212 protein-coding genes and 7 tRNA genes (2 of these 219 only partly in view) are annotated in these 230,686 nt (G+C 54.8%); 81 read left to right on the forward strand and 138 right to left on the reverse strand.

The window, feature by feature from the left end; translation table 11 throughout:
- Positions 1–375, forward strand: the 3' portion of a protein-coding gene (gene pta, locus EoCCA6_RS04845) for a phosphate acetyltransferase (protein WP_152081714.1). 1,767 nt of this gene lie to the left of the window's left edge; the window shows 375 of its 2,142 coding nt (coding positions 1,768–2,142); its start codon lies beyond the left edge, outside the window; its stop codon occupies positions 373–375.
- A gap of 108 nt (positions 376–483) precedes the next feature.
- On the opposite strand, the gene EoCCA6_RS04850 is transcribed toward pta, so the two are convergent.
- From EoCCA6_RS04850 to EoCCA6_RS04870, 5 genes are all read right to left on the reverse strand, one after another.
- A complete protein-coding gene (locus EoCCA6_RS04850; RefSeq protein WP_152081715.1) occupies positions 484–1,437 on the reverse strand; it encodes a transketolase family protein in 954 nt (317 codons plus the stop codon).
- Positions 1,430–2,260, reverse strand: coding sequence for a transketolase (locus EoCCA6_RS04855; RefSeq protein ID WP_152081716.1), 831 nt, complete (start codon positions 2,258–2,260; stop codon positions 1,430–1,432). The genes EoCCA6_RS04850 and EoCCA6_RS04855 overlap by 8 nt, the downstream gene beginning before the upstream one ends.
- Positions 2,257–3,648, reverse strand: a complete 1,392-nt coding sequence (locus EoCCA6_RS04860) for a PTS ascorbate transporter subunit IIC (RefSeq protein WP_152081717.1) — start codon at positions 3,646–3,648, stop codon at positions 2,257–2,259. Before EoCCA6_RS04860 ends, EoCCA6_RS04855 begins: the two co-directional genes overlap by 4 nt.
- Before the next feature lie 21 nt (positions 3,649–3,669).
- Complete coding sequence (locus tag EoCCA6_RS04865) at positions 3,670–3,942, reverse strand: PTS sugar transporter subunit IIB (RefSeq protein ID WP_121425262.1); 273 nt, start codon at positions 3,940–3,942, stop codon at positions 3,670–3,672.
- A gap of 79 nt (positions 3,943–4,021) precedes the next feature.
- Positions 4,022–4,465, reverse strand: a complete 444-nt coding sequence (locus EoCCA6_RS04870) for a PTS sugar transporter subunit IIA (RefSeq protein ID WP_152081718.1) — start codon at positions 4,463–4,465, stop codon at positions 4,022–4,024.
- 238 nt (positions 4,466–4,703) lie between these two features.
- Between EoCCA6_RS04870 and EoCCA6_RS04875 the strand changes: the two genes are divergently transcribed.
- Entirely contained in the window at positions 4,704–5,723 is a 1,020-nt protein-coding gene (locus EoCCA6_RS04875; RefSeq protein WP_152081719.1) for a LacI family DNA-binding transcriptional regulator, read from the forward strand.
- A 3-nt stretch (positions 5,724–5,726) separates the two neighbouring features.
- On the opposite strand, the gene yfcD is transcribed toward EoCCA6_RS04875, so the two are convergent.
- Genes yfcD through yfcF form a run of 3 tightly spaced genes read right to left on the reverse strand, consistent with a single transcriptional unit; the run spans position 5,727 to position 7,601 of the window.
- A complete protein-coding gene (gene yfcD, locus EoCCA6_RS04880) occupies positions 5,727–6,293 on the reverse strand; it encodes an NUDIX hydrolase YfcD (RefSeq protein WP_152081720.1) in 567 nt (188 codons plus the stop codon).
- 55 nt (positions 6,294–6,348) lie between these two features.
- On the reverse strand, positions 6,349–6,900 hold the full coding sequence (gene yfcE, locus EoCCA6_RS04885) for a phosphodiesterase (RefSeq protein ID WP_152081721.1): 552 nt from the start codon (positions 6,898–6,900) through the stop codon (positions 6,349–6,351).
- A gap of 56 nt (positions 6,901–6,956) precedes the next feature.
- On the reverse strand, positions 6,957–7,601 hold the full coding sequence (gene yfcF, locus EoCCA6_RS04890; protein WP_152081722.1) for a glutathione transferase: 645 nt from the start codon (positions 7,599–7,601) through the stop codon (positions 6,957–6,959).
- 140 nt (positions 7,602–7,741) lie between these two features.
- On the opposite strand from yfcF, the gene yfcG reads away from it, so the two are divergent.
- From yfcG to EoCCA6_RS04910, 4 genes are all read left to right on the forward strand, one after another.
- Positions 7,742–8,371, forward strand: a complete 630-nt coding sequence (gene yfcG, locus EoCCA6_RS04895; RefSeq protein WP_152081723.1) for a GSH-dependent disulfide bond oxidoreductase — start codon at positions 7,742–7,744, stop codon at positions 8,369–8,371.
- 75 nt (positions 8,372–8,446) lie between these two features.
- Entirely contained in the window at positions 8,447–8,815 is a 369-nt protein-coding gene (folX, locus tag EoCCA6_RS04900; protein WP_152081724.1) for a dihydroneopterin triphosphate 2'-epimerase, read from the forward strand.
- Positions 8,816–8,828: 13 nt separating this feature from the next.
- A complete protein-coding gene (locus EoCCA6_RS04905) occupies positions 8,829–9,722 on the forward strand; it encodes a TIGR01777 family oxidoreductase (RefSeq protein WP_152081725.1) in 894 nt (297 codons plus the stop codon).
- A 44-nt stretch (positions 9,723–9,766) separates the two neighbouring features.
- Complete coding sequence (locus tag EoCCA6_RS04910; protein WP_152084399.1) at positions 9,767–10,276, forward strand: GNAT family N-acetyltransferase; 510 nt, start codon at positions 9,767–9,769, stop codon at positions 10,274–10,276.
- A 98-nt stretch (positions 10,277–10,374) separates the two neighbouring features.
- Here the strand turns inward: EoCCA6_RS04910 and hisP are convergent, their stop codons facing one another.
- The 15 genes from hisP to pdxB form a co-directional block, all read right to left on the reverse strand.
- The gene (gene hisP, locus EoCCA6_RS04915; protein ID WP_152081726.1) at positions 10,375–11,148 is read right to left on the reverse strand and encodes a histidine ABC transporter ATP-binding protein HisP; all 774 of its coding nucleotides are present in this window, start codon (positions 11,146–11,148) and stop codon (positions 10,375–10,377) included.
- Between the two features lie 8 nt (positions 11,149–11,156).
- Positions 11,157–11,870 carry an ABC transporter permease gene (locus EoCCA6_RS04920; protein WP_152081727.1) on the reverse strand — a complete coding sequence of 238 codons (714 nt, stop codon included), beginning with the start codon at positions 11,868–11,870 and terminating at the stop codon, positions 11,157–11,159.
- On the reverse strand, positions 11,867–12,553 hold the full coding sequence (locus EoCCA6_RS04925; protein ID WP_152081728.1) for a histidine ABC transporter permease HisQ: 687 nt from the start codon (positions 12,551–12,553) through the stop codon (positions 11,867–11,869). The genes EoCCA6_RS04920 and EoCCA6_RS04925 overlap by 4 nt, the downstream gene beginning before the upstream one ends.
- A gap of 88 nt (positions 12,554–12,641) precedes the next feature.
- Complete coding sequence (gene hisJ, locus EoCCA6_RS04930) at positions 12,642–13,424, reverse strand: histidine ABC transporter substrate-binding protein HisJ (protein ID WP_152081729.1); 783 nt, start codon at positions 13,422–13,424, stop codon at positions 12,642–12,644.
- A gap of 226 nt (positions 13,425–13,650) precedes the next feature.
- Positions 13,651–14,433 (reverse strand): lysine/arginine/ornithine ABC transporter substrate-binding protein ArgT, encoded by a 783-nt coding sequence (gene argT, locus EoCCA6_RS04935; RefSeq protein ID WP_152081730.1) that lies wholly within the window; start codon positions 14,431–14,433, stop codon positions 13,651–13,653.
- Positions 14,434–14,723: 290 nt separating this feature from the next.
- A complete protein-coding gene (locus EoCCA6_RS04940; protein WP_152081731.1) occupies positions 14,724–15,293 on the reverse strand; it encodes a UbiX family flavin prenyltransferase in 570 nt (189 codons plus the stop codon).
- Positions 15,294–15,381: 88 nt separating this feature from the next.
- Positions 15,382–16,899, reverse strand: a complete 1,518-nt coding sequence (gene purF, locus EoCCA6_RS04945) for an amidophosphoribosyltransferase (RefSeq protein WP_152081732.1) — start codon at positions 16,897–16,899, stop codon at positions 15,382–15,384.
- A 33-nt stretch (positions 16,900–16,932) separates the two neighbouring features.
- Positions 16,933–17,421, reverse strand: coding sequence for a colicin V production protein (gene cvpA, locus EoCCA6_RS04950; protein ID WP_000262116.1), 489 nt, complete (start codon positions 17,419–17,421; stop codon positions 16,933–16,935).
- A 254-nt stretch (positions 17,422–17,675) separates the two neighbouring features.
- Positions 17,676–18,362 (reverse strand): cell division protein DedD, encoded by a 687-nt coding sequence (gene dedD, locus EoCCA6_RS04955; protein ID WP_152081733.1) that lies wholly within the window; start codon positions 18,360–18,362, stop codon positions 17,676–17,678.
- A complete protein-coding gene (gene folC, locus EoCCA6_RS04960; protein WP_152081734.1) occupies positions 18,352–19,620 on the reverse strand; it encodes a bifunctional tetrahydrofolate synthase/dihydrofolate synthase in 1,269 nt (422 codons plus the stop codon). Before folC ends, dedD begins: the two co-directional genes overlap by 11 nt.
- Positions 19,621–19,690: 70 nt before the next feature.
- Positions 19,691–20,596, reverse strand: coding sequence for an acetyl-CoA carboxylase, carboxyltransferase subunit beta (gene accD / locus EoCCA6_RS04965; protein ID WP_152081735.1), 906 nt, complete (start codon positions 20,594–20,596; stop codon positions 19,691–19,693).
- 154 nt (positions 20,597–20,750) lie between these two features.
- Entirely contained in the window at positions 20,751–21,410 is a 660-nt protein-coding gene (locus EoCCA6_RS04970; RefSeq protein WP_008502599.1) for a DedA family protein, read from the reverse strand.
- A gap of 28 nt (positions 21,411–21,438) precedes the next feature.
- The gene (truA, locus tag EoCCA6_RS04975; protein ID WP_152081736.1) at positions 21,439–22,251 is read right to left on the reverse strand and encodes a tRNA pseudouridine(38-40) synthase TruA; all 813 of its coding nucleotides are present in this window, start codon (positions 22,249–22,251) and stop codon (positions 21,439–21,441) included.
- Positions 22,251–23,264 (reverse strand): aspartate-semialdehyde dehydrogenase, encoded by a 1,014-nt coding sequence (locus tag EoCCA6_RS04980; RefSeq protein ID WP_152081737.1) that lies wholly within the window; start codon positions 23,262–23,264, stop codon positions 22,251–22,253. Before EoCCA6_RS04980 ends, truA begins: the two co-directional genes overlap by 1 nt.
- Positions 23,265–23,331: 67 nt before the next feature.
- Positions 23,332–24,468 carry a 4-phosphoerythronate dehydrogenase PdxB gene (gene pdxB / locus EoCCA6_RS04985; protein WP_152081738.1) on the reverse strand — a complete coding sequence of 379 codons (1,137 nt, stop codon included), beginning with the start codon at positions 24,466–24,468 and terminating at the stop codon, positions 23,332–23,334.
- 113 nt (positions 24,469–24,581) lie between these two features.
- Here pdxB and flk point away from each other — a divergent pair, with 113 nt between their 5' ends.
- A complete protein-coding gene (gene flk, locus EoCCA6_RS04990) occupies positions 24,582–25,586 on the forward strand; it encodes a flagella biosynthesis regulator Flk (protein WP_152081739.1) in 1,005 nt (334 codons plus the stop codon).
- A gap of 84 nt (positions 25,587–25,670) precedes the next feature.
- Here flk and EoCCA6_RS05000 read toward each other — a convergent pair whose 3' ends face one another.
- Positions 25,671–26,849 carry an MFS transporter gene (locus tag EoCCA6_RS05000; RefSeq protein WP_152081740.1) on the reverse strand — a complete coding sequence of 393 codons (1,179 nt, stop codon included), beginning with the start codon at positions 26,847–26,849 and terminating at the stop codon, positions 25,671–25,673.
- Positions 26,850–27,054: 205 nt separating this feature from the next.
- Positions 27,055–28,272, reverse strand: coding sequence for a beta-ketoacyl-ACP synthase I (gene fabB, locus EoCCA6_RS05005; protein ID WP_152081741.1), 1,218 nt, complete (start codon positions 28,270–28,272; stop codon positions 27,055–27,057).
- 158 nt (positions 28,273–28,430) lie between these two features.
- Here fabB and mnmC point away from each other — a divergent pair, with 158 nt between their 5' ends.
- Positions 28,431–30,428, forward strand: coding sequence for a bifunctional tRNA (5-methylaminomethyl-2-thiouridine)(34)-methyltransferase MnmC2/FAD-dependent 5-carboxymethylaminomethyl-2-thiouridine(34) oxidoreductase MnmC1 (mnmC, locus tag EoCCA6_RS05010; protein WP_152081742.1), 1,998 nt, complete (start codon positions 28,431–28,433; stop codon positions 30,426–30,428).
- A 97-nt stretch (positions 30,429–30,525) separates the two neighbouring features.
- Here the strand turns inward: mnmC and EoCCA6_RS05015 are convergent, their stop codons facing one another.
- The 6 genes from EoCCA6_RS05015 to prmB are packed head-to-tail and all read right to left on the reverse strand — an operon-like array spanning position 30,526 to position 35,074.
- A complete protein-coding gene (locus EoCCA6_RS05015; protein WP_152081743.1) occupies positions 30,526–30,801 on the reverse strand; it encodes a YfcL family protein in 276 nt (91 codons plus the stop codon).
- 13 nt (positions 30,802–30,814) lie between these two features.
- On the reverse strand, positions 30,815–31,360 hold the full coding sequence (locus EoCCA6_RS05020) for an elongation factor P hydroxylase (protein ID WP_152081744.1): 546 nt from the start codon (positions 31,358–31,360) through the stop codon (positions 30,815–30,817).
- On the reverse strand, positions 31,360–32,169 hold the full coding sequence (locus EoCCA6_RS05025; RefSeq protein WP_152081745.1) for a sulfite exporter TauE/SafE family protein: 810 nt from the start codon (positions 32,167–32,169) through the stop codon (positions 31,360–31,362). The genes EoCCA6_RS05020 and EoCCA6_RS05025 overlap by 1 nt, the downstream gene beginning before the upstream one ends.
- Positions 32,169–32,993, reverse strand: a complete 825-nt coding sequence (gene mepA, locus EoCCA6_RS05030) for a penicillin-insensitive murein endopeptidase (RefSeq protein WP_152081746.1) — start codon at positions 32,991–32,993, stop codon at positions 32,169–32,171. The genes EoCCA6_RS05025 and mepA overlap by 1 nt, the downstream gene beginning before the upstream one ends.
- Before the next feature lie 2 nt (positions 32,994–32,995).
- Positions 32,996–34,081 carry a chorismate synthase gene (aroC, locus tag EoCCA6_RS05035; RefSeq protein WP_152081747.1) on the reverse strand — a complete coding sequence of 362 codons (1,086 nt, stop codon included), beginning with the start codon at positions 34,079–34,081 and terminating at the stop codon, positions 32,996–32,998.
- Between the two features lie 60 nt (positions 34,082–34,141).
- Positions 34,142–35,074 carry a 50S ribosomal protein L3 N(5)-glutamine methyltransferase gene (prmB, locus tag EoCCA6_RS05040; protein WP_023312578.1) on the reverse strand — a complete coding sequence of 311 codons (933 nt, stop codon included), beginning with the start codon at positions 35,072–35,074 and terminating at the stop codon, positions 34,142–34,144.
- A gap of 145 nt (positions 35,075–35,219) precedes the next feature.
- Between prmB and smrB the strand changes: the two genes are divergently transcribed.
- Complete coding sequence (smrB, locus tag EoCCA6_RS05045) at positions 35,220–35,771, forward strand: endonuclease SmrB (RefSeq protein ID WP_152081748.1); 552 nt, start codon at positions 35,220–35,222, stop codon at positions 35,769–35,771.
- 49 nt (positions 35,772–35,820) lie between these two features.
- Here smrB and sixA read toward each other — a convergent pair whose 3' ends face one another.
- The 4 genes from sixA to EoCCA6_RS05065 all read right to left on the reverse strand — a co-directional run bounded on the left by sixA (position 35,821) and on the right by EoCCA6_RS05065 (position 40,503).
- Complete coding sequence (gene sixA, locus EoCCA6_RS05050) at positions 35,821–36,306, reverse strand: phosphohistidine phosphatase SixA (protein WP_152081749.1); 486 nt, start codon at positions 36,304–36,306, stop codon at positions 35,821–35,823.
- A 209-nt stretch (positions 36,307–36,515) separates the two neighbouring features.
- Positions 36,516–38,663, reverse strand: coding sequence for a fatty acid oxidation complex subunit alpha FadJ (fadJ, locus tag EoCCA6_RS05055; protein WP_152081750.1), 2,148 nt, complete (start codon positions 38,661–38,663; stop codon positions 36,516–36,518).
- Positions 38,663–39,973, reverse strand: a complete 1,311-nt coding sequence (gene fadI / locus EoCCA6_RS05060; protein ID WP_152081751.1) for an acetyl-CoA C-acyltransferase FadI — start codon at positions 39,971–39,973, stop codon at positions 38,663–38,665. The genes fadJ and fadI overlap by 1 nt, the downstream gene beginning before the upstream one ends.
- Positions 39,974–40,218: 245 nt before the next feature.
- The gene (locus EoCCA6_RS05065; RefSeq protein ID WP_152081752.1) at positions 40,219–40,503 is read right to left on the reverse strand and encodes a YfcZ/YiiS family protein; all 285 of its coding nucleotides are present in this window, start codon (positions 40,501–40,503) and stop codon (positions 40,219–40,221) included.
- A gap of 372 nt (positions 40,504–40,875) precedes the next feature.
- On the opposite strand from EoCCA6_RS05065, the gene fadL reads away from it, so the two are divergent.
- Positions 40,876–42,159, forward strand: a complete 1,284-nt coding sequence (gene fadL / locus EoCCA6_RS05070) for a long-chain fatty acid transporter FadL (RefSeq protein ID WP_152081753.1) — start codon at positions 40,876–40,878, stop codon at positions 42,157–42,159.
- A 44-nt stretch (positions 42,160–42,203) separates the two neighbouring features.
- On the opposite strand, the gene mlaA is transcribed toward fadL, so the two are convergent.
- Positions 42,204–42,956 carry a phospholipid-binding lipoprotein MlaA gene (gene mlaA, locus EoCCA6_RS05075; protein WP_152081754.1) on the reverse strand — a complete coding sequence of 251 codons (753 nt, stop codon included), beginning with the start codon at positions 42,954–42,956 and terminating at the stop codon, positions 42,204–42,206.
- 314 nt (positions 42,957–43,270) lie between these two features.
- Here mlaA and EoCCA6_RS05080 point away from each other — a divergent pair, with 314 nt between their 5' ends.
- From EoCCA6_RS05080 to ypdK, 4 genes are all read left to right on the forward strand, one after another.
- Entirely contained in the window at positions 43,271–44,200 is a 930-nt protein-coding gene (locus EoCCA6_RS05080; RefSeq protein WP_152081755.1) for a formate/nitrite transporter family protein, read from the forward strand.
- A gap of 75 nt (positions 44,201–44,275) precedes the next feature.
- A tRNA-Arg gene (locus tag EoCCA6_RS05085) sits at positions 44,276–44,350 on the forward strand.
- A gap of 226 nt (positions 44,351–44,576) precedes the next feature.
- Entirely contained in the window at positions 44,577–45,533 is a 957-nt protein-coding gene (gene lpxP, locus EoCCA6_RS05090; protein WP_152081756.1) for a kdo(2)-lipid IV(A) palmitoleoyltransferase, read from the forward strand.
- A 357-nt stretch (positions 45,534–45,890) separates the two neighbouring features.
- Positions 45,891–45,962 carry a membrane protein YpdK gene (gene ypdK / locus EoCCA6_RS05095; RefSeq protein ID WP_099458937.1) on the forward strand — a complete coding sequence of 24 codons (72 nt, stop codon included), beginning with the start codon at positions 45,891–45,893 and terminating at the stop codon, positions 45,960–45,962.
- Between the two features lie 60 nt (positions 45,963–46,022).
- Here the strand turns inward: ypdK and alaC are convergent, their stop codons facing one another.
- The gene (gene alaC / locus EoCCA6_RS05100; RefSeq protein WP_152081757.1) at positions 46,023–47,261 is read right to left on the reverse strand and encodes an alanine transaminase; all 1,239 of its coding nucleotides are present in this window, start codon (positions 47,259–47,261) and stop codon (positions 46,023–46,025) included.
- Between the two features lie 386 nt (positions 47,262–47,647).
- On the opposite strand from alaC, the gene EoCCA6_RS05105 reads away from it, so the two are divergent.
- Complete coding sequence (locus EoCCA6_RS05105; RefSeq protein WP_152081758.1) at positions 47,648–49,345, forward strand: sensor histidine kinase; 1,698 nt, start codon at positions 47,648–47,650, stop codon at positions 49,343–49,345.
- Positions 49,346–49,358: 13 nt separating this feature from the next.
- A complete protein-coding gene (locus tag EoCCA6_RS05110) occupies positions 49,359–50,090 on the forward strand; it encodes a LytR/AlgR family response regulator transcription factor (RefSeq protein ID WP_152081759.1) in 732 nt (243 codons plus the stop codon).
- Between the two features lie 33 nt (positions 50,091–50,123).
- On the opposite strand, the gene glk is transcribed toward EoCCA6_RS05110, so the two are convergent.
- Positions 50,124–51,089, reverse strand: coding sequence for a glucokinase (gene glk / locus EoCCA6_RS05115; RefSeq protein ID WP_152081760.1), 966 nt, complete (start codon positions 51,087–51,089; stop codon positions 50,124–50,126).
- A gap of 205 nt (positions 51,090–51,294) precedes the next feature.
- On the opposite strand from glk, the gene EoCCA6_RS05120 reads away from it, so the two are divergent.
- Positions 51,295–52,530: an ion channel protein gene (locus EoCCA6_RS05120; RefSeq protein WP_152081761.1), complete on the forward strand. Its 1,236-nt coding sequence runs from the start codon at positions 51,295–51,297 to the stop codon at positions 52,528–52,530.
- Here the strand turns inward: EoCCA6_RS05120 and ipdC are convergent, their stop codons facing one another.
- Positions 52,531–54,189: an indolepyruvate decarboxylase gene (gene ipdC / locus EoCCA6_RS05125; protein ID WP_152081762.1), complete on the reverse strand. Its 1,659-nt coding sequence runs from the start codon at positions 54,187–54,189 to the stop codon at positions 52,531–52,533.
- Between the two features lie 184 nt (positions 54,190–54,373).
- Here ipdC and mgrA point away from each other — a divergent pair, with 184 nt between their 5' ends.
- Both mgrA and ypeC read left to right on the forward strand, forming a co-directional pair.
- Positions 54,374–55,372, forward strand: coding sequence for an L-glyceraldehyde 3-phosphate reductase (gene mgrA / locus EoCCA6_RS05130; protein WP_152081763.1), 999 nt, complete (start codon positions 54,374–54,376; stop codon positions 55,370–55,372).
- A 126-nt stretch (positions 55,373–55,498) separates the two neighbouring features.
- Positions 55,499–55,834, forward strand: coding sequence for a DUF2502 domain-containing protein YpeC (ypeC, locus tag EoCCA6_RS05135; protein ID WP_152081764.1), 336 nt, complete (start codon positions 55,499–55,501; stop codon positions 55,832–55,834).
- 34 nt (positions 55,835–55,868) lie between these two features.
- On the opposite strand, the gene EoCCA6_RS05140 is transcribed toward ypeC, so the two are convergent.
- Positions 55,869–57,107, reverse strand: coding sequence for an Nramp family divalent metal transporter (locus tag EoCCA6_RS05140; protein ID WP_152081765.1), 1,239 nt, complete (start codon positions 57,105–57,107; stop codon positions 55,869–55,871).
- Positions 57,108–57,457: 350 nt separating this feature from the next.
- Here EoCCA6_RS05140 and nupC point away from each other — a divergent pair, with 350 nt between their 5' ends.
- A complete protein-coding gene (gene nupC, locus EoCCA6_RS05145; RefSeq protein ID WP_152081766.1) occupies positions 57,458–58,645 on the forward strand; it encodes a nucleoside permease NupC in 1,188 nt (395 codons plus the stop codon).
- A gap of 46 nt (positions 58,646–58,691) precedes the next feature.
- Here the strand turns inward: nupC and EoCCA6_RS05150 are convergent, their stop codons facing one another.
- The 3 genes from EoCCA6_RS05150 to EoCCA6_RS05160 all read right to left on the reverse strand — a co-directional run bounded on the left by EoCCA6_RS05150 (position 58,692) and on the right by EoCCA6_RS05160 (position 61,286).
- Entirely contained in the window at positions 58,692–60,881 is a 2,190-nt protein-coding gene (locus EoCCA6_RS05150; RefSeq protein WP_152084400.1) for a sensor domain-containing phosphodiesterase, read from the reverse strand.
- A 212-nt stretch (positions 60,882–61,093) separates the two neighbouring features.
- Positions 61,094–61,169: transfer RNA gene (locus EoCCA6_RS05155), tRNA-Ala, on the reverse strand.
- Positions 61,170–61,210: 41 nt separating this feature from the next.
- Positions 61,211–61,286, reverse strand: a tRNA-Ala gene (locus tag EoCCA6_RS05160).
- A 217-nt stretch (positions 61,287–61,503) separates the two neighbouring features.
- Here EoCCA6_RS05160 and EoCCA6_RS05165 point away from each other — a divergent pair.
- Both EoCCA6_RS05165 and EoCCA6_RS05170 read left to right on the forward strand, forming a co-directional pair.
- Positions 61,504–61,866, forward strand: a complete 363-nt coding sequence (locus EoCCA6_RS05165) for a YfeC-like transcriptional regulator (RefSeq protein ID WP_152081767.1) — start codon at positions 61,504–61,506, stop codon at positions 61,864–61,866.
- Position 61,867: 1 nt separating this feature from the next.
- The gene (locus EoCCA6_RS05170) at positions 61,868–62,254 is read left to right on the forward strand and encodes a YfeC-like transcriptional regulator (RefSeq protein ID WP_152081768.1); all 387 of its coding nucleotides are present in this window, start codon (positions 61,868–61,870) and stop codon (positions 62,252–62,254) included.
- Positions 62,255–62,306: 52 nt separating this feature from the next.
- Here EoCCA6_RS05170 and gltX read toward each other — a convergent pair whose 3' ends face one another.
- Entirely contained in the window at positions 62,307–63,722 is a 1,416-nt protein-coding gene (gene gltX, locus EoCCA6_RS05175) for a glutamate--tRNA ligase (protein WP_152081769.1), read from the reverse strand.
- A gap of 258 nt (positions 63,723–63,980) precedes the next feature.
- On the opposite strand from gltX, the gene EoCCA6_RS05180 reads away from it, so the two are divergent.
- The 5 genes from EoCCA6_RS05180 (at position 63,981) to EoCCA6_RS05200 (ending at position 64,837) form a co-directional block, all read left to right on the forward strand.
- Positions 63,981–64,056, forward strand: a tRNA-Val gene (locus tag EoCCA6_RS05180).
- Positions 64,057–64,098: 42 nt separating this feature from the next.
- A tRNA-Val gene (locus EoCCA6_RS05185) sits at positions 64,099–64,174 on the forward strand.
- Between the two features lie 29 nt (positions 64,175–64,203).
- Positions 64,204–64,279 (forward strand) — tRNA-Val (locus tag EoCCA6_RS05190).
- 4 nt (positions 64,280–64,283) lie between these two features.
- Positions 64,284–64,359 (forward strand) — tRNA-Lys (locus EoCCA6_RS05195).
- Between the two features lie 136 nt (positions 64,360–64,495).
- Positions 64,496–64,837 (forward strand): FlxA-like family protein, encoded by a 342-nt coding sequence (locus tag EoCCA6_RS05200; RefSeq protein ID WP_152081770.1) that lies wholly within the window; start codon positions 64,496–64,498, stop codon positions 64,835–64,837.
- Here the strand turns inward: EoCCA6_RS05200 and EoCCA6_RS05205 are convergent.
- On the reverse strand, positions 64,828–65,769 hold the full coding sequence (locus tag EoCCA6_RS05205; RefSeq protein ID WP_152081771.1) for a LysR family transcriptional regulator: 942 nt from the start codon (positions 65,767–65,769) through the stop codon (positions 64,828–64,830). The two genes, EoCCA6_RS05200 and EoCCA6_RS05205, sit on opposite strands and share 10 nt — an antisense overlap.
- Before the next feature lie 89 nt (positions 65,770–65,858).
- On the opposite strand from EoCCA6_RS05205, the gene EoCCA6_RS05210 reads away from it, so the two are divergent.
- Positions 65,859–66,854, forward strand: a complete 996-nt coding sequence (locus tag EoCCA6_RS05210) for a bile acid:sodium symporter family protein (protein WP_152081772.1) — start codon at positions 65,859–65,861, stop codon at positions 66,852–66,854.
- Here EoCCA6_RS05210 and EoCCA6_RS05215 read toward each other — a convergent pair.
- The 3 genes from EoCCA6_RS05215 to zipA form a co-directional block, all read right to left on the reverse strand.
- Positions 66,851–67,066 carry a DUF3820 family protein gene (locus EoCCA6_RS05215; RefSeq protein WP_152081773.1) on the reverse strand — a complete coding sequence of 72 codons (216 nt, stop codon included), beginning with the start codon at positions 67,064–67,066 and terminating at the stop codon, positions 66,851–66,853. The two genes, EoCCA6_RS05210 and EoCCA6_RS05215, sit on opposite strands and share 4 nt — an antisense overlap.
- A 1-nt stretch (position 67,067) precedes the next feature.
- The gene (ligA, locus tag EoCCA6_RS05220; protein ID WP_152081774.1) at positions 67,068–69,083 is read right to left on the reverse strand and encodes an NAD-dependent DNA ligase LigA; all 2,016 of its coding nucleotides are present in this window, start codon (positions 69,081–69,083) and stop codon (positions 67,068–67,070) included.
- A 68-nt stretch (positions 69,084–69,151) separates the two neighbouring features.
- Positions 69,152–70,150 carry a cell division protein ZipA gene (gene zipA, locus EoCCA6_RS05225; protein ID WP_152081775.1) on the reverse strand — a complete coding sequence of 333 codons (999 nt, stop codon included), beginning with the start codon at positions 70,148–70,150 and terminating at the stop codon, positions 69,152–69,154.
- A gap of 230 nt (positions 70,151–70,380) precedes the next feature.
- Between zipA and cysZ the strand changes: the two genes are divergently transcribed.
- From cysZ to crr, 5 genes are all read left to right on the forward strand, one after another.
- Positions 70,381–71,142, forward strand: coding sequence for a sulfate transporter CysZ (cysZ, locus tag EoCCA6_RS05230; RefSeq protein ID WP_152081776.1), 762 nt, complete (start codon positions 70,381–70,383; stop codon positions 71,140–71,142).
- Between the two features lie 163 nt (positions 71,143–71,305).
- The gene (cysK, locus tag EoCCA6_RS05235; RefSeq protein WP_152081777.1) at positions 71,306–72,277 is read left to right on the forward strand and encodes a cysteine synthase A; all 972 of its coding nucleotides are present in this window, start codon (positions 71,306–71,308) and stop codon (positions 72,275–72,277) included.
- 317 nt (positions 72,278–72,594) lie between these two features.
- The gene (gene ptsH, locus EoCCA6_RS05245) at positions 72,595–72,852 is read left to right on the forward strand and encodes a phosphocarrier protein Hpr (RefSeq protein WP_000487600.1); all 258 of its coding nucleotides are present in this window, start codon (positions 72,595–72,597) and stop codon (positions 72,850–72,852) included.
- A 44-nt stretch (positions 72,853–72,896) separates the two neighbouring features.
- Complete coding sequence (ptsI, locus tag EoCCA6_RS05250) at positions 72,897–74,624, forward strand: phosphoenolpyruvate-protein phosphotransferase PtsI (protein ID WP_152081778.1); 1,728 nt, start codon at positions 72,897–72,899, stop codon at positions 74,622–74,624.
- 40 nt (positions 74,625–74,664) lie between these two features.
- The gene (crr, locus tag EoCCA6_RS05255) at positions 74,665–75,174 is read left to right on the forward strand and encodes a PTS glucose transporter subunit IIA (RefSeq protein ID WP_003861316.1); all 510 of its coding nucleotides are present in this window, start codon (positions 74,665–74,667) and stop codon (positions 75,172–75,174) included.
- Positions 75,175–75,217: 43 nt separating this feature from the next.
- Here crr and pdxK read toward each other — a convergent pair whose 3' ends face one another.
- The 10 genes from pdxK to EoCCA6_RS05305 all read right to left on the reverse strand — a co-directional run bounded on the left by pdxK (position 75,218) and on the right by EoCCA6_RS05305 (position 83,558).
- Positions 75,218–76,054, reverse strand: a complete 837-nt coding sequence (gene pdxK, locus EoCCA6_RS05260; RefSeq protein WP_152081779.1) for a pyridoxine/pyridoxal/pyridoxamine kinase — start codon at positions 76,052–76,054, stop codon at positions 75,218–75,220.
- A gap of 5 nt (positions 76,055–76,059) precedes the next feature.
- Positions 76,060–76,971, reverse strand: a complete 912-nt coding sequence (gene cysM / locus EoCCA6_RS05265; RefSeq protein ID WP_152081780.1) for a cysteine synthase CysM — start codon at positions 76,969–76,971, stop codon at positions 76,060–76,062.
- 113 nt (positions 76,972–77,084) lie between these two features.
- The gene (gene cysA / locus EoCCA6_RS05270; RefSeq protein ID WP_152081781.1) at positions 77,085–78,179 is read right to left on the reverse strand and encodes a sulfate/thiosulfate ABC transporter ATP-binding protein CysA; all 1,095 of its coding nucleotides are present in this window, start codon (positions 78,177–78,179) and stop codon (positions 77,085–77,087) included.
- Positions 78,169–79,044 carry a sulfate/thiosulfate ABC transporter permease CysW gene (gene cysW / locus EoCCA6_RS05275; RefSeq protein WP_152081782.1) on the reverse strand — a complete coding sequence of 292 codons (876 nt, stop codon included), beginning with the start codon at positions 79,042–79,044 and terminating at the stop codon, positions 78,169–78,171. Before cysW ends, cysA begins: the two co-directional genes overlap by 11 nt.
- Positions 79,044–79,877 carry a sulfate/thiosulfate ABC transporter permease CysT gene (cysT, locus tag EoCCA6_RS05280; RefSeq protein ID WP_152081783.1) on the reverse strand — a complete coding sequence of 278 codons (834 nt, stop codon included), beginning with the start codon at positions 79,875–79,877 and terminating at the stop codon, positions 79,044–79,046. Before cysT ends, cysW begins: the two co-directional genes overlap by 1 nt.
- Complete coding sequence (locus EoCCA6_RS05285; RefSeq protein WP_152081784.1) at positions 79,877–80,890, reverse strand: sulfate ABC transporter substrate-binding protein; 1,014 nt, start codon at positions 80,888–80,890, stop codon at positions 79,877–79,879. Before EoCCA6_RS05285 ends, cysT begins: the two co-directional genes overlap by 1 nt.
- A gap of 175 nt (positions 80,891–81,065) precedes the next feature.
- Positions 81,066–81,965, reverse strand: a complete 900-nt coding sequence (locus EoCCA6_RS05290) for a Dyp-type peroxidase (protein WP_152081785.1) — start codon at positions 81,963–81,965, stop codon at positions 81,066–81,068.
- A 92-nt stretch (positions 81,966–82,057) separates the two neighbouring features.
- Positions 82,058–82,633 carry an RpoE-regulated lipoprotein gene (locus EoCCA6_RS05295; RefSeq protein ID WP_152081786.1) on the reverse strand — a complete coding sequence of 192 codons (576 nt, stop codon included), beginning with the start codon at positions 82,631–82,633 and terminating at the stop codon, positions 82,058–82,060.
- 63 nt (positions 82,634–82,696) lie between these two features.
- A complete protein-coding gene (locus EoCCA6_RS05300) occupies positions 82,697–83,146 on the reverse strand; it encodes a DUF2919 domain-containing protein (RefSeq protein ID WP_152081787.1) in 450 nt (149 codons plus the stop codon).
- On the reverse strand, positions 83,133–83,558 hold the full coding sequence (locus tag EoCCA6_RS05305) for a GNAT family acetyltransferase (protein ID WP_152081788.1): 426 nt from the start codon (positions 83,556–83,558) through the stop codon (positions 83,133–83,135). Before EoCCA6_RS05305 ends, EoCCA6_RS05300 begins: the two co-directional genes overlap by 14 nt.
- Positions 83,559–83,769: 211 nt before the next feature.
- On the opposite strand from EoCCA6_RS05305, the gene amiA reads away from it, so the two are divergent.
- Entirely contained in the window at positions 83,770–84,645 is an 876-nt protein-coding gene (amiA, locus tag EoCCA6_RS05315; RefSeq protein ID WP_152081789.1) for an N-acetylmuramoyl-L-alanine amidase AmiA, read from the forward strand.
- Positions 84,645–85,544, forward strand: coding sequence for an oxygen-dependent coproporphyrinogen oxidase (gene hemF, locus EoCCA6_RS05320; protein WP_152081790.1), 900 nt, complete (start codon positions 84,645–84,647; stop codon positions 85,542–85,544). The genes amiA and hemF overlap by 1 nt, the downstream gene beginning before the upstream one ends.
- 78 nt (positions 85,545–85,622) lie before the next feature.
- Here hemF and maeB read toward each other — a convergent pair whose 3' ends face one another.
- Positions 85,623–87,902 carry an NADP-dependent oxaloacetate-decarboxylating malate dehydrogenase gene (gene maeB, locus EoCCA6_RS05325; protein WP_152081791.1) on the reverse strand — a complete coding sequence of 760 codons (2,280 nt, stop codon included), beginning with the start codon at positions 87,900–87,902 and terminating at the stop codon, positions 85,623–85,625.
- A 291-nt stretch (positions 87,903–88,193) separates the two neighbouring features.
- Here maeB and tal point away from each other — a divergent pair, with 291 nt between their 5' ends.
- Together tal and tkt are read left to right on the forward strand one after the other, a co-directional pair.
- Entirely contained in the window at positions 88,194–89,144 is a 951-nt protein-coding gene (gene tal / locus EoCCA6_RS05330; RefSeq protein WP_152081792.1) for a transaldolase, read from the forward strand.
- 19 nt (positions 89,145–89,163) lie between these two features.
- Positions 89,164–91,152, forward strand: coding sequence for a transketolase (gene tkt, locus EoCCA6_RS05335; RefSeq protein ID WP_152081793.1), 1,989 nt, complete (start codon positions 89,164–89,166; stop codon positions 91,150–91,152).
- A gap of 91 nt (positions 91,153–91,243) precedes the next feature.
- Here tkt and EoCCA6_RS05340 read toward each other — a convergent pair whose 3' ends face one another.
- Positions 91,244–91,576 carry a tRNA-binding protein gene (locus EoCCA6_RS05340; protein WP_152081794.1) on the reverse strand — a complete coding sequence of 111 codons (333 nt, stop codon included), beginning with the start codon at positions 91,574–91,576 and terminating at the stop codon, positions 91,244–91,246.
- A 139-nt stretch (positions 91,577–91,715) separates the two neighbouring features.
- Here EoCCA6_RS05340 and ebgR point away from each other — a divergent pair, with 139 nt between their 5' ends.
- The 6 genes from ebgR (at position 91,716) to ygjK (ending at position 101,336) form a co-directional block, all read left to right on the forward strand.
- Complete coding sequence (gene ebgR / locus EoCCA6_RS05345) at positions 91,716–92,699, forward strand: transcriptional regulator EbgR (RefSeq protein ID WP_152081795.1); 984 nt, start codon at positions 91,716–91,718, stop codon at positions 92,697–92,699.
- A gap of 145 nt (positions 92,700–92,844) precedes the next feature.
- On the forward strand, positions 92,845–95,928 hold the full coding sequence (ebgA, locus tag EoCCA6_RS05350) for a beta-galactosidase subunit alpha (RefSeq protein ID WP_152081796.1): 3,084 nt from the start codon (positions 92,845–92,847) through the stop codon (positions 95,926–95,928).
- The gene (locus EoCCA6_RS05355) at positions 95,925–96,374 is read left to right on the forward strand and encodes a beta-galactosidase subunit beta (RefSeq protein WP_152081797.1); all 450 of its coding nucleotides are present in this window, start codon (positions 95,925–95,927) and stop codon (positions 96,372–96,374) included. The genes ebgA and EoCCA6_RS05355 overlap by 4 nt, the downstream gene beginning before the upstream one ends.
- A 56-nt stretch (positions 96,375–96,430) precedes the next feature.
- Positions 96,431–97,867, forward strand: coding sequence for an amino acid permease (locus tag EoCCA6_RS05360; RefSeq protein WP_152081798.1), 1,437 nt, complete (start codon positions 96,431–96,433; stop codon positions 97,865–97,867).
- 38 nt (positions 97,868–97,905) lie between these two features.
- Positions 97,906–98,964, forward strand: coding sequence for a protein YgjJ (gene ygjJ, locus EoCCA6_RS05365; RefSeq protein ID WP_152081799.1), 1,059 nt, complete (start codon positions 97,906–97,908; stop codon positions 98,962–98,964).
- A gap of 14 nt (positions 98,965–98,978) precedes the next feature.
- Positions 98,979–101,336, forward strand: a complete 2,358-nt coding sequence (ygjK, locus tag EoCCA6_RS05370) for an alpha-glucosidase (protein WP_152081800.1) — start codon at positions 98,979–98,981, stop codon at positions 101,334–101,336.
- On the opposite strand, the gene EoCCA6_RS05375 is transcribed toward ygjK, so the two are convergent.
- The 3 genes from EoCCA6_RS05375 to aegA all read right to left on the reverse strand — a co-directional run bounded on the left by EoCCA6_RS05375 (position 101,326) and on the right by aegA (position 105,090).
- Positions 101,326–102,369: a DUF1176 domain-containing protein gene (locus tag EoCCA6_RS05375; RefSeq protein ID WP_152081801.1), complete on the reverse strand. Its 1,044-nt coding sequence runs from the start codon at positions 102,367–102,369 to the stop codon at positions 101,326–101,328. The two genes, ygjK and EoCCA6_RS05375, sit on opposite strands and share 11 nt — an antisense overlap.
- 77 nt (positions 102,370–102,446) lie before the next feature.
- Positions 102,447–103,046 (reverse strand): GDP-mannose pyrophosphatase NudK, encoded by a 600-nt coding sequence (gene nudK / locus EoCCA6_RS05380; protein WP_152081802.1) that lies wholly within the window; start codon positions 103,044–103,046, stop codon positions 102,447–102,449.
- Between the two features lie 67 nt (positions 103,047–103,113).
- The gene (gene aegA, locus EoCCA6_RS05385) at positions 103,114–105,090 is read right to left on the reverse strand and encodes a formate-dependent uric acid utilization protein AegA (protein ID WP_152081803.1); all 1,977 of its coding nucleotides are present in this window, start codon (positions 105,088–105,090) and stop codon (positions 103,114–103,116) included.
- A 152-nt stretch (positions 105,091–105,242) separates the two neighbouring features.
- On the opposite strand from aegA, the gene narQ reads away from it, so the two are divergent.
- Positions 105,243–106,937 carry a nitrate/nitrite two-component system sensor histidine kinase NarQ gene (gene narQ / locus EoCCA6_RS05395; protein WP_152084402.1) on the forward strand — a complete coding sequence of 565 codons (1,695 nt, stop codon included), beginning with the start codon at positions 105,243–105,245 and terminating at the stop codon, positions 106,935–106,937.
- Between the two features lie 142 nt (positions 106,938–107,079).
- On the forward strand, positions 107,080–110,193 hold the full coding sequence (gene acrD, locus EoCCA6_RS05400) for a multidrug efflux RND transporter permease AcrD (RefSeq protein ID WP_152081804.1): 3,114 nt from the start codon (positions 107,080–107,082) through the stop codon (positions 110,191–110,193).
- A 108-nt stretch (positions 110,194–110,301) separates the two neighbouring features.
- Here acrD and ypfM read toward each other — a convergent pair whose 3' ends face one another.
- Complete coding sequence (gene ypfM / locus EoCCA6_RS05405) at positions 110,302–110,361, reverse strand: protein YpfM (RefSeq protein WP_015572204.1); 60 nt, start codon at positions 110,359–110,361, stop codon at positions 110,302–110,304.
- A 387-nt stretch (positions 110,362–110,748) separates the two neighbouring features.
- Here ypfM and EoCCA6_RS05410 point away from each other — a divergent pair, with 387 nt between their 5' ends.
- Genes EoCCA6_RS05410 through EoCCA6_RS05420 form a run of 3 tightly spaced genes read left to right on the forward strand, consistent with a single transcriptional unit; the run spans position 110,749 to position 112,460 of the window.
- On the forward strand, positions 110,749–111,099 hold the full coding sequence (locus EoCCA6_RS05410) for an ArsC family reductase (RefSeq protein ID WP_152081805.1): 351 nt from the start codon (positions 110,749–110,751) through the stop codon (positions 111,097–111,099).
- Positions 111,100–111,109: 10 nt separating this feature from the next.
- Complete coding sequence (gene dapE / locus EoCCA6_RS05415) at positions 111,110–112,237, forward strand: succinyl-diaminopimelate desuccinylase (protein ID WP_152081806.1); 1,128 nt, start codon at positions 111,110–111,112, stop codon at positions 112,235–112,237.
- A 25-nt stretch (positions 112,238–112,262) separates the two neighbouring features.
- Positions 112,263–112,460, forward strand: a complete 198-nt coding sequence (locus tag EoCCA6_RS05420; protein ID WP_152081807.1) for a YpfN family protein — start codon at positions 112,263–112,265, stop codon at positions 112,458–112,460.
- Positions 112,461–112,498: 38 nt separating this feature from the next.
- Here EoCCA6_RS05420 and ypfH read toward each other — a convergent pair whose 3' ends face one another.
- From ypfH to dapA, 6 genes are all read right to left on the reverse strand, one after another.
- Positions 112,499–113,194, reverse strand: a complete 696-nt coding sequence (gene ypfH / locus EoCCA6_RS05425) for an esterase (protein ID WP_152081808.1) — start codon at positions 113,192–113,194, stop codon at positions 112,499–112,501.
- Between the two features lie 72 nt (positions 113,195–113,266).
- Positions 113,267–115,213 (reverse strand): tRNA(Met) cytidine acetyltransferase TmcA, encoded by a 1,947-nt coding sequence (locus EoCCA6_RS05430; protein WP_152084403.1) that lies wholly within the window; start codon positions 115,211–115,213, stop codon positions 113,267–113,269.
- Positions 115,213–116,082 (reverse strand): KPN_02809 family neutral zinc metallopeptidase, encoded by an 870-nt coding sequence (gene ypfJ, locus EoCCA6_RS05435; protein ID WP_152081809.1) that lies wholly within the window; start codon positions 116,080–116,082, stop codon positions 115,213–115,215. Before ypfJ ends, EoCCA6_RS05430 begins: the two co-directional genes overlap by 1 nt.
- Positions 116,083–116,200: 118 nt before the next feature.
- Positions 116,201–116,914: a phosphoribosylaminoimidazolesuccinocarboxamide synthase gene (purC, locus tag EoCCA6_RS05440; protein WP_023332985.1), complete on the reverse strand. Its 714-nt coding sequence runs from the start codon at positions 116,912–116,914 to the stop codon at positions 116,201–116,203.
- Positions 116,915–117,023: 109 nt separating this feature from the next.
- A complete protein-coding gene (gene bamC, locus EoCCA6_RS05445; protein WP_152081810.1) occupies positions 117,024–118,058 on the reverse strand; it encodes an outer membrane protein assembly factor BamC in 1,035 nt (344 codons plus the stop codon).
- Between the two features lie 16 nt (positions 118,059–118,074).
- Entirely contained in the window at positions 118,075–118,953 is an 879-nt protein-coding gene (dapA, locus tag EoCCA6_RS05450; RefSeq protein WP_152081811.1) for a 4-hydroxy-tetrahydrodipicolinate synthase, read from the reverse strand.
- Between the two features lie 145 nt (positions 118,954–119,098).
- Here dapA and EoCCA6_RS05455 point away from each other — a divergent pair, with 145 nt between their 5' ends.
- Entirely contained in the window at positions 119,099–119,668 is a 570-nt protein-coding gene (locus EoCCA6_RS05455) for a glycine cleavage system transcriptional repressor (RefSeq protein WP_152081812.1), read from the forward strand.
- Positions 119,668–120,138 (forward strand): thioredoxin-dependent thiol peroxidase, encoded by a 471-nt coding sequence (gene bcp, locus EoCCA6_RS05460; RefSeq protein ID WP_022648972.1) that lies wholly within the window; start codon positions 119,668–119,670, stop codon positions 120,136–120,138. Before EoCCA6_RS05455 ends, bcp begins: the two co-directional genes overlap by 1 nt.
- Before the next feature lie 139 nt (positions 120,139–120,277).
- Here bcp and EoCCA6_RS05465 read toward each other — a convergent pair whose 3' ends face one another.
- Positions 120,278–121,342, reverse strand: coding sequence for an AI-2E family transporter (locus EoCCA6_RS05465; protein WP_152081813.1), 1,065 nt, complete (start codon positions 121,340–121,342; stop codon positions 120,278–120,280).
- Positions 121,343–121,562: 220 nt separating this feature from the next.
- Between EoCCA6_RS05465 and bepA the strand changes: the two genes are divergently transcribed.
- Together bepA and arsC are read left to right on the forward strand one after the other, a co-directional pair.
- Positions 121,563–123,026, forward strand: coding sequence for a beta-barrel assembly-enhancing protease (bepA, locus tag EoCCA6_RS05470; protein ID WP_152081814.1), 1,464 nt, complete (start codon positions 121,563–121,565; stop codon positions 123,024–123,026).
- A 13-nt stretch (positions 123,027–123,039) separates the two neighbouring features.
- Positions 123,040–123,396, forward strand: a complete 357-nt coding sequence (gene arsC, locus EoCCA6_RS05475; RefSeq protein WP_152081815.1) for an arsenate reductase (glutaredoxin) — start codon at positions 123,040–123,042, stop codon at positions 123,394–123,396.
- Here the strand turns inward: arsC and EoCCA6_RS05480 are convergent.
- Positions 123,393–124,217, reverse strand: coding sequence for an XRE family transcriptional regulator (locus tag EoCCA6_RS05480; protein WP_152081816.1), 825 nt, complete (start codon positions 124,215–124,217; stop codon positions 123,393–123,395). The genes arsC and EoCCA6_RS05480 overlap by 4 nt on opposite strands.
- 145 nt (positions 124,218–124,362) lie before the next feature.
- On the opposite strand from EoCCA6_RS05480, the gene celB reads away from it, so the two are divergent.
- The 3 genes from celB to EoCCA6_RS05495 are packed head-to-tail and all read left to right on the forward strand — an operon-like array spanning position 124,363 to position 128,063.
- A complete protein-coding gene (celB, locus tag EoCCA6_RS05485; RefSeq protein WP_152081817.1) occupies positions 124,363–125,682 on the forward strand; it encodes a PTS cellobiose transporter subunit IIC in 1,320 nt (439 codons plus the stop codon).
- Between the two features lie 3 nt (positions 125,683–125,685).
- Entirely contained in the window at positions 125,686–126,642 is a 957-nt protein-coding gene (locus tag EoCCA6_RS05490; protein ID WP_152081818.1) for a glycosylasparaginase, read from the forward strand.
- Entirely contained in the window at positions 126,642–128,063 is a 1,422-nt protein-coding gene (locus tag EoCCA6_RS05495) for a leucyl aminopeptidase family protein (RefSeq protein ID WP_152084404.1), read from the forward strand. The genes EoCCA6_RS05490 and EoCCA6_RS05495 overlap by 1 nt, the downstream gene beginning before the upstream one ends.
- Before the next feature lie 86 nt (positions 128,064–128,149).
- On the opposite strand, the gene EoCCA6_RS05500 is transcribed toward EoCCA6_RS05495, so the two are convergent.
- The 4 genes from EoCCA6_RS05500 to EoCCA6_RS05515 all read right to left on the reverse strand — a co-directional run bounded on the left by EoCCA6_RS05500 (position 128,150) and on the right by EoCCA6_RS05515 (position 132,593).
- On the reverse strand, positions 128,150–128,851 hold the full coding sequence (locus EoCCA6_RS05500; RefSeq protein WP_211482948.1) for a DnaA inactivator Hda: 702 nt from the start codon (positions 128,849–128,851) through the stop codon (positions 128,150–128,152).
- Between the two features lie 94 nt (positions 128,852–128,945).
- Positions 128,946–130,235: a uracil permease gene (gene uraA / locus EoCCA6_RS05505; protein ID WP_152081819.1), complete on the reverse strand. Its 1,290-nt coding sequence runs from the start codon at positions 130,233–130,235 to the stop codon at positions 128,946–128,948.
- 83 nt (positions 130,236–130,318) lie between these two features.
- The gene (upp, locus tag EoCCA6_RS05510) at positions 130,319–130,945 is read right to left on the reverse strand and encodes a uracil phosphoribosyltransferase (RefSeq protein WP_003860560.1); all 627 of its coding nucleotides are present in this window, start codon (positions 130,943–130,945) and stop codon (positions 130,319–130,321) included.
- 217 nt (positions 130,946–131,162) lie between these two features.
- Positions 131,163–132,593 (reverse strand): 6-phospho-beta-glucosidase, encoded by a 1,431-nt coding sequence (locus tag EoCCA6_RS05515; protein ID WP_152081820.1) that lies wholly within the window; start codon positions 132,591–132,593, stop codon positions 131,163–131,165.
- Positions 132,594–132,859: 266 nt separating this feature from the next.
- Between EoCCA6_RS05515 and purM the strand changes: the two genes are divergently transcribed.
- From purM to ppx, 4 genes are all read left to right on the forward strand, one after another.
- Positions 132,860–133,897: a phosphoribosylformylglycinamidine cyclo-ligase gene (gene purM, locus EoCCA6_RS05520; RefSeq protein WP_152081821.1), complete on the forward strand. Its 1,038-nt coding sequence runs from the start codon at positions 132,860–132,862 to the stop codon at positions 133,895–133,897.
- Positions 133,894–134,535 (forward strand): phosphoribosylglycinamide formyltransferase, encoded by a 642-nt coding sequence (gene purN / locus EoCCA6_RS05525; RefSeq protein ID WP_152081822.1) that lies wholly within the window; start codon positions 133,894–133,896, stop codon positions 134,533–134,535. The genes purM and purN overlap by 4 nt, the downstream gene beginning before the upstream one ends.
- A gap of 227 nt (positions 134,536–134,762) precedes the next feature.
- The gene (ppk1, locus tag EoCCA6_RS05530) at positions 134,763–136,823 is read left to right on the forward strand and encodes a polyphosphate kinase 1 (RefSeq protein WP_152081823.1); all 2,061 of its coding nucleotides are present in this window, start codon (positions 134,763–134,765) and stop codon (positions 136,821–136,823) included.
- A gap of 3 nt (positions 136,824–136,826) precedes the next feature.
- Entirely contained in the window at positions 136,827–138,368 is a 1,542-nt protein-coding gene (ppx, locus tag EoCCA6_RS05535; RefSeq protein ID WP_152081824.1) for an exopolyphosphatase, read from the forward strand.
- 4 nt (positions 138,369–138,372) lie between these two features.
- Here the strand turns inward: ppx and EoCCA6_RS05540 are convergent, their stop codons facing one another.
- Complete coding sequence (locus tag EoCCA6_RS05540) at positions 138,373–140,613, reverse strand: sensor domain-containing phosphodiesterase (RefSeq protein ID WP_152081825.1); 2,241 nt, start codon at positions 140,611–140,613, stop codon at positions 138,373–138,375.
- Between the two features lie 370 nt (positions 140,614–140,983).
- On the opposite strand from EoCCA6_RS05540, the gene EoCCA6_RS21635 reads away from it, so the two are divergent.
- A complete protein-coding gene (locus EoCCA6_RS21635; protein WP_152081826.1) occupies positions 140,984–141,154 on the forward strand; it encodes a YfgG family protein in 171 nt (56 codons plus the stop codon).
- Positions 141,155–141,244: 90 nt separating this feature from the next.
- Here EoCCA6_RS21635 and guaA read toward each other — a convergent pair whose 3' ends face one another.
- Positions 141,245–142,822, reverse strand: coding sequence for a glutamine-hydrolyzing GMP synthase (guaA, locus tag EoCCA6_RS05550; protein WP_152081827.1), 1,578 nt, complete (start codon positions 142,820–142,822; stop codon positions 141,245–141,247).
- Positions 142,823–142,890: 68 nt separating this feature from the next.
- On the reverse strand, positions 142,891–144,357 hold the full coding sequence (guaB, locus tag EoCCA6_RS05555; protein WP_152081828.1) for an IMP dehydrogenase: 1,467 nt from the start codon (positions 144,355–144,357) through the stop codon (positions 142,891–142,893).
- A gap of 159 nt (positions 144,358–144,516) precedes the next feature.
- Between guaB and xseA the strand changes: the two genes are divergently transcribed.
- The 3 genes from xseA (at position 144,517) to EoCCA6_RS05570 (ending at position 147,332) form a co-directional block, all read left to right on the forward strand.
- Complete coding sequence (xseA, locus tag EoCCA6_RS05560; protein WP_152081829.1) at positions 144,517–145,890, forward strand: exodeoxyribonuclease VII large subunit; 1,374 nt, start codon at positions 144,517–144,519, stop codon at positions 145,888–145,890.
- 71 nt (positions 145,891–145,961) lie between these two features.
- On the forward strand, positions 145,962–146,981 hold the full coding sequence (locus EoCCA6_RS05565) for a M4 family metallopeptidase (protein ID WP_152081830.1): 1,020 nt from the start codon (positions 145,962–145,964) through the stop codon (positions 146,979–146,981).
- Positions 146,982–147,332, forward strand: a complete 351-nt coding sequence (locus tag EoCCA6_RS05570) for a protealysin inhibitor emfourin (protein WP_152081831.1) — start codon at positions 146,982–146,984, stop codon at positions 147,330–147,332.
- Here EoCCA6_RS05570 and EoCCA6_RS05575 read toward each other — a convergent pair.
- The 20 genes from EoCCA6_RS05575 to EoCCA6_RS05670 all read right to left on the reverse strand — a co-directional run bounded on the left by EoCCA6_RS05575 (position 147,329) and on the right by EoCCA6_RS05670 (position 173,083).
- On the reverse strand, positions 147,329–147,550 hold the full coding sequence (locus EoCCA6_RS05575; RefSeq protein WP_152081832.1) for a zinc ribbon domain-containing protein: 222 nt from the start codon (positions 147,548–147,550) through the stop codon (positions 147,329–147,331). The genes EoCCA6_RS05570 and EoCCA6_RS05575 overlap by 4 nt on opposite strands.
- 52 nt (positions 147,551–147,602) lie before the next feature.
- Positions 147,603–148,637, reverse strand: a complete 1,035-nt coding sequence (locus EoCCA6_RS05580; RefSeq protein WP_152081833.1) for a Gfo/Idh/MocA family oxidoreductase — start codon at positions 148,635–148,637, stop codon at positions 147,603–147,605.
- Positions 148,638–148,698: 61 nt separating this feature from the next.
- On the reverse strand, positions 148,699–150,240 hold the full coding sequence (locus tag EoCCA6_RS05585; protein ID WP_152081834.1) for a peptide MFS transporter: 1,542 nt from the start codon (positions 150,238–150,240) through the stop codon (positions 148,699–148,701).
- A gap of 286 nt (positions 150,241–150,526) precedes the next feature.
- Entirely contained in the window at positions 150,527–150,799 is a 273-nt protein-coding gene (locus EoCCA6_RS05590; RefSeq protein ID WP_152081835.1) for a hypothetical protein, read from the reverse strand.
- Between the two features lie 135 nt (positions 150,800–150,934).
- Positions 150,935–151,330: a tlde1 domain-containing protein gene (locus EoCCA6_RS05595; RefSeq protein ID WP_167515530.1), complete on the reverse strand. Its 396-nt coding sequence runs from the start codon at positions 151,328–151,330 to the stop codon at positions 150,935–150,937.
- Positions 151,330–151,821 (reverse strand): Hcp family type VI secretion system effector, encoded by a 492-nt coding sequence (locus EoCCA6_RS05600; RefSeq protein ID WP_152081837.1) that lies wholly within the window; start codon positions 151,819–151,821, stop codon positions 151,330–151,332. The genes EoCCA6_RS05595 and EoCCA6_RS05600 overlap by 1 nt, the downstream gene beginning before the upstream one ends.
- Positions 151,822–151,972: 151 nt before the next feature.
- Positions 151,973–153,442 (reverse strand): ribosome biogenesis GTPase Der, encoded by a 1,470-nt coding sequence (gene der, locus EoCCA6_RS05605; RefSeq protein ID WP_152081838.1) that lies wholly within the window; start codon positions 153,440–153,442, stop codon positions 151,973–151,975.
- Positions 153,443–153,554: 112 nt separating this feature from the next.
- Complete coding sequence (gene bamB, locus EoCCA6_RS05610) at positions 153,555–154,733, reverse strand: outer membrane protein assembly factor BamB (RefSeq protein WP_152081839.1); 1,179 nt, start codon at positions 154,731–154,733, stop codon at positions 153,555–153,557.
- 10 nt (positions 154,734–154,743) lie between these two features.
- A complete protein-coding gene (locus EoCCA6_RS05615) occupies positions 154,744–155,364 on the reverse strand; it encodes a YfgM family protein (RefSeq protein ID WP_152081840.1) in 621 nt (206 codons plus the stop codon).
- Positions 155,365–155,377: 13 nt separating this feature from the next.
- Positions 155,378–156,652 (reverse strand): histidine--tRNA ligase, encoded by a 1,275-nt coding sequence (gene hisS, locus EoCCA6_RS05620; protein ID WP_152081841.1) that lies wholly within the window; start codon positions 156,650–156,652, stop codon positions 155,378–155,380.
- An 81-nt stretch (positions 156,653–156,733) separates the two neighbouring features.
- The gene (gene ispG / locus EoCCA6_RS05625; RefSeq protein ID WP_152081842.1) at positions 156,734–157,852 is read right to left on the reverse strand and encodes a flavodoxin-dependent (E)-4-hydroxy-3-methylbut-2-enyl-diphosphate synthase; all 1,119 of its coding nucleotides are present in this window, start codon (positions 157,850–157,852) and stop codon (positions 156,734–156,736) included.
- 26 nt (positions 157,853–157,878) lie between these two features.
- Positions 157,879–158,877, reverse strand: a complete 999-nt coding sequence (rodZ, locus tag EoCCA6_RS05630) for a cytoskeleton protein RodZ (RefSeq protein WP_152081843.1) — start codon at positions 158,875–158,877, stop codon at positions 157,879–157,881.
- 293 nt (positions 158,878–159,170) lie between these two features.
- The gene (gene rlmN, locus EoCCA6_RS05635) at positions 159,171–160,337 is read right to left on the reverse strand and encodes a dual-specificity RNA methyltransferase RlmN (RefSeq protein ID WP_152081844.1); all 1,167 of its coding nucleotides are present in this window, start codon (positions 160,335–160,337) and stop codon (positions 159,171–159,173) included.
- A gap of 147 nt (positions 160,338–160,484) precedes the next feature.
- A complete protein-coding gene (ndk, locus tag EoCCA6_RS05640; protein ID WP_152081845.1) occupies positions 160,485–160,916 on the reverse strand; it encodes a nucleoside-diphosphate kinase in 432 nt (143 codons plus the stop codon).
- 122 nt (positions 160,917–161,038) lie between these two features.
- Positions 161,039–161,914: a 4Fe-4S binding protein gene (locus EoCCA6_RS05645; RefSeq protein WP_152081846.1), complete on the reverse strand. Its 876-nt coding sequence runs from the start codon at positions 161,912–161,914 to the stop codon at positions 161,039–161,041.
- On the reverse strand, positions 161,914–162,717 hold the full coding sequence (locus EoCCA6_RS05650) for a dimethyl sulfoxide reductase anchor subunit family protein (protein WP_152081847.1): 804 nt from the start codon (positions 162,715–162,717) through the stop codon (positions 161,914–161,916). Before EoCCA6_RS05650 ends, EoCCA6_RS05645 begins: the two co-directional genes overlap by 1 nt.
- Positions 162,710–163,339, reverse strand: a complete 630-nt coding sequence (locus EoCCA6_RS05655; RefSeq protein WP_152081848.1) for a DMSO/selenate family reductase complex B subunit — start codon at positions 163,337–163,339, stop codon at positions 162,710–162,712. The genes EoCCA6_RS05650 and EoCCA6_RS05655 overlap by 8 nt, the downstream gene beginning before the upstream one ends.
- On the reverse strand, positions 163,336–165,714 hold the full coding sequence (locus tag EoCCA6_RS05660; protein ID WP_308436678.1) for a DMSO/selenate family reductase complex A subunit: 2,379 nt from the start codon (positions 165,712–165,714) through the stop codon (positions 163,336–163,338). Before EoCCA6_RS05660 ends, EoCCA6_RS05655 begins: the two co-directional genes overlap by 4 nt.
- Positions 165,715–165,801: 87 nt before the next feature.
- Positions 165,802–168,129 carry a peptidoglycan glycosyltransferase PbpC gene (gene pbpC, locus EoCCA6_RS05665; RefSeq protein WP_152081850.1) on the reverse strand — a complete coding sequence of 776 codons (2,328 nt, stop codon included), beginning with the start codon at positions 168,127–168,129 and terminating at the stop codon, positions 165,802–165,804.
- 1 nt (position 168,130) lies between these two features.
- Complete coding sequence (locus EoCCA6_RS05670) at positions 168,131–173,083, reverse strand: alpha-2-macroglobulin family protein (RefSeq protein ID WP_152081851.1); 4,953 nt, start codon at positions 173,081–173,083, stop codon at positions 168,131–168,133.
- Between the two features lie 286 nt (positions 173,084–173,369).
- Between EoCCA6_RS05670 and EoCCA6_RS05675 the strand changes: the two genes are divergently transcribed.
- The 4 genes from EoCCA6_RS05675 to EoCCA6_RS05690 all read left to right on the forward strand — a co-directional run bounded on the left by EoCCA6_RS05675 (position 173,370) and on the right by EoCCA6_RS05690 (position 177,999).
- Positions 173,370–174,914 (forward strand): PTS transporter subunit EIIC, encoded by a 1,545-nt coding sequence (locus tag EoCCA6_RS05675; RefSeq protein WP_152081852.1) that lies wholly within the window; start codon positions 173,370–173,372, stop codon positions 174,912–174,914.
- 12 nt (positions 174,915–174,926) lie between these two features.
- On the forward strand, positions 174,927–176,294 hold the full coding sequence (locus EoCCA6_RS05680) for a 6-phospho-alpha-glucosidase (RefSeq protein ID WP_152081853.1): 1,368 nt from the start codon (positions 174,927–174,929) through the stop codon (positions 176,292–176,294).
- An 89-nt stretch (positions 176,295–176,383) separates the two neighbouring features.
- A complete protein-coding gene (gene sseA / locus EoCCA6_RS05685; protein WP_152081854.1) occupies positions 176,384–177,229 on the forward strand; it encodes a 3-mercaptopyruvate sulfurtransferase in 846 nt (281 codons plus the stop codon).
- The gene (locus tag EoCCA6_RS05690) at positions 177,229–177,999 is read left to right on the forward strand and encodes a MurR/RpiR family transcriptional regulator (RefSeq protein ID WP_152081855.1); all 771 of its coding nucleotides are present in this window, start codon (positions 177,229–177,231) and stop codon (positions 177,997–177,999) included. The genes sseA and EoCCA6_RS05690 overlap by 1 nt, the downstream gene beginning before the upstream one ends.
- Positions 178,000–178,015: 16 nt before the next feature.
- Here EoCCA6_RS05690 and sseB read toward each other — a convergent pair whose 3' ends face one another.
- The 11 genes from sseB to trmJ all read right to left on the reverse strand — a co-directional run bounded on the left by sseB (position 178,016) and on the right by trmJ (position 186,795).
- A complete protein-coding gene (gene sseB, locus EoCCA6_RS05695; RefSeq protein ID WP_152081856.1) occupies positions 178,016–178,792 on the reverse strand; it encodes an enhanced serine sensitivity protein SseB in 777 nt (258 codons plus the stop codon).
- A gap of 110 nt (positions 178,793–178,902) precedes the next feature.
- On the reverse strand, positions 178,903–180,189 hold the full coding sequence (gene pepB, locus EoCCA6_RS05700; RefSeq protein ID WP_152081857.1) for an aminopeptidase PepB: 1,287 nt from the start codon (positions 180,187–180,189) through the stop codon (positions 178,903–178,905).
- Positions 180,190–180,242: 53 nt separating this feature from the next.
- Positions 180,243–180,443, reverse strand: a complete 201-nt coding sequence (gene iscX / locus EoCCA6_RS05705; protein WP_152081858.1) for a Fe-S cluster assembly protein IscX — start codon at positions 180,441–180,443, stop codon at positions 180,243–180,245.
- A 1-nt stretch (position 180,444) separates the two neighbouring features.
- Positions 180,445–180,780 (reverse strand): ISC system 2Fe-2S type ferredoxin, encoded by a 336-nt coding sequence (fdx, locus tag EoCCA6_RS05710; protein WP_014071345.1) that lies wholly within the window; start codon positions 180,778–180,780, stop codon positions 180,445–180,447.
- Between the two features lies 1 nt (position 180,781).
- Positions 180,782–182,632 (reverse strand): Fe-S protein assembly chaperone HscA, encoded by a 1,851-nt coding sequence (hscA, locus tag EoCCA6_RS05715; protein WP_152081859.1) that lies wholly within the window; start codon positions 182,630–182,632, stop codon positions 180,782–180,784.
- A gap of 14 nt (positions 182,633–182,646) precedes the next feature.
- Positions 182,647–183,162 carry a co-chaperone HscB gene (gene hscB / locus EoCCA6_RS05720; RefSeq protein WP_152081860.1) on the reverse strand — a complete coding sequence of 172 codons (516 nt, stop codon included), beginning with the start codon at positions 183,160–183,162 and terminating at the stop codon, positions 182,647–182,649.
- A gap of 76 nt (positions 183,163–183,238) precedes the next feature.
- Positions 183,239–183,562 carry an iron-sulfur cluster assembly protein IscA gene (gene iscA / locus EoCCA6_RS05725; RefSeq protein WP_003860659.1) on the reverse strand — a complete coding sequence of 108 codons (324 nt, stop codon included), beginning with the start codon at positions 183,560–183,562 and terminating at the stop codon, positions 183,239–183,241.
- A gap of 13 nt (positions 183,563–183,575) precedes the next feature.
- On the reverse strand, positions 183,576–183,962 hold the full coding sequence (gene iscU / locus EoCCA6_RS05730) for a Fe-S cluster assembly scaffold IscU (protein WP_003860661.1): 387 nt from the start codon (positions 183,960–183,962) through the stop codon (positions 183,576–183,578).
- Between the two features lie 24 nt (positions 183,963–183,986).
- Positions 183,987–185,201, reverse strand: a complete 1,215-nt coding sequence (gene iscS / locus EoCCA6_RS05735; protein ID WP_003860663.1) for a cysteine desulfurase — start codon at positions 185,199–185,201, stop codon at positions 183,987–183,989.
- Positions 185,202–185,320: 119 nt separating this feature from the next.
- Complete coding sequence (iscR, locus tag EoCCA6_RS05740; protein ID WP_152081861.1) at positions 185,321–185,812, reverse strand: Fe-S cluster assembly transcriptional regulator IscR; 492 nt, start codon at positions 185,810–185,812, stop codon at positions 185,321–185,323.
- A gap of 257 nt (positions 185,813–186,069) precedes the next feature.
- On the reverse strand, positions 186,070–186,795 hold the full coding sequence (gene trmJ / locus EoCCA6_RS05745; RefSeq protein ID WP_152081862.1) for a tRNA (cytosine(32)/uridine(32)-2'-O)-methyltransferase TrmJ: 726 nt from the start codon (positions 186,793–186,795) through the stop codon (positions 186,070–186,072).
- Positions 186,796–186,927: 132 nt separating this feature from the next.
- On the opposite strand from trmJ, the gene suhB reads away from it, so the two are divergent.
- Positions 186,928–187,731 (forward strand): inositol-1-monophosphatase, encoded by an 804-nt coding sequence (suhB, locus tag EoCCA6_RS05750; protein WP_028014077.1) that lies wholly within the window; start codon positions 186,928–186,930, stop codon positions 187,729–187,731.
- A 61-nt stretch (positions 187,732–187,792) separates the two neighbouring features.
- On the opposite strand, the gene EoCCA6_RS05755 is transcribed toward suhB, so the two are convergent.
- Positions 187,793–188,773, reverse strand: a complete 981-nt coding sequence (locus EoCCA6_RS05755; RefSeq protein ID WP_152081863.1) for a nickel/cobalt transporter — start codon at positions 188,771–188,773, stop codon at positions 187,793–187,795.
- Positions 188,764–189,402 (reverse strand): DUF1007 family protein, encoded by a 639-nt coding sequence (locus EoCCA6_RS05760; RefSeq protein ID WP_152081864.1) that lies wholly within the window; start codon positions 189,400–189,402, stop codon positions 188,764–188,766. Before EoCCA6_RS05760 ends, EoCCA6_RS05755 begins: the two co-directional genes overlap by 10 nt.
- Positions 189,403–189,527: 125 nt before the next feature.
- On the opposite strand from EoCCA6_RS05760, the gene csiE reads away from it, so the two are divergent.
- The gene (gene csiE / locus EoCCA6_RS05765; RefSeq protein ID WP_152081865.1) at positions 189,528–190,805 is read left to right on the forward strand and encodes a stationary phase inducible protein CsiE; all 1,278 of its coding nucleotides are present in this window, start codon (positions 189,528–189,530) and stop codon (positions 190,803–190,805) included.
- On the opposite strand, the gene EoCCA6_RS05770 is transcribed toward csiE, so the two are convergent.
- The gene (locus EoCCA6_RS05770) at positions 190,806–191,945 is read right to left on the reverse strand and encodes a 3-phenylpropionate MFS transporter (RefSeq protein WP_152081866.1); all 1,140 of its coding nucleotides are present in this window, start codon (positions 191,943–191,945) and stop codon (positions 190,806–190,808) included.
- A gap of 172 nt (positions 191,946–192,117) precedes the next feature.
- Here EoCCA6_RS05770 and EoCCA6_RS05775 point away from each other — a divergent pair, with 172 nt between their 5' ends.
- A complete protein-coding gene (locus tag EoCCA6_RS05775; protein WP_152081867.1) occupies positions 192,118–192,540 on the forward strand; it encodes a DoxX family protein in 423 nt (140 codons plus the stop codon).
- A 53-nt stretch (positions 192,541–192,593) separates the two neighbouring features.
- Here the strand turns inward: EoCCA6_RS05775 and glyA are convergent, their stop codons facing one another.
- A complete protein-coding gene (gene glyA, locus EoCCA6_RS05780) occupies positions 192,594–193,847 on the reverse strand; it encodes a serine hydroxymethyltransferase (RefSeq protein WP_152081868.1) in 1,254 nt (417 codons plus the stop codon).
- Between the two features lie 304 nt (positions 193,848–194,151).
- Here glyA and hmpA point away from each other — a divergent pair, with 304 nt between their 5' ends.
- Complete coding sequence (gene hmpA, locus EoCCA6_RS05785) at positions 194,152–195,342, forward strand: NO-inducible flavohemoprotein (protein WP_152081869.1); 1,191 nt, start codon at positions 194,152–194,154, stop codon at positions 195,340–195,342.
- Between the two features lie 80 nt (positions 195,343–195,422).
- Here the strand turns inward: hmpA and glnB are convergent, their stop codons facing one another.
- The 5 genes from glnB to purL all read right to left on the reverse strand — a co-directional run bounded on the left by glnB (position 195,423) and on the right by purL (position 203,766).
- Positions 195,423–195,761, reverse strand: a complete 339-nt coding sequence (gene glnB, locus EoCCA6_RS05790; protein ID WP_003860685.1) for a nitrogen regulatory protein P-II — start codon at positions 195,759–195,761, stop codon at positions 195,423–195,425.
- 65 nt (positions 195,762–195,826) lie between these two features.
- On the reverse strand, positions 195,827–197,164 hold the full coding sequence (gene glrR / locus EoCCA6_RS05795; RefSeq protein WP_152081870.1) for a two-component system response regulator GlrR: 1,338 nt from the start codon (positions 197,162–197,164) through the stop codon (positions 195,827–195,829).
- Complete coding sequence (gene qseG / locus EoCCA6_RS05800) at positions 197,161–197,913, reverse strand: two-component system QseEF-associated lipoprotein QseG (protein WP_152081871.1); 753 nt, start codon at positions 197,911–197,913, stop codon at positions 197,161–197,163. The genes glrR and qseG overlap by 4 nt, the downstream gene beginning before the upstream one ends.
- Positions 197,910–199,343, reverse strand: a complete 1,434-nt coding sequence (qseE, locus tag EoCCA6_RS05805; protein ID WP_167515558.1) for a two component system sensor histidine kinase QseE/GlrK — start codon at positions 199,341–199,343, stop codon at positions 197,910–197,912. Before qseE ends, qseG begins: the two co-directional genes overlap by 4 nt.
- 535 nt (positions 199,344–199,878) lie before the next feature.
- Positions 199,879–203,766 carry a phosphoribosylformylglycinamidine synthase gene (purL, locus tag EoCCA6_RS05810; protein WP_152081873.1) on the reverse strand — a complete coding sequence of 1,296 codons (3,888 nt, stop codon included), beginning with the start codon at positions 203,764–203,766 and terminating at the stop codon, positions 199,879–199,881.
- 267 nt (positions 203,767–204,033) lie between these two features.
- Here purL and mltF point away from each other — a divergent pair, with 267 nt between their 5' ends.
- On the forward strand, positions 204,034–205,584 hold the full coding sequence (gene mltF / locus EoCCA6_RS05820) for a membrane-bound lytic murein transglycosylase MltF (protein WP_152081875.1): 1,551 nt from the start codon (positions 204,034–204,036) through the stop codon (positions 205,582–205,584).
- Here the strand turns inward: mltF and tadA are convergent.
- From tadA to murQ, 4 genes are read right to left on the reverse strand one after another with little or no spacing between them, the layout of a single operon-like run.
- Complete coding sequence (gene tadA, locus EoCCA6_RS05825; RefSeq protein WP_215723672.1) at positions 205,472–205,978, reverse strand: tRNA adenosine(34) deaminase TadA; 507 nt, start codon at positions 205,976–205,978, stop codon at positions 205,472–205,474. The two genes, mltF and tadA, sit on opposite strands and share 113 nt — an antisense overlap.
- Before the next feature lie 57 nt (positions 205,979–206,035).
- Complete coding sequence (gene yfhb, locus EoCCA6_RS05830) at positions 206,036–206,671, reverse strand: phosphatidylglycerophosphatase C (protein WP_152081877.1); 636 nt, start codon at positions 206,669–206,671, stop codon at positions 206,036–206,038.
- Positions 206,672–206,674: 3 nt separating this feature from the next.
- On the reverse strand, positions 206,675–208,036 hold the full coding sequence (locus EoCCA6_RS05835; RefSeq protein ID WP_152081878.1) for a PTS transporter subunit EIIC: 1,362 nt from the start codon (positions 208,034–208,036) through the stop codon (positions 206,675–206,677).
- Between the two features lie 11 nt (positions 208,037–208,047).
- Entirely contained in the window at positions 208,048–208,941 is an 894-nt protein-coding gene (gene murQ, locus EoCCA6_RS05840) for an N-acetylmuramic acid 6-phosphate etherase (protein WP_152081879.1), read from the reverse strand.
- A 118-nt stretch (positions 208,942–209,059) separates the two neighbouring features.
- Between murQ and EoCCA6_RS05845 the strand changes: the two genes are divergently transcribed.
- Together EoCCA6_RS05845 and EoCCA6_RS05850 are read left to right on the forward strand one after the other, a co-directional pair.
- Positions 209,060–209,908, forward strand: a complete 849-nt coding sequence (locus EoCCA6_RS05845) for a MurR/RpiR family transcriptional regulator (protein WP_152081880.1) — start codon at positions 209,060–209,062, stop codon at positions 209,906–209,908.
- A 56-nt stretch (positions 209,909–209,964) separates the two neighbouring features.
- On the forward strand, positions 209,965–210,225 hold the full coding sequence (locus tag EoCCA6_RS05850; RefSeq protein ID WP_008502177.1) for a YfhL family 4Fe-4S dicluster ferredoxin: 261 nt from the start codon (positions 209,965–209,967) through the stop codon (positions 210,223–210,225).
- Here the strand turns inward: EoCCA6_RS05850 and acpS are convergent.
- The 12 genes from acpS to rseD all read right to left on the reverse strand — a co-directional run bounded on the left by acpS (position 210,222) and on the right by rseD (position 219,629).
- Positions 210,222–210,602, reverse strand: a complete 381-nt coding sequence (gene acpS, locus EoCCA6_RS05855; RefSeq protein ID WP_152081881.1) for a holo-ACP synthase — start codon at positions 210,600–210,602, stop codon at positions 210,222–210,224. The two genes, EoCCA6_RS05850 and acpS, sit on opposite strands and share 4 nt — an antisense overlap.
- A complete protein-coding gene (gene pdxJ, locus EoCCA6_RS05860) occupies positions 210,602–211,333 on the reverse strand; it encodes a pyridoxine 5'-phosphate synthase (RefSeq protein WP_152081882.1) in 732 nt (243 codons plus the stop codon). Before pdxJ ends, acpS begins: the two co-directional genes overlap by 1 nt.
- 32 nt (positions 211,334–211,365) lie before the next feature.
- Complete coding sequence (recO, locus tag EoCCA6_RS05865) at positions 211,366–212,073, reverse strand: DNA repair protein RecO (protein WP_152081883.1); 708 nt, start codon at positions 212,071–212,073, stop codon at positions 211,366–211,368.
- A gap of 11 nt (positions 212,074–212,084) precedes the next feature.
- Positions 212,085–212,990, reverse strand: a complete 906-nt coding sequence (era, locus tag EoCCA6_RS05870) for a GTPase Era (protein WP_152081884.1) — start codon at positions 212,988–212,990, stop codon at positions 212,085–212,087.
- The gene (gene rnc, locus EoCCA6_RS05875) at positions 212,987–213,667 is read right to left on the reverse strand and encodes a ribonuclease III (RefSeq protein WP_010434072.1); all 681 of its coding nucleotides are present in this window, start codon (positions 213,665–213,667) and stop codon (positions 212,987–212,989) included. Before rnc ends, era begins: the two co-directional genes overlap by 4 nt.
- 222 nt (positions 213,668–213,889) lie before the next feature.
- Positions 213,890–214,864: a signal peptidase I gene (gene lepB / locus EoCCA6_RS05880; RefSeq protein WP_152081885.1), complete on the reverse strand. Its 975-nt coding sequence runs from the start codon at positions 214,862–214,864 to the stop codon at positions 213,890–213,892.
- Between the two features lie 16 nt (positions 214,865–214,880).
- Positions 214,881–216,680, reverse strand: coding sequence for a translation elongation factor 4 (gene lepA / locus EoCCA6_RS05885; protein ID WP_152081886.1), 1,800 nt, complete (start codon positions 216,678–216,680; stop codon positions 214,881–214,883).
- Positions 216,681–216,865: 185 nt separating this feature from the next.
- Complete coding sequence (gene rseC, locus EoCCA6_RS05890) at positions 216,866–217,342, reverse strand: SoxR-reducing system protein RseC (protein ID WP_152081887.1); 477 nt, start codon at positions 217,340–217,342, stop codon at positions 216,866–216,868.
- On the reverse strand, positions 217,339–218,292 hold the full coding sequence (rseB, locus tag EoCCA6_RS05895) for a sigma-E factor regulatory protein RseB (protein WP_152081888.1): 954 nt from the start codon (positions 218,290–218,292) through the stop codon (positions 217,339–217,341). Before rseB ends, rseC begins: the two co-directional genes overlap by 4 nt.
- Positions 218,292–218,942 (reverse strand): anti-sigma-E factor RseA, encoded by a 651-nt coding sequence (gene rseA / locus EoCCA6_RS05900; RefSeq protein ID WP_152081889.1) that lies wholly within the window; start codon positions 218,940–218,942, stop codon positions 218,292–218,294. The genes rseB and rseA overlap by 1 nt, the downstream gene beginning before the upstream one ends.
- A gap of 31 nt (positions 218,943–218,973) precedes the next feature.
- Entirely contained in the window at positions 218,974–219,549 is a 576-nt protein-coding gene (gene rpoE, locus EoCCA6_RS05905; RefSeq protein WP_006176728.1) for an RNA polymerase sigma factor RpoE, read from the reverse strand.
- Positions 219,546–219,629 carry a rpoE leader peptide RseD gene (gene rseD, locus EoCCA6_RS21640; RefSeq protein WP_232623276.1) on the reverse strand — a complete coding sequence of 28 codons (84 nt, stop codon included), beginning with the start codon at positions 219,627–219,629 and terminating at the stop codon, positions 219,546–219,548. Before rseD ends, rpoE begins: the two co-directional genes overlap by 4 nt.
- Before the next feature lie 345 nt (positions 219,630–219,974).
- On the opposite strand from rseD, the gene nadB reads away from it, so the two are divergent.
- Entirely contained in the window at positions 219,975–221,594 is a 1,620-nt protein-coding gene (gene nadB / locus EoCCA6_RS05915) for an L-aspartate oxidase (protein ID WP_152081890.1), read from the forward strand.
- Here the strand turns inward: nadB and trmN are convergent.
- Entirely contained in the window at positions 221,579–222,316 is a 738-nt protein-coding gene (gene trmN, locus EoCCA6_RS05920) for a tRNA(1)(Val) (adenine(37)-N(6))-methyltransferase TrmN (RefSeq protein WP_152081891.1), read from the reverse strand. The two genes, nadB and trmN, sit on opposite strands and share 16 nt — an antisense overlap.
- Before the next feature lie 132 nt (positions 222,317–222,448).
- On the opposite strand from trmN, the gene srmB reads away from it, so the two are divergent.
- On the forward strand, positions 222,449–223,777 hold the full coding sequence (gene srmB, locus EoCCA6_RS05925; protein ID WP_152081892.1) for an ATP-dependent RNA helicase SrmB: 1,329 nt from the start codon (positions 222,449–222,451) through the stop codon (positions 223,775–223,777).
- A 54-nt stretch (positions 223,778–223,831) separates the two neighbouring features.
- On the opposite strand, the gene grcA is transcribed toward srmB, so the two are convergent.
- Positions 223,832–224,215 (reverse strand): autonomous glycyl radical cofactor GrcA, encoded by a 384-nt coding sequence (gene grcA / locus EoCCA6_RS05930; RefSeq protein ID WP_008502190.1) that lies wholly within the window; start codon positions 224,213–224,215, stop codon positions 223,832–223,834.
- A 313-nt stretch (positions 224,216–224,528) separates the two neighbouring features.
- Here grcA and ung point away from each other — a divergent pair, with 313 nt between their 5' ends.
- Entirely contained in the window at positions 224,529–225,218 is a 690-nt protein-coding gene (gene ung / locus EoCCA6_RS05935; RefSeq protein WP_152081893.1) for a uracil-DNA glycosylase, read from the forward strand.
- Positions 225,219–225,260: 42 nt separating this feature from the next.
- Here ung and EoCCA6_RS05940 read toward each other — a convergent pair whose 3' ends face one another.
- Positions 225,261–226,343 (reverse strand): tRNA/rRNA methyltransferase, encoded by a 1,083-nt coding sequence (locus EoCCA6_RS05940; RefSeq protein WP_152081894.1) that lies wholly within the window; start codon positions 226,341–226,343, stop codon positions 225,261–225,263.
- 204 nt (positions 226,344–226,547) lie between these two features.
- Here EoCCA6_RS05940 and trxC point away from each other — a divergent pair, with 204 nt between their 5' ends.
- The 4 genes from trxC to pssA form a co-directional block, all read left to right on the forward strand.
- On the forward strand, positions 226,548–226,967 hold the full coding sequence (gene trxC, locus EoCCA6_RS05945) for a thioredoxin TrxC (RefSeq protein ID WP_152081895.1): 420 nt from the start codon (positions 226,548–226,550) through the stop codon (positions 226,965–226,967).
- Between the two features lie 69 nt (positions 226,968–227,036).
- A complete protein-coding gene (gene tapT / locus EoCCA6_RS05950) occupies positions 227,037–227,735 on the forward strand; it encodes a tRNA-uridine aminocarboxypropyltransferase (RefSeq protein ID WP_152081896.1) in 699 nt (232 codons plus the stop codon).
- A 35-nt stretch (positions 227,736–227,770) separates the two neighbouring features.
- Complete coding sequence (locus tag EoCCA6_RS05955) at positions 227,771–230,434, forward strand: bifunctional acetate--CoA ligase family protein/GNAT family N-acetyltransferase (RefSeq protein ID WP_152081897.1); 2,664 nt, start codon at positions 227,771–227,773, stop codon at positions 230,432–230,434.
- Positions 230,435–230,544: 110 nt separating this feature from the next.
- Positions 230,545–230,686 carry the 5' portion of a CDP-diacylglycerol--serine O-phosphatidyltransferase gene (gene pssA, locus EoCCA6_RS05960; RefSeq protein ID WP_152084405.1) on the forward strand. The gene runs 1,214 nt beyond the window's last position, so 142 of the gene's 1,356 nt are visible here — the first part of the coding sequence; its start codon is at positions 230,545–230,547; its stop codon lies off the right edge, out of view.

Raw genomic sequence — 230,686 nt, forward strand, 5'->3', positions numbered from 1 at the left:
TACTCCACAGGCACTTCTGGTGCAGGTAGCGATGTAGAGAAAGTGCGTGAAGCAACCCGCATCGCCCAGGAAAAACGTCCTGACCTGATGATCGACGGCCCGCTGCAGTACGACGCCGCCGTTATGGCTGACGTTGCGAAATCCAAAGCGCCGAACTCGCCGGTTGCAGGTCGCGCTACCGTGTTCATCTTCCCGGATCTGAACACCGGTAACACCACCTACAAAGCGGTACAGCGTTCTGCAGACCTGATCTCCATCGGGCCTATGCTGCAAGGGATGCGCAAACCTGTGAACGACCTGTCCCGTGGCGCGCTGGTAGACGATATCGTCTACACCATCGCACTGACGGCGATCCAGTCTTCACAGCAGCAGTAATTGTAAGGTCTTGCCGGATGGCGCTTCGCTTATCCGGCCTACAGGCCCGGTAAGCGTCAGCGCCACCGGGCAACAAAAAGGCGACCACTTAACGGTCGCCTTTTTTATTTACAGCAGCTCCCGCGCCGCCGACACAATGTCATGTGCCGTCAGGCCATACTCCTTCTGCAGGAAGTCCTGCGTACCCACCTGGCCGTAACGTTCTTTCACGCCAACCCGACGCATCGGCACCGGACAGGTTTCCACCAGCACTTCCGCCACCGCTGACCCCAGGCCGTTGTGGATACTGTGGTTTTCACAGGTCACGATGCGCCCGGTTTTCTCGGCGTAGTTTTTCACCAGCATCCGGTCGATCGGCTTCAGGGTGAACATGTCAATCACCGCCGCGCTTACCCCTTCCTGCTCCAGTTGACGCGCCGCTTCGAGTGCTTCCGCCACCATAATGCCGTTGGCAATCAGGGTAATATCACTCCCTTCGCGCAGCACGTTACCTTTACCGATGGTAAACGTGGAGCCCGGCGCATAAATGCTCGGTGCCTGCTTACGGATGGTACGCACCCAGTAGAAACCTTCAAGATCGATAAGCTGGCGCAGCACATCTTCAAACATCACCGCGTCGGTCACCTCCAGCACCACCGAATGCGCCAGACCGCGCACAATGCCCATATCCTCAAACGACATATGCGTGCCGCCGTTGTGACAGGCCGTAACGCCCGCATCCGAGGCAATCACCTTTACATTGTTGCGCTGGTAGTCCAGGGACATAAACAACTGGTCGAAACAGCGGCGGCTGGCAAAAGCGGTAAAGGTATGGACGAACGGTTTGCGCCCGGTGAGCGACAATCCCGCCGCCGTGCCAATCACGTTCGCCTCCATAATGCCGCAGTTGATGACGTGCTGCGGATAATCACGCGCCACGCCGTCCATCGCCATTGAGCTCATCAGATCCGCTTCGAGAGCAATAATCTCGCTACCGGCCTCGATCTGCTTTGCCACGAAACCCGCGTAGACTTTGCGCATCTCAACGGTATCTTTTTGTCCTGCAGGTGCAACCTTAATCATGTGTAGCCTCCAGTTGGCGAATCGTCTCGTTGAGTGCCGCTTTGCTCTCCTCTGTCAAACGCAGGTGGTGTGAATTACTGAGTTGCTCCAGATACGGCACACCCTGGCCTTTAATGCTGTCGAGGATCACCACCCGCGGACGGGCATCTGCCGCAGGCACCGGCGACGTCACCTCCAGCAGCGCCGGGATGTCGTCCCCCTTCACCGTCACCACGTCAAAACCAAAGGCGCGGAATTTTCCTTCCAGGTCGAACGCGCAGATGATCTCGTCCAGTTCACCGTCGAGCTGCTGTTTGTTCCAGTCGACGAGCACCGTCAGGTTGTTCAGACGATGGTGAGCAATAAACTGGAACGCTTCCCAGCACTGGCCTTCGTTCAGTTCGCCGTCACCCACGATGCAAAACACCCGGTTTGGTCTTCCTGCCAGCTTGTGCGACAGCGCCATGCCGCTCGCAATGGAGATCCCTTGTCCCAGCGAGCCGGTGGTGGCATCCACGCCGCGCGTTTTCAGGCGGTCAGGATGGCTTGGCAGACGCGTGCCGTTCTGGTTGAGGGTGCTCAACTCTTCCGTCGGGAAGTAACCTTTAATCGCCAGCGTGCTGTAAAGCGCCGGGCCTGCATGTCCTTTCGACAGCACAAAGTAATCACGCTCTGGCCAGTCCGGATCAGCCGGGTCGATTTTCATTACTGCGCCGTACAGTACCGCCAGCGTTTCGACGACTGACATACTGCCGCCATAGTGGCCAAAGCCCAGTTGCGTCAGTGATTTCAGCGTCTCGAGGCGGATCTGGCGCGCCAGTTCGGTTATCTCATTCTCATTCATGATTTGGCTCCGGTGTTTTCCTGCGCGCTACCGCCCGCAGATTTGTTTTTAGCGAACACGTTGTACGCCACCAGCAGCGCGAACAACGCAACAACAAGGCCGGTAATGGCAAGCGGTGACAGGAAGCGCGCCAGGTTGCCCAGCACAATCCCGACCGCGCCGAAGTCGGCGTCCGAGAAGGTGGTGTTAGCAAATCCAATTGCGCCAAGCACAGGCAACAGCAGAACGGGCAGGAAGGTGATCAACAGGCCGTTGGCAAACGCGCCGATCATCGCCCCGCGACGGCCGCCGGTGGCGTTACCGAACACCCCCGCCGTCGCACCGGTAAAGAAGTGCGGTACGACGCCTGGCAGGATCAGCACCCAACTGAACTGACCGCAGATGAACAGCCCGACCAGCCCGCCGAGGAAGCTGAACAGAAAACCAATCAGCACCGCGTTTGGCGCATACGGGTAAACCACCGGGCAGTCCAGCGCAGGGCGCGCGTTTGGCACCAGTTTTTCCGAGAAGCCGGTAAAGGCCGGGACGATTTCTGCCAGAATCAGGCGCACGCCCTGCAGGATGATGAACACGCCCGCCGCGAAGGTGATCGCCATGATAATGGCGTACACCAGGTAGTTTTGGCCGCCGCTGAAGGTCGCTTCGACATATTCACGCCCCGCACTCACCGCCATGATCAGGTAGATAATCATCATGGTCAGGGAGATGGAGATAGAGCTGTCGCGCAGGAAGCTCAGGTTCTTCGGCAGGTTCATCTCTTCGGTTGAGCGTGAACCTTTGCCGCACTTGCTGCCGATCCAGCCAGACAGCACGTAGCCCAGCGTCCCGAAGTGGCCAAAAGCGATATCGTCGTTACCGGTAATGCGCTTCATATAACGCTGCGCAATCGCCGGGAAGAAGGCCATTACCAGACCGAGGATCAGTGAGCCGGTAAAGACCAGCCCCACGCCCTCAAAGCCCGCCACCGTCAGGATCACGCCAATCATGCACGCCATATAGAAGGTGTGATGCCCGGTCAGGAAGATGTATTTCAGGCGGGTAAAGCGGGCGACGATAATATTCGCCACCATACCGAAGGCCATAATCAACGCAGTCGAGGCACCGTATTTTTCCAGCGCAATCGAAACAATTGCTTCATTGTTTGGAATAATGCCCTGGATATTAAAGGCGTGTTCGAACATACCGCCTAACGGATTTAATGACCCCACCAGCACGGTGGCACCACCGCCAAGCACAATAAAACCGAGGATGGTTTTAATGGTGCCTTTCACCACGTCAGAAAATGCTTTTTTCTGTGCAACCAGGCCAATTAAGGCAATTAAACCCACCAGTACCGAAGGGACTTTTAAAATATCAACAACGAAATTCAGCGTTTCAAGGATAAACATATCCACCTCGCCTAATCAGGGTTAAAGTCTTTCGAACCAGGCGCGCAGTTGCGCTTCGAGTTCGTTGATGTCGATGATGTTGTTGATCACCACCAGCTGGCTTTCCGGCACGCTGGCGCTGGCCGCAATGTCTTTTGCCATCACGAACAGATCGGCCGCACCAGGCGTGGCAGACGAGAGATCGGAGTGTTCTACCTCGGCTTCAATCTCCAGTTTTTTAAGCACCTTTTTAATATTCATTTCGACCATAAAACTACTGCCAAGGCCAGAACCGCAAATAGCCATGATTTTCATTGTTATCCCCTTTTATGAGTAGAGTACGTCCCATCACGCCTGCGCGTAATGTTGTGGTTAATCGGATTAAATAATTAAATCAGAAGCGGTCGATAATTGTTTTTATCTCCTCCAGCGTGTTCGCCTGACGTAATTCGGCCATATCATCGTCGCTGGAAAATAACTCAGCGAGCGCGGAGATCATTTCGATATGGCTATGTTTATCCGGTGCTGCCAGCATCACAATGACATCGACGGGATCGAATTCTCCGGCATCAAAAGAGACGCCCTGTTTCAGTTTTAATAATGACAGCCCGAGTCCTTTTGCCCCCTCTTCCGGCCGCGCATGCGGCATCGCCAGCCCTGGTGCCAGCACGTAATACGGCCCTAAGGTGCGGTGCTGTTCGATGATAGCCGTAACGTATTCCGGCGAAATCACCTGCAGATCCAGCAACGGTTTTGCACACAGTTCCAGCGCCTGGGGCCAACTCTCTACGCTATCCTGCAGGGTGATGGTTGTATCATATATCCACTTTTTGAGCATTTTACACTCCCGGCATAACGCAAAAGATGAGCAAACTTTATTCAACGCATCAATGATTGACTGCGATCAGGATCACAAAGATAGCGCTACCAACTTCTAACATTCAGAAGTGTGATAGCGCTATCAAATTAGTATCGTGGTGCGAAATCACAGCAAAAAAAGGGATTTAAGGCGTATACTGCCAATCACGTGAAGCGAAGGATGATAATAAGAACGCGTCTGGTCAGCAGGAAGGTGTATGTCTCTAACCCGAAAACGGCGCAGTACCGGCAAAGTGACACTCGCCGATGTCGCACAGCTCGCCGGTGTGGGCACGATGACCGTGTCCCGAGCACTCCGCACGCCGGAGCAAGTTTCCGATAAACTGCGTGAAAAAATTGAAGCCGCTGTGCAGGAGCTGGGGTACATGCCCAACCTCGCTGCCAGCGCACTGGCATCGGCCTCTTCATGGACGATTGCTATGGTTGTACCCAATCTTTCCGAAGCCGGTTGCTCGGAAATGTTCGCGGGGTTACAGCAGATACTGCAGCCTGCCGGATACCAGATTATGCTGGCAGAATCCCAGCATCGTCTTGAACAAGAAGAGAAATTGCTGGAAACCCTGCTGGCGTCGAATATCGCCGCAGCGATTTTGCTCAGCGTTGAGCATACTGACACGGTGCGCCACTGGCTGAAAAATGCCTCCATCCCGGTGATGGAGATGGGAGCCATGCGCGCCGATCCGATTGATATGAATATCGGGATTGATAACGTCGCGGCCATGTATGAACTGACGGAGATGGTGATCCAGCGCGGTTACCAGAATATCGGCCTGCTGTGCGCCAACCAGGAGCAGTGGATTTTCCAGCAACATTTGCAGGGCTGGTACAAAGCCATGCTCCGCCACCATATGTCGCCAAACAGAGTGATAAACGCCGCCATGCCGCCGAACTTTTCTACCGGCGCGGCGCAGTTGCCGGAATTTCTGCTGGCGTGGCCGGAGCTGGATGCGCTGGTGTGCGTCTCGGACGAACTGGCCTGTGGCGCGTTGTATGAGTGCCAGCGTCGGCGCATTAAAGTGCCGGACGATCTTGCGGTGGTTGGGTTTGGCAACAGCGATGTCAGCCGCGTCTGCCAGCCGCCGCTGACGACGATGGCGGTGCCGCACCGTAAGATTGGGATTGAAGCAGGAAAAGCGTTACTGGAACGCCTCAATGACGGAGACTGGCGCGATCATAAACCTATCGCGTCCAGCCTGTGCTTACGGGAGAGTTGTTGAGGCTTATTCAGCCTCTTCTTCTTTTTCCGGTTTATTTTCCGGCTTAGCGGATTCATTTTTGGCGTTGCGGGTCATCCACAGCGCCAGCGCTTTCAGCGAGTCCGGTGTGAACTCGTCGCAACGCGCGGTAATCTCTTCCGGCGTCATCCAGCTCACTTCACTCACTTCCTCTTCCTGCAGGGCGAAAGGCCCGTGGGAAACGCAGCTGAACAGTCCGCCCCAGACGCGGCAGTGCTCATCTTCGAAATAGAACTGACCGTGCTCGGCAAACGGGACTCCGGCAATGCCTAACTCTTCTTCCGCTTCACGACGCGCGGAATCCAGCAGCACTTCATCCGCCTGAACAACGCCACCTGCAGTGGCATCCAGCATACCGGGGAGAAAATCTTTGGTGTCCGTGCGGCGCTGGACCAGAATTTTGCCCATGCCATCATGCACAACGATGTACGTTGCACGGTGACGCAGACGCTCCGCACGCATTTGTTCGCGGCTGGCCTGCGCGATCACTTCATTCTCTTCGCTGACAATGTCAACCCACTCTGTACTTGCCAAATGACTCTGCTCCACCATCGGGAAACCTTCTCGTCTAAGCGCTCTTTCGGCGCGTTTGCAGTTGAGGTGTAACTTACGGATTAATCACTACCTGCGCAATAACTTGCTGATCATTAAGTGCGATAACGCTTAAGGTATTCTCATCAAGCATACCGTAGCTTGCCGGATATCCGCCTTTCGGGATACTGACCGAGCCGGGATTATAGTGATAAATCTCGCCGCGTTTTTCTGCCACCGGAATATGAGTATGACCGTAAACCAGGACATCGCCAGCAGCCAGCGCTGGAAGGTTATCCGGGCTAAAAAGATGACCATGAGTTAAAAACAGACGGCATTTTTCCAGCAATACCTGTTGCCAGGGGGCGGTTATCGGGAAATGGAGCAGCATCTGGTCCACCTCGCTGTCGCAGTTGCCGCGAACGGCGATAATGCGTGAGGCAGACTGATTGAGTTTTTCCGCCACCTGCGCGGGCGCGTAGCCTTCCGGCAAGGCATTTCGTGGGCCATGATTTAACACATCCCCCAGTATCACCAGCCACTGCGCCCCGCTTTGAGCAAAAAGAGAAAGAACACGCTCGGTAGCGGGCAGCGATCCATGGATATCCGACGCAAACATCAGTTTCATCAGTCACTCCTCGGGAAAACAGACTGCCCTTATCATACCTGAAGCGTCCGCGCTTATCAGCCCGCGCGCTTAGCTGAGAGTGCCACATAACGCTGCACCGACGCGCGTTGCCACTGGAAGGTGGCATAATCCACCAGCAACGGCGGTACGGCATCGCCATTAAGGATAAGGCGGTTTAGCATCAATGCCAGATCGGCGTCAGCAATACACCACTCGCCAAACAGGTTCGGGTTCCCGTGTGCCAGCAATGCTGAAGCAGTTTCAATCAGCTTCTGAGCACTCGCCAGACCCTCTTCACTCAGGGCTGGTTTTTTGATCCCTGCAAAAACGACATCGGTAGAGCGTTCAACGCGAATCGGCACCAGATCGCTGCGCAGCCATGCCTGGATCTGACGCGCGCGCGCACGTTTTTGCAGATCGTGAGGGTAGATGCGTTCCCACTCTGGCGGGGCAAAGCGATCTTCAAGATACTCATCGATCGCCGAGGATTCGCTCAGCTCAAAACCGTCAATTTCCAGCACCGGCACGCGTCGGGTCAGGGCATAGCCCTGCCATTGGGGTTTCAAATGTTCGCCGTTGTCCAGGTCAACGGTTTTCAGGGCAAATGAAAGCCCTTTTTCGGCCAGCGCCACATAAGCGCTCATAACATAGGGTGAAAAGAAGTTCGCATCGGACCATAACGTGATAGCTGGCTGGCTCATAACATCCTCTTCGGCTGATCGGTTTTCACTCAACATATAATCTCTTTGCCTCGCTGTCACTTGATGAAAACTCACGATTTACAACAAGCACCTATACTGATTTTTCATGGCATCACTATTTGCACTGACAGGAGTTGCGAATGATAGACCTCTATTATGCCCCTACCCCTAACGGCCATAAGATCACTCTCTTTCTGGAAGAGGCTGAACTGGAGTACCGGATTATTCGCGTGGATATCAGTAAAGGCGATCAGTTCAGACCTGTTTTTCTGGCCATTTCGCCTAACAATAAAATTCCGGCCATTATCGATAATCTCCCCGCTGATGGCGGCAGACCGCTCAGCCTGTTTGAATCCGGTGAGATTTTGCTCTACCTGGCAGAGAAAACCGGCAAATTGTTAAGTGGAGAACTGCGGGAGCGCCACCACACGCTGCAATGGTTATTCTGGCAGTCGAGTGGTCTCGGTCCTATGCTGGGGCAAAATCACCATTTCACCGGCTATGCGCCTCAGCCGATCCCTTACGCTATCGAACGTTTTCAGGTGGAGACGCAGCGGCTTTACGGCGTGCTGAACCGGCGTCTGGAGAAGTCTCCGTGGCTCGGAGGAGAACATTACAGCATTGCCGATATTGCCTGCTGGCCCTGGGTGAATACCCACGAACGTCACCGTATCGATTTAGCCGCTTACCCGGCGGTAAACAACTGGTTTGAGCGTATTCGCACCCGTCCGGCTACCGAACGCGCCATGCAAAAAATCCAGGAGATTTAAGCCTGCGTCCGGTTGGGCGCACGTGATGCTCTCATGTATTATGAGGAGGAAATACTGACACGGAGAAGACCTGCAATGTCGCAGCATGACGCTATTATTCGTATAAAAAACTTACGCTTACGCACGTTCATTGGTATCAAAGACGAAGAGATCGCCAACCGTCAGGATATCGTTATTAATGTGGTGATCCACTACCCGGCAGACAAGGCGCGCGCCAGTGAGGATATCAATGACGCGCTGAACTATCGCACCATTACCAAAAGCATCATCCAGTACGTTGAGAACAACCGTTTCTCTTTACTGGAAAAATTAACTCAGGATGTGCTCGATATCGCACGCGAACATCACTGGGTCACATATGCTGAAGTAGAGATCGATAAACTTCACGCCCTGCGTTACGCCGACTCCGTCTCCATGACGTTAAGCTGGCAGCGCCAGGCGTAAACCTGGAGGTTGTATGAAGATTCTGCTGACCGGCGGTACGGGCCTGATCGGACGCCATCTCATTCCTCGCCTGCAAGAACTCCATCACGATATCACCGTGGTCACGCGCAGCCCGGAGAAAGCCCGACAGGTGCTGGGAACCGGCGTTGATATCTGGAAAGGGCTGGCGGAACGGCAGAATCTGGACGGCTTCGACGCCGTTATCAACCTTGCAGGCGAACCGATCGCCGATAAGCGCTGGACCGAAGAGCAAAAGCAGCGTTTGTGCAGCAGCCGGTGGAACATCACCGAGAAGCTGGTTGAGCTTATCCGCAACAGCCAGACGCCGCCGTCGGTGCTGATTTCAGGCTCGGCTGCGGGCTATTACGGCGATCTCGGCGAAGTGGTGGTAACGGAAGAAGAGCCACCGCACAACGAATTTACCCATAAACTCTGCGCCCAGTGGGAGCGCATCGCCTGTGCCGCGCAGAGCGACAACACCCGCGTCTGCCTGCTGCGAACCGGCGTCGTGCTCGCGCCGAAAGGCGGTATTCTGGCGAAAATGCTTCCTCCCTTTAAGCTCGGTCTCGGTGGCCCAATCGGCAATGGTCGTCAGTATCTGGCCTGGATTCATATCGACGATATGGTGAACGGTATTATCTGGCTGCTGGATAACGATCTTCGCGGGCCGTTTAATATGGTCTCCCCTTACCCGGTGCGTAATGAGCAGTTCGCCCATGCGCTGGGGCATGCCCTGCATCGCCCGGCGGTGCTGCGTGTGCCGGCCACCGCAATTCGGCTGTTAATGGGGGAATCGTCGGTGCTGGTGCTGGGTGGCCAGCGCGCGCTACCGAAAAGATTAGAAGCATCCGGGTTTGCGTTCCGCTGGTATGACTTAGAAGAGGCGCTGGGGGATGTGGTGCGGTGAATATGTTACAGTCATACGCCATGTCCCGATGAAATGGCGTAATGATGGCAACAATCACCACTCCCCGGCTTCACCTTACTCCATTTGAACCCTCTGACTGGGCGTTTTTCCGCTCGCTGCGCGAAAACCGCGACATCATGCGCTATATGGCCGCGATTGCTCCCGAAAAAGAGACCCGACGCGTGTTTGCCGCACGACTAATGGCGGAGCATATCTTCGTGATCCGCTTTCGGGATGACGATACGCCGCTCGGCGATATCGGCCTGCAAATCAGCCAGGAGAATCGTGAAGAGGCGGATATCGGCTACACGGTTGTGCCCGCGGCGCAGGGGAAAGGTATTGCCAGCGAGGCGCTGCGTGCGGTGTGCGATTACGCGTTTAATCAGACGGGCGTGAAGGCGATTAACGCCTATGTGCTGGCGGATAACGGCGGGTCAGTGCGGGTGCTGGAGAAAGCGGGATTTGTGCGCACGCAGGTGCTGGAAAAGGCGTATGAAATTGACAGCGTGCGCTATGACGACTGGGTGTATCGGCTGGAGTGCGGTGCGGCCTGAATGCCGGGCGGCACTGCGTTTGCCCGGCCTACGGTTTTGCAGGCCCGGTAAGCGAAGCGCCACCGGGCGATTGGGCTGCACTGCGACCTGATGCCCTCTTACTTCAACGAGCCTTTCAGGAACTGCTGCAAACGTGGGCTTTGCGGGTTTGCCAGCACCTCGTCCGGATGCCCCTGCTCTTCGATTATTCCCTGATGCAGGAAGATAACGTGGTTCGAAACGTTGCGAGCAAAGCCCATCTCGTGCGTCACCACCACCATCGTTTTGCCCTCTTCGGCCAGCTTCTGCATGATGCGCAGCACTTCGCCGACGAGTTCTGGATCGAGCGCGGAGGTCGGTTCATCGAACAGCAGCACCTCCGGTTCCATCGCCAGCGCGCGGGCGATGGAGACACGCTGCTGCTGACCACCGGAGAGATGCACCGGATATTTAATCTGCTGGCGCTCATCAATACCCACTTTCGCCAGGTATTTCACCGCACGCTCGCGGGCTTCCTGCTTGCTTAAGCCCAGCACCTGAATCGGCGCTTCCATCACATTCTCCAGCACCGTCATGTGGCTCCAGAGGTTGAAGTGCTGGAACACCATCGTCAGGCGCGTGCGCAGCAGGCGGAGTTGATTCTTATCTGCCACCTTCAACTGGCCGTCTTTGTCACGCACCAGATTGATATTCTGCCCGCTCACCACAATCGAGCCTTCACTCGGTTTTTCGAGGAAGTTAATGCAGCGCAGGAAGGTACTTTTACCGGAGCCGGATGAGCCGATAATACTGATCACATCGCCCGCATTAGCCTGCAGCGACACCCCTTTCAGCACTTCATGTTCGCCGTAGCGTTTGTGCAAATCAATTACGTTTAATTTGTTCTCAGCCATCATCAGTCTCAGTGCGTCGAAGGTTTTATATGCTGCAACCAGCGTTTTTCAGCCTTACGGAACAGGCTAATCAGAACATAAGAGATAATCAAATAGAGCACTGCCGCAATGCCAAAGGCGGTAAACGGCTGGTAGGTCGCGGAGTTAATATCGCGGGCGATCTTCAGCAGGTCCGGCACCGTCGCGGTAAACGCCAGCGCGGTGGAGTGCAACATTAAAATCACTTCGTTGCTGTAGGCAGGCAGCGCGATACGCAGCGCCGACGGCAGGATGATGCAGCGATAGAGCTTCATGGACGAGAAGCCATACGCACGCGCCGCTTCGATTTCACCGTAAGGTACGGAGCGAATCGCCCCGGCAAAAATTTCAGTGGTGTAGGCGCAGGTGTTGAGCGTCAACGCCAGCACCGTACAGTTGAGGCCGCTGCGGAAGAAGGCGTTCAGCATCTCGGTGCCTTTCACAATCTCCAGCGTATACATCCCTGAATAGAACACCAGCAGTTGCACGTACAGCGGCGTCCCGCGAAATACATAGGTAAACAGCCAGATCGGGAACTGGATAAATTTATTGTTCGACACGCGGCCGATGGCGAGAAACACCGCCAGAATGCCGCCCATCACCACAGACGAAATCAACAGCCAGAGCGTAATCGCCACGCCGGTAAAGCGGTAGCCATCTGTCCACAGCAGCGATTTCCAGTATTCCTGAATAATCTCAATCACAGGTCAGCCCTCTTCACACCCACGGAGTAGCGACGTTCGAGCAGAAGCAGCACACCATTGGAGACGGTCGTAAAGACCAGATAAATCACGCCACACACCACCGCAAAGTAGAACGGCTCCCACGTACTTTTACCCGCCAGCTGAGTCGCTTTCACCACATCTTCCAGGCCGAGCAGCGAGACCAGCGCCGTGGCTTTGAGGATAACCTGCCAGTTGTTGCCGATGCCCGGCAGCGCGTAGCGCATCATGGCCGGGAACATGATCCGGCGAAAGGTCTGGGAAGAGGTAAACCCGAAGGCGGTCGCCGCTTCAATGTGCCCCTTCGGCACCGCCATATACGCGCCGCGGAAGGTTTCAGTGAAGTATGCGCCGTAGATAAAACCGAGGGTGATAATACCGGCCACCATCGGATCGATATCGATTTGCCCCATACCGATGGCATCCGTCACGCTATTTAGCGCAATCTGCAGACCGTAGAAAATCAGCAGCATCAGCACCAGGTCAGGAACACCGCGAATCAGCGTGGTATAGCCTTCAAAAATGAGCGCCAGCGGTTTATTGGCCGACAGCTTCGCCCCCGCGCCCGCCAGGCCTATCAGCACCGCCAGTACCACGGAGCTAATAGCCAGCTCAAGGGTGACAAGCGCGCCTTGAAAAATAACGCCAGAAAATCCGTACAACATACCGCGTGCCCTGTCGTGTCGTGAGTGGTAGAACCGTGTCTTTTCCCCTCCCGCTGCGGGAGGGGCCGCACGTTATCTGACGGGGCAATTAGCCACCGTAAACATTAAAATCGAAGTATTTTTTCGCCAGCTTGTCGTAGGTGCCGTCTGCGCGCATTTCAGCAAACGCTTTATTCAGCGCCTCGCGCAGTTCGTTGTCTTCTTTACGCAGCCCCATACCGGTGCCGACGCCAAAGAGTTTCTCGTCCTTAATGGACGGACCGCCGAACTTGTAATCTTTACCCACTGGCTGCTTCAGGAAGCCTTCGCTTGCCGCGACTTCATCCTGGAATGCGGCATCAATACGGCCTGCCGTCAGGTCAGCGTAGATGTTTTCCTGGCCCTGATAGGAGACAATTTCAATCCCCTTCGGTGCCCAGTGCTCGTTACCGTAGGTTTCCTGCGTGGTGCCCTGCAACACGCCCACGCGTTTGCCTTTCAGAGATTCAATCGTTGGCTGAATGTCAGAGGAGTTTGCCACCACCAGGCGAGAATCCGCTGCGTAGAGTTTGTCGGTGAAGGCAATCTCCTGCTGACGTTTTTCGGTGATGGAAAGAGAGGACATAATCACGTCGATTTTTTTCGCTTTCAGCGACGGGATCAGCGCATCCAGCGGGTTCTCAACGTAGGTACATTGTACTTTAATACGTTTGCATAGCTCGTTGGCCAGATCGATGTCAAAACCCACCAGCTCCCCCTTCGCATTCTTCGATTCGAACGGGGCATAGGTTGGGTCAGTACCAATACGGATTTTCTGCGGAATCGCTGCGAATGCCGCGGTGGCGCTGGAAAAGGCCAGAACCAGAGAAAGTGACAACACCAGTTTTTTCATATCTATCCTCAACAGACTGTCTTCATACGGGATTTTTACGACGACGGGGTGTGGTTAATGTGCCATTAATCCCCTCTGCCAGGCAAAGATTAATGCCTTCCAGACGGTATTTTTTGCATTATTAGTGCTTAACTATGCACACAGCGATCCAATACAGTGCACAAACTGCACCATATTGGATCATTCACACCTGCAATGCACCAGAATGAAGCATTGCCGTCAGGCATTAATCACCGTAGACGTTGAAGTCAAAATATTTCTTCGCCAGTTTGTCGTAGGTGCCGTCTTTACGCAGCTCAGCAAAGGCTTTGTCGAAGGCAGCTTTCAGCTCGGTGTCGTCTTTACGCAGGCCAATGCCGGTGCCGTCGCCAAAGTATTTTTTATCTTTCACGGACGGGCCAGCAAAGGCGAAGTCTTTACCCGCAGGCTGTTTCAGGAAGCCTTCGCTCGCGGCGACTTCATCCTGGAATGCTGCATCCAGGCGTCCTGCTGCAAGGTCGGAGTAAATCAGATCCTGGTTCTGATAGGCCACCACATCAACGCCCTTCTCACGCCAGTTAGCATTGGCGTAGCCCTCCTGGGTAGAACCCTGAAGTACGCCCACATGCTTGCCTTTCAGCGAGTCGATGGTCGGCTGGATCGGGGAGCCTTTGGCGGCAATCAGACGTGAATCCGCAGCGTAAAGTTTGTCAGAGAAGGCAATCTCCTGCTGACGTTTTTCAGTGATGGAGAGAGAGGAGATAATGGCATCAATTTTCTTGGCTTTCAGCGACGGGATTAACGCATCGAAGTCGCTACCCACCCATGTGCATTTCACCGCAATGCGTTTGCACATTTCATTTCCCAGATCGATATCAAACCCAACAAAATCGCCTTTCGCATCCTTGGAAGAGAATGGCGCGTAGGTTGCGTCTGTACCGATACGTACAGTCTGTGGAAGCGCTGCGTAGCTACCTGCTGCTGCACTTAATCCCACGAGCAAAGACAGAGCCAGAACCGTCTTCTTCATACATTTACCCTCAAGTACCGTGATTTTATTATGGTTTGTGTTGTGTGTTGTGTTGCAGGCTTCTCTTGCAGGTCTTATGCCACATTGCCGTCTGGTCAAAATTTCGACGTTAAATATGTTAATAAAACGTTGCGATATTGCCTTAATGGTGAAAGATAGCAGGTCTGCCGAACGAACCGGAGAGAGAAAAAGGGAAAAAACGAATTAAATGTCGAGGATATGATCGCGGTTGCAGTTTTGCCCTGAAACAGGGCAACATCTCTTTTCATGCACACCGGTAGTGCACAGAATTACGCCCCCTGCCAGCGTGTGAAGAGATCTTCAGGCAGGTCAATATCAAACTGATCAAGAACACGATTGACCGTTTGATTAATCACATCATCCAGCGTTTTCGGACAGTGATAGAACGCCGGCACCGGCGGCATGATCACCGCGCCCAGCTCGGCGGCCTGGGTCATTAAACGCAGATGCCCCAGGTGCAGCGGCGTTTCGCGCACGCACAGTACCAGCGGGCGACGCTCTTTCAGCACAACATCCGCCGCGCGCGTCACCAGGGTGTCGGTATAGCTGTTCACAATGCCGGAGAGCGTTTTGATCGAACAAGGCAGAATCACCATGCCCGCCGTTTTGAACGAGCCGGAGGAGATGCTGGCGGCGATATCACGCGCATCGTGAACGACATCCGCCAGCGCCTGAACATCACGCAGAGAGAAATCGGTTTCGAGGGAAAGGGTCTGACGCGCCGCCTGGCTCATCACCAGATGGGTTTCTACGTTTACTACGTCGCGCAGCACCTGCAGCAAACGGACGCCGTAAATGGCACCGCTGGCACCGCTGATCCCTACAATGAGTCGTTTCATGATTTTCGCCCTTACTGATTCAGGGCAGACTGTGCAGGATTTTGCGGGGAGTTGCAAGTGAGGGCATATACCCTCACTTGCAGAGGCATCAACCTTCGTTGTGCATCTCTAAACTTTCAAGATCGTTTTGCAGTTGAACGGCTTTCGCGTCGTCGTTACGCAGCGAGTCAAGGTAGTCGAGATACTGCTGGTCGACGTCTTTGGTCACGTAGATGCCATTAAACACGGAGCATTCGAACTGCTGAATATCCGGATTCTCGGCACGTACCGCGTCGATCAGATCGTTCAGATCCTGGAAAATCAGGCCGTCGGCCCCGATGATCTGGCGAATTTCGTCCACTTCACGACCATGAGCAATCAGTTCGTTGGCGGTCGGCATATCAATGCCGTACACATTCGGGAAACGAATTTCCGGTGCGGCAGAGGCCAGGTACACTTTCTTCGCACCGGCTTCACGCGCCATCTCGATAATTTGCTCAGAGGTGGTGCCACGCACAATAGAGTCATCCACCAGCAGGACATTCTTGTCGCGGAATTCCGCACGGTTGGCGTTCAGCTTGCGACGCACTGACTTACGGCGAAGCTGCTGTCCAGGCATGATAAAGGTGCGCCCAACGTAGCGGTTTTTCACAAAGCCCTGACGGTACGGTTTGTCCAGAATGCGGGCGATTTCCAGCGCGATATCACAGGAGGTTTCCGGGATCGGGATAACGACGTCGATGTCAAGATCGTCCCATTCGCGGGCAATCTTCTCACCCAGTTTGGTCCCCATGTTCACGCGCGCGCTGTAGACGGAAATCTTATCAATGAACGAATCCGGACGGGCGAAGTATACGTACTCAAACAGGCACGGGTTGCTGACCGGGTTGTCGGCACACTGACGGGTAAACAGCTGGCCCTTCTCGGTGATGTAGACCGCTTCGCCCGGCGCAACGTCACGCAGGAACTCAAAGCCCAGGGTATCCAGCGCCACGCTTTCGGAAGCCACCATATACTCGGTGCGGCCATCGCCAAGATCGCGCTTGCCGAGCACCAGTGGACGAATGCCGTTTGGATCGCGGAAGGCCACCATGCCGTGGCCAATAATCATCGCCACGCAGGCATAAGCCCCACGGATCAGGCGATTGGTTGCAGCAACGGCGGCAAAGATGTTGTCGGCTTCCAGCGGATAATGACGGAAGTTATCCAGCTCACTGGCAAAGATATTGAGCAGGATTTCAGAATCAGAAGTGGTGTTAATGTGGCGACGTTTCTCTTCGAACAGCTTTTTACGCAGCTCATGCGCGTTGGTCAGGTTGCCGTTGTGGGCAAGCGTGATGCCATACGGGGAGTTAACGTAGAAAGGCTGAGCCTCAGAGGCGCTGGAACTGCCAGCAGTAGGATAACGAACGTGACCGATCCCCATATTACCTTGCAGACGCTGCATATGGCGGGCTTCAAACACATCGTTTACCAGGCCGTTCGCCTTACGTAAACGGAAGCAGTTGTTTGCATCAATGGTGATGATACCCGCAGCATCCTGCCCACGGTGCTGAAGCACCGTTAACGCGTCATAAATCGACTGGTTTACCGGCATGAAACCGGCGATACCGACAATACCGCACATTCGTCTTTTCCTCGTTAAGCCACATCTCAGGGTTTATGCCCTGGGCAAGAAACTTGACGAGCTTTGCAGATAGTCAAAGAACCATCTGATGATGAAGCTGAACTCTGGAATGAGCTGCGATTTCTGCCAGTCTTCACTTTTAGAGAACCCGGTGAAGGTATCCAGGAAGAACAGGATCGCGGCCACTATCAGCACGCCTCGCAACGCCCCGAAACAGATGCCAAGCACCCTGTCCGTGCCTGACAGACCGGTTTTCTCGACCAGCTGGCCTATCACGTAATTGACGATAGCGCCGACAATCAGCGTCGCGATAAACAGCACCGCGATGGCGATTCCGTTTCGGACCAGTTCATCTTCAAAGCCCGTGAACCAGACAGACAGGTAAGTGTAGTAATGACTGGCAACAAAGAAAGCACAACCCCAAGTCACCAGCGATAACGCTTCACGAACAAAGCCACGGATCAGGCTAACCAGACAGGAAAAACCAATCACCGCAATGATGGCGTAATCAATCCAGACCATATGTGTCCCACGATTTAACGCCCTGTCATCCAGTTCGGGGCGAATTCTAACAGAAAAAGAAAACGTTTGCGTAGGGTTTTCCTTCCCGCGCGTAAATAAAAAAGGCGCTGAAAAAATGTTCAACGCCCCCTCACCCTAACCCTCTCCCCAAAGGGGAGAGGGGACTGTACGATGCAGTCTGATACAAACAAGCTCGATGCGATTTTCACCCTCTCCCCGTTGGGGAGAGGCCGGGGTGAGGGGGTAGATCTTAATCAGTTCGCGCTGTAATTCATCACCACGCCGCTCAGCCCGGAGATTTGCTTCAGTTCGCCAAGCGATCCTTTCAGCTTATCTTTTGAGGCCTCCGGCCCGACAAGAATACGGGTAATTTTACCCTGTACTGGCGTGGAAGGTGAAGTGTAAACACGATATCCCGCACTGCGCAGTTTACCCACGACCTCATTAACTTTATCGGCATTTTTTAGTGCGCCGAGCTGCACAACGTAGGCTTTTCCGGTGGGTGCCGCGTCTTGTTTCGCCGGTGGTGGCGTTTCTGACGCAGCCGCCAGCTGCTCTGCCGCTTTATCCCGTTGCGGTTTTGGCTGCAGCTTTTCAACCGGCTTTGGTTTCTCGACAGGTTTAGGCTGCTCTACCGGAACCGGATCAATCTCAATATTGTTATTCGCCGCCAGACGCGACGGATCAAGAGACGGCGCTGCCGCATCGCCTGCCCGGACTTCTTCCGCTGCACCTTCTGGCGGCTGAGCAGGAAGTGCCTGCGTCGCTGCGGGCAGCATATCGGGCTCGTCACGATCGCCCGGTTTTGGCACCAGCGGAATGGCTGCAAACTCATCCTGGTAATGCTTTTTCTGCCCGTCGAGCAGTCCGGGGAGAATAATCACCCCGAGCGCGACCAGCACAATCGTTCCTGTTAAACGGTTCTGAAACTTACTCGCCACCGGTTCTCCCCGCGTCCATCACTTCCATGACATGTGCCACCGTGTGGAATGAGCCACACACCAGCACGGTATCTTCTGGTTTAGCATCCGCCATCGCGGCATGCCAGGCCTGCGCCACGCTATTGTAGATTGCACCTTTGCCGAGATGTTCCATCAATTGTTCAGCCGTGGCACCACGCGGCCCCTCCAGAGGAGCACAATACCAGCTATCGACCACACTCTCCATGCAGGCCAGCGTGCCGCCGATATCTTTATCATGAAGCATACCGATAACTGCCAGCACGCGCCCGGTTTTTGGTAACGATTTGAGACGTCCTGCGAGATACGCCGCCGCATGCGGGTTATGTGCCACGTCCAGAATCAGACGCGGAGACTCACTGACAATCTGGAAACGCCCCGGCAGGAGAGCATTCTGGATGCCCTCGCGGATCGCCTGTTCGCTCACCGTAAGGTTGCTGGCACGCAGCGCTGCCAGCGCGGTGGCGGCGTTAGGCTGCGGCACCTGCGGCAATGGCAGGTTGTCCAGCGTGCCCTGCGCATCGCTAAAGCGCCAGCCATCAGTTGTTACGTCATACTGCCAGTCCACACCGCGACGCAGCAAACGTGCGCCCTTCTCGTTTGCAACGTCTGCAATGGTGTGCGGCATATCCGGTTCGCCCACAACGGCAGGTTTACCTGTGCGGAAAATACCGGCTTTCTCACGGCCAATGCTTTCACGATCCGGCCCCAGCCAGTCGGTATGATCCAGCGCGATGCTGGTGACCACCGCCACGTCCGCATCCACCATATTGGTGGCATCCAGACGCCCGCCTAAGCCAACTTCCAGAATGACTACGTCCAGTTGCGCCTGTTTGAACAGCCAGAGCGCCGACAAAGTGCCGTATTCAAAATAGGTTAAGGAGATCTCACCGCGCGCCGCTTCAATTTCCGCGAACGACGCAGTATGTGCCGATTCCGGCAGTTCGGTATTTTGCACCCGCACGCGCTCGGTATAACGCACCAGATGCGGAGAGCTGTAAACGCCAACCTTATAACCGGCTGCCATCAAAACCGATTCCAGTGTGCGGCAGGTGGTGCCTTTGCCGTTAGTTCCGGCAACGGTAAACACGAAAGGCGCGGGTTTCAGCACATCAAGACGCGCGGCGACCTGGCTTACGCGCTCAAGCCCCATATCGATGGTTTTACTGTGCAGGTTTTCCAGATAAGAAAGCCACGCAGCGAGGGGCGACGTGGCTTGGGGAATGCTTTTATTTTCCATAATGCCCGGTTGTCATTAACGGTTTAGAAAGCAAAAGGGCAGCGCCAACCGGCCCTGCCCTTTTCAGTTATCAGGCCTCGGGTTCCTGATCCGGTACGACCACGCCTTCGCGCGGCTCATCCGGGTTTGGCGATGGCAGATTCATCAGCTTCGCCAGGATGCTTGCCAGTTTCAGGCGCATTTCCGGGCGGCGGACGATCATGTCGATAGCGCCTTTCTCGATGAGGAACTCACTGCGCTGGAAGCCCGGCGGCAGTTTTTCACGAACCGTCTGTTCGATAACGCGAGGACCGGCAAAGCCGATCAGTGCTTTAGGCTCAGCGATGTTGAGATCGCCCAGCATCGCGAAACTTGCAGAGACGCCCCCCATGGTTGGGTCGGTCAGCACGGAGATATACGGCAGACCACGCTCCTGCATTTTCGCCAGCGCTGCAGAGGTTTTCGCCATCTGCATCAGGGACATCAGCGCTTCCTGCATACGCGCGCCACCGGAGGCGGAGAAGCAGATCAGCGGGCAGTTATCTTCCAGCGCCTGCTCTACGGCACGCACGAAACGCGCACCGACCACAGAGCCCATTGAGCCGCCCATAAAGGAGAACTCAAACGCTGCGGCAACAACCGGCATCTCATGCAGGGTGCCTTTCATGACGATCAGCGCGTCTTTCTCGCCAGTCTCTTTTTGTGCAGAGGCCAGACGGTCTTTGTATTTTTTGGAATCGCGGAATTTGAGCACGTCTTTTGGCTCAAGTTCGCTACCCAGCTCTACCAGAGAGCCTTCGTCCAGCAGGCTATGCAGGCGGTTACGCGCCGACATACGCATGTGGTGGTCGCACTTCGGACACACCTCAAGATTGCGTTCCAGCTCCGCGCGATACAGAACCTGGCCGCAGCTATCACACTTCGTCCACACCCCTTCAGGAATGCTCGCTTTGCGAGTCGGGGTAATGTTGCTTTTAATTCGTTCAATCCAGCTCATTGATAACCTTTCTGCCTGAACCTGGTCGTATGCCAGTTTTGCTGTAAGAGGCGAATAATGCCATTTTTGCCTCCAACAGACCATGAATGTTGCACATTAAAACATAACAGCCCGAAACTTTGGATAAAAAAGTGGTCGAACCGCCAGTGCGCATTTACTTCGCTTGTTTTGCCGCCGCACGTTTATGACGAATAATTTCAATGACGCCCGGCAGAACGGAAAGCACAATAATCGCTACAATCAGTAACTTAAGGTTTTCCTGAACCACAGGCAGATCGCCAAACAGGTAGCCCGCATAGGTAAACAGCAGCACCCACAGCAGTGCCCCGACGACGTTGTACATCGCAAAATGACGATAGGACATATGCCCCATGCCCGCCACAAACGGTGCAAATGTACGCACAATAGGCACAAAACGGGCAAGGATAATGGTTTTCCCGCCATGACGTTCATAGAACGCATGAGTCTTGTCTAAATAGCTGCGGCGGAAAATTTTCGAGTCCGGGTTGCTGAATAACCGCTCGCCGAACACCCGCCCGATGGTGTAATTGACCGCATCACCGACAATCGCGGCGATGACCATCAGCACCACCATCAGATGCACATTCAGGTCATTGGTTGGCAATGCAGACAGCGCACCGGCCACAAACAGCAGCGAATCGCCCGGCAGGAACGGGGTAACAACCAGACCGGTTTCACAAAACAGAATGAGGAACAGAATGGCATATACCCAGACGCCATACTGCGCGACCAGCTCTGCCAGATGAACATCAATATGCAGGATGAAATCAATCAGAAAACGTATTACGTCCATATTGTCTAAGCCTTAATTGCACCTTTGTTTAGTCCGCTAAAAACAGCGGGCCCATTGGCGGTTTTGGCAGGTCAAACCGGTCCGGATAATCTACCGATACCAGATACAGCCCTTCCGCTTTCGCCGTGGCTGCCGCAAGCGTTCTGTCCTTCGCTGCCAGCAGTTCTGCAATCCAGCTCTCCGGCTGGTGTCCGGCACCTACTTCCATCAGGCTGCCAACAATATTCCGCACCATATGATGTACAAAGGCATTGGCTTTGATATCCACCACCACATACGCGCCAAAACGACTGACGTTTATGTGCATGACGTTACGCCACGGCGTGCGGGACTGACACTGCACCGCACGGAACGACGTAAAATCATTTTCTCCAGTCAAACACTGCGCCGCTCGCTGCATACGTTCTGCATCAAGCGGTTCATAAAAATGCGTCACGCCCTGGCTTAACACCGCCGGACGCAAACGCTGATTGTAGATAACATAGCGGTAACGGCGCGCGGTCGCGCTGAAACGGGCGTGAAAATCATCCGGCACAGCTTTCACCCAACGCACCGCGATGTCACCAGGCAAATTCGCATTTACGCCGAGCGTCCAGGCAGCATCCTTTCGCACGGCGGTAGTTTCAAAGTGAACCACCTGCCCCGTGCCGTGAACGCCGGCGTCGGTGCGGCCCGCGCAGAAGACGTTAATCGGCTCATTCGCCACCTGAGAGAGCGCTTTCTCCAGCTTTTCCTGGACGCTGCGCACCTCATTCTGACGCTGCCAGCCATAATATTTACTGCCATCGTACTCAATGCCGAGGGCAATTTTATGGACCGGCTTTTGTTCTACTTCCGACATCAGTACAGGTACTCCTGCACCAGTTTCTCGGCAATTTTGACTGCCATCAGCGCGCCGCCGAAGCGAACGTTATCGGCAACCGACCAGAACTGAACCTGCTCCGGCATACCGTAATCGTTACGCACGCAGCCAACCGAGAGATGCGCGCTGCCGGTGGCATCGCCCACCTGCGTCGGGAATTCGCTCTCTTCAGAGAGCACAATATCTTCGCCACGGCCAAACGCATCGCGCGCTTCTTCTGCCGCCAGCGGACGCAAGGCTTCAAAGTTCACCATCTGTGCGTGACCGTAAAACACCGGCGACTGCACGCAACTGGCGGAGATCATCAGGCCGTCATCCTGCAGAATTTTACGCGCTTCATCGACGATGCGGCGCTCTTCACGCACCGATCCTTCACGATCCGGCAGCAATGGCAACATATTGAACGCAAGCTGGCGGCCAAAGAAATCGTCTTCGTCAATCGGGACGCCGTTCAGCAGTTTCGCACTCTGCCCTGCCAGCGCGTCGACCGCTTTTTTGCCACTGGCAGAGGCAGACAGCAGGCTGGTCACGGTAATGCGCGACAGGCCACCGTCGTCGATCAACGGTTTCAGCGCGGTAAGCAACTGGCTGGTCAGGCTGTTCGGCACCGCGATGATGTTACGATTACGATAGTCAGCCAGCACAAACGGGTTCACGTCCGGCACCACCAGCGGGACATCCGGCTCCATTGAGAACAGGCCGCTCAGATCAATCACCAGACTGCCCGCGTTGGTGGCCTCTTCAATGTAAGAGGCGGTAGCTTCAGCGCCCGCTGCGAAAAATGCCAGCTGCGCCTGGGTCCAGTCGAATTCGGCCGCATCCTGAACCATGACGGATTTACCGCCAAAACGCAGATGCTCGCCCGCGCTGTCGGTACGCGCCAGTGCGTAAATCTCACCCACCGGGAACTGACGCTCAGCAAGGGTTTCGAGCAGGGCTTCACCCACGGCACCCGTGGCACCTAAAATGGCAATGTTCCAGCCTTCAGACATGGTGGTTTACTCCAGAAATAAAAAAGCGTCCCTGTCGGTATAGCCAACAGGGAGCATTAAGAAGATATTAACGTGCCGGATGGTGAACGGCGTTAAAACCCAGTTTATGCAGCAGCGCCGCCGCCGTTGCGTCGTCGCACATCACATACAGGGAAGACCACTCGCGGCGCTCAACGTAGTTCTTGCGCAGCTTATCAAACTCACCCGGAATAGCCGCTGATTTACGCAGCAGCGCGTCATCGCGGCGCACATCATACACCAAATGTACCAGCCTTTTCAGCGTTGCCTGATCCAGCGGACCATGCAGGGTAATGCGCCCGAACTCAGGAGCAGGGAGTAAGGTATCCAGCGCCACCTGCTGCGGATGGCCGATAAAGGCGCTGTAGGCCTCAAAGACCTGCGTCGTACCGCGCGCTTTACCTTCAAGCGTGTAACCAGCGATATGCGCGGTGGCGACGTCCACTTTCTCAAGCAGAGAGACGTTGAGATCCGGCTCCGGCTCCCAGACATCCAGCACCACGCTTACATCCTGCCCCTCTTCCAGACATTTCAGCAGCGCAGCGTTATCCACCACCGGGCCGCGGCAGGCATTTATCAGAATAGTGCCAGCCTTCAGACGACGGATTAGGGCTTCATCGGCCAGGTGCAGCGACTTATACGGCCCCTCTTTAAACAGCGGCGTGTGGAAGGTGAGCACATCGCACTGTGCAACCAGCTCATCCAGCGTGCGGAAATCCCCTTCATCACCGTTATCTTTACGCGGCGGATCGCACAGCAGAGTGCGAATGCCCAGAGCTTCGAGACGTTTTTGCAGGCGTCCGCCTACGTTGCCCACACCAACTATGCCCACCGTGCGGTCTTGCAGCGCAAAGCCGTCACGCTCGGCCAGCATCAGTAACGAGGAGAAAACATATTCCACCACGGCAATGGCATTACAGCCTGGCGCAGCAGAGAAGCCAATCCCCGCCTGTTTAAGCCATTTGTCATCCACATGATCGGTCCCGGCCGTTGCAGTCCCGACAAACTTAATCGCTTTGCCAGCGAGCAACGCCTCATTTACTTTGGTCACCGAACGCACCATCAGCGCGTCGGCATCATCCAGTTCGTTGACCGGAATTGGGCGACCAGGGACAGCCTTAACATCGCCCAGGCGGCTGAATAGCTCGCGGGCGTAAGGCATATTTTCATCAACGAGGATTTTCACGTCTGAGTACCTGTTTGAGAGGAAGAAAACCTGCCAAGTGTGCCATAATCTCGCCGCCAGGCATATACGTATGCCGGGTTAACGCTGAGTTTTGACTTTAAGGATTTTTGACGATGCAGCCTATTTCAGGTACGCCGCCACGCCCTCCGGGTGAAGGCCCTGTCACGCCAAACGTTGCAGGTGAACAACCGCTATCCACGCAACAGCGCACCGTGCTGGAGCGACTGATCACGCGCCTGATTGCGCTGACCTCTCAGCAAAATGCCGAGGTATGGTCGGGCGTAAAGCATGATTTGGGCGTCAGAAACGATGCGCCTTTGCAGTCGCGCCACTTCCCCGCCGCTGAACAAAACCTGAATCAACGTATTAACGCTGCACAACAAAACCACACCACCCGCCAGATAGTCTCGCAGCTGACTGAGCTGTTAGGTCAGGGGAACAACCGTCAGGCGGTGAGTGATTTTATTCGTCAACAGTTTGGTCATACCGCGCTGAGCCAGCTTACGGCGGATCAGCTGAAAACCGTGCTGACGCTGCTGCAAAGCAATCAACTCTCTATTCCTCAACCGCAACAGCGCCCGGCGACCGAGCGGCCGCTGCTGCCAGCGGAGCACAACACGCTCAATCAGATGGTGACCAGACTGGCCGCCGCTACCGGCGAGTCAACAAAACTGATCTGGCAATCGATGCTGGAATTGTCTGGCGTAAAAAGCGGAGAGTTGATTCCGGCGAAACAGTTCACCCATCTGGTGACCTGGCTGCAGGCACGTCAGACGCTCAGCACCCAGACCTCCCCCACGCTACATACGGTGCAGGCGGCGCTTAAACAGCCACTCGAACGGCACGAATTTGAGGCAATTCGGGACTATGCCCAGCAAACGTGGCAGGCCACACCGCAGACGGTGCTGACTACCGCGCAGGTGCAGGATTTGCTGAATCAGATCTTTATTCGCCGTAGCGAACGGGAAGGCGGAGTGCCGGACGTGCGCAACATTCAGCCCATTTACAGCCCGCTGTTTGCGCCAGTGGTGGAAACGTTCAGAACGCTGTCTGCCCGTCCAGGGTTGATGTTTATTGCGCTGATGATTGCGCTGGCGATTTTCTGGCTGGTTACTTAAAACAGCCGGGTGACGGCTACGCCTTACCCGGCCTACGCTTCGCGCGTTTGTAGGCCTGGTAAGCGAAGCGCCACCAGGCAAAAACTACGACCTGCGAAACGCCACCAGCGTCACCACGATCCCCACCACCGCAGAAACCGCACCGGCCAGGAAGACAGACGGGTAGCCAAACGACGTGGCCAGCAGCCCTGCCAGCGGCCCGGTCACGCCGTATGAGATATCCTGAAACGCCGCATAACCGCCGAGCGCCGTGCCGCGGACCTGCGGTGCGACGCGTTTGACCACCTCAACGCCGAGCGCCGGGAAGATCAGCGAGCAACCGCAGCCGGTCAGTGCGGCCCCCAACAGCGCAACAGGTGCCACCGGAGCATGCCAGAGCAGCAGCAGACCCACCGTCTCAATCATCAGGGATACGACAGCAACCTTCACGCCGCCAAAGCGATCCGGCATCCAGCCAAACAGCACGCGCATCATGACGAACGCGCCGCCAAATGCGGTGAGCGTAAAGCCCGCCATCGCCCAGCCGCGGCTCATAAAGTACAGCGAAACGAAGGTGCCAATCACCGCAAAACCCACACCCTGCAGCGCCAGCCCAAGACCCGGCTGCCAGATTTGGCCGACCACGCTCCAGAGCGAAGGACGTTCGCCTTTATGGGCCGGCACTTTGCGTACCGAGCCGTTGAACGCCCACGCCAGGAGCGGCAGCACCATTGTGGTTCCGGCCAGTGCGGCAAACCCAAACTGACTGTGGATGAGCAACCCAAGCGGCGCGCCTGCTGCCAGTGCGCCATAGATGGCCATGCCGTTCCAGGACATCACTTTGCCCGAACGCGCAGGGCCTACCAGCCCCATTCCCCAGGTCAGAGTGCCAGTCAGCAACTGGCTCTCACCAAAGCCGAGGATTAAGCGCCCCACAACCAGCAGTGCAAATTTGTACATCGGCTCCACCGGCAGCAACGCGGCTAACAGCCACGCCCCGCCTGCCAGCCCGCAGGCGAACATGCCCTGCAGCGCCGAGCGTTTTGCCCCGTGCTGATCGGCCAGGCGTCCGGCATAACCGCGGGTTAACACCGTGGCTAAAAACTGAATACCAACGGCGATGCCAACCATGGTGTTGCCATAGCCCAGCTCCTGGTGAACGAACAACGGGATCACCGGCAAAGGCAGGCCAACGGTCATATAGGTCAGGAATACCGCAAACGCGATACGAAACAGCGAGACGTTCGCTGAAGAGGTTGTTTCTGTTTGAATTACTGCAGTCATGCTTTACTCCGAAATGAAGAGTAAGGCGGGGAAAAGCCACGCCCCCTCTACCTGACTATCAGGATTAAGGTGCGTTGGATGACGTTAAACGCTTACGCATTATCGTGAGGATAATGTTGAGGTGTGAAGTTTGCCTGTGAGATCAGCTGGTTGTCAATGCATAAAAAAAGGAGCCATCAGGCTCCTTTCTCACAAAGCGTGAAACTTACGCTTTCAGCTTACGCATCACCAGCGTGGCGTTAGTTCCGCCGAAACCGAAGCTGTTGGACATGACGGTAGTCAGCGTCGCATCAGTTGGTTTAGTGACGATGTTCAGGCCAGCCGCCTGCTCGTCCATCTCTTCGATGTTGATGCTTGGCGCGATAAAGCCATTTTCCAGCATCAGCAGAGAGTAAATCGCTTCCTGCACGCCAGCCGCCCCCAGAGAGTGGCCGGTCATGGCTTTGGTTGCAGAGATAGCCGGGCTGTTGTCGCCGAACACTTCGCGGATCGCGCCCAGCTCTTTTACGTCGCCTACCGGAGTAGAAGTACCGTGAGAGTTCAGGTAGTCGATTGGCGTATCAACACCGTGCATCGCCATCTTCATGCAACGCACTGCGCCTTCACCGGATGGTGCAACCATATCAGCGCCATCGGACGTTGCGCCGTAGCCCACGATCTCAGCGTAGATGTGTGCACCGCGTGCCAGCGCGTGTTCCAGCTCTTCAACCACAACCATACCGCCGCCGCCAGCGATAATGAAACCGTCACGGTGTGCATCATAGGTACGGGATGCTTTTTCCGGCGTTTCGTTGTATTTGGTGGACAGTGCGCCCATCGCATCGAACTCACAGGCCATTTCCCAGCCCAGCTCTTCGCCGCCGCCAGCAAACACGATGTCCTGTTTACCCAGCTGGATCTGCTCGACCGCGTTACCGATACAGTGAGCAGACGTTGCACACGCAGAGCTGATGGAGTAGTTAACGCCGTGGATTTTGAACGGCGTGGCGAGGCAGGCAGAAACCGCTGAACCCATCGCTTTGGTCACAACGTATGGACCCACCGCTTTCAGGCCGCGCGGGCTACGCATCGCGTCCGCACCGAATACCTGCGCTTTAGACGAACCGCCGGAACCGGCAATCAGACCCACGCGTGGGTTGTTCTGATAAACGTCTTCGCTCAGGCCAGCATCTTTGATCGCTTCCTGCATGGAAAGATAGGCGTAGATAGAGGCATCGTTCATGAAACGAACCACTTTACGGTCAATCAAACCGGTGGTGTCCAGTTTGACGTTACCCCATACGTGGCTACGCATTCCCGAATCTTTAAACTCTTCAGAGAAAGTGATCCCGGAGCGTCCTTCACGCAGAGATGCCAGGACTTCCTGCTGGTTATTACCGATGCTGGAAACAATGCCCAGGCCAGTAATCACTGCACGTTTCATTCAATACCTCTGTAAGTCGCACTATAATAAGTTTCGAGTCGCACAATAGCGTACACTTGTACGCCGAACAAGTCCGATCAGCCATTTTCTGTGGAAATTTGCACCCTCAGGCTCACATCGTTAAGATCGTGCCACTGCCTGTCAGACGAGTAACTTACGTGAAACAAAACGCTATACAACCCGCCAACCTCGAATTCAACGCTGAGGGTACACCTGTTTCCCGAGATTTTGATGACGTCTACTTTTCTAATGATAACGGACTGGAAGAAACCCGTTATGTTTTCCTTGAAGGAAACCGTCTCAGCGTCCGTTTTCCGACCCATCCACGCAGTCTTTTTGTCGTGGCGGAAAGCGGTTTCGGAACCGGGCTGAATTTTCTGACCCTCTGGCAGGCGTTTGATCGGTTTCGCTCCGCCCATCCTGAGGCTACGCTACAAAGATTACATTTCATCAGTTTCGAAAAATTTCCGCTCACCGCACACGATCTGCGGCTTGCTCATCAGCACTGGCCGGAACTTGCACCGTGGGCGGAACAACTCCAGGCGCAGTGGCCTCCGGCCATTGGCGGCTGCCATCGCCTGCTGCTGGACGGCGGGCGCGTCACCCTCGATTTATGGCTGGGGGACATCAACGATCTGACCGATAAACTCGACGACTCAATGAATCAGAAAGTGGACGCGTGGTTCCTGGACGGTTTTGCACCTGCGAAAAACCCGGACATGTGGAGTCAGCATCTGTTTACTGCGATGGCGCGTCTGGCGCGTCCTGGCGCAACACTTGCGACGTTTACCTCGGCAGGCTTTGTCCGCCGCGGGTTGCAGGAGGCCGGTTTTACCCTGCAAAAGACCAAAGGCTTTGGCCGCAAGCGCGAGATGCTGGTCGGAAGAATGGATCAGACGCTGGCGCTCCCCGCTCAGGCTCCCTGGTTTGCACGCAGCGCCAGCACATCACGTGGGGTGGCGATAATCGGCGGAGGGATCGCCAGCGCCCTGCTTTCGCTTGCGCTGTTGCAGCGTGGCTGGCAGGTTACGCTCTACTGCGCCGACGCCGCTCCTGCGAATGGCGCGTCGGGAAATCGCCAGGGGGCACTCTATCCCCTGCTGAGCGCTCACGATCCTGCACTGTTCCAGTTCTTCCCGGCGGCGTTTACTTTCGCCCGTCGTCTGTATGACATGCTGCCAGTGACCTTCGACCATGACTGGTGCGGCGTGACGCAACTCGGCTGGGACGAGAAAAGCCAGCAGAAAATCGCGCAAATGCTGTCCCTGGGTCTGCCGCAAGCGATCGCCCGCGCGGTGAATGCGCAGCAGGTCGCTGAAACCACTGGCGTCGATACCGGCTGCGGCGGTATTCAGTACCCGCTCGGTGGCTGGCTGTCCCCGGCCAAACTGACGGCTGCGGCGATAGCCCTGGCACAATCACGTGGGCTGACGGTGCACTACGCGCACAAAGTTGAATCGCTTAGCCGGACAGAAGGCTGGAATCTGCGTTTTGCTGATGGCAAAGAAGCGCAGCATCCCTGCGTGGTGCTGGCGAACGGGCACAATATCAGCCAGTTTACCCAGACAGACAATCTGCCACTTTATCCGGTTGGTGGACAGGTGAGCCATATTCCGTCAGCGCCGACGCTGGAGAAACTTCGCCAGGTGCTGTGTTATGACGGCTATCTGACGCCACAAAACCCGTCTGACGGTCATCACTGCATAGGTGCCAGTTACCATCGCGGTAAAACGGACACGCATTACAGCGAAGCGGATCAGCAGCAAAACCGTCAACGCTTGCTTGACTGTTTCCCGCAGGCTGTTTGGGCGAAAGAGGTTGATATCAGCGCAGGTGAAGCGCGCTGTGGCGTGCGCTGTGCCACCCGCGATCATCTGCCGATGGCAGGAAATGTGCCGGACTACGAGGCAACGCTTGAGGCCTATCAGGCCCTTGCAGAAAACCGGGATACGGCAGTGAGCGCACCGGTCTATCCGGAACTGTTTATGCTGGGTGGATTAGGGTCACGAGGGTTGTGCTCAGCGCCGTTGCTGGCTGAAGTGTTGGCCGCGCAAATGAGCGGCGAGCCGATCCCGCTGGACAGGGTTACGCTTGCGGGACTGAATCCGAATCGCTTGTGGGTGCGGAAGCTGCTGAAGGGGAAAATGGTTAAGTAAAGTGCGGCCTGGTGCCCTCACCCTAACCCTCTCCCACAGGGAGAGGGGATATTCGTAGGCCCGGTAAGCGCAGCGCCACCGGGCGAAAAACGATGGCTCAGCGTTTAGCCTGCTGGAACAAATTGTCCCACATGCCCAGCACCAGTGACTGGTCGCGTGGAGAAAGTTCACCGGCCTGGATAGCTTTCTCCAGGCTACGGGTGACTTCTTCGTGCACCGCTTCGGCAGAGTGATCGTCCCCTGCTTCCAGCTCGGCGATTGCCAGCGTCAGGTGACCACGCAGATAACCGCTGGCGAACAGCTCATCATCACTGGCGTGTTCCACCATGTCATCAATTAACGCCAGAATGCGTGATTCAAATTCTGCGATCATCTTCTTTCCTCTGTTAAAGATCTTCCGGCCACGGGAAGCATTCCGCCGTAATTTCCGGCGTGTGGTAATAATCCTGTAATGCCTTGATAAAGCGCGCCGGACGTTCCGGGATGCCCTTTTCAAGGTACTCCATCACCTGCGCATGAACGCGGCGCTGGAAAACAATACGGTCTGGCTCGAAGTCACCTTCGAGGTTGTCACAGCTGACGTTGAACGGATAACCTGCCGCCACACAGAACAGCCAGTCGAACGCCTGGGGTTTCACTTCAACATCTTCAAACTGCCCTTGCGTTGCGGCGTCACGCCCGTCCGGGCAATACCAGTAACCGAAGTCCACCAGCTCGCGACGCGCTTTCCCCGCAATACACCAGTGCGAAATCTCATGTAAGCCACTGGCATAGAAGCCGTGTGCGAACACGATGCGATGGTAGGGAACCTCATCATCTGCAGGAAGATAGATCGGTTCGTCGTCGCCTTTAATCAGACGGGTATTAAAATCGTCGGCAAAGCAGCCGTTAAAAATCTCAATTAACTGTTCGTAGTTATGCGTACTGTTCATTAGTTCATCCCCAACCAGTGGAGGATCTCCTGTCCGTGGCTGTCATAGAGCAGTTTGGCACTCATCACCGCCGAGACCACAACGATCATCGGGCGAATGAGCTTTTGCCCCTTACTTAATACCAGACGCGAGCCCGCGCGCGCGCCCAAAAACTGTCCTGCCATCATCACAAACCCGGTTGCCCAGATGACTTTGCCGCCAATGATAAACAGTAGCAGGCCGCCAACGTTGGAGGTGGCGTTAAGCACTTTGGCATGGGCGGTGGATTTGGCGAGGTTAAAACCAGCAAGCGTCACAAACGCCAGCGCGTAGAACGAACCAGCACCTGGACCAAAGAAGCCATCGTAAAAGCCGACACAGCCACCAGCGATCAGCGCAAACGGCAGACCGTGCAGACGACGCTGCCTGTCTTCTTCACCGAGCCGCGGCATCAGCAAAAAGTAGAGGCCAATACAGATAACCAGCACCGGCAAAATCTGGCGCAAAATGTCAGACTGCACGTGCTGAACCAGCAGCGCGCCTGAGGTCGAGCCGATAAAGGTCATCAGGATATTGAGTTTCTGATCGGCGAGGCTCACCACTTTGCGACGAATAAAATAGAGTGACGCAGAGAGTGAGCCACCGCAAGCCTGCAACTTGTTGGTGGCAAGCGCCTGAGCGGGACTCATGCCCGCCGCCAGCAGTGCCGGAACGGTCAGTAAACCGCCGCCGCCCGCCAGCGCATCGATAAACCCGGCTAACATCGCAACAAAAAAGAGCACCGCCAACAGCAGCGGTGACACCATAAACAGATCGACGAAATTATCCATTAAAGTACATGCTCATCCAGTAGCGCCTGGCAGGAAGGCGGCAACGGCGGCGGTGTCTTCTTCTCAGGCTTAGAGGTTCCAGGTTTGGCGGGTTCAAACCAGCTTTGCAGCTCATAACCACAGCCATCGCCTGGCGGTGGAAGTGGCTGATCTTCACATTCAAGGCTGTTCGCCGGGCAGCGCAGACGGACATGCATATGCGCACGATGCTGGAACCACGGACGCACTTTGCGCAGCCAGTCGCGATCGGTTCCGGCATCCAGACAGAGCTGCTGCTTAATCGCCGGGTTAACAAAAATTCGCGTAACGTCGTTATCTTTCGCCGCCAGCTTGATCATGCTGGACACATCCTGTGACCAGAGCGATGGCACCACGCGTTTACCGTCGCGCGAAACCAGATCCAGCGCCTGCGGTTTCAACAGCTGTGCAGAACTCCAGCGCGCTTTCGGCAACTGCAGGAAGATATCTACGTCCAGTCCGGTCTGGTGGCTGGCGTGCCCGCCGTTAAAACGCCCTCCGGCAGGCATGCCCATATCGCCAATCAGCATCGTGCCCAGCCCCAGGTTATGTACCTGGTTGCCCAGACGCTGGATAAACAGCACCAGGTCCGGGTGGCCGAAATAACGGCGCTGGTCGGTTCGCATCACCTGATAAGTGTCAGACTGCAAAGGAAGTTCCTGTGCGCCGACAATACAGCCGTTGGAAAAAGCGCCTATAGACTGCGCGCTTCCCGCCACCGGGTGGGTGATTTTTTGCCAGGGGGTGGCGGCCAGACTGGCTCCACTGGCAAGCAGTGCCAGCAGAGCGATTACGGTTTTTTTCATGTTTACCAGCGTGGAATGGTGGTCGTCACATCCGCATTCTGCGCGCGCTGGCGCAGGAAGTGATCCATCAGCACGATCGCCAGCATCGCTTCTGCGATCGGCACCGCACGGATACCCACGCAAGGATCGTGACGCCCTTTAGTGATCATCTCAACTTCTTCGCCAGAGCGGTTAATGGTATGACCCGGTACGGTTATACTGGAGGTCGGCTTCAGCGCAATGTTGGCAATAATCTGCTGTCCGCTGCTGATACCACCCAAAATGCCGCCCGCATGGTTGCTCTGGAAACCGTCTTTCGTGATTTCGTCACGGTTCTGGCTGCCGCGAAGCTGAACCACGTCAAAACCGTCGCCAATTTCCACGCCCTTCACCGCGTTAATGCTCATCAGCGCGTGGGCGATGTCAGCGTCGAGGCGGTCAAATACCGGCTCACCCCAGCCTGGCGGTACGCCGTCAGCCACCACGGTGACTTTGGCTCCGATGGAGTCGCCCTCTTTTTTCAGGCCGCGCATCAGTTCGTCCAGCGCATCCAGCTTGTCTGCATCAGCGCAGAAGAACGGATTTTGTTCAACCAGGTCCCAGTCTTTGATCGCCAGCGGAATGTCGCCCATCTGGGTCAGACAGCCGCGGATCACGATGCCAAATTTCTGCTGCAGGTATTTCTTGGCAATCGCCCCTGCCGCCACGCGCATCGCGGTTTCACGCGCGGATGAACGTCCGCCGCCACGATAGTCGCGGAAGCCGTATTTTTGCTCGTAGGTATAGTCGGCATGGCCCGGACGGAATACGTCTTTAATGGCACCGTAATCCTGGGAACGCTGATCGGTGTTTTCAATCAGCAGACCAATGCTGGTGCCGGTGGTGCGGCCTTCGAAAACGCCGGAAAGGATCTTAACCTGGTCCGGCTCGCGACGCTGCGTGGTGTAGCGAGAGGTGCCCGGACGACGACGGTCGAGGTCGTGCTGTAAATCTGCTTCGGTCAGTTCGATGCCAGGCGGTACGCCATCAACGATACAACCCAGTGCCAGCCCGTGCGACTCACCAAAGGTGGTCACGCGGAATACTTGTCCAATACTGTTTCCTGCCATCACGGCTCCGATGTCGTTATTTGTGTTTGAGCGTTGTGAAACGGGCCGAAGCCCGCTGGATTAATCTTTATAGATACTGAAGTGTTCGCGCGCGTCGAGAAGCTGCGCTTTAGTCAGCATAAAGACGCCGTCACCGCCGTTATCGAACTCAAGCCAGGTGAACGGCACATCCGGGTACTGCTCTATCAGATGTACCATGCTGTTACCCACTTCACAAATCAGAACGCCGTCATCGGTCAGATAATCCGGCGCGCAGGCCAGAATACGGCGCGTCAGTTTCAGGCCGTCAGACCCTGACGCCAGCCCCAGCTCCGGCTCGTGGCGATATTCGTTTGGCAGATCGGACATGTCTTCCGCATCGACGTAAGGCGGATTAGTCACAATCAGATCGTATTGCAGGGTTGGCAAGTCACGGAACAGGTCAGAACGGATTGGCGTGACGTGGTGGATCAGCCCGTGCTCTTCGATGTTGTGCTCGGTCACGGCCAGCGCATCGGTAGAGATATCCACCGCGTCCACCTCCGCTTCCGGGAAGGCGTAAGCGCAGGCAATTGCGATACAGCCGCTGCCGGTACACATATCGAGAATGTGCTGCGGCTGATGGTTAATCAGGCCTTCAAAGTGGTTGTTAATCAGCTCGCCAATCGGGGAGCGCGGCACCAGCACGCGTTCATCGACGTAGAACTCGTGGCCGCAGAACCAGGCTTTGTTGGTCAGATAGGCAACCGGAATGCGTTCGTTCACGCGGCGGATCACGCGCTCAACAATGCGGTGTTTTTCGCTGGAGGTCAGGCGCGCGGTGCGCATGTCTTCCGGGATATCCAGCGGCAGATAGAGAGACGGCAGCACCAGCTGGACCGCCTCATCCCACGGGTTATCAGTACCGTGCCCGTACCAGATATTCGCGGCGCTGAAGCGGCTTACCGACCAGCGCAACATGTCCTGTATGGTATGCAGCTCGTTTACTGCTTCATCGACAAAAATTTTATCCACTCTTTCCTCCAGGGCATGCTCGCATAATTTTCGGCGGCTAGTTTGCCATGAAGACGGGGATAAATCAGCAATGACGCGTACCGCTTGAGGTTAAAAAATGCGTTTAGTCAGGTACACTGAGGGAAATAAGAGATGAGACGGACTAATGAAAAAGAAAACCACGCTTAATGAGGAGGATCAGGCGCTCTTCCGACAGCTCATGACCGGGACGCGTCAAATCAAACAGGACACCATTGTCCACCGCCCGCTGCGCAAAAAAATCACCGAAGTACCGGTCAAACGTCTGCTTCAGGAGCAGGCGGATAACAGCCACTATTTTTCAGACGAATTTCAGCCGCTGCTTAATACACAGGGGGCCGTGAAGTACGTACGGGAAGACGTCAGCCATTTCGAACTGAAAAAGTTACGCCGTGGCGATTATTCGCCAGAGCTGTTTCTCGACCTGCATGGCTTAACGCAGATGCAGGCGAAACAGGAGCTGGGCGCGTTGATTGCCGCCTGTCGCCGCGAACATGTGTTTTGCGCCTGCGTGATGCATGGCCACGGTAAACATATTCTTAAGCAACAGACGCCGCTGTGGCTGGCTCAGCATCCACACGTGATGGCTTTTCATCAGGCACCGAAAGAGTACGGCGGAGATGCCGCATTGCTGGTGTTGATTGAAGTTGAGGAGTGGCAGCCGCCTGAGTTGCTCTGACAGAACAGCGGGAGGCAAATCGCTGCATCCCGCTGGATCACACGTCACGTCAGATCGCTTTTGCCATCTTCAGGTTGCATGGGCTCATTTGCCAGTTGAAGACCCCTTTGCCGGTTTCGTCGAGGGTGACGTTGGCAATGGCGGACGTGGTGAACATCGGTGGCGTTTCGCCAGGGCACAGTTCAGACACCAGGTAGCCAACCAGTGGCAGGTGAGAGATAACCAGCACGGAAGCGACACCTTCGTTGCACAGCGCCTGGAGATAGGCACTCACAAGACCGACATCACCACACGGTGTGAGTTCAGGGAGTACATCTGCGTTGTCTGGCAGGTTCATACACTCCCCGACCACATCCAGCGTCTGTTCTGCACGCAGGAACGGACTCACCAGAACGCGTTCAATGTCCACTTTTTGACCTTTAAGCCAGGTAGCCATCTGACGGGATTCGTCGCAGCCACAGACTGTCAAAGGACGTACTGAGTCACTGGCGGCATCGAGTGCCGCGTCGCCGTGACGCATGATAAAAACTTGCATATTGCACCGCTTTTGTTAACCAGAATCACCGGCGTTGACGACCTGCGTTTACCGCTGCGAGGTAGAAAACCCGATGGCCGGGCATTGTGCCTGATCCATTCGGTGAATGAAACGCTGTTTTTTACCTCAATGGCGTAAGTATAGTCAATCTCTGTTTACAAATTCGCCAGAACAGGTTCATTCACCTCAGAATTTACCCTTCTTTGACCTCAGCTTACGAGGACAGTTTCCCTTGCAGGCCAAAATGTCTGGCCCCGTTCCGCCATCTGCAATAATTCATCACACGGTGTAAACCGTGGACCGTACTGCGTGGCAAGACGTTGCAGGATCGCAACCACTTCACCCGCCCCGAGGGAATCCATGTAACGGAACGGGCCGCCAAGAAACGGCGGGAAACCAATACCAAACACAGCGCCGATGTCGCCATCGCGCGCGCTTTTGACAACCTGCTCACCAAAGCAGCGAGCCGCCTCGTTAAGCATCATCATGACACAGCGCTCAGCACACTGAACCGCCGACAGTTTTCCCTGACCAGTGGCCGAAATAAGCCCATAAACCGAAGGGTCGACCTGTTTCTTGCTTTTACGCCCTTTTGCAGCGTAAAGATAGAAACCGCGTTCATTTTTTCTGCCTTTGCGATCGTCCTTCAAAATTGCGGAAACAATGTTTGCAGGCGGGCTAAAACGATCGCCGTAAGCGGCTTCCAGCACAGGTATAATTTTAGTGCCGGTGTCTATTCCTACCTCATCCAAAAGTTGGATTGGGCCAACAGGGAAACCAAACTTTACCAGCGCCTCATCGACGTGTTCGATCTTCTCCCCTTCCGTCAACAGCCGCATCGCCTCGTTGATATACGGTGCCAGAATCCGGTTGACGTAAAAGCCCGCTTTGTCCGCTACCACGACTGGCGTTTTGCCCTGCTTTTTCGCGAGCTTTACCACGGTGGCAACGGTTCGCGGGCTGGTCGTGGCGTGCGGTATCACTTCCACCAGCGGCATCTTTTCGACCGGGCTAAAGAAGTGCAGGCCAATCACCTGCTCCGGTCGTGCGGCTTTCGCCGCGATGTCGCCAATCGGTAATGAAGACGTATTTGAGGCAAAAATAGTGTGCGGCGCACAGTGCTGTTCAACGTCCGCCACCATCTGCTGCTTGAGCGCCAGATCTTCAAATACCGCTTCGATAACCAGATCGCGATGTGCAAAACCACTGTAATCCGTGGTGCCGGTAATCATCGCCAGGGTCTTATCTCGTTCGCTTGCCTTGATATGGCGGCGCTTGACCTTTTGATCAAGGTTTTGCCAGCTGTACTGCAGCGCATGGTTGATCCCTTTTGGGCTAATGTCTTTGATTCGCACGGGCAACTTGCCTTTGCTGGCGGTTACAAATGCGATCCCGCCGCCCATCAAGCCCCCACCCAGCACCCCAACGGCATGCAGCGGCGCAGGTTCAGCTTCGCTTCCCGGATCTTTTTTCACCTCAGTGCTGGCAAAGAAAATGCTGCGCAGCGCCTGAGACTGCGGGGTCATCGCCAGTTCGCCAAAGGCTTTTGCTTCTGCGGCATAACCGCTGCTGCTGCCCTGAGATAACCCGGTTTCGATAACCTCAAGAATTCGCTTTGCCGCCGGATAGTTGCCTTTGGTTTTTTGTTCGGTTTTTTGGCCGACCATCCGGAACAGCAGGGCTCGCCCCAGTGGCCCGGCCAGAATGCGCTCGCGCACCGGCAAAGGACGTTTGGCCTGACGGCCTTTCAGCGCCAGCTCAACGGCGGCCTCCAGCAAAATCGAATGCGGAACCACCTCGTCTACCAGCCCTGCTTTCAGAGCCTGACGAGGGCGAAGTTGTTTACCGGTTAAGATCATCTCCAGCGCCGTGCTGACGCCCACCAGACGCGGCAGCCGCTGCGTTCCGCCAGAGCCTGGCAACAGCCCTAACTGCACTTCCGGCAAGCCCAGCACGGTTTTGGCATCGTCAGTACAAATGCGGCTATGGCAGGCCAGCGCAAGCTCCAGCCCCCCGCCCAGACACGCGCCGTGGATTGCCGCGATAACCGGAATCGACAGCGCATGGATCTCCGCCATCACCTGCTGCCCCTGACGCGCCAGATCTTCGGCTTCCTGCGCGCTTTGCGCACGGGCGATCATGTTAATGTCCGCCCCGGCAATAAAGTTATCCGGCTTGGCTGAGATAAAGACCAGACCCCGAATCGCTTTGTTCTCGCGGATCTGCTTTAACATCCCGCGCACCTGAACGCCAAATTCGGCCTTCAGGGTATTCATCTTTTCATCCGGCACATCAATAGTGATAACGGCAACGTTATCGAGGCGAACCGTCAAATTAAACGCAGATGGCATATCCATTATTCAGCCTCCAGAACCATAGCCGCGCCCAGACCGCCCGCCGCACAGGCGGTGACGAGACCAAATCCGCCGCCACGGCGACGTAACTCGTGTAATGTTTGCGTGATCATACGCGCGCCTGTTGCTGCAAACGGGTGACCGTAGGCGATCGAGCCGCCCAGCACGTTAAACTTGCTCTCGTCCACCTCTCCGGTGGCGTGAGCGCGGCCAAGAACATCGCGCGCAAAACGTTCGCTTGCCAGCAATTGCAGGTTAGCCAGCGTCTGCGCGGCAAAGGCTTCGTGCATGTCAATCAGGGTTATATCAGAAAGGGTCAGCCCCGCGCGCTCCAGCGCCAGCGGCGTTGACCAGGCAGGCCCCAACAGCATATCCTGCCAGACGTCAATCGCCGTAAAGGCGTAGCTGCGCAGATAGCCCAGCGGTTTGATGCCCAGCTCTTTCGCGCGGGACTCTGTCATCAGGATCACAGCGGCAGCCCCGTCCGTCAGTGGCGTACTGTTGGCCGCCGTGACGGTGCCGTGCTTGCGGTCAAACGCCGGACGCAGTTTTGCGTAATCTGCCAGCGTCGAGGTGCCGCGGATATTGTTATCCTCCGCGAGCGGTTCGCGATAAGGCGGAATGTAGGCGGTCATCACCTCATCGGCCAGTTTGCCTTCCGACCAGGCTTTTGCGGCGAACTGATGCGAGCGATGCGCCAGCGCATCCTGCTGCTCACGTGTGATGCCATAGGTTTTCGCCATCTGCTCAGCGGTGTCACCCATACGCAGGCCGGTGGAATATTCAGCCACCGCAGGGGGAACAGGCATGAGATCGCGCAAGCGTAAACGAGAGAAGAGTTTGAGTTTCTGTCCGGTCGTGCGGGCTTTGTTGGCGTCCACCAGGATGCGCGCCAGCTTTTTACTGACGCCTATAGGCAACACTGAGGAGGAGTCCGCCCCGCCGGCGATCCCGGCGCGGATCGTGCCTGCCATCAGACTTTCCGCTACGTTCGCCACCGCCTGGAAGCTGGTCGCACAGGCGCGGCTGACGCTGTAGGCATCGGTGTGGACATTCATTCCCGTGCCGAGGACAATTTCACGCGCGATATTTGGCGCTTCCGGCATTTGAACCACCTGGCCAAAGACCAGTTGCTCAATGACCTCTGGTGGTATTTCGCTGCGAGCCAGCATCTCCCCCACCACCATTTTCCCCAGATCGATAGCCGGGACGCCGTGAAAGGCGGTCGCCTGGCGTGCAAACGGCGTGCGCAGGCCGCTAACAATGGCAATGCGGTCACCTTGTCGGGTGATAAGCGGTAATGCCTGACTCATAACACTCCCCTGTAAAATTTTTTCACACATATAAAGTGGTCTGACCTGATAACAGTCTTAACCATTTTTTTACATTGAGCCAATCGGGGAAACGAAAAAGTGCGAGCTAAGACACAGAGAAGAAAAAGAAAATGCCCCTGCATGGCAGAGGCATTTGTGCGGTTTGTTGCCGGGTGGAGGCGTTGCCTTACCCGGCCTACACGATCGTAGGCCCGTGCAAGCGAAGCGCCGCCGGGCAAAAAGGATTAACGCAGGCCTAACTGGAAAATCAGCGTTTCGGCTTCACAGGCGAATACAAAGTCGATATACAGCTTCACACCGCCTTCCACTTCGGTGAAGGTGGACTTGATTTCACACGGATCGGATTCAACGTCGCGCGCACGTTTGCTCAGCGCGGCCAGGGTTTCTTCCGCTTCAGCGCGGTCAGTGAACACACGACTGTAAGAGGCGGTGCAATCGGTGTTGTCCATAATGGTGCCAACATCCATACAGCAGCAAACCGGGGTTTCATCAGCACTGCATTTACTCATAGCTCAATTTCCTCTGTATTCGCGCGTGGCGCGAGATAAACACGATGCTGATATTTTACGCCCCGACGCTGGCTCCCTCCAGCCGTTAATGAGGCAAAATCGGATAAGTGACCAATATCACACTAAAAAATGATCTAAAACAAAATTCACCTTTTTGGGTGAGCAGTGATGGTCACAATTTTGCCAACCAGATCTCGTTTCAAGAAACATCTCTGAAAATATTAATAAACAAACTTGCAACATTCTAGCTGGTCAGACCTATACTCACGCCACTGGTCTGATTTGTATGTAATACCACAGACCCTACACTTCGCGCTCCTGTTACGGTATGTAACAATTATTGAATAAAAATAACTCAATGAGGTTATGGTCATGAGCCAGAAAACCCTGTTCAAAAAGACTGCGTTAGCAGTTGCAGTGGCAATCGTCTCAACGTCCGCCTGGTCAGCGGGCTTCCAGTTAAACGAATTTTCTTCCTCTGGCCTTGGCCGTGCGTATTCCGGGGAAGGTGCAATTGCTGATGATGCAGGTAACGCGAGTCGTAACCCTGCACTGATCATGATGTTTGATCGCCCGACTTTCTCCGCCGGTGCTGTTTATATCGATCCAGATGTCAACATTTCGGGTAAGTCGCCATTCACTGGCGCAAGCCTGAAAGCGGATAATATTGCGCCAACCGCGTGGGTTCCTAACCTGCACTTCGTCGCCCCTATCAATGAGCAATTTGGTTGGGGTGCCTCCGTAACCTCTAACTATGGCCTGGCTACGGAGTTCAACAGTAACTATCCGGCGGGTGAATACGGCGGTAAAACCGATCTTACGACGCTGAACCTTAACCTGAGCGGTGCGTATCGTCTTAACGATAACTGGAGCTTTGGTCTGGGCTTTGATGCCGTCTACGCTGATGCAAAAATCGAGCGTTATTCCGGTGAACAAACAGCTGCACTGCCGAAAAACAGCAGTAAAATCGCCAGCCTCAAAGGCGATGAATGGGGTTACGGCTGGAACGCAGGTATTCTCTATGAGCTGGACAAAAATAACCGCTGGGGTCTGACCTATCGCTCAGAAGTCAAAATTGATTTCGATGGCGATTACAAAAGCGGCATCCTGAGCCCGGTAAACGGCATGGTTCCAGGCGCAGGCACGACAATCCCATGGGGGACGTCCGGCCAAACCGTACCAGGTTCACTGTCACTGCATCTGCCAGAAATGTGGGAAGTCTCCGGTTACAACCGCGTCGCGCCACAGTGGGCCATTCACTATAGCCTGGCATACACCAGTTGGAGCCAGTTCCAGGAGCTGAAAGCAACTGGCAACAACGGCCAGACGCTGTTCTATAAGGACGAAAGTTTCCACGACGCCTACCGTATTGCGCTGGGTACAACCTACTATATGGATGATAACTGGACGTTCCGTACCGGTATCGCATTTGATGACAGCCCGGTTCCGGCTGACAAGCGTTCCATCTCCATTCCGGATCAGGACCGCTTCTGGTTGAGTGCTGGTGCAACCTACGCTTTCAACGAGAATGCATCAATCGATGCGGGCGTCTCTTATATGCACGGTCAGAAAGTGACGTTCCAGGAAGGCCCTTACGAGTTTACCTCTGAAGGTAAAGCCTGGCTGTTCGGTACGAACTTCAACTACGCGTTCTAATCACGCGGGCATTAAAAAAGGTGAGCATCGCTCACCTTTTTTGTTTATTCCGAATCGATATCTTTTAATTCGTTTTCGATTGCCTTCGCGTTCGGATTGTCTTCCGGCTTCAGCTTGCCGCCATTGGCAATAAAGTCATGGTTCTGGAAGTAGGCTTCACGCACCATGATATACGGGTCAGAAGACTGACGCAGCAGGCCGTCGGAGTCGAGCAACTGTGCTCGGGTCTCGATACCCTCCACCGTCCATTTCCCAATCGACAGCGGCCAGGTCAGCCACGACAGCACCGGATAAAGTGTATCCACCATATCCCCCCCGTCATCACGCACGGTGAAGCTACCGTAGAATGGCAGGTGTACATAAGGGCCATACCCCACGCCATAGTGCCCTAACGTGCTGCCGAAACGGTGCGGCTGTTCACGCTGAAGTTTCGGGTTCGCCATACCGGCGACGTCAATAAAGCCGCCCATCCCCAGCAGTGAGTTCAGGAAGAAGCGGGTGAAATGCACCATGCCCTGATACGGATCGCCCTGCAGGAAAAAGTTCACCATCACCGCAGGCTCTTCCAGGTTACTGGTGAAATTGCTCAGCCCGTTGCGCGCAGGTTGGGGAACGTAATCGCGCCAGGCAACTGCCACCGGACGAACCACGTAAGGGTCCAGCACGTTATAGTTGAAGCTATACATTGAACGGTTAAATCCTTCGAGAGGATCGGAGCGTCCCGTTTGCTCTCCAGAGCTGGCGCAGCCCACAAGCATCGTTGCGCCCAGCGCAAGCGCCGACAGCCGAAGTTTCATAAATATCTCCCTGTTCAGTATGGCTATCGTTGATTGCCATCCGTAACGGAGCGCCTGACGCTCCGTCTCAAAACGTGCAAGTGATTGTAACAGCACGTTTCACGATGTCTATGAGTACAGTTACAGACGGAAAACACCGTCACGCTGATCTCAGCATAGCCTGACTTTAAGAATTCGTTTCGCTGGCAATTTTATAATGGCTTTGAAGGAGATGTATCACCTTTGTTGCCATTCACGCCAATTTAAGAGCATCCCCACGGGGATTCCATCAAAAGCCGCTACGCTTAATAGAAAGATTTTCTGCCGGAGTGGTTATGAAAGACGTTAACGAAGAAAAAATTGGCGAGAGGAATGAGGAACATGAAATTGAGAGTGAGGAAAAGGATCGCGGCGAGAAGATAGAAATAGATGAGGACCGCCTCCCTTCGCGTGCCATGGCCATTCATGAGCACATTCGTCAGGATGGTGAAAAAGAGATGGAGCGTGATGCGATGGCGCTGTTGTGGTCCGCTATTGCAGCCGGCCTGTCGATGGGCGCTTCCCTGCTGGCAAAAGGGATATTTCACGTTCAGCTTGAGGGCGTACCGGGGGGATTTTTACTGGAGAACCTTGGCTACACCTTCGGCTTTATCATCGTCATTATGGCCCGCCAGCAACTGTTCACAGAAAACACCGTGACGGCCGTTCTGCCCGTCATGCAAAACCCTACCCTCGGAAACTTCGGTTTACTGATGCGTCTGTGGAGCGTCGTGCTGTTGGGGAATCTCATCGGTACGGGGGTCGCGGCATGGGCTTTTGAATATATGCCGATTTTTGATGAACCCACACGGGATGCATTTGTGAAAATCGGTATGGACGTGATGAAAAATACGCCTCTCGAAATGTTCTCAAATGCCATTATCTCCGGCTGGATCATTGCCACCATGGTGTGGATGTTCCCCTCCGCAGGCAGCGCAAAGATAGTGGTGATCATTTTGATGACGTGGCTAATTGCGCTGGCCGACACGACACACATCGTGGTCGGTACGGTTGAAATACTGTATCTGGTCTTTAACGGCACACTGCACTGGAGCGATTTTTTCTGGCCTTTCGCCCTTCCTACCCTCGCAGGGAATATTTGCGGCGGAACCTTTATCTTCGCTCTTCTGAGCCATGCACAGATCCGCAACGATATGTCTAACAAGCGTAAGGCCGAGCTTAAAGCACAGGAAAGTGATGATAAAGCTGCAAAAAAATCGGCCTGAATGGTGACTCTTTGAGCAGTCAGGCGGCGATACGCTTAACGCAAAGTGTAAATAACGCTATACTCTTGCCGCCTCGTCCCCTTAGTTAAATGGATATAACGAGCCCCTCCTAAGGGCTAGTTGCAGGTTCGATTCCTGCAGGGGACACCAGCACTCCTTGAATTTCTTTTCTGAAGCTCATCTTTTACCCTATAAATCAATCACCTCCGTACCTGCCGCTTTTTTAGTCAAAAACGATCGATAGCACATAATCAGTAACGGTGCTACATTATGCCGCCCACCCAACGTCAGCAATGGCCAGGTAACGCCGTAAAGATCGGTAAAGCCTGCAACCATGACCTTGTCCTACGGTCTAATTGGCACGTGGTATCGCAATATGCGTTACTTTCACCGGCTTTACATAGGTTTCACTATTTTGTCTCAATCCAATTTCGAACGCGCATTTTTGCATCCGCGTTACTGGTTTACATGGTTTGGTCTTGGCGTGCTTTGGCTGCTGGTTCAACTACCCTACCCTGTGCTTCGTGTGCTGGGTTCAAAACTTGGTAGCGCATCGCGTCACTTCCTTAAACGTCGTGAATCTATAGCCCGTAAAAATCTTGAGCTTTGCTTTCCGCAATACAATGCGGAACAGCGTGAGAAGCTGATTTCAGAAAACTTTAAATCTATCGGTATGGCACTGCTGGAAACAGGCATGGCGTGGTTCTGGCCAGATGAGCGTGTCCGTAAATGGTTTGACGTTGAAGGTCTGGATAACCTGAGACGTGCCCAGATGCAAAATCGTGGCGTTATGGTTGTCGGAGTTCACTTTATGTCACTGGAACTGGGTGGCCGCGTGATGGGCCTTTGCCAGCCGATGATGGCAACCTATCGTCCGCACAACAGTCCGCTGATGGAGTGGGTACAAACGCGCGGTCGTATGCGCTCCAATAAGGCGATGATCAGCCGTAATAACCTGCGCGGCATGGTGGGTGCCCTGAAGAAAGGCGAAGCCGTCTGGTTTGCGCCGGATCAGGATTACGGGCGCAAAGGCAGCAGTTTTGCCCCCTTCTTTGCGGTACAGAATGTCGCCACAACCAACGGCACGTTTGTGATTTCACGCCTGTCTGGCGCAACGATGCTGACTGTCACTATGGTGAGAAAAGCGGATAAATCCGGTTACCGCCTGCACATTTCACCTGAGATGGCGAACTACCCGGAAAACGAATGCGAAGCCGCCGCCTTCATTAACAAAGTGATCGAAACAGAAATTATGCGTGCACCTGAACAGTATCTGTGGATGCACCGCCGCTTTAAAACTCGCCCGATTGGCGAATCCTCGCTCTATATCTAAGCCTTTCCGAAGGTTAGTTTCGCTAAGAAACTAACCTTTTCAATCACCTGTCATTACGTCGGGTTACTGTTTCCCTCCCCTTCGCTCAAAGCAAATTTATTACGTCCTGAAATCAAACTGTCGCCGTTCCACGACACTCGTAAGTCTCGGAAATTATTTAAAAAATCACCTCTTGTCACCCTTCTTTTTTAAGCGTACATTAGCGCCGTCTGGCAACAGGAAAGCACAGAATTCTGAGCTGGAGTCGGTGACGTAACGGGACAATTCCTATTTCCCGCTTAACGCGATTTCAACTCTCTATACTCAGGTGGACTCTGTTTTTTTATGCGTACCACAAGATACGCGGAGCGATGAAACGTGAAATATTTCTTTATGGGCATTTCGGTGATTGTTTTAGTCTGGGCCGGAACCTTTGCCCTGATGATCTAGCAAAGATATGCAGTAAAAAAAACAGGCGCTATTCGCGCCTGTTTTTTTATGATCTTTACGTCACGGTTGTTCGGCAGTGGATTTCGCCGCTGACGACGATAGCAGCCCGTCAGCGCGGAACATGCTTTTGATTCCCCTTACCGCCTGGCGGATGCGGTCGCTGTTTTCAATCAGCGCAAAGCGCACATGGGTATCACCGTAATCACCAAAGCCAATGCCCGGAGAGACGCACACTTTCGCGTCCTGCAGCAGTTTTTTGGCAAACTCCAGTGAGCCCATTGCCGCGTAAGGTTCAGGGATCTTCGCCCAGACGTACATGGATGCTTTTGGCATTTCCACCATCCAGCCCGCTTCATGCAACCCTTTTACCAGAACATCGCGACGGCGTTTATACTGTGCGGCAATATCCTTCACACACTGCTGGTCACCTTCCAGGGCGGCAATTGCAGCCACCTGCAGCGGTGTGAATGTGCCGTAGTCGTGATAGCTCTTAATACGCGCCAGCGCATTCACCAGCGTTTTGTTACCGACCATAAAACCAATACGCCAGCCTGCCATGTTGTAGCTTTTCGAGAGCGTAAAGAACTCTACCGCCACATCGCGCGCGCCCGGAACCTGCATGATGGAGGGCGCTTCCCAGCCGTCATAAACAATATCGGCGTAGGCGAGATCGTGAACTACCAGCACGTCGTAACGTTTTGCCAGCGCAACCACTTTCTCAAAGAAATCGAGTTCCACACACTGGGCCGTCGGGTTTGACGGGAAGCCGAGGATCATCATCTTCGGTTTCGGGTAGCTTTCACGAATTGCGCGTTCCAGTTCGTTAAAGAAATCAACGCCTTCCACCAGCGGCACAGAACGAACCTGCGCACCGGCAATCACCGCACCGTAAATATGGATCGGGTAGCTTGGATTTGGCACCAGCACGGTATCGCCATGATCCAGCGTAGCCAGCATCAGGTGGGCCAGGCCCTCTTTCGAACCGATGGTAACAATCGCTTCGCTTTCGGGATCGATATCCACCTGATAACGCTCCTGATACCAGCGAGAGATCGCACGACGTAAACGAGGAATGCCGCGAGAGGTTGAGTAGCCATGCGTATCGGGACGCTGGGCAACCGTACACAATTTCTCGACGATATGCGGTGGTGTAGGGCCGTCAGGGTTACCCATGCTGAAGTCGATAATGTCTTCGCCGCGCCGACGCGCAGCCATTTTCAGTTCAGCAGTGATATTGAAAACATAAGGGGGGAGACGATCGATACGCGTAAAACGGCGTTCAGGACTGAATTCAGCCATAGATTCCTCAGATTCACGTTAGCGCCCGGACCGTCCGAGCGACGCTGCCACCAATGTGGCGTGTTTAGAAAATAACCTGAAAAAAAAGGTGCTGTCGAGAGGGAAACCAAAAAAAAGATTTCACCCTAAAACGGGAAATGTGCTGCGGTTAAAAGCGGAACCTTTACGCTGAAAGGCATTAAAAAACACCTGTTATTTAACATTATGATATCATTACAGTTACTTGCATTCCGCTGGTTGAGCGAAACTGCCCCTCTTTCAGTAAAAAAGCCAACCATCCCCTTTGAAAGGCAGGGTTTTTCCTCATTTGATAATCCAGACAGATAGCTGGTCTTCCGGCGTCAGGTTTTTTATCATGGTTTTTTCCCGCTTTCCCAGGTTCTGTTGTGCACGAAATATTCGATATGCTGCTGGCGGTGTTCGACCGCGCGGCGTTAATGCTGATCTGCTTGTTCTTCCTCATTCGCATTCGCCTGTTCCGCGAGCTTCTTCATAAGTCTGCACACTCGCCAAAAGAGCTGCTGGCCGTGACAGCCATCTTTTCGATGTTTGCACTGTTCAGCACCTGGTCCGGCGTACCGGTAGAAGGCTCGCTGGTTAACGTGCGCATTATCGCTGTGATGTCCGGCGGGATATTATTCGGCCCGTGGGTCGGTGTTATCACCGGGCTGATTGCGGGCACGCACCGCTATCTGATTGATATTGGCGGCGTAACGGCCATCCCGTGCTTTATCACCAGTATTATCGCCGGGGTCCTTTCCGGCTGGATTAACCGCAAGATCCCGAAGAAGCAGCACTGGCGCGCAGGGATCATTGCGGGCATGGTGTGCGAAACCCTGACCATGATCCTGGTGGTGCTCTGGGCACCGTCCACGGCGCTGGGCCTGGATATCGTCTCCAAAATCGGTATCCCGATGATCCTCGGTAGCGTCTGTATCGGTTTTATCGTACTGCTGGTACAAAGCGTTGAAGGGGAAAAAGAGGCCAGCGCCGCGCGTCAGGCCAAGCTGGCACTCGATATTGCCAACAAAACGCTGCCGCTGTTCCGCCATGTAAACGCAGAATCTTTGCGCCAGGTCTGCGATATTATCCGCCGCGATATTCATGCCGACGCAGTCGCCATTACCAATATCGACCACGTGCTGGCCTACGTTGGCGTGGGTGAGCATAACTATCGCGATAACGATGACACCGTCAGCCCGACCACACGACAGGCGATCAACTACGGTAAAATCATCATTAAAAACAATGATGAAGCCTACAGAACGCCTGAAATCCACTCCATGCTGGTGATCCCGCTGTGGGAGAAAGGCGTAGTGACCGGTACGCTGAAGATTTACTACTGCCACGCGCACCAGATCACGTCGTCACTTCAGGAAATGGCCATTGGGCTGTCGCAGATTATCTCTACTCAGCTGGAAGTTTCCCGCGCGGAGCAACTGCGGGAGATGGCAAATAAGGCAGAGCTACGTGCGCTGCAAAGTAAAATTAATCCCCATTTCCTGTTTAACGCGCTGAATGCCATTTCATCGTCGATTCGCCTGAATCCAGACACCGCTCGCCAGCTGATTTTTAATCTGTCGCGCTATCTGCGCTACAACATTGAGCTGAAAGACGACGAGCAGATCGATATTAAAAAAGAGCTTTATCAGATTAAAGATTACATCGCGATTGAGCAGGCGCGCTTTGGCGACAAACTCACGGTCATTTACGATATTGACGAAGAGGTCAACTGCGTGATCCCGAGCCTGCTTATTCAGCCGCTGGTCGAAAACGCGATTGTTCACGGCATTCAGCCGTGTAAAGGCAAAGGCGTGGTCACCATCAGCGTGACCGAAAGCGGGAACCGCGTGCGCATTGCGGTGCGCGATACAGGCCATGGCATTGACCCGAAAGTCATTGAACGCGTTGAATCAAACGAAATGCCGGGCAATAAGATTGGGCTGCTGAATGTGCACCACCGGGTAAAACTGCTCTATGGCGACGGGCTGCATATTCACCGCCTTGAGCCGGGAACCGAAATTGCGTTTTATGTTCCGAATGAACGAACCTCTGTTCATGCCCCCCTGTCTTTATTGCCGTAGGCCGGAGTAAAAGATGAAAGTCATCATTGTAGAAGATGAAATTCTGGCTCAACAGGAGCTGAGCTGGCTTATTAAAACGCATAGCCAGATGGAGATTGTAGGCACCTTTGACGACGGTCTGGACGTACTGAAATTTCTGCAGCATAACCGGGTCGACGCTATTTTTCTGGATATCAATATCCCTTCACTGGACGGCGTGCTGCTGGCACAAAATATCAACCAGTTTGCCCATAAACCGTTTATTGTGTTCGTCACGGCCTGGAAAGAGCACGCCGTGGAAGCGTTCGAGCTGGAAGCGTTTGACTATATTCTGAAACCTTACCAGGAGTCGCGAATTGTCAGCATGTTGCAAAAGCTGGAGGCAGCCTGGCAGCACCAGGCAACCCCGGTGAACACGAGCCCGGCAGTACGTGAAAACGACACCATTAATCTGGTCAAAGATGAGCGGATTATCGTGACGCCCATCGACGATATCTACTATGCCGAAGCGCACGAAAAAATGACGTTTGTCTATACACGTCGTGAATCTTATGTGATGGCGATGAACATTACTGAGTTTTGCAGCAAACTACCGGCCGCACACTTCTTCCGCTGTCACCGCTCATTTTGCGTGAATTTGAATAAGATCCGCGAGATCGAACCCTGGTTTAACAATACCTATATTTTGCGTCTGAAGGATCTCGATTTTCAGGTGCCGGTCAGCCGCAGCAAAGTGAAAGAGTTTCGCCAGTTGATGCACCTGTGAGGCCCCCTCTCCCGCAGGAGAGGGGGGTGAATATCAAAGGATCTGACCCAGCATCTGGCGAAGATGTGCGCCGGAACCCAGCAGGCCTGGATTATCATGAACAATCAGGTAAACCGGGATGTCCTGTACGTAACTTCTGAAACGTCCTTTATCTTCGAACCCGCCGCGGAAACCAGACGCTTTAAAGAAGTCGAGGAAGCGCGGCACAATGCCCCCCGCGATATAGACGCCACCGAAGGTGCTGAGATTCAGCGCCAGGTTGCCGCCGAAACGTCCCATGATCACGCAGAACAGAGACAGCGCGCGACGGCAGTCGATGCAGCTATCGGCCAGCGCGCGTTCGGTAACGTCCTTCGGCTGCAGGTTTTCCGGCAGTCGGCCGTCAGATTTCACAATCGCGCGGTACAGGTTCACCAGCCCCGGACCGGAAAGTACACGCTCGGCAGACACGTGGCCAATCTCAGCACGTAACTCTTCGAGGATGATGCCTTCTTCTTCACTGTTCGGCGCAAAATCCACGTGGCCACCCTCGCCCGGCAGGCTCACCCAGCGCTTATCGACATGAACCAGATGCGATACGCCCAGCCCCGTCCCAGCACCGTACACAGCAATCGGTTTGCCTTCAACCGGCGCTGTACCGCCAAACTGGATCAGGTGCTCAGGCTTGAGCATCGGGATCGCCATGGAAACCGCAGTGAAGTCATTAATGATCTCAAGATGCGCAAAACCGAGATTCTTCTGCATCTCTGCAATGGAAAATGCCCAGGTGTGGTTGGTCATCGCCACCCAGTCGCCGGTAATCGGGCAGGCAATCGCGATACAGCCGTCTTCGACACTGACCTTATGCTCTTCCAGATAGACACGAACAACAGCTTCCAGGCTTGGGTAATCCAGCCCTGAATAGGTTTTCGCCTGAGAAATTTCACCGGTATTTACATCGCATAATGCAAGACGCGCGTTGGTGCCGCCCACATCACCTACCAAAGCATACTTTGTCATTCTTCTACTGCTCCGCTAAAGTCAGAATAAATCTTTGGGACACTGTAAATTCAAGGCGTGATAACAACAACGACCGGAAGGTGAATGCCCCAGGATTATCGATCTTCGTCACAGAATAACTTTACCGTTTCAGCACCTTTTGCACTATTGCCATAAAGCTGATTGTGCAAAGTAACGTCAGACCGTTTTGTACAAGGAAATCATCATGCTCCACCCGCGAGCCAGAACCATGCTGTTGCTGGCAATTCCGGCGTTAATAATTGGCATTGCCTCAAGCCTGGTGCTTATCGTCGTGATGAAAGTCGCGTCGGTGCTGCAGACAATGCTATGGGCTGCACTTCCGGCACAACTCGGCGTCAGTGTCGATTCTCCCGCATGGATCATTTTGATGCTGACGTTGACCGGCGTTGTCGTAGGCCTGGTGATTCGCTTTAGCCCAGGCCATGCGGGTCCCGATCCCGCGCGGGAACCGTTGATTGGCGCACCCGTTAATCCCTCAGCTCTGCCGGGGCTACTTATCGCGTTGATTGTGGGTCTGGCGGGAGGCGTCAGCCTGGGGCCGGAGCATCCGATTATGGCGGTAAATATTGCTCTCGCGGTGTTTCTCGGCTCGCGTATTTTCCCTCGCGTCGGCGCGCTGGACTGGACGATTCTGGCGTCAGCGGGGACCATCGGGGCGCTGTTTGGCACACCCGTTGCTGCCGCTCTAATCTTTTCCCAGACGCTCAGCAGTGATAACGACGTGCCACTCTGGGACAAGCTCTTTGCGCCACTGATGGCCGCCGCCGCAGGCTCACTCACCACCAGCCTGTTTTTCCATCCCCATTTTTCACTCTCCCTTCCCCACTACGGCCAAATGCAGATAGCCGATATTTTCAGTGGCGCGATTGTGGTCGCCATCGCCATCGCGCTGGGGATGGTCGCGGTATGGTGTCTCCCTCGCCTGCATCGTCTGATGCATAAAATGAAACACCCGGTGCTGATTCTGGGGGTCGGGGGGTTTATCCTGGGTATTTTAGGGGCGATCGGCGGAACGGTAACGCTGTTTAAAGGCCTTGACGAGATGCAACAGCTGGCGTTCAGCCAGGTCTTTAGCGTCTCCGATTATCTGCTGTTTGCGCTGGTAAAACTTGCAGCTTTAGTAGTCGCTGCGGCGTGTGGCTTCCGTGGAGGTCGCATCTTCCCGGCGGTGTTTGTCGGCGTCGCGTTGGGGCTGATGCTGCATGAGCATGTTGATGCTGTACCCGCAGCCATAACCGTCTCCTGCTCGATTCTGGGGCTGGTACTGGTGGTAACGCGTGATGCCTGGCTGAGCCTGTTTATGGCGGCGGTGGTGGTCCCTGATACCACGCTGTTGCCGCTGCTGTGCATCGTGATGTTGCCCGCCTGGCTTCTGCTGGCGGGCAAACCGATGTTGATGGCATGGCGAAATGATAAATAATCAGGCGTTATTACGCGCCTCCAGCGCTTTGGTAATCGCCCCCAGAAGCGGCGGAATATCGGCTTTCGGCAGCATCACCTCAATGAGCGAAAGCCGCTCGTGGTGCGCCACTTTTTCCAGCACCTCCGCCAGTTGTTCTGTTTCACTGACTCGCCAGCATTCGGCCTGAGGCTCCAGGCTGAGTGCCTGCGGGATGCGGGTCCAGTTCCAGAGTGCGATATCGTTATAGCGCTGTTCCGGTCCGTGGATCGCCCTTTCGACCGTATACCCTTCATTATTGAGCACCAGAATGACAGGATGCTGTTTATCGCGCAGCATGGAGCCCATTTCCTGAATGGTGAGCTGTGCTGCACCGTCCCCCGTGAGCACAATAACGCGCCGGTTCGGGCAGGCTGTTTGCGCGCCAAAGGCCGCCGCCAGCGTGTAACCAATTGAACCCCAGAGCGGCTGGACGATAAAATTCACCTCCGCAGGTAAACGAAGATCGATTGCGCCAAAAGCGGAGGTGCCTTGATCGGCGAGGATAATATCACCGGGCCGGATAAAGGTTTGCAGCGTGCTCCAGAAGCTCTCCTGTGTGAGCGAGCCTTCCTGAGAAGGAAAAGCAAAACCACGGTGCGCAGAGGGAGCAGGAATATTGTGCACATGCTGTTTGCACAGTTCTGCCAGCGTCTCAATCGCCTGAAGCATAGGAATACCCGTAAACCAGATATCGCCCACGCGTGCAGCATAGGGCTGTACTTCAATCGTCTGGGCTGGTGTGAGCTGGTGGGTAAACCCGGCGGTCAGGGTATCGGTAAATCGCGTTCCGATACATAACACCGTATCCGCGCCTTCGATTGCCTCTTTTGCCGACGCAACGCTCGCGGAACCGCTGTACGTGCCGTAAAAACCATCCTGCCGTTCGTCAAAAATTCCTTTGCCCATTAGCATGGTGGCGTGCGCCATTGGCACCTCTTTTACCCACTTCTGAAGGGCCTGTTTCAGGCCATGGCGAAGCACCAGAAAATCCGCTAATAACGCTGTGCGTTTACTGGTAGCCAGCCGGGCCTGGGCGGCGTCGCGAAATGCCTTCAGACAGGCATCGTCGGCGTGGGCAGGCTTATAAGTGAGAGCGCTTACAGGCGGTGTGGCGGCTTTTTTTGCCACATCAGCAGGCAACATCAGATACCCTGGACGGCGTTCCCGCAGCATAGTGGTCAGTACACGGTCGATTTCGTAGCAGGCGTTTTGCTCAGTCAGCACCGCCTGAGCGACGGTGATGGGTTCACTCATATGGTAAAAATGGCGGAACTCACCGTCACCTAATGTGTGGTGTAACAGCTCCCCGCGTTGTTGTGACGCCATACCTGGCGCACCCACAATGTGCAGCACCGGCACATACTCCGCGAAACTGCCCGCCACACCGTTCATGGCACTTAACTCCCCGACGCCGAATGTCGTCAGCAGTGCGGCAAAGCCTTTACATCGGGCGTATCCATCAGCAGCGTAAGCGGCGTTCAGCTCGTTTGCACAGCCCACCCAGCAGATATCCGGGCTGTCGATCACATGGTCGAGAAACTGCAGGTTATAGTCGCCCGGCACGCCAAACAGATGGTCGGCACCACAATCTGTAAGTCGGTCCAGCAGGTAATCAGCGACGCAGTACGGGGTTCGCATAACAGGTGTCCTTCTGACGTTGACCTCAGTTTGAGTATTAAAGAAGCGTGATGGCTGTCCAGAATTGGCAGTAAGAAGGGTCTGGAAAGAATGCTTTACAAAAAAGGCTGCACTATTCTTCTTTCTCGCGGGTTAGTGTAAACGTATACACCGAATTTTCTTTCCAGCGCCAGAGGTCTTAAGAATGGGTTATCAGCCTGACAAAAATCGTTATCAGACAATGCAATACCGCCGTTGCGGACAAAGCGGGCTGAAGCTGCCCGCCATTTCTCTTGGGCTGTGGCATAATTTTGGCGACGCCACGCTTATCGAAAACAGCCGTCAACTTTTACAGCGCGCCTTCGACCTGGGGATTACCCATTTTGACCTTGCCAATAACTACGGCCCGCCTCCTGGTTCAGCCGAACGTAATTTCGGACGCATTCTGCAGGAGGATTTTCTGCCGTGGCGTGATGAACTGATCATCTCCACCAAAGCGGGCTACACCATGTGGGACGGGCCTTACGGTGACTGGGGCTCGCGTAAATACCTGATCTCAAGCCTGGACCAGAGCCTGAAGCGCATGGGGCTGGAGTATGTCGACATCTTCTATCATCACCGCCCTGACCCGGAAACACCGCTACAGGAGACGATGAAAGCGCTTGACCATCTGGTGCGCCAGGGTAAAGCACTGTATGTCGGCTTATCCAACTACCCGGCGGAACGGGCGCGTCAGGCCATTGAGATTCTGGACGATCTCGGCACACCATGCCTTATCCATCAGCCAAAATACTCAATGTTTGAACGCGCACCCGAAGAGGGATTGCTGGCGGTACTGCAGGATAAAGGCGTAGGATGCATTCCATTTTCCCCGCTGGCGGGCGGACAACTCACCAACCGCTATCTGAACGGCATTCCGGCGGATTCGCGCGCAGCCAGCGGCAGTAAGTTCCTGAATCCTGATCAGATCACCGAAGAGAAGCTGGAAAAAGTGCGTAATCTGAACGCGCTGGCAGAAAGCCGCGGGCAGAAGCTGTCGCAAATGGCACTGGCCTGGATTTTACGCCACGACGCCGTGACGTCCGTGCTGATTGGTGCGAGCAAGACCGCGCAAATAGATGATGCCGTCGGGATGCTGGAGAATCGTCATTTTACTGCAGATGAACTGACGGCTATCGACGCGATCCTCAATAGCGCAAAATAAAAGCATTTTTAGCAAATCGTGCTCTCATTCGTGAATTCGGAGTTGAAGCGATGATACGGGGCTTTACCACCCCGTAATATTGCGTTAACAGGCCGCACAACGGCCCCGATCGTGAAGGAGAAAAGTATGTTCAGGTCACTGATTCTTGCAGCGGTTTTGCTGGCCTCGGCCCCGCTGGTCGCCAGTGCTGGCGAAATCACCCTGTTGCCATCGATAAAATTACAAATTGGCGATCGCGACAATTATGGTAACTACTGGGACGGCGGTGGCTGGCGCGACCGTGATTACTGGCACCGTCATTATGAATGGCGTAAAAACCGCTGGTGGAAACACGATAATGGTTATCACCGTGGCTGGGATAATCGTAAAGCCTACGAACGCGGTTATCGTGAAGGATGGAGCGATCGTGACGACCGTCGCGGCGGTTGGGGACGCGGTCATGGCCGCGGGCATCACCACTAACACCAGAAAGGAGCCTTTCGGCTCCTTTTTCTTTTTAGAGTCCTGACACTGTACCAATCAACAACCACAGATTCAGCGCCACCACTACCACCACAATAGCCCACCCGGCTCTTTTCACCAGCGTCGAGTTAACCAGGTCGCCCATCAGGGCTTTGTTGCTGGTAAATATCAGCAGCGGCACCAGCGCAAGTGCGATACCAAAGCTCAGCAATACCTGGCTCATCACCAGAATTCGGGTCGGGTCCAGCCCCATCAGGATCACGATAAATGACGGCAGCATAGTCACTGACCGGCGAACCCACAGCGGAATGTGGAAACGCACGAATCCCTGCATCACCACCTGCCCTGCCAGTGTCCCCACAACGGTGGAAGAGAGACCCGCAGCGACCAGGCTCAAGCCGAAAATCGTCGCGGCAGCATGGCTCAGTAGCGGTTCCAGCGTCAAATACGCCTGATCCAGATCGGCAACTCCCGTATGGCCATTAAAGTGGAACGCGGCAGCAGCCGTCGCCATCATCGCCAGGTTAACAAAACCGGCAATGGTCATGGCAATAGCCACATCCCATTTAGTCGCTGAATACCGCTCCTTACGCGTTCCGCCGTGCAGGTGCTGTGTTAAGGAAGAGTGCAAATAGATAACATGCGGCATAATCGTCGCACCCAGCACACCCGCCGCCAGGAATACCGCTTCAGAATTCGGCAAACTCGGGATCACCATTCCCTTACTGAGCTGCACCAGATTCGGCTGCGAGAAAATCAGTTCAACAATATAGGCTGCCGCCACAAACAGCAGCAGACCACCGATCACTTTTTCCAGCGGTTTTTGTCCATGACGCTGAAGCATCAGAATAAGGAAGGTGGCGATGCCGGTCAGGACAGCACCCTGTAATAACGACACGCCCAGAATCAATTTGAAGCCGATAGCTGCCCCGATAAATTCAGCGAGGTCGGTTGCCATAGCGATGATTTCCGCCTGAACCCAGTAAAGCCAGACGGCCGGACGGGGATAATGGTCGCGGATTTGCTCTGCCAGATTTTTGCCCGTGGCAATCCCCAGCTTGGCTGAAAGCATCTGAATCAGCATCGCCATCAGGTTAGCCCAGACGACTACCCACAGGAGTGTATACCCGAAGCTGGCCCCGGCCTGAATATTGGTCGCAAAATTCCCTGGATCGATATAGCCAATAGCAGCAATGAACGCCGGTCCCATTAATGCGAACCGCAACTTGCGCGCTGCCCTGCCACTGCTACCCTCTACGCGACTGTTTGTCATTTCTGCCTCTGGAAATATAGCCTTTGCTATGTTTAATGCTATCAAAATGAGAATGATTATCAAGATCATTTGTAAAGGTTGTAATGATTTCTCAGATAGCTTTTAACGATAGAAAGGCGGGTTCGCTTGAGCGGTCTCACAGAATATGAAAACGCGCAGTCATTTGTGAAGCGTAGCACACAAACTTAACTTTTCACTCATTTACCTAACATAACAAAAATGTATTGTTGATCACTATTTTTGAGACTCGTCACAGGATGTAACTATTGTGTGGCCTTGATCTCGTTTTCTTTGCGCTCGTTACATAGAATGTGCACGGAAATTAAACCTGCCTCAAATTTGGAGCAAATATGGACCGCGTCCTTCATTTTGTCCTGGCACTTGTTGTCGTTACTGCGCTTGCGTTACTGGTCAGCCATGACCGTAAAAAAATCCGCATTCGCTATGTTGTTCAGCTTCTTGTTATTGAAGTTTTACTCGCGTGGTTCTTCCTGAACTCCAACGTGGGGCTCGGCTTCGTAAAAGGCTTCTCCGAAATGTTCGAAAAACTGCTCGGATTCGCCAACGAAGGGACTAACTTCGTCTTTGGCAGTATGAACGATCAAGGTCTGGCATTCTTCTTCCTGAAAGTGCTGTGCCCAATCGTGTTCATCTCTGCGCTGATCGGTATTCTGCAGCACATCCGTGTTCTGCCTGTCATTATTCGCGCTATCGGTACTGTGCTGTCAAAAGTGAACGGCATGGGTAAGCTGGAATCGTTCAACGCCGTCAGCTCCCTGATCCTGGGCCAGTCTGAGAACTTTATCGCCTATAAAGACATTCTCGGTAAAATGTCCCGCAACCGCATGTACACCATGGCGGCCACTGCAATGTCTACCGTGTCCATGTCTATCGTGGGCGCATACATGACCATGCTGGAGCCAAAATACGTTGTTGCAGCGCTGGTTCTGAACATGTTCAGCACCTTTATCGTGCTGTCGCTGATCAACCCGTACCGCGTTGATGCCAGTGAAGAGAACATCCAGATGTCAAACCTGCATGAAGGTCAGAGCTTCTTCGAAATGCTGGGTGAATACATTCTGGCAGGCTTCAAAGTAGCGATTATCGTTGCGGCGATGCTGATCGGCTTTATCGCGCTGATTGCTGCCCTGAACGCCCTGTTCGCGGCAGTTCTGGGTATCTCCTTCCAGGGCATCCTGGGTTACATCTTCTACCCGATTGCCTGGGTAATGGGTGTTCCGGCAAGCGAAGCGCTGCAGGTGGGCAGTATTATGGCAACCAAACTGGTTTCTAACGAATTCGTGGCCATGATGGATCTGCAGAAAATTGCCAGCACGCTCTCTCCACGTGCGGAAGGCATCCTCTCTGTGTTCCTGGTTTCCTTCGCAAACTTCTCTTCCATCGGTATTATCGCCGGTGCGATTAAAGGTCTGAACGAAGAGCAGGGTAACGTGGTCTCACGCTTCGGCCTGAAACTGGTATACGGTTCTACGCTGGTGAGCATTCTGTCTGCTTCTATCGCGGCACTGGTACTGTAATTCAGACTGCTAAACGAAAACCGGGAGCCGTTCGCTCCCGGTTTTTTTATGCCTGCAGGACGCTGAGCGGCATGGGTTTACCTATCAGATACCCTTGCAGATAATCCACTCCGAACCGGAGCAGCATCTCGCGTTGCTCGGGCGTTTCCACAAATTCAGCCACCACGCAAAGTGATTTGGTTTTTGCCAGATTGCAAATAGACTGCACAATCATCGCATCCATGTTGTCTGTGCAGATGTCCTTCACGAAGCAGCCATCGATCTTGATGATATCAGCCTGCAGACGCTTGAGGCGCTCGTAGTTGGCGTATCCTGTGCCAAAATCATCAATCGCGATACGGAAACCGTAATCCCGCAGCTGCTGGATATTTTTAATGCTCGGCCCCGAATTTGAAAAAGCCTGTTCTTCGGTAACCTCAATGACCACGGCCTGTGGTGGTACGCCATAGCGTTCAAACAGCGCGATAATTTCAGCGGCAATCTCTTTTTGCATCAGCGTCAGCGGCATCAGATTGACGGAAAAACGGGTTCCGGGATGCGTTGACGGATTATCACGCAGCCACGTCAGTAAGCTCTGTACCACGCTGATATCGAAACGATGGCTCAGGTTAAACTGTGCAATTAACGGGATAAACCGATCGGGAGTGATGATCTCGCCATCACTTTCAAGGCGCGAAAGAATTTCGTAGTACCCTTCCCCGTCCGCGTTCTGGATCGGCTGGGCATAAAGATGGATGCCGTCAGCATCAAGAGCGCGTTTGATACGCCCCAGCATCAGTACCCTGTCCGTCGTTTGCCCGGAAACATCCTCAAGACTGTTGGTCAATGCCAGGACATTGTGCGCCGCGCATGACTGCTCGGACAACCAGCTCAGTTGTCCCAGGGTATGGTGCAAGTTGTCACCATTCTCGACTTCCCCCCAGGAGGCACCAAACTCAATATCCAGCCCGGTGTTATTCCAGAAAATCTTACGGCTGTTCAACTGATCGACAATATATTGCAGGCGCTCTGCGGTTCCTGGACCTAACAGTACCAGCACCAGTTCACTGCCGGGCAACTGGAAAAGTTTTTCATCCTGCTGGAGTAATGGCTGCAGAGATGCAGTAATCATCCGTTTGCAATGTACCCGCATGAGAATACCGTAATGGCGGCTTAAAAATTCCAGATTGTCCATCCGCAGGCAGCATACTTTTGCGTCAGGGTGGATTTTCAGGAAAACCTCCAGCGCGCGAATGTTGGGTAACCCTGTCAGCGGATCGGTGAGCGCCCTCTCCTGCCAGCCCTGCTTCATCCACTCACTTCGCTGGTAGATCCTTGACATATAAAGCAGGCAGATAGCAAAAGAGATCAGCACCGACAAAATAAAGGAAAGCGAGTACCCTGACTCCACCCCATTGAGGAAGTTATAGTTATAGGTTAACAGCAGAAGCGCAGATGCAGCCCACAGCAGCGAGATAAGTGCATAACTCAGACGGCTGATACCCAGCGTAAAAAGAATGAAAATCACTGGCATTAAATAGCCAGCAATAAGAGTTGATTGCATCGGAATGCAAAGAATTACAACAATAAACATCAGAAGCATCAGCCAACCTAATATAAACAAAGGTTTTTTATTAAGGACAATTGGCTTCACGCTTCGCCGCCAGAATGTTCTGGCATAACCTGGATTTGTTACCATTCTTAATGGATAATAGAACATCATCGTAAATATCAACGCTGCGCAAATCAGGCTTTGAATATCAACGATGTTATAAATTGCCGTACCTTCCCCAAAGAAAGTCGAAATCGTCACCGGGAAATCAAATAAGTAACCCGCCAGATACATCGATAATTTAATGCCTGACGGCACCATAAACCCAAGCCAGAAAATACGAAGCCCGATGTGCTTATTGGGCACACTATGACGCCAGCGCTTGCCCAGCGTCAGACGGAGCATGCCGCAGGCCGCGAATACCGGAAAGGTCTGGCAAAACAGCAAAACGAGATGTTGTAGCGGTGCTAAATTAAGATTGTAAATATTAGTGACAGTAAAACTTAACAAAATGGGAATAATAGCACGGTAACCAAACAATAAAATAACAGCCAACATGACACTTAACGGTAACCACGCTAAATAGACATCATGCCCGTTAACAATTGCATGCGGAGAAATATAACGAGAAAAAGGAACCGCAAAGAGGCATAACGCCAGTGCAATCATAAATATCTTTACATTATTGTCAGTTTTTCTTTTCATCAAGTTAAAGGATCTATTCTACCATTAGTCTCATTGACCGGACGGATAATAGGTTTATTAATTGAGCGAATCAAGTTTCAGTCTACAAATAGACCGTTTTGTTGATTTGGGTTGAGGTGAGGTATAGAAAACACAGCCCTGATAACCCAAAAGCCAGGAAGCTGTTACAAAGGCATAAAAAAACCCCCGTCTTTCGACGGGGGTTCAAATTTTGGTGGAGCTAAGCGGGATCGAACCGCTGACCTCTTGCATGCCATGCAAGCGCTCTCCCAGCTGAGCTATAGCCCCACATGTTACTTTACCGACCAAACGCTGTTGGGTTCAGAGTTTGGTGGAGCTAAGCGGGATCGAACCGCTGACCTCCTGCATGCCATGCAGGCGCTCTCCCAGCTGAGCTATAGCCCCGTCGTAAAGCTGTCATGTTGACGGGCGGCATAATATGAATTCCGCTGCTGAGTGTCAACGGCAAAATAAGCCCCGGACTTTCAATCGCTGAAAAATCATGCAAATGAATCACTTTGCGAGCCTGCTCGCAGTCAGGAGTTAAGCCTGTCACGTTTTCGTGTAAAACGGTGCTATAAAATGAACCACTAATTAACCCCACGAATATTCAGGAAATTGCATGATCAAGGAACGAATGACGCCAGAAGAGTTAGCCCTGCTCACTGGCTATAGCCGCCAGACCATCAATAAATGGGTACGCAAAGAGGGTTGGATTACATCGCCAAAACCAGGAGTTCAGGGAGGCAAGGCGCGTCTGGTGCATGTGAATGAAAAAGTTCGGGAGTTTATTCGCAGTGCACGCAGGGCATCAGAAACACCTGATATGCCCGATAACGCCTACCATGATGGCTCGCTACATACCTTACTTCTGACACTGGCAAATGAAATGACGCCGGATGAGCAAAAGCAGATGACCTCTCTGTTACTGCGCGAAGGGATTACCGGATTGTTGCAACGTTTAGGGATTCGCGACCAAAACTGACATGAAAAGATTACGCAGTAAAATGACCACGGAAGAGCTGGCTGATAGTCTGGGTGTCGCCAGGCAAACCGTAAACCGCTGGATACGCCAGAAAGGATGGAAAACAGAGGGCATTAACGGTGTGAAAGGCGGACGCGCCCGGCTGATTCATATTGATGCGCGAGTCAAAGAGCACATTATGAATCTTCCTGCCATTCGTAACCGTCAGGCAATTTACCAGTTGGCTGAATCCCCTTCCCTCTATGGAGAACCGGCATCGTCGAACCTGCTCCCGCAAATCATCGACTCGCTGGAGAATATGACCCCACTCGAACAGGAGCGCCTTCACGTATTGCTGAAGCGGGAAGGTGTACAAGGCTTTCTTGTGCGTCTCGGGATTGCGGAATAACACACATAAAAAACGGCAGGTCACCCTGCCGTTATTCTTATCTGGCGTTTAATTACTGCTGGCTTTCACGATCGGCAATAAAGCCCAGCGCCTTATTGATACGCGCCACGCTGCGTGATTTACCGATGGCATGTACGGTAACATCCAGCGCCGGGGATTGACCCGCGCCCGTCACCGCAACGCGCAATGGCATACCCACTTTGCCCATCCCGACTTCCAGCTCATCCGCCGTCGCCTGGATCGCATGATGCACATTCTCAGCGGTCCATTCCGTAATGGCAGCCAGCTTATCACGGACCACTTCCAGCGGCTGACGCGCAACCGGACGCAGGTGTTTTTTCGCCGCGTCAGCATCGAATTCGTCAAACTCTTCATAGAAGTAGCGGCAGCTTTCGGCGATTTCTTTCAGCGTCTTGCAACGCTCGCCGAGCAGTTTCACCAGCTCCGCCAGCTCAGGGCCGGTACGGGTATCAATATTTGCCTGCTCAATGTGCCACTGCAGATACGTCGCCACATATTCCGGCGGCATGGTATTGATGTAGTGGTGGTTCAGCCACAGCAGCTTATCGGTGTTGAACGCGCTGGCAGATTTGCTCACGGAGTTCAGAGAGAACAGATTGATCATCTCTTCGCGGCTGAAGATCTCCTGGTCACCGTGGGCCCAGCCCAGACGCACCAGGTAGTTCAGCAGTGCTTCCGGCAGATAGCCATCATCACGGTATTGCATCACGCTCACTGCGCCATGACGCTTGGACAGTTTTTTACCGTCATCACCGTTGATCATGGAAACGTGCGCGTACACAGGCACTGGCGCATTTAAGGCTTTCAGAATGTTGATCTGGCGCGGAGTGTTGTTGATATGGTCTTCACCACGAATAACGTGGGTAATTTCCATATCCCAGTCGTCAACCACAACGCAGAAGTTATAGGTTGGAGAACCGTCGGTACGGCGGATGATCAGGTCGTCCAGCTCCTGATTGCTGAATTCGATCGGGCCACGGATCTGGTCATCAAAGATCACAGAACCTTCCTGCGGGTTGGCAAAACGCACCACGCAAGGCTCATCAGCTGCGTGCTCGCTATGATCGTGGCGGCAGCGGCCGTCGTAGCGAGGTTTTTCGCCTTTTGCCATCTGCTCTTCACGCAGAGCATCCAGACGCTCTTTGGAGCAATAGCATTTATAGGCAGAGCCTGCCACCAGCATCTCGTCAATCACGGCGTTATAACGGTCAAAACGTTTGGTCTGGAAGTACGGACCTTCGTCCCACTCCAGATTCAGCCAGTTCATACCATCCATAATGGCTTCGATTGCTTCCGGCGTAGAGCGCTCAAGATCGGTGTCTTCAATACGCAGCACGAACTCACCTTTGTTGTGGCGTGCAAAAAGCCAGGAATAGAGAGCAGTACGTGCACCACCGACGTGCAAATAGCCAGTCGGGCTCGGCGCGAAGCGAGTTTTGATTTTCATGAAATGGCCTTACGTTATAAAGATGCCGGCAATCGGCAAATCCTGGGGAAAAAACAATGGGCAATATTCTATCACTGTGAGGCGAATCCTCAATGTTGTTCCCTGTATCTGGCTTGAGTTTACTATTTTTGTTTAGAAATCATGCGTCACAGCCTGTTTCACGATCGTTTTGTTTAATTTTACGACGAACGAATAAAAACTTTAGAAAATGCGTTGACTCATTTTCAACTCTCCCTATAATGCGACTCCACACAGCGGGGGTGATTAGCTCAGTTGGTAGAGCATCTCCTTTACACGGAGGGGGTCGGCGGTTCGAGCCCGTCATCACCCACCATCTACTTTAAGTAGGCTCGCAGTGTAGATAAGTATTGAGATTGGGCGATTAGCTCAGTTGGTAGAGCATCTCCTTTACACGGAGGGGGTCGGCGGTTCGAGCCCGTCATCGCCCACCATTCTCACCTTATCGCAGCAGTTCCGAAATGGGCGATTAGCTCAGTTGGTAGAGCATCTCCTTTACACGGAGGGGGTCGGCGGTTCGAGCCCGTCATCGCCCACCATTTCGGGTCGTTAGCTCAGTTGGTAGAGCAGTTGACTTTTAATCAATTGGTCGCAGGTTCGAATCCTGCACGACCCACCAATGTAAAAAAGCGCCCTAAAGGCGCTTTTTTGCTATCTGCAGTTCCCATACTCTCCCGCGACGCTTTCTGCATACAACACTCAAGCTATTCCGTTCCGAGCCGATACCTCTGTTTTATGGCGAAAAGGATCTCAATATGATAACCCTCAAGGCAGTATCGCTGTCAGCGATGGAAATCGGCAGTGTGGATAACAGTTCTGGCGGCAACGATATTGCCTCCCAGATTAACCGACTGACCAAACAGATTACGAAAGTCACCCAGCAGCTCAAAGAAGTGGCAATGGGTGATGCCACGGCAGAAGAGAAGCAAAAGCAGCAGGAGTTACTCGAATCCCAGCTGGCCATGCTGCAGGCACAGCTGGCGCAATTGCAGCGCCAGCAGGCAGAAGAGGCAGCGCCAAAGCAGACCACCACTCAGTCCGCTGCGGAAGGCGTTAACAAACCGTCCGCTGACCATCAGATTGATATTTATATTTGATCGCTCCCACTGCTAAACAGCGGATCGCGTGTGCGGGCTTCCATTAGCCGCTGAGCCTGCATACGCACCACGTCCCAGCACGCATTCGCCGCCCCCGAAAGCGAGCGATTTTTACGCCGTACCAGCATCAGCTGACGCTCGATGCAGGGTACAAATCGCTTCACCGTTAAACGGCTTCCCTGTGGCAGAGGTAACGCCAGCGCCGGAAGCACGCTGATCCCAATCCCCGCTTCGACCATAGGAAACAGCGTCGCCGGATGCCCAATCTCCTGCACGATAGTTGCCTGAACGCCTTGCGCAACCAGGGCAGCATCGATCAGCGGGCGGCTCCCCGACGCGTAATCCTGTAATACCAGGTTCGCCCCCTGGAGTAACTGCCAGTTCACCTCCGGCAACATGGCCAGAGGATCGTCATCGCGACACAACAGCAGAAACGGTTCTGAAAGAACAATTTCGCACGCAAGATCGCTCACCGGGCCAGGATCGATAACAATACCGAAATCCACATCACCCTGACGAATGCTCTCCAGCACCCACTGCTGCGGTCTGTCGTGCAGGACAAAATCAATATCAGGATAGAGGTGGTTACTCTCGGCAATACACTGGGGAATAAGATGCGCAGATATCGTCTGGCTCGCCGCCACCCTTACGGTGCCGGAAAGCTGTTGCCCGAGCCGCCCCACATCCCTGAGCGTGCTGTTGAGTTCATCCAGCAGCCTCTCCAGGCGCGTCGCCAGTTGCTGCCCCGCTTCGGTAAGCACCACTTCACGCGTGGTTCTGTCGAGCAGTTTCACACCGGTCTGGCTTTCAAGCTCTTTGACACTGTGACTGACAGCAGACTGGCTAAGCCCAATCATCTCCCCCGCCCGGCTAAAGCTGCGGGCCTGGGCGACGGTAACAAACACGCGAAGCTGACGTAGAGAATAATTCATCTGTTTAATTCATGAATGGATGCAATAAATCGATTTTATTTCTCAAACGGAAGAAAGCACAATAGCGGCATCTGTTTTCAGGAGTGATTATGAAACTTTTTCGTATCCTTGATCCGTTTACGCTTACCCTGATTGTCACCGTTTTGCTGGCCTCCTTTTTCCCTGCGCGAGGCGGTTTCGTTCCGTTCTTTGAAGGGCTGACCACGGCAGCAATCGCGTTGCTGTTCTTTATGCACGGTGCCAAACTTTCCCGTGAAGCCATCATTGCAGGCGGTAGCCACTGGCGACTGCATCTGTGGGTAATGTGCAGTACCTTTATTCTCTTCCCGATCCTCGGCGTTTTGTTCGCCTGGTGGGCACCCGTGAATGTTGATCCGGCGCTCTATACTGGCTTTCTGTATCTTTGCATTCTGCCTGCGACCGTTCAGTCCGCCATTGCGTTCACTTCGCTGGCGGGCGGGAATGTCGCGGCCGCCGTCTGTTCGGCGTCGGCGTCCAGCCTGCTAGGTATTTTTGTCTCACCGCTTCTGGTGGGGCTGCTGATGAATATGCACGGCGCGGAAGGTAATCTGGAGCAGGTGGGTAAAATCTGTCTGCAACTGCTATTGCCATTTGTGCTCGGGCATCTTTCTCGCCCGTGGACCGGTGCGTTTGTGGCGAAGCATAAAAAATGGATCTCAAAAACCGACCAGACGTCGATTCTGCTCGTTGTTTACTCAGCCTTCAGCGAAGCGGTAGTGAACGGCATCTGGCATAAAGTCGGCGTGGGATCGCTGCTGTTTATCGTCGTGGTCAGTATCGTTTTGCTGGCTATCGTGATTGCGGTGAATGTTTTTGTGGCCCGCAAGTGCGGCTTCAACAAAGCGGACGAAATCACCATTGTCTTCTGTGGCTCGAAAAAGAGCCTTGCGAACGGTATCCCGATGGCCAACATTCTGTTCCCGACCTCAGTGATAGGGATGATGGTGCTGCCGCTGATGATTTTCCATCAGATCCAGCTTATGGTCTGTGCGGTACTGGCGCGTCGGTACAAACGCCAGACCGAAAAGCTGGCGCAGGAAGAGACCCGCGCCGCGAAGGCTTAAGGACGTTTCAGGGGCTGAACCAGCTGGGTCAGCCCTTCTGTTTTAACCAGTAACGTAATTGCCATTAGCTCGCCCAGCCGCCCGGCGGGAAACTCATCCTTACGGGCAAACCACAGCAGATACTCTTCCGGCAAATCGATCAGCCTGCGGCCTTTATATTTACCGAACGGCATCTCCGTATTGGCGATCTCAATAAGCTGCTCTTTCTCCACGTCACTCTCCCAGCAGGCGCATCATCTCTGCTTCGTCGATAACCTCAATGCCCAGTTCCTGCGCTTTGGCCAGCTTCGAACCGGCGGCTTCCCCGGCGATCACCAGGTCGGTTTTCTTCGACACGCTGCCCGCCACTTTTGCCCCCAGCGCCACCAGACGCGCTTTGGCATCATCACGTGAAAGCTGGCTCAGGCTACCGGTCAGGACCACCGTTTTACCCGCAAACGGGCTGTCTATCTCTTCCGCATTCACCACCACTGGCGCAGGCCATGTAATGCCTTCTTTCAGTAACTGGCCGATCACCTCGCGGTTACTCTCTTCAGCGAAGAAATTATAGACGTGCGTCGCAACCACAATACCGACATCCGGCACTTTTTGCAGCTCGTCGATGCTCGCTTTTTCCAGCGCCTCCAGCGTGCCAAAGTACGCCGCGAGGCCCGCTGCCGTCGCTTCACCCACTTCACGAATACCCAGCGCATAGAGGAAGCGGGCAAAGGTGGTCTCTTTCGCGGCTTCCAGCGCGTTAACGACATTCTGCGCTGACTTCGGCCCCATGCGGTCAAGCCCGGTGAGTTTTCCTGCGGTCAGCCTGAAGAGATCCGCAGGCGTATGGACATACTCTTTCTCAACCAGCTGATCGATAATCTTATCGCCCATGCCGTCGACATCCATCGCGCGACGGGATACGAAATGCTTAAGCGACTCTTTACGCTGCGCGCCGCAAATTAACCCGCCCGTACAGCGCGTTACCGCTTCACCTTCGACACGTTCAACGTCCGAGCCGCAAACCGGGCAGTGGGACGGGAATTCAATGGCACGCGTATCGTCAGGACGTTCTGACTCAACGACGTTAACCACCTGCGGGATAACATCACCCGCGCGACGAATCACCACTTTGTCGCCAATACGCAGACCCAGACGCGCAATTTCATCGGCATTGTGCAGCGTGGCGTTGCTCACCAGCACGCCAGCAACCTGAACCGGCTCCAGTCGCGCCACTGGCGTAATCGCCCCTGTACGCCCCACCTGGAATTCCACGTCGCGGACAAAGGTCATCTGCTCCTGCGCCGGGAATTTAAAGGCCACCGCCCAGCGCGGTGCGCGAGCCACAAAGCCCAACTGCTCCTGAAGTTCAAGTGAGTTAACCTTGATCACCACGCCATCAATATCAAAACCAAGCGTTGGACGGTCCTCTTCAACCTTGTGGTAGAACGCCAGCACCGCTTCCGGAGAATCGCATAGCTGTACGCGATTACTCACCGGCAGGCCCCACGCCTTAAATTGCAGCAAACGCCCGAGGTGGGTATCCGGCAGTTCACCGCCTTCCAGAATCCCCACGCCATAGCAGAAGAACGTAAGCGGTCGCTTCGCGGTTATGCGCGGGTCCAGCTGGCGCAACGAGCCTGCCGCCGCGTTACGTGGGTTAGCAAATACTTTTCCGCCAGTACGACGCGCTTCTTCGTTAATCTTTTCGAAGCCCGCCTGCGGCAGGAACACTTCACCGCGCACTTCCAGACGTGCCGGGATGTTATCGCCACGCAACCTCAGCGGGATAGCGCGAATAGTACGCACGTTGGTGGTGATGTCCTCACCCGTGGTGCCGTCACCACGGGTAGCGGCGCGCACCATCACGCCATTTTCATAGAGGATACTGACCGCCAGGCCGTCCAGCTTCAGCTCACAGCACCAGGTCAGGGAGTCACTGCTTTTCAGCCGGTCCTGCACGCGCTTGTTAAACGCCAGGAAACTTTCTTCATCAAAAACGTTATCCAGCGACAGCATCGGCACTTCATGCCGCACCTGGCTGAACGCCCCCAGCGGCTCTGCGCCCACACGCTGAGTCGGGGAATCAGGCGTGATTAATTCAGGGTGCTGCGCCTCAAGTTCGCGCAGTTCACGCATCAGGCGGTCATACTCCGCATCCGGAATTTCCGGCGCGTCCATAACGTGGTAGAGGTATTCATGATGGCGAAGCGTGGTTCGCAGTTCAGTGAGTTGTTGTTCGATTGAGTCCATATCGCACCATCAAGAGAAAAAACCCCCGACATGCGGGGGTTGAGGAGGAGTTGAAGTAAACGCGACGATTATGCGTTGGCTTCCTTAACTTCGCGGATGCGGTCCTGATACTCGCGCAGTTTTTGCGGCGTCATCATACGACGCTGATCGTCGAGCACCACACCACCCACTTCGTCGGCAATGTGCTGAGCGGACTGCAGCATCAGCTTGAAGTTTTGCAGTTCGTCACCGTAAGACGGCACCTGCATAAAGATTGTCACACCCGGCGTCACGAAATCACCACTCATATCCGGATCAAAGGTGCCAGGGTTGACCATATTCGCCAGGCTGAACAGCGCCGGGCCGCTACCGTCAGGGCTCAGGTGGCGATGGAAAATATTCATATCGCCAAACTTGAAGCCTGCCTGTTGAATGCTGTTAAGCAGGACGTCACCGTTCAGATGGCTGCCATGATGTGCGGCCACGTTCATGATGATCACCGCTTCTTTACGCTGCGGTTTTTCAACAACGGGTTCAGGCTCGGCAACAGGTTCAGGCTCAACGAGCGGTGCCGGATCTGGCTGTGGCGCAGGCTGTTGCACCGGCGGCTGAGGCTGGTGCACAGGCTGCTGGACCGGCTGCGGCTGGACTGGCTGCTGGACCGGCTGCGGCTGGACTGGCTGCTGTTGAGCCGGTTGCGGTGCAGCAGGCTGCTGAGAAACAGGCTGTTGCGGCGGCTGACGCACCGGCTCTTCCACAGGCGGCTGCGCGGGCTGGCGCGGCTGTGCAGAAGCATACGGCGGTTGATACTGGTGCTGCGGAGCGCGGGGGGCGTCATGCTCCCCATGAGCTGCGCCGGGCGCAGTATTGACCCGATGAACACGAACTTCACCCACGCCGTCGTCGTCGCTACCTATGATGTCGTCTTCACCGTCATCGTCGTCACGACTGGACTTCATGCGCTTCAGTGGGCGATCGCGAAACATAGAAGAGCGCTCTTTACGGCTGGTCCAGAAACCATGTACCAGTAAAGCGATTATGGCGATCGCGCCAACAATGATTAATATCAGACGCAAATCCTGCATCATTATATTCTCTGTTGTTCTAACACCTTGCCACCACGGCAAACATTTACTCACTAAGAGTATTTGCCGTTTACGTCAAGTGCAAGTGTGTGCAGAGCATTCACAGCATAAAGATGCGCTAAAACGTGCTTTTTGCTGTTTTTTCGAACATTTCCGAACTGGTCATTGGTCCGTAACTGGATAATATAGGCGGGCAATTCCACTGGTTGTGTAAAAAGGAGTACAGCCTGGTTATGGTTTCAACATCTTCTCCCACCCCGCGCAGCGGCGTCTGGTATTTTTCTCAGGGCTGGAAACTGGTCTCCCTGCCGGGTATTCGCCGCTTCGTTATTCTGCCACTGCTTATTAACATTCTTTTGATGGGCGGCGCGTTCTGGTGGTTGTTCACAAAGCTGGAAAGCTGGGTTCCCGCCATTATGAGCCATGTGCCTGACTGGCTGCAGTGGCTGAGCTACGTGCTGTGGCCGATTGTGGTCATTTCCGTGCTGCTGGTATTCGGCTATTTCTTTTCGACCATTGCCAACTGGATAGCCGCGCCGTTTAACGGTCTGCTGGCAGAACAATTAGAAGCGCGTCTTACCGGTGCCACACCGCCGGATACGGGCGTACTGGGCGTCATGAAAGATATCCCGCGCATCATGAAACGCGAGTGGCAGAAATTTGCCTGGTATCTGCCGCGCGCGATTGTGCTGCTTATCCTCTATTTTGTGCCCGGCATCGGCCAGACGGTCGCTCCGGTACTGTGGTTCCTGTTCAGTGCCTGGATGCTGGCGATCCAGTATTGCGACTATCCGTTTGATAACCACAAAGTGCCGTTTAAAGCGATGCGCACGGCCCTGCGCACGCAGAAAGTCGCCAATATGCAGTTCGGCGCGCTGACGAGCCTGTTCACGATGATCCCGTTCCTTAATCTGTTCATCATGCCGGTCGCCGTCTGCGGCGCGACGGCGATGTGGGTGGATTGTTATCGTGCTAAACATGCGTTGTGGAAATAATGCAAAAATGTGTAAAACAGGGGTGGCTTATGCCGCCCCTTATTCCATACTGATCCCCATTATTTCCTTGCAGTATATAGATATGCGAATTCCTTACTTCCCCATACTTATTCAACAGGTATGCTGGGACGGTATCCCAATTTCATACAGTTAAGGACAGGCCATGAGTAAGATTTATGAAGACAACTCGCTGACTATCGGTCATACGCCCCTGGTTCGACTGAACCGTATCGGTAATGGACGCATCCTGGCGAAGGTCGAATCACGTAACCCGAGCTTCAGCGTAAAATGCCGTATCGGTGCAAACATGATTTGGGATGCGGAAAAACGTGGCGTACTGAAGCCAGGCGTTGAGCTGGTGGAGCCAACCAGTGGTAACACCGGTATCGCATTGGCCTATGTTGCTGCGGCGCGTGGCTACAAGCTGACGCTGACCATGCCTGAAACCATGAGCATTGAACGCCGCAAGCTGCTGAAAGCGCTGGGCGCAAACCTGGTTCTGACCGAAGGCGCGAAAGGCATGAAAGGTGCCATTCAGAAAGCCGAAGAGATCGTTGCCAGCGATCCGGAGAAATATCTGCTGCTGCAGCAGTTCAGCAACCCGGCAAACCCGGAAATTCACGAAAAAACCACTGGCCCGGAAATCTGGGAAGATACTGATGGCCAGGTTGACGTGTTTATCTCCGGCGTGGGTACCGGCGGTACGCTGACAGGTGTGTCTCGCTATATAAAAGGCACAAAAGGTAAAAAAGACCTGATCACCGTTGCCGTGGAACCCACCGACTCTCCGGTTATCGCTCAGGCGCTGGCGGGTGAAGAACTCAAACCAGGCCCGCACAAAATTCAGGGTATTGGCGCGGGCTTCATTCCGGGTAACCTGGATCTGAAGCTGATTGATAAAGTGGTGGCTATCACCAATGAAGAAGCCATCTCTACCGCGCGTCGCCTGATGGACGAAGAAGGCATTCTGGCTGGTATCTCTTCCGGTGCTGCCGTTGCGGCTGCGCTCAAACTTCAGGAAGATGAAGCCTTTACCAATAAGAATATTGTGGTTATCCTTCCTTCCTCGGGTGAGCGATACTTAAGCACAGCACTGTTTGCCGATCTCTTCACAGAGAAAGAACTGCAACAGTAATGCCAGCATGTTAAAAACGCGTAAAAAAGCACCTTTTTGGGTGCTTTTTTGTGGCCTGCTTCAAAGTTTTGCCCCTCCTGGCATTGATTCACCCCGTTGGGTCTGGTATTTAAACCAGCAATTATTTTGATGCGCGAAATTAATCAGTGAACGAAATAGCCTTGCTGAATCGATTTTATGATTTGGTTCAAGTCTTGCTTTCACTGCATAATGTTTAATGACGATTGAAACGTCAGCGCTAACAATACAGGCTAAAGTTAAGTCGCCAGGCTAGACTTTAGTTCCACAACACTAAACCTATAAGTTGGGGAAATACAATGTTCCAGCAAGAAGTTACCATTACCGCTCCGAACGGTCTGCACACCCGCCCTGCTGCTCAGTTTGTTAAAGAAGCGAAAGGCTTCACTTCTGAAATCACTGTGACTTCCAACGGCAAAAGCGCTAGCGCGAAAAGCCTGTTTAAACTGCAGACTCTGGGCCTGACCCAGGGTACCGTCGTCACCATCTCTGCGGAAGGTGAAGACGAGCAGAAAGCAGTTGAGCATCTGGTTAAGCTGATGGCTGAACTCGAGTAAGTTTCCGGGTTCTTTTCAATATCAGTCACAAGTAAGGTAGGGTTATGATTTCAGGCATTTTAGCATCTCCGGGTATCGCTTTCGGCAAAGCATTGCTGCTGAAAGAAGACGAAATCGTCATTGACCGGAAAAAAATTTCTGCCGACAAGGTTGATCAGGAAGTTGAACGTTTTCTGAGCGGTCGTGCCAAGGCATCTGCGCAACTGGAAGCGATCAAAACTAAAGCTGGCGAAACTTTCGGTGAAGAAAAAGAAGCCATCTTCGAAGGGCATATCATGCTGCTCGAAGATGAGGAGCTGGAGCAGGAAATCATAGCCCTGATTAAAGATAAAGGCATGACGGCCGATGCGGCTGCGCATGAAGTTATCGAAGGTCAGGCAACTGCCCTGGAAGAACTGGATGATGAATACCTGAAAGAGCGTGCGGCTGACGTGCGTGACATCGGTAAGCGCCTGCTGCGCAACATCCTGGGTCTGGCCATTATCGATCTGAGCGCGATTCAGGACGAAGTTATCCTGGTTGCCGCTGACCTGACCCCGTCTGAAACCGCACAGCTGAACCTGAAAAAGGTCCTCGGTTTTATCACCGACGCGGGCGGCCGTACCTCCCACACCTCAATCATGGCGCGTTCTCTGGAACTGCCTGCGATCGTGGGCACCGGCAGCGTCACCTCTCAGGTGAAAAACGGCGACTATCTGATTCTGGATGCCGTAAACAACCAGGTTTACGTCAACCCAACTAACGAAGAGATCGAGCAACTGCGCGCCGTTCAGGAGCAGGTTGCGACCGAGAAAGCGGAACTCGCTAAACTGAAAGACCTGCCAGCCATTACGCTGGACGGCCATCAGGTTGAAGTGTGCGCGAACATCGGTACTGTACGTGACGTTGATGGCGCTGAGCGCAACGGTGCGGAAGGTGTTGGTCTGTATCGTACTGAATTCCTGTTCATGGACCGCGACGCGCTGCCAACTGAAGAAGAACAGTTCGCTGCATACAAAGCTGTCGCTGAGGCCTGTGGCTCTCAGGCAGTTATCGTCCGTACCATGGACATCGGTGGCGACAAAGAGCTGCCGTACATGAACTTCCCGAAAGAAGAAAACCCGTTCCTGGGCTGGCGTGCAGTGCGTATCGCCATGGATCGCAAAGAGATCCTGCGTGACCAGGTTCGCGCCATCCTGCGTGCCTCCGCTTTCGGTAAGCTGCGCATCATGTTCCCGATGATCATCTCTGTTGAAGAAGTGCGTGCACTGAAAAAAGAGATCGAAATCTACAAACAGGAACTGCGTGACGAAGGTAAAGCGTTTGACGAGTCAATCGAGATCGGCGTGATGGTGGAAACACCTGCGGCCGCGACCATTGCGCGTCATTTAGCCAAAGAAGTTGATTTCTTTAGTATTGGCACCAATGATTTAACGCAGTACACCCTGGCAGTTGACCGTGGTAATGATATGATCTCCCATCTCTACCAGCCAATGTCACCGTCCGTACTGAACTTGATCAAGCAAGTTATTGATGCTTCTCATGCAGAAGGTAAATGGACTGGCATGTGTGGTGAGCTTGCAGGCGACGAACGTGCTACACTTCTGTTGCTGGGTATGGGTCTGGACGAATTCTCTATGAGCGCCATTTCCATCCCGCGCATTAAGAAGATTATCCGTAACACGAACTTCGAAGATGCGAAGGTGTTAGCAGAGCAGGCTCTTGCTCAACCGACAACGGACGAGTTAATGACGCTGGTTAACAAGTTCATTGAAGAAAAAACAATCTGCTAATCCACGAGATGCGGCCCAATTTACTGCTTAGGAGAAGATCATGGGTTTGTTCGATAAACTGAAATCTCTGGTTTCTGATGATAAGAAAGACTCCGGAACTATTGAGATTGTTGCTCCGCTCTCCGGCGAGATCGTCAACATCGAAGACGTGCCGGATGTAGTGTTTGCTGAGAAAATCGTTGGTGATGGCATTGCTATCAAACCAACTGGCAACAAAATGGTTGCTCCAGTTGACGGCACCATCGGTAAAATTTTTGAAACCAACCATGCGTTCTCTATCGAATCCGATAGCGGTATCGAGCTGTTCGTTCACTTCGGTATCGACACCGTTGAACTGAAAGGTGAAGGCTTCAAACGTATCGCAGAAGAAGGCCAGCGTGTTAAAGTTGGCGACCCGGTGATTGAATTTGATCTGCCACTGCTGGAAGAAAAAGCGAAGTCTACCCTGACTCCGGTTGTTATCTCCAACATGGATGAAATCAAAGAACTGATCAAACTGTCTGGCAGCGTCACCGTGGGTGAAACCCCGGTTATCCGCATTAAGAAGTAATTCTTGCCGCACAGAGAAATGGCACCTTCGGGTGCCATTTTGTTTATGCGGGGAGGATAAGCTCGTCATAACCTTTCGACTGCGTATACAGCATCACGTCAGTCACCCGATCGCCCGCCATGCGAATGGCATCGGCAACGGTTTTGCCTTCAACAATTCCGCTGACCAGCTCCGAACAGAACAGATCGCCCGTTCCTTTCAGATCCGTCTCCACACGCGGATGAGCACTGACGGTCACGCCTTCTCGGGTAACCAGTACCACGTGAATATTTTCCGGATTGTCAGCCACCGGCGCACTGGTGATCGCCACCCATTTCAGCGTGTCAGACAACAGCGCCTGCGCGGCGGCAATGGCGCTTTCCGGTGTACGGCACGACCTGCCGCTTAACACTTCCAGCTCAAATACGTTTGGCGTAATGCCCTGGGCCAGCGGCAGCAGATGCTGACGATAGGCTTCCGGGATCTCCGGTTTTACGTACATCCCACTGTCGATATCGCCGATAACCGGATCGACCAGAACCAGCAGATCGGGATGCTGCACTTTGATGGCCTTAAGCCACTGGGCCAGCAGCGCGATCTGGCTGGCGCTGCCCATATAGCCAGTGGTTACCGCCTTTAACTCACGCAGGATCTCACGCTCTTCCAGTGCTTTCAGATAGCCGCTAAACCACTCATCGGGGATCACGCCACCGTAGAACGTATCGTAATGCGGCGTGTTGCTGAACAGCACCGTCGGCACAGCCGTAACGTTAAGCTGGTGCGTTCTGATATTGGGCACCGCGATGCTATTCCCCACGCTGCCATACACCACCTGAGACTGCACGGCGACAATATCGGTTTGCCGCGCCCGTGTTTTATCCCGGAATAAAATCATCTCCATGACGCTTAAATCCCCGCCCCCTGCGAATAACTCTCTTCACCAAAGACACCGGTAGACAGGTAACGATCGCCGCGATCGCAGATAATCGCTACCACCACTGCGCCAGGGTTTGCCTTCGCCACCCGAATCGCGCCTGCTACTGCGCCCCCCGAACTGACTCCGCAGAAGATACCTTCACGCACGGCCAGCTCACGCATGGTATTCTCCGCCTCGCGCTGGTGAAGATCCAGCACCTGATCCACAAGCTGCGCATTAAAGATGCCAGGCATATATTCCGCAGGCCAGCGGCGGATTCCGGGAATACTGCTCCCCTCTTCCGGCTGCAGGCCAACGATGGTGACCGCTTTTTCCTGCTCGCGCAGAAACCGCGACACGCCGGTAATGGTGCCCGTCGTCCCCATGCTGGAAACGAAATGCGTAATGCGTCCGTCGGTCTGCTGCCAGATTTCCGGGCCGGTGGTGGTGTAGTGCGCGTAAGGGTTATCCGGGTTGTTGAACTGATCGAGCAGCTTGCCTTCGCCGCGCTCGGCCATCGCGAATGCTAAGTCGCGCGCCCCTTCCATCCCCTGCTCTTTAGTCACAAGAATCAGCTCGGCTCCGTAGGCGCGCATGGCGGCGCGGCGCTCCTGGCTCATGTTGTCTGGCATCAGCAGCTTCATACGGTAGCCTTTCAGCGCCGCAATCATTGCCAGCGCGATACCGGTGTTGCCACTGGTGGCCTCAATCAACACGTCGCCGGGCTTAATCTCACCGCGTTTTTCCGCCTGGACAATCATCGACAGCGCCGCTCTGTCCTTTACCGATCCCGCAGGGTTATTGCCTTCAAGTTTGACCCAGATTTCGCTGCCGTTGGCACACCCCATGCGCTGAAGTTTGACCAGAGGAGTATTGCCGATGGTGTGTTCTAATGTATTCATGATCGCTGTCCAATAAAAAGCCCGGTGGCGCTGCGCTTACCGGGCCTACGGACGTCATCTTGTAGGCCGGGTAAGCGCAGCGCCACCCGGCAAAACTACGTAATCCTAACCTATCAGGCTGTCTCCGCCAGAGCAATATCCTCACGCGCCTCAATACGATCGTTGCCGTGATAAATACGGGCATGTTGCAGGCCGACAAAAAGGCGCTCTCCCCGGTACGGCGGCTCGTCGTCGCGCATGACCACGGTCAGCGGCTCGGTGTACCAGCCCAGCGGCTGTACCACCAGTTGGGTGTAGTGTCCTTTCGGGCTGGCTTCCAGCACCTGCACCGGCAGCGGTGAATCCAGGCTGGTGCGACGGCTGACGTCCACTTCCCACGGACGCAGGAACAGGTCGACCGGCCCCTGGTGCGCGGAGGTATAGCCCAGCGGCCAGCGGTGCGCGCCCACGTGGAACTGTCCGCCGCGAATGGTGCCCTGCAGTCGGTTCACTTCACCCATAAATTCGAGCACGAAGCGGGTCGCCGGTTCACGCCAGAGCTGTTCTGGCTCATCCACCTGCTCAATATTCCCCTGGCTCATCACCACCACGCGATCGGCGACTTCCATCGCCTCTTCCTGATCGTGGGTCACGAAGACGCTGGTAAACTTCAGCTCCTCGTGGAGCTGACGCAGCCAGCGACGCAGCTCTTTACGCACCTGCGCATCCAGCGCGCCAAAAGGTTCGTCCAGCAGCAGAATTTGCGGTTCAACGGCTAACGCACGCGCCAGCGCCACACGCTGCTTCTGCCCGCCGGAAAGCTGCGCCGGAAAACGGTCTGCCAGATGTGCAAGCTGCACCATCTCCAGCAGTTTGGTTACTTTGGCTTTGATAGTTGCCGCATTGGGGCGTTCGCGACGCGGCAGTACGGTCAAACCAAACGCGATGTTATCGAACACGGTCATGTGGCGGAACAGCGCGTAATGCTGAAACACAAAGCCCACCTTACGATCGCGGGCATGCAGACGGCTCACGTCAGTGCCGTGAAAGCGGATGTGTCCGCTGGTCTGGTGCTCAAGCCCGGCGATAATACGCAGCAGCGTGGTTTTACCGGAGCCAGACGGCCCCAGCAACGCCACCATTTGTCCGGAAGGGATATCCAGCGAGATATCATTCAGCACCTGGGTGCGACCAAAAGATTTCTTAATATTGGCAATCTCAATGCTCATGATTTCCCTCCTGGTGCTGACGTTTTTCCTGATTCTCTAAACGCCACTGCACCACACTCTTCAAAAACAGGGTCAAAATCGCCATCAGCGTCAGCAACGCTGCGGCGGTAAAGGAACCGACGGTGTTGTAGTCCTGTTCCAGTAATTCAATCTGTAACGGCAGCGACAGGGTTTCGCCACGAATCGAGCCGGAGACCACCGACACCGCACCAAATTCGCCAATCGCACGGGCATTGGTCAGCACCACGCCATACAGCAGCGCCCAGCGAATATTCGGCAGCGTGACGCGGCGGAACATCTGCCAGCCAGATGCGCCCAGCAGCACCGCCGCCTCATCTTCATGGCTGCCCTGGCTTAACATCACCGGCACCAGCTCGCGCACCACAAACGGACAGGTGACAAAAATCGTGACCAGCACCATACCCGGCCAGGCGAACATGATCTGCAGGTCATGCTCATCCAGCCAGCCACCGAGCGGGCCGTTGGAGCCGTAAAACAGCAGGTAAACCAGGCCGGCCACCACCGGTGACACGGCAAACGGAATATCCAGCAATGTCAGTAATAGCTGGCGGCCAGGAAAGTTAAAGCGCGTTACCAGCCAGGCCAGCAGCGTACCAAACACCAGGTTAACCGGGACGGTGATCAGCGCAATCAGTACAGTCAGCCAGATGGCGTGCAGCATGTCCGGGTTCGTCAGGTTCTCCAGCGCGGGCATCAGCCCTTTGCTGAACGCCTGAACAAAGATGTACACCATTGGCACAACGAGAATAAACGCTGAAACCAGCACGCCCGTACCAATCAGAAACCATTTGCCCCAGTTAATACGGGGCGCGTCATAGCGCTTCAATTGAGTAACTTCCGCCATCAGTGACCTACCACACGCCGACCAAAGCGACTTTGCAGGGTGTTAATCGAAAACAGCAGCAGCAACGATGCGGCGAGGATCACCGAGGCAATCGCACTCGCTGCCGGATAATCAAACTCCTGCAAACGGACAAAAATCATCAGCGAGGTCACTTCGGTTTTCCACGCGATGTTCCCGGCAATGAAGATCACCGCACCGAACTCCCCGAGGCTGCGGGTAAACGACAGCGCAACGCCCGCTAACAGCGCCGGAGACAGTTCAGGCAACACCACTTTGCGGAAGCTCTGCCAGCGTGTGGCCCCCAGCGTTTCCGCCGCTTCTTCATATTCCGGGCCTAACTCTTCCAGCACCGGCTGTACGGTACGTACCACAAACGGAATACTGGTAAACGCCATCGCCACCGCGATGCCGAGCCAGGTATAGGTCACTTTGATATCAAACTTCGCCAGCCACTCACCGTAAAAACCGTTTACGGAGAAGAGCGAGGCCAGCGTCAAACCGGCCACCGCCGTTGGCAGTGCAAACGGCAGATCCATTAACGCATCGAGTAGCGTGCGTCCAGGGAAGCGATAGCGGGTTAAGATCCACGCCATCAGCAGGCCAAATACACCGTTGAAAATCGACGCGACAAATGCCGATAGCAGCGTGACTTTATAAGCCGCCACCACCTGCGGGTTAGTGACGACGTCCCAGTATTGCGACCAGCTCATCTCAGAGAGCTGCATCACCAGCGCGCTGAGCGGTAACAACAAAATCAGACAGACGAACAGCAGGCTGGTCCCAAGACTTAAGGTAAATCCCGGCAGCACACGTCTGGAAGACACTGCAAACATTACTTACGCCCCGCCGCCAGCAATTTGTCCAGCTCACCGCCGCTGGTAAAGTGCGTTTTCATCACCTCAGGCCAGGAGCCAAAATGATCTTCCACGCGGAACAGCGCGGTTTGCGGGAACTTGTCTTTCAGTTTGCTCATCACGTCCGGGTTATTCACGCGATAATAGTAATCGGTGATAATCGTCTGCGCCTGCGGGCTGTACAGATAGTTGAGGTAGGCTTTCGCCGCCTTCTCTGTACCGTTGGCCTTGACGTTTTTATCCACCCAGGCAACCGGGAACTCCGCCAGAATATTGGTTTTCGGGATAACGACCTCAAAGCCCTGTGCTTCGTACTGCTTGCGGATGTTATTCACTTCCGATTCAAAGCTGATCAGCACGTCGCCCAGCCCACGTTCGGCGAAGGTCGTCGTTGCTCCACGGCCGCCGGTATCAAACACTTCGACGTTTTTCAGGAACTGGGTCATGAACTGCTCGGTTTTCGCTCTGTCGTTACCGTCAGCCTTGTCTGCCGCGCCCCACGCCGCCAGATAGGTATAGCGGGCGTTACCGGAGGTTTTCGGGTTCGGGAAAATCAGCTTTACGTCAGAGCGCACGAGGTCGCTCCAGTCGTGGATATTTTTCGGGTTGCCCTTACGCACCAGGAATCCCATGGTGGAGTAAAACGGCGAGCTGTTGTTCGGCAGACGGCTCTGCCAGTCAGCAGGAATGAGCTTGCCTTTGTCGTGCAGGATCTGCACGTCCGTCACCTGGTTGTAGGTCACGACGTCCGCTTTTAGCCCCTGCAGGATCGCCAGCGCCTGCTTGGACGAGCCGGCGTGAGACTGCTTGATGGTCAGCTTATCGCCATTGTTTTCTTTCGCCCACTGCTGTTCAAATGGCGGGTTCAGGGCGGCAAACAGCTCGCGGGAGACATCATAGGAACTGTTCAACAGCTCAGTTGCCTGCGCTTGTGCCACCAGCAGCAAACCCGCCAGCGCCAGCGATCCTTTTTTCAGTACAGTAACGGCCATTGCGCACCTATATTTGTGATGACTATCTTATAGTCATAATATTTATAACGAGTGCGAAAGGAGTAACGGTTTTATATACCGTTTGGTGATTTACAAGCAGAAAAGGGAATAAGGGGTGCGGGGAAAATTGCCGGGTGGCGCTAACGCTTACCCGGCCTACGTATGGAGAGCGGTTTTACAGCGCCAGCAGGCGCTCCACGGACGGGGCGAAGTAGTAGCCGCCGGTCACCGGTTTGGTGAAGCGCAGCATGGCGTCGCGCTTGCCGTCGGTATCGCCGAACATGCTCAGCAGCTGTTGTTCGATGTTATACAGACGCGCGCAGTAGGCGCAGAAATAAAGACCGTGCGTGCCGCTTGCCGTGCCGTATGGCAGGCTCTGGCGAACAATCTTCAGCCCTTTGCCCTCTTCTTTCAGATCAACGCGGGTCAGGTGAGACGTCACCGGGCGGTCGTCGCCGTCGATCTCTTCGTTAGCCTCTTTGGTGCGGCCAATCATCATCTCCTGGTCGTGCACGCTCATGCGGTTAAGCTGCTTGAGGTTGTGTTCCCAGCGCTGCACAAACACGTAGCTGCCGCCCGCATCGACGCCATCTTTGATGACCGCCACATCACGGCGCGTCTCTTCACCCGCCGGGTTTTCGGTCCCGTCGACAAAGCCGCTCAAATCGCGTTCTTCCACCCAGCGGAAGCCGTGAACTTCTTCCTGCACGTCGATGCAGTCACCGAACGCTTCCACCGCCGCCTGCGCAACGGAAAAATTCACGTCGTGACGCAGAGAGAGAATGTGGATCAGCACGTCGTACTGGGTGGCCGGGGCCAGCCCTTTGCCGTAAGGGATAAAGTCTTTTAACTCTTCTGCCCCTTCGCCGCCGCTCAGCTGACGCCAGACGTTATTACCAAAGGCGACAACCGCGCCCAGGTGAGCGTCAGGGAATTTGGCCTGGAAGGTCGCCAGCTTATCAACGAAAATTTTACTGGCCGCACGCAGGGCATCGACATCCCCTTTAAGATTGGCTTCAATCCAAATCGCCGCGCGGCAATGTTCTGGCAAAATGCCACTCTGAACCTGAGACATCGCTCCTCCTGAAAAAAAGATGCCACGACAGCGTGGCATTGATGGCGGCTATTATACCCGGATTTCAGCGAGGCGGTTTGTTCAGGCGCAAATTACTGCTTCCAGATAATTTTGCTCACTGTCCAGTTTTTCAGGGTGTCGTCAGACGGCATTAACCCTTCAGGGCCGCTCCAGGTGCCGGTAAAGAGGTAGCTGATATGCTGGCTGCCTTCCGCCTTACACTCCACCGCCACGCTGTCGTCAGACGGGGCGCTGGTGCAATTGCCGAAAGCCTGTTTGTAGAGGTCGCTAAACGGCGTGCCTACTTTCACACCGCTCGCCGTCGGAATATCTTCATCCATCACCGCAATACGGTTTACCGTGCCTTTATCGCCGTTGATCACCAGTGCCAGTTTGTCGCCCTTGAGTGCTTCAAAATAGCGGACGATATTACCGTTTTCGGTTTTCATGCCGCTACGCAGACGGTAGTCGCTGCTCAGGGCATTCTGAATGGCGTCCTGATCCAGCGCGGTTGACGCGGTAATTTTTCCTACGCCCTGCTCGGTCACTTCGGTGGAAGAACCAAACCAGTTCCACGGATACGCGGCAGACCAGTTAATGGAGGAGAGCGTCGAGCAGCCGGTTAACGCCAGCGGGAGAGCGCATAAAAGTAAACGCAGCGATTTCATTGAAACGTCCTTTCTTATTAAATCAACGCTTGTTGGAGTGCGGCATCGGCAAAAAGTGCCGCGTTAATCCAGCTCATGCGAAAAACAGGCGCGAAGGCGCGGGTTAGTGAGCAGCCACAACAGCGCCACAATGTCTGCCACCACCAGCGCAATCCCAATGCCCGACAGCGGTTCACCGTACAGCCAGAGGACAGGTTGCCAGCACAACAGTGCAATCTGTGCGAGGATCAGCAGCCAGCGAAGCGCGCCCCAAAAACGTGGGATGAGATGGCGTCGCCCACTGCATAAGAACGCCAGCACCGCCGGCACCCCCGGCAGCAATCCCAGCCAGAACGCATCGTGATCGGGATAAAAGAGATTCAGTAGCGTATCACCCTGCCCGCGCGACGCACCGGCCATCACGAACAGTACCCAGGTTCTCGCCTGCAACAGCAACACGCACCAGAACAAAAAAGGCAGACGCAAACGGCCATGACCATCATAGTCACCGGGATGAAACTCAGTACTCTTCATCTTCGATCAGACGCTTACCTAAACTCAGCACGTCAGAATGCTCATAGCCCAGGCGCTCATACATGCCCAGCACCACGTCGTTATCTTCCCGCACCATGATCTGAATTTTCGGGCAGCCGCGGGCAATCAGTTTCTTTTCCAGACGGTTAAGCAACGCATTGGCGATGCCGCGTGCCCGATATTCAGGATGCACGCCCAGATAATAGGCCGAGCCGCGATGGCCGTCGTAACCGCCCATCACCGTCCCCACGACCTCACCGTTGACTTCCGCAACCAAAAACAGACTGACGTCGTGATTCACCTTCCGTTCGATGTCCATTTCCGGATCGTTCCACGGACGCAGCAGATCGCAGCGCTCCCAAAGGGTGATCACCTCTTCGAAATCTTCCTGGCGAAAAACGCGTATCTCCATGGTATTACCGCCTTTTCGGGTTTAAAAACAGTGATTATGGCCTTAACGCCGGGTTAAGCCAATAACCGGGGAAAATCTCGCCAAAATTTGGCATAATGTCACTTTGTCACGTATTGAAATGAAAAGTAAAACAATTCTCAATAAGGACTGTCGTAACGGGAAACACGATACGATATAACACCAGGACCCCAATTTTTACAATTCAGGCCGCATGAGCACATTCAAACCATTAAAAGCACTCACATCGCGTCGTCAGGTTCTCAAAGCGGGGCTGGCGGCCTTAACGTTAACGGGCATCGCAAAACAGGCGCAGGCAAAAGAAGAAAGCGCCTTAAAAACCAGTAACGGCCACAGCAAACCGAAAGCGAAGAAGGCAGGCGCAAAACGTCTGGTCATGCTCGATCCCGGTCACGGCGGCATCGACACCGGTGCCATTGGCAGAAACGGTTCGAAAGAAAAACACGTCGTGCTGGCGATTGCAAAAAATGTGCGCGCGATTTTACGCAGCAACGGTATTGACGCCCGTCTGACACGCTCTGGCGATACCTTCATTCCGCTGTACGACCGCGTGGAGATCGCTCACCAGCACGGCGCGGATCTGTTTATGTCGATCCACGCGGACGGCTTCACAAACCCTTCGGCAGCGGGCGCGTCGGTATTTGCGCTCTCCAACCGGGGGGCCAGTAGCGCCATGGCTAAATACCTCTCCGACCGCGAAAACCGCGCGGATGAAGTGGCCGGGAAGAAAGCTACCGATAAAGACCACCTGCTGCAGCAGGTACTGTTTGACCTCGTTCAGACGGACACCATTAAAAACAGCCTGACGCTCGGCTCGCATATTTTGAAACGAATCAAGCCCGTGCACCGGCTGCACAGTAAAAGCACCGAGCAGGCCGCATTTGTGGTATTGAAGTCACCGTCGATCCCGTCGGTGCTGGTTGAAACCTCCTTTATTACCAATCCGGAAGAGGAGCGACTGCTTGGCACCACCGCGTTCAGGCAGAAAATCGCCAATGCTATTGCCTCCGGGATCATTAGTTATTTCAACTGGTTCGATAACCAAAAAGCGCACTCCAGGAAACGTTGATGAAACCCAATGCTCAACTGGTCAAAACGTTCCTGCTGCAGCTGCAGGATGAGATTTGCCAGACGCTGGCCGCGGCTGACGGCGGTGAATTCCAGGAAGATAACTGGCAGCGTGACGCCGGTGGCGGCGGACGCAGTCGCGTGCTGCGTAACGGCGGCATCTTTGAACAGGCCGGAGTCAATTTCTCCCACGTTCACGGGGATGCCATGCCCGCTTCTGCGACGGCGCATCGCCCTGAACTGGCGGGCCGCAGCTTCGAGGCGATGGGCGTGTCGCTGGTGGTGCATCCGCATAACCCGTTTGTACCGACCAGCCACGCTAACGTGCGCTTCTTCATTGCGGAAAAGCCTGGAGCCGATCCAGTGTGGTGGTTTGGCGGTGGCTTCGACTTAACCCCCTTCTACGGCTTTGAAGAGGATGCCGTGCACTGGCACACCACCGCGCGGGATCTTTGCCTGCCGTTCGGCGAAGACGTCTACCCGAAATACAAAAAGTGGTGCGACGACTATTTTTATATCAAGCATCGCGACGAGCAGCGTGGCATTGGCGGGCTGTTCTTTGACGACCTGAACACGCCGGATTTTGATACCGCGTTCAGCTTTATGCGTGCCGTGGGCGAAGGTTATACCGATGCCTATCTGCCGATTGTCGAGCGCCGTAAAAACACCGACTACGGCGTGCGCGAGCGAGAGTTCCAGCTCTACCGCCGCGGGCGCTACGTGGAGTTTAATCTGGTGTGGGATCGCGGGACGCTGTTCGGCCTGCAGACCGGCGGGCGAACGGAGTCGATTTTAATGTCTATGCCGCCACTGGTGCGCTGGGAGTACAGCTTTGAACCTAAAGAAGGCAGCCCGGAGGCTGCCTTGCGTGAGTTTATTCAGGTTCGGGACTGGGTTTAATGCCGGGCGGCACTGCGCTTGCCCGGCCTACCTAATCCGTAGGTCGGGTAAGCGAATGCGCCACCCGACACAAAGCGCTTACAGAGGCTGCGTCTGCGCCTCAACCACCGCCAGCGCCACCATGTTCACGATACGACGCACGGAGGCAATCGGCGTTAACACATGCACCGGTTTCGCCACCCCCATCAGCACCGGCCCCACGGTCACCCCTTCAGAGCTGGAGACGCGCAGCAGGTTGTAGCTGATACGCGCCGCTTCCACGTTCGGCATAATCAGCACGTTCGCCGAGCCTCTCAGCGGGCTGTCCGGCATACGCTCGTTACGGATGCTCTCCACCAGCGCCGCATCGCCGTGCATCTCGCCGTCAATCATCAGCTCCGGCGCACGCTCGCGCACCAGCTCCAGCGTCTGGCGCATTTTGCAGGCCGCCGAAGATTTAGAGGAACCGAAGTTAGAGTGCGACAGCAGTGCCACTTTCGGCTCGATACCGAAGCGACGCACGGTTTCCGCCGCCATCACGGTGATCTCCGCCAGCTCTTTCGGGGTCGGATCGTCGTTTACGTAGGTGTCCGCAATAAAGGTGTTGCCGCTTGGCAGCAGCAGCGCGTTCATCGCCCCGGCGGTATGCACGCCTTCGCGATAGCCGAAGATCTCCTGCACCACGCTGAAATGCTCATGATAATCACCGATAGTGCCGCAGATCAGCGCATCCGCTTCACCGCGATGGACCATGATCGCACCGATCACCGTGGTGTTGCTGATCACCGCGCGCTGCGCCTGCTCCTGAGTGATCCCGCGACGTTTCATGATCGCGTAATATTCATTCCAGTACTCTTTAAAACGCGGATCGGATTCGTTATTGACGATCTCAAAATCCACGCCCGGTGTGATCTGCAGCCCCAGCTTCTGGATACGCATCTCAATCACGCTCGGACGACCAATCAGGATCGGCTTCGCCAGCCCTAAGGTGATCAGCTCCTGCGTCGCATGCAGCACGCGCGCCTCTTCCCCTTCCGCCAGCACCACGCGTTTCGCGTCGGCGCGCGCCTGAGAGAAGATAGGCTTCATAAACAGGTTAGTTTTGTAGACAAACTCGGTGAGCTTATCGACGTAAGCGTCGAAGTCCTGAATAGGACGCGTCGCCACGCCGGAGTCCATCGCCGCTTTGGCCACCGCCGGTGCGATCTTCACAATCAGACGCGGGTCGAACGGTTTTGGAATGATGTAGTCCGGGCCAAAGCTCAGATCCTGATCGCCGTAGGCTGAGGCGACCACTTCGCTCTGCTCGGCGTGGGCCAGTTCCGCGATGGCGTGAACGGCGGCGAGCTTCATTTCTTCGTTGATCGCCGTTGCGCCCACGTCCAGCGCCCCACGGAAGATGAATGGGAAGCAAAGCACGTTGTTGACCTGGTTCGGGTAGTCCGAACGGCCAGTACAGATAATGGCATCTTCACGCACCGCTTTCGCCAGCGGCGGCAGAATTTCCGGTTCCGGGTTCGCCAGCGCCAGAATCATTGGCGCACGCGCCATCTTCTGCACCATCTCCTGGGTCAGCACTTTCGGGCCTGAACAGCCGAGGAAGATATCCGCACCGTCGATCACATCCTCAAGCGTGCGTTTACCGTCGTCGTCTACCGCATACGCCGCTTTGGTTTCCGCCATGTTTGGCTCGCGGCCTTTGTAGATAACGCCTTTGGAATCGCAGACCACAATGTTGTGTTTCTGCATACCAAGCGCCACCAGCAGATTCATACAGGCGATGGCCGCCGCACCCGCACCGGAAACCACCATACGCACGTCCGAGAGGTTTTTCTCCACCACGCGCAGGCCATTCAGAATGGCGGCGGTGCTGATAATGGCCGTACCGTGCTGGTCGTCATGGAACACGGGAATATTCATGCGCTCGCGCAGTTTTTGCTCAATGTAAAAACATTCCGGCGCTTTGATGTCTTCCAGATTGATACCGCCGAAGGTTGGCTCCAGCGCCGCCACCACGTTGATAAACTTATCAGGATCAAGCTCATCCACTTCGATATCAAACACGTCGATACCGGCAAATTTCTTAAACAGGACCCCCTTCCCTTCCATCACCGGTTTACCGGCCAGCGCGCCGATGTTACCTAAACCCAGTACCGCCGTACCGTTAGAGATCACCGCCACCAGGTTGCCGCGTGCGGTGTATTTATAGGCTGCCAGCGGATCTTTTTCGATTTCAAGACACGGGGCGGCAACGCCCGGCGAGTAAGCCAGCGCCAGATCGCGCTGCGTCGCCAGTGGCTTCGTTGGGGAGACCTGGATTTTGCCCGGAACAGGAAATTCATGAAAATCGAGGGCACTTTGTTTTAACTGATCATCCATCTTGTTATTCCTTTCACGTATCGGTCAAAAAGGGTGATGTTTACGATCCTGATGCACACCCTGGAGTGCCGCATAGTATCGCCGCTGGCAGCCTCTTAAACTTTGAAGGCTGCCAAACTCTCACCATTGCAGAGCAAAAATTGTTATCAATTTATAGCAGTCATGTTACCCGTCTCAGAACGCAATGCCTCCCCCGTCTGCTATGCTTTTTTGTTAAGTCCATCATGATTTTCGCAGAAGTGTGAACTAACGCACTCATCTAACTCTTTTATTTCCAAGGAGTAATTATTTATGAACCAGCTAGACGGCATCAAACAATTCACCACCGTGGTCGCCGACAGCGGCGATATTGAGTCGATTCGGCACTATCAGCCGGAAGATGCGACCACGAACCCTTCACTGCTGCTCAAAGCGGCGGGGCTTGATCATTTTAGTCATCTGATTGACGACGCGATTGCATACGGTAAACAGCGCGGGAAAACGCAGGAGCAACAGGTTGCCGAGGCCAGCGACAAACTGGCGGTGAACTTCGGTGCGGAAATTCTGAAAAGCATACCGGGTCGAGTCTCGACGGAAGTCGACGCCCGCCTCTCTTTCGATCGGGAAAAAAGCATTAACAAAGCCCGCCGTCTGGTCGAACTGTATGAGGAGCAGGGAATCGACAAATCCCGTATTTTGATCAAACTCGCCTCAACATGGGAAGGCATTCGTGCAGCGGAAATTCTTGAAAAAGAGGGCATCCACTGCAACCTGACGCTGCTGTTCTCTTTTGCACAGGCACGCGCCTGCGCCGAAGCGGGGGTATTCCTCGTGTCGCCGTTTGTCGGGCGCATCTACGACTGGTATCAGGCAAAACAGCCGATGGACCCGTATGTGGTTGAGGAAGATCCCGGTGTGAAATCGGTTCGTAATATCTATGACTATTACAAACAGCACCGTTACGAAACCATCGTAATGGGGGCCAGCTTCCGCCGCACCGAGCAGATCCTCGCGCTGGCAGGCTGCGACCGTCTGACCATCTCCCCTAACCTGCTAAAAGAGTTGCAGGAGAAAGAAGCAACGGTGATCCGCAAACTGGTGCCCACCTCCACCGTATTGCCAAAACCCAAAGCCATGACGGAAGCGGAGTTCCGTTGGGAGCACAATCAGGACGCAATGGCCGTCGATAAGCTGGCGGAAGGCATCCGCCTGTTCGCCGTCGATCAGCGCAAACTTGAAGACCTTCTTGCCGCCAAACTTTAACCTTGCCATGGAGTGAACTATGTCCCGTAAAGAGCTTGCCAATGCCATTCGCGCCCTCAGCATGGATGCTGTGCAGAAAGCCAATTCCGGCCACCCTGGTGCACCGATGGGGATGGCGGATATTGCCGAAGTGTTGTGGAATGACTTCCTGAAACACAACCCGACCGATCCCACCTGGTACGACCGTGACCGGTTTATTCTCTCCAACGGCCATGCCTCGATGCTGCTCTACAGCCTGCTGCATCTGTCCGGCTACGATCTCCCGCTTGAGGAGATCAAAAACTTCCGCCAGTTACACTCTAAAACGCCAGGCCACCCGGAGATTGGCTATACGCCGGGCGTTGAAACCACGACCGGCCCACTCGGTCAGGGTTTAGCGAACGCCGTTGGCCTGGCGATTGCCGAACGCACGCTGGCGGCGCAGTTTAATCAGCCAGATCATGAGATTGTCGATCACTACACGTATGTGTTTATGGGCGACGGCTGTCTGATGGAGGGGATCTCTCATGAGGTCTGCTCGCTGGCGGGCACGCTGGGGCTCGGCAAACTGATTGGGTTCTACGATCACAACGGTATCTCTATCGACGGGGAAACCGAAGGCTGGTTTACCGACGACACGGCAAAACGCTTTGAGGCGTACCACTGGCACGTGGTACACGAAATTGACGGGCACGACCCGGAAGCGGTGAAAAAAGCGATTCAGGAAGCGCAAAGCGTGAAGGATAAACCGTCGCTGATTATCTGCCGCACCACCATCGGTTTCGGTTCACCCAACAAAGCAGGTAAAGAAGAGGCGCACGGCGCGGCGCTGGGCGAAGAGGAAGTGGCGCTGACCCGGCAAAAACTGGGCTGGAAATACCCGGCGTTTGAGATCCCGAAAGAGATCTACAAAGCCTGGGATGCCCGTGAAGCAGGCGAAAAGGCGCAGCAGGCGTGGAACGAGAAGTTCGCCGCCTACAAAAAAGCGCACCCGGAGCTGGCTGCGGAGTTTTCCCGCCGCATGAGCGGTGGCCTGCCGGAAGACTGGGACGATAAAACCCAGGCGTTGATTGAAAATCTGCAATCCAACCCGGCGAAAATCGCCACCCGTAAGGCGTCGCAAAATACCCTGAACGCGATCGGCCCTATCCTGCCTGAACTGCTGGGCGGCTCGGCGGACCTGGCTCCGAGTAATCTCACCATCTGGTCTGGCTCGAAATCGCTGAAAGAGGATATCGGCGGGAACTACATCCACTATGGCGTGCGAGAGTTCGGGATGACCGCGATTGCCAACGGTATCGCCCACCACGGCGGCTTCGTGCCGTACACCGCCACCTTCCTGATGTTTGTTGAATATGCCCGAAACGCGGCGCGCATGGCGGCACTGATGAAAGCGCGCCAGATTATGGTTTACACCCATGACTCCATCGGGCTGGGCGAAGATGGGCCAACGCACCAGGCGGTTGAACAGCTGGCGAGCCTGCGTTTAACGCCGAACTTCAGCACCTGGCGTCCGTGCGATCAGGTCGAGGCGGCCGTGGGCTGGAAGCTCGCCGTAGAGCGTCATAACGGGCCGACGGCGCTGATCCTGTCGCGCCAGAACCTGGCGCAGATTGAGCGTACCCCGGAACAGGTGAAAAACATCGCCCGCGGCGGATACATTCTGAAAGACAGCGGCGGCAAGCCGGACGTGATCCTGATTGCCACCGGTTCAGAGGTGGAAATCACGGTGAAAGCCGCAGAGAAACTGACCGCCGAAGGGCATGCCGTGCGCGTGGTTTCGCTACCTTCCACCGACATTTTCGATGCACAGGATGAGGCCTACCGCGAATCGGTCCTGCCGTCCAACGTCGCGGCTCGTGTGGCGGTGGAAGCGGGTATTGCCGACTACTGGTACAAATATGTCGGGCTGAAAGGGGCGATTGTCGGGATGCATGGTTACGGCGAATCGGCTCCGGCCGACAAGCTGTTCCCGTACTTCGGCTTTACCGTTGAGAACGTGGTAGAGAAGGCGTTGAGCGTGATTTAACGCGGTCTGTGTGCCCGGTGGCGCTCCGCTTACCGGGCCTACGGATCAATGTGTTGTAGGCCGGGTAAGGCGAAGCCGCCACCCGGCTTTTTCAAACCACTCTTACCCCTGCCGCCATCGTCCGCTCTGGCGTTAACAACACGCTTTCGCTGGCATCGTCAGTTTCCGCACAAAGCAGCATACATTCAGATGTTTCGCCGCGCATTTTGACCTTCGCCAGATTACACAGCACCACCACCGTCTTCCCCAGTAACGCCTCCTCCTGGTAATAGGGAACCAGGCTGGTCACGGTTTGCAGCGTTCTGCCCCCCACCTCTATCTGTACGATATAGAGCTTATCAGCGTTGGCGTGGCGTTTGACATCCACAATCTTTCCCACGCGGATCTCCAGCTTTGCAAAGTCTTCGTAAGCTACCGTTTCCATAACGCCTCCTTAGTAAAATTTTACTAAATAATAGCATGACATTTGCCCACAACAACAGGCTGTATATTTACTAAAAACAGATGCATGTCCGAACACATCCTTTACAATGGGCTATCACGTGGGGGGAATAAGGGTAAACATGGCAACGCTCAAAGACATCGCGACAGAGGCAGGCGTCTCGCTGGCGACGGTATCACGGGTTTTAAACGACGACCCGACACTGAATGTGAAGGAAGAGACAAAGCACCGCATCCTTGAGATTGCCGAGAAGCTGGAATACAAAAGCACCACTTCCCGCAAAATGCACGCTGCCGCAGTGGGACAGCAACATATTCTGGCACTCTACAGCTACCAGCAAGAGCTGGAGATTAACGATCCCTACTATCTTGCCATCCGCCACGGTATCGAAACACAGTGCGAGAAGCTCGGCACTGAACTTACCAACTGCTACGCCAATGCCACGCTCCCGGAAATGAAAAAACTCACCGGCGTGCTGATTGTCGGTAAACCCTCTTCTGCGGTACGACACGCCGCGATGGCATTGACCGATAACGTCTGCTTTATTGATTTTCATGAACCGGGCAGCGAGTTCGATTCTGTCGATATCGACCTCTCGCACATCAGCAAACAGATCGTGGATTTCTTTATTGCACAAGATGTTAAGCGCATTGGCTTTATTGGCGGTGAAGATGAACCGGGCAAAGCCGACATCCGCGAAGCCGCCTTTGTGGAATACGGGCGTCTGAAAGGCGTAGTGTCGGAAGACGATATCTGGCGTGGCGGGTTTTCCAGCTCCTCAGGTTACGAGCTGGCAAAAAAAATGCTGGCTCAGGAAAGCTGGCCATCCGCGCTGTTTGTGGCGTCCGACTCCATCGCCATCGGCGTTTTACGCGCCATCCACGAGAAGGGGCTGGCGATCCCGAACGATATCTCGTTGATAAGCGTGAATGATATCCCGACGGCCCGTTTCACCTTCCCTCCACTCTCCACCGTTCGTATCCACTCCGAAATGATGGGCAGCCAGGGGGTAAACCTGCTGCTGGAAAAATCCCGTGATGGCCGTGCTCTGCCGCTGCAGGTCTTTGTTCCGAGTGTACTGAAACTGCGTGGAACAACGCGCTAACCTCCCTTTTCAAACACACTGCCGGGCATGCCCGGCTTTTTTTATTTCGTGATCGAGTTAAAGCAGATCAGTTTTACTGATTTTATTTAGTAAAATTTTTACTAAAATCCCCAGCAATGATGTTTTACCCCTACAGGGAGATCACATGAATCGCTGGGAAAATATTCAACTGACGCATGAGAACCGGCTTCCGCCGCGTGCGTACTTCTTTTCTTATGATGATGTCGCACAGGCTCGCACCTTTGCCCGCGAAGCCAGCAGCCACTTTTTATCCTTAAGCGGCCAGTGGAAATTCCGCTTTTTCACTCACCCGCTGCTTGTACCCGACCATTTTACGTCGCAGTACATGGCCAACTGGGGCGATATTACCGTACCCGCCATGTGGCAGATGGAAGGCCACGGTCATCTGCAGTATACCGATGAAGGTTTCCCTTTCCCGGTGGATGTGCCGTGGGTGCCCGCAGATAACCCGACCGGGGCGTATCAACGCTATTTCACCCTCTCCGGGAGCTGGCAAGACAAACAAACCCTCATCAAGTTTGACGGCGTCGAAACCTACTTCGAGGTCTATGTGAATGGTCGTTATATCGGCTTCAGCAAGGGCAGCCGCCTGACGGCAGAGTTTGATATCAGCAATGCGGTTCACGACGGGCAAAATCTGCTCTGCGTGCGAGTGATGCAGTGGGCAGATTCCACCTACATTGAAGATCAGGACATGTGGTGGACAGCGGGCATTTTCCGTGACGTCTATCTGGTAGGGAAAAACCCCGCCCATGTGCGCGATTTTACCGTTAAAACCACATTTAAAGAGGATTACCGGGACGCCACACTCTTCTGCCAGCTTGAGCTGGAAAATCTGTCGACGCAGCCTGCAAAGGTATCGCTGGAGTACGCACTCTATGACGGCGCGTTCATGCTGCATCAGGGAAAAACTGACAGTCTGGTACTTAACCGCAGCGGCGAAACCGGCTTTAGCATTGAGGTCAGCCAGCCGCAGCAGTGGTCTTCGGAATCGCCGTATCTCTATCACCTGGTGATGACGTTAAAAAACGAGCAAGGGGAGATATTGGAAGTGATCCCGCAGCGCGTCGGCTTTCGGGATATCCGGGTGCGTGAGGGGCTTTTTTACGTTAATAACCATTACCTGAAGCTGCACGGCGTAAACCGGCACGACAACGATCATCTGAAAGGGCGTGCCGTGGGGATGGATCGCGTTGAGCGAGACCTGATCCTGATGAAGCAGCACAACATCAACTCGGTACGCACTGCACACTACCCTAACGATCCGCGCTTTTATGAACTGTGCGATATCTACGGCCTGTTCGTAATGGCAGAAACGGATGTGGAATCTCACGGCTTCGCCAACGTCGGCGACCTGAGCCGCATCACGGATGACCCGACATGGGAGCATGTCTACGTTGAGCGCATCGAACGCCACATTCACGCGCAGAAAAACCATCCGTCAATCATCATCTGGTCGCTTGGAAATGAATCCGGCTACGGCTGCAATATCCGGGCAATGGCCCGCGCAGCAAAAGCGCTGGACGACACGCGTCTGCTGCATTACGAAGAAGATCGCGACGCTGAGGTGGTGGATATAATCTCCACCATGTACACCCGCGTGCCGCTGATGAACCTGTTTGGTGAGTACCCGCACGCAAAACCGCGCATTATCTGCGAATACGCCCACGCAATGGGCAACGGCCCCGGCGGTTTGACCGAGTACCAGAACGTCTTTGATCGTCACGACTGCATTCAGGGTCACTATGTCTGGGAGTGGTGCGATCACGGTATTCAGACCATCGATCCCAGCGGCAAGACCTATTACGCCTATGGTGGAGACTTTGGCGATTACCCCAATAACTATAATTTCTGTCTCGACGGGCTGATCTACTCCGATCAAACCCCTGGACCGGGGTTGCGTGAGTACAAACAGGTGATTGCTCCGGTCAAACTGACGTGGCAGGACGGCGAGCTACAGGTAGCAAACAGACTGTGGTTCACCAGCCTGGATGACTACACCCTGTATGTGGAAGTACGTGCCGAGGGCGAAACGCTGCACAGCCAGCCGCTGACTCTCACCGGTCTGGCACCCTATAGCACACGCACTGTCGCGCTGAGCCTGCCAGCGCTGGACGAGCGGGAAGCATTCCTGACCGTTCGCATCTGCAGAAATAGCCGCACCCTTTACAGCGAGGCCGGGCATGAGATCGCGGTTTATCAGTTCCCGTTAAAGGCACGTACCGCCCGCGTCACGCCATACTGCAATGCGAACGCCACGCCGCTAAGCCTGGATGACGACCGTCTTAGCTGCACTCTCTCCGGCCATAACTTCCGCGTCCGTTTCTCAAAAGTAACGGGGAAACTCTGCTCCTGGCAGGTTAACGGCGAGGAGAAGATCACCCGCGAACCGAAGATTAACTTCTTCAAGCCGATGATTGATAACCATAAACAGGAGTACGAAGGACTGTGGCACCCCTATCATCTGCAGATCATGCAGGAACATCTGCGCGGTTTCGAGGTTGAGCAGTGTGATGATGCGATCGTTATCACTACCCGCACGCTGATTGCTCCACCGGTATTTGATTTTGGTATGCGCTGTACCTACCGCTGGCGCGTTGCCGCCGACGGGCAAATTAACGTTGAGCTGAACGGTGAACGCTACGGCGACTATCCACATATCATTCCATGCATCGGCTTTACGCTCGGCATCAACGGTCAATTCGACCAGGTGAGCTACTACGGGCGCGGGCCGGGCGAAAACTACCCGGACAGCCAGCAGGCCAGTACCATCGATCTGTGGCATACCACGGTGGACGAGATGTTTGAAAATTATCCGTTTCCACAAAACAACGGCAACCGGCAGCAGGTACGCTGGGCCTCGCTCGCGAACCGTCACGGCAGCGGCGTGCTGGTAGTGCCTGAACAGCCCATCCATTTTAGCGCCTGGCCTTACACCGCAGAGAACATCCACGCTGCGCAGCACTGCAACGAACTGCATCGCTGCGAAGACATCACCCTCAACCTTGACCATCAGGTACTGGGCTTAGGCTCCAACTCCTGGGGAAGCGAAGTGCTGGACACGTGGCGCGTCTGGTTCAGGCCGTTCCGCTACGGCGTCACCCTGCTTGCGCTGGAAGGCGGGCAGACCGTCTCTCAGGTGCTGGCACACCATCAGTTCGGCACCGGTTTCTTCTCTCCGAATTCGCACAGCGAGGCAGACAAATGATCGTTCTCGACAGCCTGGAACAGTTTCAGCAGCTTTACCGCACGGGCCGGAAATGGCAGCGCTGCGTGGAAGCCATTCACAACATCGACAACATCCAGCCCGGCGTTGCTCACTCCATTGGCGATTCGCTGGTCTACCGTGTGTCCTGCGATACCAGCACCGACGCGCTGTTCGTCGGCCATCGCCGCTATTTTGAGGTGCATTACTACCTGCAGGGCGTGCAAAAAATTGAATATGCCGCAAAAGACGCCCTTCAGCAGGTGGAGTGCTATCGCGATGAAACCGACCGTGAATACCTGAAAGGTGTAGGCCATACCGGGCAGGTGCGTGAGGGGCAAATCGTCATTTGTGAGATTCACGAAGCATACCGCTTCATCAGCGATGCGCCGGTGAAGAAAGTCGTCCTCAATGTGACCATCGAAGACGGTTATTTCCATAACAAATAAAAAACCAGGCGGTGCCAGTGAAGCACCGCTATCCTCCTCGTACCCGGAGAAACGTTATGTCTGAAACCATCAAGCGTAATACCATCGGCAAATTCGGCCTGCTGTCGCTGACATTTGCCGCCGTATTTAGTTTTAACAACGTGATCAATAACAATATCGAACTGGGTCTCGCTTCCGCCCCCATGTTCTTTTTAGCGACCCTGTTTTATTTCATACCGTTCTGCTTAATTATCGCTGAATTTGTTTCCCTGAATAAAAATTCCGAAGCGGGCGTTTACGCCTGGGTGAAAAGTTCACTGGGCGGACGCTGGGCATTTATTACTGCCTATACCTACTGGTTTGTGAATCTGTTCTTTTTCACCTCTTTATTGCCACGCGTCATCGCTTATGCGTCATATGCATTTTTAGGTTATGAGTACATTCTCACACCGTTTGCCACCACGGTGCTGAGTATGGTGCTGTTCGCCTTCTCGACCTGGGTTTCCACCAACGGGGCGAAAATGCTGGGGCCGATCACCTCCGTAACCTCCACGCTGATGTTGCTATTAACGCTCTCTTATATTCTGCTGGCAGGTGTGGCTCTGATGGGTGGCGTTCAACCAGCAGATCCTATTACCGTTGACGCGATGATCCCGAACTTCAACTGGGCCTTCCTCGGCATTACCACCTGGATCTTTATGGCCGCAGGCGGGGCAGAGTCCGTCGCGGTATATGTCAACGACGTCAAGGGTGGCTCGAAATCCTTCGTTAAGGTCATCATTCTGGCGGGGATTTTTATTGGCGTGCTGTACTCCATCTCCTCAGTGCTGATTAACGTCTTTATCAGCAGCAAGGAGCTGAAATTCACCGGCGGCTCGGTGCAGGTATTCCACGGTCTGGCGGTCTGGTTTGGCCTGCCGGAAGTGCTGATGAACCGCTTTGTCGGGCTGGTCTCGTTTACCGCCATGTTCGGCTCCCTGTTGATGTGGACGGCAACGCCGGTCAAAATTTTCTTCTCTGAAATTCCAGCCGGTATTTTTGGTCCGAAAACGGTGGCCCTGAATGAAAACGGTGTACCTGCACGTGCAGCGTGGTTCCAGTTTCTGATTGTGATTCCGTTAATGGTTATCCCGACCATGGGTTCCAACACCGCTCAGGAGCTGATGAACACCGTGATTAATATGACCGCTGCGGCCTCTATGCTGCCGCCGCTGTTTATTATGCTGGCGTACCTGAATCTGCGTCGTAAGCTCGACCATCTGCCGCGCGATTTTAAAATGGGCTCCCGCACCACGGGTATTGTGGTGGTGTCGATGCTAATTGTTATTTTCGCCATCGGTTTTGTCGCCTCAACCTTCCCTACCGGTGCCAATATTCTGACGATTATTTTCTATAACGTCGGTGGCATTGTTTTATTCCTCGGATTTGCCTGGTGGAAATACAGTAAATACGTAAAGGGATTATCAAAAGAACAACAACAAATTGAAGCATCACCTGCCTCGAATATGCACTAACACAAAGGGCATGGATTTCCTCTCACTGGGATGAGTGTATGAAAATGAAAGCAAAAACGTTTGGGGCACTCGCTGCCCTCTCTTTCTGCTGCCCCGCATTTGCCGCAGAAGAAGCCCGGCCAGCCGAACACGACGATACGAAAACGCCACAATTAACCTCCCCGTCATTCCGTTTTTATGGCGAGATGGGTGTCGGCGGATATATGGATCTGGAAGGCCAGGATAAGCATAAATACAGCGACGGCACCTATATCGAGGGCGGTCTGGAGATGAAACAGGGTAACTGGTTCGGCCTGATTTACGGCGAAGGCTGGACCGTTCAGGCTGATCGCCAGGGCAATGCCTGGGTTCCGGACCACAGTTGGGGCGGTTTCGAAGGCGGCATCAACCGTTTTTACGGCGGCTACAAAACCGATAACAGCACCGAAATCATGCTCAGCCTGCGCCAGGACTCCTCACTGGATGACCTGCAATGGTGGGGCGATTTCACGCCAGACCTGGGGTATGTGATCCCCAATACCCGCGACATTATGTACGCGCTCAAGGTGCAGAATCTCTCCGGCAACCTGCGCTATAGCGTTACCGCTACGCCTGCGGGCCACCATAACGAGAGCAAAGCCTGGCTGCACTTTGGCAAATACGATCGCTATGACGATAAATACACCTATCCGGCGATGGCGAACGGGTATATCCAGTATGACATCGCCAAAGATGTCACCTGGATGAACGGTCTGGAGTTGACCGATGGCACTGGTCAACTCTTCTTAACCGGCGTGTTGTCGCCTAACCTGGCGGCGCGCGCCTGGCATCATACCGGGCGTGCCAGCGGACAGGCTGTGTCCGGCACCGAAACCGGTTATATGGTCAGCGCCATGGTCGAAGCCCTCAAAGGTGTCTATCTCTCCACCGCATACAGTTACGCCAGACATCGCCCGGACAATGCCGCCGACGAAACCACCTCATTTATGCAGTTTGGTATCTGGTATGAGTACGGCGGCGGACGCTTTGCCACAGCTGCCGATAGCCGCTTCTACATGAAAAATGCCTCTGGCGACCCGAGCGACCAGGTCTTCCTGATGCAATATTTCTACTGGTAAAAAGGATCTACACCATGAAATTCATCTCCCGCCTTACGCCGCTGGCCTGTGCGCTTACGCTCAGTTTTTCGGCCCACGCCGCGACGGCAAATGATTTCAAAAACGTCATTAACCGTACCGGTGCGCCGGAGTATATGCACGATTTCGACTATGACGACCACCAGCGCTTTAATCCCTTTTTTGATCGGGGTGCCTGGCATGGTCATCTCCTGCCGGACGGGCCGCAAACCCAGGGCGGATTTCCGGGCGTAGCGCTGCTTACGGAAGAGTACATCAACTTTATGGCGACGAATTTTGACCGCCTGACCGTGTACCAGAACGGGAAAAAAGTGGATTTCACGCTTGAGGCCTACAGCCTCCCCGGCGCGCTGGTACAGAAGCTCAGCGCCAGCGATGTGCAGATTGAGATGACGCTGCGCTTTGCCTCTTCACGAACCTCACTGCTGGAAACCCGAATCACCAGCAAGACGCCGCTCGACCTGGTGTGGGATGGAGAACTACTGGAAAAACTGGAGGCCAAAGAGGGCAAACCACTGTCGGATAAGACCATCGATGGTGCATATCCGGATTACCAGCGCAAAATAATCCCGGCTCGTGATGGCCTGAAAGTGACGTTTGGCAGGGTCCGCTCAACCTGGGATCTGCTGACCTCCGGCAGCTCCGAATATCAGGTTCATAAATCGATACCAGCAAACACCACGGTCGACGGGCACCGTTTTACCAGCCGGGCACACATTTCAGGCAGCGCGACCTTCTATACCACCTATTCCCATCTGCTGAATGCCGATGAAGTGGCGCGCGAGCAGCCGCAAATCCGCGATATTCTGGCGCGCCCGGCCTCTTATATGACCGCGTCGCGGGAGCGATGGGAAGGCTATCTGCATAAAGGTTTGACCAACCCTAATGCCACACCGGAGCAGACCCGCGTGGCAGTGAAAGCCATAGAGACGCTCAACGGCAACTGGCGCTCGCCAGGCGGTGCGGTACGCTATAACACGGTGACACCATCGGTTACCGGGCGCTGGTTCTCCGGCAACCAGACCTGGCCGTGGGATACCTGGAAACAGGCATTTGCCATGTCGCATTTCAACCCGGAAATTGCCAAAGAGAACATCCGCGCGGTCTTCTCCTGGCAAATCAAACCTGACGATCCGGTTCGCCCGCAGGATGCCGGTTTTGTCCCCGATCTCATCGCCTGGAACCTCAGCCCGGAACGTGGCGGTGATGGCGGAAACTGGAATGAGCGCAATACTAAACCGAGTCTGGCAGCCTGGTCCGTCATGGAGGTTTATCACGTCACCCAGGACAAAGCCTGGCTCGCGGAAATGTATCCAAAGCTCGTCGCTTATCATGACTGGTGGCTACGCAACCGCGACCATAACGGCAACGGCGTGCCTGAATATGGTGCCACGCGGGACAAAGCGCATAATACGGCCAATGGCGAGATGCTGTTCACGGTCAAAAAAGGTGATAAAGAAGAGACGCTGTCCGGGCTAACCCATTACGCCAGCATAATCGACAAGGGGCATTACGACAGTCTTGAAATTCCGGCGCAGGTCGCCGCATCGTGGGAGTCTGGCCGGGATGATGCCGCTGTTTTCGGTTTCATCGACAAGGCGCAGCTGGATAAATACGTCAAAAATGGCGGTAAGCGCAGCGACTGGACGGTGAAGTTTGCGGAAAATCGCAATAAAGCGGGAAATCTTCTGGGCTACTCGCTACTGCAGGAATCTGTCGACCAGGCGAGCTATATGTACAGCGATAACCACTATCTGGCGCAAATGGCGACCCTGTTAGGCAAAGCGCAGGAAGCCAGCCATTATCGCCAGCTGGCAGATAAACTTGCACGCTATATCAACACCTGCATGTTCGATGCGAAAAGCGGTTTCTACTATGACATCCGCATCGAGGATACACCGCTGGCGAACGGCTGTGCGGGTAAACCGATCGTCGAGCGTGGTAAAGGGCCGGAAGGCTGGTCACCGCTGTTCAACGGCGCGGCGACGCAGAAACAGGCAGATGCGGTGGTGAAGGTCATGCTGGACCCGAAAACGTTCAACACATACGTGCCACTCGGCACAGCGGCGCTGACGAACCCGGCGTTTGGCCCGGATATCTACTGGCGCGGGCGCGTCTGGGTGGATCAGTTCTGGTTTGGATTAAAAGGAATGGAACGCTACGGCTACCGCGAGCAGGCGCAAAACCTGGCGCAAACCTTCTTTAAGCATGCGAAAGGATTAACGTCCGACGGTCCGATCCAGGAAAATTACAACCCGCTGACCGGCGCACAGCAAGGCGCACCGAATTTCTCCTGGAGCGCGGCGCATTTATACATGTTGTATAACGACTTTTTCCGCAAGTCTAACGGGTGATCCACAGCGTGGGCCAGGCGTCTGGCCCATTCCAGTTATCGCAGCTTGGTTCTTCGGCATACCGCACCAGACGAAAGCGCTGGCCGTCAAAACGCCAGCGCGTCTGTATCCCGCAATCCGCAATACCGCGTCCTAACGAAAGCGTGGTCAGTTCACGCGTTTTTTCGTCAAAACTGGCGTTCATCAGCTCCATTTCACTGCTTTCGCTTGACGGCGTAAACGGCAGACGCAGCCTGACGCTGCGGGCCGCAAACGGTTTTTTACGCGACACCAGCCACGCCAGGTCAACGGTGTTATAGGCCCCGGCTTCACAGCTGATGATCAGCAGCGCTTTGTCGTCGGTCAATGCGGTCACGCGCACTTCGCGACGGTTCGGGTCGAGCGAGCACTGGCTGTTATTCATCCGCCAGGTCCCGTAATCCAGCAGATCGTTCAGCTCTTCGTGGGTGAGCGGCGTAGGTGTCGGGTTCACTACCGCCACCTTTTTTAAGGCCGGTGCGGGGGGGACGCTCAGCGGCGGTTCGTCACCTTTCTTAATCCAGGCCGTTTCACTCCCGACGCGTTTCTGCTGAGCGTCGATAAATAACAACGCCGCTTTCAGACCGTCCAGAGAGGCAACCTGTTTGCCGCCGCGCAGGGTCAGTGCCTGCCCCTCCTGAATGTGTTTCAAAAAGGTGGTGATGGTCGTTGCGTCGTCTGTCTTCAGATGCCAGGGAGTGAGTTGCCAGTGCTGTGCGTTCAGTGTTAACGGCGTATCATCCAGCAAAAGCCGGGGAGCAATGTCAGGCTCTTTGACCGGCGGCGGGGAGAGCCCGCCCAGGTCGATACGCAACGTTGCATCCGTTTTCGCTCCGGCGCTGCGGCTGAGCGTCATGACCAGGCCGTGATGTTCACCGGTATTACGCGCAATGCAAAAATTCTGGTTGTTGCAGGTCACCTGCCAGTCTGAAAAAGACTGTTGAGCGGGCGCAGCCCACGCCAACGACGCAGGCAGCACGCAAGACAGGAAGAGAATAAAAACGCAGTGGCGCATGGATGGCACAATCCCGGAAATGAAAACGCAAAACTGGGCCGTATCTTCGTGTTACATCCGGGCTTGCTCAATCGGATTTATCGGATAGATTTATCCGAAACGGAACTCATCAGACCGGTTGTTTGTAAATATTGCAGCAATATCACCGTCTTACCGTCCCTGATCTCACCACTTTTCACCATGGCTAATGCCTCAGCGAAAGGAATTTCCAGCACCTCGATATCTTCGTCTTCTACGCCGCCTCCCCGGTGAGTCCGCTGCGCATCGTTGTATTCCGCGATGAAGAAATGGATGATCTCCGTTACGCCGCCTGGCGACATGAATAACTCAAAGACTTTTGTCACCTCCCCCACTTCAAAGCCTGTCTCTTCCACGGCCTCTTTACGGATGCAGACTTCAGGTTCATCGTCGTCGAGCAGGCCAGCGCAGGTTTCAATCAGCCGTCCGTCAGGATTGCCATTCACCCATGTCGCCACCCGAAACTGACGAATCAACACCACGCTTTGCTTTTCACGGTTATACAGCAGAATGGTTGCCCCGTTGCCACGGTCATAGACCTCGCGTTTATGGCGGATCACTTCACCGTTATTACGCGTTAAATCATAGGTGATGTTACGCAGGACAAAATAGTTTTCAGAAAGGATGATGTCTTTGATGACGTCTATTTTCAGGGACATACGGGCTCCACGGCAGAATGAGTCTTTTAATACTACGCCGTGAAACCCGCTTTGTCGCCCGATGGCGTTAGTGCATTTTTGGTGGTTCTATTCCCAGCCAGTCCATGATCCCCTGCGCGGCATGACGCCCTTCGGCCATCGCCGTCACCACCAGATCCGCGCCGCGAACTGCATCTCCCCCGGCGAAAATTTGCGGGTTTGAGGTCTGGTAACGGTAGCGGCTCTCCACGGAGGCAACGATTCGTCCCCAGTCATCCGTTTCGACGCCCTGTGCCTCCAGCCACGGCATCGCATGCGGGTTGAAACCAAACGCCATGATCACCGCATCCGCAGGCATAACAAATTCGCTGCCCGCCACCGGAACAGGCCGACGACGCCCCTGCGCATCCGGTTCACCCAGTTCAGTACGCAGCATCCGAATGCCGTTAACCTGCCCCCCTGGGCCGCGCGTCAGTTCAACGGGCTGGACGTTAAATTCAAACGTCGCGCCCTCTTCTTTGGCATTCTTGACCTCTTTTTTCGAGCCAGGCATGTTGGCTTCGTCCCGCCGATAGGCACAGGTCACTTTCGCGGCACCGTGTCGCAGTGCAGTCCGCACGCAGTCCATCGCCGTATCGCCGCCGCCAAGCACCACGACATTTAAGCCCTGGGTGTCAATAAACGGCTCGGTGACCGTCGGCTCAAGCCCCATGATATGGCGCGTGTTTGCCACGAGGAAGGGCAACGCGTCATACACGCCTGGCGCGTCCTCATGCGGAATTCCCGCTTTCATGGAGCGATAGGTTCCAACGCCGATAAACAGCGCATCGTAGTCACTTTGCAGTTGCGCCATAGAGATATCTTTACCCACTTCGCAGTTCAGCTCGAACGTGATCCCCATCGCGGTAAATATCGCTCTGCGGCGCGCCAGCAGCGATTTATCCAGCTTGAAAGCCGGAATACCAAACGTCAGCAAACCGCCAATTTCCGGATGGCGATCGTACACTGTCACACTCACGCCGCTGCGCACCAGCACATCGGCGCACGCCAGCCCGGCCGGACCCGCCCCGATAATAGCAACACGTTTATTCACCGGTGAAACGTCGCGCATGTCCGGCGTCCAGCCCATTGCCAGCGCCTGGTCAGAGATATAGCGCTCAATATTGCCAATAGTCACCGACCCCGATTCATCACGTACTGTGCAGGCTCCTTCACATAATCGATCCTGCGGGCAGACGCGGCCGGTGATTTCAGGTAAACAGTTGGTCTGATGCGAAAGCGCAACTGCGCCTGCGATATCCCCCGCCTTAACACGTTCAATCCATTGCGGAATGTGGTTATGTAGCGGACAGTGCCACTCACAGATACTGTGCTCACCGCATTTGAGGCAGCGTGACGCTTCGCGGTGAGCCTGCTCCGCCCGAAACGGCAGATAAATTTCGTTGAAATGGACAACGCGTTCTTCGGGAGTGAGTTTATCCGGCTCGCCACGCTTCGGTGTATTGTGCAGTTGCTGCAATTTGGTTTGCGGTTGTTCACATTGCACCGCTTCACCGTGCCAGGGCTGCGCCTCAAGCCGGGCGGTACGCTGTCGGCGCGCTTTCGCCAGGTTATCCAGCACCGCGGGAGTGGCAAGCCTGAGCACATCGGCCGGGCAGTTTTCGACACAGGCCGGGCCTTGCGACCGTGTCAGACAGAGATCGCACTTGTGCGCCGTGGCCTTCACGCTGTCGTTTTCCTGCGGTGTGACGATAATGTCCAAAGTGCCAAACGGGCAGGCCACCATGCAGGCTTTGCAACCAATGCATTTTTGTTGATTCACCTGTACGCTGTCGCTGTGCTTGCTGATGGCCCCGTTCGGACAGCTTTGCGCGCAGGGGGCATTTTCGCAGTGATGGCAGGTGACGGGGCTACTTTTTGCGCCCGATTTAAGGACCGTAATGCGGGGATGGAAATGGTGCTCGCTCAGAACATGCTGTTCATCGTTGTGCGCCATCACGCAGGCGACTTCGCAGGCACGACATCCGATACATTGCTGGCTGTTGGCCATAATAAAACGATTCATAACGACACCTGTTTTTGGTTCAATAACCTTATTCTTTATATGAATATTGTATTTACTCATCGTAGCGTTATCAGGCAATGTTCAAATGCCCAGGAAACCAAACTATTTCCAGTGAACCTGTGGCAGATCAATTTTATTCAGGAAGCCGTTTTGTGACCGTTAAACGTTCTGTTTCCGGAAGCCTGGCTCGGGCTTTCTTTTCGATTATTGTGTTGTCCGTCCTGACCAGCGCCATCGCACTGCTGACGCTCGCCAGCAGCCAGCGTGACGCCGAGGCGATCAATATTGCCGGTTCGCTGCGCATGCAGAGCTACCGCCTGGGCTACGAAATGCAGCGTGTCAGCCCTTCACTTGCGGAGCACCGTGAGAGCTGGCAGCAGACGCTGAGCGCACCGGCGCTGCAGAAATTAGACCGCTGGTATGTGCCTGAAGATGTCAAACAACGCTACCAACAGCTTCATCTTGCCTGGCAGGAGATGGATAAGCGCATCGCCAGCGGCGACACGGCGTGGTATCAGACCCACATTGAGGATTTTGTTGGCCGCATTGATGCCTTTGTGCTGGCGCTCCAGCACTACACCGAACATAAAATTCAGCTGGTTATCCTGATGTCGCTGGCGGGCGGGCTGAGCATTCTGCTGCTGACTGTATTTACGCTGCGACAGACCCGCCGCCAGGTGGTTTTGCCGCTGAACAATCTGGTGGCGGCCAGCGAACGTATTGAACGGAGACAATTTGACACGCCTGCGCCTGACACTGCCCTGCCGAATGAGCTGGGCCAGCTTTCCCGTGCGTTCAACCATATGTCAGCCGAGCTGCGGACGCTGTATCTCTCACTTGAGCAGTCCGTTGCGGAAAAAACACACCATTTAAATGAAGCGCATCAGCAGCTTGAGATGCTGTTCAAATGTTCGCAGGCGCTCAATACCGGCCAGATCGACAGCCACTGTTTCAGGCATATTTTGCAGATTGTGCATGAATACACGCAGATGAATTACCTCGAACTTCGCACCAGCGACGACTGGCGGCTGTGTGAGGGGACGGAGACAAACGACAGTCAGATGCAAAGTCTGCCGGTGCTGATGCAGGATACCCTTTATGGCGAGCTGCGCTGGCAGAGCGAGAAGCATGCCGTATCGCTGCCGCTTATGGAAAGCGTGGCGACAATGCTGGGGCGCGGGCTCTATTTCAACCAGGCGCAGAAACACTATCAGCAGTTACTGCTGATGGAAGAACGCGCGACCATTGCCCGCGAGTTACATGACTCACTGGCGCAGGTCCTCTCCTATTTGCGCATCCAGCTTGCGCTGCTCAAACGTGCCGTGCCGGAAGAGGATCTCCCGGCACAAACCATCATCGCGGACTTCTCCCGTGAGCTAAACAACGCCTGGCGGCAGCTGCGCGAACTGCTTACCACCTTCCGCCTGACGCTCAATCATGCCAACCTTCCTGCCGCACTGCAGGAGTCCCTCGACGGGCTGCAAAGCCAGACGCAGGCGAAACTGGTCCTTGACTGCCGTCTCTCCTCGCTGGCGCTGGATGCGCAAAAGCAGGTGCATTTGTTACAGATCGTGCGTGAAGCGGTGTTGAATGCCATTAAACATGCTCAGGCAAGCGAAATTATTGTCAGCTGTATCACGTCAGCCGATGGCACGCACACCGTCACCATTCGCGACAACGGCATTGGTATTGGCGAAGCCAGCGAGCCGCCAGGACACTACGGGCTGAACATTATGCGCGAACGCGCGGGACGGCTCGGCGGGACGTTGCACTTTTCCCCGCCGCCAAATGGCGGGACGCAGGTCAGCGTGACGTTCCGTACACCAGCAGCTCTGGCGGGTAAATAACGGTAAAGGGGCAAACGCTGAAAAAAGCGCATGATAATTTACATTATCTCCTTTATTTCTCCACGTTTGACCTTCGACTTACCGCTACAGTGATGCGGACAATAGACAATAACGACGTGCAGCAAAACGAGGTCACCTTTTCATGGCGAATTTTTTCATCGATCGCCCCATTTTTGCCTGGGTACTTGCCATCCTGTTGTGTCTGACAGGTGTCCTGGCCATTACTTCACTTCCTGTTGAGCAATACCCCGATCTGGCACCGCCCAACGTGCGTGTTACGGCTAACTACCCTGGCGCTTCGGCACAAACGCTGGAAAATACCGTCACGCAGGTCATCGAGCAGAACATGACGGGCCTCGATAACCTGATGTATATGTCCTCACAGAGTAGCGCGACCGGCCAGGCGACGGTCACCCTGAGTTTTACGGCAGGTACGGACCCGGATGAAGCAGTACAGCAGGTACAAAACCAGCTGCAGTCAGCCCTGCGTAAGCTGCCTCAGGCTGTGCAAAACCAGGGCGTCACCGTGCGTAAAACCGGTGATACCAATATTTTAACCATTGCGTTTGTCTCCACCGATGGCTCGATGGATAAACAGGATATTGCCGACTACGTGGCGAGTAATATCCAGGACCCGCTCAGCCGTATTAACGGCGTGGGGGATATCGATGCCTATGGCTCACAATATTCCATGCGCATCTGGCTGAACCCTGACAAGCTCAACAGCGTGCAGATGACGGCGAAAGATGTTACCGATGCCATCGAATCGCAGAACGCCCAGATTGCCGTGGGTCAGCTGGGCGGTACGCCATCCGTGGATAACCAGGCGCTGAACGCCACCATTAATTCGCAGTCACTGCTCCAGACGCCTGAACAGTTCCGCAATATTACCCTGCGGGTCAATCAGGACGGTTCTGAAGTACGCCTGGGCGATGTCGCCACCGTGGAGATGGGAGCGGAAAAATATGACTACCTGAGCCGCTTTAACGGTAATCAGGCATCCGGTTTAGGGGTCAAACTGGCCTCCGGTGCGAATGAAATGGCAACGGCAGAGCTGGTCATCGATCGTCTTGATGAGCTATCGCACTTTTTCCCGCACGGGCTGGAATATAAAGTCGCCTACGAGACCACCTCCTTCGTCAAAGCCTCTATTGAAGATGTGGTGAAAACCCTGCTCGAAGCCATCGCGCTGGTGTTCCTGGTGATGTACCTGTTCCTGCAAAACTTCCGCGCCACGCTTATTCCAACGATTGCGGTGCCAGTGGTGCTGCTCGGCACCTTCGCGGTGCTTTACGCTTTTGGTTACAGTATCAATACCTTAACCATGTTTGCGATGGTGCTGGCGATCGGCCTGCTGGTGGATGATGCCATCGTGGTGGTGGAAAACGTTGAGCGCATCATGAGCGAGGAAGGCCTTTCACCGCGTGAAGCTACGCGGAAATCGATGGGGCAAATTCAGGGCGCGCTGGTCGGTATCGCGATGGTGCTCTCAGCGGTGTTTATCCCGATGGCCTTCTTTGGCGGGACGACCGGCGCGATCTACCGCCAGTTCTCTATCACTATCGTCTCCGCGATGGTGCTCTCGGTGCTGGTGGCGATGATCCTCACCCCTGCCCTCTGCGCCACGCTGCTCAAACCGTTGCATAAAGGTGAGCATCACGGTCAGAAAGGCTTTTTCGGCTGGTTTAACCGCATGTTTAACCGTAATGCGGCGCGCTATGAAGCGGGCGTGGGCAGGATATTGCACCGCAGCGTGCGCTGGATGGTGGTCTACGTCCTGCTGCTCGGCGGCATGGTGTTCCTGTTCCTGCGCCTGCCGACCTCCTTCCTGCCGCTGGAAGACCGCGGCATGTTTATCACCTCCGTTCAGTTGCCGAGCGGCTCCACGCAGCAGCAAACGCTGAAGGTGGTGCAAAAGGTTGAGAACTACTTCCAGACTAAAGAGAAAGATAACGTTGTGTCCGTCTTTTCCACCGTCGGCTCTGGCCCTGGCGGTAACGGGCAGAACGTGGCACGTATGTTTGTGCGTCTGAAAGACTGGGATCAACGCGACAGCGATACAGGCTCCTCGTTTGCTATTATCGAACGGGCGACCAAAGCCTTCAGCCACATCAAAGAGGCGCGCGTTTTCGCCAGCAGCCCTCCCGCTATCAGCGGTCTTGGCAGTTCGGCAGGGTTTGATATGGAACTGCAGGATCACGCGGGTGCCGGGCATGACGCGTTAATGGCTGCGCGTGACAAACTGCTCGATCTGGCGGGTAAAGATCCGCAGCTGACCCGCGTTCGTCATAACGGTCTGGACGACAGCCCGCAGCTGCAGGTGGATATCGATCAGCGTAAAGCGCAGGCGCTTGGCGTATCGATAGACGACATTAACGACACGCTGCAAACGGCGTGGGGCTCCAGCTATGTGAACGACTTTATGGATCGCGGCCGCGTGAAAAAAGTCTACGTTCAGTCTGCCGCGAAATACCGCATGCTGCCGGACGACATTAACCGCTGGTATGTACGTAACAATACAGGCGGCATGGTGCCGTTCTCCGCCTTTGCCACCTCGCGCTGGGAAACGGGCTCACCGCGCCTGGAACGCTACAACGGCTACTCCGCGCTGGAGATCGTGGGTGAAGCCGCGCCGGGCGTCAGTACCGGTACGGCGATGGATATCATGGAACAACTGGTGCAGCAGTTGCCAACCGGGTTTGGCCTGGAGTGGACGGCCATGTCCTACCAGGAACGTCTCTCCGGTGCGCAAGCCCCTGCGCTCTATGCGCTTTCGCTGCTGGTGGTGTTCCTTTGCCTGGCAGCACTGTATGAAAGCTGGTCGGTGCCGTTCTCGGTCATGCTGGTAGTACCGCTCGGGGTCATTGGTGCGCTGCTGGCGACCTGGATGCGCGGTCTGGAGAACGATGTTTACTTCCAGGTGGGTCTACTCACCGTCATCGGTTTGTCGGCGAAAAACGCCATTCTGATTGTTGAATTTGCCAATGAGATGAACGCCAAAGGCCATGACCTGATGGCCGCGACGCTGCACGCCTGTCGCCAGCGCTTACGTCCGATCCTGATGACCTCTCTGGCGTTTGTCTTTGGTGTATTACCGATGGCAACCAGTTCTGGCGCAGGCTCCAGCAGCCAGCATGCGGTTGGTACGGGCGTTATGGGTGGCATGATTTCAGCAACGATTCTGGCGATCTATTTCGTTCCGTTATTCTTCGTGCTGGTGCGCCGCCGTTTCCCGCTTAAAGAGCGGCCTGAATAGTGTGGTGAAATAAAAAAGGCGGCTCTCAGGGCCGCCTTTTTATTGTGTGATGAGTTCACACTATGGTTATTTTACTTATTTAAGTGCTCTTGCAATTCTTACTGAATGTCATTTACGAAGCATGCCTTCGATAAAATCTTTCCAGTTCCCCAGTTCGCGTTCAATCATAACAACCTCTCTTATTATTATGCATATTCTACGGAAACGTATCATCATTGTGAAGACTATTTAGCCAATTACTGTGATTACACCCCGCATCTGAAAAGGATTTGAGACAACTATGAGCGCAGCCTCTTAAATTTTATGTGACGGACAGCAATATTTTGAAATAACCATACAGGCAGGTGACTTTAATTTTACCTGCTGACTTTATTAGAAATTTAATCTTTGTGGACAACTATGCTTAAATGATGAAAAAATATTCAGCTTACAGTTGTGCGTTCAATTAAGGAGAATTGTAAGTCCAGTGATATCATTCCTGTGTTATATTTCGCTTAAGGATATATCTTCGAAATAATTGAACATTCACCCGTCAAAAGAACAAAAGGATTCACCATGGTAGTGATGTACGGTATTAAAAATTGCGACACCATCAAAAAAGCGCGCCGCTGGCTGGAAGCCAACGATGTGGCATACCGCTTTCACGATTACCGTGTCGATGGTCTTGATGCGGCATTTTTGCATACGGCGATCAAGGAGCTGGGCTGGGAAGCCTTGCTGAATACCCGCGGCACCACCTGGCGAAAACTGGATGAGTCGCTGCGCGCGACGATCAACGATGCCGATAGTGCGGCAAAACTGATGCTTGAAATGCCAGCAATTATCAAACGCCCATTGCTCTGCAAGCCAGGGCAGCCTATGCTGCTGGGTTTTAGTGAAACCGTTTATTCAGACTTTTTTCGTTGAGGTGTAGTCTATGTCATGCCCGGTCATTGAGCTGACTCAGCAGCTTATTCGCCGTCCTTCTCTTAGCCCGGACGATGCAGGTTGTCAGGCATTAATGATTGAGCGCTTGCGTGCCATTGGTTTTACCGTTGAACCAATGGATTTTGGCGACACACAGAACTTCTGGGCATGGCGCGGTCAGGGCGAAACGCTGGCGTTTGCCGGACATACCGATGTGGTTCCGGCTGGCGATGCAGACCGCTGGATCAACCCACCGTTCGAACCCACCATCCGTGACGGCATGCTGTTTGGCCGCGGTGCGGCAGACATGAAAGGCTCACTGGCGGCGATGGTGGTGGCGGCGGAGCGTTTCGTTGCCCAACATCCGAACCATAAAAACCGTCTCGCGTTCCTGATCACCTCCGATGAAGAAGCCAGCGCGCACAATGGCACCGTGAAAGTGGTTGAGACGCTGATGGCGCGTAACGAGCGTCTGGACTACTGCCTGGTGGGTGAGCCGTCGAGTACCGAAATCGTCGGTGATGTGGTGAAAAACGGTCGTCGTGGGTCGCTTACCTGCAACCTGACCATTCACGGCGTTCAGGGACACGTCGCGTATCCGCATCTCGCCGACAACCCGGTTCATCGTGCAGCCCCCATGCTGAACGAACTGGTGGCTATTGAGTGGGACAAGGGCAACGAGTTCTTCCCGCCTACCAGCATGCAGATTGCTAACGTGAAGGCCGGTACGGGCAGCAACAATGTGATCCCTGGTGATATCTTCGTGCAGTTCAACTTCCGCTTTAGCACTGAACTGACTGACGAGATGATCAAAGCACGCGTGATTGCGCTGCTGGAAAAATATGAACTGCGCTACACCATTGACTGGTGGCTTTCCGGCCAGCCGTTCCTGACGCAGCGCGGAAAACTGGTGGATGCGGTGGTGAACGCTATCGCACACTATAATGAAATTAAGCCACAACTGCTGACAACGGGTGGCACGTCAGACGGGCGCTTTATTGCCCGCATGGGTGCGCAGGTTGTCGAACTGGGTCCGGTTAACGCCACTATTCACAAAATCAATGAGTGTGTGAATGCGGCAGATTTGCAACTGCTGGCCCGTATGTATCAACGTATTATGGAGCAACTCGTCGCCTGACGAATGCTCTGAGAAGGAATAGCGAATGGACTGGCTGGCTAAATACTGGTGGATTCTGGTGCTGGTGTTTCTGGTAGGCGTGCTGCTTAACGTGATTAAAGATCTTAAGCGCGTTGACCACAAAAAATTTCTCGCTAACAAGCCGGATCTCCCACCACATCGTGATTTTAACGATAAATGGGATGATGACGACGACTGGACGAAGAAAGACCAGAAGAAGTAAATTTATTACCCCTTCCCCGCTCGGGAGAGGGGTAATATTCACATAAACTCTACAATATCATCGTCATTCGGCTTACCGCCGCTGAGCGCTTCATCAAAGTAGTGCTTCGGCACGGTATAGCGTAAATGGTCGAGCGCGAACTGCATGCTGCGATCGTCAATGGCATGCCCCAGATCGTCCACGATGTCCAGCGTGACATCCCCGCCTTCACGGATCAGCGCTTCCTGGGCAGCCACCGCATGCGAAAGCTCAATCACCCGATCTTCACCACCGTGGATCAGATGAATGGTGGTCTGCGTCGTGGCACTTTGCGGTAACGTGGCAAAGCGACCGTTAAAGGCAATCACGCGGGATACGAGGCCAGGCTGCGCTTTTACGCTCTCCAGCGACATAATCGATCCTTGCGAGAAGCCAATCAGCGCCGTGGCATCTGCACCAACGCCGCTTTTCTGCTGCCAGTAGCGTACCGTTTCGATAAATACGGGCATGATGGCATCAATACGCGCCTGACGGTTCTCTTCCGTCACGCCCTGGACAGAGAACCACTGCCGTCCGTCAGGACCGCACGGCTCCACGCCGCCGATACTGACAATCAGCGCGTCCGGAAACACCGGCGCAAACCAGCTGCCAATCTGCCCCATGTTGACGGCGTTATCACCCACGCCATGAAACAGAAGCAGTAACTGTTTTGCCGGTTTGTCAGGGCTTTGAACAACAAAATGGTCATGTTTCATGGCGGTCTCCTTAATTGATGGTTGGATTTTACGCCTCCGGGGGGTAATGACCATGCCACTTTACTGAAGAAGTCATTGAAAAAATTGCCATTGCAAAATGTTGTCTTTCAACTGCTGGCAGCGCTGTTCATCAAGACTTTCAAGCGCATGTGCCGTTTCATTGCGTAGCTTAGCCAACAGAGATTTTCGACCGACGCTATCCGTTTTACCCGCCATTTTTCCGCGCAAAGCCGGGAGCGGCATGTCTACGGTTAACAGCAGGCGGGTTAACGCGGCAACGGAAGTCGAAAACGCCCGATGAGCGAAGGCAAACCCGGCCAGCTCCAGCCAGTCGTCATTATTAAGGGTAGCTTCCCAGCCATCTTCCACCGGGATCTTTTCACCATTCCATGACGATAATACCCGCGCATCGCGGCACAGACGCTGCTCCTCCTGCTCACACAACTGACGCCCCGCCTCGCTCAGCGGCAGTAACGCCATCGCGGTATAGCAGCCGCTGCTGGCTTCGCGATGGCTACCCATCCGCACCAGCGCAAACCCGCACTGCTGCCAGAAACGCCAAAGCTCATCGGTATAGCCGAAACTCACCGAGAGATAATCCTGACCACCCGCATGGTGAATCAGTGCCTGGCCGATACCTTCCCGCTGGCGATGGGGATGAACCGCAATGCGGGTCACTCGTCGCCCTTTGAGCGTCGCCGCCAGAGGCGAACCGCCGTGTGCCGCCAGAGACTGCGCCACCAGGTTACCGCGCGGACGCCGAAAGCCTGCCCATACCGCACGGCTAAGTTCCGGGATTAACCCGCCCTCGTCCACCAGCCAGAGCGCGCCCGCGATAGCGGAACCGGTTTGTGCGACAGAAAAGTGCTGGCCGGGAGCGTCCATCATACGGCGTAAATCAAGCGGCGAGGTACGGTAGTGCGCAGCGCATAGCAGTTCATACACGTGTGCCACGAGCACGGGATTGCTCTCCCACGCCTGTGCCTCAAGAGAAGTAATACGCACATCACCTTCTGGTTTCTGGTCGAGAAGCGCATCGTCAAACAGCAACGCACTGGCGACAACCCGCTCAAGTGGACACCCGGCAGCCCAGCGAACTGGCGTTGATAAGCTATACCGCTGCAAATCGCTAAACCGGGCACAGAATTTAAGCAAGAATCCCCTTCCCGTCCCTTCGTAACCCTGAACGGTAGTCGTTAACAGCGTGCGGGGAAAACGCGTTACCAGCTTTTCCAGTAATGGGCCGGGGATAGCAGCCGCTTCATCGACAATTAGCCAGTCAGCCTGCACGGTAGAGGCCAGCAGCGCGTCCGGAGCCATAAAGTGATAGTTATCTCCGGCAAAGCGGGCAATCACGTCGGTTGCGCTTTTGGCTGGAGCCGTAACGACGGCACTGCCCTGAATGCTGCTGAGTAACATCCCCGCCATCGCGGACTTTCCGCGCCCGCGCGCCGCCGTAACGGCCACGACGCCGCTCTGCATGGTCTGAAGCACATTCAGGATTTCAGCCTGCTCACGCTGCGGCGCGCCGCTGGCAGGCTGCCAGTCAGGCGCATCAGGGAGGGGGGGGAACGATAGAGGCAGGTTCTGCTGCCACAAAATCACGTCAGGATCGGCAGCAATCGTCCGGCAAAAATGGTTTACAAAATGCGGGGTGGCAATCAGTTCTGGAGTGTCGCTCCAGCGCAGGGAATCACTGTCGGGTTTTTCCGGCCAGACGGCGAGCGGCGGAACCAGCAGCACCAGAAGGCTTCCGGCGCGCAACGTTCCGCTGAGTGCGGCAAAGGCCGAAACATCAAACCCGCTGCGGGCGTCAAAAATAGCATGCAGGAATTCACGCCCCAGCAGACCACTGATAGCTTTAGAGGCGTTATCTTCCAGCCACAACCAGTCGCCAGGCAAGGCATCACGCAGGGCAGATGCCTGCGCGCATACCCACTGTTCATCGCCACTAAGAACAACCAGCCGACGATGGCCCTGACGCGTAAGCTGGCCGATCAGATTTTCAAACGGCAACATCACATGGCTTTGCCGAAGGTATTACATTGCGCCGGGTCGCCGCTGTCGAAGCCGCGTTTGAACCAGCTGTAACGTTGTTCAGACGTACCGTGTGTGAAGCTGTCCGGCACCACCCGCCCCTGGCTCTGCTGCTGAAGACGGTCATCACCGATGGCCTGTGCCGCATTCAACGCCTCTTCCAGGTCGCCCGCTTCGAGCACGCCCTGCTGCTGCATACTTTTCCCCCAGACACCGGCGAAGCAGTCCGCCTGAAGCTCCATACGCACGGACAGACGGTTCACTTCCGCCTGAGACGCATTTTGCTGAAGCTGACGCACTTTAGGCTCAATGCCGAGCAGTTTTTGAACGTGGTGCCCGACTTCATGCGCAATGACGTAGCCCTGGGCAAAATCGCCGTCGGCACCGAGCTTGCGTTTCATGTCATCGTAGAAGGAGAGATCGATATAAACGGTACTGTCAGCCGGGCAGTAGAACGGCCCCATAACGGATTGTCCGGTGCCGCAGCCGGTGCGCGTTGCGCCACGGTACATTACCAGTTTCGGCTGCTGATAGGTCCGCCCCATTTTTTCGAACTGCTGGCTCCAGGTATCTTCGGTCGTTGCCAGAATAACGGAGGTAAACTTAGCGGCTTCATCTTCATTCGGGCTGATAGAGCGCTGGGATTGTGGCTGTTGCTGAAGAGGCTCCCCGGTCATCAGGCCGGTCAAATCGACACCATAATAACCTGCCACCAGCACGACGATGAGCAGAACAATTCCCCCCTTTCCACTGGGTAAACGAAACCCTGGGCCGCCCATTGACGGGCCACCGCCGCCACTGTTGCGCCTGTCTTCTACATTGTCACTTTCACGACGCCCTTGCCAGCGCATAACCACCTCGAACTATTCCATTATCAATAGCTATGATCGTAGGCGGTTAATGAGAGGATTACCATAGGAAACAAAGGTAAGACGCCAAAGGATGTGAACATCCTTTGGCAATTGAGGATCAGTCGAGCTTAACGCCTAAACGGTGAGCAACGGCTTCATATGCTTCAATCAGGCCACCCAGGCTCTGACGGAAACGGTCTTTGTCCATTTTATCCAGCGTTTCTTTATCCCACAGACGGCTGCCGTCCGGTGAGAACTCATCACCCAGCACCACTTCACCTTTAAACAGACCGAACTCCAGCTTGAAGTCGACCAGGATAAGACCCGCGTCATCAAACAGTTTTTTCAGTACGTCATTCGCTTTGTAGGTCAGTTCCTGCATACGCGCCAGATTCTCTTTGCTCACCCAGCCAAAGGTTTCACAGTAAGATTCATTGACCATCGGGTCATGCATGGCGTCGTTTTTCAGGAACAGGTCGAACAATGGTGGATTCAGCTCGATACCTTCTTCGATGCCAAGACGCTTCACCAGGGAGCCCGCGGCACGGTTACGAATAACACATTCGACCGGCACCATATCCAGTTTTTTCACCAGACATTCCGTGTCGGACAGTAACGCTTCCATCTGGGTTGGAATACCCGCTTCGGCCAGTTTGGTCATAATGAAGTGGTTGAACTTGTTGTTCACCATGCCTTTACGATCGAACTGCTCAATGCGTGCGCCATCCCCTGCTGACGTATCATTGCGGAATTCGAGCACCAACAGATCCGGGTTTTCGGTGCTGTATACGGTCTTCGCTTTGCCACGATACAACTCAGCTTGCTTCTGCATCTTCATTACTCCTGGTGTGATGATTTGTATTCAAAACTGGGGATATTATGCCACGCACACGTTTGCGTAGCACGAAAATAAAAAGGGCTGGATTCACCAGCCCTCGTATTTATTTGCTGAATGCAGCCTGGAAGACCGCGACCAGCGCATCGTTCTGCGACTGGGTCAGCGTGTGGCCTTTCGGATCGATAAACTGCAGGCTACTGCGGTTATCGAGGTCACCGACCTGAATTTTATAATCGCCGGAGGCCAGTTGCGGATCGCGTGCCCCCAGTTCCTGCCAGGCGCTGTCGGACAGCGGCTTGTACGTTGCCGTGATGCTACCCGTTGAACGCGTGCTGTCGGTTACTTTCATGCCCACTTTTTCAAGCGTCGCTGGCAGGCGTTGCCAGGTCTGGTTAAATGGCGCACGAACCACCAGCATTGGCAGACCCGTGTCATCGGCGGCGCTCTGAACGTCGAACGTAACACCGTTGCGGCTCTGCGCTGCGTTAGCGGCGTCGGTGGCGTTCTTATCCAGTCCCGCGGCAATCACGTTCAACATTTCGGTGCTGTAGCGCTGCATGGAGGCTGGATCGGCAACCGGCTTACCCGCCTGCTCCAGATTCAACAGCTTAACGGTAACCGCCTGCTGATAACCCTGTGGTTTAACGGAGACTTGATAACGACCACGGTACTGCTGATCTTCATCCAGACGGCTCCATTCAATCCAGTCTGTGGTTAAGGTCTGGCTGGCGTCATCGCGTTTATCAATCGTGTAGTTCTTCGCCTGAATCACGCTGACCACCTGCGGCCACAGTGTCGTTCCGCGCGCACTTTCAACCAGCAGGGACGCTGTATCGCCGGTAAACTGGGTACGCGCCCCGCTCACCAGGGCCAGCGGCTGTGCTGGCGGACGAATATCGAGCGCTTTACCCACCTGACCGCTACCATTGGTCACAGGGATATTATAATCGCCGTTCTGAATCGGCAGGATCATACCGGCAGGTGCGTGAAGTTCAGCAAGCGGCGCTGCATCCAGATAGGATTCATCACCGCTCACCTGGCGCTTGTAGCGCGAATCTGAACTACAGGCGGCGAGCAGCATAACAAGCGAAACACCCGCAACCTTCACCAGGCGCGACTTCTGTACTGAATAAGCCATCAAATCTCCCTAAACTTTACAGCAAACCGGCATGCTTCAGCGCTGCCCTGACGATTTCACGACCGTGGTCGGTAATCGGTGTCATTGGCAGACGCAGCGTATCGGTCGCTACAAGTCCCAACTCCTTACAGGCCCATTTCACTGGGATCGGATTGGGTTCGACAAATAATTTATTGTGCAGCGGCATCAGACGCTGATTAACCACGCGAGCGTCATCAAAGTGACCGGCCGCCGCCAGTTTGCACATTTCTGCCATATCGCGAGCCGCAACGTTCGCCGTTACGGAAATCACGCCATGACCACCGAGCTGCATAAAGTCCAGCGCGGTCGCATCATCACCGCTCAGCAGGATAAAGTCGTCTGAAACCAGCTCTTTGATCTGATGAACGCGGCTTAAGTTCCCTGTCGCCTCTTTAATCCCGATAATATTTTTTACTTTCGAGAGACGACCAACGGTTTCCGGCAGCATATCGCAACCGGTACGGGACGGCACATTATACAGAATTTGTGGCAAGTCAGTATGTTCCGCGATGGCTTTGAAATGCTGGAACAAACCTTCCTGAGTGGGACGATTGTAGTAAGGCGTGACGGTCAGACAGCCGACGATGCCGCTGTCGTTGAAACGTTTGGTCAGGCTGATAGCTTCTGCGGTTGCATTAGCGCCCGTGCCTGCGATGACCGGGATACGCCCGTCAGCCAGTTCAAGGGTCAGCATAACCACATCGCCGTGCTCTTCGTGGCTCAGCGTTGCAGATTCACCGGTAGTCCCTACCGAAACGATCGCCGAGGTTCCATTGGCGACATGGTAATCAATCAGCTTCTTCATGCTGGAGCGGCAGACATTACCTTTTTCATCCATCGGTGTAACAAGCGCGACAATACTTCCCGTGAACATGAGCCATCCTCTGTGCGAACAAGAGTCTCAATGGTACGTTTGGAACTGTAATAAAAGCAAGCGACCTGAGGGCCTCAGGCGGTTGTATGCACGTTTTTTTTATGCTTTCCTTAGGAAGACTTAACCAAGCAAAGGAAGAACAGGTTTGACAACCTCATCACAACATTACCTGGTTATCACTGCGCTGGGTGCTGACAGGCCGGGTATCGTGAACACCATCACCCGACACGTAAGCAGCTGCGGCTGTAATATCGAAGACAGCCGTCTGGCTATGCTTGGCGAAGAGTTCACGTTTATTATGCTGTTGTCCGGGACATGGAATGCCATCACGCTGATTGAATCCACCCTGCCACTGAAAGGCGCGGAGCTGGATTTGCTGATTGTGATGAAACGCACCACTGCACGTCCGCGTCCGGCGCTGCCTTCCACCGTCTGGGTGCAGGTTGAAGTGCCTGATTCACCGCATCTGATTGAGCGTTTTACCGCGTTGTTTGACAGCCATCAGATGAATATTGCCGAACTGGTTTCCCGTACACAGCCGGGTGATGAGAACGCCATTCCCACGCTGTTTATTCAGATTACTGCGCACAGCCCTGCCTCGCAGGATGCGTCAAATATCGAGCAAGCGTTTAAAGCCCTCTGTACAGAATTACACGCGCAAGGCAGTATAAGCGTCGTCAATTATTCGCAGCATGAACAGGATGGAGTTGAGTAATGAATCCACTGAAAGCCGGTGATATCGCACCGAAATTTAGCTTACCGGATCAAGACGGCGAGCAAGTAAATTTGACCGACTTCCAGGGACAGCGTGTTCTGGTCTATTTCTACCCGAAAGCCATGACGCCAGGCTGTACCGTACAGGCCTGCGGTCTACGCGACAACATGGACGAGTTGAAAAAAGTCGGCGTGGAAGTGCTGGGTATCAGCACAGATAAACCAGAAAAGCTGTCACGATTTGCTGAAAAAGAGCTGCTGAACTTCACGCTGCTTTCTGATGAAGACCACCAGGTCTGCGAGCAGTTTGGCGTCTGGGGCGAGAAGTCCTTTATGGGCAAAACTTACGACGGCATTCACCGCATCAGCTTCCTGATTGACGCTGACGGTAAAGTTGAACATGTGTTTGATGACTTCAAAACCAGCAACCACCACGATGTGGTGCTGAACTGGCTGAAACAAAGTGCCTGAAAGTGAGTGTCGGGTGGCGGCTTCGTCTTACCCGACCTACACGGTAAATGCAAAACGGTAGCTCATGCTACCGTTTTTAGTATTTGCTCCCTCTCCCTGTGGGAGAGGGTCGGGGTGAGGGCGTCAGCCCGCACAAAAACTACTTCTCTTCCACCGCAGGCACATCCGGCCACGCGTGGACCACGGCTTTAATCAGCGTTGCCAGCGGAATGGCAAAGAACACGCCCCAGAATCCCCACAGCCCGCCAAAAATCACCACTGACAGAATAATCACCAGCGGATGCAGATTCACCGCTTCAGAGAACAGCACCGGCACCAGCAGGTTACCGTCCAGCCCCTGAATAATCAGGTACACGGCGAAGCAGCTCCAGAACTCGGTGCCCAACCCGAACTGGAACAGCGCGACGCCGACAACCGGGATGGTCACCACAAACGCGCCGATATAAGGAATAAGAACGGAAAATCCTACCAGCACCGCCAGCAGTAACGAATAGTTCAGACCGAAGATCAGGAAGCCGATCCAGGTTGCCACGCCCACGACAATCATCTCCAGCACTTTGCCGCGGATATAGTTGGTGATCTGCTGGTTCATCTCCTGCCAGACCTGCCCGGCCAGACCACGGTTACGCGGCAGAACACGGCGAACAGCATTCAACATCTGCTCTTTATCTTTCACCAGGAAGAAAACCATTAACGGCACGAGCACAAGGTAAACCGCCAGCGTCAGCAGACCGACCAGCGAGGCCAGAGAATACTTCACCACCGAATCGCCCATCGTCATAATGCGGGCGCGCATGTTTTCAGCCATCGCATCAATAATCCCGGCATCCATCAGCGCAGGATAGCGACGCGGCAGCGTGGCGGCGAAATCAGAGAATTTGTTCAGCATGCCAGGCATATCGCGGATCAGGTAGATCCCCTGCTGCCAGGCGACAGGCATCACGACAAACGCCATGAGTAGCAAGATACCCACAAACAGCACCAGCACAATACTGGTCGCCCAGCGGCGGGAACAGCCGATTTTTTCCAGCCGCGCCGTTGGCCATTCCAGCAGGTACGCCAGTACAATCGCGACCAGCAGCGGTGCCAGCAGGCCGCTAAAGAAAAACAGAATACCGAACCCGGCAACCAGAATGACCAACAAAGCAATGGCCTCCGGGTCGCTAAACCGACGCCGATACCACTGCATTAACATTTCGAGCATACAACCCTTCCCTGAATCGGATGGCGGGAGTGAGACGGTGAATTGTATCTAACTGTCACAAAAAAGACTTTCCTTTTTGTATCACTGTAACGATTCGCAAAACGCAGATGAATGGGATTTTCTTCATGCCTTAACACGGCTACACTCGCAGGGCAGTGGAGATGAACGATATGCGGGTTCATCGGTCAAATTAGCACATCCAAAATACAGGACAGTGGTTATGTTCAGGCAGTTGAGAAAAACACTGGTTGCGACACTTATCGCCGCGCTGACGGTTGGTCAGGCAGTACCCGCTTTCGCTGACTCAGCCGATTCATTGCCGGATATGGGCACCACAGCAGGAAGCACGCTCTCCATTGGCCAGGAGATGCAGATGGGTGATTACTATGTTCGCCAGTTGCGTGGCAGCGCCCCCTTAATTAATGACCCGCTGCTGGTGCAGTACATTAACGGTCTGGGCATGCGGCTTGTCGCACACGCCAATTCGGTGAAAACGCCGTTCCATTTCTATTTAATCAATAACGACGAAATCAACGCCTTCGCCTTCTTTGGCGGGAACGTGGTGTTGCACTCGGCGTTATTCCGCTACTCCGATAACGAAAGCCAGCTGGCGTCTGTCATGGCGCACGAAATTTCGCACGTGACCCAGCGCCATCTGGCGCGCGCGATGGAAGATCAGAAACGGAACGCCCCGCTGACCTGGGTCGGCGCGTTAGGCTCCATTCTGCTGGCGATGGCAAGCCCGCAGGCCGGTATGGCGGCGCTCACCGGCACGCTGGCGGGAACGCGTCAGGGGATGATCAGCTTTACCCAGCAGAACGAGCAGGAAGCGGACCGCATCGGGATTCAGGTCCTGCAGCGTTCGGGCTTTGACCCGCAGGCCATGCCGAGCTTCCTGGAAAAACTGCTCGACCAGGCACGTTACTCGTCGCGCCCGCCAGAAATTCTGCTGACCCACCCGTTGCCGGAAAGCCGCCTCTCTGACGCGCGTAACCGCGCCAACCAGATGCGCCCTGTCGTCGTGCAATCCTCGCAGGATTTCTACATGGCAAAAGTCAGAACGCTTGGCATGTATAACTCCGGGCGTAACCAGCTCACCAGCGACCTGCTGGAGGCGCTGGCAAAAGGCAATGTGCGAGAGAAAAACGCCGCCCAGTATGGTCAGGCGTTGCAGGCGATGGAAGCCAGTAAATACGATGAGGCACGCAAAGCGCTACAGCCCCTGCTGGCAGCCGATCCTAATAATCCCTGGTATCTCGATCTGGCAACGGATATCGACCTCGGGCAGAAAAAAGCCACCGACGCCATTAACCGTCTGAAAGGCGCGAAAGATGTGCGAACTAATCCGGTGTTGCAGCTCAACCTGGCGAATGCTTACTTACAGGGTGGACAGGCGCAGGAAGCGGCGACCATTCTCAACCGCTACACCTTTAATAATAAAGACGATCAAAACGGCTGGGATCTGCTGGCGCAGGCGGAAGCCCAGCTCGGTAACCGCGATCAGGAGCTGGCCGCGCGTGCCGAAGGGTTCGCACTGGTCGGGCGTCTGGATCAGGCTATTTCGTTGCTGAGCAGCGCCAGCTCGCAGGTGAAACTCGGCAGCCTGCAACAGGCGCGCTACGATGCGCGTATCGATCAGCTACGCGGTCTGCAGCAGCGCTTCAAGCCGTACGAAAAGATGTAATAAAGGAGAAGTCATGACAGACGCGGTAAAAATTTACCATAACCCTCGCTGCTCGAAGAGCCGCGACACGCTCAGCCTGCTGAAGTCTAACGGCATCGATCCCGATGTGGTGCTGTATCTGGAAACACCACCGGACGCGAGGACGATTCACCAGTTGCTGCAGATGCTGGGGATGGGCAGTGCGAGAGAGCTGATGCGCCAGAAAGAAGATCTCTACACGTCGCTCAATCTTGATGACACGCACCTCTCTGAAGAGCAGCTAATTCAGGCAATGGTTGAGAATCCGAAGCTGATTGAGCGCCCGATCGTGGTGGCAAACGGCAAAGCGCGGATTGGCCGGCCACCGGAAGACGTACTCGAGATCCTCTAATCTTTACGCCGCAGCGCTTCCAGAAACGCCTGCGGCGTACTCTCCCCCAGCTTTTTCTGCGTTTTCCCGCGGTTGTAAAACTCACAGAGTTGAATTAACAGCTCTCCGGCAGCCTCAACATTCAGTCGCGGAATAATTTCGCGTAACGGTACCGCCACCTGGACTGCGCTGTTTTTTTGCGGATGTACTTTTACGGTGACGACCCGCTCTGGCAATGTCACTTCAAAACCAAAAGTCTCAATAGATTGTATATCAACCGGGCAGGCTTCAAGCAGCTCGCACGTCCAGCGGGTGAGCAACTGAGGCGATAAGCCCGCATAGAGCCGGGCATAGCACCAGCCGCTTACCGGCTCGCGCGCCCACAGCAGATGTTGCTCCCCGCCATCATCCATATGTAGCGACAAAGGCAAATGATGCAGCGCCAGCTGCTGCGGCATGACGCCTGCCTTCAGCGCTTTTTTCCCCTGCAGTGCTGCCCCTTTTTGAGCAGCAGACGCAGGTTTGAGGTAGCGGCTCAGAGTGGCGCGGGAAACGGCGATCCCCAGCCCGTCGTTGACCAGCAGCAGCAATTCATCCAGCGGTGCAGCGGTGGCATCACGCAGTGCATTCACCAGCACAACCTGCTCTTGTCTCAGCGCTTTGTGTATCACTTTTGGCGTCGTATGGTTATCTGAAACCTGTTCACGGTTGCGCCAGCGTCTGACGGTAGTTACGGAGATCCCCAGCTCAACGGCCAGCTCTCTGTCGCTTTTAGCAGACTGCTGGAGATAACGACGAATACGCGGTGTGGTGGTGGCATTGGCATGCAGTTTAATTTCCATCGCAGAGCCTTATGACTAATCTTATGAGATTTATATAACACAAGCGAATGCTTTGTGACCGATTTCACCTTTCGCTCGCCGCGCTTCACTGATAATCCACACACATAACATAAACAACGCCACTCAATCTTGTACGGAGTTCACAATGAACAATGTTCTGGGATTTCTTGAAGCAAAACTGATGCCGCTGGCGGCCAAAACGGCCCAGCAGCGTCATCTGGGTGCCATTCGTGGTGCCTACGTTTCATTCATGCCGTTTATCATCGTCGGCTCCATTCTGCTGGTGATCTCCTCGTTCCCGAACCAGACCTACCAGCAGTTTATGTCTCAGGCCTTTGGTCAAAGCTGGAGCGCTATTATCGAAATCCCGTTCAATGCGGTGTTCTCAACCATGTCGCTGTTTATCAGCTTCCTGGTGGCGTTTCGCCTGGCCGAGCATTATGGTGAAGACCGCATTTCATGCGGCATTCTGGCGCTGGTCACCTTTCTGATCCTGACGCCGTTTATCAAAGTGGCGGAAAACGGCGGCATTACCGTGATGCCGGTGGAGTGGATTGGCAGTAAAGGGCTGTTCGTGGCGATGATCGGCTCGCTGCTCTGGACGGAGTTATTCTGCTGGCTGAAGCGCAAAAATCTGGTTATCAAAATGCCGGATGGCGTGCCGCCAGCGGTACAGGAGTCCTTCGCCGCGCTGATCCCGGCGCTGCTGGTGATGATTCTGGTACTGGTTATCCGCATCATCTTTGAAAACACCCACTACAACACCATTCACCAGTTTATTTACGAGGTGGTTGCCACGCCGGTACGTCACTACGGCACTTCATACTTTGGTGCCCTGATGACGGTGTTCAGCATCACCATCCTGTGGTCAGTGGGCATTAACTCCGGTTCGATGATCAACGGCATTATTCGCCCGCTGTGGATGGAGAACCAGACCGATAACATCGCCGCTATTCAGGCCGGTACGACACCACCGCACATTATCACCGAACAGTTTTTTGACATGATCTGGATGGGTGGCGCGGGCGCTACGCTCTCGCTGGTGATTGCGATGCTGATTTTCGCGCGCAGTAAAAACATGCGCGAAGTGGCGAGGCTCGGCGCGGGGGCGTCGGTGTTTAATATCAACGAACCGATCCTGTTTGGCCTGCCGGTGATCATGAACCCGATCATGCTCATCCCGTTCAACCTGGTGCCGCTGGTGCTGGTCACCGTGCAGTATGCCGCAATGAAAATCGGCGCGGTTGCCGTCACCACCGGCGTCTTTATTCCCTGGACGCTGCCGCCGGTGATCAGCGGCTTTATCGTCACCGGGCATCTCAGCGGCAGCGTCATGCAGCTCATCAACCTGCTGATTGGTGCCATGCTGTATCTGCCTTTCATGCGTATCGTGGATAAACAGTACCGCGCCGCGGAAATTGCCACCGTTACGCAAACCGACACCACCCTTGCAAAACAGGAGTAAAGCATGTGGGGAATTATCGCAACCTGGCGAATGGCGCTTGAAGGCGTAACGGAGTCTGCGTCTGCTCTGGCTGCGGGAAAACCAGTGGCGGGCGCGGTAGTCGATGCCGTGGCTGCCGTGGAGGACTTTCCGCTGTATAAATCCGTCGGCTACGGCGGGCTACCGACTGAAAACGGCGAGGTCGAACTGGACGCGGCCTACATGGATGGCGACACGCTGGCATTTGGTGCCGTGGGCAATCTGGTGGATATCGCCAACCCGGTGCGCGTGGCGCACGCGCTTAGCCGCCAGCGTTATAACAGCCTGCTGGTCGGCCAGGGCGCGCGCGAATGGGCGCTGAGCCAGGGCTTTGCCGACAAAACCATGCTCACCGACCGCGCGATGCAGCACTACCGTAAGCGCTGCCGCGAGACGCTGGATAAGGGCTTAAGCCCGTATGACGGCCACGATACGGTCGGCATTATCGGTCTTGATAAACAAGGATCAATGAGCGTCGCCACCTCCACCAGCGGCCTGTTTATGAAAAAGCGCGGACGCATTGGCGACTCACCGATTATCGGCTCCGGCTTTTACTGCGACAGTGAAACCGGCGCGGCCACGGCCACGGGTGTTGGCGAAGACCTGATGAAAGGCTGCACCAGCTACGAAATCGTTCGCCGCATGGCACAAGGCATGTCGCCGCAGCAGGCGGCGGACTCGGTGGTGTTCGAGCTGGAGGATAAGCTGATGTCACGCTTTGGCCGCGTGGGCGATCTTTCCGTGGTGTGCATGAACAACAAGGGCGAATTCGGTGCCGCGACCAACATCAAAACCTTCTCGTTTGTCGTCGCGACGTCTCGCCAGCCACTTACTGTGTTTCGTACCGAGCGTCAGCGTGAAAAAACGCATTACCAGGCCGTGGATGAGGAGTGGATGCAAGCCTATGCCGCGCGGATACGCGCGCCGATCGAGGAACAATGATGATTACCTTTCAGTTAATTACCACACTTTCAGACGCGAAGCCACAGAGCCATTTGATTGCCAGCGCCACCTGTGCTCATTTGCCGGAAACTGCGCTTATCGCGGAAATGCGCGAATCGGACAGCATCGCTGACACCCGCTTTGGCTGTGCCCCGTTTGCGCGGATCAGCCTGCTGCCGGATGCGCTCTGGCAGGACGCGCTGACCGGGGGATTGCTCGCCGCGCTGCGACCACTGCTGGCCTCCCCTGTCAGTTCTGATGTGATACTGGACGTCACACATATCGACGACGTTGTGCTGGCACTGGTGCTGCGTTTTCTTTTCAACCAGGCACACACGCTCAACGATCTGCAACTGAAGAAAACAGACGACGCGGCAGTACGTCTTAAACACATTACCGCCCTCTGTCTGCCAGAGCAGCAGGAAAAGATGGAGACTCTTTTCCGCCAGCAGCAGGCTATTGCAGGTGGTATGGTTGCTGCACGACGCCTGGCGGATACCCCTTCCGATCGCTGCACGCCGCAGTTTATGGTGGAGGAGGCGCAAAAACTGTGTGCCGCCTTCCCTGCCCTGCGCTGCGAAGTGCTGGACGAAAAGCAGATTGTTGAACACGGTCTGGGGCTGCTGCATGCCGTCGGCAAAGGAGCATCCTGCCCGCCGCGCCTGCTGGCAATCCATTACAATGGCGTGTCCGACGGCCCGGTGCGCTGTTATGTCGGCAAAGGCATTACCTTCGATACCGGCGGCCTGTGGCTGAAGGAAGGCGCAGGCATGTACACCATGAAGTACGATATGTGCGGTGCGGCAAACGTACTGGGGCTGATGCTCAGCGTTGCGGAGCTGAAACTCCCCGTTCGCATCATGGGCGTGCTGGCGCTGGCGGAAAACGCCATTGGCCCGGACGCCATGCAGCCCGGCACTGTGGCAAGAGCCTGCAATGGTACCACGGTGGAAATCAATAATACCGATGCCGAAGGCCGACTGGTCCTGGCGGACGCCATTGCCTGGGCCAGCCAGCGGCATCCGCAAGCTCGCTACATCATCGACATGGCAACCTTAACCGGCGCGGTGGTGAAAGCGCTGGGATATGAATTCAGTGGTTTAATGACGCAAAATGAGTTGATGCGCGATTTTCTCACCCAAGCAGGGAAAAGAAGCGGTGACGAAGTGTGGTCTTTACCCCTGGATGCCCGCTTGAAAAAGCAGACCGAGAGTACCATCGCCGATCTGTGCAACACACCGACCAATAATGCAGCAATCAGTGCGTCGGCGGCGTGGCTGCTGCACCACTTTTGCCCGCCGACGATCCCGTGGGCGCATCTGGATATTAGCGGTACGGCATTGTGGCGGGAAAACGGTAAGAGCGTGGCGTCGGGAAGACCGATTCCGCTGCTGGTGGAGCATCTGATGAGGGATCTTTAGCCGGGTGGCGGCTGCGCCTTAGCCAGCCTACAAGGGGAGCGGTTTTCGTAGGCCCGGTAAGGCATAGCCGCCACCGGGCAAAAAACTCAGAGCTTAAGAATATCTTTCACAAACGGAATGGTCAGCTTGCGCTGGGCGGTGATAGACGCGCGATCAAGCTGATCGAGCGTATCAAAGAGGGTGCGCATTTCCCGATCCAGGCGTTTGAGCAGAAAACGCCCCACGTCTTCCGGCAGTTCAAACCCGCGCAGTCTGGCGCGTAACTGTAGCGCCTGGAGTTTGTCTTCATCCGACAGCGGCTGCAGCTTGTAAATTTGCCCCCAGTCCAGACGCGACGCCAGATCCGGCAGCCCCAGATTGAGCTGACGCGGTGGGCGATCGCCGGTGATCAGCAGCCGGGTTTTGCCCGATTCCAGGATGCGGTTATAGAGGTTAAAGATCGCCATTTCCCACGGCTCGTCCCCCGCCACGCACTCGATATTATCGATGCAGACTAGTGAGAGATGTTCCATTCCCTCCAGCACTTCAGGCACGAACCAGGTACGTTTATCCAGCGGCACATAGCCTACCGCATCACCGCGTGCCGAAAGCTCCGCACAGGCAGCATGCAACAGGTGGCTACGCCCCGCACCTTCGCGTGACCAGATATAGATGTATCCGCTGTGTTCCTGACGCAGCACGTTTTGCAGTGCAGCCAGTAAAGAGGGGTTATCACCCGGCCAGAAACTCGCGAAAGTTTCGTCGTCAGGGAGATAGAGTGGCAGAGAGAGCTGTGCCGGTCCGTTCAGAAATACCTCAACCAGATCTTACATAAAATCGGTAACGAGTTTAGCACGGAACCAGCAAGGAGAGAACCGGGCGATCTTGCGCCCGGTTTTACGATCACTGTGACGCTTTCTCGCTGTCGTCAGCATCCAGCACCACTTCTTCCGGACGCAATACAGAGATCAGCTTAAAGATGAGGCTCAGGCCGACGCCCACGATAGTCGCCAGCGCCATGCCTTTCAGCTCTGCCGCACCGATGTGCACCTTCGCACCGCTCACCCCGATGATCAGAATAACGGAGGTCAGGATCAGGTTCTGCGCTTTGCTGTAGTCCACTTTAGACTCAATCAGCACGCGGATACCGGAGGCACCGATCACGCCGTACAGCAGCAGAGAAACCCCGCCCATCACCGGCACAGGGATGATCTGAATCGCCGCCGCCAGTTTGCCCACACAGGAGAGCAGAATGGCGATGATTGCCGCGCCACCGATAACCCAGGTACTGTAGACGCGGGTAATCGCCATCACGCCGATGTTCTCACCGTAGGTAGTGTTTGGCGTGGAGCCAAAGAAACCGGAGATAATGGTGGAGAGGCCGTTAGCAAACATAGAACGGTGCAGACCCGGATCGCGGATCAGGTCACGCTTCACAATGTTCGCCGTAACCACCAGGTGGCCGACGTGTTCAGCAATAACCACCAGCGCGGCAGGCAGAATGGTAAAGATGGCAAACCATTCGAAACGCGGGGTATAGAAGGTTGGCAGCGCAAACCAGTGCGCCTCGGCAATTGGCGTGGTATCGACAACACCCATTGCGAAGGAGAGCGCATAGCCCGCCAGCACACCGATCAGGATCGGGATAATCGCCATGAAACCGCGGAACAGCACGGAGCCAAACACTGTCACACCCAGCGTTACCAGCGAGATGATGATGGTTTTTGAATCCGGTGACTGGCCGTCAGCAGGCAGTAAACCGGCCATGTTCGCCGCGACACCCGCCAGCTCAAGACCAATGACGGCAACGATTGCGCCCATCGCTGCTGGTGGGAACATCACATCCAGCCAGCCCGTACCGGCTTTCTTCACAATGAAAGAGACCAGGCAGAACAACACGCCGCACATGATAAAGCCGCCCAGCGCGACCTCGTAACCTAACGGCAGCAACAGCAGAACCGGCGAGATAAAGGCAAAGCTCGATCCCAGATAGGCCGGGATTTTGCCTTTACAGATGAAGAGGTAAAGCAGCGTACCGACGCCGTTGAACAGCAGCACGGTAGCCGGGTTAATATGAAACAGGATTGGCACCAGCACGGTCGCGCCAAACATGGCGAACAGGTGCTGCAAACTAAGCGGGATTGTCTGTAAAAGCGGCGGTCTTTCACTCACCCCGATAGCACGGCGCGTCATAGTGTTTTCCTCTGAGTATTGTTGTTGGTGTTGTATTCAAAAAAAAGCCGACTCTCAAAGTCGGCTTTTTTATCGTTATTCGATCACTTAGTACCAAAAATCTTATCGCCGGCATCGCCAAGCCCAGGGATAATGTACCCGTGCTCGTTTAGCCCCTGGTCGACAGATGCGGTATAAAGTTCAACGTCCGGATGCGCTTTTTCCAGCGCCGCGATACCTTCCGGTGCCGCCACCAGAACCAGCACTTTAATGCTGCTGCAGCCTGCTTTTTTCAGCAGGTCAATGGTGGCGATCATGGAACCGCCGGTCGCCAGCATTGGGTCTACCACCAGCGCCATACGCTCGTCGATATTAGACACCAGCTTCTGGAAGTACGGAACCGGCTCCAGAGTCTCTTCATTACGGTAGATACCCACCACGCTGATACGCGCGCTTGGGACGTGCTCCAGCACGCCTTCCATCATGCCGAGACCCGCACGCAGGATAGGCACCACGGTAATTTTCTTACCTTTGATCTGCTCAACCTGTACCGGGCCGTTCCAGCCTTCGATGGTCACTTTCTCTGTTTCCAGATCAGAGGTCGCTTCGTAGGTCAGCAGGCTGCCCACTTCAGAAGCCAGTTCGCGAAAACGCTTCGTGCTGATGTCATGCTCACGCATCAGGCCCAACTTGTGTTTAACGAGTGGGTGTTTCACTTCCACAATCTTCATTCTCTTTCTCCTCTGAGGTGGCATCCGCAAAAAAATCGCGGGATTATACCGCTTTTTTCGGATTAGGCCATACCCATCTTGCTTGACAGGGATCAAGCAAAGACAAAAAAACCGGAGACAGGTCTCCGGCTTAAGTGCAAGGTTCTGCCCGGTGGCGCTACGCTTACGCGGGCCTACGTGTAGTGTAGGTCGGGTAAGCGTTAGCGCCACCCGACAATTACAGGTTATCGCCGTTGCTCGCAATCACCTGCTTATACCAGTCAAACGACTTCTTCTTACTGCGATTCAGCGTGCCGTTGCCTTCGTTATCTTTATCGACAAAGATAAAGCCGTAGCGCTTTTTCATTTCACCGGTCCCGGCAGAAACGAGATCGATACAACCCCACGGCGTGTAGCCCATCAAATCAACGCCATCTTCCACCACCGCTTTTTTCATCTCGCGGATGTGCGCAGACAGATAATCAATGCGGTACTGGTCGTTCACCGTGCCATCGCTCTCCTGCACGTCGATAGCGCCAAAACCATTCTCAACAATAAACAGCGGCAGCTGATAGTGATCCCAGAACCAGTTCAGGGAGTAACGCAGCCCGACCGGATCAATCTGCCAGCCCCAGTCAGACTTCTGCACATACGGGTTGGAGACCAGGCTCTTGCTCTCGTCGTAATCCAGTTGCGGGTTATCCGCCGTCGCTTTGGTGGTGAAGGACATGTAATAGCTGAAGCCGATGTAATCCACGCAGCCCTGCTTCAGCGCCGCTTTATCTTCTTCGGTGATATCCAGCGCGAAGCCTCGACGCTCAAAATAGTTGAGCAGATGCTGCGGATATTTGCCGCGCACGTGAACGTCGGTAAACCAGTAGCGACGATGCATCGCGTTCATCGCCATCATCATGTCGTCCGGCGCGCAGGTCAGCGGATAGATAGGACACATGGCAATCATGCAGCCTATCTGCAGCGACGGGTTAATCTCACGCCCTGCTTTCACCGCCAGGGCGCTGGCTACCAGCTCATAGTGTGCCGCCTGGAACATCACCGGCTCGCGGTCTTCACCCGGCGCGTACTTCAGCCCGGAGTTGGTAAACGGCGCGAAGTCTTCGTGGAAGTTGGCCTGGTTGTTGATCTCGTTAAAGGTCATCCAGTACTTCACTTTGTGCTGATAGCGTTCGAAAACCACTTTTGCAAAACGCACAAAGAAGTCGATCAGCTTACGGTTGCGCCAGCCGCCGTACTCGGTGACCAGGTGGAACGGCATCTCGAAATGCGACAACGTGATAACCGGTTCGATGCCGTATTTCAGGCATTCGTCGAACAGGTCGTCATAAAATTTCAGGCCAGCTTCATTAGGCTCCCGCTCGTCGCCTTTTGGGAAAATACGCGTCCAGGCAATGGAGGTACGGAAGCACTTGAACCCCATCTCAGCAAAGAGCTGAATGTCCTCTTTATAGCGGTGATAGAAATCAATGGCTTCATGATTAGGGTAATTTTTCCCCTCCAGCACGCCGTTAGTGATTTCACGCGGCACGCCGTGCGCGCCCGCAGTCATGACGTCGGCTACGCTGACGCCCTTGCCGCCCTCTTTCCAGCCGCCTTCCAGCTGGTGCGCAGCAACAGCACCGCCCCACAGAAAATCTGCTTTAAATCCTGACATTCGCTTTCCCTCATTCTGCGTTATTTTCTGCAAAAACAATTACAGAAACCGGTTTCAGTTTGATGATGTGCAAAGGGAGAACGGGTTGCAAGCAGTTAACCGAAACCGGTTTCATTTTCGTGAACAGAGTCAAGTTTGGTTGCATTCACAGGCCAGTACGAAAAAAAGATCACCGTGCCGAGAATAGGCTCGCAAACGTTTGCCTGGACTGTTAGAATTGCGCCGATTTTTCTTACTAGCTATGCAATCGCGTGGGGACTTGAGCCGTGACCAACAAAACTTCTCTCAGCTACAAAGATGCCGGTGTTGATATTGACGCAGGTAATGCGCTGGTTGACCGAATCAAAGGTGTGGTGAAAAAAACCCGCCGCCCGGAAGTGATGGGGGGTCTGGGTGGATTCGGCGCACTGTGCGCACTGCCGCAAAAATATCGTGAACCTGTTCTGGTCTCGGGGACTGACGGTGTAGGCACCAAACTGCGCCTGGCGATGGATCTTAAGCGTCACGACACGATCGGTATCGATCTGGTGGCGATGTGTGTGAACGACCTGGTAGTTCAGGGCGCTGAGCCGCTGTTCTTCCTTGATTATTACGCGACCGGCAAACTGGACGTGGATACCGCAGCCAGCGTGATTAACGGCATCGCCGAAGGCTGTCTGCAGTCTGGCTGCGCACTGGTAGGCGGCGAAACCGCTGAGATGCCGGGCATGTATCACGGCGAAGATTATGACGTCGCAGGTTTCTGCGTCGGGGTAGTAGAAAAATCAGAAATTATCGACGGCAGCAAAGTGGCTGACGGCGATGTGCTGGTTGCGCTGGGCTCCAGCGGTCCGCACTCAAACGGCTATTCCCTGGTGCGTAAAATCCTTGAGGTGAGCGGTTGTGACCCACTGACCACCGAACTTGATGGCAAGCCTCTGGCTGACCATCTGCTGGCACCGACCCGTATCTACGTGAAAAACATTCTGGCGCTTATCGAGAACGTTGACGTTCACGCCATTGCCCACCTGACCGGTGGCGGCTTCTGGGAAAACATTCCGCGCGTGCTGCCGGATAACACCCAGGCGGTGATCGACGAATCCTCATGGCAGTGGCCTTCCGTCTTTAACTGGCTGCAGAGCGCGGGCAACGTGAGTTCACACGAAATGTACCGTACCTTTAACTGCGGCGTGGGCATGGTCATTGCCCTGCCTGCAAGCGAAGCGGATAAAGCGGTTAAGCTGCTGACTGAGAAAGGTGAAAACGCGTGGAAAATCGGTATTATCAAAGCATCCGATTCCGAACAGCGTGTGGTCATTGAATGAAAAACATTGTGGTGCTCATTTCCGGCAACGGAAGCAATTTGCAGGCGATAATTGACGCCTGCAAACAGAAGAAAATCAATGGCACCATTCGGGCAGTATTCAGCAACAAGGCCGATGCGTTCGGCCTTGAGCGTGCGCGGGAAGCGAACATTCCCGCACACGCGCTGGAAGCCAGCCAGTTTGCCGGACGCGAAGCGTTTGACCGCGAGCTGGTGCAGGAAATTGATGCCTACGCCCCGGACGTTGTGGTGCTGGCCGGGTACATGCGCATTCTGAGCCCGGCATTTGTTTCTCACTATGCCGGACGTCTGCTCAATATCCACCCTTCCCTTCTGCCAAAATATCCCGGTCTGCATACGCACCGTCAGGTGCTGGAAAACGGCGACGAAGAGCATGGTACTTCCGTACACTTTGTCACCGATGAGCTGGACGGTGGCCCCGTCATTCTTCAGGCAAAAGTGCCGGTCTTTGAAGGCGACAACGAAGACGACGTGACAGAGCGCGTACAGACGCAGGAGCACGCCATATACCCGCTGGTGGTAAGCTGGTTTGTTGACGGACGTCTGGAGATGCGCGACGGCGCAGCCTGGCTGGACGGCGTGAAGTTGCCCCCGCAGGGTTATGCAGCCGAAGAGTAGTCTGTTTGAATTGCCCGGCGGCGCTACGCTTGCGCGGGCCTACGATGTTTTGTAGGTCGGGTAAGCGCAGCGCCACCCGACACGCCCTCCCCCAACCCCCTAAAATCCCCCAGAAAAAAAACTGTCATACTTTTCTGGCACTGTTGGACATATCGTGGAAATGCTCGCCATAATAAGGACGAGACGGATTTACCACGTCCTGTGATTGAACTGGAGTGTGAGCTGTAATGGGTCAGGAAAAGTTATACATCGAGAAAGAGCTAAGCTGGTTAGCATTCAACGAACGTGTACTTCAGGAAGCGGCTGACAAAAGTAATCCGCTGATCGAACGTATGCGTTTTTTAGGTATTTATTCCAATAACCTGGATGAATTCTATAAGGTTCGCTTTGCCGAACTGAAACGTCGAATCATCATCAGTGAAGAACAGGGCTTAAACTCGCACTCGCGCCATCTGCTGGGCAAAATACAGTCTCGCGTGATGAAAGCCGATCAGGAATTTGATGGTCTCTATAATGAGTTGCTGCTGGAAATGGCACGTAACCAAATCTTCCTGATCAACGAACGTCAGCTTTCCGTCAACCAACAAAGCTGGCTACGCCACTACTTCAAACATTATCTGCGCCAGCACATCACACCCATTTTAATCAATCGGGAAACCGATCTGGTGCAGTTCCTGAAAGATGATTACACCTACCTGGCGGTAGAAATCATTCGTGGCGAGAACATCAGCTACGCGTTGCTGGAAATTCCGTCCGATAAAGTTCCCCGCTTTGTGAACCTGCCGCCGGAAACCCCGCGCAGACGCAAGCCAATGATTCTGCTGGATAACATTCTTCGCTACTGCCTGGACGACATCTTTAAAGGCTTCTTCGATTACGATGCGTTAAACGCCTACTCGATGAAGATGACCCGTGACGCCGAATATGATCTGGTGCACGAGATGGAAGCCAGCCTGATGGAGCTGATGTCATCCAGCCTTAAGCAACGCCTGACAGCAGAGCCGGTACGTTTCGTTTATCAACGCGATATGCCCGATGCGATGGTGGAAATGCTGCGCGAGAAGCTGACGATCTCCCGCTACGACTCAATTATCCCCGGCGGGCGTTACCATAACTTTAAAGACTTTATTGGCTTCCCGAACGTCGGCAAAGCCAATCTGGTGAACAAACCGCTGCCGCGCCTGCGCCATATCTGGTTCGATAAGTTCCGCAACGGGTTCGACGCCATCCGCGAGCGCGATGTGCTGCTCTACTATCCGTACCATACCTTTGAACACGTGCTGGAACTGTTGCGTCAGGCGTCGTTCGATCCGAACGTGCTGGCCATCAAAATCAACATCTACCGCGTGGCGAAAGACTCACGCATCATCGATGCGATGATCCACGCCGCGCATAACGGTAAAAAAGTCACCGTGGTGGTTGAGCTACAGGCGCGATTCGATGAAGAGGCGAATATTCACTGGGCGCGGCGTCTGACGGAAGCGGGCGTACACGTCATCTTCTCTGCGCCGGGGCTGAAAATTCACGCCAAGCTGTTCCTGATCTCGCGTAAAGAGGGTGATGACGTGGTGCGCTACGCCCACATCGGCACCGGTAACTTTAACGAGAAAACCGCGCGAATTTATACCGACTACTCGCTCTTAACCGCCGACGCGCGCATCACCAACGAAGTGCGCCGGGTGTTTAACTTTATCGAAAACCCGTACCGGCCGGTGAGTTTCGACTATCTGCTGGTTTCACCGCAGAACTCGCGCCGCCTGCTGTACGATATGATCGATAAAGAGATCGCCAATGCGCAGAAAGGGCTGTCGTCCGGCATCACGCTGAAGCTCAACAACCTGGTCGACAAAGGACTGGTGGACAGACTTTATGCCGCCTCCAGCTCAGGCGTGCCTGTCAATTTGCTCATTCGCGGTATGTGCTCACTCATCCCGGAGCTGGAAGGCATCAGCGACAATATTCGCGTGATCAGCATCGTGGACCGCTATCTGGAGCACGATCGCATCTATATTTTCGATAACGCGGGCGATAAGAGAGTGTATCTCTCTTCCGCAGACTGGATGACGCGCAATATCGATTACCGAATTGAAGTTGCAGCACCGTTGCTTGATCCACGGCTGAAGCAGCAGATCCTCGATATTATCGAGATTTTATTCAGCGATACGGTGAAAGCACGCTATATCGACAAAGAACTCAGTAACCGCTATGTGCCGCGCGGCAACCGCCGTAAAGTGCGGTCACAATTGGCGATTTACGACTATATCAAATCACTCGAGCAACCCGATTAACCTATGCCGATAAATGATGATAAGGCCCCACGACCGCAGGAATTTGCCGCGGTCGATCTTGGTTCTAACAGTTTCCATATGGTCATCGCCCGTGAGGTGGATGGCGCGATGCAGATCATCGGTCGTCTGAAGCAGCGCGTGCACCTGGCCGATGGTCTGGATGAACGCAGCATGCTAAGCGAAGAGGCGATGGAGCGCGGGTTAAACTGCCTGTCGCTGTTTGCGGAACGTCTGCAGGGCTTTTCGCCCTCCAGCGTCTGTATCGTTGGAACCCATACGCTGCGCCAGGCATTGAATGCACCGGAATTTCTTAAACGCGCGGAAAAGGTCATCCCCTACCCGATTGAGATCATCTCCGGTAACGAAGAGGCGCGCCTGATTTTTATGGGCGTGGAACATACGCAGCCGGAAAAAGGCCGCAAACTGGTGATTGATATCGGCGGTGGCTCTACGGAGCTGGTGATTGGTGAAGATTTCGAGCCACGTCTGGTGGAAAGCCGTCGTATGGGCTGCGTCAGCTTCGCCCAGATGTATTTCCCTGGCGGGACGATAACCCGCGAAAACTTCCAGCGCGCGCGCATGGCCGCGATCCAGAAACTGGAAAATCTGGCGTGGCAGTACCGTATTCAGGGCTGGAACGTCGCGCTGGGTGCCTCGGGGTCGATTAAAGCGGCGCACGAAGTGCTGCTGGAGATGGGCGAAAAAGACGGATTTATTACGCCTGAGCGTCTGGTCATGCTCACCGAAGAAGTGCTTAAACACAAGAGCTTCGACGCCCTGAGCCTGCCAGGTCTTTCGGATGAACGTAAAGCGGTGTTTGTGCCGGGTCTCGCGATCCTGTGCGGCGTCTTTGATGCGCTGGCGATTAAAGAGCTGCGCCTCTCTGACGGCGCTCTGCGCGAAGGCGTGCTGTACGAAATGGAAGGTCGCTTCCGTCATCAGGATATTCGCAGCCGCACCGCACAAAGCCTGGCAAACCAGTACAACATCGACCGCGAGCAGGCAAAGCGGGTGCTGGAAACCACGGTTCAGATGTACGATCAGTGGCAGGAACAGAACCCTAAACTGGCGCACCCGCAGCTTGCCGCCTTGCTAAAATGGGCCGCGATGCTGCATGAAGTGGGGCTCAACATTAACCACAGCGGGATGCACCGCCATTCAGCATACATTCTGCAAAACAGCGATTTGCCGGGCTTCAATCAGGAACAGCAGACCATGATGGCGACGCTGGTGCGTTATCATCGCAAAGCCATCAAGCTCGACGATCTGCCGCGCTTTACGCTGTTCAAGAAAAAGCAGTTCCTGCCGCTCATTCAGTTGCTGCGCCTGGGTGTGTTACTGAATAATCAGCGTCAGGCCACCACCACGCCGCCAACGCTGAAACTCAAAACGGATGACCACCACTGGACGCTGAGCTTCCCGCGCGACTGGTTTAGCCAGAATGCGCTGGTCCTGTTGGATCTGGAAAAAGAGCAACAGTACTGGGAAGCGGTCACCGGCTGGCTGCTGAAGATTGAAGAAGAGAGTTCAGACGTCGCAGCATAATGGCTCAGGCGCTCACCTGCGGCGTCTCTGCTTCAGCCAGTGACTCAAGCTCAACCGGCTCTCCGATCAGGCAGCCCTGCACATAATCGATACCTAGCGCGAGCACCGCGCTATGTATCTCTTCCGTTTCTACGTACTCCGCCACCACCAGCATTTTCTTCATCCGCGCCAGATGGCATATAGACGCCACAATCTGATAATCCAGACTGTTGCTGACAATGTTACGGATAAAACTGCCATCAATCTTCAGAATGTCGGCATCCACGCTCTTTAACCGCGCATAGCTTGCGTAGCCGGTTCCGAAATCATCAATCGCAATGCGCACGCCCATTTTTTGCAATTGCCTTAAAGTCTGTACCGCCAGCTCAGCATTGCAACACGTACTCGTTTCGGTGACTTCGAATATCAGCTGCCACGCTTCGACGGAATATTTTGCTAACAGGCGACTCACGTCGAGCGGGAATTGCGCCCGGCATACGGTTGAGGGAGCGAGCTTTATCGCAAAACGCTGCCCCGGTAGCCGCTCACGGTGCCTGGACAGGAAGCTCAATGTGCGTTCCAGCACCCACAGGTCGACACGGGACGACAGCCCAAACTCCTGCGCAACGGGCAGGAATTGCTCCGGAGAGAGCAGTATGCCGTTCTCATCCGGCATGCGCAGCAGTACCTCGTGATAGCAATCGCCCCGCAGGCCCCGAACCGGCTGTACCATCAGGGTAAACGCATTCTGCTCCAGCGCCGTCTGCAGGCGATTCATCATCGCGACTTTATCTTTGAGGCTGCGCTGTAAATGAACGGCTCCCCGTTGCTGAAGGTTTTCCGGGTGGTTGGTCGAGAGCGACAGATCCGCAATCACACCCAGTTCACCCAAAACCAGATAAAGATGGTTAACCGGCGAGCGCACATAGCAGTAGCTCACGCCGACCTGTGGTTGCAACGGCATTCCGTCCCAGACAAAACGGAACTGCTTGATATGCGCATCCAGCGTATCGATGCGCTGCTGATGCGACTCGGAATTGAGCCGGACGGCGAGATCACACCCGGTCAGATGATAAACACATTCGTCAGGCTGCAGCGTGTCATTGATCCATTGCGCCAGTTGCTGTTTGTACTGGATGCGCAGCAGAACACCATAGTTTCTGCCCAGCACCTCCAGTTCGGGAATGCGCAGCAAACAGAGCGCCGACCAGGGTGTTTTTGCAAGCGCGCGAGACAGCGCCCGCAGGTTCGGCATATGCACCACCGGGTCGAGAAGCGCCAGTCTGCGGGAGCGAATATTTATCGCCCGCTGACGCGTCGCCAGCATCGACATGTAAATCACGACAAATGAAAAGACCAGATAACTGGATGACGTAATCGCCAGTTGAATGTCATAGCCCGGCCGCAACGGGATATAGTGGTAAAAATAGTGGATCGCCAGTAGCAGGACGGGCGTCCAGATAATCGACATCAGCTTATAGCCAAAGCGCATTGCCCCCCACAACATCACCGGCATCAGTAATGACAGCGTGTAGTTGGTGCTGAAAATAGAGCTGTTTTCATTCATCGGAACCAGCAATAACGACAGCAGCACCGCCAGAACCATCGTCCACAGCAGAAACTCCACCAGCGTCACTTTTTTGTCTATCTGCGCGCGGATCTGTGAAATTAAGCCTTTGATATAGCGGGGATGGCGAATCAGGCGGATCAGCAGGTAGCACAGCGGCACGCCCGTCAGCCCGCTCACCAGCAGTGCCTGATAGTTGATAAGGGTGCGAATATTAAGTGGATTCAACCCTGCCAGGCTCTGGCGGCTCTCATAAACGCCGAGATAGACCGCAAACTGAAACAGCACCAGAAACAGCGTTGCTGGGCAGAAAGCCTGCCAGAAAAGACGCTGTGCCATCAGGCGCACATCCCCGTACGCGGTCATATTGCGTCTGGGAGCGAACACGCGATAACCGCCCCAACTGAGCACCAGAGGGACAAGAAAATGAAGGATGCCAGCACAGGTTTCAAACAGTCCAACTGATGAGGCGTACCGGAAAAAGAGCGACAAGACGATCCCTGGAATCGCCTCCAGCCCAAAAAACGACATCAGGGCAAGCAGGAAAGAGAGCGGCAGATAATAGAGCGTTACGATGCCGTCACCCAGTTGAGTATAGGTATTCACCATGCTAAACACGGGCAGCAAAACAACGGGCACGATAAGGGGAAGTGCCCACCAGCGGTCTTTATTTCGTTTCAGGAAGTGAAGAATTTTCATAGATGCCCGGTTAAACCCCTTTCGCTCCAGAGGGTGAGTGAAGACAGGCATCCAACCTGACGTATATGCCGCCCGGCAAAGCGCGGAGCAAACATCGTGGAGGAAGGATTTTAAGGAACGTCGCCGGGAAACCGTTGACATAAATCAAACTAATTTATTTGAATAATGCTTTCTTGCAATTTTTAGAGGTAACTTTCTCCTTATTATCAATGTCGTAAATGTATATTTTATGTTCGATATCATTAACCAATGTCAGGGTTGACGATTTTTTACACATCACCGAATTGACCCTCTCTTCCCGCTGTGCCTTAATATCCGTATCGCCCAAAAGGGTATGCCCAGGAAAAAAACAGTGAGTCAGGCCTCGCGTATGCACAAACGACATCGATTTAACACGCGGATGACCCGCATTATACTGCTTATCAGTTTCCTGTTTTTCTTTGGCCGCTTCGTTTATTCCTCCATTGGTGCCTGGTATCACCACCAGGATAAAATCCAGTCGCAACAAACCAGCCTGAATGTTGACACATCCGAACGTTAATACAGCGGATATGTAGCGTTTTTTTATCGTTCCGGATACAAAAAACCCTCTGCATAACAGAGGGTTAGATTTGCTGATTACGAAGGGGAATTATTCCCACTCAATGGTAGCCGGTGGCTTACCACTGATGTCATACACCACGCGGGAAATACCGTTCACTTCGTTGATGATGCGGTTAGACACGCGGCCCAGGAAGTCATACGGCAGGTGTGCCCAGTGCGCGGTCATAAAGTCGATGGTTTCTACCGCGCGCAGGGAGACAACCCAGTCGTATTTACGACCATCGCCCATAACGCCAACAGAGCGAACCGGCAGGAACACGGTGAACGCCTGGCTCACTTTATTGTACAGGTCAGCTTTGTGCAGCTCTTCAATGAAGATCGCGTCCGCACGACGCAGCAGGTCGCAGTACTCTTTCTTCACTTCGCCCAGCACGCGCACACCCAGACCAGGCCCAGGGAACGGATGACGGTAGAGCATGTCGTATGGCAGACCCAGCTCCAGGCCGATCTTACGTACTTCGTCTTTGAACAGCTCGCGCAGCGGTTCAACCAGCCCCATCTTCATCTCTTTCGGCAGGCCGCCCACGTTGTGGTGAGATTTGATGACGTGTGCTTTACCGGTTGCGGAAGCCGCGGATTCAATCACGTCCGGGTAGATGGTGCCCTGCGCCAGCCACTTGACGTCTTCCAGCTTCAGCGCTTCTTCGTCGAACACTTCCACGAAGACGCGGCCGATGATTTTACGTTTCGCTTCCGGATCGTTCTCGCCTTTCAGCGCGTCCAGGAAGCGCTGCTCGCCTTCCACGTGAACGATGTTCAGACCGAAGTGGTCACCGAACATGTCCATGACCTGCTGGGCTTCGTTCAGACGCAGCAGACCGTTGTCCACGAAGACGCAGGTCAGGTTTTTGCCGATGGCGCGGTGCAGCAGCATTGCGGTGACGGAGGAGTCAACGCCGCCGGAAAGGCCGAGGATCACTTTGTCATCGCCAACCTGCTGGCGGATACGCTCAACGGCGTCGTCGATGATTTTTGCCGGGGTCCACAGGGCTTCACACTGGCAGATATCACGCACGAAGCGCTCCAGCATGCGCATCCCCTGACGGGTGTGGGTTACTTCCGGGTGGAACTGTACGCCGTAGAAGCGTTTTTCTTCGTTCGCCATGATCGCGAACGGGCAGCTTTCGGTGCTGGCAACGGTGACGAAGTCAGACGGGATAGCGGTGACTTTGTCGCCGTGGCTCATCCACACGTCCAGCAGCGGTTTGCCGTCTGCGGTCAGGGAGTCTTCGATACCGCGCACCAGCGCGCTGTCGTTGACGACTTCGACCTGTGCGTAGCCAAACTCACGCTCGTTTGATCCTTCAACGTGGCCGCCCAGCTGCATCGCCATGGTCTGCATACCGTAGCACACGCCGAACACCGGCACACCCGCTTCAAACACGTACTGCGGCGCGCGCGGGCTGTTGTCTTCGGTGGTGCTTTCCGGGCCGCCGGACAGGATGATGCCGCTTGGGTTGAATTCGCGAATCTGTGCTTCCGTAACATCCCACGCCCACAGTTCACAGTAAACGCCCAGTTCACGCACGCGACGCGCCACCAGCTGAGTGTACTGAGAACCAAAATCGAGGATGAGGATGCGATGTTTATGAATGTTTTCCGTCATTGACGCTAATTCCGAGGCAAGTGAAACAGATTAAATAAATCGCCCGACACGAGGTCGGGCGAAGAAAATCATGATCCCAGACGGTAGTTCGGGGACTCTTTGGTGATCGTCACGTCGTGCACGTGGCTCTCCTGGATACCCGCACCGCTGATGCGTACGAATTCCGCTTTGGTACGCAGCAGGTCAATGGTACCACAGCCGGTCAGACCCATACAGGAGCGCAGGCCGCCCATCTGCTGGTGGATGATCTCTTTCAGACGGCCTTTATAAGCCACGCGGCCTTCGATACCTTCCGGTACCAGTTTGTCAGCAGCGTTATCGGTCTGGAAGTAACGATCAGAAGAACCTTTGGACATCGCGCCCAGGGAACCCATACCACGGTAAGATTTGTAAGAACGGCCCTGGTAGAGCTCGATTTCACCCGGAGATTCTTCCGTACCGGCCAGCATGGAGCCCACCATCACGGCAGCAGCGCCAGCGGCGATGGCTTTGGCGATGTCACCAGAGAAGCGGATACCGCCGTCAGCGATAACCGGAATACCGGTGCCTTCCAGCGCTTCAACCGCATCGGACACGGCGGTAATCTGTGGAACACCCACGCCGGTCACGATACGCGTTGTACAAATAGAGCCAGGGCCGATACCGACTTTGACTGCGCTGCAACCGGCTTCCGCCAGCGCGCGAGCGCCAGCGCCCGTCGCAACGTTACCGCCGATGATCTGCAGGTCCGGGTATTTCGCACGGGTTTCACGGATACGCTGTAAAACGCCTTCAGAGTGGCCGTGTGAGGAGTCAATCAGCAGCACGTCAACGCCCGCCGCAACCAGCGCATCAACGCGCTCTTCGTTGCCCGCACCCGCGCCAACTGCAGCACCAACGCGCAGGCGTCCACGCTCGTCTTTACAGGCATTCGGTTTACGTTCTGCTTTCTGGAAATCTTTAACGGTGATCATGCCGCGCAGGTGAAAATTGCTGTCGACCACCAGCGCTTTTTCAACGCGTTTTTCGTGCATTTTCGCCAGCACCACGTCGCGGGTTTCACCTTCACGCACGGTGACCAGACGCTCTTTCGGCGTCATATACACGCTGACAGGCTGGTTCAAATCGGTCACAAAGCGCACGTCGCGACCGGTGATGATGCCTACCAGTTCGTTATCTTCGGTCACAACCGGATAACCGGCAAAGCCGTTACGCTCGGTCAGGGCTTTCACTTCGTGCAGCGTGGTGGTTGGCAGTACGGTCTGTGGATCGGACACGATGCCGGATTCATGTTTCTTCACGCGGCTAACTTCTTCGGCCTGACGCTCGATAGACATGTTTTTGTGAATAAAGCCGATGCCACCTTCCTGTGCCAGGGCAATCGCCAGGCGCGCTTCAGTCACGGTGTCCATTGCCGCAGAGAGCATAGGAATGTTCAGGCGAATGGTTTTCGTCAACTGCGTGCTGAGATCGGCAGTATTCGGCAGAACGGTGGAGTGAGCGGGAACGAGGAGGACGTCGTCAAACGTCAGTGCTTCTTTAGCGATACGTAGCATGGGCAATATCTCTGACCTGGGTGGTTAAATATTGCCGTGGCATTATACAGAGCGTAACCGATTGCATCCACACTTTTTTAGAAAAAAACCTTGCACTCCCCTCTCAGCAGGTTACTATCGACTGAATAACTTGCTGATTTAGAATTTGATCCCGCTCACATGTTATCCTCTCAATCCCCCTCAATTTTTACTGTCAGCCGCCTTAATCAGACGGTGCGTTTGCTGCTTGAGCAGGAAATGGGACAGGTCTGGATCAGCGGTGAAATCTCAAACTTCACGCAGCCGTCCTCCGGCCACTGGTACTTTACGCTAAAAGACGACACCGCCCAGGTGCGCTGCGCGATGTTCCGCAACAGCAACCGCCGGGTAACGTTCCGCCCTCAGCACGGCCAGCAGGTTCTGGTTCGCGCCAATATCACCCTGTATGAGCCGCGCGGTGATTATCAGATTATCGTCGAGAGCATGCAGCCTGCGGGTGAAGGCTTACTGCAGCAGAAATACGAACAGCTCAAAGCGAAACTCTCTGAAGAGGGGCTGTTCGATCAGCAGTTCAAAAAACCACTGCCCTCGCCTGCGCACTGCGTTGGGGTCATCACCTCTAAAACCGGTGCAGCCCTGCACGATATTTTGCACGTGCTGAAGCGCCGCGACCCTTCCCTGCCCGTGATTATCTACCCGACCGCCGTTCAGGGTGATGATGCGCCGGGCCAGATTGTGCGCGCCATTGAACTGGCGAACGTGCGTCAGGAGTGCGACGTGCTGATTGTCGGGCGCGGTGGTGGCTCGCTGGAAGACCTGTGGAGCTTTAACGACGAGCGCGTGGCACGGGCGATTTTCGCCAGCCAGATCCCCATTGTGAGTGCCGTCGGGCACGAAACGGACGTCACTATCGCCGATTTTGTCGCGGATTTACGCGCCCCGACGCCATCCGCTGCTGCGGAAGTGGTGAGCCGCAATCAGCTGGAGCTGTTGCGCCAGATTCAGAACGCTCAGCAGCGTCTGGAGATGGCGATGGATTATTTCCTTGCCAACCGTACCCGCCGCTTTACTCAGATTCATCACCGCCTGCAACAGCAGCATCCGCAACTGCGTCTGGCACGCCAGCAAACCGTGCTGGAGCGTTTGCGTCAGCGAATGAATTTCGCGCTGGATAATCAGCTTAAGCGTGCGGTGTCGCGCCAGCAGCGTGTCACCCAGCGTTTGAACCAGCAAAACCCTCAGCCAAAAATCTATCGTGCGCAGACGCGCATCCAACAGCTTGAATACCGCCTGGCGGAAAACCTGCGCGCGCGCCTGAGCAGCACGCGTGAACGCTTTGGCAACGCGGTAACCCATCTGGAGGCGGTCAGCCCGCTCTCCACGCTGGCGCGCGGCTATAGCGTGACGACGGCAACAGATGGCAAAGTGCTGAAGCAAACCAAACAGGTGAAAGCCGGGGATGTGCTTACCACCCGCCTCTCAGACGGCTGGATAGAAAGCGAAGTGAAGGATATCAAACCGGTCAAAAAGACGCGTCAGCGTAAAACCGGATAAATCTTCGCAGGTTAATTACTATACTGCTGCTATTCCCTTTTGTCTGGCCTTGCCAAAATAAGGAGAGCAGCATGTCCCATCTTCACACGGTTATTCCCCCCTATATCCTTCGCCGTATTATCGAGAGTGGCTCAGAGCCGCAGCAGCGCTGTGCTCGTCAGACCTTAACCCACGTGCAAACGCTGATGGCGCATATGCCGGGCAAACCCGCCGCGCCGCACGTGAATAAAGCCGGTCAACTGGAGCGCGATATCTATGATGCAAAACAGACGCAGGAGCTGCCGGGCACCCAGGTACGTTATGAAGGTCAGCCCTCTAATGGCGATGTCGCGGTAGATGAAGCCTATGATTATCTGGGGATCACCCATGATTTTTTCTGGAAAAATTATCAGCGGGATTCGCTCGATAATAAGGGCCTGATATTGACCGGCACCGTGCACTACGGCCGGGAATACCAGAACGCCTTCTGGAATGGTCAGCAGATGGTCTTTGGCGATGGTGACGGCGAAATTTTTAACCGTTTCACTATCGCCATCGACGTTGTGGCGCATGAGCTGAGCCACGGCGTGACCGAAACCGAAGCCGGGCTTATCTACTTTGAACAATCGGGCGCGCTGAACGAATCGTTATCAGACGTGTTCGGCGCGTTAGTGAAGCAATACCACCTCAAGCAAACTGCCGATAGCGCCGACTGGCTGATTGGTGAAGGGCTGCTGGCAAAAGGCATTAACGGCAAAGGGTTGCGTTCGATGTCCGAACCCGGAACCGCTTATGACGATCCCCTGCTCGGTAAAGATCCGCAGCCAGGACATATGAAAGATTTTATTAAAACACGTGAGGATAACGGCGGCGTACACCTGAATTCCGGTATTCCTAACCGGGCGTTTTATCTTGCCGCAAGCGCGGTTGGCGGTTACGCCTGGGAAAAAACGGGCTATGCCTGGTACGACACGGTATGCGATCGCAATCTGAAGCAAGATGCAGATTTTGAGGCGTTTGCAAAACTGACCATTGCGCATGGAGAAAAACGCTCCGGCAGTAACGTCGGGGCAGCCATTAAACACGCGTGGGAACAGGTAGGAGTGCTGTAAATGCAGGTTCCGGAACTGACGGACGACGCCGTCGTCGAGCTGGCTCGCGAAGGCGGCGTCGCTTTTATTCCTAAGCTGAGCGGCCAGCGCAGAATAACGCTCTCGTCACTCAACGAGACACAACGCCAGCGGGTGGTGAGCATACTGGAGCAGGCATTTCCTCGCGGTCAGCCGCCGGGTGAGCCTTCCTCACCCGGCCGTGGGGATCAGCGCTATTTTCGTATCCAGATAATCTGGACCCGGCACAATCAGGCGCAATACGCCGATATTATTGTGCTGGTGCCAGAGCAGGAGGCTCCGGAATCGCTGGTCGAACTCTGGCAAAAAGGCGAAGGCTGCGTGTGCGATTAACTTTCGGCCGGGGCAAACTCCACGCGTTTTTTAGAGATAAGGCCGTGGCCGTTCTGGCAGAAATAGTCCACCGCCCCACAGGCTTTTAAGACCTGGAGTGGCTGATGACACTCCGGGCAACGGGCTTCGAGCGCAATGTCTTTATTGCAGTTATCACAGTGGGCTACACCGTTTTGTGGCTCCAGATCTGCATGGCAATCCGGACAGATAATCGACATGGTGACTCCTTCGGGTGGAATTCATGACTGCATTGATATTAACACGATGCACTTAATGTGAACCACGTAGCTGTTGTTGCAGGGTCAGCAACAGCTCGACCTCTTCAAGCCTGCGCTGCGTCGTGCGGCTCACTTCATGCGGGTCGCGTTCAAACAGACTTTTTGCGCCCAGGATATGCCCGGCCAGGCAGCGTTCGTAAATCGTACCGGGAAGCTCCCAGCGTTGAATAGCGTCGCCATTAATCAGCTCGATAACATCTTCCGTGCCGCGCCGATCGTGGCTAATGATGCGCCCGTCGCGCAGATAAAGCCGTAGCCCTTTCTGTCCGCCCAACGGACCAGCGTATTTATTCAACCAGATATCCACCGGCACGCCGCTCATCTGCCCCTGCAGGTGTGCTTCGCCTTCCGCCGTCGTCAGGTCGCCTTTGGCAATATCGCGCCCCAGTCGGTCCTTAGCGCTCATCACCTGTAATGACAGGGTATTGTTTCCCCCCAGATAGCGCACCATTTCACGCATCATCGCCAGCACATGCGTGCCGATGTCCAGAATCACGCCGTCAGGATGGCGGAGCGTACGCGTATCCGGTTCGCCGGTGGCGAAGTTGAGTGCGATGGGTTCACCAGCCGTGTTATACCCGCTTGGCTCCTGCAAAAACCCTTCTATTCTGACGATATCGGAAAAAGTGCTGACCAGCGCCAGCGTCGCCGTTTCGATACGCGCCATCCAGTGATCGAGCGCAAGCACACGAGACGCAGCACCGGGCATCGCCAGCAATGTTTTCAGCGTTTCGATTTGGGAAAGCGTGGCGACAATCGGTTTTTCAACCACAATACGCGAGACGGAAGAGGCAAGCGCCTGTTCAAGCACCTCAAGATGGTGCAGAGATGCGGTGGTGATAAACAACGTATCGAGAGGCTGAGCAAGGAGTTCAGAAAGTGATGCGCAACGTGTTATCCCTTTGGGCCTTTTTGTCGGCAGAAGATCGAATCCAGAACAGCGTAGCGAGTTACCAAACTGGTTTCGTAATGCGGGCAAATATGCCGTTTCAACGACCGCGCCAAGCCCAACAAACCCTAACAGCATATCTTCACCTCGTATTAGCCATTGCCGGGGCAGGCACCCGCCCCGGCAAAGTCGAGGTTTATCAGGCGTTAGCGGCCGGCTTAGTCTGCGTATTTTCCAGCATACGACGTACCGGAACAATGAGGACGATCAGTACCGCAGCACAGATCAACAGCGCAATGGAGCAACGCGCGAAGAGATCCGGCAGCATATCCAACTGATCGGCCTTCACGTGTCCACCAATCAGGCCCGCCGCCAGGTTACCCAGCGCACTGGCGCAGAACCACAGCCCCATCATCTGACCACGCATTCTTTCCGGGGCCAGCAGTGTCATGGTCGCCAGACCAATCGGGCTCAGGCACAGTTCACCGAGCGTCAACATCAGGATGCTGCCCACCAGCCAGAACGGAGACACGCCTGCGCCGCCGTTATTCAGAACGTTCTGCGCTGCCAGCATCATCAGGCCAAAGCCTGCGGCGGCACAGAGAATACCGATGACAAACTTGGTGATACTGCTCGGGCGAATGTTCATGCTGGCAAGTTTCGGCCATGCCCAGCTAAACACCGGTGCCAGCAAAATGATGAACAGGGCGTTAATCGACTGGAACCACACCGCCGGGATCTCGAAATCACCGATCATGCGGTTAGTGTAGTCGTTAGCAAACAGGTTGAACGAGGTTGGTTTCTGCTCGAACGCAGACCAGAAGAACGCTGCGGAGACCAGCAGGATGAAGCAGACCAGCAGTCTGGCGCGCTCTTTGCGGTTCAGCCCTGCAAAAATGAACAGGTAGATAAAATAGAGCGCGACGGACGCCGCAATCACATAGACCAACACGCTGGCAACCGCGACCGGGTTGATCACAATCACGCCCTGCGCAATCAGCGTAACGATAACCGCGACACCCACCGCCAGCGCCAATAGCCATGCGCCGACACCATTTCGCTTCACGACCGGGCTGTTCCAGGTGGAATCCAGACCCACTTCGCTGTCGTAACGTTTCATGGCCGGGACGGCAAACACGCGGAAGATAATCAACGCCACCAGCATCCCGATGCCGCCGATACCAAAGCCCCAGTGCCAGCCGTGGGTTTTAATCAGCCAGCCGGAGATCAATGGCGCAATGAACGACCCCATGTTGATGCCCATGTAGAACAGCGAGAAACCGCCGTCACGACGTGCATCGCCTTTTTTGTACAGCGTCCCCACCATAACCGAGATACAGGTTTTGAACAGGCCAGAGCCGAGCACAATAAACATCAGGCCGATAAAGAACAGGTTATCGCCCATGATGGCTGAAAGCGCAATTGACAAATGTCCGAGCGCAATCAGGATAGAGCCATACCAGACGGCTCTCTGCTGGCCGAGCCAGTTATCTGCCAGCCAGCCGCCCGGTAGCGCGGCGAGATACATAGTTCCGGCAAAGATCCCGACAATCGCAGAGGCATTTTCACGCGCCAGCCCCATCCCGCCGTCATAAACGGTGGCCGCCATAAACAGAATCAGTAACGGGCGGATGCCGTAAAACGAGAAACGTTCCCACATCTCGGTGAAAAACAGTGAACCGAGCGGATAAGGATGGCCGAAGAACGTTCGGCTTTCTTTTTGATTAACAGAGGATTGCATAATTCTCCCGAAAAGGTATGTGTCGTGCTTGTAAACACCAGCATGTACGCCGGTCAGTTACGTATCTGACCGATTTTTTACAGGCGGCGAAAAGTTAGTTAACCATTTGATAACCCGGCGCTAGTTTTGTCTAGTACCGGACCACGAACTTTAAGATGAAAATTCGACGATTGTCTACTTTCTTAGATTTAAACGTGGTTAAAAGTGATTAGTGATTGACATCACACAGGGAAGGCTGGCGTTTTGAATGGGGGAATAAAGGCGGCTTAATTGCCGCCTGACTGTTTTAAGTATTACGAACCAACCAAACTATCTTTTCCCCGAGGAATACAGCCACAGCCGACGCCAGCGCATTAAACACGATGTACATCGTGAAAGAGTTATCCTCTACACGATCAGGGTAAGACTCCAGTTTCTCAGCCGGAATGTAATTCATCAGGTTCGTGACGGTATATTTCAGACTTTCGGATAGCGGGTCGAAAACCCCTGAGAGCATCAGCACAAACATGATGGCCAGAAACACCAGCAGTCGTAACGACCATTTAGCCGGGCGTGACATCACAACTCCCTGAGGTATTACCAATAACCGTAATATCACCATAAACCCAGAGTTTATCCCCCTGTAGAATGAGATGACGATGGGCTTTTAACAATGCAGATCGCACTACATAAAAGTCACGCGAGAGGAAGAAGGTTATGCAACCCTCACTGATACCAGAACCATCTGGCCGGGGTGGTGTAAACGGAAATGGCCTCGCTGGTAATGGTGTCGTGAATCGACATCGAAATTCATATAGTCATCAACTACGCCATCTTTGCGGAACAAGGCAAACCAGTCGTAATAGTTATTCCCTGTAAAAGCATGTTTGAACCATGTCTGGCTATGAGAAAACAGTCCACCTGACGGACGATCTACGATCCAGTAACTACCTGGTGGCACAGTAGCATTCGTCATGTATGAACATTCTGGCTTATTTACCAGCTCACCCAACCCAGAAAAAACCGGAAATGAACCTACGCCGCCCACATCCAAACGGGCCACGCGGCCTTCGTCATAGAGATGATTAAAATCGACTCTGCAACTGATCATCAAGCCACCACTCGCTGATTCCATACGTCTGTGTATGAAATATTTCCGTCGAGATAAAGCCAGGTAATACTTTCATACGCCAGCGAAACCGATTCAGTAGGGTTGTTCATCTGGCCGCCAGTGTTCTTAAAATTATGCATCACCGGCGTGACTGCCACCACTTTGATGTTTTTCAAAATGATGTGCATGAATTCCTCCTCTAAACCTGCGTCATTAATCCGATACCACTTAATGATCGCCTGCTGGAGCGTCTCGCCTTGACAGACTGCACGGTTCAGGTAAGGAGTGGCCTTGTCCAGCTCTTTGGTGAAACTTAGCTGGTCGTGCACGCGTGTACCGGTGAGTTTGCCAAAAGTATTATCGTAGGGGATGTGTACGCCGTGGTTAAAGCTCTGCATTTCAATAGCACCCTCACGCAGCAGTACGTTGCTACTTCCCTGGATGAGGGTTCCAGTTGAATTGTAGAGCCATATATACGCAGGAACGGCCATTTTGATGTCCTTTCAATATGCTGTTAATCCGCTTTTTTTGATACTCCTGTATGGCAAAATTCATTAAACTAAAAATGCTGTTTATATAAACAAAAAGCCCGACGCAATGCGGGCTTCTGGTATGGAATGAAAGCAAATTTTTAGTGAACCATCATTTGCTTTTCTTAATGTGCTTAATCAAACGTTTACGCTTACGCATCTGGTTTGGCGTCAGGGTATTACGCTTGTTGGCGAACGGGTTATCCCCTTCCTTGAACTGGATACGGATAGGCGTGCCCATCACGTCCAGCGATTTACGGAAGTAGTTCATCAGATAACGCTTGTAGGAATCCGGCAGATCTTTCACCTGGTTGCCGTGAATGACCACAATTGGCGGGTTATAACCACCGGCATGGGCATATTTCAGCTTCACGCGACGACCACGCACCAGCGGCGGCTGGTGATCTTCTGCAGCCATATTCATGATACGGGTCAGCATGGCGGTGCTCTGACGGCGGGTGGAGCTGTCATACGCTTCACGCACAGACTCGAACAGGTTACCGACACCGCTGCCGTGCAGCGCAGAGATGAAGTGTACGCGGGCAAAGTCGATAAAGCCCAGACGGAAGTCCAGCGTCTCTTTCACCTGCTCTCTCACTTCATTGCTCAGGCCATCCCACTTGTTGACCACGATAACCAGTGAGCGCCCACTATTGAGGATAAAGCCGAGCAGAGAGAGGTCCTGATCGGAGATACCTTCACGCGCGTCAATGACCAGCAATACTACGTTGGCATCTTCAATCGCCTGCAGGGTTTTGATAACGGAGAATTTTTCCACCACATCGGTGATTTTCCCGCGCTTACGCACGCCTGCGGTGTCGATGAGCACGTACTCACGCTCATCGCGCTGCATAGGGATGTAGATGCTGTCGCGGGTGGTGCCCGGCATGTCGTAGACCACCACGCGCTCTTCGCCCAGAATACGGTTAGTAAGTGTAGACTTACCTACGTTTGGACGGCCCACGATGGCGAGCTTGATCGGCAGATCCTGCGGGTTGAATGCCTCTTCAGGTTCTTCTTCCGCTTCACCGTCTTCGAATTGCGCCCAGTATGCGGCGTCCTCGTCCACCTCTTCCGGCGGGTTCACTTCATCAACCCACGGCAGCAGCACGGTTTCGAGCAGGCTGGTCACACCACGACCATGCGACGCCGCGATAGGGTAAATGTCACCCAGACCTAAGGACCAGAAATCCGCAACGGCCTGATCGGCATCAATGCCGTCAGTTTTGTTCGCCACCAGGAAGGTTGGCTTTTCACGCGAGCGCAGGTGTTTGGCAATAGCAGAATCCGCCGGCATCAGGCCCGCACGGGCATCGACCATAAACAGAACGACATCTGCTTCTTCAATCGCCAGCAGAGACTGTTCCGCCATGCGGGTTTCAACACCATCTTCCGTACCATCAATACCACCGGTATCGATACAGATAAACTCGCGTCCTTCCACCTCTGCACGACCGTACTTACGGTCACGCGTCAGCCCTGGGAAATCCGCAACCAGCGCATCACGGGTGCGTGTTAAACGGTTAAAAAGAGTGGATTTTCCAACGTTAGGGCGCCCGACAAGCGCGACCACAGGTACCATGTTTGAAGCCTCATAAAATTCAAAATCACGTCGCTTTCGCGGCGTTTTTAAAAATGTCAAAACGGCTCCTGAGTGAACAGGAGCCGTTTAGTATACTACAACCGCCGGGTAATTAACGCGTGATCGCGTACAGCGTCCCGTCTTTTGCCTGGATCAGCAGTTTGCCGTCAGCCACTACCGGCTCCGTCAGGAAACCAGAACTGTCGACTTTTTGCTGTGCAGTAAAGCGGCCCGTTTCCGGGTCAATCCAGTGCATATACCCTTCGCTGTCACCCACCACCAGGCTACCGTTGTACAGGGCCGGTGCGGTCAGCAGGCGGTGCAGCAGATCGCTTTGCGTCCACAGCGTCACGCCACCTTCGGTGCTCAGCGCCAGCAGACGGTCGTTCTGGTCAACCATATAGATACGGTTACCGTCAACGATGAAATCATTCACCGAGCCCAGCTCACGTTTCCACATGATCTGACCGCTGCGCAGATCCAGCGCAGTCAGGTTGCCGTTATAAGCCAGCGCATAAACAATACCGTCAACAATCACTGGCGTAGTATCGACATCGCTCAGACGGTCAATCTCAGTAGAGCCGGTCGCCTGAGAGATACGTTGCTGCCAAATCATCTGGCCTTGCTGCATCAGCACCGCGCTCACGCGGCCGTTGTCACCGCCTACAATGGCAGCCCCAAAAGCGGTAGCCGGCGCGGATTCACCGCGCAGAGAGAGCGCAGGCATATCCAGGTTAACGGTCCATTTCACCAGGCCATCCGCTTCGTTCAATGCCTGAAGCTGGCCGTTGCTGGTATGAATCAATACCAGACCATCGCTGACAACCGGACGAGACAGGGATTCACCGGCAACCGTGGTTTGCCATGCGATAGTTCCATCACTGGTGTTCAGCGCATATACCTGGGCTTTTTCGCTACCCACATACACATGACCACCGGCAACGGTCAGGCCGCCAGAAAGCAGTGCCGGTTTGCGGGAGAACCAGCCGTCTTTTTCCGCCAGGTTAACAGACCACACTTCCTTCCCGTCGTCTGCGTTAACGGCTTTCACCGTACCCTTACGGTCTGCGGCATAGATAACACTGTCAGCAAACGCCGGGTGCAGGTTGGAATAGAATTCACCAATACCATCACCCACGGAGGTGCTCCATGCGGTTGATGGGGTAAACTGGTTTTCAACCGTCGGCAGCGGGGACATTTTGACAACATCTTCTTCGCCACTGAACAGTGAACAGCCACTCAATAACGTAACAGAAAGCAGTCCTGGCAGAAGTAATTTACGCAATTGCATCGGGTCCCTCTCAGACGGACAAATTATTTATTTTCATCTGCATCATTTCACTCAGCGCAGGTGAAGCCTTGCTATCTACGCCAGCTTGCCACGCTTTACGCGCGCCCGCTTTGTCACCTTTGCTCAGCAGTGCTTCACCGCGCAGATCGGCAACAATAGCGGCAAACCCTTCACCTTTGATGGAATCAAGCGTTTTCAGCGCATCATCGGCTTTATTCTGCTGAACCTGGATACGTGCCAGACGCAGGTTGATCACTGCTTTCAGGTTTTCATCGCTTGCAGCAGCAAGGCCCTGAGACAGTTGCGCAGCGGCTTTGTCCAGTTCGTTTTTATCAACGTATTGCTGAGCCACTTCCAGCGCGGCCAGCGCACCGTAGGTGTTTTTATTGTCAGCTGCAAATTTCTCTGCCGCTGCCAGCGTTTGTGGCTGGTCAGCACGAATCGCGCTAACGGTATTTTCGTAGTTCAGAGAAGAGCCGCGTGCGGAATCAGCCTGATGGTTGTTCCAGTAACGCCAGCCTACTAATGCACCTACACCCAAAATAACCCCAACAACCAGCGCTTTGCCGTTTTCAGCAAAGAAGCGTTTAATCGCGTCGACCTGGTCGTGTTCGTTCTCGTAAATTTCCACGCAGTCCTTCTCCTTAGCCCAATAAAGTGCGCAAGTGCGCCGCAACGCCGTCCTGCGTTACCGTTGTTTGCTCACCAGAGCGCAGGTCTTTCACTACCACTTCGCCGTTAGCCACTTCGGACTCACCCAGCACCAGTGCAATACTTGCGCCCCACTTATCGGCACGAGCAAACTGTTTTTTGAAGTTGCCGCCGCCATGGTTGGTCATCAGCTTAGCGTCCGGCAGTGCATCACGCACGCGTTCGGCAAGCTGCATCGCCGCAGACTGCGTATCCGCGCCTGAGGCCACCAGGTATATATCGACAACAGAATCTGCTTTAAATTCCGGATTAACTGCCTGAACCAACAAAACAAGTCGCTCAAGACCCATCGCAAAGCCAACCGCCGGGGCTGCACGACCACCCAGTTGCTCAACCAGACCATCATAACGACCGCCAGCACACACGGTGCCCTGCGAGCCGAGGCTGGTGGTGACCCACTCAAACACGGTGCGGTTGTAGTAGTCCAGGCCGCGCACCAGGCGCTGGTTAATGGTATAGGCAATACCCGCCGCTTCAAGCAGCTTGCACAGGCCCGCAAAGTGTTCGCGGGAGTCGTCGTCCAGGTAGTCACCCAGTGCAGGCGCATCGTTCAGCAGCGCCTGCACGTCCGGGTTCTTGGAATCCAGAACGCGCAGTGGGTTGCTGTACATACGGCGTTTGCAGTCTTCGTCCAGCTTCTCTTTGTGCTGTTCCAGGAACGCCACCAGCGCATCGCGGTAGTTTGCGCGCGCTTCCAGAGAACCAATGGAGTTCAGCTCCAGCGAAACGTGCTCAGAAATACCGAGTGCGCGCCACCAGCGGGCCGTCAGCATAATCAGTTCGGCGTCGATGTCCGGGCCTTGCAGACCAAAGACTTCCACACCCAGCTGGTTAAACTGGCGGTAACGCCCTTTCTGTGGACGTTCGTGGCGGAACATCGGGCCGATATACCACAGGCGCTGCTCCTGATTGTACAGGAGACCATGTTCGATGCCGGCGCGTACGCAGCCCGCCGTACCTTCCGGACGCAGCGTCAGGCTGTCGCCGTTGCGGTCCTCAAAGGTATACATCTCTTTTTCAACCACGTCGGTTACTTCACCGATCGCACGTTTGAATAACGGGGTCTGCTCTACAATCGGCAAACGGATTTCGCTGTAACCGTAGCTGCCGAGCACCTGTTTCAGTGTGCCTTCAATGCGCTGCCAGATGGCGGTTTCGCCAGGCAGATAATCGTTCATGCCGCGGATGGCTTGAATGTTTTTTGCCACGTTTATTCTCTTTCTATATACAAAAAAGAACCCAAAGAATGGGTTCAATCATACATGGGAAGCGGCACGCTTCCCATCACGTTATTTTTCGACCTGCTGCACGCTGATGCGCTGCGATTCATCCATCATCGTGGCTTTGGCACGAATGCGGGCTTCAAGCTGGTCGATCATGTCACTATTATCCAGACGATCTTTACGAACACCATCTTCATAGAGACCACTTTTCTTGTTGCCGCCGGTAACGCCCAGCGTTGACACCAGCGCTTCACCCGGACCGTTCACCACACAACCGATAATAGAGACATCCATCGGGGTGATGATGTCTTCCAGACGCTGCTCGAGGGCATTCACCGTGCCGATGACGTCGAACTCCTGACGTGAACAGGTTGGGCAGGCAATGAAGTTGATCCCACGGGCGCGGATACGCAGTGATTTCAGGATGTCGAAGCCGACTTTGATCTCTTCCACCGGATCGGCCGCCAGCGAGACGCGCAGGGTGTCACCGATCCCTTCGGAAAGCAGCAGCCCCAGACCAATTGCCGATTTCACAGAACCGCTACGCAGCCCCCCTGCTTCGGTGATCCCGAGGTGCAAAGGCTGATCGATCTGTTTTGCCAGCAGGCGATACGATTCCACTGCCAGGAACACATCGGACGCTTTGACGCTCACTTTGAACTGATCGAAGTTAAGACGATCCAGATGATCGACGTGACGCATGGCAGATTCGAGCAGCGCTTGTGGCGTTGGCTCGCCGTACTTTTCCTGAAGATCTTTTTCCAGAGAACCGGCGTTAACGCCGATGCGGATTGGAATGTTTTTGTCGCGCGCGCAATCCACAACCATACGAATGCGCTCTTCGTTACCGATATTACCTGGGTTAATACGCAGGCAATCTACGCCATACTCAGCAACTTTCAGCGCAATGCGGTAGTCGAAGTGGATATCTGCAACCAGCGGAACGCTGACCTGCTGCTTGATCAATTTGAACGCCTCAGCGGCATCCATGGTCGGCACGGAGACGCGAACAATGTCCGCGCCTACGCGTTCTAATGCTTTGATTTGGTTGACCGTCGCTTCCACGTCCGTGGTGCGCGTGTTGGTCATCGACTGGACGGCGATTGGCGCGCCGTCCCCGACTGGCACATTCCCAACGTAGATCCGTTTCGATTTTCTACGTTGAATCGGAGCCTGGTTATGCATGAAAAATCTCCCGCGTTGCCCGTCTGTTACTGTGCTGCTGATTGTTCGGCATTAACGGTAAGACGCGCAACCTGGTTAGTTCTGATAAAGCGGCTCAGGTCGACAGGTTTTCCTTGATACTGGATCTGTACCGCTGCCGGAGCGCCGATTTTAAGTTTATACGGGGCCTGGCCCGTTAGGTTTAACGTGCCATCTTTACGCTGCAGACCGCTGAACAGTTTTTTACCCGTAGCATCCGTCACTTCCAGCCAGCAATCGGCAGTAAAGTTCATCACCAACGCGTTGGGATCGGCTGCTGGCGTTGCAACACCCGCCTGGTCGGTTGGTAATGGTGCAGCAGCGTTGTCCGCAGGTGCGGTATCAACATTGGCCTGAGAAGGTGAAACCACCGCGTTCTGATCCTGCGCCTGCGTTGCCGGAGCAGTATTCGCTGTTGCGTCTGGCGTTGGTGCTGGTTCGGTCGCAGGCGCATCCGTTGCCGCTGTCTGTGGCTCGCTGGATGTCGTCGCCGCACCCTCTGTGTTCAGCGGCACGCTTTGCGCGTTGTCGTTACCGGATTGATTAAGCTCAGCTGAGGATTGATCGGCCATGGTCGTGATCTCTTCCTGCTGCGCTTTGTGGTTTTGCCACCACCATGCGCCCGTCAGGCCAACCACCACAAACAGCACCAGCCAGGTAAAGCTCATCAGCCAGCCATCACGTTTTTTACGACGTTTTCCCAGAGAGAAAGTCTGCATCGGCGCAACTTTCGCTGCACGTACCGGTGCCTGCTTCTCCATCATCGGCAGTAATTCGTCTTCAGGGATATGAACCAGTTTTGCGTAAGAGCGGATGTAACCACGCAGGAATGTTGAAGCAAGATCGGCAGGAGCCTTATCTTCTTCAATATCGCGAACCGTGGAAACCTTCAGGCACAAGCGTTCGGCAACGGCTTGCTGGCTGAGTCCGAGTTGTTCACGGGCGTTGCGAAGACGAACGCCAGTGGAGAGTGCTTCATGTTGGTCGTGAGTGGCTTCAGTATTCATTCGCTACAACTACTGGTACGTGAAAAAAATGGGTTCAGGTGCCGGTGAGTCACAATGCCACCCGCACCGCGAAACTTCAGGTAATTTAACCTTGAACAAACAGTATAAGACTGTCAGGCCGCAGATAACAGCACTGGCCTGCCCATGAAGCTAAACTGTTGTTACGTCGTTACATACTGCCCGAAAGTCGTATAAAACGCACCGTAATTATTAATCAATCATCACGAATCTGACTGATTATTCAGTAAGATTATGCTTCACGGCGCAGATCATGCGCCGTGATTGCATAATAATCAAACAGCTTTGACCGCAATCGACTCACCCTGCATGCGTTTACGCAGAGTACGTTTGGTGCGGTCGATAACATCACCCGCCAGTTGTCCGCACGCGGCATCGATGTCATCACCACGCGTTTTACGCACGATGGTGGTGAAACCATACTCCATCAGCACTTTTGAGAAGCGATCGATACGGCTGTTCGAGCTACGACCATACGGTGCACCAGGGAACGGGTTCCATGGGATCAGGTTAATCTTGCACGGCGTATCTTTCAGCAGCTCAGCAAGCTGATGCGCATGCTCGGTGCCATCATTTACGTGGTCGAGCATCACGTACTCGATGGTCACGCGGCCCTGGTTCGCGTTGGATTTCTCCAGGTAGCGACGCACAGCTGCGAGGAAGGTTTCGATATTGTACTTTTTGTTGATCGGTACAATTTCGTCACGAATTTCGTCGTTAGGTGCATGCAGGGAGATCGCCAGCGCAACGTCAATCATGTCGCCCAGTTTATCCAGCGCAGGCACTACGCCCGAGGTGGAGAGCGTCACGCGACGTTTAGACAGACCAAAACCAAAGTCATCGAGCATGATTTCCATTGCCGGAACGACGTTAGTCAGGTTCAGCAGCGGTTCACCCATCCCCATCATCACCACGTTGGTGATCGGGCGCGTTCCCGTGATCTTCGCCGCGCCAACAATTTTCGCAGCACGCCACACCTGGCCGATAATTTCGGACACGCGCAGGTTACGGTTAAAGCCCTGCTGAGCCGTGGAGCAGAATTTACACTCCAGCGCACAGCCGACCTGGGAAGAGACGCACAGCGTGGCGCGGTCGTCTTCCGGGATATACACGGTTTCAACGCGCTGATCGCCCACGGCAATCGCCCATTTGATGGTGCCATCGGATGAGCGCTGTTCTTCCACCACTTCCGGCGCACGGATTTCAGCCACTTCTTTGAGCTTATTGCGCAGCACTTTGTTGATGTCCGTCATGTCATCAAAGTTGTCGCTGCAATAATGGTACATCCATTTCATGACCTGATCGGCACGAAACGGCTTCTCGCCCATCTCTTTAAAGAACTCGCGCATCTGCTGACGGTTCAGATCCAGCAGGTTGATTTTTCCATTTTTATTGGGAACCGCAGGAATGGCGACTTCGGAGGTATTCACTAATTCAGACATAATATTTTCCGGCCTCGTTGTTACACGTTATGGCCCGTGGAGGGTTGAAAAGAAACACCCCGGAAAGCAGTCTGCTCGTCCGGGGCGTTGCATTGTACAAAGTCTGGCGCAGGGATGCCACGTTTGCACGCAGCATTTACGAAATTATTAGCGGGTGCGTGGGCACACTTCGCCTTCGCCGAAGAAGTAGGCGATTTCACGTGCAGCAGATTCAACAGAGTCGGAACCGTGGGTGCCATTCTCGGTGAAGCTGTCAGCGTAGTCAGCGCGCAGAGTGCCCGCCAGTGCGTTAGCCGGGTTGGTTGCACCCAGCAGGTCACGGTGGCGCTGAACCGCGTTTTCGCCTTCCAGCACGGAAACCACGATTGGGCCAGAAGTCATGAACTCGACCAGACCGTCAAAGAATGGACGACCTTCGTGCTCTGCGTAGAAACCGCGAGCCTGTTCAACGGTCAGGTGCAGCATTTTGGTGCCAACGATCTTAAACCCTGCTGATTCAAAGCGAGCGAAGATGCTGCCAATAACGTTTTTTGCCACCGCGTTTGGTTTAATGATGGAAAAAGTACGTTCAATAGCCATGATAACCTCTGTCAAATGTTCTGTTGTTTTGCATACCTGAGTATGGTGTGGCGCGGATTATAATGAGCAATAGCGCCATTGCCTATGGTTCTACATAACATTTTTTTAAAATGAGACGAAGATTAGCAACAGGCCAGATTTCTCATCCCGTGATGATGGTGCCGACACAGAGGGCACTGTTTTTCTTCGGGATGAAATGTCCAGAACTGACGATGACACGCCAGGCAGGTTGCCGAAAAGGCCTGACGGATGACTGTTTTGGCCGGTTCTTCTTTTTCAATGATGTTTAACGCCTTATGCTGGCACACCGCCTCGCAGCCGCCGCAGCCAGTACAGCGCGCTGTCTCAACCACCAGCGCTGCCGCCTCAAACCGGATCGCGTTTTCCTGGCAGCTTCGCCAGCAGGCACCGCACAACACACATTTCCCTGGATCGACGACGATATCGGACTCACTCTCGCAGGAGAATGCCTTGCGCAGCTGGCGTTTGCCCGGCAGTACGGTACAGGACTTAACATCATCACGTGGAACATGAATAAGTGTTCGACGCGTAACATTGATCTCTTTCTTTGGGAGCAGCCTGAAAGACCAGCCCGGTTCACCGAGCCGACGCAAAGCCAGGTTAAGACCTGCTAGCGCCATCATCCAGGCCGTTGAGTGCTCCACGTCGATACTGATAAAGCGAACACGATGTTGAGCATGCCAGAGCAACAGTTCATTAACCGTGGGTGCCGGGCCGGTAAATGGCCCAACAAGCGTATCGCCACAAAGGAAACGCTTCGGTGGCGTGACACCTGAAATGGCTTCTGCAGGGCAGACAAAAAGGCAGTCTCCGCACTCAATACACCGGGAACCGTCAACGGATATTGTTCCCTCTACCAGAGAAAACACCTGCGCAGGGCACACGTCCGCGCAGGCATGGCAGGAGGCAGAGCGAAAACGGTGACGGACGCAATCGTGCGTTACGCCCATCACCGGGGCAAATGTCATCGTGACCATCAGCCAATACTAAAGAAAACAAAGCGCAGCATCAGTTCGCCGACAATCAGCAACGCGCTTCCTGCCAGCATCGTGCCTCGCGCGTTCTTCAGTCCACCCGCAGCAAAGCAGAGCATACCCAGGACGGAAACACACCAGCTCAGCAAATGCATAATGCGCAGTTGCTCAAGCACCTGCAGCGGCGCGTGAGGGAAGGTCACCACAGTGTTATCCATTGCTGATATGTCCGCCAGCCAGACGGGCTGCATGACAAGGCGAGCAAGCACCACCAGTGTGACGATCGCTACCGCAACGCTTGCAGCACGTCGCGTTTTCGCCGCCAGAGCCACACAGGCCGAACCAATAATCCCCACGGAGCCAATAAACAGCACCAGCGTGTTGAGGTGCTGCCAGGTGACGACCGAAGTGTGAATGTAGATTTGTGCCATACAGAACACATCCACCAGCCCGACAACGCCCGCCACCACCAGAAGCAGTTTCCATCCTGGTTTTTTTGCGAACAGCAGAAGGGTCGCGAGGCCAAGCGCAGCCAGATAGAGACTGGCAAAGATGATTTCACGGCTTAGCCAGGAGCTGGCGACGTGACGCAGCGCGTTCAGGGCATTGAGCGGGTAGCCCATGTGCAGCGCCGAGGCGAGAAGCCCCAGGCTGGCCAGCACAAAGGCTCCTGCGGCGGCAATCAGCAGGCTGCGGTGAGGTGTATCCGTTCCTGTCACTGCCTGACGACCAAACGCCAGCCAGAGCGTTACACCAACCGATCCCTGCAGGAACAGCGTGAAAATCAGCAGCGGTAACTCATGCATGACGTTTCCCCTCTTTCTCTGCACCCTGATGCGCTTTAATCACCAGGTTCGGCTTCGTTATCGATGAATCCGGCAACCCTTTCGCATCGCAGACCGTGCCGTATTTCGCCCGCAGTTCATCAATCGGACCAAATTTGATCGCTTCGAGTGGACAGGTTGCCACGCAGACAGGCTGCTCCCCTTTCGCCTGTAGATCGACACAGAGATCGCATTTCGACATCTGTCCCGTCTGCTCATTGAGCTGAGGCGCGCCGTAAGGGCATGACCACGCACAATAGCCGCAGCCGACGCACTTATCCGTATCGACACGCACGATGCCGTCGCCCGGACGCTTGTGCATCGCGGTGGTTGGGCAGTTTTTGGTGCAGATGGGGTCCGCACAGTGGTTACAGGAAATAGAGAGCGTATAGGCAAAGACGTTATTGCTCACACCGCCCTGCCCGGTCGGGATGAAATTCCCGCCGTTGACTTCGTACACGCGACGAAAACGACGCCCGACTTCCAGATTGTTTTTATCTTTGCATGCCACCTGACAGGCTTTGCAGCCCGAGCAGCGGGAAGAGTCGATAAAAAAGCCCAGTTGTTTGTCGCTCACTGGCGCGTAGTGTTTGAACTGACTCATGCTTTAGCCACCTCCACCAGCATGGTTTGATGTGAATTCCCTTTCGCAAGCGCGGTGATGCGGGCCGAACTGAGCACGTTCGCACAGCCGCCCTTATCAACGCCCTGCTCATCCGGCTGCCACCAGGCTCCGGCCTGCATTGCCACCACGCCCGGAATGATGCGTGGCGTAACCTCTGCCGGGATTTCGCAAATGCCGCGGGCATTATGAATACGCACGGTATCGCCCTGCGCAATGCCACGTTTTTGCGCGTCCTGTGGATTAATCCACAGCTTTTGCTGCTGCGCCTCTATCAACCACGGGTTGGCATACTGGGTGGAGTTGGCTCGGTTTTTCCCTTTCCAGGTAATCAGCTGCAGCGGGAAGGTTTTCGCCAGGTCATCTTCTGGCCCTTCATGGGCGGGAACGTAATGCGACAGCGCCGGAATTTCCGGGTGATGCATGTCATAGAGACGTTTCGAGAAAATCTCAATTTTCCCTGAGGGCGTCGGGAACGGATGATTTTGCGGATCGCGAATATTGTCTTCAAAGGCGATAAAAGGCGCACTTTTGAAGAGATGCTGACGTGTTTTTTGCAGCGTCGCGAAGTCAGGCAGATTTTCGTCTGGCATCGCCAGCCGGGTCTGTTCCCAGATATGTTCAATCCACGCTTTTTCATCACGACCCTGGCTGAACTCACGCTCAATACCCAGTTTAGCGGCAACTTCACGCAGCCAGTCATAATCTGAACGGCGCTCAAATTCAGGTTCGATCAGCTTCTCTGACAGAATCAGATAGCTTGCTGTTCCCCAGGTTTCACCAATATTCCAGCGTTCCATAAAGCTGGTTTCAGGCAACAAGAGGTCGGCGTATCTGGCACTCGGCGTCATAAACAGATCGCTTGCAACGATAAACTGAATTTTCGACTCGTCTTCCAGTACGCGGGTCGCCCGGTGAAGATCGGGATTCTGGTTTGCAAGATAGTTACCCGCCAGCGAGAAGAGGATACGGATATTGCTGTCCAGTTTTTCGGCATCCTTCAGGCCCACATCAGGCGTTACCTTTGAGGCGTCGTCAGCGGCCTGCACCCAGTTCATTACCGAAATTTTCGCTTTCACCGGGTTATCCGGCATTTCCGGGCCGGCAGCGAATTTTCGGTTTGCACAACCGCCATAGCCAGCCGCCCAGCCCCCTTTAACCCCGACGTTGCCGGTCAGCGTCGCCAGTAAGGTGGAGCCACGGGCGGTACGCTCACCGCAGTTGTGACGCTGCGGGCCCCAGCCCTGAATCAGCGCGGCAGGTTTCGTTGTGGCGTAATCACGCGCCAGTTGACGGATCGTCTGCGCTGGCACATGGGTGATTTTCTCTGCCCATTCTGGCGTTTTCGCCACACCATCTTTCGCGCCAGTCAGGTAAGCGACGAGAGATTCGTTCTCCGGAACGCCTTCCGGCATTGAGGCTTCGTCAAAACCGAGGGTATAGCGCTGAATAAAGTCACGATCGTGCAGATTTTCCGTGACAATCACGTACATCATCGCATCCATCAGCGCATTGTCCGTGGTGGGGAGCAGCGGTATCCACTGATCGGCAAGCGAGGAAACCGTATCAGAGTAACGTGGATCGACAACGATAAAGCGTGTGCCGTTTTGCTTCATCTTCTGGTAGAAGTAGTTGCTGTGGCCGAAAATGGTTTCCGTCGGGTTATGCCCCCAGAGAATAACCAGTTTGGTATCCAGCAACGTGTCCAGAGAACTGCCGCTGGCGGCAGTTCCGTAGGTATAGGGTGTTGCAGCCGCCGTATTACCCATACTCACCGAGTGATAGCTTTCGAGATAGCCGCCCGTTAAGTTGAGCAGGCGACGAACCATTTTATCGCCGGAAAAAGTACCACCGGAAACCGCTGTTCCCACATGAACATAACGTGAGGATGCGCCATATTTTTGCGTAATAGTTTTTAATTGATTCGCAATAAGCGTGGTCGCTTCATCCCAGGAAATACGTTCGAATTTTCCTTCACCGCGTTTTCCCACGCGTTTCATCGGGTATTTCAGTCGATCGGGATGATATACGAATTTTCTGTATGCACGTCCACGAATACAAGCGCGCATTACTGGCATTTGAGGATCAAGTTCATTATCCGGGCGCGTGGAGATTCGGGTCACCACACCCTCACTCACATGAGCACGAATATCACACTTGCCACCGCAGTCAAAGGTGCTGCACGTCTGCACCACTTTTTCTTCGGGGATAATATCTGCTGCAGGTGTAACCCTCGCCTGTGCTTTCCCGGCTGTCGCGATAAACGGAAGCGCAGCCAGCGCTGAACCCGCCTGTATAAAATTACGCCGCGAAATAGCCGGAACCAGGCTGTCTCCCTGGCTGTTTATTTTTTTCATTGCTCGTTCCTTCAAATAAAAATGCATTCTCGTGTTTTTGCAGGAACGAACATTGATAATTATCAAGCTAATCCTTCAGGAGTATCCTCAACGATCTAATTCAAAGGTTACCGTTGCAATTTGGCCCGTTTCATCCATGACGAGTAATTGATATTTGCCTGGCAAAGACAATTGAAGAGAATAATTCCTGTTTCGATTCTCTAAGGGTTCTCCATTTAAAAACCACCATCGCTGCCCTTCTCCACCGCTGGTCGAAACCGAAAGGGTCATATTTCCCTCGCCAGGGAGACGTTTAATCACCGCCCCCTCTCTGATACCCGAAAGTATTAGCGGCGGCACGTTGTTATTGTCCAGCGGCGGGCAATGGGTTGAGGAGGCTGGCAGACGTGCCGCCCTTTTTTCAGCAGCGGGCAGCCAGGGCTCCAGCGGCAGTGGCCACACATCGACTATCTTCTCTGTTGCATCCGGGCAGTCTGCCGCAACGCGTTTACCTGTTTTATCCACCCAGATCGGGAAACGAATCCCGCGGATGCCTTCCTGCTCTGGCAGCAGTAGCGTCGGCGGTTCACTTCCCTCCAGCAGCCATGTTGAGAGGCGGCGTCGACAGTTTTCACTCCCTTCCGGCTGCGACTGACCACCAGGCCAGCAGATTACGCCCCGTCCCACGCCTGAAGGACGGGGATCGCGTGGCAATCGCGCCTCATCAATCGTTGAGCGAGACTGAAGCATATTATTCACCTGATTCAGCAGAGGCACAGCGCTCGCAAAACCAAACTGCCCCGCCACCGGCGTACCATCCGGTCGCCCGGTCCAGATGCCAATGACGTAACGAGCGTTGATCCCGATGGCCCACGCGTCGCGGTAGCCGTAGCTGGTGCCGGTTTTCCACGCCAGCGGCGCGACCTGCGGCAGGGCGTTATCCGGCAAGGGTTGCGCTTCATTAGCCAGAATACGGCGAATAATCCACGCAGAGCCTTGCGATAATAAAGGGCGCTCGATCAGCGGATCGCCAGGCTGTAAACGTAATCGCCCGGCTTTACCGTGTCGGGCAAAAGCGCTGTACGCGGCGGTAATGTCAGCCAGTCGCGCACCAGCGCCCCCCAGAATTAAGGACAAATTAGGCTGCGCACCCGCAGGCAAAATAAGGGGTAAACCTGCATTGTTCAGCATCCCTGCAAAGCGTTTTGGACCGAACGCTTCCAGCACCTGAACAGCAGGCAGGTTGAGGGAACGCACCAGCGCTTCGCTCATGCTCACCGGCCCGTGAAAGCCACTGTCGAAATTACCGGGGCGATAATCCCCTGTTTTTCGCGGCACATCCTGGAGCAATGAGGCAGGATGAATGAGGCCATCATCCAGGGCCATGCCATAAATAAAGGGTTTTAGTACCGATCCCGGCGATCGAATGGCGTTGACCATATCCACATGGCTGAAGCGCGTGTCATCATTGATATCCACCGATCCAACCCAGCCGCGTACTTTCATATCCGTATGATCCACGACGATCATCGCTAACGAACTGCGCGCAGGCAGACGCGATTTCCAGTTCATCGCCAGCTCTTCAAGCTGCCGTTGCAGGGATGCATTAAGGGTAGTCACAATTTTTGTATCGCGACTTTTACCGAGCATCATGCGTGAAAAGAGTGGTGCCAGCTGTGGCATTTGCCGTGGAGCCAGCCATACGGGCTCCTCGCGGGATTCTTTAACCTGTTCTGCCGACCAGACGCCCTGGGTCACCATTCGCTCAAGAACTTTATTACGTGCCGCTTCCGCGCGTTCCGGCCAGCGGTCAGGACGTAAGCGGCTTGGTGCCTGCGGCAACACGGCCAGCAGTGCTGCTTCGGAATAACTCAGTTGTGACGGCGGTTTTCCCAGATAGGTCCAGCTTGCCGCGCCCACCCCCTGCAGCGTGCCGCCAAAAGGGGCCCGGTTGAGATAAAGCGTGAGAATGTCTCGTTTAGAGAGGTGCCACTCCAGCTGAATAGCACGCCAGAGCTGACGAATTTTGCCGCCAAAAGTGCGCGGATGAGGATCAAGAAGACGTGCAACCTGCATAGTGAGCGTGCTTCCTCCGGAAACGACCTTCCCGGAACGGAGATCCTGCCAGGCGGCACGCAGTACGGAGAAAGGGTTTACACCGGGGTGATCCCAGAACCAGCGATCTTCATACTGGATCAGGGCATCAAGATAACGCGGGGAAACCTCTTCAATGGTAACCGGATAGCGCCAGATGCCTTCGCTGTCGGCAAAGCGCCAGAGCGGCGTACCGTGCTCATCCACAACCACCCGCGCAGGATTGACCTCTTTCAGGGGCAACGGCCACAGGCGGTCAGCAGCAATTATCAGCCCCCATAAAACGAGAAGCGCTCCCGCCAGCCACAGCCAGCGGGAGCGTATCAGACGAGCCATAAGCATATTAAGGAACAACAATCAGCGGACCACTGGCCGCCCCCGTTGCCCGCCACTGCGGAACATACATGGACTCGACCATCGGAACCGGCACCTGGTAGGTACCCGGCGTTACGGCACGAGCCAGATAGACCAGCGTGACCGGCTGACCTTCATTGACTGGTACTGCCGCCACAAAGCGATCGTCACGGAATTCCATATGCTGAATATCCGCCTGCTGCATCTGGCTGAGCAGGTTCTGCACTTCGCTGCCGCTGTCCTGCAGGCTGGCGCTGCTGTTCGCCAGGTTCTGATTTTCCAGCTCCAGCCCTGCCGGAAGCAGGTCAACCACCAGCGCATCCGGCACATTCTGGCTGGCTTTGACCTCAAGCCACACCAGCACCAGTTCGCCGCTCTTGAGAGAAGAGAGGGATTTCGTGCTGCCGTCTGTCGCCAGAATATGACGTTCAACCTGCAAGACATTAGAAGACGGCTGAGGTGCATATTCCGGATAACCGGTGCTGTCCAGGCGCACCCACAGCGGCGCGACACCAGTGTTGGTGACCTGCAGCGCGCCAAGCTGGTCGCCGTTCAGGTTTTGTAGCTGCGGCTTATCGCCGCTTAAGGTGGTATCAGAAAGTGAGGTTGTGGCCTGCCATGCCCCTGAGAGGGTTTGCAGCGAACGTCCGGCCAGGAATAGCGCATTGCTCTCCTGCGTGGATAGCCAGCGCTGGCTAAACGCCTCTTCAGACAAGGCGTTTAGCAGTGTGTTCTGCGCATCCGGCAGTAGCTTGTACTCTTCCAGAAGGGAAAGCATCAGTGCGTTGTCGCGAAGCTGACTGCCGTAATCCGCCATCCAGTTTCTGCTGTCGTTACGCGGCGTCTTGAGAGCCAGATCCAGCGCTTGCTGGCTGCGTGGTGCGTCACCCATCAATTTGAGCGCCATACCCAGTTGCATCAGCGGCAGACCGGAAGCGGCCTGCGCGTGGCGCTCCCAGATCTCACGCAATGCACCAAGCGGTGCTTTTTGCTGACGCGCCAGCACCAGCGCAGCATAAGCCTGCACGGCAAACTTACTAGCCTGCGTGTCGTCGCTATAGCGGATGGACATCATGCCTGGGTCCTGCAGATAGCGCAGCAGTCGGTTGTTAGCGTTGTTTACCGCATCAGTGGGGACGCTATAGCCTTGCTCTCCTGCTCGAACGAGGAAATCTGTTACATAGGCTGTCAGCCAGTATTCTTCCGGGCCGTTTTTATCCCACAGCGCGAAACCGCCGTCGTCACGCTGCATTTGCAGCAGGCGGGAGATACCGAGATCAATAGCCGCACGACGTTTATCGTCCGTATCACCTTTGATGCCAAGCGCTGCCAGCTGCGCCGCGTTGGTATAGAGCGACGGGAACAGACCGCTGGTGGTTTGCTCCAGACATCCGTAAGGATAGGCCTGCAGTTCGCGAATATAACGCGCCAGATTGAGAGGCGGTTTGCCGCTGAGCAACAGTTGCCCCTGCAACGTTGCCGAAGAGAAACCGTTGATATGCTGTGCTGGTGCGATCCAGGACTCGCCTGGGTTCAGCATGGCACCAGTATTCACCGTCTGCGCCGGGAAGGCCGGACGCACACCAATTTTCCAGCTCTTCTGCTGCGGTGTAAACGTCTCACCAGGCAGTTGAAGGCCCGTCACCTGAGCGGTAAGTTCCCCGTCGCCATAACCATCCAGCGCACGTACAGGAATAAACATCGTACTGCGCGCGCCAGGCGGGAGCTGTACCGGCTGGGGCTGCGCCCCTTCAAGTGCCAGCTTACCGGACGCCGTTAATGCAATGTTCAGCGTTTGCGGCTGGTCGGTCAGGTTGGTCAGATCAAGCGTCAGCCGTGAAGTATCGCCACTTGCCAGGAAGCGCGGCGTGTTAAGTTCGGTGATAACCGGTGCGGCCACAATCACCTTGCTCTCACTGCTGCCGAAATCGTCTTCCGTCCATGCCTGCGCCATCAGACGCAGCTCACCATTGAAATCACCAATCGGCAGCGTAATGGTGCCTTCACCATTGGCATCCAGCGCTACCGGTTGCGCCTGCTGGGCGATGATCGTGACGTGGTTCACCAGCGGTTTACCGCCGCGCTTCAGCTCGTCACCGTCACCACCGAATCGCAGGGCAGCCATACGTCCCTGCCCTTCAATCACCTGGCCGTAGATATCGTAGATATCCGCGCCGTAGCGCTTCTGGCCGAAGAACGCCTGCCACGGATCTGGCGTGACGTAATCAGTAATATTCAGTACACCGCTGTCTACCGCTGAAACGAGCACATTCACTTTTTGAGGTACGGCCCCCTCTTTCACACTGGCTTTTACCTTCACGGACAGCGTCTGGTTTGGACGTATCTTCTGCGGGTTTTCCAGCGCGATGTTCAGGCGGCGATTCTCGTCGCCCATCGGCAGATGCAGCAGACCAACCGCACGTTTCGGCGTAGCGGATTTGGATTTATCGCCAGGACGCACCACCAGTGTGCTGAGGTAGAGGTCGTGACGTTTCCAGGTTTTATCGACCGGAATATCCAGATCAAGGCCGTTTGCCGGTACGTCGATCTCTTTCCACCACAGCGGCCCCTCGCTGGATTCGATCATCGCGTAGCCTTTACCCGCAGCCGGAGCGGCGATATGCAGTTTGAGGGTGTCGCCTGGCTGGTAGGACGGTTTATCCAGTTTCAGGGTCACGCGGTCAGGACGCGCCGCGCCCGTGCCGTCGCTGTTATCCTGCCAACTGTAGCCAGCCCAGAAGCGCACACTGCTCACCATTTCGTCAGGTGCTTTGACTTCCAGGCGATAAGAGCCCCACTCCACCGGGAAGGTGACTTTTCCCGTTTCATCGGCCTTGAGGGTCAGTTCCTGCTCGCCTTCAACCAGATCTTTTTGATCAAACTGAGACTGCCAGCCATCGCTCTCTGACCAGTTCCAGTAGTAGTCACGACGCTCGCGGATCAGACGTACCTGTAGCCCGGAAACGGCTTTTTTAGACCCACTGGCATCGGCATAAACGATGTCAAAGCTGGCATTGCCGTTTTCATCAACGATAGGCTGGTTGATGGTGGTATCAGTGCGATAGTCGTAAACCGCCTTGCTGGCGAACTGCGGGCGGATGCCTGGCAATGTCGTTGCGGGCCAGATAGCCTGCTCAGCGCGACGCGTCACCGGACGACCGCCCGACTCAAGCAGGCTGGCCTGCAGGATCAGTTGCAGCGGGGAGTGCACCTCTTTCCACTGACTTTCGGTTGTGACCTGGCCGCGGCCCTGATCATCCAGCGTAAGCTGAACCTCGTCCAGGCTGCGGCTCAGGTTCTCCTCGGCGATATCACCAAACTGGAAGCCCGGCAACGCAGCGACGGCCTCACGTAACGGCCGCAGGAAAAGCTGGCCTTGCAGCGTATTACCGTTAGCGGGTGCACCATACAGGTAATATCCCACCACGTTAAAGTCCACATCATCCTGCGGTGAAACTGGCGCTTTTTGTCCCGTCAGGTTCAGTGCCATCCGCTCCGGCATAAAATCTTCAACATGGAAGTCCCACAGACGCTGCAGGTTATCGCCCGTATTGGCGCGGATATGCCACATGCCGGTCTGCGCCCCGCTGTCGAGCGGATAGTTAAAGCGATAAAGACCGTTTTCCGGCTGGATAACGGTGGTGCGTGCCACCTGCCCGTCCGGACGCAGCACATCAAGTTTTATCGGCTGCGCAGGCAACGGCTTACCGTCGCTGTCGCGCAGTAAGCCATTGAGGATCACCGTTTCACCCGGACGATAGAGATCGCGCGGGCCAAACATAAAGAACTGTTTGCTGTATCCTGGCGCACCCGCAATATCAAACTCCGCCAGGTCAAGCGCCGGGAGTTTGAGGTCGAGCAGCGTGGTCTGGCCGTCCTTGCTCGCCAGAACCAACGCCGCCTCTTTATCAGTTTCGAGTTTTGCATGACCGTCCGCATCGCTGTTTGCCTCAGCAAGGGTCTGCCCTTTATCGTTCAGCAGCGTAACGGTCACACCAGATTGTGCCGCGCCGTTTTCCAGGCTCTGGGTGAAGATGTCCAGACGATTATGATAACGGTGAGCGGACAACCCAATATCACTTAAGGTAAAGAGCGTGGCGGCATTGCTGTAGTTGTAGTGCCCGGCCTGGTTCATCACCGCAATGTAGACGCCAGACTGCTGAAGCGGCTTAATATCCCGCAGCGGCAGCAGCAGTTTTTCACGCGTGTTGCGCGCCGGGTTAAGGTCAAAACGACCGGTATAAACCAGCTCAGCCATCTTCAGCAGATTGTCAGACTCCCAGTTGGTCAGGGAGTTACGGTATTCCCACTGGCTGACAAACGAGGCCAGTGACTCCGGCTTCACGCGGTAGAAGTTCACATCCACATTATTGACGTTAAGCGCCATCACCGGCAGACCTTCAACGACTTTACCCGGCAGCAGCGAGCCACGGCTGGCGAAACCCACGGTCGGTTCAACATCTCTTGTGGTCAGGGCTTTTTCGTAATCAATACCAAAAGTCGCTTTGTTCAGCGCCTGCAGATTACGTTCAACGGTAACGACCAGATTACGGTTTGGCTCCAGGTGGCGCAGGCGCAGCTCTTTCAGGTTTGGTGCAAGTTCCCACGCCCCGTCCACTTTGCCGCTTTTTTTATCAACCACATGCACCGTTTTGGCGAAATCCTGATCGGGATTCAATGGAACAGAGAAGGTCAGCACCAGCGTGGCGGCACCGTCAAGCTGGACTTCGGAGGCATCCAGCAGGGTCAGCTCTTTCCCCTGACTCTGTGCGGCCAGTTTTGCCAGCTTTTCTGCGTCTGGTTTTTCCGGTGCTTTTGGCGTCGTGGCGGTAGATGCTGCGGGAGCCGCTGCCTGAGGTTTTTCATCGCTGTTATCACAGCCGACAAGCGTGAACGTGGTAAGTAGCGCGAGAGCAATCGCGGCTAAGCGAAACGGTTTCATCCTTTGTCCCTGGCCCGTGGAGCCTGTTGGTCGTCATCCGGATAAGTATTATCCGCAAGTTTCATTAATACAAAAAGTCCAATTTTAGAATCTGGAATGCTTCTCGCAACTTGCGCGCGCGGAGAACACCGGCCCTGTTACGCCGATCACACCCTTAAACGTTACATGTTACTTTTCAGGTCATTTGTTTTTAAAACAACAAGATAGATGGATGCACAGGCTCATTGCCTGCTAGTTTTAAGCCTAAGACGCACGCAGAGTGCGCGGTTCAAAAAGAGAGAAAGCCATGAAACGAGCCGTGAACGCCTTACAAAATTTCGGAAAATCACTTTACGGTCCTGTACTTATCTTACCCATTGTCGGTCTGTTTATCGCCTTTGGTAATGTGCTGGGTAACGGCAACCTGGCTGAATATCTGCCGTTTTTGGGGCATCCGCTGATTCAGCATATTGGCCAGCTGATCGCCAAATCTGCCGTGTCGGTGCTGGTTAACCTTGCGCTGGTGTTTGCCGTTGGCATTCCTATTGGCCTGGCCGCACGCGATAAAGGCTACGCGGCGTTGATTGGCCTGGTCACTTTTGTGGTGTTTATCAATGCCATGAACGTCACGCTGCAGTTACAGGGTGCACTGGCACCCGCAGATCAGATGAAAGCCGCCGGGCAAAGTATGGTGTTGGGCGTTCAGGTGCTGGAGATGGGTGTCTTTGCTGGCATTTTGACCGGAGCGCTTTCTGGATACCTGTATAACAAATACTCCGGCGTACAGTTTAACGGCGCAATGGCGATTTACTCCGGCCACTGCTTTGTCGCCATCGTGATGCTGCCCGTCTCCATGCTGCTCGGCGTGCTGATGAGCGAACTTTGGCCATTTGCCCAGCACGGTATTAGCGCGATGGCGCTCGCCATCAAAGGCTCTGGCCCGTTCGGCGTAGCCATCTACGGTTTCCTTGAACGTATTCTGGTGCCGACCGGCCTGCACCATCTGGTCTATACACCGTTCCTCTATACCGAACTGGGCGGCACGCAGGAGGTGTGCGGCGCAACCTATCAGGGCGCACGCAATATCTACTTCGCCGAGATGGCCTGCCCGGAGGTGAAGCAGCTCAGCAGCACCGTAGTGTGGGATGCACGCGGCATCAGCAAAATGTTTGGCCTGCCCGCCGCCGCACTGGCAATGTACATGACCGCAAAGCCGGAGCGTAAAGCTATTGCGAAAGCGATTCTGATCCCGGCGGCGCTCACCTCCCTGCTGGTGGGCGTGACCGAGCCGATTGAGTTCTCCTTCCTGTTCGTTGCGCCGTTGCTGTTCGTGGTGCATGCGGTGCTGACCGGCATCGGCATGATGCTCTTTTCTCTGCTCGGCGTTCACGCTATCGGCGCGAACGGGATTATTGATTTCATTCTTTACAACCTGCCGCTCGGCACGGAGAAGTCCAACTGGCCGATGTACATCGTGGTCGGGCTGATCATGTTCGCCCTCTACTTCGTGGTGTTCCGCTTCCTGATCCTGCACTTCAACATGAAAACGCCAGGACGTGAGGATGAAGATCAGGAGACGCGCCTCTACAGCAAGCAGGAGTACCAGGCGAAAGGCAATAACGACGGGCTGGGCGAGTCCATCGTGGTGGGTCTGGGCGGCCGGGAAAATATTGAAGTGGTGGATAACTGCTACACCCGCTTACGCGTCACGGTGAAGGACATCGCCATCATCGACGAGCCACGCCTCAGGGCGACCGGCGCGAAGGGGATTATCAAACAAGGTAACAACGTTCAGGTGGTCTACGGGCTGCATGTCAAAAAAATGCGAGAAGCCGTTGAGACGTTTCTCTGAAAGGAGCTAAAGATGTTTACACCCCCGTTTATTCTCTCTATTGCCGGCGGCGGCAGCACCTACACGCCAGGTATTGTGAAAAGCCTGATGGTGCGTCTGCAGGATTTTCCGCTCGCTGAAATTCGCCTGTATGATATTGACGAAGCGCGCCAGAACACCATTGCGCCGGTGGTTGAGAGAGTCATTCGCGACCACAGCCAGAGCATTAAATTCACCGTGACAAGCGACCCGGAGGTGGCCTTCAGCGGCGCGCACTTTGTTTTCGCGCAAATGCGCGTCGGCCAGTACAAAATGCGTGAGCAGGATGAGAAGATCCCGCTGCGTCACGGCGTGGTCGGCCAGGAAACCTGCGGACCCGGCGGGCTGGCGTATGGTCTGCGGACGATCCTGCCGATGGTGGAACTTATCGATCGGGTGGATCGCTACGCGCATGAAAAAGCCTGGATCGTTAACTACTCTAACCCGGCGGCGATCGTCGCGGAAGGCGTGCGCCGCCTGCGCCCGAATGCCCGTGTGCTAAACATCTGCGATATGCCGGTGGCCGCGATGCGCAATATGGGGGCGATTCTGGGCGTGGATCGCCACAAGCTGGAGGTGGACTATTTTGGTCTGAACCACTTCGGCTGGTTTACCCGTGTGCTGGTGGACGGCGAAGATAAACTGCCGGAACTGCGCCGCCATATCGCGAAGTTTGGTCTGCTAACGGAAGATGCGGCGAAAACTGACCCGCAGCACTCCGATCCATCGTGGGTGAAAACCTGGCGCAACATAAAGCCCGTCATGGACAACTTCCCGGAATATCTGCCGAACCCGTATCTGCAGTATTACCTGATGCCAAACCAGATTGTGGAGCACCAGAACCCGGACTATACCCGTGCCAACGAAGTGATGAACGGGCGTGAGAAAAAACTGTTTGCTGCAGCCGAAGAGTACAAGCGTACCGGGATTTTGCCGGATGCCTTCCACGTGGGTGTACACGGTGAGTTTATTGTCGATGTCGCCCGTTCGCTGGCCTTTAACCTGCGGAGCCGCCATCTGGTGATGGTGGAAAACCGCGGCGCAATTACCAACCTGCCATACGATGCGGTGGTGGAAGTGCCAGCCTATATCACTTCCGAAGGGCCGGAACCCATCCGCGTGGGCCAGGTGCCGCTGTTCCATCAGACACTGCTGCAACAGCAGCTCGCTTCCGAACAACTGCTGGTAGAGGCGACCATCGAAGGCAGCTATGAGAAAGCGTTGCAGGCATTCACCCTGAACCGTACCGTGCCGACCATGGAGCACGCAAAAGCGATTCTGGATGAGATGATCGAGGCCAACCGGGAATACTGGCCTGCGCTGCAAAAAGCCTGGCAAAACGGCGAAGCGGTGAAAAAATAAGGGCTTGCTCGCGAGTTGAACGTGGTTTGCTTGTCGGTGTCAGAAAAAACACCGACAATCCTTTTTTACAGAAAAGAATGGAGGCAACCATGTCCACTTCATATTTTGTCGCCGCCGACTGGCTGATTGAGCACGGTGACGACCCGGAAGTCCAGATTATTGACGCGCGAATGGCTCCGCCGGGGCAGGAGCATCGCGACATTCCCGCCGAATACCGTGCAGGGCATCTGCCCGGCGCGGTATTTTTTGATATCGAAGCCCTTTCCGATCACACCTCTCCCCTGCCGCACATGCTGCCACGCCCGGAAGCCTTCTCCGTGGCGATGCGTGAACTTGGCGTGAATCGCGACAAACATCTGGTTATCTACGACGAAGGTAACCTCTTTTCCGCACCGCGCGCGTGGTGGATGCTGAAAAACTTCGGCGTCGAAAAAGTCTCGATTCTGGCGGGCGGTCTCGCAGGCTGGAAGCGCGATGAACTGCCGCTCCAGCAGGGTGACGTGACGCTACCAGAAGGGGAGTTCGATGCGACATTTGACGCGAACGTGGTAAAACGCCTGACTGACGTACTGGTGGTCAGCCATGAAAAAACGGCGCAAATCGTCGATGCCCGCCCTGCCCCACGTTTTAATGCTGAAGCGGATGAACCACGTCCGGGGCTGAAGCGCGGCCACATTCCGGGCGCACTGAACGTGCCGTGGGGCGATCTGGTGTTTGAAGGCGAACTGAAAACCACCGACGAACTGCGCGCTATATTTGTCCGTCAGGGCGTTGATTTGCATCGTCCGATTATTGCCAGCTGCGGCTCCGGCGTGACGGCGTGCGTGGTCATTCTGGCTCTCGCAACGCTGGGAGCAAACGATGTGTCGCTGTATGACGGCGCATGGAGTGAATGGGGTGCGCGCGACGACCTGCCGGTTGAACCCGCAAAATAATGGATAACCGCCTGACAACGTTGCTAACGCGCGGGACGTCACTGACCCGCGCAGAGTATCGTGTGCTCGCCCACCTCACGGAGCATCCGCTACTGGTGGGCAACATCACGGTGCGCGAACTGGCGCAGGTGACATTTGTCTCGACCGCCACCATCATGCGCTTATGTCAGAAACTGGGTTTTAGCGGCTTTAGCGAGTTTATCTGGCACTGCAAGCAGTTACTTTCAGACACGCCACACATTGCCGTCCAGGGGCAATCCCTCCCGGAACTGCCCGCGCTGTTCAGCCAGTTTATCGCCAATTATCAGCAAACTTTTCAGTGGGTGACACAAGACAAGCGTCAGCAGTTTGCCGATCTGCTCCGCCAGAAAGAGAGTTTCTTTCTCTACGGTGCGGGGTTTTCTTATCTCTTCGCCGAGTACCTGACCAAGAAATTGCAGGTGCTGGGCAAAACGGCATTTATCTCCGGGCCAGGTGACAGCCGGAACATTTTCCTCAGTAACGCCGCACGCTATCAGGTATTTATTGCCGTCTCCCGCAGCGGTGAAACGGAGCAGGTGCTCGATAAAGCGCGGATCGCCAAAAATGTCGGCATGAAGGTCGTCGCTTTTACCCGCGCCTCTGCGAATACGCTGGCGGGGATGGCGGATCTGCATTTCGCGTTGTATGACGAAGCGGTGCACTACGCCGCCGAAGCGGCAGGCGTAACGTCGTTTGAGTCGAACCTGGTACTTTTAATGGATTTACTGCTGCTGGAAGCAACGGGGTGAAACCACCCCGCTGTAATCAGATGATGCGGTTGGTCTTGAGATCGCGCAGGAACCCGCCCCAGCGACGCTCATAAAATGGCGTGATGTGCTCGGTAATAAAGTGGCTGATGCCTTTCTCGCCTTTTTTCACCTCACAAATATCAATCGGTTCATCGCCCGGCAGCGTGTCGGTAGCTACGCTTCCCGTTGCCTGAATGATCTCGTCAATATCACCGTCAGCCTCAATACCAATCAGCAGCACTGGCTGCTCGTCGGCGCTCTCTTTGATGGAGCAGAGGAACGCGCGTTTCACCGGCTTGATGGTTTTGAACAGCGTGGTCAACGAGTCAATCATCTGCGCAGGCGGTTCGGCCACTTCAGACAGCAGCAGCGTTTCGCCCCCTTCCAGCACTTCCTGCGTGCTGAGCGGGTTACCCTCTTCGCCAACCAGATGGCTGATTTCACGCGGGGTGAACTCTTTTCCGGTCGGCAGTTTGGCATTGAGGAACAGCGTTTCGCCCAGCGTCATTTCAAACAGGGTACGCACCGGCATCACCACAAACGCCTGCTCATCTTCAACTGCTTGCTGCAATGCTTCCAGAGAGGTAAAGAACGGGATCACCGAGGTGCCATCGTCTTTCTCCCAGTGCAGCAGATCCAGCGCGCTGTCTTCCACAACCTGTTCGCCTTCCGCAGCGGTTCCCGGCACCCAGACGGTGGATTCCAGCAGCGTGCGGAAAAACGCCGGACGGTGGGCGGGCTCAGTCGCCGCCTGCTCCAGCAGGGTTTCTAATTCGTTTTTGGTTTCAGACATAACAATTCCAGATGATGCATTTCCCCCTCACCCCGGCCCTCTCCCTCAAGGGAGAGGGAGCAAACCATCCCCTCTCCCCCTGGGAGAGGGTTAGGGTGAGGGCAAAAAGATTACTCAGCCGTCAGCAGGTTCGCCACGGTACGCACGCCCAGGCCAGTCGCGCCCGCTGACCACTGCTCAACTGCCGCTTTACGGTACGTCGCGGAGCAGTCAATGTGCAGCCAGCCTTCGTGATAATTTTCAACGAAGTGAGACAGGAAGCCTGCCGCTGTGCTTGCCCCCGCCGGGTACGCTGCGCTGGCGGTGTTGTTCAGTTCGGCGAAGTTAGACGGCAGCTGGCTACGGTGGAACTCGGCCAGCGGCAGACGCCAGAACGGCTCGTTTTCCGCAGCCGCGCTTGCCAGCAGGCGAGCGGCCAGCTTGTCGTCGAAGCTGAACAGGGCGTGGTAGTCGTTGCCCAGGGCGGTTTTCGCCGCACCGGTCAGGGTCGCCATGTCGATAATCAGCTCTGGCTTCTGCGCAGAGGCATCGATCAGGCCATCGGCCAGCACCAGGCGGCCTTCGGCGTCGGTGTTCATCACCTCAACGTTTTTACCGTTGCGATAGCGGATGATGTCGCCCAGCTTGAAGGCATTACCGCTCACCATGTTGTCCGCGCAGCACAGGTAGAGCTTCACGCGCTTGTTCAGACCGCGAGTGATAGCGAACGCCAGCGCGCCGGTAACGGTCGCCGCGCCGCCCATGTCGGACTTCATGGAGTCCATGAACGCGCTCTGCTTCAGACTGTAGCCGCCGGTATCAAAGGTAATGCCTTTCCCGACCAGGCAGGCAAAGACCGGTGCTTCTTTATCGCCGGTTGGGTTGTAATCCAGCGCCAGCAGCACCGGAGGACGCTCAGAACCACGGCCCACGGTGTGGATGCCCATATAGTTCTGCTCGCGCAGATCTTCACCTTTGGTGATGCGGTAGGACATCTTGTCGCCCGCCACGCCGCACAGCAGGTCAACGGCACGCTGCGCAAGCTGCTCCGGGCCTAACTCTTCCGCCGGGGCGTTGATGGTGTCGCGCACCCAGTCGATGATTTTCAGGCGGCTTTCCAGCTCTTTCTGACCGGCTTCATCGAGGCTCGCCCACTCAATTTTGCGGGTGCCTTTTGGTCCTTTGTAACCCGCCCAGAATGCCCAGCTACGGTCAGTGTCCCAGCCTTCGCCGTCCAGAGACACATGTTTAATGCCCAGACCGTCAATTTTGCGTGCGGCGCGCTGAATCAGGCCGGTATCATCTTTGCCCGTCAGGTGCAGGGTAATACCGTCGTTGTTGATGCTGTACGTGGCTTTTTCGCCCCAGCGTGCGTCAGCAGGCTGGGTGGAGAGCGTAATCTTCATCGCTTCGGTCATTTTATTTATCCTTATTAGCAAACGGGCCGCCTGAAGGCAGCCCGTTAAGTGATTTACTCTGCTTCATCTAACCAGACTAACAGAATCGCCTCCAGAATTTTTTCATTGGATGCGTTTGGATCGTCGTCGAAATCCTCTAAATCGCAGATCCACTGATGCATGTCGGTGAATCGTACGGTCTTCGGATCGAGATCCGGGTTCGCGTCGTAGAGCGCTTCGCCGATTTCACGGCTGTTTGTCCACTTCAGTCCCATATTAGTGCTCGCGTGCGTGGTTGATGGTGTAGCGTGGGAATTCCACGACCAGATCTTCATCGGTCACCAGCGCCTGGCAGCTTAAGCGGCTGTCTGGCTCCAGACCCCATGCTTTATCCAGCATGTCGTCTTCGTCTTCGGTGCTCTCCGCGAGAGAGTCAAAACCTTCACGCACCACGCAGTGGCAGGTGGTGCAGGCACAGGATTTCTCACAGGCATGTTCCACCTCGATACCGTTGCGCAGGGCAACATCGAGAATGGTTTCACCGGTCTTTGCTTCCAGAACAGCGCCATCCGGACAGAGGTCCGCATGAGGCAAAATAACAATCTTTGGCATATTAAACCTCGTCCACGGACTGGCCTTTCAGCGCGACGCGGACAGATTTGTCCATGCGGCGAGCAGCAAAGTCCTGGGTTTGTTTATCAACGTTTTTAATGGCTTCTTCTATCGCGTCAGCGTCATTGCCTTCTGCGACTGCGCTTAAGTGCGCGGCGGCGTCGTCAATCACCTGGCGCTCAGCGGCGCTTAACAGCGCGGCATCGGCAGCGAGCGCGCCGTTCAGACTCTCCAGTACGCGTGCGGCTTCAACTTTCTGTTCCGCCAGCATACGCGCCTTCACATCCTGCTCGGCGTAGCTCATTGAATCCTGAATCATGGAGGCGATTTCGCCATCGGTCAGACCGTAGGACGGCTTCACCTGGATGGACGATTCCACGCCGGTCGATTTTTCCATCGCCGTGACGCTCAACAGGCCGTCCGCATCCACCTGGAAAGTGACGCGAATATGCGCCCCGCCCGCAGGCAGTGCCGGAATACCGCGCAGCGCAAAGCGCGCCAGAGAACGGCAGTCCTGCACCAGTTCGCGTTCGCCCTGCATCACATGGATGGACATCGCCGTCTGGCCGTCTTTAAAGGTGGTGAACTCCTGCGCACGCGCCACCGGAATGGTGGTGTTACGTGGGATCACTTTCTCCACCAGGCCGCCCATGGTTTCTAACCCCAGAGACAGTGGAATAACGTCCAGCAGCAGCATTTCACTGTCCGGCTTGTTGCCAACCAGAATATCGGCCTGGATTGCCGCGCCCACGGCAACGACTTTGTCCGGGTCAATGGAGGTCAGTGGCGTGCGGCCAAAGAATTCACCTACACGTTCACGCACCAGCGGTACGCGCGTTGAGCCGCCGACCATGACCACTTCCAGCACTTCGTCAGCTTCGACGCCCGCATCTTTTAATGCGCGACGACAGGCCAGCAGCGTGCGTTTTACCAGGGAGGCAATCAAGTCGTTGAACTGGTCGCGGGTGATATCACCCTGCCAGCCTGCGACGTTTACCGTCACAGACTGGGCATCACTCAACGCGATTTTGGCCTCGATGGCCGCATCCAGCAGTTCACGCTGTACGCGCGCATCGCTGCGATCGGCAATCCCCGCCTGCTCGCGGATGTAATCCGCCAGCAGATGGTCGAAATCATCGCCGCCGAGCGCGGAATCTCCACCGGTCGCCAGCACTTCAAACACCCCGCGGCTCAGGCGCAGGATCGAGATATCAAAGGTGCCGCCGCCAAGATCGTATACCGCAATCACCCCTTCCTGACCGGAGTCCAGGCCGTAGGCAATCGCTGCAGCAGTGGGTTCGTTCAGCAGGCGCAGCACGTGCAGGCCCGCCAGACGCGCGGCATCTTTGGTGCCCTGACGTTGTGCATCGTCAAAATAGGCCGGAACGGTGATCACCACGCCGTCCAGATCGCCGCCGAGCGTCGCCGTCGCACGCGCCGCCAGCGCTTTAAGGATGTCAGCGGAAACGCGAATCGGGTTCAGCAGACCAGCCGCCGTTGCGATCATCGGCAGGCCGTTTTCACTGGCCTGGAGCTGATACGGCAGATGCGGGTAGCGGGTCTGAATGTCGGCCAGCGAGCGGCCCATCATGCGCTTAACAGAGCTGATGGTGTTGGCCGGATCGCGCGCGGCGTTGGTGCGGGCATCAAAGCCGACCGCGTGGCCCTGCTGCGTGTAGTGGACCACGGAAGGCAGCAGATGGCGGCCCTGCTCGTCGGCCAGCGTTTCCGCCTGGCCGCTACGCACGGTCGCCACGAGGGAATTGGTGGTGCCGAGATCAATACCCACCGCCAGACGACGCTGGTGCGGTGCGGCACTTAAGCCAGGCTCACTAATTTGTAATAAGGCCATAATTGCTTCCGAAATTAAAAATCGAGCAGCTTTTCTTCGAGTTGTTCAGCACTGCTTCGCAGTTTATCGAGAAAACGGAGTTTGCGCACAGTGTCTGCCGCCACGTCCCAGGTCTCGTTGTTCAGTTGCTCCACCATCTGCTGATGGCGGGTATCGAACATACCCTTCACGCGCCTGATAAAGCCTTCCAGACGCGCTTCGTCTTTGGCCTGTTCAATCTCATCCAGCTCTTCACGCAGCTCCAGCTGTTCCATCAGAAACGCGGTGTCACGGACGGTGTGCTGTTCGCTTGCCAGGTCAAAGCCGTGAAGCGAGAGCAGATATTCTGCACGCGCCAGCGGATGGCGCAACGTCTGCCAGGCCTGGTTGATGGTCGCGGATTGCGAAACCGCCGCCAGTTGTTCAGCCTGTGTGCCGCTGGCAAATTTGTCCGGATGGTACTGACGTTGCAAATCCTGAAAACGGATCGTCAGCGACTGGAGGTCAATCGGGTATTGAGCGGGTAGTCCGAAGAGAGTGAAGTAATCCATAACAATCTCAGGGGTAGCCTGTCAGAACAAACCCCACGCGTAGCAAAGCCACGGTGGGGTTTCGGATAACGCGTGGTTAAACGTGGAAACTTTCGCCGCAACCACACTCGTCTTTGACGTTCGGGTTCGTGAATTTGAACCCTTCGTTCAGGCCTTCTTTGACGAAGTCCAGCTGAGTGCCGTTGAGGAATTGCAGGCTTTTGCCATCGACCACCACCTTCACGCCCTTGTCTTCAAACACGGTGTCGTCGGACGCCGGTTCATCAACAAACTCCAGTACGTAAGCCATACCAGAACAGCCGGAGGTGCGTACGCCCAGTCGCAGGCCAAAGCCTTTACCACGGTTCGCCAGAAAAGAGCTTACTCGCGCGGCAGCGCTGTCGCTAAGGGTAATCGACATACTCAAACCTCAATTATTTTGCTTCACGTTTGCTTTTATAATCCGCAATGGCGGCTTTGATCGCGTCTTCTGCCAGAATAGAGCAGTGAATTTTCACCGGCGGCAGTTCGAGTTCTTCAGCAATATCCGTGTTCTTGATTGCCTGTGCTTCGTCCAGAGACTTGCCCTTCACCCATTCGGTGACCAGGGAGCTGGACGCGATAGCAGAACCGCAGCCGTAGGTCTTGAAGCGCGCGTCTTCAATGATACCTTCATTGTTGACTTTAATCTGCAACTTCATCACGTCGCCACATGCCGGTGCACCGACCATGCCGCTACCGACAGATTCATCGCTGTTGTCAAAAGAGCCAACGTTGCGCGGGTTCTCGTAATGATCGATAACTTTTTCGCTGTATGCCATGATTGAATTCTCCTTATGTACCGATTAGTGATGTGACCATTCAATGCTGTTCAGATCCACGCCCTGCTTGAACATTTCCCACAGTGGAGAAAGGTCGCGCAGACGGCCGATGGAGTTACGGACCAGCTTGATGGTGTAGTCAATCTCTTCTTCGGTAGTGAAACGACCTAAAGAGAAACGGATAGAGCTGTGTGCCAGCTCGTCAGTCATGCCCAGCGCGCGCAGCACGTAGGATGGCTCAAGGCTTGCAGACGTACAGGCAGAACCGGAAGAAACGGCCAGGTCTTTCAGCGCCATGATCAGCGATTCGCCTTCAACATAGTTGAAGCTGACGTTGAGGATGTTCGGTGCGCCCTGCTCGAGATCGCCGTTCAGATACACTTCTTCCATATCTTTCACGCCGTCCCAGAGACGGTTACGCAGCGTGCGCAGGCGCGCCATCTCGGTTTCCATCTCTTCTTTCGCGATGCGGTACGCTTCGCCCATACCCACGATCTGGTGAACAGGCAGCGTACCAGAACGCATGCCGCGCTCGTGACCGCCGCCGTGCATCTGTGCTTCGATGCGGATACGTGGCTTACGACGAACGTACAGTGCGCCGATCCCTTTCGGGCCATAGATTTTGTGGCCGGAGAAGGACATCAGATCCACTTTCAGCTGGCTCAGGTCGATGGGCAGTTTGCCCACGCTCTGGGTCGCATCCACGTGGTAAATGATACCGCGCGCACGGCACATTTCGCCGATGGTCGCGATGTCCTGCACGACGCCGATTTCGTTGTTGACGTGCATGATGGAAACCAGAATGGTGTCATCACGCATCGCTGCTTCGAGCTCTTTGAGGTCGATGATCCCGTTGCTCTGTGGCGCGAGGTAAGTCACTTCGAACCCTTCACGCTCCAGCTGACGGCAGGTATCCAGCACGGCTTTGTGTTCGGTTTTGCTGGTGATGATGTGCTTGCCTTTTTTCTGATAAAAGTTAGCTGCACCTTTGATCGCCAGGTTGTCGGATTCGGTCGCGCCGGAGGTGAAAACAATCTCACGCGGGTCGGCACCGACCAGGTCAGCAATCTGATTACGGGCGATATCAACCGCCTCTTCAGCATGCCAGCCAAAACGGTGTGAACGAGACGCTGGGTTACCAAAGTTTCCGTCCAGGGTCAGACACTGCATCATTTTCTCGGCAACACGCGGGTCCACCGGCGTGGTTGCGGAGTAATCGAGATAAATCGGTAATTTCATTGCTCTTTAAACTCCGTACATCGCTTCAATGCAAGGAATCAGGCAACCGGCTGGATGTACGACCGAGTACACGGGGCGAGTGAACGCCCCGGCCTGATTCTGAAATACTTATCTTTTTATTACGCGCGTAATTTAACGTCGATTGCGTCTTGCGCGCGGGTGCTGCGTTGTGATTCATGGCTGTGCTGACGACCAGACACATCCAGCACTTCCTGGTTATTCACCAGCTCACCGAGGGTGATGTTGTTCAGGAAGCCGGTCAGACGGTCGCTCAGATCGCGCCACAGCGCGTGGGTCAGGCACTTGTCGCCGCCCTGGCAGCCGCCTTTACCCTGGCAACGGGTCGCGTCAACGGATTCGTCAACCGCGCTAATCACTTCGCCAACCGCAATATTGCTGGCGTCTTTACCCAGCAGGTAACCGCCGCCTGGGCCGCGAACGCTGGAAACCAGTCCATTTTTACGCAGTCTGGAGAACAGCTGTTCCAGATAAGAGAGGGAGATCCCTTGTCGTTCAGAAATATCAGCCAACGGAACCGGGCCCGCTTCGGAGTTGAGCGCAACGTCCAGCATCGCGGTCACGGCATAACGCCCTTTAGATGTCAGTCTCATGTCTTACTTAACCTCAAACTCGCCCCTGCCCGGGGTTTTTTATTGTAAAATGGGGGTATTGCATAGCAGGGCCAAGTCTGACATTCCTGACTAAATTGGTCAACTATTTACTTGACTGTTTTAGTCAGGTATTTAACCTTCTGTGCCTTCATAATATAGGTGCGGTCTGATGCCCTCACCCCGCCCCTCTCCCACAGGGAGAGGGAGAATGCGTCGTAGGCCGGGTAAGCGAAGCGCCACCCGGCGAACAGACGACACTATTCCTTATTCTTCAGCTCAATCGACGCCAGAATCCCGCGCAGGATGTTGAGTTCCTGGCTTTCAGGGCGCGCGCGGGTGAACATACGGCGCAGCTTGTTCATCACCTGACCTGGGTGGCCTTCGCGAATAAAGCCGGTTGAGAGCAGCGTCTGCTCCAGGTGGCCGTAGAAGCGCTCAAGGTCATCCACCAGCGGGTAGGCCGTCTCTTCTTTCGGTTCGACCGGTTGCTCCTGCGTCGCCAGCCAGGCCATACGCACTTCGTAGGCGATAACCTGCACTGCCATCGCCAGGTTCAGCGAGCTGTACTCCGGGTTTGCCGCAATCGCAACGTGGTAGTGACACTTCTGCAGTTCATCGTTAGTCAAACCAACGCGCTCGCGGCCAAACACCAGCGCCACGGGTGCCTGCTCAGCTTCCGAAACACTTTTCAGGCCGCATTCGCGTGGGTCCAGCATCGGCCACGGCAGCGTGCGGGAGCGCGCGCTGGTGCCGACGACCAGGCTGCAACCGGCGAGGGCTTCGTCCAGCGTATCAACGATCTGCGCGTTGCCGATCACGTCGCTGGCACCGGCCGCCAGAGCGATAGCCTGCGAGTCTGGTTTCACCAGTGGGTTAACCAACCACAGGTTCGTTAAGCCCATGGTTTTCATAGCGCGGGCAACAGAGCCCATATTGCCGGTGTGCGATGTTTCGACCAGCACGATTCGAATGTTTTGCAGCATAGTTTTTAGGTGTCTGAATTCAGTGTCTGAAGAATATTCGGGCATATTATCATAAACGAGAGACATATTCCGATCCCGCTGCTATACTCTGCGCCGATTTTCCTGTTCTTTAACATCCAGTGAGAGAGACCGATGCATCCGATGCTGACCATCGCCGTGCGCGCAGCGCGCAAGGCGGGTAATGTAATTGCCAAACACTACGAAACCCCAGACTCCGTAGAAACCAGCCAGAAAGGCAGCAATGATTTCGTGACTAACGTCGATAAAGCCGCAGAAGCGATTATTATCGAAACGATCCGCAAATCTTACCCGCAGCACACCATCATCACCGAAGAAAGCGGTGAACATGAAGGTACCGATCAGGATGTTCAATGGGTTATCGATCCACTGGATGGCACCACCAACTTCGTCAAACGCCTGCCACACTTCTCTGTGTCTATCGCAGTACGCATTAAAGGCCGTACTGAAGTCGCCGTGGTTTACGATCCAATGCGTAACGAACTGTTCACCGCTACCCGCGGTCAGGGCGCACAGCTGAACGGCTACCGTCTGCGCTGCAGCAATGCACGCGATCTGGATGGCACCATCCTGGCGACCGGCTTCCCGTTCAAGGCGAAGCAGCACGCAACCACCTATATGAATATCCTGGGCAAACTGTTCACCGAATGCGCGGACTTCCGTCGCACCGGCTCTGCTGCACTGGATCTGGCCTACGTTGCGACCGGCCGCGTTGACGGTTACTTCGAGCTGTCTCTGAAGCCGTGGGACTTCGCGGCGGGCGAGCTGATCGCACGTGAAGCGGGCGCGATTGTTTGCGACTTCACCGGCGGCCACAACTACATGACCACCGGCAACATCGTGGCAGGTAACCCACGCGTTGTGAAAGCCATGCTGGCAAACATGCGTGACGAACTGAGCGATGCGCTGAAGCGTTAATCCCGGTAATCCCCTCTCCCCCAGGGAGAGGGTTAGGGTGCGGGCATCAGACCGCACCCGATTAAAAAGGCCGCAATCCCCTCCCCAACGGCACCGCACTCATCCACATCGTTACTGCAGCCACAAGCAAAATCACCCCACCTGCCAGCGCAAGCGTGGTCCACCCGACCTGTCGCCACAGCACCGGCGTTCTATTGCCACTGAATTTTACCGCCAGTTGACGGAAGCTGTGTACCAGTAACGCCAGCGAAGAAATCGTTAATGACGTGCCCGCCGCCATCGCCAGCGCCGAGAGCATTCCCCAGCCGAACACGCCAATCACCTTACTGAACAGCAGTACCATGATCGCCCCCGAGCACGGTCGCATGCCCATCGAGAGAACGATCATCAACCGCGCCCGCCAGTCGTCGCCGTTCTGCAACTGTTCCTGCGTCGGCAGATGCTGGTGCCCGCAGCCGCAGTTTTCATCGTGAATATGATGCGGCGTAAAGGTTTTGAATTTCGGTTTTTGCAGCAGCACGCGCAGTTTTTTCAACGCCCGCCAGCAGAGGATTAGCCCCAGCACGCCGACCAGCGCGTAACTCCCCTTCTCCAGCCAGAAGCTGCTCATATGCAGTTGACGTGCCGGGAGCTGCAGAAGTGAAAGCACAATCACCACCAGCGCAATCGCTACGCCCCCCTGAAGCAAAGAGGAAGCCAGCGTCAGGCCAATGCTTGATTTCAGTTTTGAAGGATGCGTCGCCAGCCAGGTGGTGATCACAATCTTGCCGTGCCCCGGCCCTAGCGCATGTAACACGCCATAGAAAAAGCTAAACGCCAGCAGGGAGCCGCCCGCTCTGGTCGGGTTATCCGCCACCGCCTTCAGCAACCCGCTCATCTGCTGGTTGACTTCCCGCTGCCAGATGATGCTTTTCATCATCACCTGCGGCCAGGCGTACCACAGCCACAGCGAGCCGCAAACGGCTAACAGTAAAAAGAGCGCCAGCGGCCAGAGGTGAAGCCAGCGGCGTGATTTTCGGACCGGCGAGGAGATCACTGACATTGCAACGTCACCTGTTGTGCAAACTGTTTACCCAATTCCATATCCTCTGGCGGCGCATCTGCTTTATCGAGAGAGACCGCAAAGTTCAGCATCTCTTCGCTGGGTTTCGGCGTGTGTATGGCAATCTTGCAGGTTTTTTGCAGAGCTGTCGGCAGCGTGACGTCGCTGTCCCCGGCGTAACTCATATCGACATAATACGTCGGATCAAACGTGGAAAACGTATATGTCTGCCCCGCCAGCGGTTGAGGATGTGCCAGCGGCAGGATAAACGTCAGCACCGCCTGATGACCATCGCGGGACATGCCGTATTCTGTGGGGCGATTGAGGAACTTCACTTTTTGCCCGTTATGCCAGAACTCGGTGAAGTAGTGCTGGCCCAGCACGTTCGCCATCACTTCTGCTGCCAGCTTTTTCCAGATCTCGTCGCCGGGCTTCGCGTTTCCCGCGTCATAGAGCAGGTCTGCAGAGGTGATTTCATCCATCGTCCAGCGCATTTTCAGCCCGCTAAGCTGCGTCCCGTCCGTTACCAGCTCGGTTTTCAGGCTGATAAAACTGTGAGGATGTGCGCTGGCAGTGAAGGTGAAAACCGCCAAAAATAACGCCATCGCGCTGTGTTTAACTATTTGCATCAATTCCTCACGTCAAAAATTCTGTGATGTTCGCCAGCAATCCTGATTGAAAGGCCTGCCGGTGCGCTTTTCAGCATCCATCCTTTAGCTATTCTTATCAAACATTCACACTGGATACCCGACAGATGATGACGACGCTTGAAATTCCATCTGTGCTTTCCAGTTCGCAGCGCCGCTGCCAGGTGCTTTTGATGCTTTACCTGCCCGAAGCTGCCGTCACCGCACAGAGCATTATCGCTGCCAATGGCGTGGACGACGCCATGGCACGGCAAGATATAGCCGAGACGCGCGATGAAATCCAGCGCTATCACCGGCTCGACATCGTTACGCACCCCGACGGTTGCTACCGAATTGAAGGCTCGGCCCTCAATCAGCGCTTATGCCTGCTGCACTGGCTGCGCAGAGCGCTCCGGCTGTGCCCGCAGTTTGTTTCGCATCAGTTTACCCCCGCGTTAAAAACCGCGCTTAAACGGTACGGTATTGCGCGCACGCTTTATGACGATACCAACCTGAGGGCGTTGATCAACTTCTGCTCGCGCAAACTTCAGCGCCAGTTTGAGTGTCGCGACATCCTGTTCTTACAGCTGTATCTGCAATATTGTCTGCTCCAACACCATCAGGGCAATACGCCGCAATTTACCCACGTTCAGCGCAACTGGGCGCAGTCGAGGGGCGAATATTTTACGGCACAGGAAATCGTGCGCCACTGGAAGCGGCGCGTCCCGCAGGCTCCCCACGCCGATGAACAACTGTTTCTGGCCATCCTGTTTATGATGCTGCGCACGCCCGACCCTGTGCTGGATAAACACCAGCAGGATCAGCGCTTGCGCCGGGCCATTGTGCGCATGGTTGCCCGCTTTCGGGCGCAAACGGGGATGAACTTTAGCGATGAGCAAGGGCTGACCGATCAGCTATATATCCATCTCGCCCAGGCGCTGGACCGCTCGCTGTTTGACATCGGCATCGACAACAGCCTGCCGGAAGAGATCCATCGCCTCTATCCGCGACTGTTGCGCACCTCGAAAGAGGCGCTATTTGAACTGGAAGCGGAGTTTGGGCTGCGTTTCTCTGACGAAGAGATGAGCCTGGTGGCCGTGATTTTTGGTGCCTGGCTAATGCAGGAAACCGACCTGCATGAAAAGCAGGTGGTGTTACTGACGGGAGAAGACAAAGCGTGTGAAGCGTTGATTGAGCAGCAGCTACGGGAACTGACGCTACTGCCGCTCAACATCCGCTATCTGACGCTGGAGACCTTCCAGAAAGAAGGGGCTCCGCGCGAGGCTGCGCTGGTCATTACGCCATACGCCACCATTTTGCCCCTGTTCTCGCCGCCGCTCATTCACGCCGTTGAGACGCTGAATGCGCAGCAGCAGGAACATATCCGCGCGATGCTGGAAACGTAGTTACGCGCGGGCGGCTACTTTAGGGCGAACGATCATTGCCGGAAGCGCAACCAGTGCCATTACCCAGAACACACCGTGGCCCAGGTGCTGGTAGAGGAAGCCCGCAAAAACCGTCATCACCGCAATACTGCCACCCATCGCGACGGCGGAATAAACCGCCTGCAGGCGGATCACCTCTCCCCCTTCACGCGCCGAGATATAACGCATCGCCGCCAGGTGACACACGGTGAAGGTGCCGCAGTGGAGGATTTGCGCCACGATCAGCCACGGGAGTTCAGTGGTCCAGCCCATAATGCCCCAGCGCACCACGCCACACACGGCGGAAAGCAGTAACAAATCGCGCGCACCAAAGCGGCGGAACAGCTTTTTGCTCAGCGCGAAGATGATGACCTCAGCGACCACGCCAAGCGACCACAGGTAACCGACTGCAGACGCGGAGTATCCCGCCCCCTGCCAGTAAATCGCGCTAAAACCATAATACGCCGCATGTGCTCCCTGCAGCAGGCAGACGCACGCCAGAAAACGCCAGCTTTGCGCCACCAGAGAACGCCATGCTGGCCAGCCTGCGCTTTCGTGATGGCGGCTTTCGCCCTGCGGCATCACCGATGGTCGTAGCAACATCCCCAGCAGCATGGAAGCAATCCCGATACTCAGTAGCGCAAGGATGGCATGATAATCGTAGAGACTGACCAGTTTCCCCACCAGCGCAGAACCGATGACAAAGGCAATCGATCCCCACAGGCGCACGCGGCCATAATCCATCGTAATCTGTTTTTGCCACGTGTTCGCCAGTGCGTCCGTCAACGGAACCAGCGGCGAGAAGAACAGGTTGAAGCCGACCATGACGACCATCAGCCAGGCAAACTGATGGCTCACCCAGAAGCAGGCGACAAAGACCAGGGTCAGTAGCGCCAGAATACGCACGGCTTTAATCAATAAGGAAGGATCGCTGACGCGTGGTGCGATGAGCAGGCTGCCCAGGAAGCGCGCCACAAGTCCTGCGCCCAGCAGCACGCCGATGGTTTCCGGCGTCAGGCCAACCCCTTTGAGCCAGACGCTCCAGAAAGGCAGAAAAATACCGTAGCTAAAAAAGTAGGTGAAATAGCTGAGCGCCAGCCAGCGCGTGGAATGCAAGACCATGAATCCCTCCCGATATGGAGGCGATAGTCTGGCGTTAATCCTGCACTTTAGCAAGTCGTTAGCGCGCTATAAATTAACGATAAATTAACATCATGGACAGCCGGTCGGCGTATGGCGAGAGCGGCGAAATTGTATTACGTTTAAAAGACATCGCCTGAAGAGGTCGTTTGCCATGAACAGCTTACGTTATTTCGATTTCGGCTCCTCACGCTCCTTCCTGTTGTTAATTGCCCGCATCGCCATCGTGGTCCTGTTTATTATTTTTGGTTATCCGAAACTGACGGGCTTTAGCGGCACCGTACAGTACATGGCGTCGCTTGGCGCTCCTGTGCCCACGCTGGCCGCCATTATTGCAGTGGTGATGGAGGTGCCCGCCGCGATTCTGATCATCCTCGGCTTTTTCACCCGCCCTCTTGCCGTGCTCTTCATTTTTTATACTCTGGGAACCGCAGTGATAGGGCACCATTACTGGGATATGACCGGTGATGCAGTCGTGCCGAATATGATTAACTTCTATAAAAATGTCAGTATTGCCGGTGCATTTCTATTGCTGGCAATTGTCGGGCCGGGGGCACTATCGCTTGACCGACGTTAGCCCATAAAAAAGGCCGCAAGCGCGGCCTTTTTTATTCCTGCAAAGCAGAGGAATTAAGCGTATACCGGGAAGCGTGCGCAGATATCCAGCACTTTACCTTTGACCTGCTCAATAACCGCTTCGTCATTGATGTTGTCCAGAACGTCACACATCCAGCCTGCCAGCTCTTTCACTTCCGCTTCTTTGAAGCCGCGGCGAGTCACAGCCGGAGAACCGATACGGATACCGGAGGTCACGAACGGGCTCTTCGGATCGTTTGGCACGCTGTTTTTGTTCACGGTGATGTTGGCGCGGCCCAGGGCAGCGTCAGCTTCTTTACCGGTCAGGTTTTTATCAACCAGATCCAGCAGGAACAGGTGGTTTTCAGTACCGCCAGACACCACTTTGTAGCCACGGTTCAGGAACACGTCCACCATCGCTTTGGCGTTTTTGGCAACCTGCTGCTGGTAAACCTTGAACTCTGGCTCCATCGCTTCTTTCAGCGCCACAGCTTTTGCCGCGATAACGTGCATCAGCGGGCCGCCCTGCGCGCTTGGGAACACGGCGGAGTTCAGTTTTTTGTACAGCTCTTCGTCACCGCCTTTCGCCAGGATCAGGCCACCGCGTGGACCCGCCAGGGTTTTGTGGGTGGTGGTGGTCACAACGTGAGCGTGTGGAACCGGGTTCGGGTAAACGCCTGCGGCAATCAGGCCCGCAACGTGCGCCATATCAACGAACAGATACGCACCGATGCTGTCTGCGATTTCACGCATTTTTGCCCAGTCAACGATACCGGAGTAAGCAGAGAAACCACCGATGATCATCTTCGGCTTGTGCTCTTTGGCCTGCTTCGCCATATCTTCGTAGTCAATTTTACCTGACTCATCAATACCGTAAGGGATGATGTTATACAGTTTGCCGGAGAAGTTGACCGGGGAGCCGTGCGTCAGGTGGCCGCCCTGCGCCAGGTTCATACCCAGAACGGTATCGCCCGGCTGCAGCAGCGCGGTGTAGACCGCAAAGTTAGCCTGAGAGCCAGAGTGCGGCTGCACGTTAGCGTAGTCAGCGCCAAACAGTTCTTTCGCGCGGTCAATCGCCAACTGTTCAACGATATCAACGTATTCGCAACCGCCGTAGTAGCGCTTGCCCGGATAACCTTCAGCATATTTGTTGGTCAGCTGAGAACCCTGCGCCTGCATCACGCGCGGGCTGGTGTAGTTCTCGGAGGCGATCAGTTCAATGTGCTCTTCCTGACGTACTTTTTCCTGCTCCATAGCCTGCCACAGTTCGGCATCATAATCGGCAATGTTCATTTCACGCTTTAACATCCGCATCTCCTGACTCAGCTAACAATAAAATTTTGCCCTGAAAAGGCAGTCCTGTTGGACAACGCGCAACAGTATAACTGATTAGTTCTGCGATAACAGGTCTTGACAAACGATTTTACGCAAACGTTTACCTACGCGCCACGCAAGGGTTTGAGGAATAAAGCACTCGCCCTTTTCAACGGATTTCTTTTCAGGTTTGTGATGCATATTTTTCACGATGCAAAGAACCATTTACAACACAGGGGTATTTTTTATAAGATGCATTTAAAATACATCATTAAAGTAACATCTGAAGGAAGCTGCTATGTTAGACGCTCAAACCATCGCTACCGTGAAAGCCACTATCCCCCTGCTGGTTGAAACGGGTCCAAAACTCACCGCCCACTTTTACGATCGCATGTTCACGCATAACCCGGAGCTCAAAGAGATTTTCAACATGAGCAACCAGCGTAACGGCGATCAGCGCGAAGCCCTGTTCAACGCTATCGCGGCCTATGCCAGCAATATTGAAAACCTGGCGGCGCTGCTGCCTGCGGTAGAAAAAATTGCGCAAAAACATACCAGCTTCCAGATAAAGCCTGAGCAGTACAACATTGTGGGCGGCCACCTGCTCGCGACGCTGGATGAGATGTTCAGCCCTGGTCAGGAGGTGCTGGACGCCTGGGGTAAAGCCTACGGCGTGCTGGCCAACGTATTTATCAACCGTGAAGCGCAGATCTACAGCGAGAACGCCAGCAAGAATGGCGGCTGGGAAGGCACTCGCGCATTCCGTATCGTTGAGAAAACGCCACGCAGCGCGCTGATTACCAGCTTTGAGTTTGAGCCGGTCGACGGTCAGCCCGTCGCAGATTATCAGCCTGGTCAGTATCTGGGTGTGTGGCTGAAGCCGGAAGGATTCCCGCACCAGGAGATCCGTCAGTATTCCCTGACCCGCAAGCCAAACGGTAAAGGCTATCGCATTGCGGTGAAACGCGAGGACGGCGGTCAGGTGTCTACCTGGCTGCATAACGAGGCCAGCGTGGGTGATGTGGTGCATCTGGCTGCACCAGCGGGTGACTTCTTCATGGCTGTCGAAGCGAATACGCCAGTCACGCTGATCTCCGCCGGTGTCGGTCAAACGCCAATGCTGGCGATGCTGGATACGCTGGCAAAATCAAACCACAGCGCGCAGGTAAACTGGTTCCACGCTGCTGAAAACGGTGATGTTCACGCGTTTGCGGATGAGGTGAAAACGCTGGCGGCAGGTCTGCCACGCTTTACAGCGCATACCTGGTATCGTCAGCCAACCGAAGCCGACCGCGCAGCGGTTCGTTTTGACAGCGAAGGTCTGATGAATTTAAGCCAGCATGAAGGGGCGTTCAGCGCGCCGGAGATGCAGTTCTACGTTTGTGGACCGGTGGCGTTTATGCAGTATGCCGCGAAGCAGCTGGTTGAGCTGGGCGTAAATAAGGACCACATTCATTACGAATGTTTCGGCCCGCATAAGGTGCTGTAATCGCCCGGCGGCGCTTCGCTTGCACGGACCTACGAAGGGTTTTTCAGGCCGGGTAAGCGCAGCGCCACCCGGCCTGAATGTTAAATCGCAGCGTCGTCTTCTTCGCCGGTACGGATACGGATCACGCGCGCCACGTCAAAGACGAAGATTTTACCGTCGCCAATTTTACCCGTCTGCGCCGTGCGGATAATGGTATCGACGCAGGTATCCACGATATCGTCGCTCACCACGATTTCAATTTTCACTTTCGGCAGAAAGTCCACCATGTACTCTGCGCCACGGTAAAGTTCAGTGTGGCCCTTCTGACGACCAAAACCTTTCACTTCCGTCACTGTCATCCCGGTGATCCCGACTTCTGCCAGCGCTTCACGTACATCATCCAGTTTGAAAGGTTTAATAATCGCATCAATTTTTTTCATGGTGGGTCCTTAAACTCTTGCCAGTAAGCTGCTTCGTAATCGGTTGCTCACAGTACCATACGGCATTACTCTTTAAAATCGTTTGCTTCCAGCTCATGGCGTGACAGCAGTTTGTAAAACTCGGTACGGTTGCGTCCGGCCATACGCGCCGCGTGCGTCACGTTGCCTTTGGTGATCTGCAATAGCTTGCGCAGATAGTTGAGTTCGAACTGGTTTCGCGCTTCGGCAAAGGTGGGTAAAGCCGTGTTTTCCCCTTCCAGCGCCTGCTCCACCAGCGCATCGCTGATAACTGGCGATGAGGTCAGGGCCACGCACTGCTCAATGACGTTCACCAGCTGGCGCACGTTGCCCGGCCAGCTTGCCGTCATCAGCCGTTTCATCGCATCAGTGGAAAACGCACGCACAAACGGTTTGTGACGATCCGCGGACTGGCGCAGCAGATGATTCGCCAGCAGCGGGATATCTTCCGCGCGCTCGGCCAGCGCCGGGATTTTCAGGTTTACGACGTTCAAACGGTAGTAGAGATCTTCGCGGAACTCGTTGCGTGCCATCACCTTCGGTAAATCACGATGGGTAGCGGAAATAATACGCACGTTAATATCGATATCTCGGTTGCTGCCAAGCGGGCGCACTTTTCGCTCCTGCAGAACGCGTAGCAGTTTGACCTGCAACGGCGCAGGCATGTCGCCAATCTCGTCCAGGAACAGCGTGCCGCCTTCCGCGGCCTGGAACAGCCCCTCCCGGCTGCTTACCGCGCCGGTAAAGGCACCGCGGGCATGACCAAACAGTTCTGACTCCAGCAGTTGCTCCGGCAGTGCGCCGCAGTTAATGGCGATAAACGCATTTTTGCTGCGCGGGCTGGCGTTGTGGATCGCCTGCGCGAGAATTTCTTTCCCGGTCCCGCTCTGGCCATTAATCAACACGCTGACGTCAGATTGCGCCACCATCCGCGCCTGCTCAAGCAGACGTAGCATTATCGGGCTGCGGGTAACAATAGATTCACGCCACGCGTCATCACCGGAAGGCGCAGCATGTTCAAGTGCGCTATCAATCGCCTTATAGAGTGCGTCTTTATCGACCGGCTTGGTCAGGAAGCTGAAAACCCCCTGCTGGGTTGCGGCGACTGCATCCGGGATCGACCCGTGAGCCGTCAGGATAATCACCGGCATGCCAGGCTGCTGTTTCTGGATCTCCGTGAACAGCTGCATCCCGTCCATTTCGTCCATCCGCAAGTCGCTGATCACGAGGTCGATCTTCTCGCGGGCAAGCACTTTCAGCCCTTCCTGCCCGCTTTCGGCGGTCACCACACTGTAGCCTTCGCTGACCAGGCGCATCCCTAACAGTTTGAGCAATCCGGGATCGTCATCCACCAGTAAGAGGTGAGCAGGTTTGCGGCTTGTCATGGCTTCACATCCTCTTGTTTCTGCGTCTCGCTGTCCGGCGTCGTGGCAGGATTACCTTTCGATCCGTCAGGAAGATAATTGCCTGCCGGTTTACGTGTCGAGAGCTGTCTTTCAATATCGGTCAGGTTTTCAAGTTTGCGCGTTGTGGTATCAAGCTGGGTGCGCAGATACTCCTGCTGCTGACGAAGCGTGTCCAGTTCGCTGTCGGCTGACTGCTGCAGCTTGCTGTAACGGGAGCGTTCTTCGGAGAGCTGCAACTGTAACGCCTGGCCGTCCCGCCAGAGTTGATACACCGGGCGCACCTGCGCAGGAATGTTTGTACTGAACGTGTCCAGACGCGTGGTATTTGTACGACGTTCAACCGGGGTGATTTTGGCATCGGCCAGCAAAATGGCGCGTTTAAAGGTATCCTGCCAGGTATCCTCTCCCCACATCGTTGCCTGCGCCCTGGCCTCAACGGGAGCCAGACGTTGCGCGCAATCGATACCACGCAGCCAGAACAGCGGGTTGGTTTCTACCTCATGTCCTGATAAATGCCAGATACCCTCACAGGGGGTGGTAAGAAAATCCGCCAGCTGATTTTCAGGCCATTTTTCTTCTTGTTTTTCGCTGATTGCACTCCTGGGCGCATGGGTAACACACCCTGCCAGAAGTAAGCATGACAGGCTCAGGCGTACGTTATTGCTGGAAAACACCGCGCGCACTGCGCGGAAAAAGACGTGTGACATACTCACCAGACATAGATTCATTTTATTGATTTTTCCGGCTCAAGAGGCAGTTCGATACGAAAGCACACATCCGAACGATCGTCACGGGTGATGTTAAGCTCACCCTGCATGCGTCGTATGCAGTCGCGGGCAATGCTCAGCCCCAGACCACTTCCTTTTACCGCACCTTTTCGCTGATGACTGCCCTGGAAAAAAGGCTCAAAAATCATCGCTTTTTCATCATCCGGAATCGGGGTGCCCGTATTTGCAACGTCAATAAACACCCGAGAACCATTCGTATAACTTCGGATATAAATGTTACCGGATTCAGTACCATAGTGCACCGCATTGGAATAAAGATTATCCAGAACGCTCATCAACAGCATCGGTTCCGCAAGACAAGCGGGCTCATTAAGTTCCACGTCGGTATGCATCATTTTAGCTCTTGCTGGCAGGCTATGGGCTGAGATCACCATATCCACCAGCGGCTCAATCTCCACCTTTTCCAGCACTACCGCACCATCCGCCAGCTTGCGGTTGTAATCAAGCAGTTGCTCGATCAGCTTTTGCAAATTGCGGCTGCTGGCATCCAGAATGTCAACAATCTCTTTTTGTTCAGACGTCAGCGGCCCCGCCACTTCATCTGCCAGCAGTTCCGTGCCTTCGCGCATACTGGCGAGCGGCGTTTTGAGTTCGTGGGAGATATGACGCAGGAACTGATGACGCTGTGACTCCAGCCATGCCAGACGCTCGGAAAGCCAGATAATGCGCTGGCCGACAGAACGCAGCTCGCGCGGGCCTTTGAACACCACCGTGTCACCGAGGGACTTCCCCTCGCCCAGACGATTAATCATCCGCTGAATGCCCTTCACCGGGCCGATGATCATGCGGGTGAACAGCAGCACCAGCGCCAGACTGACCAGAAACAGCACCAGCGCCTGCCAGCCAAAGAACTGGCCGCGCTCGGCAATTTCCTGCTGTAGCTGTTGCCCACGGGAGAAAATCACCGTGCGTGTCGACTGAACCATTTCCGTATTGGCATTTGCAAAGGCTTCAAGACGGGCGGCAGCCGCCGCATCCGGGCCGCTATTTTTACACTGAAGCTGAGCCAGATCGTTCAGATCCTGACGCAGCGCCTGATACAGTTTATCGTCCGGCAAAACGCCGGCATGGGCATCAAGCATTTCGCTGTAGCGCTTACGCTGGTTCTGGTACACCTTCTCCAGCGTGCGGTCATCCAGTACGCAATACTGGCGATAGCTACGCTCCATCTCCAGCGCAGCGTTGGTCATCGCTTCACTACGTCTGGCGTCAATGAGCGTGGTGCGGTTAGTCAGTGCCGCCTGAGCACTGAGCGCATTCAGGCTTTGCCATGCCTGCCATGCCAGTACCAGCAAAGGCAGCAGGATGAGCAGGAATGCCATCATAACAAGCTGTCGCAGGGAGCGAGGAAAAACAGGCCAGCGTTTCAACACATTACTCTCTTAATGTAGGTGAGATGAGAGCGTAACTGAGTCTGCCCTTCAGATACAACAAAGCCGGGTAAAAACCCGGCTTTGTTGTGGAATGAGGCGGTGCCTAACTCGACGTTTCGCCCTGGCCTGATAAAGCATCGCTATGATCAGTAGTTGGACGGCAGGCACCTTTTTGTGCGTCATTCGAAGTTTATGTAGCACGTCCCGAAGGGGCTGACATAAGAAGGTGAATGAGCCACTGGTTAATATTATGCAACAGGCGTGCCAAAATGAAAAAAACAACATTAACACATTGAAATATAATACTTTTACTGGTTTAACCTATTCATTGTGCGCTGAATGATTTTCAGGCTAAGTGTCGCTGTTAAGCAACACCTTAACGGGAACCTGTCCTGCCATATATAAATCAATAAGTTAAATGTCTCCTTTTAGAGACACTCAAACCAGAGGATTGTCGCGATTTTGCGACAGGCACAAAAAAGCCCGGTGGCGCTCACGCTTACCGGGCCTGCAAGGGTTATAGTGCTAAAACTTAACCCAGTTGTTTACGCGCGTTGCGGAAAATGCGCATCCACGGGCTGTCCTCGCCCCAGTTTTCCGGGTGCCAGGAGTTGCTTACGGTACGGAACACACGTTCCGGGTGCGGCATCATGATGGTTGCACGACCGCTTTCGCTGGTCACCGCAGTGATACCGTTCACCGAACCGTTCGGGTTAGCCGGATAGGTTTCCGTGACCTTGCCGAAGTTATCAACAAAGCGCAGCGCCACCAGACCTTTGCTTTCAAGCTGCGCCAGATGCGCTGCATCACGTACTTCAACCTGCCCTTCACCGTGGGAAACGGCGATTGGCATTTGAGAACCCACCATGCCCTGCAGCAGCAGAGACGGGCTTTGCGTCACTTCCACCAGGCTGAAACGTGCTTCAAAGCGGTCAGACTGGTTACGCACAAAGCGCGGCCAGGCTTCACTGCCAGGGATCAGCTCACGCAGGTTAGACATCATCTGGCAGCCGTTACACACGCCCAGCGCCAGGGTTTGTGGGCGATGGAAGAAGGTTTCGAACTCGTCGCGCACGCGGCTGTTAAAGAGGATGGACTTCGCCCAGCCTTCACCTGCGCCCAGCACGTCGCCGTAAGAGAAACCACCGCAGGCCACCAGCGCCTGGAAATCGCCCAGACCGGTACGCCCTGCCAGCAGGTCGCTCATGTGAACGTCAATGGCATCAAAGCCCGCACGGTGGAAGGCGGCCGCCATCTCAACGTGAGAGTTAACGCCCTGCTCACGCAGTACGGCCACTTTCGGACGCGCACCGGTCGCAATGTACGGTGCGGCGATATCTTCGTTGATGTCGAAGGAGAGCTTCACGTTCAGGCCAGGATCGTTATCGTTGGCCTTCGCATCGTGCTCCTGATCGGCACATTCCGGGTTATCACGCAGGCGCTGCATCTGCCAGGTGGTTTCTGCCCACCACATACGCAGCGTGGTGCGGCTTTCGCTGAACACCGCGTGGCCGTCTGCTTCAATCACGAAGCGATCGCCCTGAACGGCTTTACCCAGATAGTGAACGCAGTCAGCCAGACCATGCTTCGCAAGGATCGCTTCAACCGCATCGCGATCTGCCGCACGCACCTGAATCACTGCGCCCAGTTCTTCGTTAAACAGCGCCGCCAGACGATCGTCGCCCAGGCTGGCAATGTTCGCTTCCACACCACAGTGGCCAGTGAAGGCCATCTCTGCCAGCGTGACCAGCAGACCGCCGTCAGAACGGTCATGGTAGGCCAGCAGCTTACGCTGCGCCACCAGAGCCTGAATCGCATCGTAGAAGCCTTTCAGCTGCGCCACGTCGCGCACGTCTGCTGGCTTGTCGCCCAGTTGACGGTAAACCTGCGCCAGTGCGGTGGCACCAAGCGCATTGTTGCCTTTACCCAGGTCAATCAGCAGCAGGGCGTTATCTTCGGTCGCGAGCTGTGGCGTGATGGTGTGACGCACGTCTTCCACACGCGCAAACGCGGTGATCACCAGCGACAGCGGAGAGGTCATTTCGCGCTGCTCGTTACCTTCCTGCCAGCGGGTTTTCATCGACATGGAGTCTTTGCCTACCGGAATGGTCAGGCCAAGCGCAGGACACAATTCTTCACCCACCGCTTTGACGGCTTCGTACAGGCCCGCATCTTCACCAGGATGCCCGGCTGCGGCCATCCAGTTGGCGGAAAGTTTGATACGTTTGATATCGCCAATCTGCGTCGCGGCAATGTTGGTCAGCGCTTCACCCACCGCCAGACGGGCAGAGGCCGCGAAGTCCAGCAGCGCTACCGGGGTACGTTCGCCCAGCGCCATCGCTTCGCCATAGTAGCTGTCGAGGCTCGCAGTGGTCACGGCGCAGTTAGCCACCGGGATCTGCCACGGGCCAACCATCTGATCGCGCGATACCATGCCAGTCACGGTCCGGTCGCCGATGGTCACGAGGAAAGTTTTCTCTGCCACCGCAGGCAGGTGCAGTACGCGATTAACGGCTTCCGCAACGGTGATGTCCTGACGATCCAGCGCTTTACCCGCCGCTTTACGGGTTTGCACGTCGCGGGTCATCTTCGGCGTTTTGCCCAGCAGGACGTCCAGCGGCAGATCGATCGGCTGGTTGTCGAAGTGGGTGTCGCTTAAGGAGAGGTGTTGTTCTTCGGTGGCTTCACCGATGACGGCATACGGCGCGCGCTCGCGGCGGCACAGCTCGTCAAACAGCGGAAGCTGATCCGCAGCAACCGCCAGCACGTAGCGCTCCTGAGATTCGTTACACCAGATTTCCAGCGGGCTCATGCCTGGCTCATCGCTCAGGATGTCGCGCAGATTGAAACGACCGCCACGGCCACCGTCGCTCACCAGCTCCGGCATGGCGTTGGACAGGCCACCCGCGCCCACGTCGTGGATGAAAAGGATCGGGTTGGCATCGCCCAGTTGCCAGCAGCGGTCAATCACTTCCTGGCAACGACGTTCCATCTCGGGGTTGTCGCGCTGTACGGACGCGAAGTCGAGATCGGCGTCTGACTGGCCGGACGCCATAGAGGAAGCGGCACCGCCGCCCAGACCGATATTCATCGCCGGGCCACCCAGTACGATCAGCTTCGCGCCGACGACGATCTCGCCTTTCTGCACGTGATCGGCACGGATGTTGCCGATCCCACCCGCGAGCATGATCGGTTTGTGGTAACCGCGCAGCTCTTCGCCGTTGTGGCTGTCCACTTTCTCTTCGTAGGTACGGAAGTAACCGTTCAGCGCAGGGCGACCAAATTCGTTGTTGAACGCTGCGCCGCCCAGCGGGCCTTCGGTCATGATATCCAGCGCGGTCACAATGCGTTCTGGCTTACCGAAATCCTCTTCCCACGGCTGTTCAAAACCAGGAATACGCAGGTTGGATACCGAGAACCCCACCAGACCCGCTTTCGGTTTCGCGCCACGCCCGGTTGCCCCTTCGTCACGGATTTCACCGCCGGAACCGGTCGCCGCCCCTGGCCACGGGGAGATCGCCGTCGGGTGGTTGTGGGTTTCAACCTTCATCAGGATATGCGCAGGCTCCTGGTGGAAGTCATAGCGCCCTGCTTCGCGATCGGCGAAGAAGCGGCCCACCTCAGAACCTTCCATCACCGCGGCATTGTCTTTATAGGCAGACAGCACGTGGTCAGGGGTTTGTTCCATGGTGTTTTTGATCATTTTGAACAGCGACTTCGGCTGCTGTTCACCGTCGATGATCCAGTCGGCGTTGAAAATCTTATGACGGCAGTGCTCGGAGTTGGCCTGCGCGAACATATAAAGCTCAATGTCGTTCGGGTTACGGTTGAGCTTAACGAACGCGTCCTGAAGGTAGTCGATTTCATCTTCTGCGAGTGCCAGGCCGAGACGCAGGTTGGCGTCAATCAGCGCCTGACGGCCCTGCCCCAGCAGGTCCACGCTCTGTACCGGCGCAGGCTGGTGGTGAGAGAAGAGTTTCTGCGCATCGTCCAGAGAGGCAAACACGCTCTCCATCATGCGATCGTGCAGTTCAGCCGCAACGGCCTGCCACTGTTCTTCGGTCAGCGTGGAGGCTTCCACGTAGTACGCCACGCCGCGCTCCAGACGGTTAATCTGGTTCAGGCCGCAATTATGGGCAATGTCGGTGGCTTTGGAAGACCAGGGGGAGATGGTGCCAGGGCGAGGCGTGGCAAGAATCAGTTTACCGGTCGGCGTATGGCTGCTCAGGCTTGGGCCGTATTTGAGCAGGCGCTCCAGCTGTACGCGTTCCTCTGCATTCAGGGGAGCATTCAGGTCAGCAAAATGGACATACTCAGCGTAAATATTGCTTACCGGAAGGTCGGCAGCCTGAAAACGTGCCAGCAGTTTGTTAATACGGAAGGCAGACAGTGCAGGCGAACCACGCAGAATTTCCATCATAAGTCTCTCGTCTTCGAAGCGCCGGGGCGCTTACAGTGTGCGCAAGGGGGGAAAACGGGCGTCATTATAGAGAATCCTGAGCGCCGACGAAACCGTTTGCGTCGAAATAAAATCGACGTTTACCTTTAACAATAGATGTGACCTGTCTCTCTAATTGGTTGCCAACTGGCGCAAGTTTGCGCAAAATGCCGCTCATTCAATGGCAAACCTTATTCTTATCATGGCTACAGCACACTGAGGCAACCGGCGTCGCAGAGAATTAACTAATTGAAAAAATTAAAGATTAATTATCTGCTCATCGGCATTGTTACGTTGCTGTTGGCAGTGGCCCTCTGGCCTTCAATCCCCTGGTTCGGCAAAGCCGAAAACCGTATCGCCGCCATTCAGGAGCGGGGGGAGTTGCGTGTCAGTACCCTCAGCTCCCCGCTTATCTACAGTGATATTAACGGCAAAACCATCGGTCTGGATTATGAACTGGCCCAGCAGTTTGCCGACTACCTCGGCGTGAAGCTAAAAGTAACCGTGCGTCAGAACATCAGCCAGTTGTTTGATGACCTGGATAATAACGATGCCGATATTCTTGCCGCCGGGCTGGTGTACAACAGCGAACGGAGCAAGAACTATCAACCAGGCCCGACCTATTACTCCGTTTCGCAGCAGCTGGTGTATCGCGTCGGGAGCCTGCGCCCGCGCTCGCTTGCCGCAATTACCGATCAGCAATTAACCATCGCCCCTGGCCATGTGGTGATTGACGACCTGCGCGAGTTGAAGGAGAAGAAATACCCGGATCTCAGTTGGACGGTAGATCCCAGACTCGGCACCAACGCGTTGCTGGAGCAGGTGAAGGACAAGAAGCTGCCCTACACCATTGCCGATTCGGTGGCGATTAGTCTTTTTCAGCGCGTTCACCCTGAAATCGCCGTGGCGCTGGATGTCACCGATGAACAACCGGTCACCTGGTTTACCCAGTCAGATAACGATCAGACCGTCTCTGCGGCGATGCTCGATTTCTTTAACACCATCAATGAAGACGGCACGCTGGCGCGTCTGGAAGAGAAATATCTCGGCCACGGTGACGACTTCGATTACGTCGATACCCGCAGCTTCCTGCGCGCGGTGGATAGCGTACTGCCTGACCTTCAGCCCTTGTTCGAGAAATACGCCCGGCAGATTGACTGGCGGCTGCTGGCGGCTATCTCGTATCAGGAGTCGCACTGGGACACCCAGGCCACGTCGCCCACTGGCGTGCGTGGATTGATGATGTTGACCAAAAATACCGCACTGAGTCTGGGCGTTAACGACCGAACCGATGCGGAGCAAAGCATTAGCGGTGGTGCTCAATATCTGCAGGATATGATGGCTAAAGTCCCGGAAACGGTGCCGGAAGAAGAACGGATCTGGTTTGCGCTGGCGGCTTACAACCTGGGTTATGCGCATATGCTGGATGCGCGCGCATTGACCGCAAAGACGAAAGGCAACCCGGACAGCTGGTCAGACGTAAAACAGCGCCTGCCACTGTTGAGCCAGAAGCCGTGGTACAACAAACTGACCTACGGCTATGCGCGCGGGCATGAAGCCTACGCCTACGTGGAGAATATTCGTAAATATCAGATTAGCCTGGTCGGATATCTGCTGGAGAAGGAAAAAAAGGCGGCTGAGGCAAAACAGCTGGCGCAGAGCTACCCGGTGGTGGCTCCCGAAGAGGTTAATCGTCCTGCAGCTTCAATTCTGCCTTTTGTTGCTTTTTCTGCTGCCGGCGCATTCGAAAGAAGTCACTCAATAGACCCGAACACTCTGGTGCAAGTACCCCGCCGATAGTTTTCACCTGATGATTCATGCCCGGATGACCGAGCACGTCCAGCAGTGAGCCTGCCGCACCGGTTTTTTCATCCCGCGCACCAAAGACCAGCGTACCAATCCGGCTGTGCACCATCGCGCCTGAGCACATCACGCAGGGTTCCAGCGTGACATACAGCGTGGTATCGAGCAGGCGATAGTTTTGCAGCACCAGCCCGCCCTGACGTAACGCCATGATTTCAGCATGTGCGGTAGGGTCGTGACGGCCAATAGGACGATTCCACCCTTCCCCAATCACCTGATTGTTATGGACCAGCACCGCGCCCACGGGCACTTCACCCTCATCCCAGGCGCGTTGAGCAAGCGTTAGCGCGTGGCGCATCCAGTATTCATGATTGAGTTCAGGGTTGGACAAGGGTTGGTACTCCAGTCGAAAAGCGGGCGGCATTATACACAGCCACTACAGATAAGACTATTCGAGTTGCTGAAGTTCACCCAGCGGCGTGACGCGCCAGCGGTGCTGGCAAAAATAGAGCAGCGGGTTGTCCTGCTTGCTGTCGCTGTAGCCGCTATAAAGACGCAGCGGTGTGCCGATCCGTTTCTCCAGTTGCACCACTTTTTCGTGGCCCAGACAGCGCATGGTCAGTACCCAGCCGCCGTAGGCTCGCGCAGTCTGTGTGGCAATGAGATTGACGCGTGGCAACCACGGCGTATCAAAATAGACCTGCTCCACCAGCGGCTGCGGCGAGCCGGTAATCAACCAGATATCAGCATCATTCGCATCGAGATAACTGGTGAGGCGTTCCTGCACCACGGGAAACGCGGCGACATGACCGCGAAACCAGTGAGCAAAATCCTGTTCGAGCTGTTTAAGCCGTGTTTCGCTGTGACCAAAGGTACATCCCCACAGCAGCAAGCTCATGGGCCATCGCGCTGCACGGCCTTTCACCAGCAGCGCAATGCCAATCACGGGTAAGAGCGGTAATACGAGCAACGCATTCAGAGGCTGACGCCGCAACAGGTAGCGCATAAACGTACCAAACATATCCTGCTGATGCAGCGTTCCATCCAGGTCAAAAAAGACAACGCGACGCTCGTGATTTGCCAAACCTTACTCCTCTGGGTCGTTGAATCCTGCCAGCCAGGTAAACAGGAACCCGGCGATCACCGCTACCAGATAGCCTAACAGATAGAGCATGACTTTTCCGGTTACGATGGTTAATGCCAGCGGCAAACCCGAAATGCCAAAGGTGATGACCGTTGCTACTTTCCAGTAGCTGATGAGCGCGCCGCCTACTGCACCGCCCAGACACGCAGCCAGGAATGGTTTACCGAGCGGCAGCGTGACGCCGAAAATCAACGGTTCGCCAATGCCGAGCAATCCGACCGGCAACGCCCCTTTAATCACCTTTTTCAGACGTGCGTTGCGGGTTTTCATCAATACCGCAATGGCCGCACCGACCTGCCCCACACCCGCCATCGACAGGATCGGCAGCAGGGCATTGTAACCATGCGCCTGTACCAGCTCGACGTGGATGGGCACCATCCCCTGGTGCAGCCCGGTCAATACCAGCGGCAGGAACGTCCCCGACAGCACCGCCCCGACCAGTAATCCACCGCGATCGATTGCCAGAGAGGCTCCGTGGGCAATCGATTCCGAGATCCAACCGCCCAGCGGTTGCAGGGCAACGATGGCCACGCTGCCAGTAATAAGCGTCGTGAGCAGCGGATTAAGGATAAGCTCAATCGAGCCAGGCAGCATGGCACGCAGCTTTTTCTCAACCCAGCACATCAGGATGACCACCAGCAGCACCGCGATGACGCCACCACGACCAGGCTGTAGCGCCTCGCCGAAGAGCGTAATTTGCGCCAGCTGCGGACTGGAAAGAATGCCCGCCATCACGCCGCCCATCGCCAGTGAACCACCAAACACTTTCGCCGTGTTTACCCCCACCAGAATGTTCATGATGGCAAAAACAGCGCTGCCGAAGATCCCGAGAATACCCAGCAGGTTCGGATAATGCGTGGCAAAATCCCCCACGATATCCGGCCGCCTGAGGATATTGATAATCCCGGTAATCAAACCAGAGGCAATAAACGCCGGGATCAGGGGAATAAAGACATTCGCCAGCTGTCGCAGCGCATCGCTCATCGGGGCTTTGTATTTGGCTTTAGCCTCGGCTTTGGTGCGTTGGGCATCATTAAGCGACACGGTGGCTTCACCGCCCATTAGCGCACGCATGGCATCGACGACCTTCGCCGCCTTGCCTGGTCCGACAATCAACTGGTGCTGTTGCCCCTGTTTGACATACCCGCTCACACCGGAGAGTTGCTTAAGACGCGACAGGTCAAGCCGGTCGTCGTCATGCACCTCAACGCGCACACGCGTCATGCAGTTTTCCAGACGCTGAATATTCTCTTCTCCACCGATCCCCTGCAGGATATCGCTGGCGAGCGCTGCTGTTTTTTCCATACTCGCCTCTTCTAGTTTTCTAAAGCAGCCCGCAAGAACCCTTGATGTGCATCGAGTCTGGCTCTTGCAGCCGCAGCGTCCAGCCCGCTTAATATCATCAGAATGGCCGGTTTAACGTCGTGATCGGTTTGTTTCAGGACCGCTTCCGCCTCTTCACGACTCGCGCCTGTCGCTTCCATCACCATACGGCACGCCCTGTCCACCAGCTTGATGTTGGTCGCTTGCATATCCACCATCAGGTTCTGGTAAACCTTGCCAAACTTCACCATCGCGCCTGTTGAGATCATGTTGAGCACCAGCTTTTGTGCGGTCCCGGATTTCAGGCGCGTGGAGCCGGTGAGCGCTTCTGGCCCAACGACCGGGGAGATAGCAATAGCGGCCACCTGCGCTATTGGTGAGCCAGGGTTACAGGAGATGGCGACGGTTGTGCAGCCGGTCTGATTAGCGTATTCCAGGCCGCCGATGACGTATGGCGTGCGCCCGGATGCCGCCAGCCCGACAACCAGATCCTGTGCGGTCAGGTTCAGCGCTTTCAGGTCATCTTCGCCGAGCTGTTTGTTATCTTCCGCCCCTTCAACCGCTTTCAGCAGCGCGCCAGGACCACCGGCAATCAGCCCGACCACCAGGCCGTGCGGCACGCCAAAGGTCGGTGGACATTCGGACGCATCCAGAACACCAAGACGTCCGCTGGTTCCCGCCCCCATGTAAATAATGCGACCACCGGCCTTCAGTGCGGCGGCGGCGGCATCGACTGCCTTCGCAACCTCTGGCAATGTCTCTTTCACTGCCTGCGCGACCAGCGTATCCTGTTGATTAAAACGGTTAACCAGCTCCAGCGTGGAGAGAGCATCCAGATCCATGGTTTGCGGGTTACGCGTTTCAGAAACAAGTGAGCCAAGATTCATTTTTTGTACCTCAAGAATTTTTAATTCATAATAATCACACTATAATGGAATATAAAATTCATTCAGGCGAGCAAAATTCGTATTTGCGCGGGCAATCACATTTTCGCCAGGAGACCGTATGAACTGTTTAATCCGCATTCGCCAGCGTTACGCGGGCTTTGCTCAGAGCGACAAGAAGCTGGCTGACTTTTTGCTCGCCCAACCCGATCGTGCGCGCCATCTCAGTTCTCAGCAGCTGGCAAGCGAAGCTGGCGTTAGCCAGTCCAGCGTGGTGAAATTTGCCCAGAAGATTGGGTTTAAGGGCTTTCCGGCACTGAAGCTGGCGATTAGCGAAGCGCTGGCGAGCAATCCCAATCCGCAATCAATGCCGGTACATAACCAAATCCGCGGCGATGACCCGATGCGTCTGGTGGGCGAAAAACTCATCAAAGAGAACGTGGCGGCGATGCACGCCACGCTTGATGTGAATACCGAAGAGAAATTACTGGAAAGCGTGGCGATGCTCCGCACTGCACGGCGCATTGTATTAACCGGGATTGGCGCATCCGGGCTGGTGGCGCGTAATTTTGGCTGGAAGCTGACGAAAATCGGTTACAACGCGATCGTTGAGCAGGACATGCACGCCCTGCTGGCGACCGTTCAGGCGATGACTGCTGACGATCTGCTGCTGGCGATCTCCTATTCCGGCGAACGCCGTGAGATCAATATGGCCACCGACGAAGCCCTGCGCGTCGGCGGTAAAATTCTGGCGATCACCGGTTTTACACCCAACGCGCTGCAGCAGCGGGCAACGCGGTGCCTGTATACCATCGCTGAAGAGCAGGCCACGCGCAGTGCGGCAATCTCGTCCACCAGTGCGCAAATGATGCTGACCGATCTGCTGTTTATGGCACTGGTGCAACAGGATCTGGAGCATGCGCCGGAGCGCATTCGTCACAGTGAAGAGCTGGTAAAAAAACTGGTTTGAGCAACGAATGAGCGTATAATGCCCGCCCTGTTTGTGATGTTTCTGAGAATTTCCTGATGGCGCTGTTAATCACCAAAAAATGCATCAATTGCGATATGTGCGAACCCGAATGTCCTAACCAGGCCATTTCGATGGGCGACAGCATTTATGAGATTAACAGCGACCGCTGCACCGAGTGCATCGGCCACTATGAGACGCCGACCTGCCAGAAAGTGTGCCCCATCCCCAACACGATCCTGAAAGATCCGGCACACGTCGAAAGCGAAGAGCAGTTGTGGGACAAGTTTGTCCTGATGCATCACGCAGACAAACTTTAACTCTCGATGATCACCGTCGCGCAGGCGTAGTGGCGTTCATCCGCAAGCGTCACATGCATGTGATTCACGCCGAGTTTCTCTGCCAGCTTTAGCGCCTCGCCCCATAAGCGCAGGCGTGGTTTACCCAGTTCATCGTTAAACACTTCAAACTGGTTAAACGCCAGACCGTTACGAATCCCCGTCCCGAAGGCTTTGGCCGCCGCCTCTTTTACCGCAAAACGCTTTGCCAGAAAACGTACCGGCTGCTGGTGTGCTTCCCAGATGGCCCATTCGTTATCGCTCAGCACGCGTCTCGCCAGGCGATCGCCGCTACGGGCGATCACCGCTTCAATGCGGGCTATTTCAACGATATCGGTGCCTAAGCCCAGAATAGCCATTACTGACGCGCTTCCAGCATCAGGCGTTTCATCTCTGATACGGCCTCTTTCAGGCCGCTCATCACCGCACGGCCAATGATGGCGTGGCCGATGTTCAGCTCATGCATTTCCGGCAGCGCGGCGATGGCTTTGACGTTGTGGTACGTCAGGCCGTGACCGGCATTCACTTTGAGGCCCAGGCTTGCCGCGTAGGTGGCCGCTTTGGCGATACGTTCCAGCTCTTTGGCCTGAACCGCATCGTTTTCAGCATCGGCATAGCAGCCGGTGTGGATTTCGATGTACGGTGCGCCCACGTCGGCCGCCGCTTTAATCTGTTCGAAATCTGCGTCAATGAACAGAGAAACCAGAATGCCCGCATCTGCCAGGCGTTTGCAGGCATCACGCATTTTGTCGCGTTGACCAGCCACATCCAGACCGCCTTCAGTGGTCACTTCCTGGCGTTTTTCCGGCACCAGGCAGCAGAAATGTGGCTTCGTCTCACAGGCAATCGTCAGCATCTCTTCGGTGACCGCCATCTCCAGATTCATGCGCGTATCCAGCGTCTGACGCAAAATACGCACGTCGCGGTCAGTGATGTGGCGGCGGTCTTCACGCAGATGAACGGTAATGCCGTCGGCACCTGCCTGCTCGGCAATAAATGCCGCCTGAACCGGATCAGGATACGCCGTGCCGCGCGCATTACGCAGCGTGGCAATGTGATCAATGTTGACGCCTAACAGTAATTCAGCCATGACAATCCTCGGTTTTCTTTTAATACAGTAATCTAACGCTTCGGCATAAACTGCCTGAATAATTCGCGGCTCTTTAAGGGCTTACCACCAAGATACGGCTTGAGCGCAATTCGGGTAAAGCGTTTTGCCGCGCGCAAAGTATCAGGATCGGGGAATTCACGTTCATACAGCGCCCTGAGCTGACGCCCGGTAAAGGTGTTGTTATCGATGACGACGCTGGCAATAAACCCTTTTTCTTCCCGGTAGCGGTAAGTCATGGTGTCTTCCACCTCATCTCCGCTCCCCGCACAGTGCAGAAAATCAACGCCGTATCCTAAATGGCCGAGCAATGCCAGCTCGAACCGGCGCAGGGCTGGTTCGGGCGTGCCGGTTGCGCCAGCAAGCGCCTGGATACAGTGCAGGTAATCAAAGAAAAGTTCAGAGAAGCGAGTCTCATGTTCAAGAACGCGCGAGATGAGTTCATTGACATACAAACCGCTGTAAAGCGTGATGCCGGAAAGAGGAAGCGCCAGAGAGACGGCTTCAGCACTGCGCAGGGTTTTGACTTCCCCTCGCCCGCCAAAGCGTACCAGCAGCGGCGTGAAAGGCTGTAAAGCACCTTTCAGGTTGGAACGTTTGGAACGTGCGCCCTTCGCAACAAGGCGCACGCGACCCGACTCTTCCGTGAAGACGTCCAGCATGAGGCTGGTTTCGCTCCACGGACGGCTGTGCAGGACAAAGGCGCGTTGCCATCCCTCCACGTAGCGTTAACTCAGAGGTCGTCTACATAACCGAGACTGCGCAGGGCGCGCTCGTCATCGGCCCAGCCGGATTTCACTTTCACCCACAGCTCCAGGTGGACCGGCGCTTCGAACATCTCCTGCATGTCTTTACGGGCTTCGATACCGATGGTTTTGATCTTGGTACCTTTGTTACCAATGACCATCTTCTTCTGCCCTTCGCGCTCAACGAGGATCAGGCCGTTGATGTCGTAGCCACCACGCTCGTTGGTCTGGAAACGTTCGATTTCAACGGTCACAGAGTACGGCAGTTCAGCACCCAGGAAACGCATCAGCTTTTCACGGATGATTTCAGAGGCCATAAAGCGCTGGGAGCGATCGGTGATGTAATCTTCCGGGAAGTGGTGAATTGCTTCCGGCAGATGCTTGCGCACGATGCCCGCGATGGTGTCGACGTTCAGACCAGTCTCGGCTGAGAGTGGGACGATATCGAGGAAGTTCATCTGGCTACCCAGCCACTGCAGGTGCGGCAGCAGGTCGGCTTTTTCCTGCACGTTGTCCACTTTGTTGACCGCGAGGATCACCGGTGCTTTACCATCGCGCAGCTTGTTCAGCACCATTTCATCGTCAGCCGTCCAGCGGGTGCCTTCCACAACGAAAATGACCAGCTCGACATCGCCAATGGAGCTGCTCGCCGCTTTGTTCATCAGGCGGTTTATCGCACGTTTTTCTTCCATATGCAGGCCTGGGGTATCGACGTAAATCGCCTGATACGCGCCCTCAGTATGGATGCCCACGATACGGTGACGCGTGGTCTGCGCCTTACGCGAGGTGATTGAAATCTTCTGCCCAAGCAGGTTATTCAACAGGGTGGATTTACCAACGTTCGGACGTCCGACGATGGCAATAAATCCGCAATAGGTTTTTTCTTCGCTCATTCCAGCTCCAGCATTTTTAACGCCTGTTCGGCGGCAGCCTGTTCCGCCTTACGACGGCTTGAACCTGTGCCAACCACCGGTTCACTCAGACCACTGACCTGGCAATGGATGGTAAATTCCTGATCGTGCGCTTCGCCACGTACCTGCACCACCAGATAAGATGGCAGCGGGAGATGACGACCCTGCAAATATTCCTGCAAACGCGTTTTCGGATCTTTTTGTTTATCGCCCGGACTGATTTCGTCCAGACGGCTCTGATACCAGTTCAGGATCAGTTTTTCTACGGTCTGGATATCGCTGTCCAGGAAAACGCCACCGATTAAGGCTTCGACCGTATCGGCAAGAATAGATTCACGGCGGAAGCCACCGCTTTTCAGTTCACCCGGCCCGAGACGCAGACATTCACCCAGCTCAAATTCACGTGCGATTTCCGCAAGGGTGTTACCCCGCACCAGCGTGGCGCGCATACGGCTCATGTCACCTTCGTCCACGCGTGGGAAACGATGATAAAGCGCATTTGCAATCACGAAACTTAAAATAGAGTCGCCTAAAAACTCGAGACGCTCATTATGTTTGCTGCTGGCACTGCGATGGGTTAATGCCTGTTGCAACAACTCCTGATGATGAAAAGTGTAGCCCAGCTTCCGTTGAAGCCGATTAATTACGATGGGGTTCATGCGATACCAATAAATAAATGCGTCAAAAATGCAGCACACGAAACCGACCTGAGAAAACCAACGCGGTTTCGTGTGCCGTGGCACCTTTGCAGGGCCAACCTTAAACTTCGGGGGAATATTCTATACACAACGACAGGGGATGTCGTTAGTCCAAAGAGATTTATCGCCGAAATAATTCACGTAGCCGCAAATAACTGCGGCTACGCGTTCAATTATTGAGAATTAATGGATTCCGCCAATACGATTCAGGCGTACACCGGTCGGCCATTCGCCTTCCTGTTTCTCAAAACTCATCCAGATTGCAGTGGCTTTACCCACCAGATTGGCTTCCGGCACAAAGCCCCAGTAACGGCTGTCCGCGGAGTTATCGCGGTTATCACCCATCATGAAGTAGTGTCCCGGCGGCACAATCCAGGTTGCCAGCTGCTGGCCCGGCTGCTGGTAATACATGCCCAGTTGATCCTGCGCGACAGGCACAGTCAGAATACGGTGCGTTACGTCGCCCAGCGTCTCTTTGCGCTCCACCAGGCGAATACCGTTCTCTTTGGTCTCGCCTTTCGGAACCTGGAAGAAACCGCTGGTCGCTTCGCCGCCGTTACGACGGGCAAAAGTCTGCACAAAATCACTCGGCTCAACGTCAGAGTAAGTAATTGGCAGTGCATTTTCGCACGCCGTACCGGAGCTGCAGCCCGGCTGGACGGTCACTTCTTTGGCAACCGGATCGTAGGTGACTTTATCACCCGGCAGCCCCACCGCGCGCTTGATGTAGTCCAGGCGCGGATCTTCCGGATATTTAAACACCACGATGTCGCCACGTTTCGGATGACCCGTTTCGATCAGCGTTTTCTGGTAGATCGGATCTTTAATGCCATAGGCAAACTTCTCGACCAGAATAAAATCGCCAATCAGCAGCGTTGGCATCATTGAACCTGACGGGATCTGGAACGGTTCGTAAATAAACGAACGAACGACCAGAACAATCGCCAGCACCGGAAATACCGATGCCCCCGTCTCCAGCCAGCCCGGTTTCGGGCCGACTTTCTTCAGGGTTTTCGCGTCAAGCCCATCGCCCGTGGCGGCCTGCGCGGCTGCCTGACGTTCACGACGTTTTGGAGCGAAAATAAACTTATCCAGACACCACAACAGCCCTGTCACCAGGGTAGCAATGACCAGGATCAGGGCAAACATGTTCGCCATGCCAACTCCTTAAGGGTTATTTGCCGTCTTTACCAACATGAAGAATGGCAAGGAATGCTTCCTGCGGCAGCTCAACGTTACCGACCTGCTTCATACGCTTCTTACCTTCTTTCTGCTTCTGCAGCAGCTTTTTCTTACGGCTCACGTCACCGCCATAGCATTTAGCCAGAACGTTTTTACGCAGCTGTTTCACGGTAGAACGGGCGATAATATGGTTACCGATGGCCGCCTGAATCGCAATGTCGAACTGCTGACGCGGGATCAGCTCTTTCATCTTCTCAACCAGTTCACGACCACGGTACGGCGCGTTGTCGTTGTGCGTAATCAGCGCCAGCGCATCGACACGCTCGCCGTTAATCAGCACATCCACACGCACCATGTTGGAAGCCTGGAAGCGTTTGAAGTTGTAATCCAGTGACGCATAGCCACGAGAGGTCGACTTCAGACGGTCGAAGAAGTCGAGTACCACTTCCGCCATCGGGATTTCGTAGGTCAGCGCCACCTGGTTACCGTGGTAAACCATGTTGGTCTGTACGCCACGTTTCTCAATACACAGCGTAATGACGTTGCCGAGGAACTCCTGTGGCAGCAGCATGTGACACTCTGCAATTGGCTCACGCAGCTCCTGAATATTGTTCAGCGGCGGCAGCTTGGACGGGCTATCGACGTAGATCACTTCTTTCGAGGTGGTTTCAACTTCATACACTACGGTTGGTGCCGTGGTGATCAGATCCAGATCGTATTCACGCTCCAGACGTTCCTGAATGATCTCCATGTGCAGCAGGCCGAGGAAGCCACAGCGGAAGCCGAAGCCCAGCGCCGTTGAGCTTTCTGGCTCATAGAACAAGGAAGCATCGTTAAGGCTCAGTTTGCCAAGCGCATCACGGAAGTTTTCGTAGTCATCGGAGCTAACCGGGAACAGACCGGCGTATACCTGCGGCTTCACTTTTTTGAAGCCTGGCAGCGCTTTGTCTGCCGGGTTACGGGCCAGTGTCAGCGTATCGCCCACCGGCGCGCCGAGGATGTCTTTAATGGCGCAGACCAGCCAGCCTACTTCACCGCATTTCAGCTCGGTACGGTCGACCTGTTTTGGCGTGAAGATACCGAGGCGGTCAGCGTTGTAGACCTGGCCGGTACTCATCACCTTAATTTTGTCGCCTTTACGCATAGTGCCGTTTTTAATACGCACCAGTGAGACAACGCCCAGGTAGTTATCGAACCAGGAGTCGATGATCAGCGCCTGCAGCGGCGCATCAGGGTCACCTTCCGGTGGCGGAATATCACGCACCAGACGTTCCAGTACATCCGGCACGCCCACGCCGGTTTTCGCCGAGCAGCGCACCGCATCGGTCGCATCAATGCCGACGATGTCTTCAATCTCTTCCGCAACGCGCTCAGGATCGGCGGCAGGCAGGTCGATTTTGTTGAGAACCGGCACAACCTCAAGATCCATTTCCATCGCGGTGTAGCAGTTCGCCAGAGTCTGGGCTTCTACGCCCTGCCCGGCATCGACCACCAGCAGCGCGCCTTCACAGGCCGCCAGCGAGCGTGAAACCTCATAGGAGAAGTCAACGTGGCCAGGGGTGTCGATAAAGTTCAGTTGATAGGTTTCACCATCAGAGGCTTTATAATCGAGCGTCACGCTCTGCGCTTTAATGGTGATACCGCGTTCGCGTTCCAGGTCCATGGAGTCCAGTACCTGGGCTGCCATTTCACGATCAGACAGGCCACCGCAAATCTGGATAATACGGTCAGACAGCGTCGACTTACCGTGGTCAATGTGAGCAATGATCGAAAAGTTACGTATGTTCTTCATATAGTTAAATAATTATGCCTTACGAATTCCTGGAGGCCGCTGTTCTTAGCCTGACGTTTTTCAGTGCGAAAACGCAGCATTCTACACTACATCTCCGTCACCTGGAAATGCACTTAGAGCCAGGTATAGCGTGAAGAAACGGCGTTTTCATTTTTGAGATGTAAATAATGATAAAGCCCGGTGGATCACCGGGCCTCAGAAGAGAGCGTTTCTACACGAAGCTGGTCTGGTGCCAGCGCAACGCTAAGGATAACAGGCTGCCACTCTTCACGGGCGGCCAGCTTCGGAGAGAGACCTTTGGCGAGCCAAAATCCGCCTGTACCCCCCAATGCAGCACCGCACATAGCAGCTACATCGGTGCCGAACAGCATCTGGAACACGCCGCCCATCATAAACAGGCCCACCAGCGGAGAGAGGTAAACCAGCATGGCGGAACTGAGCAGGCTGCCTTCCGCAATCCCCAGCTCGACTTTCTGCCCTTCCACCAGCGGTTGCTCGCTTGGGACAGAGATCGTGTGCGAGGTTTGTGGCCCCAGCTTGTTCAACACGCGGCTACCGCAGCCCGCTCTGGACGCGCAGCTATTGCATGATGCTTTAACATCGCAACTGACAAGCGCAATGCCATCCTGCCACGATACCACCGTGGCCCACTCTTTAATCATTGTGCGGCCCTGAATTTAATGCTGTCAGAAATACGCTTCGCCGTTTGTGGCGGTAACTCACCGACAATAGTGATCTCAGCGTTATCACGTACCGTAGTGCTGACCGTCCGGCGTCCGGTACGGAGCATTTGTTCAGAACTGTTCGCCGTTGCGCGGTTAATGTTCACCGAGAAGCTGAACAGACCATCGGAATAGAGACGCGATTCAACAGGCGTTTCGATGGTCGGTAGCTGGCGACGACTGCTGGAGACTTCGCTAAAACCTTGCGGTATCCAGGAAGGCACCCAACTGAAATTCACAGAATCACCGGCAGGTACGGAAAGCAGTGGAGGCAGGCTGGCTTTGGCCAGATTCTGCATGCTGTTACCCACCTGGTTGTTAACGCTGAAGGAGATTACGCGGAATTGTTCCAGCGTCTCACCGTCGCGGTCGAGCAGGTCAACGCGCATTGGCAGGCGGGTCTCCGCATCAATCCAGACAATATAGCTGTAGCGCGTACCGTCGCGGGCGACTACGCGGATCACTTCACACAGTCTGTCCGCAATACGCGTGCGTCCCACGGAGATAAAATCATAGTAAGGTGCAAGGCGCTTAAAGTCGGTATAGATGAGCGACGGCAGGGAATCAACGATATAGTCGCCATTCAGCGTGAAAGGCTCCAGGCCTGGCTCGAAGTAGCTGATTTCGTTGCCACGCTGAACCACTTCACGGCGCGGACCATCCATCTGTAAAAGCTGGGCGAGTGGCTGGTTATCAAGACGGGCATGGCGATAGCGTAACGACTCGACACCCTGCTTATTGATGCTGATAAATGCCAACTCGTAATTGAGTGACTGGCTGGCCAGATTCATTTGCTGCAACAACGCCCCGGATGAAACATCAGCCGAGGCGTTGGCAGAGAAGAACAGGCTACCCGCCATCAAAGACATGGCGAACCAAAGTTGCTTCATTACTGCGATTGCGTTCCTAAAGTTTGGTTTCCTGGCACCTGCACAGCAGCCTGCTGGGTTTGTGCCTGCTCAAACTGAAGCTGTTCGGAGTGCAGACGACGCTGCAACTCATAATCCTGCAACATCGCATTGATGCGACGGCGCTGCTCCTGTACCTGCTGTTGCTGTCCGCCACTTGCGGAGGCATCTGCCGGAACGCCCAGGCTTACCGGGCTGGCTTTGCCCATCATCGGCAGTGTATTAAACACCGGCGCTTCAGGCTGCTGATTGGCTTCAGACTGAGTGTTATAGTGCTGGACGCCAACGATAACTGCAAGCGATACACAGGCAGCGACACCCATTTGGGTAAGCTGACTGGCCCACGGACGCACCTTTTTCCAGAACGGCATTTTCTGCCACTGATGAGGCGCGGGCTGAGCTTCAGGAATCAGCGGAGTGGTTTGATGAACAGGCTCGTTCTCAATAGCCGCCATCACGCGTGCTGAGATATCGAAATGGAGAACCTCGCTGGTATCACCGCGCAGGGTGTCACGGATGAGATGATAGCTCTCCCAGGTCTCTTGCATTTCGGGAGAATGAGACAGCTCATTGAGCAGCTCACTATCCAGCGTTTCCCCATCCATTAAAGCGGAAAGTTTTTCTTTCTGCATGCCTAATACCTTTTCCAGTATCCCGCTATCGTCAACGCCTGATAAGCGGTTGAACTTTATTATCAATAGCTTCTCGCGCACGGAATATTCGTGAACGTACCGTACCGACCGGGCAATCCATGATAGCGGCTATCTCTTCATAGCTCAGACCATCAAGCTCCCGAAGCGTAATTGCCATGCGTAAATCTTCCGGGAGTGACTCGATCGTGCGAAAAACGATTTGTCTCAGTTCTTCTGACAACATTAAGTTCTCAGGGTTCGAAATTTCTTTCAACGCACCGCCACTTTCAAAGTTTTCGGCGTCGATAGCGTCCACATCACTTGAAGGCGGACGACGGCCCTGAGCAACCAGATAATTCTTTGCTGTATTCACTGCAATACGATACAGCCAGGTATAAAAAGCACTATCTCCCCGGAATGAATCCAGCGCACGATAGGCCTTAATAAAAGACTCTTGTACGACATCAGGAACATCTCCTGACGGTACATAGCGGGAAACCAGACTTGCCACCTTATGCTGGTAGCGCACCACCAGTAGGTTAAAGGCTTTCTGATCCCCCTTCTGGACCCGTTCAACCAGGACCTGGTCCGTTAACTGCTCGCTCATCCGAGGTAATGTCTCCCCAAACCTAAATTCCACGCGTTATCGAAACGCCACTCTAAAAACACTGCACCTTGAGCAAGCATCGACTTAGAGTGTCTGTTCTTCAATAAGTTCCGTCACGCCTTTGTTTTTGTTCATCGCGCCGCAGACCGTTCATTTTCTCTCATTATAAGTCTGTTCACGATACGTAAGCACTTTCTGGCAAGAATCAGCCTTTTTACCGTCAGAAGAGTAACGCAACACAGCCTTTATTTCACCACAAAATCTGAAGCTAACGATCTGCTTCGCAAAATATTTTCGTTCATTTACCTCTTATTTACCTCTCGCGTTGAGTTTAGCCACCATAACTCCATTTAAAAAAAACGTGCGATATCTCCCGTCACAATGCTATTCTGAGCAAACACTGTTTAGTAAATTAAACAAACATCATGAACACAACGCCAGAACTTCATTGTGATGTACTGATCATCGGCAGCGGTGCTGCTGGCCTCTCCCTTGCCCTGCGCCTGGCCGAACACCAGAACGTGATCGTGCTGAGTAAAGGGCCGATGAGCGAAGGTTCTACCTTCTATGCACAAGGCGGTATTGCCGCCGTGTTTGATGAAACAGACAGCATTGCCTCACACGTTGAAGATACCCTGATTGCCGGTGCCGGGATCGTGGATGAACATGCCGCAGAATTCGTCGCCAGTAATGCCCGACACTGCGTCCAGTGGCTTATCGACCAGGGTGTGTTATTTGATACGCAGGTTCAACCCAACGGTGAAGAGAGTTATCACCTTACCCGTGAAGGTGGACACAGCCATCGCCGCATCCTGCACGCTGCCGATGCCACCGGAAAAGCGGTTGAAACCACGCTGGTCAGTAAAGCGATGAGCCATCCCAATATTCGGGTACTTGAACGCAGTAATGCGGTTGATCTGATTATCTCCGATAAAATTGGCCTGCCCGGAACACGCCGCGTGGTGGGGGCGTGGGTGTGGAATCGTAATAAAGAGAAGGTGGAAACCTGCCGGGCAAACGCGGTTGTGTTGGCTACAGGTGGAGCCTCCAAGGTGTACCAGTACACCACGAACCCGGACATTGCCTCCGGTGATGGTATCGCAATGGCCTGGCGCGCCGGTTGTCGCGTGGCAAATCTGGAGTTTAATCAGTTCCACCCGACGGCACTGTTCCATCCTCAGGCGCGTAACTTCTTACTCACCGAGGCCCTGCGTGGAGAAGGCGCTTATCTGAAACGCCCCGACGGTTCCCGCTTTATGCCGGACTTTGACGCCAGAGGCGAACTTGCGCCGCGCGATATCGTTGCCCGTGCTATCGATCATGAGATGAAACGTCTTGGCGTGGACTGCATGTATCTGGATATCAGCCATAAACCGGCTGAGTTTATTCGCCAGCATTTCCCGATGATTTACGAAAAATTGCTGAGCCTGGGAATTGATCTAACTCGCGATCCGGTCCCCATTGTACCAGCCGCGCATTATACCTGTGGCGGCGTGATGGTTGACGATTATGGCCGTACCGACGTGGATGGCCTGTATGCCATCGGTGAGGTGAGTTATACCGGATTACACGGCGCTAACCGCATGGCATCGAATTCCCTGCTGGAGTGTCTGGTATACGGGTGGTCTGCTGCGGAAGATATTAGTAAACGCATGCCTTATGCCCGCAAAACAGAAAGTTTGCCTGCCTGGGATGAGAGCCGCGTGGAGAATCCGGACGAACTGGTGGTTATCCAGCACAACTGGCATGAGCTGAGACTTTTCATGTGGGACTACGTGGGGATTGTACGGACGACGAAGCGGCTTGAGCGCGCGTTACGCCGAATTACGATGCTGCAGCAGGAGATTGATGAATATTACGCAAACTTCCGCGTTTCCAATAACCTGCTGGAACTGCGCAATCTGGTGCAGGTTGCCGAACTCATCGTTCGCTGCGCGATGATGCGTAAAGAGAGCCGTGGTCTGCACTATACGCTGGACTACCCTGACCAGCTGGCCGAATCTGGCCCGTCGGTATTGTCCCCGCTGGTTCACATAAACAGATAAAACGCCTGGGTCAGAGCAGTGTAATCTTCAGAGTAACGCTGGTCTGGCCCACGGATCACCATCCTGTCATTGAAACATTCCCCCTCTTTCGGGGAGAGTGCCAGCAAAACACGGTGCGGCAAACGCCCTTCGGTATCTGAAATATCGGTACGCAAACGTAAATTCCAGCCGATCTCTCGTGCGCGATCAATAAAGTTATTGCCGGTACTTTCCGGCAGGACAACGCAGAAAAAACCTTCTTCTGAAATTAACTCTGCCGCACTGGTTAACAGCGCCTTATGATCGAGCGAACCGGTATAACGGGCCTGCTCACGCTCCGGCGTACCGCACTCCACGCCGGGTTCATAATAAGGTGGGTTACTGACGATAAGATCGTAACGCGCCGTCTGTTCTGGTGCCCACTCCAGTATATCGGCACATGCTACCCTGACGCGGTCCGCCCACGGGGATTCGGCTGCATTTTCACTCGCCTGCCCTGCCGCCTGCACATCCAGCTCAACCGCATCAATCGTGACATGCGCTTCCGTGCGTTGCGCCAGCATCAACGCCAGCAGACCGCTGCCGGTGCCAATATCAAGAATTCGCTTAACACCTGCGACAGGTGCCCATGCACCCAGTAAAATACCGTCTGTGCCGACTTTCATCGCACAGCGATCGTGAGCAATAAAGAACTGTTTAAAGGTGAAACCATCGCGGCGCAATTGCGCTTTGAGTTGAGACATGTCGGGGCAACCTTCTAAGTGAAACTGGAGTAGCATAGGGGAAAGCGAAGTGGTCGCAAAGCGATATCCATACAAACAGATGAAGATTACAGCCGTAACGTCTATAATCAGCGCCCCACACAGAGGTAGAACATGACTGTAACGACTTTTTCCGAACTTGAACTCGATGAAAGCCTGCTCAAAGCACTTGAGAGCAAAGGCTTTACACGCCCGACCGCCATTCAGGCCGCGGCCATTCCGCCTGCGCTTGAGGGCCGCGATGTGCTCGGTTCTGCGCCAACCGGCACGGGGAAAACAGCAGCCTACTTGCTGCCTGTGTTGCAGCATCTGCTCGATTTTCCACGTAAAAAATCAGGCCCACCACGCATTTTGATCCTGACGCCGACGCGTGAGCTGGCAATGCAGGTTGCCGAGCACGCACGCGAACTGGCGGCGAATACTCATCTGGATATCGCCACCATCACAGGCGGTGTTGCGTATATGAACCACGCCGAAGTGTTCAGCGAAAACCAGGACATCGTCGTTGCAACGACGGGCCGCCTGCTGCAGTACATTACAGAAGAGAACTTCGACTGCCGCGCGGTTGAAACGCTGATCCTCGACGAAGCCGACCGCATGCTGGACATGGGCTTCGCACAGGATATTGAACATATTGCCGGTGAAACGCGCTGGCGTAACCAGACGATGCTGTTCTCTGCAACCCTGGAAGGGGATGCGATCAAAGACTTTGCTGAGCGTCTGCTGGAAGATCCGGCGGAAGTCTCCGCCACGCCGTCAACGCGTGAGCGTAAAAAGATCCACCAGTGGTACTACCGTGCAGATAACCTTGAACACAAGGTTGAGTTGCTCAAGCACCTGCTGAAGCAGGAAGACGCGACCCGCACCATCGTGTTTGTGCGTAAGCGTGAGCGTGTGCATGAGCTGGCTGAGATGCTGCGTAACGCCGGGATCAACAACTGCTACCTCGAAGGCGAGATGGCGCAGGTTAAGCGTACCGAAGGCATTAAGCGTCTGACTGATGGTCGGGTGAATGTTCTGGTTGCAACAGACGTCGCGGCGCGTGGGATCGACATTCCTGACGTAAGCCACGTGATTAACTTCGATATGCCGCGCAGTGGAGATACCTATCTTCACCGTATTGGTCGTACCGGTCGTGCGGGCCGCAAGGGTATCGCCATTTCACTGGTCGAAGCGCATGACTATCTGCTGTTGCAGAAAATTGGCCGCTATGTTGACGAGCCGCTGAAGTCCCGCATTATTGATGGCCTGCGCCCGACCACGCGTGCACCGAGTGAAAAAATGACGGGCAAACCGTCTAAAAAAGCACTCGCGAAACGCGCTGAGAGAAAAGAGAAAGAAAAAGAGAAGCCGCGCGTGAAGCAGCGCCACCGCGATACCAAAAATATTGGTAAGCGTCGTAAGCCAAGTTCAGCGGCACCAGAGACGAAAACTGAAGAGTAAAAAAAACCGGGGAATTCCCCGGCTTTTTTATTCCACCCCCGTGGCTAAAAACCCTTACAGGCTTTCAGTAAACGTACGCGCGATAACGTCGCGCTGCTGTTCCGGGGTCAGAGAGTTGAAGCGAACCGCATAGCCAGAAACACGAATGGTCAGCTGCGGGTATTTTTCTGGGTGCTCAACGGCATCCATCAGCGTTTCGCGGCGCAGGACGTTTACGTTCAGGTGCTGCCCCCCTTCCACGCGTACTTCCGGTTTCACTTCCATTGGGATTTCACGATATTCGATTTCGCCCAGTTTGCTCACCGGAACGATTTCATCTTCAGCAAAACCTGCTTTCGCTACAACACAGCGCGCTTCGTTTTTCTCGCTGTCCAGCAGCCAGAAAGAGTTGAGCAGATCGTCATTTGCAGCTTTAGTAATCTGGATACCTGTAATCATGTGTTGCCTCCCTTAGGCTACATTAACGGGTGTCGGCCTCTCGCGGCCAATTGGTAAAACCATTGTTTCTTGCGTGTATATATATCATTCACACCCCGGCGTTTTATTGACTTAAATCAACAAAAACACCAACCACACAAACATTGTGGTTTGATTTTATTGTTTTAGATCAATTTTGATCATAAGCCAGCTCAAACAAGGCTGTATGTTTTCAAATAAAATTTAAGAGGTTAGACAAAATTTCCGGACGGAATTTTGCTCATCGGGATTTAACGGTTAAGCTAGGCGCAGATGAGATTCGCAGGAGAGCGAGATGACAACACCTTTAACATGGCACGACGTGCTGGCCGACGAAAAACAGCAGCCTTACTTTATCAATACGCTTAGCACGGTTGCTGCCGAGCGGCAGTCTGGCCAGACGATCTACCCGCCACAGAAAGATGTTTTCAACGCATTTCGTTATACCGAACTGGGTGATGTGAAAGTGGTTATCCTGGGACAAGATCCCTACCACGGCCCCGGCCAGGCGCACGGTCTGGCATTCTCAGTGCGTCCGGGCATTGCCATTCCTCCTTCTCTCTTGAATATGTATAAAGAGCTGGAAAATTCCTTGCCCGGATTTACTCGTCCGAACCACGGTTATCTTGAAAGCTGGGCGCGCCAGGGTGTGCTGTTACTGAACACCGTTCTGACCGTTCGCGCCGGGCAGGCGCACTCCCACGCCAGCCTGGGATGGGAAACGTTTACGGATAAAGTTATCAGCCTTATCAATGCGCATCGCGAAGGCGTGGTGTTTTTACTGTGGGGATCGCATGCGCAGAAGAAAGGGGCGATTATTGACCGTCAGCGCCACCACGTACTGAAAGCGCCACACCCGTCGCCACTGTCTGCACATCGTGGTTTCTTTGGTTGTAACCATTTTGTTCTGGCGAATGAATGGCTGGAAAAACGCGGCGAAACGCCGATTGACTGGATGCCTGTGCTACCGGCAGAAAGCGAGTAATTTTTGTATGCCCGGAGAACCGGGCATACAGATGCACATAAATTATGCTTTATTCTGTCGCCACCATTCCGCCAGCAGTACGCCGGTCGCAACGGATACATTCAGGCTTTCAACGTTGCCTGTCCCGTCGATAGAGACGCTCAGATCCGCACTGGAGAGCGCCGCATCTGACAGACCATCGCGTTCCTGACCTAATACCAGCACCATTTTACGTGGCAGCGTCGCTTTAAACAGCGGCGTACCGGCATGGCTGGAGGTGGTCACAATGGAATAGCCCGCTTTACGGAACTGCTCAATGGCATCCAGCACGCTGTCGCCCGTGATTGGCTGGACATGCTCGGCTCCACCTTCCGCAGTACGGATCGCAGCACCGGATTCCAGCAGCGCGGCATCCTGCAGCAGTACACCTTTCACGCCAAAGTGCGCGCAACTACGCATCATCGCGCCCAGGTTATGCGGGTTACCCACGTCTTCCAGCGCCAGCACACAGTCATCAGCATCCGCCTGGCTCACCCACTGCTGAACGGTAGTCCCGTTACGTTTTTTGATCAGGAAGCAGACGCCGCCGTGGTGTTCAGTACCGGAGGCTTTCGTCAGCTCGGCATCATCAACCACGTGGTAGGCTTTGCGGTTCGCGGCCATCCACCGCAGCGCTTCTTTAAAGCGCGGAGTGACGCTCTGGATAAACCATGCGCGAACGATACACTCCGGGCGACTCTGGAACAGGGCCTGGCAAGCGTTCTCACCATACACGCGGGTCTCTTCTGCACGCTGACGGCGCAGAACTTCCGGGTCGATAAAACTTTTACCGCTGATCCCGCCGTGATCGGGTTTCTCCGGCGTCTCATCGCCAGGTGCGCGAGAAACGGTACGCCACGGAGACACGTCTCGTGAGAAATCATCGCGTTTGCGATCGTCACGCTTACGGTCATCACGTTTGCGGTCATCACCGCGGTTATTTCTGTCATCGCGGGCGGGGCGACGGCCACCGTCTGCACGAGAAGACGCCGGACGCCCGCCACCTTTTCCGGTACGCGGATTTTGGGTGCGTTTATCAGAGTCATCATCACTGCGGACATACATCACTTTGACCTTGCCGCTTTTGTTTTTCATTTCGTCGTTCATGCTTTTCTCCACCAGCGCTGCGCGAAGCGCGCAGATTACCCGATGTGCAAGCTCATAGCCATAATTTCGTACAAAAGCCTGTGACTATTGTTCTCATTGAATAAAACGCATTGTCGTTTCAAACAAGCTCGCTGATAATATGTAACATATCAGAAACATTACCGGCATTCTGCCGCTGTCCCACGGCTCTATCAGAGGTTAGTTATGAATACCGTATGTGCCAACTGTCAGGCTCTTAATCGCATCCCGGACGATCGGATGGATGATGGAGCGAAATGCGGGCGTTGTGGCCATGAATTATTTGATGGCGATGTGATTAATGCGACGGGTGCTACGCTGGACAAACTCCTCAAGGATGATCTTCCGGTGGTTGTTGATTTCTGGGCACCCTGGTGTGGCCCTTGCCGCAACTTCGCACCAATTTTTGAAGATGTGGCAGAAGAGCGCAGTGGAAAAATGCGCTTCGTTAAGGTGAACACCGAAGCCGAACGCGAGCTGAGCGCACGTTTTCGTATTCGCAGTATCCCGACCATTATGATTTTTAAAAATGGCGAGGTTATCGACATGCTCAACGGCGCGGTGCCAAAAGCGCCTTTTGAAAGCTGGTTAAACGAGTCATTGTAACAATCGTGGGGCACACCTTGTGCCCCGTACCTGCCTCTGCGAAAATAGGGTTTTCTCTGTATTTCGCCCATGACTGATAACGCTGTTCTTCAATTACGCGCCGAACGCCTTGCACGCTCTACGCGCCCGTTTCTTGCCCGTGGCAATCGTATTCGCCGCTGTCAGCGCTGTCTGCTGCCGCTTAAGGTCTGCCTCTGCGAGACGCTTGCCCCGAGTACAGCGGAGAGCCGTTTTTGTTTGGTCATGTTCGATACGGAGCCGATGAAACCCAGCAACACGGGGCGTCTTATCGCCGATATTCTGCCGGATACCGCCGCGTTCCAGTGGTCACGCACGGAGCCACCTCAGGCATTGCTCGATTTAGTTGCAAACCCGGCTTATCAACCGATGGTCGTTTTTCCTGCCTCCTATGCCGGTGAAAATCGCCAGGTCCTTTCTGCGCCGCCGTCAGGTAAACCGCCATTGTTTATTATGCTGGACGGCACCTGGACCGAAGCCAGAAAGATGTTCCGCAAAAGCCCTTACCTCGACGCCCTTCCGGTCATTTCCGTCGATCTCTCGCGCGTTTCGGCCTATCGCCTGCGTGAAGCCCATGCTGACGGGCAATATTGCACCGCGGAAGTGGCGATTGCATTGCTGGATCTGGCAGGAGATACCGCGGCGGCCCGCGCACTGGGGGCGCATTTTTCCTGTTTTCGCGAGCGCTACCTGGCGGGAAAAACCGTTCATAAGGGCAGCGTCACAGCAGCAGAGGCAGAAAGCGTTTAAAATCATCAGGTCGCTTGCATCCACAGGAGGTCTGCATGAGCCAGCGAGGGTTAGAAGCGCTACTACGCCCTAAATCCATTGCCGTTATCGGTGCCTCAATGAAACCGGATCGCGCAGGTTATCTGATGATGCGTAACCTGCTGGCGGGTGGATTTAATGGCCCTGTGTTGCCCGTTACGCCCGCTTACAAGGCCGTGCTGGGCGTGCTGGCATGGCCAGACGTACAAAGCCTGCCTTTCGTGCCGGATCTCGCCGTCTTGTGTACGCATGCGAAACGAAATCTGGAATTACTGGAGTCGCTTGGTCAGAAAGGATGCAAAACCTGCATTATTCTCTCGTCTCCGCCTGAACAGCAGCCTGAGCTGCTTGCCTGCGCCAGTCGTTATCAAATGCGCATTCTTGGCCCAAACAGCCTGGGGCTGCTTGCTCCCTGGCAAGGGCTGAATGCCAGTTTCTCCCCGGTGCCGATCAGCAAAGGCAAACTCGCTTTTATTTCTCAGTCAGCAGCGGTATCAAATACGATCCTCGACTGGGCACAACAGCGTGAGATGGGATTTTCCTACTTTATCGCCCTGGGTGACAGCCTGGATATCGACGTTGATGAGCTGCTGGATTTTCTGGCTCGTGACAGCAAAACCAGCGCTATCCTGCTCTACCTTGAGCATTTAAGTGATGCGCGCCGTTTTGTGTCAGCCGCGCGTAGTGCATCCCGCAATAAACCTATTCTGGTCATTAAAAGCGGCCGCAGCCCTGCGGCACAGCGTCTGTTGCACTCCCATTCGGGCATGGACCCTGCCTGGGATGCGGCGATACAGCGCGCTGGTTTACTGCGTGTACAGGATACCCATGAGCTCTTTTCCGCCGTCGAGACGTTAAGCCATATGCGTCCTTTACGCGGCGAGAAGTTAATGATTGTAAGTAACGGTGCCGCCCCCGCCGCACTGGCGCTGGATGAGCTGTGGTTACGCAACGGGAAACTGGCGACATTGGGTGAGGAGACACTCCAGCGTCTGCGTGAGGCGCTACCGACCAGCGTTTCTCCCGGCAACCCGCTCGATTTGCGCGATGATGCAAGCAGCGAGCGCTACATTAAGGCAATCTCCATTTTGCTGGACAGCCAGGATTTCGATGCGCTGATGATCATCCATTCGCCCAGCGCGGTTGCGCCAGGCAGTGAAAGCGCGCGCGCGCTCATTGAGGCAGTACGCAACCATCCTCGCGGTAAATATGTAACACTGTTAACCAACTGGTGCGGTGAATTTTCCTCGCAGGAGGCTCGCCGCCTGTTCAGTGAAGCCGGGCTACCGACATACCGTACGCCGGAGGGCACCATTACCGCGTTTATGCATATGGTGGAGTACCGCCGTAACCAGAAACAGCTGCGTGAAACGCCTGCCCTGCCCGGTAACCTGACAGCCAGGTCAGTGGATGTGCACAGGCTGTTGCAGCAGGCAATTGAAGAAGGCGCAACCTCGCTGGATACGCACGAGGTACAACCTATTCTTGGGTGCTATGGGATGCAAACGCTTCCGACCTGGATTGCCAGCGACAGCGCCGAGGCGGTTCATATCGCAGAGCAAATTGGCTATCCGGTTGCGCTGAAACTTCGTTCTCCGGATATCCCGCATAAGTCGGATGTTCAGGGCGTGATGCTGTATCTGCGCACTGCAGCTGAAGTACAGCAAGCGGCTGACGCTATTATCGATCGCGTCAAAATGACCTGGCCACAGGCCAGAATCCACGGGTTACTGGTGCAAAGCATGGCGAACCGTGCAGGCGCGCAGGAACTCCGGGTGGTTGTAGAACATGATCCGGTCTTTGGTCCGCTCATCATGCTCGGTGAAGGCGGCGTCGAATGGCAGCCTGAGGAACAGGCGGTTGTAGCGCTGCCCCCGCTGAACATGAACCTGGCGCGCTATCTGATTATCCAGGCTATCAAGAGTAAAAAGATCCGTGGCCGGAGCGCCCTGCGCCCGCTCGATATTGCCGGGTTAAGCCAGTTCCTGGTGCAGGTTTCTAACCTGATAATTGATTGCGCCGAGATCAAGCGACTGGATATTCACCCGCTGCTCGCTTCCGGCAATGAATTTACGGCACTGGACGTTACGCTGGATATTGCGCCTTTCGAAGGGGACAGGGAAAGTCGCCTTGCCATCCGTCCTTATCCTCTGCGTCTTGAAGAATGGGTTGAGATGAAAAATGGCGAACGGGCGCTGTTTCGCCCTATCCTGCCGGAAGATGAACCGCAGCTGCGGATGTTTATCTCGCAGGTCACCAAAGAAGATCTTTACTATCGCTACTTCAGCGAAATCAATGAATTTACTCACGATGATTTAGCCAATATGACCCAGATCGACTACGATCGTGAAATGGCGTTTGTGGCCGTTCGTCGTTCAGACCAGGGGGACGAAATCCTCGGCGTGACGCGCGCGATTTCTGACCCGGATAACGTGGATGCGGAGTTTGCGGTGCTGGTGCGTTCCGATCTCAAAGGTCTTGGTCTGGGCAGACGACTGCTGGAGAAACTCATCAGTTATACGCGCGATCACGGATTATTGCGCCTGAATGGCATTACTATGCCAAATAATCGGGGCATGGTAACCCTGGCGCGAAAACTCGGTTTTGACGTTGATATCCAGCTGGATGAAGGCATCGTTTCTCTGTCTCTCAACCTGACATCATCGGATAAACAAGAGTAAGCTACTGGAAATGTTAACCACTTTGGACGGCACTGGTGGTATCATTGTCCGCTTATGTTGTTTGCATGGTACAGACAACCCTTCAATGAACAGAGAAGAAACGCACTGTGATGTTGTCAAAATTTAAGCGTAATAAACATCAACAACACCTTGCTCAACTACCGAAGATTTCTCAGTCAGTTGATGATGTAGAGTTCTTTTACGCCCCCGCGCATTTTCGGGAGACGCTTCTGGAAAAGATTGCCAGCGCCA

The sequence above is a fragment of the Enterobacter oligotrophicus genome (assembly GCF_009176645.1).
GTDB classification, from domain to species: domain Bacteria; phylum Pseudomonadota; class Gammaproteobacteria; order Enterobacterales; family Enterobacteriaceae; genus Enterobacter; species Enterobacter oligotrophicus.

What these genes read in the sequence shown, in the direction of transcription:
- EoCCA6_RS04850 (WP_152081715.1), bottom strand. Translation starts at nt 1,437, where the DNA reads ATGATTAAGGTTGCACCTGCAGGACAAAAAGATACCGTTGAGATGCGC.
- EoCCA6_RS04855 (WP_152081716.1), bottom strand. Translation starts at nt 2,260, where the DNA reads ATGAATGAGAATGAGATAACCGAACTGGCGCGCCAGATCCGCCTCGAG.
- EoCCA6_RS04860 (WP_152081717.1), bottom strand. Translation starts at nt 3,648, where the DNA reads ATGTTTATCCTTGAAACGCTGAATTTCGTTGTTGATATTTTAAAAGTC.
- EoCCA6_RS04865 (WP_121425262.1), bottom strand. Translation starts at nt 3,942, where the DNA reads ATGAAAATCATGGCTATTTGCGGTTCTGGCCTTGGCAGTAGTTTTATG.
- EoCCA6_RS04870 (WP_152081718.1), bottom strand. Translation starts at nt 4,465, where the DNA reads ATGCTCAAAAAGTGGATATATGATACAACCATCACCCTGCAGGATAGC.
- EoCCA6_RS04875 (WP_152081719.1), top strand. Translation starts at nt 4,704, where the DNA reads ATGTCTCTAACCCGAAAACGGCGCAGTACCGGCAAAGTGACACTCGCC.
- yfcD (WP_152081720.1), bottom strand. Translation starts at nt 6,293, where the DNA reads ATGGTGGAGCAGAGTCATTTGGCAAGTACAGAGTGGGTTGACATTGTC.
- yfcE (WP_152081721.1), bottom strand. Translation starts at nt 6,900, where the DNA reads ATGAAACTGATGTTTGCGTCGGATATCCATGGATCGCTGCCCGCTACC.
- yfcF (WP_152081722.1), bottom strand. Translation starts at nt 7,601, where the DNA reads ATGAGCCAGCCAGCTATCACGTTATGGTCCGATGCGAACTTCTTTTCA.
- yfcG (WP_152081723.1), top strand. Translation starts at nt 7,742, where the DNA reads ATGATAGACCTCTATTATGCCCCTACCCCTAACGGCCATAAGATCACT.
- folX (WP_152081724.1), top strand. Translation starts at nt 8,447, where the DNA reads ATGTCGCAGCATGACGCTATTATTCGTATAAAAAACTTACGCTTACGC.
- EoCCA6_RS04905 (WP_152081725.1), top strand. Translation starts at nt 8,829, where the DNA reads ATGAAGATTCTGCTGACCGGCGGTACGGGCCTGATCGGACGCCATCTC.
- EoCCA6_RS04910 (WP_152084399.1), top strand. Translation starts at nt 9,767, where the DNA reads ATGGCAACAATCACCACTCCCCGGCTTCACCTTACTCCATTTGAACCC.
- hisP (WP_152081726.1), bottom strand. Translation starts at nt 11,148, where the DNA reads ATGGCTGAGAACAAATTAAACGTAATTGATTTGCACAAACGCTACGGC.
- EoCCA6_RS04925 (WP_152081728.1), bottom strand. Translation starts at nt 12,553, where the DNA reads ATGTTGTACGGATTTTCTGGCGTTATTTTTCAAGGCGCGCTTGTCACC.
- hisJ (WP_152081729.1), bottom strand. Translation starts at nt 13,424, where the DNA reads ATGAAAAAACTGGTGTTGTCACTTTCTCTGGTTCTGGCCTTTTCCAGC.
- argT (WP_152081730.1), bottom strand. Translation starts at nt 14,433, where the DNA reads ATGAAGAAGACGGTTCTGGCTCTGTCTTTGCTCGTGGGATTAAGTGCA.
- EoCCA6_RS04940 (WP_152081731.1), bottom strand. Translation starts at nt 15,293, where the DNA reads ATGAAACGACTCATTGTAGGGATCAGCGGTGCCAGCGGTGCCATTTAC.
- purF (WP_152081732.1), bottom strand. Translation starts at nt 16,899, where the DNA reads ATGTGCGGTATTGTCGGTATCGCCGGTTTCATGCCGGTAAACCAGTCG.
- cvpA (WP_000262116.1), bottom strand. Translation starts at nt 17,421, where the DNA reads ATGGTCTGGATTGATTACGCCATCATTGCGGTGATTGGTTTTTCCTGT.
- folC (WP_152081734.1), bottom strand. Translation starts at nt 19,620, where the DNA reads ATGGAAAATAAAAGCATTCCCCAAGCCACGTCGCCCCTCGCTGCGTGG.
- accD (WP_152081735.1), bottom strand. Translation starts at nt 20,596, where the DNA reads ATGAGCTGGATTGAACGAATTAAAAGCAACATTACCCCGACTCGCAAA.
- EoCCA6_RS04970 (WP_008502599.1), bottom strand. Translation starts at nt 21,410, where the DNA reads ATGGACGTAATACGTTTTCTGATTGATTTCATCCTGCATATTGATGTT.
- truA (WP_152081736.1), bottom strand. Translation starts at nt 22,251, where the DNA reads ATGTCGGAAGTAGAACAAAAGCCGGTCCATAAAATTGCCCTCGGCATT.
- EoCCA6_RS04980 (WP_152081737.1), bottom strand. Translation starts at nt 23,264, where the DNA reads ATGTCTGAAGGCTGGAACATTGCCATTTTAGGTGCCACGGGTGCCGTG.
- flk (WP_152081739.1), top strand. Translation starts at nt 24,582, where the DNA reads ATGCAGCCTATTTCAGGTACGCCGCCACGCCCTCCGGGTGAAGGCCCT.
- EoCCA6_RS05000 (WP_152081740.1), bottom strand. Translation starts at nt 26,849, where the DNA reads ATGACTGCAGTAATTCAAACAGAAACAACCTCTTCAGCGAACGTCTCG.
- fabB (WP_152081741.1), bottom strand. Translation starts at nt 28,272, where the DNA reads ATGAAACGTGCAGTGATTACTGGCCTGGGCATTGTTTCCAGCATCGGT.
- EoCCA6_RS05015 (WP_152081743.1), bottom strand. Translation starts at nt 30,801, where the DNA reads ATGATCGCAGAATTTGAATCACGCATTCTGGCGTTAATTGATGACATG.
- EoCCA6_RS05020 (WP_152081744.1), bottom strand. Translation starts at nt 31,360, where the DNA reads ATGAACAGTACGCATAACTACGAACAGTTAATTGAGATTTTTAACGGC.
- EoCCA6_RS05025 (WP_152081745.1), bottom strand. Translation starts at nt 32,169, where the DNA reads ATGGATAATTTCGTCGATCTGTTTATGGTGTCACCGCTGCTGTTGGCG.
- mepA (WP_152081746.1), bottom strand. Translation starts at nt 32,993, where the DNA reads ATGAAAAAAACCGTAATCGCTCTGCTGGCACTGCTTGCCAGTGGAGCC.
- aroC (WP_152081747.1), bottom strand. Translation starts at nt 34,081, where the DNA reads ATGGCAGGAAACAGTATTGGACAAGTATTCCGCGTGACCACCTTTGGT.
- smrB (WP_152081748.1), top strand. Translation starts at nt 35,220, where the DNA reads ATGAAAAAGAAAACCACGCTTAATGAGGAGGATCAGGCGCTCTTCCGA.
- sixA (WP_152081749.1), bottom strand. Translation starts at nt 36,306, where the DNA reads ATGCAAGTTTTTATCATGCGTCACGGCGACGCGGCACTCGATGCCGCC.
- fadJ (WP_152081750.1), bottom strand. Translation starts at nt 38,663, where the DNA reads ATGGATATGCCATCTGCGTTTAATTTGACGGTTCGCCTCGATAACGTT.
- fadI (WP_152081751.1), bottom strand. Translation starts at nt 39,973, where the DNA reads ATGAGTCAGGCATTACCGCTTATCACCCGACAAGGTGACCGCATTGCC.
- EoCCA6_RS05065 (WP_152081752.1), bottom strand. Translation starts at nt 40,503, where the DNA reads ATGAGTAAATGCAGTGCTGATGAAACCCCGGTTTGCTGCTGTATGGAT.
- fadL (WP_152081753.1), top strand. Translation starts at nt 40,876, where the DNA reads ATGAGCCAGAAAACCCTGTTCAAAAAGACTGCGTTAGCAGTTGCAGTG.
- mlaA (WP_152081754.1), bottom strand. Translation starts at nt 42,956, where the DNA reads ATGAAACTTCGGCTGTCGGCGCTTGCGCTGGGCGCAACGATGCTTGTG.
- EoCCA6_RS05080 (WP_152081755.1), top strand. Translation starts at nt 43,271, where the DNA reads ATGAAAGACGTTAACGAAGAAAAAATTGGCGAGAGGAATGAGGAACAT.
- lpxP (WP_152081756.1), top strand. Translation starts at nt 44,577, where the DNA reads ATGCGTTACTTTCACCGGCTTTACATAGGTTTCACTATTTTGTCTCAA.
- alaC (WP_152081757.1), bottom strand. Translation starts at nt 47,261, where the DNA reads ATGGCTGAATTCAGTCCTGAACGCCGTTTTACGCGTATCGATCGTCTC.
- EoCCA6_RS05110 (WP_152081759.1), top strand. Translation starts at nt 49,359, where the DNA reads ATGAAAGTCATCATTGTAGAAGATGAAATTCTGGCTCAACAGGAGCTG.
- glk (WP_152081760.1), bottom strand. Translation starts at nt 51,089, where the DNA reads ATGACAAAGTATGCTTTGGTAGGTGATGTGGGCGGCACCAACGCGCGT.
- EoCCA6_RS05120 (WP_152081761.1), top strand. Translation starts at nt 51,295, where the DNA reads ATGCTCCACCCGCGAGCCAGAACCATGCTGTTGCTGGCAATTCCGGCG.
- ipdC (WP_152081762.1), bottom strand. Translation starts at nt 54,189, where the DNA reads ATGCGAACCCCGTACTGCGTCGCTGATTACCTGCTGGACCGACTTACA.
- mgrA (WP_152081763.1), top strand. Translation starts at nt 54,374, where the DNA reads ATGGGTTATCAGCCTGACAAAAATCGTTATCAGACAATGCAATACCGC.
- ypeC (WP_152081764.1), top strand. Translation starts at nt 55,499, where the DNA reads ATGTTCAGGTCACTGATTCTTGCAGCGGTTTTGCTGGCCTCGGCCCCG.
- EoCCA6_RS05140 (WP_152081765.1), bottom strand. Translation starts at nt 57,107, where the DNA reads ATGACAAACAGTCGCGTAGAGGGTAGCAGTGGCAGGGCAGCGCGCAAG.
- nupC (WP_152081766.1), top strand. Translation starts at nt 57,458, where the DNA reads ATGGACCGCGTCCTTCATTTTGTCCTGGCACTTGTTGTCGTTACTGCG.
- EoCCA6_RS05150 (WP_152084400.1), bottom strand. Translation starts at nt 60,881, where the DNA reads ATGAAAAGAAAAACTGACAATAATGTAAAGATATTTATGATTGCACTG.
- EoCCA6_RS05165 (WP_152081767.1), top strand. Translation starts at nt 61,504, where the DNA reads ATGATCAAGGAACGAATGACGCCAGAAGAGTTAGCCCTGCTCACTGGC.
- EoCCA6_RS05170 (WP_152081768.1), top strand. Translation starts at nt 61,868, where the DNA reads ATGAAAAGATTACGCAGTAAAATGACCACGGAAGAGCTGGCTGATAGT.
- gltX (WP_152081769.1), bottom strand. Translation starts at nt 63,722, where the DNA reads ATGAAAATCAAAACTCGCTTCGCGCCGAGCCCGACTGGCTATTTGCAC.
- EoCCA6_RS05200 (WP_152081770.1), top strand. Translation starts at nt 64,496, where the DNA reads ATGATAACCCTCAAGGCAGTATCGCTGTCAGCGATGGAAATCGGCAGT.
- EoCCA6_RS05205 (WP_152081771.1), bottom strand. Translation starts at nt 65,769, where the DNA reads ATGAATTATTCTCTACGTCAGCTTCGCGTGTTTGTTACCGTCGCCCAG.
- EoCCA6_RS05210 (WP_152081772.1), top strand. Translation starts at nt 65,859, where the DNA reads ATGAAACTTTTTCGTATCCTTGATCCGTTTACGCTTACCCTGATTGTC.
- ligA (WP_152081774.1), bottom strand. Translation starts at nt 69,083, where the DNA reads ATGGACTCAATCGAACAACAACTCACTGAACTGCGAACCACGCTTCGC.
- zipA (WP_152081775.1), bottom strand. Translation starts at nt 70,150, where the DNA reads ATGATGCAGGATTTGCGTCTGATATTAATCATTGTTGGCGCGATCGCC.
- cysZ (WP_152081776.1), top strand. Translation starts at nt 70,381, where the DNA reads ATGGTTTCAACATCTTCTCCCACCCCGCGCAGCGGCGTCTGGTATTTT.
- cysK (WP_152081777.1), top strand. Translation starts at nt 71,306, where the DNA reads ATGAGTAAGATTTATGAAGACAACTCGCTGACTATCGGTCATACGCCC.
- ptsH (WP_000487600.1), top strand. Translation starts at nt 72,595, where the DNA reads ATGTTCCAGCAAGAAGTTACCATTACCGCTCCGAACGGTCTGCACACC.
- ptsI (WP_152081778.1), top strand. Translation starts at nt 72,897, where the DNA reads ATGATTTCAGGCATTTTAGCATCTCCGGGTATCGCTTTCGGCAAAGCA.
- crr (WP_003861316.1), top strand. Translation starts at nt 74,665, where the DNA reads ATGGGTTTGTTCGATAAACTGAAATCTCTGGTTTCTGATGATAAGAAA.
- pdxK (WP_152081779.1), bottom strand. Translation starts at nt 76,054, where the DNA reads ATGGAGATGATTTTATTCCGGGATAAAACACGGGCGCGGCAAACCGAT.
- cysM (WP_152081780.1), bottom strand. Translation starts at nt 76,971, where the DNA reads ATGAATACATTAGAACACACCATCGGCAATACTCCTCTGGTCAAACTT.
- cysA (WP_152081781.1), bottom strand. Translation starts at nt 78,179, where the DNA reads ATGAGCATTGAGATTGCCAATATTAAGAAATCTTTTGGTCGCACCCAG.
- cysW (WP_152081782.1), bottom strand. Translation starts at nt 79,044, where the DNA reads ATGGCGGAAGTTACTCAATTGAAGCGCTATGACGCGCCCCGTATTAAC.
- cysT (WP_152081783.1), bottom strand. Translation starts at nt 79,877, where the DNA reads ATGTTTGCAGTGTCTTCCAGACGTGTGCTGCCGGGATTTACCTTAAGT.
- EoCCA6_RS05285 (WP_152081784.1), bottom strand. Translation starts at nt 80,890, where the DNA reads ATGGCCGTTACTGTACTGAAAAAAGGATCGCTGGCGCTGGCGGGTTTG.
- EoCCA6_RS05290 (WP_152081785.1), bottom strand. Translation starts at nt 81,965, where the DNA reads ATGTCTCAGGTTCAGAGTGGCATTTTGCCAGAACATTGCCGCGCGGCG.
- EoCCA6_RS05295 (WP_152081786.1), bottom strand. Translation starts at nt 82,633, where the DNA reads ATGAAATCGCTGCGTTTACTTTTATGCGCTCTCCCGCTGGCGTTAACC.
- EoCCA6_RS05300 (WP_152081787.1), bottom strand. Translation starts at nt 83,146, where the DNA reads ATGAAGAGTACTGAGTTTCATCCCGGTGACTATGATGGTCATGGCCGT.
- EoCCA6_RS05305 (WP_152081788.1), bottom strand. Translation starts at nt 83,558, where the DNA reads ATGGAGATACGCGTTTTTCGCCAGGAAGATTTCGAAGAGGTGATCACC.
- amiA (WP_152081789.1), top strand. Translation starts at nt 83,770, where the DNA reads ATGAGCACATTCAAACCATTAAAAGCACTCACATCGCGTCGTCAGGTT.
- hemF (WP_152081790.1), top strand. Translation starts at nt 84,645, where the DNA reads ATGAAACCCAATGCTCAACTGGTCAAAACGTTCCTGCTGCAGCTGCAG.
- maeB (WP_152081791.1), bottom strand. Translation starts at nt 87,902, where the DNA reads ATGGATGATCAGTTAAAACAAAGTGCCCTCGATTTTCATGAATTTCCT.
- tal (WP_152081792.1), top strand. Translation starts at nt 88,194, where the DNA reads ATGAACCAGCTAGACGGCATCAAACAATTCACCACCGTGGTCGCCGAC.
- tkt (WP_152081793.1), top strand. Translation starts at nt 89,164, where the DNA reads ATGTCCCGTAAAGAGCTTGCCAATGCCATTCGCGCCCTCAGCATGGAT.
- EoCCA6_RS05340 (WP_152081794.1), bottom strand. Translation starts at nt 91,576, where the DNA reads ATGGAAACGGTAGCTTACGAAGACTTTGCAAAGCTGGAGATCCGCGTG.
- ebgR (WP_152081795.1), top strand. Translation starts at nt 91,716, where the DNA reads ATGGCAACGCTCAAAGACATCGCGACAGAGGCAGGCGTCTCGCTGGCG.
- ebgA (WP_152081796.1), top strand. Translation starts at nt 92,845, where the DNA reads ATGAATCGCTGGGAAAATATTCAACTGACGCATGAGAACCGGCTTCCG.
- EoCCA6_RS05355 (WP_152081797.1), top strand. Translation starts at nt 95,925, where the DNA reads ATGATCGTTCTCGACAGCCTGGAACAGTTTCAGCAGCTTTACCGCACG.
- EoCCA6_RS05360 (WP_152081798.1), top strand. Translation starts at nt 96,431, where the DNA reads ATGTCTGAAACCATCAAGCGTAATACCATCGGCAAATTCGGCCTGCTG.
- ygjJ (WP_152081799.1), top strand. Translation starts at nt 97,906, where the DNA reads ATGAAAATGAAAGCAAAAACGTTTGGGGCACTCGCTGCCCTCTCTTTC.
- ygjK (WP_152081800.1), top strand. Translation starts at nt 98,979, where the DNA reads ATGAAATTCATCTCCCGCCTTACGCCGCTGGCCTGTGCGCTTACGCTC.
- EoCCA6_RS05375 (WP_152081801.1), bottom strand. Translation starts at nt 102,369, where the DNA reads ATGCGCCACTGCGTTTTTATTCTCTTCCTGTCTTGCGTGCTGCCTGCG.
- nudK (WP_152081802.1), bottom strand. Translation starts at nt 103,046, where the DNA reads ATGTCCCTGAAAATAGACGTCATCAAAGACATCATCCTTTCTGAAAAC.
- aegA (WP_152081803.1), bottom strand. Translation starts at nt 105,090, where the DNA reads ATGAATCGTTTTATTATGGCCAACAGCCAGCAATGTATCGGATGTCGT.
- acrD (WP_152081804.1), top strand. Translation starts at nt 107,080, where the DNA reads ATGGCGAATTTTTTCATCGATCGCCCCATTTTTGCCTGGGTACTTGCC.
- EoCCA6_RS05410 (WP_152081805.1), top strand. Translation starts at nt 110,749, where the DNA reads ATGGTAGTGATGTACGGTATTAAAAATTGCGACACCATCAAAAAAGCG.
- dapE (WP_152081806.1), top strand. Translation starts at nt 111,110, where the DNA reads ATGTCATGCCCGGTCATTGAGCTGACTCAGCAGCTTATTCGCCGTCCT.
- EoCCA6_RS05420 (WP_152081807.1), top strand. Translation starts at nt 112,263, where the DNA reads ATGGACTGGCTGGCTAAATACTGGTGGATTCTGGTGCTGGTGTTTCTG.
- ypfH (WP_152081808.1), bottom strand. Translation starts at nt 113,194, where the DNA reads ATGAAACATGACCATTTTGTTGTTCAAAGCCCTGACAAACCGGCAAAA.
- EoCCA6_RS05430 (WP_152084403.1), bottom strand. Translation starts at nt 115,213, where the DNA reads ATGTTGCCGTTTGAAAATCTGATCGGCCAGCTTACGCGTCAGGGCCAT.
- ypfJ (WP_152081809.1), bottom strand. Translation starts at nt 116,082, where the DNA reads ATGCGCTGGCAAGGGCGTCGTGAAAGTGACAATGTAGAAGACAGGCGC.
- purC (WP_023332985.1), bottom strand. Translation starts at nt 116,914, where the DNA reads ATGCAGAAGCAAGCTGAGTTGTATCGTGGCAAAGCGAAGACCGTATAC.
- bamC (WP_152081810.1), bottom strand. Translation starts at nt 118,058, where the DNA reads ATGGCTTATTCAGTACAGAAGTCGCGCCTGGTGAAGGTTGCGGGTGTT.
- dapA (WP_152081811.1), bottom strand. Translation starts at nt 118,953, where the DNA reads ATGTTCACGGGAAGTATTGTCGCGCTTGTTACACCGATGGATGAAAAA.
- bcp (WP_022648972.1), top strand. Translation starts at nt 119,668, where the DNA reads ATGAATCCACTGAAAGCCGGTGATATCGCACCGAAATTTAGCTTACCG.
- EoCCA6_RS05465 (WP_152081813.1), bottom strand. Translation starts at nt 121,342, where the DNA reads ATGCTCGAAATGTTAATGCAGTGGTATCGGCGTCGGTTTAGCGACCCG.
- bepA (WP_152081814.1), top strand. Translation starts at nt 121,563, where the DNA reads ATGTTCAGGCAGTTGAGAAAAACACTGGTTGCGACACTTATCGCCGCG.
- arsC (WP_152081815.1), top strand. Translation starts at nt 123,040, where the DNA reads ATGACAGACGCGGTAAAAATTTACCATAACCCTCGCTGCTCGAAGAGC.
- EoCCA6_RS05480 (WP_152081816.1), bottom strand. Translation starts at nt 124,217, where the DNA reads ATGGAAATTAAACTGCATGCCAATGCCACCACCACACCGCGTATTCGT.
- celB (WP_152081817.1), top strand. Translation starts at nt 124,363, where the DNA reads ATGAACAATGTTCTGGGATTTCTTGAAGCAAAACTGATGCCGCTGGCG.
- EoCCA6_RS05490 (WP_152081818.1), top strand. Translation starts at nt 125,686, where the DNA reads ATGTGGGGAATTATCGCAACCTGGCGAATGGCGCTTGAAGGCGTAACG.
- EoCCA6_RS05495 (WP_152084404.1), top strand. Translation starts at nt 126,642, where the DNA reads ATGATTACCTTTCAGTTAATTACCACACTTTCAGACGCGAAGCCACAG.
- uraA (WP_152081819.1), bottom strand. Translation starts at nt 130,235, where the DNA reads ATGACGCGCCGTGCTATCGGGGTGAGTGAAAGACCGCCGCTTTTACAG.
- upp (WP_003860560.1), bottom strand. Translation starts at nt 130,945, where the DNA reads ATGAAGATTGTGGAAGTGAAACACCCACTCGTTAAACACAAGTTGGGC.
- EoCCA6_RS05515 (WP_152081820.1), bottom strand. Translation starts at nt 132,593, where the DNA reads ATGTCAGGATTTAAAGCAGATTTTCTGTGGGGCGGTGCTGTTGCTGCG.
- purN (WP_152081822.1), top strand. Translation starts at nt 133,894, where the DNA reads ATGAAAAACATTGTGGTGCTCATTTCCGGCAACGGAAGCAATTTGCAG.
- ppk1 (WP_152081823.1), top strand. Translation starts at nt 134,763, where the DNA reads ATGGGTCAGGAAAAGTTATACATCGAGAAAGAGCTAAGCTGGTTAGCA.
- ppx (WP_152081824.1), top strand. Translation starts at nt 136,827, where the DNA reads ATGCCGATAAATGATGATAAGGCCCCACGACCGCAGGAATTTGCCGCG.
- EoCCA6_RS05540 (WP_152081825.1), bottom strand. Translation starts at nt 140,613, where the DNA reads ATGAAAATTCTTCACTTCCTGAAACGAAATAAAGACCGCTGGTGGGCA.
- EoCCA6_RS21635 (WP_152081826.1), top strand. Translation starts at nt 140,984, where the DNA reads ATGCACAAACGACATCGATTTAACACGCGGATGACCCGCATTATACTG.
- guaA (WP_152081827.1), bottom strand. Translation starts at nt 142,822, where the DNA reads ATGACGGAAAACATTCATAAACATCGCATCCTCATCCTCGATTTTGGT.
- guaB (WP_152081828.1), bottom strand. Translation starts at nt 144,357, where the DNA reads ATGCTACGTATCGCTAAAGAAGCACTGACGTTTGACGACGTCCTCCTC.
- xseA (WP_152081829.1), top strand. Translation starts at nt 144,517, where the DNA reads ATGTTATCCTCTCAATCCCCCTCAATTTTTACTGTCAGCCGCCTTAAT.
- EoCCA6_RS05565 (WP_152081830.1), top strand. Translation starts at nt 145,962, where the DNA reads ATGTCCCATCTTCACACGGTTATTCCCCCCTATATCCTTCGCCGTATT.
- EoCCA6_RS05570 (WP_152081831.1), top strand. Translation starts at nt 146,982, where the DNA reads ATGCAGGTTCCGGAACTGACGGACGACGCCGTCGTCGAGCTGGCTCGC.
- EoCCA6_RS05575 (WP_152081832.1), bottom strand. Translation starts at nt 147,550, where the DNA reads ATGTCGATTATCTGTCCGGATTGCCATGCAGATCTGGAGCCACAAAAC.
- EoCCA6_RS05580 (WP_152081833.1), bottom strand. Translation starts at nt 148,637, where the DNA reads ATGCTGTTAGGGTTTGTTGGGCTTGGCGCGGTCGTTGAAACGGCATAT.
- EoCCA6_RS05585 (WP_152081834.1), bottom strand. Translation starts at nt 150,240, where the DNA reads ATGCAATCCTCTGTTAATCAAAAAGAAAGCCGAACGTTCTTCGGCCAT.
- EoCCA6_RS05590 (WP_152081835.1), bottom strand. Translation starts at nt 150,799, where the DNA reads ATGTCACGCCCGGCTAAATGGTCGTTACGACTGCTGGTGTTTCTGGCC.
- EoCCA6_RS05595 (WP_167515530.1), bottom strand. Translation starts at nt 151,330, where the DNA reads ATGATCAGTTGCAGAGTCGATTTTAATCATCTCTATGACGAAGGCCGC.
- EoCCA6_RS05600 (WP_152081837.1), bottom strand. Translation starts at nt 151,821, where the DNA reads ATGGCCGTTCCTGCGTATATATGGCTCTACAATTCAACTGGAACCCTC.
- der (WP_152081838.1), bottom strand. Translation starts at nt 153,442, where the DNA reads ATGGTACCTGTGGTCGCGCTTGTCGGGCGCCCTAACGTTGGAAAATCC.
- bamB (WP_152081839.1), bottom strand. Translation starts at nt 154,733, where the DNA reads ATGCAATTGCGTAAATTACTTCTGCCAGGACTGCTTTCTGTTACGTTA.
- ispG (WP_152081842.1), bottom strand. Translation starts at nt 157,852, where the DNA reads ATGCATAACCAGGCTCCGATTCAACGTAGAAAATCGAAACGGATCTAC.
- rodZ (WP_152081843.1), bottom strand. Translation starts at nt 158,877, where the DNA reads ATGAATACTGAAGCCACTCACGACCAACATGAAGCACTCTCCACTGGC.
- rlmN (WP_152081844.1), bottom strand. Translation starts at nt 160,337, where the DNA reads ATGTCTGAATTAGTGAATACCTCCGAAGTCGCCATTCCTGCGGTTCCC.
- ndk (WP_152081845.1), bottom strand. Translation starts at nt 160,916, where the DNA reads ATGGCTATTGAACGTACTTTTTCCATCATTAAACCAAACGCGGTGGCA.
- EoCCA6_RS05645 (WP_152081846.1), bottom strand. Translation starts at nt 161,914, where the DNA reads ATGGTCACGATGACATTTGCCCCGGTGATGGGCGTAACGCACGATTGC.
- EoCCA6_RS05650 (WP_152081847.1), bottom strand. Translation starts at nt 162,717, where the DNA reads ATGCATGAGTTACCGCTGCTGATTTTCACGCTGTTCCTGCAGGGATCG.
- EoCCA6_RS05655 (WP_152081848.1), bottom strand. Translation starts at nt 163,339, where the DNA reads ATGAGTCAGTTCAAACACTACGCGCCAGTGAGCGACAAACAACTGGGC.
- EoCCA6_RS05660 (WP_308436678.1), bottom strand. Translation starts at nt 165,714, where the DNA reads ATGAAAAAAATAAACAGCCAGGGAGACAGCCTGGTTCCGGCTATTTCG.
- pbpC (WP_152081850.1), bottom strand. Translation starts at nt 168,129, where the DNA reads ATGCTTATGGCTCGTCTGATACGCTCCCGCTGGCTGTGGCTGGCGGGA.
- EoCCA6_RS05670 (WP_152081851.1), bottom strand. Translation starts at nt 173,083, where the DNA reads ATGAAACCGTTTCGCTTAGCCGCGATTGCTCTCGCGCTACTTACCACG.
- EoCCA6_RS05675 (WP_152081852.1), top strand. Translation starts at nt 173,370, where the DNA reads ATGAAACGAGCCGTGAACGCCTTACAAAATTTCGGAAAATCACTTTAC.
- EoCCA6_RS05680 (WP_152081853.1), top strand. Translation starts at nt 174,927, where the DNA reads ATGTTTACACCCCCGTTTATTCTCTCTATTGCCGGCGGCGGCAGCACC.
- sseA (WP_152081854.1), top strand. Translation starts at nt 176,384, where the DNA reads ATGTCCACTTCATATTTTGTCGCCGCCGACTGGCTGATTGAGCACGGT.
- EoCCA6_RS05690 (WP_152081855.1), top strand. Translation starts at nt 177,229, where the DNA reads ATGGATAACCGCCTGACAACGTTGCTAACGCGCGGGACGTCACTGACC.
- sseB (WP_152081856.1), bottom strand. Translation starts at nt 178,792, where the DNA reads ATGTCTGAAACCAAAAACGAATTAGAAACCCTGCTGGAGCAGGCGGCG.
- pepB (WP_152081857.1), bottom strand. Translation starts at nt 180,189, where the DNA reads ATGACCGAAGCGATGAAGATTACGCTCTCCACCCAGCCTGCTGACGCA.
- iscX (WP_152081858.1), bottom strand. Translation starts at nt 180,443, where the DNA reads ATGGGACTGAAGTGGACAAACAGCCGTGAAATCGGCGAAGCGCTCTAC.
- fdx (WP_014071345.1), bottom strand. Translation starts at nt 180,780, where the DNA reads ATGCCAAAGATTGTTATTTTGCCTCATGCGGACCTCTGTCCGGATGGC.
- hscA (WP_152081859.1), bottom strand. Translation starts at nt 182,632, where the DNA reads ATGGCCTTATTACAAATTAGTGAGCCTGGCTTAAGTGCCGCACCGCAC.
- hscB (WP_152081860.1), bottom strand. Translation starts at nt 183,162, where the DNA reads ATGGATTACTTCACTCTCTTCGGACTACCCGCTCAATACCCGATTGAC.
- iscA (WP_003860659.1), bottom strand. Translation starts at nt 183,562, where the DNA reads ATGTCGATTACCCTTAGCGACAGCGCTGCCGCGCGAGTAAGCTCTTTT.
- iscU (WP_003860661.1), bottom strand. Translation starts at nt 183,962, where the DNA reads ATGGCATACAGCGAAAAAGTTATCGATCATTACGAGAACCCGCGCAAC.
- iscS (WP_003860663.1), bottom strand. Translation starts at nt 185,201, where the DNA reads ATGAAATTACCGATTTATCTCGATTACTCCGCAACCACGCCGGTGGAC.
- iscR (WP_152081861.1), bottom strand. Translation starts at nt 185,812, where the DNA reads ATGAGACTGACATCTAAAGGGCGTTATGCCGTGACCGCGATGCTGGAC.
- trmJ (WP_152081862.1), bottom strand. Translation starts at nt 186,795, where the DNA reads ATGCTGCAAAACATTCGAATCGTGCTGGTCGAAACATCGCACACCGGC.
- suhB (WP_028014077.1), top strand. Translation starts at nt 186,928, where the DNA reads ATGCATCCGATGCTGACCATCGCCGTGCGCGCAGCGCGCAAGGCGGGT.
- EoCCA6_RS05755 (WP_152081863.1), bottom strand. Translation starts at nt 188,773, where the DNA reads ATGTCAGTGATCTCCTCGCCGGTCCGAAAATCACGCCGCTGGCTTCAC.
- EoCCA6_RS05760 (WP_152081864.1), bottom strand. Translation starts at nt 189,402, where the DNA reads ATGCAAATAGTTAAACACAGCGCGATGGCGTTATTTTTGGCGGTTTTC.
- csiE (WP_152081865.1), top strand. Translation starts at nt 189,528, where the DNA reads ATGATGACGACGCTTGAAATTCCATCTGTGCTTTCCAGTTCGCAGCGC.
- EoCCA6_RS05770 (WP_152081866.1), bottom strand. Translation starts at nt 191,945, where the DNA reads ATGGTCTTGCATTCCACGCGCTGGCTGGCGCTCAGCTATTTCACCTAC.
- EoCCA6_RS05775 (WP_152081867.1), top strand. Translation starts at nt 192,118, where the DNA reads ATGAACAGCTTACGTTATTTCGATTTCGGCTCCTCACGCTCCTTCCTG.
- glyA (WP_152081868.1), bottom strand. Translation starts at nt 193,847, where the DNA reads ATGTTAAAGCGTGAAATGAACATTGCCGATTATGATGCCGAACTGTGG.
- hmpA (WP_152081869.1), top strand. Translation starts at nt 194,152, where the DNA reads ATGTTAGACGCTCAAACCATCGCTACCGTGAAAGCCACTATCCCCCTG.
- glnB (WP_003860685.1), bottom strand. Translation starts at nt 195,761, where the DNA reads ATGAAAAAAATTGATGCGATTATTAAACCTTTCAAACTGGATGATGTA.
- glrR (WP_152081870.1), bottom strand. Translation starts at nt 197,164, where the DNA reads ATGACAAGCCGCAAACCTGCTCACCTCTTACTGGTGGATGACGATCCC.
- qseG (WP_152081871.1), bottom strand. Translation starts at nt 197,913, where the DNA reads ATGAATCTATGTCTGGTGAGTATGTCACACGTCTTTTTCCGCGCAGTG.
- purL (WP_152081873.1), bottom strand. Translation starts at nt 203,766, where the DNA reads ATGATGGAAATTCTGCGTGGTTCGCCTGCACTGTCTGCCTTCCGTATT.
- EoCCA6_RS05835 (WP_152081878.1), bottom strand. Translation starts at nt 208,036, where the DNA reads ATGGAAAAAACAGCAGCGCTCGCCAGCGATATCCTGCAGGGGATCGGT.
- murQ (WP_152081879.1), bottom strand. Translation starts at nt 208,941, where the DNA reads ATGAATCTTGGCTCACTTGTTTCTGAAACGCGTAACCCGCAAACCATG.
- EoCCA6_RS05845 (WP_152081880.1), top strand. Translation starts at nt 209,060, where the DNA reads ATGAACTGTTTAATCCGCATTCGCCAGCGTTACGCGGGCTTTGCTCAG.
- EoCCA6_RS05850 (WP_008502177.1), top strand. Translation starts at nt 209,965, where the DNA reads ATGGCGCTGTTAATCACCAAAAAATGCATCAATTGCGATATGTGCGAA.
- acpS (WP_152081881.1), bottom strand. Translation starts at nt 210,602, where the DNA reads ATGGCTATTCTGGGCTTAGGCACCGATATCGTTGAAATAGCCCGCATT.
- pdxJ (WP_152081882.1), bottom strand. Translation starts at nt 211,333, where the DNA reads ATGGCTGAATTACTGTTAGGCGTCAACATTGATCACATTGCCACGCTG.
- era (WP_152081884.1), bottom strand. Translation starts at nt 212,990, where the DNA reads ATGAGCGAAGAAAAAACCTATTGCGGATTTATTGCCATCGTCGGACGT.
- rnc (WP_010434072.1), bottom strand. Translation starts at nt 213,667, where the DNA reads ATGAACCCCATCGTAATTAATCGGCTTCAACGGAAGCTGGGCTACACT.
- lepB (WP_152081885.1), bottom strand. Translation starts at nt 214,864, where the DNA reads ATGGCGAACATGTTTGCCCTGATCCTGGTCATTGCTACCCTGGTGACA.
- lepA (WP_152081886.1), bottom strand. Translation starts at nt 216,680, where the DNA reads ATGAAGAACATACGTAACTTTTCGATCATTGCTCACATTGACCACGGT.
- rseC (WP_152081887.1), bottom strand. Translation starts at nt 217,342, where the DNA reads ATGATTAAAGAGTGGGCCACGGTGGTATCGTGGCAGGATGGCATTGCG.
- rseB (WP_152081888.1), bottom strand. Translation starts at nt 218,292, where the DNA reads ATGAAGCAACTTTGGTTCGCCATGTCTTTGATGGCGGGTAGCCTGTTC.
- rseA (WP_152081889.1), bottom strand. Translation starts at nt 218,942, where the DNA reads ATGCAGAAAGAAAAACTTTCCGCTTTAATGGATGGGGAAACGCTGGAT.
- rpoE (WP_006176728.1), bottom strand. Translation starts at nt 219,549, where the DNA reads ATGAGCGAGCAGTTAACGGACCAGGTCCTGGTTGAACGGGTCCAGAAG.
- rseD (WP_232623276.1), bottom strand. Translation starts at nt 219,629, where the DNA reads ATGCTTGCTCAAGGTGCAGTGTTTTTAGAGTGGCGTTTCGATAACGCG.
- nadB (WP_152081890.1), top strand. Translation starts at nt 219,975, where the DNA reads ATGAACACAACGCCAGAACTTCATTGTGATGTACTGATCATCGGCAGC.
- trmN (WP_152081891.1), bottom strand. Translation starts at nt 222,316, where the DNA reads ATGTCTCAACTCAAAGCGCAATTGCGCCGCGATGGTTTCACCTTTAAA.
- srmB (WP_152081892.1), top strand. Translation starts at nt 222,449, where the DNA reads ATGACTGTAACGACTTTTTCCGAACTTGAACTCGATGAAAGCCTGCTC.
- grcA (WP_008502190.1), bottom strand. Translation starts at nt 224,215, where the DNA reads ATGATTACAGGTATCCAGATTACTAAAGCTGCAAATGACGATCTGCTC.
- ung (WP_152081893.1), top strand. Translation starts at nt 224,529, where the DNA reads ATGACAACACCTTTAACATGGCACGACGTGCTGGCCGACGAAAAACAG.
- EoCCA6_RS05940 (WP_152081894.1), bottom strand. Translation starts at nt 226,343, where the DNA reads ATGAACGACGAAATGAAAAACAAAAGCGGCAAGGTCAAAGTGATGTAT.
- trxC (WP_152081895.1), top strand. Translation starts at nt 226,548, where the DNA reads ATGAATACCGTATGTGCCAACTGTCAGGCTCTTAATCGCATCCCGGAC.
- tapT (WP_152081896.1), top strand. Translation starts at nt 227,037, where the DNA reads ATGACTGATAACGCTGTTCTTCAATTACGCGCCGAACGCCTTGCACGC.
- EoCCA6_RS05955 (WP_152081897.1), top strand. Translation starts at nt 227,771, where the DNA reads ATGAGCCAGCGAGGGTTAGAAGCGCTACTACGCCCTAAATCCATTGCC.